The sequence below is a fragment of the Massilia sp. CFBP9026 genome (assembly GCF_034045165.1).
Lineage (GTDB): Bacteria > Pseudomonadota > Gammaproteobacteria > Burkholderiales > Burkholderiaceae_D > Telluria > Telluria arenae.
Window position 1 is genome coordinate 229921 of sequence record NZ_JAXCWH010000007.1, and the last position, 175827, is coordinate 405747.

The 175827-nt window shown below is 66.1% G+C and carries 157 protein-coding genes and 2 tRNA genes (1 of these 159 only partly in view); 87 read left to right on the plus strand and 72 right to left on the minus strand.

Annotated elements, in window-relative coordinates; all coding sequences use genetic code 11:
- The 16 genes from SOM28_RS18440 to SOM28_RS18515 form a co-directional block, all read left to right on the plus strand.
- Positions 1-240, plus strand: partial view of a type II secretion system F family protein gene (locus SOM28_RS18440; protein WP_123072306.1) — the final stretch only. It extends 993 nt beyond the left edge of the window; the window shows 240 of its 1233 coding nt (coding positions 994-1233); its start codon lies off the left edge, out of view; it ends in the stop codon at positions 238-240.
- Positions 241-438: 198 nt separating this feature from the next.
- Positions 439-891 (plus strand): type II secretion system protein, encoded by a 453-nt coding sequence (locus SOM28_RS18445; protein ID WP_123072305.1) that lies wholly within the window; start codon positions 439-441, stop codon positions 889-891.
- Between the two features lie 84 nt (positions 892-975).
- Positions 976-1908 carry a type IV pilus biogenesis protein PilM gene (pilM, locus tag SOM28_RS18450; RefSeq protein WP_123072304.1) on the plus strand — a complete coding sequence of 311 codons (933 nt, stop codon included), beginning with the start codon at positions 976-978 and terminating at the stop codon, positions 1906-1908.
- Positions 1905-2552, plus strand: a complete 648-nt coding sequence (locus tag SOM28_RS18455; RefSeq protein ID WP_123072303.1) for a hypothetical protein — start codon at positions 1905-1907, stop codon at positions 2550-2552. The genes pilM and SOM28_RS18455 overlap by 4 nt, the downstream gene beginning before the upstream one ends.
- Positions 2549-3223: a type II secretion system protein M gene (locus SOM28_RS18460; RefSeq protein ID WP_123072302.1), complete on the plus strand. Its 675-nt coding sequence runs from the start codon at positions 2549-2551 to the stop codon at positions 3221-3223. Before SOM28_RS18455 ends, SOM28_RS18460 begins: the two co-directional genes overlap by 4 nt.
- A complete protein-coding gene (locus tag SOM28_RS18465) occupies positions 3208-3567 on the plus strand; it encodes a hypothetical protein (protein ID WP_320468997.1) in 360 nt (119 codons plus the stop codon). Before SOM28_RS18460 ends, SOM28_RS18465 begins: the two co-directional genes overlap by 16 nt.
- 14 nt (positions 3568-3581) lie before the next feature.
- A complete protein-coding gene (gene mshL / locus SOM28_RS18470) occupies positions 3582-5381 on the plus strand; it encodes a pilus (MSHA type) biogenesis protein MshL (protein WP_123072300.1) in 1800 nt (599 codons plus the stop codon).
- A complete protein-coding gene (locus SOM28_RS18475) occupies positions 5381-6271 on the plus strand; it encodes an ExeA family protein (protein WP_123072299.1) in 891 nt (296 codons plus the stop codon). Before mshL ends, SOM28_RS18475 begins: the two co-directional genes overlap by 1 nt.
- Positions 6268-7278: a tetratricopeptide repeat protein gene (locus SOM28_RS18480; protein ID WP_320468998.1), complete on the plus strand. Its 1011-nt coding sequence runs from the start codon at positions 6268-6270 to the stop codon at positions 7276-7278. Before SOM28_RS18475 ends, SOM28_RS18480 begins: the two co-directional genes overlap by 4 nt.
- A 170-nt stretch (positions 7279-7448) precedes the next feature.
- A complete protein-coding gene (locus SOM28_RS18485) occupies positions 7449-8630 on the plus strand; it encodes a TonB C-terminal domain-containing protein (RefSeq protein ID WP_320468999.1) in 1182 nt (393 codons plus the stop codon).
- A gap of 83 nt (positions 8631-8713) precedes the next feature.
- Complete coding sequence (locus SOM28_RS18490; protein WP_320469000.1) at positions 8714-9610, plus strand: SPFH domain-containing protein; 897 nt, start codon at positions 8714-8716, stop codon at positions 9608-9610.
- 12 nt (positions 9611-9622) lie between these two features.
- Positions 9623-9820 (plus strand): type II toxin-antitoxin system antitoxin, encoded by a 198-nt coding sequence (locus SOM28_RS18495; RefSeq protein WP_320469001.1) that lies wholly within the window; start codon positions 9623-9625, stop codon positions 9818-9820.
- Positions 9810-10160, plus strand: a complete 351-nt coding sequence (locus tag SOM28_RS18500; RefSeq protein WP_320469002.1) for a translation initiation factor Sui1 — start codon at positions 9810-9812, stop codon at positions 10158-10160. The genes SOM28_RS18495 and SOM28_RS18500 overlap by 11 nt, the downstream gene beginning before the upstream one ends.
- A complete protein-coding gene (locus tag SOM28_RS18505; protein ID WP_320469003.1) occupies positions 10157-10921 on the plus strand; it encodes an AAA family ATPase in 765 nt (254 codons plus the stop codon). Before SOM28_RS18500 ends, SOM28_RS18505 begins: the two co-directional genes overlap by 4 nt.
- A gap of 99 nt (positions 10922-11020) precedes the next feature.
- Positions 11021-12352 (plus strand): polyamine export protein PaeA, encoded by a 1332-nt coding sequence (gene paeA / locus SOM28_RS18510; protein WP_123072292.1) that lies wholly within the window; start codon positions 11021-11023, stop codon positions 12350-12352.
- Between the two features lie 108 nt (positions 12353-12460).
- Positions 12461-12928, plus strand: a complete 468-nt coding sequence (locus SOM28_RS18515; protein ID WP_320469004.1) for a hypothetical protein — start codon at positions 12461-12463, stop codon at positions 12926-12928.
- 5 nt (positions 12929-12933) lie between these two features.
- Here the strand turns inward: SOM28_RS18515 and SOM28_RS18520 are convergent, their stop codons facing one another.
- Entirely contained in the window at positions 12934-14091 is a 1158-nt protein-coding gene (locus SOM28_RS18520) for a pyridoxal phosphate-dependent aminotransferase (RefSeq protein ID WP_123072290.1), read from the minus strand.
- A 29-nt stretch (positions 14092-14120) separates the two neighbouring features.
- Positions 14121-14576 (minus strand): putative toxin-antitoxin system toxin component, PIN family, encoded by a 456-nt coding sequence (locus tag SOM28_RS18525; protein ID WP_123072289.1) that lies wholly within the window; start codon positions 14574-14576, stop codon positions 14121-14123.
- Between the two features lie 36 nt (positions 14577-14612).
- Here SOM28_RS18525 and yaaA point away from each other — a divergent pair, with 36 nt between their 5' ends.
- The gene (yaaA, locus tag SOM28_RS18530) at positions 14613-15383 is read left to right on the plus strand and encodes a peroxide stress protein YaaA (protein WP_123072288.1); all 771 of its coding nucleotides are present in this window, start codon (positions 14613-14615) and stop codon (positions 15381-15383) included.
- 45 nt (positions 15384-15428) lie between these two features.
- On the opposite strand, the gene SOM28_RS18535 is transcribed toward yaaA, so the two are convergent.
- Entirely contained in the window at positions 15429-16331 is a 903-nt protein-coding gene (locus SOM28_RS18535; RefSeq protein WP_123072287.1) for an outer membrane protein assembly factor BamD, read from the minus strand.
- 64 nt (positions 16332-16395) lie between these two features.
- Between SOM28_RS18535 and SOM28_RS18540 the strand changes: the two genes are divergently transcribed.
- Positions 16396-17490, plus strand: a complete 1095-nt coding sequence (locus SOM28_RS18540; protein ID WP_320469005.1) for an RluA family pseudouridine synthase — start codon at positions 16396-16398, stop codon at positions 17488-17490.
- Complete coding sequence (gene pgeF / locus SOM28_RS18545) at positions 17487-18275, plus strand: peptidoglycan editing factor PgeF (protein ID WP_320469006.1); 789 nt, start codon at positions 17487-17489, stop codon at positions 18273-18275. The genes SOM28_RS18540 and pgeF overlap by 4 nt, the downstream gene beginning before the upstream one ends.
- Before the next feature lie 26 nt (positions 18276-18301).
- On the opposite strand, the gene SOM28_RS18550 is transcribed toward pgeF, so the two are convergent.
- Entirely contained in the window at positions 18302-18565 is a 264-nt protein-coding gene (locus tag SOM28_RS18550; protein ID WP_320469007.1) for a hypothetical protein, read from the minus strand.
- A 51-nt stretch (positions 18566-18616) separates the two neighbouring features.
- On the opposite strand from SOM28_RS18550, the gene phaC reads away from it, so the two are divergent.
- The 4 genes from phaC (at position 18617) to SOM28_RS18570 (ending at position 24016) form a co-directional block, all read left to right on the plus strand.
- On the plus strand, positions 18617-20359 hold the full coding sequence (phaC, locus tag SOM28_RS18555; protein ID WP_320469008.1) for a class I poly(R)-hydroxyalkanoic acid synthase: 1743 nt from the start codon (positions 18617-18619) through the stop codon (positions 20357-20359).
- 205 nt (positions 20360-20564) lie between these two features.
- Entirely contained in the window at positions 20565-21131 is a 567-nt protein-coding gene (gene phaR / locus SOM28_RS18560; protein ID WP_005670179.1) for a polyhydroxyalkanoate synthesis repressor PhaR, read from the plus strand.
- Positions 21132-21370: 239 nt separating this feature from the next.
- The gene (gene rimO, locus SOM28_RS18565; RefSeq protein WP_320469009.1) at positions 21371-22819 is read left to right on the plus strand and encodes a 30S ribosomal protein S12 methylthiotransferase RimO; all 1449 of its coding nucleotides are present in this window, start codon (positions 21371-21373) and stop codon (positions 22817-22819) included.
- Positions 22820-22852: 33 nt separating this feature from the next.
- Positions 22853-24016 carry a cystathionine beta-lyase gene (locus tag SOM28_RS18570; RefSeq protein WP_320469010.1) on the plus strand — a complete coding sequence of 388 codons (1164 nt, stop codon included), beginning with the start codon at positions 22853-22855 and terminating at the stop codon, positions 24014-24016.
- Between the two features lie 33 nt (positions 24017-24049).
- Here SOM28_RS18570 and SOM28_RS18575 read toward each other — a convergent pair whose 3' ends face one another.
- The gene (locus SOM28_RS18575) at positions 24050-24412 is read right to left on the minus strand and encodes a DUF4870 family protein (RefSeq protein ID WP_320469011.1); all 363 of its coding nucleotides are present in this window, start codon (positions 24410-24412) and stop codon (positions 24050-24052) included.
- 99 nt (positions 24413-24511) lie between these two features.
- Positions 24512-24949 carry a thioredoxin TrxC gene (gene trxC, locus SOM28_RS18580; protein WP_320469012.1) on the minus strand — a complete coding sequence of 146 codons (438 nt, stop codon included), beginning with the start codon at positions 24947-24949 and terminating at the stop codon, positions 24512-24514.
- Between the two features lie 132 nt (positions 24950-25081).
- Between trxC and SOM28_RS18585 the strand changes: the two genes are divergently transcribed.
- From SOM28_RS18585 to SOM28_RS18600, 4 genes are all read left to right on the plus strand, one after another.
- On the plus strand, positions 25082-25837 hold the full coding sequence (locus SOM28_RS18585; protein ID WP_320469013.1) for a DUF72 domain-containing protein: 756 nt from the start codon (positions 25082-25084) through the stop codon (positions 25835-25837).
- A gap of 23 nt (positions 25838-25860) precedes the next feature.
- Positions 25861-26679, plus strand: coding sequence for a Mut7-C RNAse domain-containing protein (locus SOM28_RS18590; protein WP_320469014.1), 819 nt, complete (start codon positions 25861-25863; stop codon positions 26677-26679).
- Between the two features lie 53 nt (positions 26680-26732).
- Complete coding sequence (locus SOM28_RS18595; RefSeq protein WP_320469100.1) at positions 26733-27122, plus strand: hypothetical protein; 390 nt, start codon at positions 26733-26735, stop codon at positions 27120-27122.
- Positions 27123-27260: 138 nt separating this feature from the next.
- Positions 27261-27647 (plus strand): cupin domain-containing protein, encoded by a 387-nt coding sequence (locus SOM28_RS18600; protein ID WP_005670194.1) that lies wholly within the window; start codon positions 27261-27263, stop codon positions 27645-27647.
- 62 nt (positions 27648-27709) lie between these two features.
- Here SOM28_RS18600 and SOM28_RS18605 read toward each other — a convergent pair whose 3' ends face one another.
- Positions 27710-27946: a hypothetical protein gene (locus SOM28_RS18605; RefSeq protein WP_123072275.1), complete on the minus strand. Its 237-nt coding sequence runs from the start codon at positions 27944-27946 to the stop codon at positions 27710-27712.
- 134 nt (positions 27947-28080) lie between these two features.
- Here SOM28_RS18605 and SOM28_RS18610 point away from each other — a divergent pair, with 134 nt between their 5' ends.
- Complete coding sequence (locus SOM28_RS18610; protein ID WP_320469015.1) at positions 28081-29481, plus strand: aminotransferase-like domain-containing protein; 1401 nt, start codon at positions 28081-28083, stop codon at positions 29479-29481.
- Positions 29482-29569: 88 nt separating this feature from the next.
- Here SOM28_RS18610 and SOM28_RS18615 read toward each other — a convergent pair whose 3' ends face one another.
- From SOM28_RS18615 to mfd, 4 genes are all read right to left on the minus strand, one after another.
- The gene (locus tag SOM28_RS18615) at positions 29570-30034 is read right to left on the minus strand and encodes a hypothetical protein (RefSeq protein WP_320469016.1); all 465 of its coding nucleotides are present in this window, start codon (positions 30032-30034) and stop codon (positions 29570-29572) included.
- An 88-nt stretch (positions 30035-30122) separates the two neighbouring features.
- Positions 30123-31442, minus strand: a complete 1320-nt coding sequence (locus SOM28_RS18620; RefSeq protein ID WP_320469017.1) for an SGNH/GDSL hydrolase family protein — start codon at positions 31440-31442, stop codon at positions 30123-30125.
- 184 nt (positions 31443-31626) lie between these two features.
- Positions 31627-32475, minus strand: coding sequence for a phosphoserine phosphatase SerB (serB, locus tag SOM28_RS18625; RefSeq protein ID WP_320469018.1), 849 nt, complete (start codon positions 32473-32475; stop codon positions 31627-31629).
- Positions 32476-32489: 14 nt separating this feature from the next.
- Positions 32490-35936 (minus strand): transcription-repair coupling factor, encoded by a 3447-nt coding sequence (mfd, locus tag SOM28_RS18630; RefSeq protein ID WP_320469019.1) that lies wholly within the window; start codon positions 35934-35936, stop codon positions 32490-32492.
- Between the two features lie 133 nt (positions 35937-36069).
- Here mfd and SOM28_RS18635 point away from each other — a divergent pair, with 133 nt between their 5' ends.
- Positions 36070-36741 (plus strand): class I SAM-dependent methyltransferase, encoded by a 672-nt coding sequence (locus SOM28_RS18635; protein ID WP_320469020.1) that lies wholly within the window; start codon positions 36070-36072, stop codon positions 36739-36741.
- A gap of 75 nt (positions 36742-36816) precedes the next feature.
- Positions 36817-38136 carry a GDSL-type esterase/lipase family protein gene (locus tag SOM28_RS18640; protein ID WP_320469021.1) on the plus strand — a complete coding sequence of 440 codons (1320 nt, stop codon included), beginning with the start codon at positions 36817-36819 and terminating at the stop codon, positions 38134-38136.
- Here the strand turns inward: SOM28_RS18640 and SOM28_RS18645 are convergent.
- From SOM28_RS18645 to SOM28_RS18685, 9 genes are all read right to left on the minus strand, one after another.
- Positions 38090-39100, minus strand: a complete 1011-nt coding sequence (locus SOM28_RS18645) for a 5'-nucleotidase (protein WP_320469022.1) — start codon at positions 39098-39100, stop codon at positions 38090-38092. The two genes, SOM28_RS18640 and SOM28_RS18645, sit on opposite strands and share 47 nt — an antisense overlap.
- Positions 39101-40078: an HDOD domain-containing protein gene (locus tag SOM28_RS18650; RefSeq protein ID WP_320469023.1), complete on the minus strand. Its 978-nt coding sequence runs from the start codon at positions 40076-40078 to the stop codon at positions 39101-39103.
- Between the two features lie 104 nt (positions 40079-40182).
- Entirely contained in the window at positions 40183-40449 is a 267-nt protein-coding gene (locus tag SOM28_RS18655) for a hypothetical protein (protein WP_123071443.1), read from the minus strand.
- A 134-nt stretch (positions 40450-40583) separates the two neighbouring features.
- Positions 40584-40844 carry a hypothetical protein gene (locus SOM28_RS18660; protein WP_320469024.1) on the minus strand — a complete coding sequence of 87 codons (261 nt, stop codon included), beginning with the start codon at positions 40842-40844 and terminating at the stop codon, positions 40584-40586.
- A 117-nt stretch (positions 40845-40961) separates the two neighbouring features.
- Positions 40962-42734, minus strand: a complete 1773-nt coding sequence (locus SOM28_RS18665) for a putative bifunctional diguanylate cyclase/phosphodiesterase (RefSeq protein WP_320469025.1) — start codon at positions 42732-42734, stop codon at positions 40962-40964.
- Positions 42724-43542, minus strand: coding sequence for a PAS domain-containing protein (locus SOM28_RS18670; protein WP_320469026.1), 819 nt, complete (start codon positions 43540-43542; stop codon positions 42724-42726). The genes SOM28_RS18665 and SOM28_RS18670 overlap by 11 nt, the downstream gene beginning before the upstream one ends.
- Before the next feature lie 7 nt (positions 43543-43549).
- Positions 43550-43942, minus strand: coding sequence for a phosphonate transporter (locus tag SOM28_RS18675; RefSeq protein ID WP_123071439.1), 393 nt, complete (start codon positions 43940-43942; stop codon positions 43550-43552).
- A gap of 133 nt (positions 43943-44075) precedes the next feature.
- On the minus strand, positions 44076-44435 hold the full coding sequence (locus tag SOM28_RS18680; RefSeq protein WP_123071438.1) for a DUF1428 domain-containing protein: 360 nt from the start codon (positions 44433-44435) through the stop codon (positions 44076-44078).
- Positions 44436-44585: 150 nt separating this feature from the next.
- Complete coding sequence (locus tag SOM28_RS18685; RefSeq protein WP_414675182.1) at positions 44586-46988, minus strand: penicillin-binding protein 1A; 2403 nt, start codon at positions 46986-46988, stop codon at positions 44586-44588.
- Between the two features lie 197 nt (positions 46989-47185).
- Between SOM28_RS18685 and SOM28_RS18690 the strand changes: the two genes are divergently transcribed.
- The gene (locus SOM28_RS18690) at positions 47186-49456 is read left to right on the plus strand and encodes an OPT family oligopeptide transporter (RefSeq protein ID WP_320469028.1); all 2271 of its coding nucleotides are present in this window, start codon (positions 47186-47188) and stop codon (positions 49454-49456) included.
- 157 nt (positions 49457-49613) lie between these two features.
- Here SOM28_RS18690 and SOM28_RS18695 read toward each other — a convergent pair whose 3' ends face one another.
- Positions 49614-50525, minus strand: a complete 912-nt coding sequence (locus SOM28_RS18695; RefSeq protein WP_123071058.1) for an NAD-dependent epimerase/dehydratase family protein — start codon at positions 50523-50525, stop codon at positions 49614-49616.
- 105 nt (positions 50526-50630) lie between these two features.
- On the opposite strand from SOM28_RS18695, the gene SOM28_RS18700 reads away from it, so the two are divergent.
- Positions 50631-51530, plus strand: a complete 900-nt coding sequence (locus SOM28_RS18700) for a LysR substrate-binding domain-containing protein (RefSeq protein WP_320469029.1) — start codon at positions 50631-50633, stop codon at positions 51528-51530.
- 71 nt (positions 51531-51601) lie between these two features.
- Here SOM28_RS18700 and SOM28_RS18705 read toward each other — a convergent pair whose 3' ends face one another.
- A complete protein-coding gene (locus tag SOM28_RS18705) occupies positions 51602-53107 on the minus strand; it encodes a peptide MFS transporter (RefSeq protein ID WP_147937480.1) in 1506 nt (501 codons plus the stop codon).
- Between the two features lie 262 nt (positions 53108-53369).
- On the opposite strand from SOM28_RS18705, the gene ppnN reads away from it, so the two are divergent.
- Positions 53370-54776 (plus strand): nucleotide 5'-monophosphate nucleosidase PpnN, encoded by a 1407-nt coding sequence (ppnN, locus tag SOM28_RS18710; RefSeq protein WP_320469030.1) that lies wholly within the window; start codon positions 53370-53372, stop codon positions 54774-54776.
- 219 nt (positions 54777-54995) lie between these two features.
- Here the strand turns inward: ppnN and lysS are convergent, their stop codons facing one another.
- The 3 genes from lysS to prfB all read right to left on the minus strand — a co-directional run bounded on the left by lysS (position 54996) and on the right by prfB (position 58346).
- Complete coding sequence (gene lysS, locus SOM28_RS18715; RefSeq protein WP_320469031.1) at positions 54996-56534, minus strand: lysine--tRNA ligase; 1539 nt, start codon at positions 56532-56534, stop codon at positions 54996-54998.
- Between the two features lie 26 nt (positions 56535-56560).
- Positions 56561-57226: an HAD family hydrolase gene (locus tag SOM28_RS18720; protein WP_320469032.1), complete on the minus strand. Its 666-nt coding sequence runs from the start codon at positions 57224-57226 to the stop codon at positions 56561-56563.
- Positions 57227-57241: 15 nt separating this feature from the next.
- A protein-coding gene (gene prfB / locus SOM28_RS18725; RefSeq protein ID WP_123071141.1) for a peptide chain release factor 2 occupies positions 57242-58346 on the minus strand; the annotation gives its coding sequence in 2 pieces (ribosomal slippage) (positions 57242-58264 and positions 58266-58346; 1104 coding nt in all).
- 135 nt (positions 58347-58481) lie between these two features.
- On the opposite strand from prfB, the gene SOM28_RS18730 reads away from it, so the two are divergent.
- A complete protein-coding gene (locus SOM28_RS18730; protein ID WP_320469033.1) occupies positions 58482-60494 on the plus strand; it encodes a bifunctional 2',3'-cyclic-nucleotide 2'-phosphodiesterase/3'-nucleotidase in 2013 nt (670 codons plus the stop codon).
- Between the two features lie 141 nt (positions 60495-60635).
- Here the strand turns inward: SOM28_RS18730 and SOM28_RS18735 are convergent, their stop codons facing one another.
- Genes SOM28_RS18735 through SOM28_RS18745 form a run of 3 tightly spaced genes read right to left on the minus strand, consistent with a single transcriptional unit; the run spans position 60636 to position 62101 of the window.
- Entirely contained in the window at positions 60636-60956 is a 321-nt protein-coding gene (locus SOM28_RS18735) for a DUF2288 domain-containing protein (RefSeq protein ID WP_123071143.1), read from the minus strand.
- Between the two features lie 17 nt (positions 60957-60973).
- Positions 60974-61660, minus strand: a complete 687-nt coding sequence (locus tag SOM28_RS18740) for an RES domain-containing protein (protein WP_123071144.1) — start codon at positions 61658-61660, stop codon at positions 60974-60976.
- Positions 61661-61663: 3 nt separating this feature from the next.
- Positions 61664-62101, minus strand: coding sequence for an antitoxin Xre-like helix-turn-helix domain-containing protein (locus tag SOM28_RS18745; protein ID WP_123071145.1), 438 nt, complete (start codon positions 62099-62101; stop codon positions 61664-61666).
- A gap of 165 nt (positions 62102-62266) precedes the next feature.
- On the opposite strand from SOM28_RS18745, the gene SOM28_RS18750 reads away from it, so the two are divergent.
- Entirely contained in the window at positions 62267-62680 is a 414-nt protein-coding gene (locus SOM28_RS18750; protein WP_229415040.1) for a YybH family protein, read from the plus strand.
- Between the two features lie 7 nt (positions 62681-62687).
- Here the strand turns inward: SOM28_RS18750 and SOM28_RS18755 are convergent, their stop codons facing one another.
- Positions 62688-63119, minus strand: a complete 432-nt coding sequence (locus SOM28_RS18755; RefSeq protein ID WP_123071147.1) for a PACE efflux transporter — start codon at positions 63117-63119, stop codon at positions 62688-62690.
- A 93-nt stretch (positions 63120-63212) separates the two neighbouring features.
- Between SOM28_RS18755 and SOM28_RS18760 the strand changes: the two genes are divergently transcribed.
- Positions 63213-64106 carry a LysR family transcriptional regulator gene (locus tag SOM28_RS18760; RefSeq protein WP_183407512.1) on the plus strand — a complete coding sequence of 298 codons (894 nt, stop codon included), beginning with the start codon at positions 63213-63215 and terminating at the stop codon, positions 64104-64106.
- A gap of 89 nt (positions 64107-64195) precedes the next feature.
- Here SOM28_RS18760 and SOM28_RS18765 read toward each other — a convergent pair whose 3' ends face one another.
- The 3 genes from SOM28_RS18765 to SOM28_RS18775 are packed head-to-tail and all read right to left on the minus strand — an operon-like array spanning position 64196 to position 66904.
- Complete coding sequence (locus SOM28_RS18765; protein WP_123071149.1) at positions 64196-65017, minus strand: hypothetical protein; 822 nt, start codon at positions 65015-65017, stop codon at positions 64196-64198.
- A gap of 4 nt (positions 65018-65021) precedes the next feature.
- On the minus strand, positions 65022-65741 hold the full coding sequence (locus tag SOM28_RS18770; protein ID WP_123071150.1) for a hypothetical protein: 720 nt from the start codon (positions 65739-65741) through the stop codon (positions 65022-65024).
- Entirely contained in the window at positions 65741-66904 is a 1164-nt protein-coding gene (locus tag SOM28_RS18775) for a sialidase family protein (RefSeq protein ID WP_123071151.1), read from the minus strand. The genes SOM28_RS18770 and SOM28_RS18775 overlap by 1 nt, the downstream gene beginning before the upstream one ends.
- 551 nt (positions 66905-67455) lie before the next feature.
- On the opposite strand from SOM28_RS18775, the gene SOM28_RS18780 reads away from it, so the two are divergent.
- A complete protein-coding gene (locus SOM28_RS18780) occupies positions 67456-68331 on the plus strand; it encodes an MBL fold metallo-hydrolase (protein WP_320469034.1) in 876 nt (291 codons plus the stop codon).
- Between the two features lie 3 nt (positions 68332-68334).
- On the opposite strand, the gene SOM28_RS18785 is transcribed toward SOM28_RS18780, so the two are convergent.
- Positions 68335-69444: a metallophosphoesterase gene (locus SOM28_RS18785; RefSeq protein ID WP_320469035.1), complete on the minus strand. Its 1110-nt coding sequence runs from the start codon at positions 69442-69444 to the stop codon at positions 68335-68337.
- A gap of 142 nt (positions 69445-69586) precedes the next feature.
- On the opposite strand from SOM28_RS18785, the gene SOM28_RS18790 reads away from it, so the two are divergent.
- Positions 69587-70354 carry a YdcF family protein gene (locus tag SOM28_RS18790; RefSeq protein ID WP_123071154.1) on the plus strand — a complete coding sequence of 256 codons (768 nt, stop codon included), beginning with the start codon at positions 69587-69589 and terminating at the stop codon, positions 70352-70354.
- Here SOM28_RS18790 and recJ read toward each other — a convergent pair.
- Together recJ and SOM28_RS18800 are read right to left on the minus strand one after the other, a co-directional pair.
- A complete protein-coding gene (gene recJ, locus SOM28_RS18795; protein ID WP_123071155.1) occupies positions 70351-72054 on the minus strand; it encodes a single-stranded-DNA-specific exonuclease RecJ in 1704 nt (567 codons plus the stop codon). The two genes, SOM28_RS18790 and recJ, sit on opposite strands and share 4 nt — an antisense overlap.
- Entirely contained in the window at positions 72051-73079 is a 1029-nt protein-coding gene (locus SOM28_RS18800; protein ID WP_320469036.1) for a hypothetical protein, read from the minus strand. Before SOM28_RS18800 ends, recJ begins: the two co-directional genes overlap by 4 nt.
- 159 nt (positions 73080-73238) lie before the next feature.
- On the opposite strand from SOM28_RS18800, the gene SOM28_RS18805 reads away from it, so the two are divergent.
- From SOM28_RS18805 to SOM28_RS18845, 9 genes are all read left to right on the plus strand, one after another.
- Positions 73239-74522, plus strand: a complete 1284-nt coding sequence (locus SOM28_RS18805; RefSeq protein ID WP_320469037.1) for a lipoprotein-releasing ABC transporter permease subunit — start codon at positions 73239-73241, stop codon at positions 74520-74522.
- A 48-nt stretch (positions 74523-74570) separates the two neighbouring features.
- A complete protein-coding gene (locus SOM28_RS18810) occupies positions 74571-75836 on the plus strand; it encodes a lipoprotein-releasing ABC transporter permease subunit (protein WP_320469038.1) in 1266 nt (421 codons plus the stop codon).
- Entirely contained in the window at positions 75829-76530 is a 702-nt protein-coding gene (lolD, locus tag SOM28_RS18815) for a lipoprotein-releasing ABC transporter ATP-binding protein LolD (protein WP_320469039.1), read from the plus strand. The genes SOM28_RS18810 and lolD overlap by 8 nt, the downstream gene beginning before the upstream one ends.
- 3 nt (positions 76531-76533) lie before the next feature.
- Positions 76534-77334, plus strand: a complete 801-nt coding sequence (locus tag SOM28_RS18820; RefSeq protein ID WP_320469040.1) for a TatD family hydrolase — start codon at positions 76534-76536, stop codon at positions 77332-77334.
- Positions 77335-77475: 141 nt separating this feature from the next.
- On the plus strand, positions 77476-80298 hold the full coding sequence (locus tag SOM28_RS18825; RefSeq protein ID WP_320469041.1) for a type VI secretion system Vgr family protein: 2823 nt from the start codon (positions 77476-77478) through the stop codon (positions 80296-80298).
- Complete coding sequence (locus SOM28_RS18830; RefSeq protein WP_320469042.1) at positions 80295-81998, plus strand: esterase/lipase family protein; 1704 nt, start codon at positions 80295-80297, stop codon at positions 81996-81998. Before SOM28_RS18825 ends, SOM28_RS18830 begins: the two co-directional genes overlap by 4 nt.
- Positions 81995-83719, plus strand: a complete 1725-nt coding sequence (locus SOM28_RS18835; RefSeq protein ID WP_320469043.1) for a T6SS immunity protein Tli4 family protein — start codon at positions 81995-81997, stop codon at positions 83717-83719. Before SOM28_RS18830 ends, SOM28_RS18835 begins: the two co-directional genes overlap by 4 nt.
- A 67-nt stretch (positions 83720-83786) precedes the next feature.
- The gene (locus SOM28_RS18840; RefSeq protein WP_320469044.1) at positions 83787-84911 is read left to right on the plus strand and encodes a T6SS immunity protein Tli4 family protein; all 1125 of its coding nucleotides are present in this window, start codon (positions 83787-83789) and stop codon (positions 84909-84911) included.
- A 12-nt stretch (positions 84912-84923) separates the two neighbouring features.
- The gene (locus SOM28_RS18845; protein WP_320469045.1) at positions 84924-87275 is read left to right on the plus strand and encodes a DNA internalization-related competence protein ComEC/Rec2; all 2352 of its coding nucleotides are present in this window, start codon (positions 84924-84926) and stop codon (positions 87273-87275) included.
- Between the two features lie 12 nt (positions 87276-87287).
- Here SOM28_RS18845 and SOM28_RS18850 read toward each other — a convergent pair whose 3' ends face one another.
- The gene (locus SOM28_RS18850; protein WP_320469046.1) at positions 87288-88658 is read right to left on the minus strand and encodes a sensor histidine kinase; all 1371 of its coding nucleotides are present in this window, start codon (positions 88656-88658) and stop codon (positions 87288-87290) included.
- Position 88659: 1 nt separating this feature from the next.
- Positions 88660-89346: a response regulator transcription factor gene (locus SOM28_RS18855; RefSeq protein ID WP_320469047.1), complete on the minus strand. Its 687-nt coding sequence runs from the start codon at positions 89344-89346 to the stop codon at positions 88660-88662.
- Positions 89347-89481: 135 nt separating this feature from the next.
- On the opposite strand from SOM28_RS18855, the gene SOM28_RS18860 reads away from it, so the two are divergent.
- From SOM28_RS18860 to SOM28_RS18870, 3 genes are all read left to right on the plus strand, one after another.
- Entirely contained in the window at positions 89482-90033 is a 552-nt protein-coding gene (locus tag SOM28_RS18860) for a Spy/CpxP family protein refolding chaperone (protein WP_320469048.1), read from the plus strand.
- A complete protein-coding gene (locus SOM28_RS18865; RefSeq protein WP_320469049.1) occupies positions 90030-90938 on the plus strand; it encodes a peptidase associated/transthyretin-like domain-containing protein in 909 nt (302 codons plus the stop codon). The genes SOM28_RS18860 and SOM28_RS18865 overlap by 4 nt, the downstream gene beginning before the upstream one ends.
- A gap of 66 nt (positions 90939-91004) precedes the next feature.
- The gene (locus SOM28_RS18870; protein ID WP_320469050.1) at positions 91005-91811 is read left to right on the plus strand and encodes an alpha/beta fold hydrolase; all 807 of its coding nucleotides are present in this window, start codon (positions 91005-91007) and stop codon (positions 91809-91811) included.
- A gap of 5 nt (positions 91812-91816) precedes the next feature.
- On the opposite strand, the gene SOM28_RS18875 is transcribed toward SOM28_RS18870, so the two are convergent.
- Entirely contained in the window at positions 91817-92065 is a 249-nt protein-coding gene (locus SOM28_RS18875) for a hypothetical protein (protein WP_320469051.1), read from the minus strand.
- Between the two features lie 146 nt (positions 92066-92211).
- On the opposite strand from SOM28_RS18875, the gene dcd reads away from it, so the two are divergent.
- Positions 92212-92778 (plus strand): dCTP deaminase, encoded by a 567-nt coding sequence (dcd, locus tag SOM28_RS18880; protein WP_123068242.1) that lies wholly within the window; start codon positions 92212-92214, stop codon positions 92776-92778.
- Positions 92779-92785: 7 nt separating this feature from the next.
- Here the strand turns inward: dcd and SOM28_RS18885 are convergent, their stop codons facing one another.
- From SOM28_RS18885 to wrbA, 14 genes are all read right to left on the minus strand, one after another.
- Positions 92786-93676, minus strand: coding sequence for a sigma-70 family RNA polymerase sigma factor (locus tag SOM28_RS18885; protein WP_320469052.1), 891 nt, complete (start codon positions 93674-93676; stop codon positions 92786-92788).
- A 90-nt stretch (positions 93677-93766) separates the two neighbouring features.
- A complete protein-coding gene (locus tag SOM28_RS18890; protein ID WP_123068240.1) occupies positions 93767-96025 on the minus strand; it encodes an arginine/lysine/ornithine decarboxylase in 2259 nt (752 codons plus the stop codon).
- 187 nt (positions 96026-96212) lie between these two features.
- On the minus strand, positions 96213-96848 hold the full coding sequence (locus tag SOM28_RS18895) for a DUF4337 domain-containing protein (protein WP_320469053.1): 636 nt from the start codon (positions 96846-96848) through the stop codon (positions 96213-96215).
- Entirely contained in the window at positions 96845-97348 is a 504-nt protein-coding gene (locus SOM28_RS18900) for a dihydrofolate reductase (RefSeq protein WP_320469054.1), read from the minus strand. The genes SOM28_RS18895 and SOM28_RS18900 overlap by 4 nt, the downstream gene beginning before the upstream one ends.
- Entirely contained in the window at positions 97345-98139 is a 795-nt protein-coding gene (thyA, locus tag SOM28_RS18905) for a thymidylate synthase (protein ID WP_320469055.1), read from the minus strand. Before thyA ends, SOM28_RS18900 begins: the two co-directional genes overlap by 4 nt.
- A gap of 4 nt (positions 98140-98143) precedes the next feature.
- The gene (locus SOM28_RS18910; protein ID WP_320469056.1) at positions 98144-99259 is read right to left on the minus strand and encodes a threonine aldolase family protein; all 1116 of its coding nucleotides are present in this window, start codon (positions 99257-99259) and stop codon (positions 98144-98146) included.
- Positions 99260-99292: 33 nt separating this feature from the next.
- Entirely contained in the window at positions 99293-101314 is a 2022-nt protein-coding gene (locus SOM28_RS18915) for a methyl-accepting chemotaxis protein (protein WP_320469057.1), read from the minus strand.
- 161 nt (positions 101315-101475) lie between these two features.
- Positions 101476-103332 carry an ABC transporter transmembrane domain-containing protein gene (locus SOM28_RS18920; protein WP_320469058.1) on the minus strand — a complete coding sequence of 619 codons (1857 nt, stop codon included), beginning with the start codon at positions 103330-103332 and terminating at the stop codon, positions 101476-101478.
- Positions 103333-103373: 41 nt separating this feature from the next.
- Positions 103374-104441: a lipocalin-like domain-containing protein gene (locus tag SOM28_RS18925; RefSeq protein WP_320469059.1), complete on the minus strand. Its 1068-nt coding sequence runs from the start codon at positions 104439-104441 to the stop codon at positions 103374-103376.
- Complete coding sequence (locus SOM28_RS18930) at positions 104441-106990, minus strand: ABC transporter permease (RefSeq protein ID WP_320469060.1); 2550 nt, start codon at positions 106988-106990, stop codon at positions 104441-104443. The genes SOM28_RS18925 and SOM28_RS18930 overlap by 1 nt, the downstream gene beginning before the upstream one ends.
- Entirely contained in the window at positions 106978-107406 is a 429-nt protein-coding gene (locus SOM28_RS18935) for a DUF4124 domain-containing protein (protein WP_320469061.1), read from the minus strand. The genes SOM28_RS18930 and SOM28_RS18935 overlap by 13 nt, the downstream gene beginning before the upstream one ends.
- Before the next feature lie 13 nt (positions 107407-107419).
- Positions 107420-108829, minus strand: coding sequence for an FAD-binding oxidoreductase (locus SOM28_RS18940; protein WP_320469062.1), 1410 nt, complete (start codon positions 108827-108829; stop codon positions 107420-107422).
- Positions 108822-109223 (minus strand): DUF2069 domain-containing protein, encoded by a 402-nt coding sequence (locus SOM28_RS18945; protein WP_147936914.1) that lies wholly within the window; start codon positions 109221-109223, stop codon positions 108822-108824. Before SOM28_RS18945 ends, SOM28_RS18940 begins: the two co-directional genes overlap by 8 nt.
- The gene (wrbA, locus tag SOM28_RS18950; RefSeq protein ID WP_123071120.1) at positions 109223-109834 is read right to left on the minus strand and encodes an NAD(P)H:quinone oxidoreductase; all 612 of its coding nucleotides are present in this window, start codon (positions 109832-109834) and stop codon (positions 109223-109225) included. Before wrbA ends, SOM28_RS18945 begins: the two co-directional genes overlap by 1 nt.
- An 82-nt stretch (positions 109835-109916) precedes the next feature.
- Here wrbA and SOM28_RS18955 point away from each other — a divergent pair, with 82 nt between their 5' ends.
- The gene (locus SOM28_RS18955) at positions 109917-111314 is read left to right on the plus strand and encodes a YihY family inner membrane protein (protein WP_123071119.1); all 1398 of its coding nucleotides are present in this window, start codon (positions 109917-109919) and stop codon (positions 111312-111314) included.
- 38 nt (positions 111315-111352) lie between these two features.
- Here the strand turns inward: SOM28_RS18955 and SOM28_RS18960 are convergent, their stop codons facing one another.
- Together SOM28_RS18960 and SOM28_RS18965 are read right to left on the minus strand one after the other, a co-directional pair.
- A complete protein-coding gene (locus SOM28_RS18960) occupies positions 111353-112171 on the minus strand; it encodes an alpha/beta fold hydrolase (RefSeq protein WP_123071118.1) in 819 nt (272 codons plus the stop codon).
- A gap of 1 nt (position 112172) precedes the next feature.
- Positions 112173-113483 carry an O-acetylhomoserine aminocarboxypropyltransferase gene (locus SOM28_RS18965; protein ID WP_320469063.1) on the minus strand — a complete coding sequence of 437 codons (1311 nt, stop codon included), beginning with the start codon at positions 113481-113483 and terminating at the stop codon, positions 112173-112175.
- 201 nt (positions 113484-113684) lie between these two features.
- Here SOM28_RS18965 and SOM28_RS18970 point away from each other — a divergent pair, with 201 nt between their 5' ends.
- Complete coding sequence (locus tag SOM28_RS18970; RefSeq protein ID WP_123071116.1) at positions 113685-114137, plus strand: CBS domain-containing protein; 453 nt, start codon at positions 113685-113687, stop codon at positions 114135-114137.
- Between the two features lie 176 nt (positions 114138-114313).
- On the opposite strand, the gene SOM28_RS18975 is transcribed toward SOM28_RS18970, so the two are convergent.
- Positions 114314-116560, minus strand: coding sequence for a GGDEF/EAL domain-containing response regulator (locus tag SOM28_RS18975; RefSeq protein ID WP_320469064.1), 2247 nt, complete (start codon positions 116558-116560; stop codon positions 114314-114316).
- Between the two features lie 202 nt (positions 116561-116762).
- Between SOM28_RS18975 and aroC the strand changes: the two genes are divergently transcribed.
- Positions 116763-117857 (plus strand): chorismate synthase, encoded by a 1095-nt coding sequence (gene aroC / locus SOM28_RS18980; protein ID WP_123071712.1) that lies wholly within the window; start codon positions 116763-116765, stop codon positions 117855-117857.
- A 184-nt stretch (positions 117858-118041) separates the two neighbouring features.
- Here the strand turns inward: aroC and SOM28_RS18985 are convergent, their stop codons facing one another.
- The gene (locus SOM28_RS18985) at positions 118042-119535 is read right to left on the minus strand and encodes an HDOD domain-containing protein (RefSeq protein WP_123071711.1); all 1494 of its coding nucleotides are present in this window, start codon (positions 119533-119535) and stop codon (positions 118042-118044) included.
- On the minus strand, positions 119532-121286 hold the full coding sequence (locus SOM28_RS18990) for a putative bifunctional diguanylate cyclase/phosphodiesterase (RefSeq protein WP_320469065.1): 1755 nt from the start codon (positions 121284-121286) through the stop codon (positions 119532-119534). The genes SOM28_RS18985 and SOM28_RS18990 overlap by 4 nt, the downstream gene beginning before the upstream one ends.
- Before the next feature lie 344 nt (positions 121287-121630).
- Here SOM28_RS18990 and SOM28_RS18995 point away from each other — a divergent pair, with 344 nt between their 5' ends.
- From SOM28_RS18995 to SOM28_RS19010, 4 genes are all read left to right on the plus strand, one after another.
- Entirely contained in the window at positions 121631-123322 is a 1692-nt protein-coding gene (locus tag SOM28_RS18995) for an isovaleryl-CoA dehydrogenase (protein ID WP_320469101.1), read from the plus strand.
- A gap of 94 nt (positions 123323-123416) precedes the next feature.
- Complete coding sequence (gene upp / locus SOM28_RS19000; protein WP_123070450.1) at positions 123417-124067, plus strand: uracil phosphoribosyltransferase; 651 nt, start codon at positions 123417-123419, stop codon at positions 124065-124067.
- 9 nt (positions 124068-124076) lie between these two features.
- Positions 124077-124448 carry an Hpt domain-containing protein gene (locus tag SOM28_RS19005; RefSeq protein ID WP_320469066.1) on the plus strand — a complete coding sequence of 124 codons (372 nt, stop codon included), beginning with the start codon at positions 124077-124079 and terminating at the stop codon, positions 124446-124448.
- 342 nt (positions 124449-124790) lie between these two features.
- A complete protein-coding gene (locus SOM28_RS19010) occupies positions 124791-124994 on the plus strand; it encodes a cold-shock protein (protein WP_005670341.1) in 204 nt (67 codons plus the stop codon).
- A 108-nt stretch (positions 124995-125102) separates the two neighbouring features.
- Here SOM28_RS19010 and SOM28_RS19015 read toward each other — a convergent pair whose 3' ends face one another.
- Entirely contained in the window at positions 125103-126008 is a 906-nt protein-coding gene (locus tag SOM28_RS19015; RefSeq protein ID WP_320469067.1) for a LysR family transcriptional regulator, read from the minus strand.
- Between the two features lie 172 nt (positions 126009-126180).
- Between SOM28_RS19015 and aceB the strand changes: the two genes are divergently transcribed.
- Complete coding sequence (aceB, locus tag SOM28_RS19020; protein ID WP_320469068.1) at positions 126181-127770, plus strand: malate synthase A; 1590 nt, start codon at positions 126181-126183, stop codon at positions 127768-127770.
- Between the two features lie 58 nt (positions 127771-127828).
- On the opposite strand, the gene gloB is transcribed toward aceB, so the two are convergent.
- Positions 127829-128641, minus strand: coding sequence for a hydroxyacylglutathione hydrolase (gene gloB, locus SOM28_RS19025; RefSeq protein ID WP_320469069.1), 813 nt, complete (start codon positions 128639-128641; stop codon positions 127829-127831).
- A 26-nt stretch (positions 128642-128667) separates the two neighbouring features.
- Between gloB and SOM28_RS19030 the strand changes: the two genes are divergently transcribed.
- The 5 genes from SOM28_RS19030 to SOM28_RS19050 all read left to right on the plus strand — a co-directional run bounded on the left by SOM28_RS19030 (position 128668) and on the right by SOM28_RS19050 (position 131044).
- On the plus strand, positions 128668-129456 hold the full coding sequence (locus SOM28_RS19030; protein WP_123070907.1) for a class I SAM-dependent methyltransferase: 789 nt from the start codon (positions 128668-128670) through the stop codon (positions 129454-129456).
- Complete coding sequence (rnhA, locus tag SOM28_RS19035; RefSeq protein WP_123070908.1) at positions 129434-129901, plus strand: ribonuclease HI; 468 nt, start codon at positions 129434-129436, stop codon at positions 129899-129901. The genes SOM28_RS19030 and rnhA overlap by 23 nt, the downstream gene beginning before the upstream one ends.
- 84 nt (positions 129902-129985) lie before the next feature.
- A complete protein-coding gene (dnaQ, locus tag SOM28_RS19040; protein ID WP_320469070.1) occupies positions 129986-130693 on the plus strand; it encodes a DNA polymerase III subunit epsilon in 708 nt (235 codons plus the stop codon).
- Positions 130694-130730: 37 nt separating this feature from the next.
- Positions 130731-130805 (plus strand) — tRNA-Val (locus SOM28_RS19045).
- Between the two features lie 164 nt (positions 130806-130969).
- Positions 130970-131044: transfer RNA gene (locus SOM28_RS19050), tRNA-Val, on the plus strand.
- Between the two features lie 76 nt (positions 131045-131120).
- Here SOM28_RS19050 and SOM28_RS19055 read toward each other — a convergent pair.
- A complete protein-coding gene (locus SOM28_RS19055) occupies positions 131121-131750 on the minus strand; it encodes an SAM-dependent methyltransferase (RefSeq protein ID WP_320469071.1) in 630 nt (209 codons plus the stop codon).
- Positions 131751-131881: 131 nt separating this feature from the next.
- Between SOM28_RS19055 and SOM28_RS19060 the strand changes: the two genes are divergently transcribed.
- A complete protein-coding gene (locus SOM28_RS19060; RefSeq protein ID WP_123070657.1) occupies positions 131882-133876 on the plus strand; it encodes a hybrid sensor histidine kinase/response regulator in 1995 nt (664 codons plus the stop codon).
- Positions 133877-133953: 77 nt separating this feature from the next.
- On the opposite strand, the gene SOM28_RS19065 is transcribed toward SOM28_RS19060, so the two are convergent.
- Positions 133954-135936: a tetratricopeptide repeat-containing diguanylate cyclase gene (locus SOM28_RS19065; protein ID WP_320469072.1), complete on the minus strand. Its 1983-nt coding sequence runs from the start codon at positions 135934-135936 to the stop codon at positions 133954-133956.
- Between the two features lie 405 nt (positions 135937-136341).
- Here SOM28_RS19065 and bcaP point away from each other — a divergent pair, with 405 nt between their 5' ends.
- The 5 genes from bcaP to cphA (SOM28_RS19090) all read left to right on the plus strand — a co-directional run bounded on the left by bcaP (position 136342) and on the right by cphA (SOM28_RS19090) (position 144683).
- Complete coding sequence (gene bcaP, locus SOM28_RS19070) at positions 136342-137742, plus strand: branched-chain amino acid transporter BcaP (RefSeq protein ID WP_123070658.1); 1401 nt, start codon at positions 136342-136344, stop codon at positions 137740-137742.
- A gap of 116 nt (positions 137743-137858) precedes the next feature.
- A complete protein-coding gene (locus tag SOM28_RS19075; protein WP_320469073.1) occupies positions 137859-138476 on the plus strand; it encodes an isochorismatase family protein in 618 nt (205 codons plus the stop codon).
- 106 nt (positions 138477-138582) lie between these two features.
- Positions 138583-140358, plus strand: a complete 1776-nt coding sequence (locus SOM28_RS19080) for a thiamine pyrophosphate-requiring protein (RefSeq protein ID WP_320469074.1) — start codon at positions 138583-138585, stop codon at positions 140356-140358.
- A gap of 146 nt (positions 140359-140504) precedes the next feature.
- The gene (locus SOM28_RS19085; RefSeq protein WP_414675181.1) at positions 140505-141959 is read left to right on the plus strand and encodes an iron-containing redox enzyme family protein; all 1455 of its coding nucleotides are present in this window, start codon (positions 140505-140507) and stop codon (positions 141957-141959) included.
- A 90-nt stretch (positions 141960-142049) separates the two neighbouring features.
- The gene (gene cphA, locus SOM28_RS19090; protein ID WP_320469076.1) at positions 142050-144683 is read left to right on the plus strand and encodes a cyanophycin synthetase; all 2634 of its coding nucleotides are present in this window, start codon (positions 142050-142052) and stop codon (positions 144681-144683) included.
- A gap of 494 nt (positions 144684-145177) precedes the next feature.
- Here the strand turns inward: cphA (SOM28_RS19090) and cphA (SOM28_RS19095) are convergent, their stop codons facing one another.
- Genes cphA (SOM28_RS19095) through SOM28_RS19105 form a run of 3 tightly spaced genes read right to left on the minus strand, consistent with a single transcriptional unit; the run spans position 145178 to position 149549 of the window.
- Positions 145178-147766 (minus strand): cyanophycin synthetase, encoded by a 2589-nt coding sequence (gene cphA, locus SOM28_RS19095; RefSeq protein ID WP_320469077.1) that lies wholly within the window; start codon positions 147764-147766, stop codon positions 145178-145180.
- Positions 147763-148641, minus strand: coding sequence for a cyanophycinase (locus SOM28_RS19100; protein ID WP_123071696.1), 879 nt, complete (start codon positions 148639-148641; stop codon positions 147763-147765). Before SOM28_RS19100 ends, cphA (SOM28_RS19095) begins: the two co-directional genes overlap by 4 nt.
- Positions 148638-149549, minus strand: a complete 912-nt coding sequence (locus SOM28_RS19105) for an isoaspartyl peptidase/L-asparaginase (protein WP_123071695.1) — start codon at positions 149547-149549, stop codon at positions 148638-148640. The genes SOM28_RS19100 and SOM28_RS19105 overlap by 4 nt, the downstream gene beginning before the upstream one ends.
- Positions 149550-149733: 184 nt before the next feature.
- Here SOM28_RS19105 and SOM28_RS19110 point away from each other — a divergent pair, with 184 nt between their 5' ends.
- The 4 genes from SOM28_RS19110 to SOM28_RS19125 all read left to right on the plus strand — a co-directional run bounded on the left by SOM28_RS19110 (position 149734) and on the right by SOM28_RS19125 (position 155659).
- Positions 149734-150999 (plus strand): Hsp70 family protein, encoded by a 1266-nt coding sequence (locus SOM28_RS19110; protein ID WP_320469078.1) that lies wholly within the window; start codon positions 149734-149736, stop codon positions 150997-150999.
- Between the two features lie 40 nt (positions 151000-151039).
- A complete protein-coding gene (locus SOM28_RS19115; protein ID WP_320469079.1) occupies positions 151040-151708 on the plus strand; it encodes a 3'-5' exonuclease in 669 nt (222 codons plus the stop codon).
- A gap of 136 nt (positions 151709-151844) precedes the next feature.
- Positions 151845-153269: a tetratricopeptide repeat protein gene (locus tag SOM28_RS19120; protein ID WP_320469080.1), complete on the plus strand. Its 1425-nt coding sequence runs from the start codon at positions 151845-151847 to the stop codon at positions 153267-153269.
- Positions 153270-153490: 221 nt separating this feature from the next.
- Positions 153491-155659 carry a prolyl oligopeptidase family serine peptidase gene (locus SOM28_RS19125; protein ID WP_320469081.1) on the plus strand — a complete coding sequence of 723 codons (2169 nt, stop codon included), beginning with the start codon at positions 153491-153493 and terminating at the stop codon, positions 155657-155659.
- Positions 155660-155782: 123 nt separating this feature from the next.
- On the opposite strand, the gene SOM28_RS19130 is transcribed toward SOM28_RS19125, so the two are convergent.
- Positions 155783-156358: a helix-turn-helix domain-containing protein gene (locus tag SOM28_RS19130; protein WP_123072109.1), complete on the minus strand. Its 576-nt coding sequence runs from the start codon at positions 156356-156358 to the stop codon at positions 155783-155785.
- Between the two features lie 222 nt (positions 156359-156580).
- On the opposite strand from SOM28_RS19130, the gene SOM28_RS19135 reads away from it, so the two are divergent.
- The 6 genes from SOM28_RS19135 to moaD all read left to right on the plus strand — a co-directional run bounded on the left by SOM28_RS19135 (position 156581) and on the right by moaD (position 163511).
- A complete protein-coding gene (locus SOM28_RS19135; RefSeq protein ID WP_320469082.1) occupies positions 156581-157783 on the plus strand; it encodes a glycine C-acetyltransferase in 1203 nt (400 codons plus the stop codon).
- A 27-nt stretch (positions 157784-157810) separates the two neighbouring features.
- A complete protein-coding gene (locus SOM28_RS19140) occupies positions 157811-158773 on the plus strand; it encodes an NAD-dependent epimerase/dehydratase family protein (protein ID WP_183407575.1) in 963 nt (320 codons plus the stop codon).
- A gap of 89 nt (positions 158774-158862) precedes the next feature.
- Complete coding sequence (locus SOM28_RS19145; RefSeq protein WP_320469083.1) at positions 158863-160251, plus strand: L-serine ammonia-lyase; 1389 nt, start codon at positions 158863-158865, stop codon at positions 160249-160251.
- A gap of 273 nt (positions 160252-160524) precedes the next feature.
- A complete protein-coding gene (thrC, locus tag SOM28_RS19150; RefSeq protein WP_320469084.1) occupies positions 160525-162000 on the plus strand; it encodes a threonine synthase in 1476 nt (491 codons plus the stop codon).
- Positions 162000-163247 (plus strand): molybdopterin molybdotransferase MoeA, encoded by a 1248-nt coding sequence (locus SOM28_RS19155; protein WP_320469085.1) that lies wholly within the window; start codon positions 162000-162002, stop codon positions 163245-163247. The genes thrC and SOM28_RS19155 overlap by 1 nt, the downstream gene beginning before the upstream one ends.
- A gap of 6 nt (positions 163248-163253) precedes the next feature.
- On the plus strand, positions 163254-163511 hold the full coding sequence (gene moaD / locus SOM28_RS19160) for a molybdopterin converting factor subunit 1 (RefSeq protein ID WP_320469086.1): 258 nt from the start codon (positions 163254-163256) through the stop codon (positions 163509-163511).
- A gap of 39 nt (positions 163512-163550) precedes the next feature.
- Here moaD and dctP read toward each other — a convergent pair whose 3' ends face one another.
- From dctP to SOM28_RS19185, 5 genes are all read right to left on the minus strand, one after another.
- Positions 163551-164591 (minus strand): TRAP transporter substrate-binding protein DctP, encoded by a 1041-nt coding sequence (gene dctP / locus SOM28_RS19165; RefSeq protein ID WP_320469087.1) that lies wholly within the window; start codon positions 164589-164591, stop codon positions 163551-163553.
- A 230-nt stretch (positions 164592-164821) separates the two neighbouring features.
- Positions 164822-165040 (minus strand): hypothetical protein, encoded by a 219-nt coding sequence (locus SOM28_RS19170; protein WP_320469088.1) that lies wholly within the window; start codon positions 165038-165040, stop codon positions 164822-164824.
- 14 nt (positions 165041-165054) lie between these two features.
- Positions 165055-166020: an alpha/beta fold hydrolase gene (locus tag SOM28_RS19175; RefSeq protein ID WP_320469089.1), complete on the minus strand. Its 966-nt coding sequence runs from the start codon at positions 166018-166020 to the stop codon at positions 165055-165057.
- Positions 166017-166220: a helix-turn-helix transcriptional regulator gene (locus SOM28_RS19180; protein ID WP_123071259.1), complete on the minus strand. Its 204-nt coding sequence runs from the start codon at positions 166218-166220 to the stop codon at positions 166017-166019. The genes SOM28_RS19175 and SOM28_RS19180 overlap by 4 nt, the downstream gene beginning before the upstream one ends.
- Positions 166217-166615 carry a hypothetical protein gene (locus tag SOM28_RS19185; protein WP_320469090.1) on the minus strand — a complete coding sequence of 133 codons (399 nt, stop codon included), beginning with the start codon at positions 166613-166615 and terminating at the stop codon, positions 166217-166219. The genes SOM28_RS19180 and SOM28_RS19185 overlap by 4 nt, the downstream gene beginning before the upstream one ends.
- Before the next feature lie 136 nt (positions 166616-166751).
- Here SOM28_RS19185 and SOM28_RS19190 point away from each other — a divergent pair, with 136 nt between their 5' ends.
- Positions 166752-167993 carry a TIGR03862 family flavoprotein gene (locus tag SOM28_RS19190; protein ID WP_320469091.1) on the plus strand — a complete coding sequence of 414 codons (1242 nt, stop codon included), beginning with the start codon at positions 166752-166754 and terminating at the stop codon, positions 167991-167993.
- A 6-nt stretch (positions 167994-167999) separates the two neighbouring features.
- On the opposite strand, the gene SOM28_RS19195 is transcribed toward SOM28_RS19190, so the two are convergent.
- The gene (locus SOM28_RS19195; RefSeq protein ID WP_320469092.1) at positions 168000-168938 is read right to left on the minus strand and encodes an MBL fold metallo-hydrolase; all 939 of its coding nucleotides are present in this window, start codon (positions 168936-168938) and stop codon (positions 168000-168002) included.
- Between the two features lie 188 nt (positions 168939-169126).
- Here SOM28_RS19195 and SOM28_RS19200 point away from each other — a divergent pair, with 188 nt between their 5' ends.
- From SOM28_RS19200 to SOM28_RS19215, 4 genes are all read left to right on the plus strand, one after another.
- The gene (locus SOM28_RS19200) at positions 169127-169549 is read left to right on the plus strand and encodes a YsnF/AvaK domain-containing protein (RefSeq protein WP_320469093.1); all 423 of its coding nucleotides are present in this window, start codon (positions 169127-169129) and stop codon (positions 169547-169549) included.
- Positions 169550-169574: 25 nt separating this feature from the next.
- Positions 169575-170690, plus strand: coding sequence for a YsnF/AvaK domain-containing protein (locus tag SOM28_RS19205; RefSeq protein WP_320469094.1), 1116 nt, complete (start codon positions 169575-169577; stop codon positions 170688-170690).
- An 80-nt stretch (positions 170691-170770) separates the two neighbouring features.
- On the plus strand, positions 170771-171952 hold the full coding sequence (locus SOM28_RS19210) for a tetratricopeptide repeat protein (RefSeq protein WP_320469095.1): 1182 nt from the start codon (positions 170771-170773) through the stop codon (positions 171950-171952).
- Between the two features lie 54 nt (positions 171953-172006).
- Entirely contained in the window at positions 172007-172336 is a 330-nt protein-coding gene (locus SOM28_RS19215) for a hypothetical protein (protein ID WP_320469096.1), read from the plus strand.
- Between the two features lie 9 nt (positions 172337-172345).
- On the opposite strand, the gene arfB is transcribed toward SOM28_RS19215, so the two are convergent.
- Positions 172346-172741: an alternative ribosome rescue aminoacyl-tRNA hydrolase ArfB gene (gene arfB, locus SOM28_RS19220; protein WP_320469102.1), complete on the minus strand. Its 396-nt coding sequence runs from the start codon at positions 172739-172741 to the stop codon at positions 172346-172348.
- 86 nt (positions 172742-172827) lie between these two features.
- Between arfB and SOM28_RS19225 the strand changes: the two genes are divergently transcribed.
- Both SOM28_RS19225 and SOM28_RS19230 read left to right on the plus strand, forming a co-directional pair.
- On the plus strand, positions 172828-174045 hold the full coding sequence (locus SOM28_RS19225) for a YeeE/YedE family protein (protein WP_320469097.1): 1218 nt from the start codon (positions 172828-172830) through the stop codon (positions 174043-174045).
- A gap of 76 nt (positions 174046-174121) precedes the next feature.
- Positions 174122-175486, plus strand: coding sequence for an NHL repeat-containing protein (locus SOM28_RS19230; protein ID WP_320469098.1), 1365 nt, complete (start codon positions 174122-174124; stop codon positions 175484-175486).
- The last annotated feature ends 341 nt before the right edge of the window (positions 175487-175827 follow it).

Sequence of the window (175827 nt, forward strand, 5' to 3'; positions counted from 1 at the left end):
GTGTTCACGCCGATCGTGCTGCAGATGATCGCGGTGGGGGAAGAGACTGGGTCGATCGACGATCTGATGGACGAGATCGGACAGATGTACGAGCGCGAGGTCGACTATGAACTCAAGACCCTGTCGAGCCAGATCGAGCCGATCCTGATCACCTTCCTGGGGGTGATGGTGCTGATCCTGGCGCTGGGGATTTTCTTGCCGATCTGGGATCTGGGACAGGCGGCGCTGCATCCGAAATAGGCAACCTTGCGGACAGTGTTGCAAAAAGAACGCACTCCCTTGATCAAACTTAAAATTTCATCAATGAAACATTGCTTTATGGCGATCCCTTTGCCCGCAAGACATCAAAGTTGCACATTCTCACGGTAGAATTGTTGCAGCAGTCGAACCATATCAGGACAGCCACTCGTCCCCATCATCGTTAGGAGAAAGAAGAAAATGAACATCAGTTTCAATAAAAAAGCGCAGAGTGGTTTCACCCTGATCGAACTGATCGTTGTGATCGTCATCCTGGGCATTCTTGCCGCGACCGCACTGCCGAAGTTCGCCAGCCTGAGCGGCGACGCGCGCATGGCGTCGCTCCAGGGCGCCAAGGGCGCCATCAGCTCGGCATCGGCAATGGTGCACGGGAAATGGCTGATCAATAACACGCCGACGGTGACCGTCGAGAATTCGGTGATCAACATCGTCAACGGCTACCCGAGCACGGCCACGATCGCCATCGCGGCAGGCCTGACCGACGATTACACGATCGTACCTAACGGTCAGGATTTGATCGTGCGCCCGAAAAACCTGCCGGCCGCACTGAACGACACCTGCAAAGTCACGTACTCGGAGGCAACTGCCGCCCGCCCGGCACAGGTCGTGATTGCTGCCGGTCCTTGCGAGTAATCCGCCTGCATCGTTTGCGAAAAACAGGCGCTGCCGGGCAGCGCCTGTTTTTATTGTGTGATTTTTTCTGGTCTTTCCGTGCGCATGCGTTTGTTTAAGAGAGCGAAGAACAAGGATGGCTGGCTGGCCGTCGTCATCGTACGCGATGGCGTCATGGCGACCGCCGTCGATCGCATCGCCGGCTCCCGGCCGCATGTCCGTATTGCCTGCTTCCTTCCGGGCGAGGGCAATGTCGAGACGATCGACAAGGCCGCGCGCGAGGGAATGGCGTCGTCGCGCCACGTCCTCACCCTGCTGTCCGGCGGCGAATACCAGATCCTCAACGTCGAAGCGCCAAACGTGCCGCGTGAGGAAATGAAGACGGCCATCCGCTGGCGCCTGAAAGACATCCTCGATTTCCCGGCGGCGGAAGCGACCATCGACGTGCTCGACATCCCGCTCGACGCCAATTCGCGCGCCCAGCAATCGATCTTCGCGGTCGCCGCCCGCAATACCGTGATCCAGCCGCGCCAGAAGCTGTTCCTCGACGCGAAAGTCGAGCTGCACGCGATCGACATCCCCGAGATGGCCCAGCGTAATGTGTCGGCCATGCTGGAGCCCGAAGGGCGCGGCGTCGCCATGCTGTCGTTCGGCGAGGACGGCGGCCTGCTGACCGTGTCCTATCGCGGAGAGTTGTACCTGTCGCGCCGCTTCGACGTGACGCTGGCCCAGTTGCTGGAGCCGGACCACGAGCGCAAGCACCAGAGTTTCGACAAGATCACCCTCGAGCTGCAACGCTCGCTCGACCATTTCGAGCGCCAGTATTCCTTCATCAGCATCGCCAAGCTGGTGCTGGGGCCTTCGCCCGTCAGCGGCCTGGACGAATACCTGTCGAGCAATCTGTACACGCCGGTCGAGACGCTCGACCTGGCCACGCTGTTCGACCTGTCGCGCACGCCCGAGCTGGCGGACAAGGCGCAGCAGCAGCGTTTCTTTCTCGCGATCGGCGCCGCGCTGCGCGAAGGCGAGGGCGCATGAAGCAACAGATCAACCTGTTCAATCCGGCCTTCCAGCCGCAGAAGCAGGTGCTGTCGAGCGCCACCATTGCGCTGGCGGTCGTCGTCGTCGTCGCGGGCATCGCCATCCTCGCCGTGGCCGGCAGGATGGAAACCGCTGAACTGCGGCAGCAGGCAAGCAGCGGTGCTACCCAGCTCGAGAAACGCCAGGCGCGCCTGGACTCGGTCAACCGCGAGTTCACGCCTCGCCAGAAGGACGCCACACTGGAGGCGCAGATCGCCGAGGCCAACACCCAGCTCACCGCGATGCGCCACATCTCAGGCGCGCTGTCGCGCGGAGAACTGGGCGACACCAGCGGCTTCGCCGGCTACTTCAAGGCGCTGGCGCGCCAGAGCGCGCAGGGCCTGTGGCTGACCGGCGTGACGGTCGGCGCCGGCGGCGCGCAGATCGGCATCAAGGGCCGCACGGTCGATCCGGCCATGGTGCCGGGCTACCTGAACCGCCTGACCCACGAGCCGCTGATGCAGGGTAAATCCTTCGCCAGCCTGCAGATCGGCGAGGCCGCGCCGCTGCAGGTGCAGGATGCGGACGGCAAGCCCGCCACGCGCCCGGCGCCCTACATCGAATTCAGCCTGCAATCGATCCCCGAGGAGCAGGGTAAATGAAAGAGCGCATCCTTCAGCTGCGCGCGCGCATCGATGCGCTGTCGCTGCGCGAACGCGGCATGGTATGCCTGGCGGTCTGCGCACTGCTGGCCTTCCTCGGTCACGCGCTGGTGCTGGCGCCGATGGAAGCGGACCAGCAGGCGCTGCGCAGCCAGATCGCCCAGCAGCGCACCGACATGGCGGCGATCGACGAGGCCATCACGGGCCGGGTGCAGGCGTTCCAGCTCGATCCCGACGCCGCGGCGCGCACGCGCCTGAATGCGCTGCGCCAGGAGATGGGCCAGCTCGGCGACCAGCTGCTGGCCATCGAGCATGGCCTGGTGCCGCCCGAGCGCATGGGTCCCCTGGTCGACGGTATCCTGCGCGCCAACGGGCGCCTGAAGCTGGTGTCGATGCGCACCTTGCCGGTCGAGCCGCTGGCGGACAAGCAGGCGCCTGCGCCAGCCAATACGTCTGCACCGGTCGCTACGCCCCTGCTATACCGCCACGGCATCGAAGTCTCGGTGCGCGGCAATTATCTCGACATGGTCGACTACATGAGCGCACTCGATGCGATGCCGACCCGGATGTTCTGGGGCCGCGCCCAGCTCGACGTGGAGGAGTATCCCGCCGCGCGCCTGACGCTCACCCTGCATACCCTGAGCCTGGACCGACAATGGATGAAGCTGTGAAGAACCTGTTCCTGACCGCGCTGGCTTGCCTGGCGCTGGCCCAACCCGCCGCCGCGCAAGCGCTGCTCGACCCCACCCGTCCGCCGCCGGGCATGGACCGGATCGCCCCGGAACTGGCCGCCGCCGACGATGCGCCGCGTTTGCAATCGGTGCTGATCGCGCGCCATGCGGGTGGTCGCCACGTGGCCGTGATCGATGGCGAGACGGTGCGCCTCGGCGAGAGCTTCAAGGGCGCGCGCGTGGCCCGCGTCAGCGCCAACGAGGTCGTGCTGATGCGCGGCGCCGAACGCCAGGTGCTGCGCATGGACGCACCGCTGCCCGGCATGACGCCGGCCGCCAAATGACAAGGCAATCCATCATGACCAAGTTTTTCGCGACTCCCTGCGCGCTGGCCGCGGCGCTGTTCCTGGCCGGCTGCCAGAGCGCTCCACCGAACGCCACCTACGACGCCATCGCCCAGGAGATGGCCAAGGCCAACGCCCAGCCGGCGCCGCGGCCGGCGGTCGACGACGCGGTGGCCAATGCGCTGCTGCCGCCGGCAGCGACCCTGGCCAGCCAGCTGCCCAAGGCGCGGCCGGCGCTCGAGGAGCGCTTCAACGTCGCTTTCAACAACGTGCCGGCGCAGCAGTTCTTCCGCTCGATCGTGGCCGGCACCCGCTACAACATGCTGGTGCACCCGGACGTGAGCGGCAATATCAGCGCCAACCTGAAGGACGTGACCCTGGTCGAGACGCTGGAAGCGGTACGCGATATGTACGGCTATGACTACCGGATCGAGGGCGCGCGCATCAGCATCCGCCCGCTGACCATGCAGACCCGCATGTTCCAGGTGAACTACCTGACCGCCCAGCGGATCGGGATGTCGAATACCCGCGTGTCTTCGACTTCGGTCGCCGATGCCGGCAACAACAATAACAATAATAACAACAGCGGAATGGGCCAGGGCTTCGGCAACCAGGGTGGCCAGAACGGGCAGAATGGCCAGAACGGCAACAACCCCAACGGCCAGCTGCAGCTGAACAGCACCGACGTCCAGACCCGCTCCGATAACGACTTCTGGAAAGACCTGAAAGAATCGATCGTCGCCATCGTCGGCACGCTCGAGGGCGGCCGCAGCGTGGTGGTCAGCCCGCAGTCCGGCGTGCTGGTGATCCGCGCCATGCCCGACGAATTGCGCAACGTCGACGCCTACCTGAAGGCCACCCAGCTCTCGGTCGACCGCCAGGTGATCCTGGAGGCGAAGATCCTCGAGGTGGAGCTCTCCGACAGCTACCAGAGCGGCATCAACTGGGCCTCGTTCGCCTCGTTCCGCGGCGGCACCGCCAACCGCGTCTCGGGCGGCATGATCGCGCCTGGCGCGAACCTGGCGCCGCTGCCGTACAACGGCGGCCAGCCGGCCCCGATCAACAACGGTTCGGGCCTGTCGGCCAGTACCGGCTTCTCGCTGTCGAACGCCGCCACCGCGGCCGGCTCGCTGTTCGGCTTCGCCTTCCAGACCAATAATTTCGCGGCCCTGATCACCTTCCTGGAGTCGCAGGGCAGCGTGCACGTGCTATCCAGCCCCCGCATCGCGGCGGTCAACAATCAGAAAGCGGTGCTCAAGATCGGCACCGACGAATTCTTCGTCACCGGCATCACCAACAACATCAACACTACCAACAGCAGCACCATCGTCAGCCCGACCGTGACGGTGCAGCCCTTCTTCTCGGGCGTGGTGCTGGACGTGACGCCGCAGATCGACGACAAGGGGAATATCCTCCTGCACGTTCACCCATCGGTGAGCCAGGTCACGACCGTCAACAAGGACGTCGACCTGGGCTCGGGCGGCACCCTGCGCCTGCCGCTGGCGGCGTCGAGCACCTCGGAGCTCGACAGCATCGTGCGCGGCCGCGACGGCCAGGTGGTGGCCATCGGCGGCCTGATGCGCCAGGCCTCGAGCGGCGACACCGACCAGTTGCCGGGCGCCGACAAGATCCCGCTGCTGGGCAATCTGTTCCGCAACAAGGCCCGCATGAGCCAGAAGCGCGAGCTGGTGGTGCTGATCAAGCCGACCATCGTCGAAGGGGCGAGCGACTGGAGCCAGGACATGCTGGACACCGGCCGCCGCATCGAACAGCTCGACCCGCGCAGCCGCGGCCGTACCCTGGGCGCTGACTGATGTACGCGACGCACTTCGGCCTGCGCGAGCTGCCGTTCGGGATCACGCCCGACACCAGCTTCTTCTTCGGCAGCCCGCGCTCGCAGGAAGCGCTGAACACGCTGCTGGTGGCCACGCGCGGTGGCGAAGGCTTCATCAAGATCACCGGCGAAGTCGGCACCGGCAAGACCCTGTTGTGCCGCAAGTTCATGGCCACGCTGGGCGAGGGCTTCGTCACCGCCTATATCCCGAACCCCTACCTGGAACCACGCACCCTGATGCTGGCGCTGGCCGACGAACTGGCCATCCCGCTCGAGCGCGACGTCGACCAGCACCAGCTGCTCAAGGCGATCAACCTGCGCCTGCTTGAACTGGCCGGCCAGGACCTGCGCGTGGTGCTGTGCCTCGATGAGGCGCAAGCGATTCCGGTCGAGAGCCTGGAGGCGCTGCGCCTGTTGACCAATCTCGAGACCGAGAAGAGGAAGCTCCTGCAGATCGTCCTGTTCGGCCAGCCGGAACTGAACCGCAAGCTCGAACTCGACTCGATCCGCCAGCTGGCCCAGCGCATCACCTTTCATTACCACCTCGGCCCGCTGAGCCGCGACGACCTCGATTTCTACGTCGCGCACCGCCTGCGCGTGGCCGGCTTCAGTGGCGCGCGCCTGTTCTCGGGCGCCGCGATCCGTGGCCTGTATAAAGCCAGCGGCGGCGTGCCGCGCCTGGTCAACATCATGGCGCACAAGGCGCTGATGCTCAGCTACGGCCAGGGCAAGCAGCAGGTGGCCGGCAGCCACGTGGCCGTCGCCGCGCGCGATACGGTGGGCGTGACGCGCACGATCTGGACCTGGCTCGCGGGCGGCGCCGTCGTCGCCGGTGCGGCGGCGGCCTTGGCCTGGACGTTCGCGCTATGAGCCTGATTAACAAGATGCTGCAAGACCTCGATGCACGCGCCGGCCAGCCCGGCGCCACGCCGCTGCCGGCCGACGTGCGCTTGCCGCCGGCTCCCGAGCCGCGGACCCGGTGGATGCGCGGCGCGCTGGCGGGTGGGGCGGTGGTCGCCCTCGCCACTGCCGGCGTGATCGGCTGGCGGATGGCGGGCGAACAGCCGCCGCCGGTGGCAGTGGCCGCGGCGGCGCCCGTTGCGCCTGCCGCACCCGCGCCCAAGTCGGTGCTGGTCGAGATGCCGGCGGCCGCGCCGGTGCAGGTGGCCGACGTCGCGCCGCCAGCGCCGGTGGCCCCGGAGCCGGTGCCGGAACCCGAGCCGGCGCCGCCGCCTCCCAAGCCAGCATCTGCGCCGCGCAAGCCGGCGCCACCCAAGCCGGCGCCGGTGGCGCAAGGCCGGGTCGAGACGGCGCCGCAGCGTGCCGAAAATACCTATCGGCGTGCGCTGCTGGTGCTGGAAGACGGCCGCGTGACCGAGGCCATCGCGACCCTGCAGGCCGGCTTGCGCATCGATCCGAAGCATGAGCCGTCGCGCCAGACGCTGGTGGGGCTCTTGATCGAAGCGGGACGGACCGACGAAGCGATGCGCCAATTGCAGGCCGCGCTGGCGCTCGATGCCCGTCAACCGTCGATGGCGATGCTGCTGGCGCGCCTGCAGCTGGAGAAGGGCGGTCCGGCGATCGACACGCTGATGCGCACCTTGCCCTATGCGGCCGGCAACGGCGAGTATCACGCCTTCCTGGCCGGCGTGCTGCAGCGGGAGGGGCGCCATCGCGAGGCGGCCGAGCATTACCAGGCCGCGCTGCGCACCACGCCGGGCAATGGCGTGTGGTGGATGGGACTCGGCATTTCGCTGCAGGCCGAGAAGCGCGACGCCGAGGCGATGGCCGCTTTCCGGCGTGCGCAGGGCAGCGCGACGCTGTCGGCCGAACTGGCCGCCTTCGTCGAGCGCCGTCTGGGACAGCTCGAACGATAGTCCAGTCCCGGCGGCTACTGCAGTCCTTGTGATAGCATCGCCGGGTTCGTTTCATTCCTGGCATCTATTCGCAAAATCACGTGGCCACATCGACGCAGTTCGTCCCCCCAGCCGCGCCATGGCGCATGCGCATGGCGTTATCGCTGTCCGTGGTGCTTCACCTGCTGCTGTTGAGTATCCCCATCCAGGGGGATGTCTTCGGGCTTTCCGGCCTGCGCCTTCCCTGGCAAGAGCGGCGTCTTGCCGCCAGTGACCTGCAGATCGTGCTGGCGCCCGCCGCGCCGGCGGCACCGGCTACGCCCCCAGCACCCGCAGTGACGCCACGGCCGCTCCCGCCTCCAGCGCCGATGCCTGAGCCGCGCGAGCGATCGGTCGCAGCGCCGCCAGCGAAGACCGAATCCAAACCCGAACCCGAACCCAAACCCGAACCCAAACCCGAACCCGAGCCGGACCGGCAGGCTGCGGAGCAGTCGGGCCAGGTGGAGCTGATCGCGCTCGCGCGCGAGCAGGCTGGCCGCGAAGCAAACGCGCGGATGGAGCTTGACCGGATCGCCGCCGAGCGACGGGAAGCGGCGCGGCAGGAACAGGACAGGAAGGATGCGCTGGCCCGCCAGGAAGAGGAACGCGCCGCAGCCGCACGCCTGGAGGCCGAGCGTCTCGACGTCGTGCGACGCGAGCAAGAGGCGGCCCGTCTCGAAGCTGCGCGCCAGGAAGCCATCCAGCAAGAGCTGGCGCGGCAAGAGCTGGCGCGGCAAGAACAGGCCCGCCAGGAACAGGCAAGGCTGGAGGAAGCCCAGCGCGAGCAGGAGCGCGCACGGCAGGCCCAGGCGCAGGCCACCCAGTCACCGGTACAACAGGGACCTGCCGACCGGAGCCAGGCCGCGCAACTGGCGCCGCGCGCCGAGCGGCTGCGCGCGATTGCCGAACAACTGGCCCGAGAATCCGCCGGGCGCGACCGCGCCGGCGGTGCGCCTGGTGTGCCGCCGCCCACGGTCAGCGGCCTGCGCCGCGGCTGGCTGTTCGGACGCTCCGATCCCAACCAGGACCTGGTCCAGTATGCGCAAGCCATGGGCAGCAAGATCGAGTTGAACCGGACGCTGGACATGGTGCGCGAAGCGGTGAAGCAGCCGCATACCCAGCCGGTCGTGACGGTGGCGGTGCGCGCCGACGGTTCGGTGGAAAAGGTCACCTTCGAGACCTCGAGCGGGGTGGCGGCGATCGATGACGGCATCCGCAGGATCATTGCGAGCCAGGCGCCCTACGGCCCATTCCCGCCGGCGCTGGCGCGTCAGTACGACGTGGTCGAGATCCGCCGCACCTGGCTGTTCGACGTCGCCGTGCGCTTGCAATAAGTATCATCAAGTTGCTTGACAAGAACCTTGGGTGATCCTAAAGTGATATCACTTTGATGCTACTTACCTGAGGGGTGTCCACCATGAATGCAGCACACACGCGCCGCGAATCGGCGTTTTCTTCGGCGAATGGCTACCTGGCGGCCGGCGCCGGGATCGTCCTGCTGCTGGCGTCCTTCTATCTGCTCAAGAGAATGGCCGAGTCCTCCGACGGCCTGGCCTTCCTGCTCGGCGCCGTGGTAATGGGGCTGGGCGGCCTGCTGTGCCTGGGCGGCCTGTACATGCTGCAGCCGAACGAGAGCGCCATCCTGACCCTGTTCGGCAAGTACATCGGCACCGACCGCAGCGAGGGCCTGCGCTGGGCTTTCCCGTTCTACGTCAAGCGGCGCCTGTCGCTGCGCGCCCGTAACTTCAATGCGCCGACGCTCAAGGTCAACGACAAGCGCGGTAACCCGGTCGAGATCAGTGCGGCGGTGGTCTGGCGCGTGCGCGACACCGCGCAAGCCGTGTTCGAGGTGGACGACTTCGAGCGCTACGTCTCGATCCAGGCCGAGGCCGCGCTGCGTCACCTCGCATCGCAGTATGCCTACGACGAAGGCGAAGACCTGGCCCCGGGCGAGACCACGCTGCGCGCCGGCATGGACGTGGTGGCCGATACGCTCAAGGGCGAGCTGCAGGCGCGCTTCGAGGCGGCCGGCGTCGAGGTACTCGACGCCAAGCTGACCCACCTGGCCTATGCCGCCGAGATCGCCCAGGTCATGCTGCGCCGTCAGCAGGCCGAGGCGATCATCAGCGCCCGCGCTAAAATCGTGCATGGCGCGGTGAGCATGGTGGAAACGGCGCTGAAAGGCTTGTCCGAGCGCGGCATCGTCGAACTCGACGACGAGCGCAAGGCGGCGATGGTCAGCAATCTGCTGGTCGTGCTGTGCTCGGACAAGGAAACCCAGCCGATCGTGAACACCGGCACCCTGTACAACTAGCAGCGAAACGGCATGGCAAGTCCCGGCAAAAAAGCGTTCCCCCTGCGGATCGATCCAGCCCTGTGGGAGGAATTGCAGCGTCTCGCGGCGCGCGACCTGCGCAGCGTGAACGCACAGATCGAGTTCCTGCTGCGCGAGAGCCTGGCCCGCCGCGGCGTAAAAGTCAGGGAAGCGAACAGCGGAAACGATGGAGCGCGAGATGAAACATAGTTCGAACGGTGGCCTGGTGTATTCCACCGAGAGCGGGCGCATGTGCCCCGAATGCCGCCAGCCGGTTGCCGCCTGCGCGTGTTCGGCCAAGGCGGCTGTCATCGGCGATGGCGTGGTGCGGGTGTCGCGCCAGTCGAAGGGGCGCGGCGGCAAGACGGTCACCCTCGTCAGGGGTGTGGCGCTCGATCCGCTCGCGCTGGCGCTGTTGGGCAAGCAGCTGCGCACGGCCTGCGGCTCGGGCGGCACCGTCAAGGATGGCGTGATCGAAGTGCAGGGCGACCATTGCGAGCTGGTGATGGACGCCTTGACGAAGCTGGGCCACGCGCCGAAACGGGCATGATCTCCAAACAATTCGTCTCGCGGGTAGCCCTGAAGGCCGACCAGGTCGCAAGCTTCGACGCGTATCCCTTCTGCCTGCCCGCGGTGCGTCACCTGGGCACCCTTGAACTGCATCCGAAGGTGACCTTCGTCGTCGGCGAAAACGGCTCGGGCAAGTCGACGCTGCTGGAAGCCATCGCCGTCGCCTACGGCTTCAACCCCGAGGGCGGCACCAGGAACTTCGGCTTCAACACGCGCCAGTCGCACTCGCCCCTGCACGAATACATCCGGCTGTCGAAGGGCATCAAAAGCCCGCGGGATGGCTTTTTCTTCCGCGCCGAGAGCTTCTTCAACCTGGCTACCGAGATCGAGCACCTCGATCGCGAACCGTCCGGCGCGCCGCGCATCGTCGATTCCTACGGCGGCAAGTCGCTGCACGAACAATCGCACGGCGAATCGTTCTGGGCCCTGGTAATGAACCGCTTCGGGGGCCGCGGCTTCTACGTGCTCGACGAGCCGGAAGCCGCGCTGTCGCCCCAGCGCCAGCTGGCGCTGCTCAGCCGCATCCACGAGCTGGCCAATGACGATTCCCAGTTCATCATCACCACCCACTCGCCGATCCTGATGGCCTATCCGGATGCCTGGGTGTATGAATGTTCGGCGGCAGGCATACAGCGCGTGCACTACCAGGGCACCGAGCACTTCCAGGTCATGCACGACTTCGTGGTGAACCCGGAGCGCATGCTCGACATCCTGCTGGACCGGACGCGCGACGGGTGCTAGGGCAGCCATGTGCTAAAGTGACATGATTGCTGGTGTAGAACGCAGCCAGCGCGTATTCCCCCGGTCTAAGCGACCCAAATAATAAACCCCGGGTGTCCCATGAATCTGTTTGAACATTTGGCTGTCCTGGCGCTGCTGGTGCTGGCGGCCGGCTTCCTGTCGCTGACCGAGATTGCGCTGGCAGGCGCACGCAAGATCAAGCTGAAACTACTGGCCCAGGCGGGCGACGAGCGCGCCCAGAAGGTCATGGCGCTGCAGGCCCAGTCGGCCGACTTCTTCGCCGTCTCGCAACTGGGCCTGAACGCCATCGCCATCCTCGGCGGCATCCTGGGCGAGGGCGCCTTGCGGCCGTTCTTCCTGGACTGGCTGTCGCTTTTCTACAGCGGTCCGGGCCGCGACAACGTGGCCTTCGCGCTTTCTTTCGTGTTCGTCACGACCCTGTTCGTGCTGTTCTCGGACCTGATGCCCAAGCGCCTGGCGATGATCGCGCCCGAAACCACGGCGATGGCCGTGATCCGCCCGGTGCTGTTCGTGATCCGCCTGTTCAGCCCATTTTCCTGGGTGCTGAACAAGATCGCCAATATGCTGTTCCGCTTGTTCGGGGTCGACATGACACGCGAAGACCGCATCACCTTCGACGAGATCTCGGCCGTCGTCGAGGCCGGCGCCCAGGCCGGCGTCTTGCAGAAGCAGGAGCAGCACTTCATCGAGAACGTGTTCGAGCTCGAGTCGCGCACGGTGACGTCGACCATGACCACCCGCGAGAACGTGGTGTTCTTCGACCTGACCGAGCCCGAGGAAAGCATTCGCCAGAAGATCGCCAATCATTCGCTGTCGAAGTTCCCGGTGTGCGACGGCGTGATCGACCGCGTGGTCGGCTATGTCGACACGCGCGACATCCTGGTGCGCCTGCTGAGCAAGCAGACCAAGTTCCAGCTGAGCGAACTGACCATCCGCACGGTGCTGATGATTCCGGACAGCCTGACCTTGTCCGAGATGCTCGACCGCTTCCGCTCGAGCAAGGAAACCTTCGCGATCGTGATCAACGAATACGCCTTCGTGGTCGGCGTGATCACGCTGAGCGACATCATGGTCACCGTCATGGGTCGCTGGGGCAGTCCGTTGGAGGCCGACCAGCAGACCTTGCAGCGCGACGACGGCTCGTGGCTGATCGACGGCAGCACGCCGGTGGCCGACATGAAGCGGGTGCTCGACCTGCAGTCGCTGCCCGAGGAAGAGCGCTACGAGACGGCGGCCGGCTTCATGATGTATATGCTGCGCAAGGTGCCCAAGCCGACCGACAGCGTCGAACATGAAGGCATGCGCTTCGAGGTGGTCGACGTCGACCACTACCGGATCGACCAGTTGCTGGTCAAGCGCCTGGAGCGCGCCGACACCTCGCCGCTGTCGGTGAGTTCGCTGACCGACTAGCGGACTGGCGGCTGAGCCGTGCGTCAATATATCGGGCGCTTTGGTAGCCTGTGGTGATCCGGCTCGCTCCTTGAAGCGAGCCGCTTCCAACTTACAGGAGCCCCCTATATGTCTAACCTGCTTTCTTCGATCCTGATCGGCGCCGTCGCCAGCGCGCGCTCGATGACACCCATGGCCACCATCGCCACCGCGCGCCTGGCCGGCCGCGGCACCTCGGGCGAACTATTCCTGCTGGACCGACCGACCTTTAAATATGGCGCGCTGGCGATGGGCGTCGGTGAGCTGTTCGGCGACAAGATGAAGAGCGCGCCCGATCGCACCGTCTTTCTGGGCCTGCTGGCGCGCGTGATGAGCGCAGGCATCGCCGGCGCGGCGCTGGCGCCGAAGGGCAGGGAAAAGGCGGGCGCCGCGGCCGCCGTGGCCACCGCCGTGCCGCTGGCCTACCTGACCCTGGCCGGCCGCAAGCAGGCGATGGCGCGCATCGGCCAGACCAAGAGCGGCTTGATCGAGGATGCGCTGATCGTGGCCGCCGGCGCCGCGATCGTGGCGCTGGCCACCAAGCGGCAGCGCGGCTAATGAGTTTAGAGACGGCCGAGGCGCGACAACGCCAGTTGCAGCGTCTCGTCCTTTTTCGCGAAGCAGAAACGCACCACCCGCGATTCTTTCGGCTGGCCGTAGAAGGCCGATACCGGAATCGCCGCCACCTTGATCTCGGTGGTCAGCCAGCGCGCGAAATCCGCTTCCGACTGGTCCGAGATGGCGTCATAGCGCACGCACTGGAAATACGTCCCATCCGAAGGCAGCAGGGTGAAGCGCGAGCCGGCCAGGCCGGCGCGGAACAGGTCGCGCTTGGCCTGGTAGAAGGCGGGCAGGTCGCGCCACGGCGCCGGGTCTTCCAGATAGGCCGCGATCGCGTGCTGCATCGGCGCCGTCACGCAGAACACATTGTATTGGTGGACCTTGCGGAACTCCGTCATCAGGGCCGCTGGCGCCGCCACATGGCCAATCTTCCAGCCGGTGACGTGGAAGGCCTTGCCGAAGCTCGACACCACGAAGGCGCGTTCGGCCAGCCTTGGGTCACGCGAGACCGATGCATGCGGCTCGCCGTCGTACACCATGTGCTCGTAGACTTCGTCTGACAGCACCAGGATCGGCGTGCCGTCGACGATCGCCGCCAGCGCATCGAGGTCGGCCTGGCGCAGGATGGTCCCGGTCGGGTTGTGCGGCGTGTTCACCACGATCATGCGCGTGCGCGGCGTGACCGCGGCGCGTACCGCGTCCCACGGCACGCTGAACCCGGCCTCGTCGAAGCGCATCGCCACCGGCACCACCACGCCGCCGGCCAGCGCGATCGCCGGCGCATAGCAGTCGTAGGCCGGTTCGATGACGATCACTTCGTCGCCCGGATGCACGACGGCGAGGATCGCCGTGTGGATCGCCTGGCTGGCGCCGACCGTGACGGTGATCTCGGTATTGGCGTCGTAGCGGTGGCCATAGGTCGCCTCGATCTTGGCGGCGATCGCCTGGCGCAGCACCGGCATGCCGGTCATGGGCGCGTACTGGTTATGGCCGGCGCGCATCGCCTCGGCCACCAGGTCGACCAGCTTCGGGTCGCAGGCGAAGTCGGGGAAACCCTGGCCGAGGTTGACGGCGTCATGCTCGAGCGCCAGCTGCGACATCTGGGTGAACACGGTGGTGCCCACTTGGGGCAGACGGGAAACCAGCGGTGGAAGGCTCATGGCGTAGGCGGATCGTGAAGAAGACGTTCTTATTCTAGCGTGCCTTCGGCCCTGGCCTTGAGCCATGCTTCGGGCAGCATGATGCGGAACAGGCCGGCCTGCGCCGTCTTGCGGCCCAGCTTGAGCAAGGCCTTGTCCTTGCTGATCAGGACCGAGGCGCCAGCGTCGCGCGCCAGTTCCATGAATTTCTGGTCGTCGCGGTCGGTGCAAACCGGCAGGCGGATCGCTTTCGACTCCGGCGCGACCAGGCGCAGCAGGGCGTCGAAGCGGGCCGCGGCCTGCTCGCGGCCAGCTTCGTCCAGCGGCAGGTGCGGGTAGCGCAGCACGGCGAGGTATTCGTCGCGGCATTCGGCGCGCGTGATCGCATCGACTTGTTTCGCCTCGATGGCGGCCAGCAGCTCGGTCCAGCGCGGGTCGTGGAACACGAACAGGTCGAGCAAGACATTGGTGTCGATGACGATAGGTTTGGCTGGAACGGTTATCATGTAGCTTGTTTATTTGCGGAAAATTTTTGTTCGTTCATGCTGATTGTCCTGTCCCCCGCCAAGTCGCTCGATCTCGAATCGCCCCTGACCACCAAGCAACATACCACTCCCGACTTCATCCCGCAGGCCGCGGAACTGATCGACGTGCTGCGCGATTACTCGCCAGCCCGGATCAGCGAGCTGATGGACCTGTCGGATGCGCTCTCTGTGCTGAACGTCGGCCGCTACGCCCACTGGCAGCCGGATCACGCCGAGGCGCGTCCGGCAATCATGTCCTTCAACGGCGACGTGTACACCGGCTTCGATGCCCCGAGCCTGGATGCGAAAGGGCTCAAATACGCCCAGCGCCACGTGCGCATCCTGTCGGGGCTGTATGGCCTGCTGCGCCCGCTGGACCGGATGCATCCCTACCGCCTCGAGATGGGCACCAGGCTGGCGAACGCGCGCGGCAAGGATCTGTATGCGTTCTGGGGCGAGACCATCACCCAGGCGCTGAACCGCCAGCTGGCCGAGAGCAAGTCCACGGCGCTGGTCAACCTGGCCTCGACCGAGTACTTCAGGTCGGTCAAGCCGAAGCTGCTCGATGCGCCGGTGATCGAGCCGGTGTTCCAGGACTGGAAGAACGGCCAGTACAAGATCATCTCTTTCTTCGCCAAGCGCGCCCGCGGCATGATGGCGCGTTATGCGACCGACAAGGGTATCACCGACCCTGAACAGCTCAAGGAGTTCGATGTCGACGGTTATGCCCACGATGCGAACGCCTCCGGCGAACACAGCTGGGTATTCCGCCGGCGCGTGGAAGCCTGAGCCTGACGAACAAGCGGCGCCCGAGGGCGCCGGCTTGCAGGGATCTTACTCTACCGCGTCCTTCGGCGAAGGACGTGGGCCGCTCTTGGCCCAGAATTTCCACCAAGGCGCATCGGCGCTCAGGTTCGGGCTCGGACGCACGTCATTCTTGGCCCAGAACTTCCACCATGAGGCGTTGACGCGCGCATTCGGGTTGAGGAAGTAGCTGTCCGGATAGTTCAGCAGGAACACGCGCTGGGTATCGTCGCGCAGCAGCGGCATGCCGAGCTTGTCGTAGCTGCGGATCATGATGAACAGCGCTTCTTCGCGCGCCGGTGCGTCGCTGTAGTTGGCGACCGCGTCCTGGGCGCGATTGAGCGCCGCCAGATAGGCGCCGCGGCGATAGTAGTAATTGGCCACGTGTACTTCGTACTGCGCCATCGCGTTGATCAGGTAGCTCATGCGCTCGATCGAGTCTTGCGCATACTTGCTGTTCGGGAACTTGTCGACCAGGGCCTTGAAGGCGGCGAACGCTTCGCGCGTCGCGCGCGGATCGCGCTCGGTCGGGTCTTGTTCATAGACGAAGCTGAAGAAGCCCAGCTGATCATTGAAGTTGATCAGGCCACGCAGGTAGTACATATAGTCGACCTGTGCGTGGTTCGGGTGCAGCTTGATGAAGCGCTCGACGGCGGCCAGCGCCTCGGCCTGGTCCTGGGCCTTGTAGTGGGCGTAGGCGATCTCCATCTGCGCCTGCGTTGCATAGACGCCAAACGGGAAGTTGGTTTCGAGTCGCTGGAACAGGGGAATTGCGGCTTCGTAGTGCCCGCCGGCCATCTCCTCGCGCGCCTCAGCGTATAATTTCTCCGCCGACCAGTTTTTGGATTCGTCGGCAGGCTTCGGCAGAACACTGCATGCCGAGAGGCCGACGAGGGCGCAAGTTGCGACCAACACAGACAATTTTTTTTGCATAGCTTTTTGCAGAGAAGTTTTACCTAGATTCAACGAACGGCTGATTATAGCCGATGGGACTGACGTGATATTAACTCCTGCGCCGGATTCGGCGGATTTACCTATTGACCCTGACTTTGACGATGAACTGGAGGCCGGGTTCGCCCCCGCGCCCGGCATCGACCTGTCGCCGATGACGCTCGCGCTGCAAGAGGAACACTGCGGCCAGCGCCTCGACAAGGTGGTGGCCGGCCTCGTGCCCCAGTTCTCGCGCAGCCGCCTGCAGCAATGGTTCGAAAGCGGCCACATCACGGTTGACGGCAAACCGGCGCGCGGCAAGGACACGGCCTATGGCGACGAGACGATCGTCGTCGAACCGCAGGCCGCTCCTGAAGACACGGCGTTTACGCCGGAGCCGATGGACCTGAACATCGTCCACGAGGACGACGACATCATCGTCGTCAACAAGCCGGCCGGCCTGGTCGTGCATCCTGGCTCGGGCAACTGGAGCGGCACGCTGCTCAACGGCCTGCTGCACCACTGCCCGCAACTGGTGGGCGTGCCGCGCGCCGGCATCGTGCACCGCCTGGACAAGGACACCAGCGGCCTGATGGTGGTCGGCAAGACCCTGGCCGCCCAGACCGACCTGGTGCGCCAGCTGCAGGCGCGCACCGTCAAGCGCGAATACTTCGCGCTGGTGTGGGGCACGCCGCGCGCCTCGGGCACCATCGACAGCCCGATGGGGCGCGATGCCAAGGACCGCGTCAAGATGGCGGTCTCGAACAGCCCGTTCGCCAAGCCGGCGATCACCCATTACGAGCGCGTCGTCAGCGGCGAGCTCGATCGCCGTCCTGTGTCGCTGGTGCGCTGCCGCCTGGAAACCGGCCGCACCCACCAGATCCGCGTCCACATGCAGTCGCTGGGCTTCGCCCTGGTGGGTGACGCCGTCTATGGCAAGCGCCACCTGACGCCGGTCTTCCACCGCCAGGCGCTGCAGGCGCGCCGCCTCGGCCTGGTGCATCCGGGCTCGGGCGAGCAGTGCGAATGGACGGTGCCGCTGGCCGACGATTTCGCCGCGCTGATCGCCCAGGCGGGCATCGAGGAGCCGCAGGATGGTAATTTCGGCAGCGAAATCGACGACGAAGATGACGACGACGGCGTCATCACCTACCGCGTATGACGCAAGGCCTGACCGCCGCCGACCTGGTCTGGCCGGACTGGCCCGACCTGCCGGCCTCGATCGGCGCACTGGCCACCAGCCGCGATGGCGGCGTCAGCGCCGGGCCGTATGACGACGGCAAGGGTGGCGGTGGGCTGAACCTGGGCTTGCACGTCAACGATGATCCCGAGGCCGTGCGCCTCAATCGCGAGCGCCTGCAAGCCTGGCTGCCGGGCCGACCGGCCTGGATCGCCCAGGTGCATGGCGCTGACGTGGTCGATGCCGTGAGGGTGGGGCCGGATCGGCCGGTGTGTACCGGCGATGCCAGCATCGCCACCACGGCAGGTACCGTGTGCGCGATCCTGACGGCCGACTGCCTGCCGGTGCTGTTCGCCGATCTGGACGGCAAGGTGGTCGGGGCGGCCCACGCCGGGTGGCGCGGCCTGGCGGGCGGAGTGCTTGGCGCGACCGTAAACGCCATGCGCGCGGCTGGCGCCGGCGAAATCACCGCATGGATGGGGCCGGCCATCGGTCCGGACGCCTTCGAGGTGGGACAGGATGTGGTGGACGCATTTGTGGCTGCTATTGAAGGCGACGCCGCACGGGCCTGTTTCCGCGACTATCCTGGCCGTCCAGGCAAATACCTGGCCGATATGTTCACGCTGGCGCGCCTGATGCTGGCGCGCGACGGCGTCGAACGCGTCCACGGCGGCGGCCTGTGCACCGCCAGCGCACCCGAGCGCTTCTATTCCTACCGCCGCGACGGCGTTACTGGCCGTCAGGCTAGCTTGATCTGGATCAAGTGACAAATCGGCATCCTCGCTGATACTGCTCAGTCGCCGTCGCCGTCCCCATGGGACGCTTCGGTGACGTCCCCAGCCGCATCCTTGTTTCCGGGTTTGTCTCGGTGGTGGTTTTGCCCGCCCTTTGCCATCTGGCGGCGCTGCCGACGCCGCTTTGCGCCAGTCAGATAGAAAAGAATGGATAATGGCACTGCGCAATAAAAAACGAAGGTCATGATCCCGCCGACCACGGTCGGTTCGGTCGCCGCCATGAGCACGACGACATAAATCCAAGCAATGGCGACGATCCACATGATGTTTTGTTTCCTGGTTGAAGAGACGAGATTCTAACAACGGATGCCTACATGAACATGCCTGACCCGCAAGCATTTGCCGCAACCTGGTTGTCCCAGTTCACCGATCCCAAGGCCTGGGACGGCTGGATGAAGATGGCGCCAATGACCCCGCCGCCCGCATCTGCCAATCCGCTGGCCGGCTTCCTGAAAGATATCGGCGCCGGGATCGACCCGGGCAAGCTGGAGTCGATCCGTGACGACTACCTCAAGAAGGGCGCCCAGCTGTGGCAAGATTTTGTATCGGGCAAGACGCCGGAGCTGCATGACAGGCGCTTCTCGGCCACGGAATGGACCGCGCACCCGCTGTCGGCCTTCTCGGCCGCTTCTTACCTGTTGAATTCCGAATTCCTGCTGGCCATGGCCGATGCGGTCGAGGCCGGTCCACGCGAGCGCCAGAAGATCCGCTTCGCGGTGCAGCAAATGGTCGACGCCATGTCGCCCGCCAACTTCTTCGCGACAAATCCGGAAGCGCAGAAGAAGATGATCGACACCAAGGGCGAGAGTCTCACCAAGGGCATGGCGAATATGCTGGCCGACCTGCAGAAGGGTCGCATCTCGCAGTCGGACGAATCCGCCTTCGAGGTCGGTCGCAACGTCGGTAACACGCCCGGCCAGGTGGTGTTCGAGAACGAACTGTTCCAGCTGATCCAGTACACGCCGACCACGTCGACTGTGCACAGCGTGCCGCTGCTGATGATCCCGCCGTGCATCAACAAGTTCTACATCCTCGACCTGCAGCCCGAGAACTCGCTGGTGCGCTATGCGGTGGAGCAGGGCAATACCGTGTTCATGGTGTCCTGGCGTAATCCGGACCGCAGCCAGGCGAACCTGCGCTGGGACGATTACGTGGAAACGGGCGCGATCCGTGCGCTGGAGGTGGTGGGCGAGATCACCGGGCAAGAGAAAGCCCATGTGTTCGGCTTCTGCGTCGGCGGCACGATCGCCGCCACCGCACTGTCGGTGCTGGCCGCGCGTGGCCAACAGCCGGCGGCCAGCCTGACGCTGCTGACCACCTTGCTCGACTTTTCCGACACCGGCGTGCTGGAAGTATTCGTCGACGAAGCCCAGGTGGCCCTGCGCGAGCAGACCCTGGGCGGCGGCGGCCTGATGGCGGGGCGCGACCTGGCGACGACCTTCTCGGCCCTGCGTCCAAACGACCTGGTATGGAACTATGTCCAGCAAAACTATTTGAAGGGCAAGGAGCCGCCGGCCTTCGACCTGCTGTACTGGAATGCCGACAGCACCAATTTGCCGGGGCCGATGTTCTGCTGGTACCTGCGCAATACCTATCTGGAAAACAAGCTGAAGAACCCGGGCGCGCTGACGGTGTGCGGCGTGCCGGTCGACCTCGGCAAGATCGAGGCGCCGGTATTCATGTACGGCTCGAAGGAAGACCACATCGTGCCATGGCAGGCGGCCTATGCCTCGATGGGGCTGCTCAATCCGAAGAACGCGAAGGCGAACCGTTTCGTGCTGGGCGCGTCGGGCCACATCGCCGGCGTCATCAATCCGGCGGCGAAGAACAAGCGCAGCTACTGGGTCAATGACAAAAGTGGCAAGTCGCGACCAAAGGACGATGCCGCCTGGTTCAACGGCGCGGTAGAGAACAAGGGAAGCTGGTGGTCGGAATGGGCAAAGTTCCTGGCGCAACACGGCGGTGCCGACGTACCGGCGCCCGCGACGCCCGGCAATGCGCAATACATGGCGCTGGAACCGGCGCCGGGACGCTACGTCAAGGCGCGCGCCGATTGAAGCGCGGGCCGATTTGTTGACAGAAAGGCTAAGATAGTGATTAAACTGGTAATTGCTGCACCTGCGTCAATTGCATGGTATGGTGTCTGCTGTCCGTCTACTGCCGACCTGGTGGCGGACGGGCAGGAGACGAACCGGCCATGCCGGCGCACACAATTCTAAGTACGAGGCTCACGAAGCCGCGGCGCAACCTATGGAACGAGAGATGAGCAGTGTGAAGAAAAGTACGGAACGCCTGATCAAGAAATACCCGAACCGTCGCCTGTACGACACGCAGACCAGTTCATACATTACGCTGTCCGACGTCAAACAGCTCGTGCTCGACGCCGACGAATTCACCGTGGTCGATGCCAAGAGCAATGAAGACCTGACCCGCAGCATCTTGCTGCAGATCATCCTGGAAGAAGAAGCCAACGGCGTCCCGATGTTCTCGAGCTCGGTCCTGGCCCAGATCATCCGCTACTACGGTCACGCGATGCAGGGCATGATGGGTTCGTACCTGGAAAAGAACGTGCAAGCCTTCACCGACATCCAGAACAAGTTCACCAGCAACGCCGCCGGCGCCCTCGAAGGCAAGCCGTTCAGCCCCGAGATGTGGACCCAGTTCATGAACGTCCAGGGCCCGATGATGCAGGGCATGATGAACAACTACATCGACCAGAGCAAGAACCTGTTCCTGCAGATGCAGGAACAGATGCAAAACCAGAGCAAGGCGATGTTTGGCGCTTTCCCGTTCCCGGGCATGCCCACCAATCCGACCGACAAGAAGTAATACATCTGCGCTACGTTAGCGCATCGATCATTGTTAGCTTATGAACGTCGTTCCCGCCCTCGCCGGGCGCCTTGGCGGGAACCTAAGCTTATTAGCTTAGTGACTACGTCGAACGCAACTAGGACGCAACAGACTTGGGTTCCCGCCTCCGCGGGAACGACGTGCAAGTGCCGCGGGCCCCACTCCCACACCCGGTTCAGGTACAATCGCGGATTGCCCAAATCATTTGTCGTCCGCCCATGCCTGAACTCCGTCGTAATCCTTCCGCCAACTCCGGCAGCATCGCCGCCGCCGCCAAGGCCCCAGCCATCGTCATTCCGACGCCGGCAGCAGGCCTGACCGCGCCGAAGGTCGGCTTCGTCTCGCTCGGCTGCCCGAAGGCGCTCGTCGATTCGGAGCAGATCCTGACCCAGTTGCGCGCCGAAGGCTATCAGACCGCCTCGTCCTATGACGGCGCCGACCTGGTGATCGTCAACACCTGCGGCTTCATCGACGCCGCGGTGCAGGAGTCGCTCGACGCGATCGGCGAGGCACTGGCCGAGAACGGCAAGGTGATCGTCACCGGCTGCCTGGGCGCCAAGAAGGATGCCGCGGGCGACGACATCATCACCAAGGTGCACCCGAAGGTGCTGGCCGTGACCGGCCCGCACGCCGTGACCGAGGTGATGGAATCGGTGCACCTGCACCTGCCGAAGCCGCATGACCCGTTCATCGACCTGGTGCCGGACCACGGCGTCAAGCTCACGCCCAAGCACTACGCCTACCTGAAGATTTCCGAAGGCTGCAACCACCGCTGCAGCTTCTGCATCATCCCGTCGATGCGCGGCGACCTGGTGTCGCGCCGCATCGACGAAGTGCTGATCGAGGCCGAGAACCTGTTCAAGGCCGGCGTCAAGGAACTGCTGGTGATTTCGCAGGACACGTCCGCCTACGGCGTCGACGTCAAGTTCCGCACCGGCTTCTGGAACGGCCGTCCGATCAAGACCCACATGACGCAATTGGTCGAAGCGCTGGGCCAGCTGGCGCGCCAGTACGATGCGTGGGTGCGCCTGCACTACGTCTATCCCTACCCGCACGTCGACCACGCGATCCCGTTCATGGGCGACGGCCACGTGCTGCCTTACCTCGATATCCCGATGCAGCACGCGCACCCGGATGTGTTGAAGCGGATGAAGCGCCCGGCCAGCGGCGAGAAGAACCTCGAACGCATCCTCAACTGGCGCAAGATGAACCCGGACCTGACGATCCGCTCGACGTTCATTGCCGGCTTCCCGGGCGAGACCGAGGCCGAGTTCGAATACCTGCTGGACTTCCTGAAGGAGGCGCAGATCGACCGCCTGGGCTGCTTCGCCTATTCGCCGGTCGAAGGCGCGACCGCCAACGAGCTGGCCAATCCGGTGCCCGAAGAAGTGCGCGAAGAGCGCCGCGCGCGCGTGATGCTGCTGCAAGAGGAAATCTCGGCCAAGCGCCTGCAGGCCAAGGTCGGCAAGACCGTGCGCGTGCTGATCGACGAAGTCGGTCCGCGCGAAGCCATCGGCCGCTCGGCTGCCGATGCGCCGGAAATCGACGGCGTGGTCCACATCAAGCGTCCGCTGGTGCCGGGCAAGCAGAAGCTGGCGGTCGGCCAGTTCGCCGACGTGGTTGTTACCCGTGCCGACGCCCACGACCTGTGGGCCAACCCGGTCTGAGGCATTTCCACTAAACCCCGGCGCGCGAGTCCCATGAACGAGAAGTCGATCCAGACCACCCTGATCCATAGCGACTACGTTGCGCCGGGCGGCTTCGATGCCTTCCCACCGGGCATCCACCGCGCGTCGACGGTGCTGTTCCCGAACACCACTGCGATGCGCTCGACCGAGTGGCGCGACAAGCAGGCTTATACCTATGGCCTGCATGGCACGCCGACCACGTTCACCCTCGAAGGCAAGCTGGCCGAGATCGAAGGCGGCGCGCATTGCCTGCTGACCCCTTCCGGCCTGGCGGCGATCGCGATGGTCGATTTCGCCTTGCTCAAGAGCGGCGACGACGTCCTGCTGCCGGATAACGTCTACAACCCGAACCGCGAACTGGGACGCTGGCTGACCCAGGACTTCGGCGTGTCGGCGCGCTACTACGATCCGATGATCGGCGCCGGCATCGCGGAGCTGATCCAGCCGAACACGAAGCTGCTGTGGACCGAGGCGCCGGGATCGGTGTCGATGGAAGTGCCGGACCTGCCGGCCCTGTGCCAGGCGGCCCATGCGCGCGGCGTGATCGTCGCGCTGGATAACACCTGGGCGGCCGGGCTGGCGCTGCGCGGCTTCGATCACGGCGTCGATATCGTCATGCATGCGCTGACCAAGTACCAGTCGGGCGGGGCGGACCTGTTGATGGGCGCCGTCATCACCCGAGACAAGGCGCTGAACGACCGCATCGCGCAAGCGCATATGCGGCTCGGCATGGGCGTGAGCCCGGACGACGCCTACCTGGTGCAGCGCGGCCTGCCGACGATGAAGCTGCGTTTCGAGCGCCACGACGCCAGCGCGCGGACGCTGGCCGCCTGGTTCAAGGCGCGGCCCGAGGTCGGCAAGGTGCTGCATCCGGCGTTCGAGGATTGCCCCGGGCACGCCTTCTGGAAACGCGATTTTACCGGTGCCGGTGGCCTGTTCTCGGTGGTGTTCGATCCGCGCTATGACGAGGCCCAGGTCGACCGCATGGTCGATGCCTTGACCCTGTTCGGCATCGGCTACAGCTGGGGCGGACCGAATAGCCTGGTGATGCCGTATCGGATCAAGAGCTTGCGCGACAAGTGGGCCGATCCCGGCGTGCTGGTGCGATTCAATGTCGGTCTGGAAGATCCATCCGACCTGATTGCCGACCTGGAGCGGGCTTTCGGCCTGCTGTAATAGAAAATGGGGCCTTGTCGGCCCCATTCGTTTTTATATCGGCATCGCCCGGTTATTGTTCAGGTCAAGGAAGCCGCGCACCAGGCGGTAGGCTTTCCAGACCCAGACCACGAACCACAGCAGGTAGGCAACCGGAATGCCGATGACGGTGATGAACAGCACGCCGCCGACAGCCATCCAGGCCACATACCACCAGAACGAACGGATCATCCAGGTGTGATGGCTATGCACCATCGTGCCCACGGTCTCCGGGCGCTTGACGTAGTTGACGATCACCGGGACGATCGACAGCATCCCGAGCGAAAAGAAGAAGGTCAGCGCGTGGATCACGTACAGGATGCGCGCCCAGTGCTTGTTGTCCTCGACACCGCGTTCCAAAACCAGTTCTTGCGACATAGTGGCTCCTCATGAAGAACGGGATAGCCCCCGTTTGTTGTCATTGTAGCAGCGTCGGCCGCAAAGAACCGAGTCATGCCGGCCGGCATGACGAAGGATTCAACCTACATGTTGCTGGACCCACGCCATCAGGCGTCCCGCATCCATGGCGCCCGACTGGCGCGCGATCTCGCGTCCGCCCTTGAACAGCGCGAGGGTCGGGATGCTGCGGATCGCGAAGCGTCCGGACAAATCCTGCGAACGCTCGGTATCGACCTTCAACAGGCGCACCTTCGGTTCCAGGCGCTGGGCGGCCTGGGCATAGGCCGGCGCCATCATCTTGCACGGGCCACACCATTCAGCCCAGAAGTCGACCAATACCGGGATATCGTTGCGGCCCAGGTGGCGCTCGAAGCGGGCGCTGTCGACGTCCAGCGGGCGCCCGGTGAAGATGGCTTGCGAGCATTTGCCGCAGGTAGGGGCGTCCTGCAGGCGCGCCTGCGGCATGCGGTTGACCGCATCGCAATGCGGACAGACGACGTGGAGCGGGTCGCTCATGGTGTTCTCCTTCATCTAAAACGATGACGGTATTGTAAGCGGCGCCGTGCAATCCCGTCGCCGGCCCAGCCATGCGCCGCGCCTGGCCCGACTTGCATAGAATTGTGGAAACGACACGACCACGATAGTCCGATGCCTCAATCCGAATCCACCGGGCGCCTGCGCGTCGGCTGCGCCGGCTGGAGCCTGCCATCAGCTTGCGCCGACGCCTTTCCCGCCGAGGGCAGCCACCTGGAACGCTATTCCGCCGTCTTTCCCACGGTGGAAATCAATTCCTCGTTCTACAAACCGCACAAGCCGGAAACCTATGCCCGCTGGGCCGCCAGCGTGCCGGACGACTTTCGCTTCGCCGTCAAGGTGCCGCGCGCGATCACGCACGAGGCGCGCCTGATCGAGGTCGACGAACAGCTCGACCGCTTCCAGCGCGAGGCCGGCATGCTGGGCCATAAGCTCGGCTGCCTGCTGGTGCAACTACCGCCACGCTTCGGCTTCACCGACGCACCGGCGCACGCCTTTTTCGACGACTTGCGCACCCGCTTCGGCTGCAGCGTCGCCTTCGAGGCGCGCCATGCCAGCTGGTTTTCCGAGCCGGCCACGGCCTTGCTGCGCGAATGCGGCGTGATCCGCGTGATCGCCGATCCGGCCGCCGGCCAGCCGGGACCGCACGAGCCCACCAGCGACAGCGAGGCCTATGTGCGCCTGCATGGTGCGCCGCGCATCTATTACTCGCGTTACTCGCAAGAAGAGATCGCGCGCTGGCGCGCCGAGTTCGATGCGCAGGTCGCGCAGGGACGCAAGGTCTGGTGTATCTTCGATAACACGGCGGAAGGCGCGTCTGTCCCGAATGCTTTGGAATTGATGCACGGACAGGTCATGCAGGCAATGTAGGATTTTGCGATACTGCTGGCATCATGGTGACCGCGACATTTCGTTTTTATCAGGAACTCGGCGACTTCCTGCCGCGCGAGCGGCGCGACCGCACCTTCGCCGCCGACTGCGCGCATAGGTCGACCGCCAAGCACATGATCGAGGCGCTCGGCGTGCCGCATACCGAGGTCGAGATGGTGCTGGTCAATGGGGACGAAAGCGGTTTCGATCGGGTGCTGGAAGAGGGCGACCACGTCGCCGTGTATGCGCGCTTCGAACTGCTGGAAGTCGGCCCGCATGGCGGCCCGGGACCGGAGAGGCTGCGAGAACGCCCGCGCGAGCGCATGCGCTTCGTTGCCGACTCGCACCTGGGCGGCCTGGCGCGCCTGCTGCGCATGGCCGGCTACGATACGCTGTACGACAACCATTACCATGATGACGAGGTCGAGGACCTGGCCGAGAACGACGATCGCATCGTCCTGACGCGCGATCGCGAGCTGCTCAAGCGGCGCTCGATCGTGCATGGCTGCTACATCCACTCCCTCGATCTGCCGCAGCAGCTGCGCGAGCTGTTCGAGCGGCTCGACCTGGCCGGCGGCGCACGTCCGTTTTCGCTGTGCCTGCACTGCAATGTGTCGCTGCGCGCGGTGGAGAAGGCCGATGTGCTCGATCGCCTTCCCCCATCGGTGAGCGCGCTGCACGACAGCTTCACCGCCTGCGACAACTGCCTGCGGGTTTACTGGAACGGCTCGCACTACAAGCGCATGGCGGCGCTGCTGGCGGCGGTGGGCCAGCGCGAGCAAGGCTCCCTGGACGACTTTGCCGATGTAGAATCGCCCGAGGACCCCGACTTCCATTCGTGAGCGTGACAATCTCCGCCGCAACACCATCCCATTCGCCGGCGCCTGTTGCCGGCATGCCCCTGCGGGTCGAGTGCCCGCCGGGCGCCTGCGTGTGCGCGCGTGAGCAGGTGCTGGCCGACCCGGCGGCCGACCAGCGTCCCCTGCTGATCACGCGCCAGCAGGAACTGAAGCTGATCGAGCGCATCGGGCGCGTCGACAGCTATGCCGACCTGCGGCACGTGCAGGACCTGATCCGCAAGAACGTCGGCAGCGAGCTGCGCATCGCCCCCGGCCCCAACGAAGTGCGCACGGTGCGCGGCATCGTGATCGTGCTCGAGGAGTGTCCCGGTCTGTGCAAGAAGCTGCGCCAGTCGGTGCCGGCGGCGGTGCGTCGCCGCCTGGCCGAGCGGCCCGAGATCGCGTGGGCGATCCTCGATGCGCACGACCTGTTCGGCGCGGGCTGAAGCGAAATTGGTGCGGTGCAGTGAGTACCCTGCGCGCGATTCGTCCGGCTCTTATACAATCGATGTCAGAGCGGCATCGGCCGCCCGTGAACCACCGCGCGCGGCCTCGTTCCCGCGCGCAGCATCCTGGAGAATCCCATGTCGGGCTATAGCATCAATATCGAAGAAAAAACGCTTGCAGGAAACAACTTCCGTGAAGTGCTCTACACCACCAAGCGCAGCCAGCTGGTCATCATGACGCTGCAGCCGGGTGAAGAGATCGGCCTCGAGCACCACGATGGCCACGACCAGTTCATCCGCGTCGAAGCGGGCGAGGGCGTGGCGCTGCTGGACGGCGAAGAGCACAAGCTCGAAGACGGCGTGGCCGTCGTGATCCCGGCCGGTACCGAGCACAACGTCATCAATACCTCGAAGACCGAGCCGATGCGTCTGTATACCCTGTACACCCCGCCGGAGCACCCGGACGGCATCATCCACGCCACCAAGGCCGAAGCCGACGAGTACGAACGCCAGCACGGGCACTGATCTTCAGCGTACGGCGGTCGACCGGGAGGGCAGCGAGTCGCTCCCGGCGGTCGCCTGGGCGGTCATGTCAAGCCCAGGTCCAAACGCAGCCTGGTGACAATGAAGTAGGTGAGAAGTCCCAGGGCCAGCAGCGACAGGAAGAAGATGGCGGCCACCTTGGCCGCCGCGCGCAGCACCGCGCGCCTCTCCTGTATCTTCCCTTTCTTTCCCTGGTCGTAATGCCATTTGATGGCGAAGAACATGCCCGTGCCCAGCACGAGTCCCTTGAAGATGACGAAGACGACAGGGATCCATTCCATGATTTCGAGTATTTCCGGCTATGACTTGACACTATCTTGAGGAGCGCAACCTCGGGACGTTTTACGGGTATGGCGTAGAGTGCCAGCGCATTGAGGCATACTACTTGAAAGCAATCTCCATACATCGAGACAAAATGTCCCAGTTGAAATCCATACAAGATGAACTTGTACCAAGCTGGTTGCCACGGCTGGCCATGCACGGCGGCCCCCGGTTTTTGCAGATTGCCGATGCCTTGCAGGCGGCGCTGGTGGATGGATCGCTGAAACCGGGCGACCGTCTACCGCCGCAGCGCCTGCTAGCGGCGCAGCTGGACGTCGACCTGACGACGGTCACGCGCGCCTACGACGAGGCCAGGCGCCGCAACTTGCTGGAAGGCCGTGGCGCCCGCGGCACGTATGTCGCGGCGCCGAAAGTCGAATTGAACCCGATCCTCGACCTGAGCATGAATACGCCACCGCCGCCGGATGGCGTGGACTTCGACGACATGATGAAGCAAGGTTTGTCGCAAGTCCTGATGCGGGCGGATAGTGAATTGCTGATGACTTACCACCTGGGCGGGGGCAGCGACGCCGACCGCAAGGCCGGCGCCAGATGGCTCGAACCGATGTTTGGACAGCTGGATCCCGGGCAGCTCGTCGTCTGTCCGGGTGCGCAAGCGGCGATCGCCGCATCGATTCTTGCGCTGACCGAGCCTGGCGACGTTATCCTGGCCGAGCCAATGACGTATCCCGGCTTGCGTACGGCAGCGACCCAATTCGGCCGGCACATCGTCCCGGTGGAAGCGGACCGGCACGGGATGGTCCCCGAGATGCTTGAAAAAGCCTGCCGCCGGCGCCAGGCCAGGCTGGTCTACCTCAACCCGACCTTGCAGAACCCGACCGCCATCACCATGCCGGAGAGCCGGCGCAAGGAACTCGCCAGCGTCGCACGGCGCTGCGCCGTACGCATCGTGGAGGACGATCCCTACTGGCTTCTGGCCGAAGCGCCGCCACCACCCATCGCCACGTTTGCCCCTGAACAGGTGATCTATATTTCGACCCTGTCGAAATGCCTGACGCCCGGTTTGCGCGTTGCCTTCGTGCTCGTGCGCGACCCACAGGAACGCGAACGCTTCCTGGCCGCGCTGAGATCCTTCGCGCTGATGGTCGGCCCCTTGAGCGCCGCGCTGACCACGCAGTGGATACTCGACGGTTCGGCTGGCGGATTGATGGAAGGCGTACGTAATGAGGCGCGCCTGCGACACCGGATGGCACGGGATATCCTGTCGGGGCGCTATAGCGGGGCCGGAGATGGCCTGCATGTATGGCTCGAGTTGCCTGCGTATTGGACCCCGTCGCAGCTTGCGCGGGCTGCCGACAGCGAGGGCATCGCCGTCACGCCTGCCGAAGCCTTCGCGACCGGCAGCGACTCCGTGAATGCCATTCGTATCTCCCTGGGCAGCATCAAGGACCGCGGACGCCTGCAGGCGGGCCTCCAACGGCTGTCTCATCTGCTCGCGCGGCGGCCAGAGTCGTTCAGCGCCGCCGTGGTCTGACGGTCCGGGTAACACCGCGCTGCATCAGGCGAAGCCAGAACACGACAAAGCCGGCATCCGCCGGCTTTGTTTCTTACCTCGTTTCTTACTACCAGCCGTAAGGCCAGCGCGTCCCGATACTTCCACCCCAGCCACGATGACGGTGGCCATGCCAGCTGCTGCGGCCGAAGTCGAAGCCCAGGCCGATCGAGATCGGCGGATACCAGTAGCGCGGCTGTTCGACGACCACCGGCTGCGGCACGTAGACCGGCTGCTGCTGCACCCACACCGGTTGTTGCTGGACGATTACCGGCTGCTGGGTGCGATAGACCGGCGTCACCGACGTCGTCGTCCAGCCCGAGCTTGGCGCCGCAGCCGCGATCGGCGTCGAGGTCACGACGCCACCCTGGCCGGAGGCTGCGACCTGGGCGCCAGTGCCAACCGGCACCGGAGTAACGGACACGACCCGCCATTGGCTGGGGTCGGAAGGTTGCGTGTAGGTATAAGTCGGGCCGGGTGCGGCGCAGCCGGCCAGCAGACCGAGCGACCCGAGAACGATGGCAATATTTTTCATGACGGTGTCCTCCTGATATTGCCATCATACGGCCAGCATAGACAGTGTGCTGAAGGAATTACACCCTGTTACACGCGCTCGTCAGGCGCTAGGCGCCCATCAGCGAGGATAGCGCCGTCAACGGCACCGCCGCCGCCAGCGCTTCGTAACCGGCGTCGTTCGGATGAAGGCGGTCGCCACTGTCGTAGGCGGCGCGCAGACGCTGCGGCGCACTCGGATCGCGCAGCGCCAGGTCGACGTCGGCCAGCAGGTCGAACGGCAGCGCGCTGCGCATCCAGGCATTGACCGCTTGCCGTACCGCCTCGCGCGCCGGCGTGTAGTAGACGAAGCCGAGGAAGGGCGGCAGGGTCGCGCCGAGCACCGGGATGCCGTGCAGGTGGGCGCGCGTCAGCAGCTGCAGGTAGCCGGCGATCAGGTCGTTGGCCGGGATCGGCGCCGACGATGGGCTATAGACGATGTCGTTGATGCCGATGAGCACCGCCAGCCCGCGTACGCCGGCGGTGGACAGCACGTCGCGGTCGAAGCGCTCCAGCAAGTCCTTGCCGGCCAGCAGGGCGGTCGGCGTGTCGGCCAGCATGCGGTTGGCCGAGATGCCGCGGTTGACGACGCCGATGCGATTGCTGCCGAGCTCGGACTGGATGCGGCGCGCCAGGAAGTCGGGCCAGCGCCGGTTGCCGTTGGAGGTGCTGCCCACGCCATCGGTGACGGAATCGCCCACCGCCACCAGCACCGGCGCCGCGCGGTCGACGTCGACCTCGGTGAGGAAGGGCCAGGAGGCGAAGGCGCGCTGGACCGGGAGCGAGGCCTGGGCGCCGAAGTCGCCCGTGGTCGACGCATAGCTGGCCTGGTAGGCGGCGTTATGGATCGTGCTTGCCTGGACCGTGCCGGGAAAATACAGGCTGATGGCGAGGTCGGTGAGCGGCGCCACCGCCAGCGAGACCGGATCGGACACCGCCGGCGCACCGGCCGGAATCGTGACGCCCGTGCGCCCGCCGAAGGTGAGCTGGCGGCTGCTGCCGGCGGTGACGACGGCGCCGCCGGCGCGCAGGCCGATGTGGGCGCCCGTCAATCGTAGCTCGGTATCGCCCATCTCGTTCGACAGCCGGATGCGGACGCGATTGCCGCCGAGGCTGGTGCGCACGATCAGGCGCAAGGTCTGGTTGGTGAAGGTCTGCAGCGAGGCGGCCGGCGGCGGGCCGGCCGGCGCGCAGCCCCAGCCCGCGCTCCAGCGCTCGGGCAGGCCCGCCTGGGCCAGTGCGTCGGCTGCCGGCGCGGCCAGCGCGCCCGCCAGGACCGGTGCGCCGAGCAGGATGCGTCGTCGGCCCTGGTCGACGCCGTGATCGGCCTGGAGGTGCGACGTGGAAGGAGTGACAGGCGAGTCGGAGGCACTGGAATCCGGAAGGGACATGGCGGGCTCCTGAGAAAGGTCGAGAACTGGCGGTCGCGGTACGAGCGCCAGTTCACGATAGCGCAGAGCGCATGCGACGCGGGTACGGTCGCTCACATTGTTTGCGCTGCGTCGTGCGGATTTCTGATGGGAAGGGTTGCCAGCTAAAAATCAGCAGATGCCCAGGAACAGCAATGCGGAAAGGTCAGGCGAGAATGGTCAGCAAGTCGTCCAGGCCCGCGAAATTGAGGGCGACATTGGCCTGCTCGCGCACCACCGGCTTGGCGCGGAAGGCGACCGACAGGCCGGCGATGCCCATCATTTTCAGGTCGTTGGCGCCGTCGCCCATGACGATGGCCTGAGATGGATCGATGCCCAGTTCCGCGCATACACGTTGCACGGTGCGCTTCTTTTCCTCGGCGTCGACGATGCCGCCCAGCACGCGGCCGCTCAGCTTGCCGTCGATGACTTCCAGGACGTTGGCGTGGGTGTGGTCCAGGCCCAGGCGCGGCTTGAGGCGGTCGGTAAAGAATGTGAAGCCGCCCGACACCAGCAAGGTCTTGAGGCCGGCCGCCTGTACCGCCTGCAGCATCGCTTCGCCGCCCATCGAGATGCGCAGGCGCTCGTCATACACGCGCTGCAGGGCGGATGCATCCAGGCCTTCCAGCAGCGCCACGCGCCGCACCAGGCTCTCTGAAAAATCGAGCTCGCCGCGCATTGCGGCTTCGGTGATCGCGGCCACTTGCGGCTTGAGGCCCTGCATGTCCGCGATCTCATCGATGCACTCGATCGTGATCAGCGTGGAATCCATGTCCATCGCCACCAGCCTGAAGTCGGAAAGCGTACGGCCGGCCGCGATGAAGGTGGCGTCGACGCCGGCCGCGAAGGCGGCGGCGTCGATCTCCTGCTTGAGCGCGGTGCTGTAGTCGACGCCTTCGGCGCGCAAGCAGCGGGCGCCGAGCACGGTCAGTCGTTGCGGCTTGGCCAGCTGCGCCAGGCGTTCGAGGGTTGCTTGATCAGCCTGCGGTCCTTGCAGCACCAGGTTCGTGGTCATGAATGTCGTTCTCGTCAGGCGAGCAGTTGTTTGATGGTCTGTTTGATCTGGTTCACGCGCGCCGCGAGGTCTGGCATGCTGGCCGTGATGCGCAGCTTGTCCTGGCCGGCCAGCTTGATCTGGCGGTTCTTCTGGATCAGCGTGATGATCTTGATTGGATCGATCGGCGGCTTTTCCATGAAGTGCAGGCTGGCCGCTTCGCCATGGGCGTCGATCTTGACGATGCCCACGCTCTTGGCCGCGATGCGCAGGCGGTGCGTCTCGACCAGCGCTTTCACCGCGTCCGGCATCTTGCCGAAGCGGTCGATCAGTTCCTCCTGCATCGAATCGATGCGGTCCTGGCTTTCGCAGTTGGCCAGGCGCTTGTAGATCGACAGGCGCTCGTGCACGTCGCCGCAGTAGTCGGCCGGCAGCAAGGCCGGTACGTGCAGGTTGATCTCGGTGGTGGACGACAGCGGCGCCGCCAGGTCTGGCTCCTTGCCGGCCTTGAGTGAGCGCACCGCTTCGTTGAGCATGTCCGAATACAGCTGGAAGCCGATCTCGAGCATCTCTCCCGACTGGTTATCGCCCAGCACCTCGCCGGCGCCGCGGATTTCCAGGTCATGCATGGCGAGATAGAAGCCGCTGCCCAGTTCTTCCATCTGCTGGATCGCGTCCAGGCGGCGCTGCGACTGCTTGGTCAGGTTCGACAGGTCGTTCACCAGGAGGTAGGCATAGGCCTGGTGGTGCGAACGGCCGACGCGGCCGCGCAGCTGGTGCAGCTGGGCCAGGCCGAACTTGTCGGCGCGGTGCATGATGATCGTGTTCGCGGTCGGCACGTCGATGCCGGTCTCGATGATGGTCGTGCACAGCAGGATGTTGAAGCGCTGGGCCACGAAGTCGCGCATGACCTTCTCGAGGTCGCGCTCGTGCATCTGGCCGTGGGCCACGCCGATGCGCGCCTCGGGCAACAGTTCCTGCAGCATGGCGCGGCGGTTCTCGATGGTGTCCACTTCGTTGTGCAGGAAGTAGATCTGGCCGCCGCGTTTCAGTTCGCGCAGGCAGGCTTCGCGGATGATCGAACCGTCTTCGCTGCGCACGAACGTCTTGATCGCCAGGCGCTTCTGCGGCGCGGTGGCGATGATCGAAAAATCGCGCAAGCCTTCCAGCGCCATGCCCAGCGTGCGCGGGATCGGGGTCGCGGTCAGGGTCAGCACGTCGACCTCGGCGCGCAGGGCTTTCAGCGCCTCCTTCTGGCGCACGCCGAAGCGGTGTTCCTCGTCGATGATCACCAGGCCCAGGCGCGTGAATTTGACGTCCGGCGACAGCAGTTTATGGGTGCCGATCACGATGTCGAGCGTGCCGTCGGCCATGCCCTTGATCGCGTTATTGATCTCCTTGCCGGTGCGGAAGCGCGACAGCTCGGCGATCTTGACCGGCCAGTCCGCGAAGCGGTCGGCGAAGGTCTGGGCGTGCTGCTCGGCCAGCAGGGTGGTCGGGGCCAGGATCGCGACCTGCTTGCCGCCCATGACGGCGATGAAGGCGGCGCGCAGCGCGACCTCGGTCTTGCCGAAGCCGACGTCGCCGCACACCAGGCGGTCCATCGGCCGGCCCGAGGTCATGTCCTTGATCACGTTGTGGATGGCTTCGGCCTGGTCCGGCGTTTCGTCGAAGCCGAAGCTCTGGGCGAAGTTTTCGTAGTCGATATTCGAGTATTCGAAGGCGTGGCCCTGGCGCGCGGCGCGCCGCGCGTACAGGTTCAGCAGCTCGGCGGCAGTATCGCGCACCTGCTCGGCGGCCTTGCGCTTGGCCTTTTCCCACTGGCCCGAGCCGAGCGAGTGCAGCGGCGCGTCCTCGGGCGAGGTGCCGGAATAACGCGAGATCACGTGCAGCTGCGAGACGGGCACATACAGCTTGGTGTCCTTGGCGTACTCCAGGTGCAGGAACTCGGTCTCGCCTTCGCCCAGGTCCATGCTCGTCAGGCCCATGTAGCGGCCGATGCCGTGGTTGATGTGGACCACCGGATCGCCGATCTTGAGCTCCGACAGGTCGCGCACCATCGATTCGACCTGGCTGGTCGCTTCCTGCTTCTTCTTGCCGGCGCGCCGGCCCGAACCCGCATACAGCTCGGTCTCGGTGATGAAGACCAGATGGCCCGATTCTGCATCGAGCAGCTCGAAGCCCGCCTGCAGCGGGGCCACGCCCAGCGCGAGCCTGGCGTCGCTATGGCGGAAGCCTTCGAAGCCCTCCACCGGCGTCAGATCGAGCTTGTATTCGCCGAAGTACTGCTGCAAGGTCTCGCGTCGGCCGGCCGAATCGGCGCAGATCATCACGCGCGTGTCGCTGCGCTGCAGGTAGGCGCGCAGATTGGTCAGCGGGTCGTCCAGCCGGCGGTTGACGGCGATGTCGGGGATCGGCGCCGACAACTCCGAGGCTGGTGCTGCCGGGTCGCGAGCGATATTCCAGCGGCCGTGCGGCTTGATGCAGGTGAAGAACTGCTCGGCGCCGAGGAACAGCTCCTGCGGCTCCAGGATCGGTCGTTCGCGGTCGCTTTTCAGGAAGCGGTAGCGCGACTCGGTATCGAGCCAGAAGCGCTGGATCGCCGCGTCGATATCGCCTACCAGGGCCACCGGCGACTCGTCGGGCAGGTAGTTGAACAGGTTGGCCGTCTCTTCGAAGAACAGCGGCAGGTAGTATTCGATGCCGGCCGAGGCGATGCCGTTGCCGATGTCGCGATAGATCGGCGAGCGGGTGGGATCGCCCTCGAAACGCTCGCGCCAGCGGCCGCGGAAGGCGGTGCGGGCCGCGTCGTCCATTGGGAATTCGCGGCCCGGCAGCAGGCGCACCTCTTTCACCGGGTAGAGCGAGCGCTGGGTATCGGCGTCAAACGTCCGGATCGATTCGATGTCGTCGCCGAACAGGTCGAGCCGGTAGGGCAGTACGGAGCCCATCGGGAACAGGTCGATCAGGCCGCCGCGCACCGAATATTCGCCGGGCGACATCACCTGCGAGACGTGGGTATAGCCGGCCAGCGTCAGCTGGGCCTTCAGCCTGGCTTCGTCCAGGCGTTCGCCCTGGCGGAAGAAGAAGGTGTAGGCGGCCAGGAAGGAAGGCGGCGCCAGGCGCACCAGCGCCGTGGTGGCTGGCGCCACCAGCACGTCGCACTGGCCGTTGCGGATCTCGTGCAGGGTGGCCAGGCGTTCCGACACCAGGTCCTGGTGCGGCGAGAACGCGTCATAGGGCAGCGTTTCCCAGTCCGGCAGCAGGTGGCAGGACAGCTTGCCGTCCGCAAACCAGGGGATTTCGTCGAGCAGGCGCTGGCCGTCGCTCGCATTGGCGACGACGACGGTGAGCATCTGGCCGTTGGCCTTCAGTGCCAGCGCGGCGGTGGCGAGGGCATACGCATCGGACGAGCCGTGCGCCAGCGGCAGCACGAAACGCTGGCCTGGTTTGGGGAGGTGTTTCTTGAGATCGAAAGGCATGCAGCGTGCTGTTACGTTCGCGTCAAAAGTAGGCGTCAATTATAGACGAAGGCGCACCAGGCCGCCCTGACGCTTGCATCGCCTCCGTTTACGTAATATTCTAAGTTACGAAAAAACTCCGACGAGGAATCCGATGTCCCATTTTCACGATCCGGCCATGGTGGCGCGCTACCACGAGGGCCCGCCGAAATTCGTCCCCGGCTTCGCCGACATGCAGCGCATGGCGCGGGTATTGCTGGCCGAGCGCGCGCCGTTTGACGCGCGGGTGCTGGTGCTGGGCGCCGGCGGCGGCCTGGAACTGAAGGCCTTCGCGGACGGCCAGCCGCGGTGGACCTTCGACGGCGTCGACCCGTCGGCCGCGATGCTCGACCTGGCGCGGCAACTGGTCGCGGCGCACGGTGACCGGGTGCGCCTGCACCAGGGCTATGTCGACGCCGCGCCCGAGGGACCTTTCGACGCCGCCGCCTGCCTGCTGACCATGCACTTCATGCCGCCGGAAGAGCGCCGTCATGCGCTGGGCGCAATGCATGCGCGCCTCAACCCCGGCAGCCCCTTCGTTGTCATGCACATGAGCGTCACCGGTGGAGCCGAAGAACGCGCGCGCTGGATGGCGCGCGACGAAGCCTTTGCGGTGGCCGGCGGGGTGGCGCCGGAGATGGCGCGCCAGCGGCGCGAAGGCATCGCGGCCAGCCTGACGGTGCTGGCGCCGCAGGAAGACGAAGCCCTGCTGCGCGAGGCCGGCTTCAGCGATATCGAGGTGTTCCATGTGGGAGGGGTGTTCCGGGGCTGGATCTGCCGCGCCTGAATAGGGGGAATGGTTGTGGTTGGGCCGAAACTCGCGCATCATCCTGTTTTCACAGCATAAAGACAGGAGACATCCATGCGCGCAGGCCTGGCCGCCATATCCCTATCGATCGCATCCATGCTGCCCGCAGCCGCGCATGCGGCGCCACCCACCGACCTGGTCCTGTTCGACGGCGCGCCGCGCCAGGGCGTGACCGTATCGGTGGTCGCTCCCAGGACCGAACACGTCCTGCGGGGCGAGCGCGTCGATGCCGCCATAGGCCTGCGCGCGAGGCTTTCGGGCAGCGCGATCAGGCTGGTGCGCAGCGAAGGGCCGCGCGGCAGCGGGGCCTTGACACTGCGCTGGAATGACATCTGGAAGAGCGGCGTGCGCCTTTCCGGCCCGTCGTTCGACCTTCGCCCTTACCTGCCGGCGGGTACGCTGGCCTTCGACCTCAAGGTCGATGCGCTGGACAAGGGCGGGATCCTGTTCCGGGTCGGTTGCGGCAGCGACTGCGAGCGCCATGTCTCCTGGGTCCTGCCGGGACGCGCCGCCCAGGGCAAGGGCTGGCAGCGCATCGTGCTGTCGATGTCGTGCTTCGCGCGCGACGGCGACGATTTTGGCGCCGTGACGCGGCCGTTCCTGCTCGAAGGCACCGGCAGCGGACAGGTCGCCATCGCCAATGTGGCGTTCGCGCAGGGCGGCAAGCCCAATATGCCATGCCCCGACTGGCGCACGGTGGCGGTCACGCCCGACACCCTCAACGAATCGTGGTCCACTTCATGGTGGCTGCCGCGCCATCGGCAGAAGCTGGAGGAGGCCAGGCAAATGGTCGCCGAAGGCCGCAGCCCGCAACTGGTCTTCATCGGCGATTCGATCACCCAGGGTTGGGAAAAGGAGGGTGCGCAGGTGTGGCAGCAGCATTACGCGCGCCACGATGCGCTGGCGCTGGGCTTCGGCGGCGATCGCACCGAGAACGTGCTGTGGCGCCTGCGGAACGGCGAGGTGGACGGCATCGACCCGAAGGTGGCGGTGCTCCTGATCGGCACCAACAACACGGGGCATCGGCGCGACTTCCCCGCCATCACCGCAGGCGGCATCGAACGCAATCTCGAGGAGCTCAAGCAGCGCCTGCCGCGCACGCGGATCCTGCTGCTGGCGATCTTCCCGCGCGATGCGGCGGCCGACGGCCCGCTGCGCCGCCTCAACGATCAGGTCAACGCGCGCCTGCCGGCGCTGGCCGACGGGCGTCGCGTGTTCTTCATGGATGTGAACAAGGCATTCCTGGAGGCTGACGGCAGCCTGCCGGCGAGCGTGATGCCGGACTGGCTTCATCCCAACGAAGCCGGCTACGCCATCTGGGCCAAGGCTATGCAGCCGGAGCTGGATCGCCTGATGGCGCTGCCGCGCCTGTAGGCATGCCCAGCCCTGTGTCGGCCGCGCGCCGGTTCGCAACCCCGAACGGCACGTGTACCATCGGGATCGTGCCGCCTGGGCCGGAGGTGAGGTGGGTGAGCTGGTCGTCGAAGAAGATGTGCGGCTTGAACACCGACAGCACGCGGCTCTTGTCCATCCCGCCCAAAAAGAAGGTCTCGTCGGCGGAGACGCCCCAGCTGCCCAGGGTTGTGACGACGCGTTCGTGCGCGGGCGCGCTGCGCGCCGTGATGATGGCGATGCGCACGATGCGGCGGTAGCCAGGGTCGTCGCGCTCGGTCTCTTTTTCGAGTTGCTGGAGCATGGCCAGCTTGCGGAACATCCCGGCCAGCGGCCCGGGCTGGTGCGGGCGCGCCATGTGCAGCGTCTCGTGGGCGTGGAATTCGCCCAGGCCGTCGCGCTTGAAGACCGTCTCGGACTCGTCGTCGGCCAGCACGCCGTCGAAGTCGAAGGCCACCCGCAGCTCGATGTCGTCTGCACTTTCGTCCCGAACTTCGGCGCTGCGCGAAGGCAGCACCAGGCCGGCCGGATAGTCGACGTCGATCGCGCTCTTGACGTCTTCCTCGTTCGCGCTCAGGAACAGCGCGGCGTTAAAGGCCGGCAGGTAGGGATAGGGCGATTTTCCGGTCATGAACACCGCGCGCGAGATATCGAGGCCGTAGTGGGCGATCGAGCGCATTACGCGCAACCCCGTCTCGGGCGAGTTGCGCGAGAACAGGACGACTTCGACCGGCGCCTGCTGCGGAAAGCACTTGTTGATGCTGAGGAAGCGCCGGATGAAGGGAAAGGCCACCCCGCGTGCAAGCACGACGTCGCGCTGGCGCTCCTGGTAGGCGCGGTACTCGTCGGGGCCATGTTCGAGATAGACCTGGTGCGATTCGGACAGGTCGAACAGCGCGCTGGAGGCGACGCCGATCACGAGTTTTTCTTCGATGGGAAACGGCATTCAGGCGTCCTGTCGGTCGGATTGTTCAATCAAGCTATCGTAGACTCGGCGCGCCTCCGGCGGCAGCGCCAGCACGGCGCGCACGAACAGGGGCTGGCCGCCCCTGGCCAGCATTTGCAGCTTGGCCAGCCGGTCGGCGTCCTGCAGCAGGGTCGGCAGGGCGCCGGCGTCGCCCAGGTGCGCGATAGCGTGGCCGATCGGTGGCGGCAGTTCCCAGGCGTCGGCGATACGGGCCGAGATCAGGCGCGCCGCCGCCACCAGGCGCGAGCCGAAGGCGTCGCCGTCGGGCAGGGCGCCCGGCGGCAACAGCTGCTCGACCACGCGGAAGGCGACCACCAGCCCGACATTGTGCAGCAGGCCCGCCAGGTATGCCTCAAAGGGATCGGCTTTGTTTCGGGGCGCCAGCAGGCCGGCCGCCTGCGCGCACAGTTCGGACTGGCGCCACAGTGGCGGTGCGATCAATCGCGCCAGCGGGCCGGCCTGCTGGCTGATGATCGGGCGGAAGGCGACCCGCGCCAGCAGCATGCGCAGGCCGTTCTGGCCGAGTAGCAGCACCGCCCCTTCGAGATTGCGGATCGGGGACGCGGGCTGGTAGTAGGGGCTGTTGACCTCGCGGATCACCTCGGCGACCAGCACCGGATCCTGGGCCACCTGGCGCGCCAGCGCACCGGCGCCGGTGTCGTCCTCGCGCAGGCTGCGCAGCAGTTGCGGAATCACGGCGGGCACCCGCGGCACCAGCGCCGCCGCGTCGTGCGGATCGCGCGCCAGGCGTGCCAGCTCATCGAGCACGGGACCGTCGGGGGCGGGCTTGCCTAGCACGTGCGGGCCGGCCAGCCAGTGGAAAAAAGCGAGATCGAGGTCGAGGTCCGGCAGTGAGGCATCCTCGGCGGCGGGACGGTTGCCGGCGCCGCCGAATGGAGCGGCGGCGGGATGTCCCGCTTCGCGTGTGCCGAACAGGCGGGCGAGCCAGCGTTTCATGGGCATGCGAAGTTCAGGGGCGAGGGCATTTGTCCATTCTACCGTGAATGACAAACGGCCCGGCTGCCGCTCGCGCGGCGCCGGGCCGTTGGCTGTTTCACCTCTTACTGGCCGTTGTTCGAGCCGGTAGTGGTGTGACCGGTATTGGTCGGGGTGGAGGCACTGCCGGTGGCGTTGGCCGGGCCGGTGTTCTGCACGTCGTTCGGGCTGATGCCCATTTGCGCGTCGACGGTCGGGTTGCCGGTCGAGCCGGCCTGGGCGGCGCCAACCGAGGACGAGCCGCTGGTGGTGCCGGTGGTGTCGGTGGTGTTACATGCGGCCAGGGCAAAGGCCATCATGCTGCCCAGCAAAACAGTCTGGAGCTTTTTCATCGTGGTTCTCCTTGATTGGTAAGTAAGGGCATCATGCGAGGTCAGCCATACGCATGAAATAGGAAGAGAACGTCAATACCTGTAGGACCAGGCTCACCTATTGTGAACCTGGCCGCAAAGGTACTCAGGCCGGGTCACCGGCTGACCGGGGTATCGGTGGTCTGCTCGTTATTGCTGGTGGTGCCCGATGCGGCATTCACGCCGCTGGCGCCGTTGGCGCCGGCGTTCCAGCTATTGGTGCCACCGGTGGTGCTTGGCGTTTGCACGCCGCTGCCGATGGTCGAACCGGTGGCGCTGGCGCCGCTCATCGAATCGGTGGTGTCGGTGGTGTTGCAGGCAGCCAGGCCAAAAGCCATCATGCCAGCGAGAACTGCGCTTTGAACGGTGCGTTTCATGGTGTTCTCCTTGGGTTCTTGAGTGGTTTCATTTTCGCAACGGAATGAGTCTGCGAGAATAGGAACACGTCGGTTACCCGTGTAGGATTTCACCTTGGTAAGGCGTCAGTAACGGCGTCAGGCGGTTTCAATTTCTTGGGCCAGCCAGTCGAGCAGCTCCGGCGCCGGCAAGGGCCGGCTGAAATAATATCCCTGTACCTTATCGCAGCGCTGGTTGCGCACCACGTCCAGTTGCGAGCGGGTCTCGATGCCCTCGGCCACGGTGGTCATGCCCAGGCTCTGGGCCACCTTCACCGTCGCCTCGATCAGCACGCGGTGGTGGAAGCTGGTGTCGGCCTGGCACACGAAGGAGCGGTCGATCTTGACCGTGTCCACCGGCAGCAGGTGCAGGCTCGACAGCGACGAATAGCCGGTGCCGAAGTCGTCCAGCGCGAGCTTGACGCCGAGCCCCTTCAGCTCGTGCAGGCGTACTTGCGTGTCCTGGTCCTGGGCCGCGAGGCTTTCGGTGACTTCGAGCTGCAAGCTGGCGGGCGGCATGCCGCTCGTGCGCAGCACGGCGGCGACGCTGTCGATCCAGCCGGGCTGGCCGAGCTGGGCGCGCGACAGGTTCACCGCCATCAGGCGCGGCGCCGCTTCGTGCAGGCGCGCCTGCCAGTCCATGAAATCGCGGCAGGCGCGCGCCAGCACGAAGTCGCCCAGCGCGCCGATCAGGCCGCACTCTTCGGCCACCTGGATGAACTCGATCGGCGGCACGACGCCGCGCTGCGGATGGCGCCAGCGCACCAGCGCCTCGACGCCTGCCGCGCGGTCGACGCCGCCGTCCGGCAGCAGGCGCACCACCGGCTGGTAGACCACGAACAGCTGTTCTTCGGCCAGCGCCTGGCGCAGGTCGGCCTCGATGTCGGCGCGGCGCGCGGCGCGCTCGCGCATGCTGGCCTCGAACACCGCGTGGCGATTGCCGCCGGCGCGCTTGGCCTCGACCATGGCGATGCCGGCGTCGCGCAGCAGGCTGTCGGCGTCGTGCTCATCGTGCACATCGAGCGCTGCCGCGTCCGGCCCCCAGGCCAGGCCCAGGCTGGCGCTGCACACGATCTCGTGGCCGCCGATCACATATGGATGGGCGAGGGCGTCCAGCAGGCGCAGCGCGACCCGTTCGGCGTCGGAGCGTGCGCGCAGGCCGTCCAGCACCACCACGAATTCGTCGCCGCCGATGCGCGCGGCCAGCTGGCCGCTGCGGGCGGCGGGCTCGAACCCGCTGGCGGGCGGACGCAGGGCGCCGCGCAGGCGGTCGGCCATGTGCATCAGCAGCTGGTCGCCGCCGGCCTGGCCCAGGCTGTCGTTGAGCTGGCGGAAGCGGTCGCAGTTCAGGGTGAGCACTGCGAAGCCGTGCCCGTCCTGCGGCCGCGCGAGCAGGCGCTGCAGCTCTTCGCGCACCGCCTCGCGGTTGGGCATGCGGGTCAGGCTGTCGGTGCGGGCGGCGTTGCGCAGGCGCCGCGACAACATCTCCTGCTCGCGCTGGACTTCGAAGGTGGCGTCGGCCACGGTCGCCATCAGGCGTTCGGGGTCGAGCTTGGTCAGGTTGAGCGACAGCACCTGCAGCGAGCCGCTGGCGGCATGCTGCACGCCGACCGGCAGGCGCAGGCCTTCGCAGATCATGCCGGATGGTTCGATGAAGGCCTCGACCATCGCCGGCAGCTGGGGCGCGACCGGCGCCAGCACGTCGAACAGGTTGTCCAGCCCGGCGTCGGTGGCGAGCGGCATCAGCAGGCTCGAGGCCATCGGATTGAGCATCTCGACCGTGCCGTCGAGCGTCGTCTGGGCCAGGCCGATCGGGGCCCGGTACAGGAACTGCACCAGCGTTTCATACGCATCGACCGGCTCATGCTGCATGGGCGTTCTCCTGGTGGCGGGCGATGGCGTCCTGTGGTTTGCCGAGATCGCGCAGGATCAGGCAGTAGGCGGCGCCGTCGGCCTCGCCGGGTAGCGTTTCGCACTCCGGCAGCGGGGCGACCAGCGTGCTGCCCCAGAACACGGCGCCGTCGGCGCGCTGGCGGCGGCCCTCGTCGAGCGACCAGCCGCTGGCGTCGGCTTCGCGCAGGCGGTCCTGGCGGTATTCGGGCGCGACCGCGTCCGGCGGGTAGAAGATCGTGAACGGCCGGCCGATTGCATCGGGACCGAAGCCGGTGACGCGCTTGACGCTCGCGTTCCAGTCGCAGAGCCGGCCCTGCAGGTCGAGGCTCACCAGGGCGTAATCCTGGACCCCGGTGAGGATGGCGTTGAGCCAGGCGTCGTTCTGGCGCAGCCGGCGCTCGCGCCGTACCTGTTCGGTGATGTCGTCGATCACGGCCATGACGCGTTCGGGATCGAGCTTGAGCAGGGTGAGTGCGAGGATCTGCGGCGCGCGCTTGCCACTTCCGCCAGCTTCCAGGTAGAGGTGCAGGCCGTCGCAGATCTTGCCATAGGGCTCGCCATGCTGGGCGGTGCGCGCACGCAGTTCGGGCGCCACCTTTTCCAGGGCCGTGAACAGGTTGTCCAGGCCGCCGTCCTGCGACAGCGGCATCAGGAGCTGGGCCGCTACCGGATTGAGCATGGTGACGTCGCCCTGGGCGTTGGTCTGCACCAGGCCGACAGGCGCCAGGTACAGGAATTGGATCAGCGCCTCGTGCTCGGCGCCGAAGTCGTTGGCCTCCCTGCTCATCGGAGGCTCACCGCGGCTGGCGCTGGACCAGCACGTAGCGGTGGCTTCCGCCCGGGTTCGACAGCAGGCGCAACGCGACCTTGACCGGACGCATGCGCAAGGTCAGGACGTAGTCGATGGTGTCGTCCAGCACGCTATTGTCTTCCTGGGCGTCCTCGAAACGCTGGGCCACCATGAAATTGTTCATGCACGGCGCGACGTTGGTGAACAGGGGCTGGCCCAGCACCCGTTGGGGCGACAGGCCGGCCGCCTGGGATTCGAAGGCATTGTAGACCGTGACGCTGGTGTCGGCGCCGAAGCCAATGACGCCGAATTCGAGCGCGTCGAACTGCTCCGGCGTGCATTGGTCCAGGCGCGCAGCCAGGTCGGGCGCGTCGAAGGAGAAGGGCGTTACGGTCATGGTCTCGGATGCCGGGACGCGGCTATTGAATGTAAGTAACAGATGTTGGCATGTGAAAAGGCGCGGTGTCAATCGTGTGCGCCTTTCCACTTCACATTTTTCAATGTGCGTGCCGTTCAGACACGTCGCGCGCCTACAAATCGACCAGGTTCTCGAATCCGCCGAAGAACATGCGCTTGCCGTCGAAAGGCACGCCACCCGGCTTCATCATATCGGCCAGGCGCGGGTCCTGCATCACTTTCTCCATCACGGCGTCGCGGTGGCTGCGCGATTCATACACCGCCCAGGCCAGGATGACGGTCTCGCCGTCTTCCAGCTTGACGCTTTGCGGGAACGAGGTGTGCTCGCCCGGCTTGACGTCGTCCGCGATCCATTCGCGGTATTCGAGCGCGCCATGTTCGCGCCAGACCTGGCCGGCCAGGGTAGCCTGGGCGCGGTACTCGTCGATCTTCGATGTTGGCAAGGGAAGGACAAAACCGTCTACATACGCCATGATGATCTCCTGATGTGAGGTGATGCACGAAGTGATGTGTGAGGTATTGCTGAAAGGTGTAGCTGGAAGGTATAGCAGAAAATATGCGCGCGCCGCACCCGTCCCGGCCGGCAGACCACTGGCCGGGAACTGGTGAGACTACCACATGGCCTACCACAAGGGGTTGTGCGCGGGCGGCGGTGGCGGCGCGGCGGCTGGCGCAGGGGCAGGCGCGATCGGCGGCAAGGCCTCGATGGCCGGCCGCTCGTCGAACGGCGAGGCGTCGGGCGGCACTTCCTGGCTGCCGGGCGGCAAGTCCAGCGGCTGCTCCACGGGCGCCTGCTCGATGTCGATCGTGCGCGTCTCGCCCGCATCGATGAATTCCGGGTAGATCCAGTCGTCGCCGTCGTGCACCACGTCCTCCGGCGGCGTGCGCTGCACGGGCGGCACCTTGGCCAGCGCCACCCGCATGTAGTCGATCCAGATCGGCATGGCTAGCGTCGAGCCGAATTCGCGCCCGCCCAGCGAACGCGGTTCGTCATAGCCCATCCACGACACCGCCACCACATTGCCCGCATAGCCGGCGAACCAGCCGTCGACGGCGTCGTTGGTGGTGCCGGTCTTGCCGGCCAGGTCTTGCCGTCCGAGCTGCCTGGTGGCGCCGGCGGCGGTGCCGAAGCGGGCCACGTCGCGCAGCATGCTGTCGACCACGAAGGCGTTGCGCGCCGTGACCGCGCGGCTGGCTTCGTCCTTCGCCGACGGCGGCCTGGCCTCGAGGATGACGGCGCCGTTGCCGTCCTGGATCCTGGCGATCAGGTAGGGCTTGACCCGGTAGCCGCCGTTGGCGAACACCGCATACCCGCCGGCCAGCTGCAGCGGCGTAACGGCGCCGGTGCCGAGCGCCATCGTATAGTTCTTCGGATGGCGCGCCAGGTCGAAGCCGAAGTGCTCCAGGTACTGGTGGGCGAAATCGACCGATACCGCGCGCAGCACGCGCACCGTCGGCACGTTCTTCGATTTCACCAGCGCCTGGCGCAGCGTGACTTCGCCGTCGAACACGCCGTCGTCGTTCTGCGGCGTCCATGGCGTCTCGAGCGTGGCGCCGGGCAGCTCGATCGGCTGGTCCAGGATGCGGGTGGTCGGCGAATAGCCTTTTTCCAGCGCCGCCGAGTACACGAAGGGCTTGATGCTCGATCCCGGCTGGCGCCAGGCCTGGGTCACGTGATTGAACTTCTGCAGGTTGTAGTCGAAGCCGCCCACCAGCGCGTGGTAGGCGCCGGTATCGGCGTCGATCGCGACAAACGCGGCGGCCACTTGCGGCACCTGGGTGATGGCCCAGTCGCCGTCCTTGCCTTTCGTGATGCGGATGATGGCGCCCGGGGTGATCCTGACGTTTTCGCGTGCCTTGGCGGACAAGGCATTGGCCGCGAACTTGAGTCCGGCGCCACGGATGGTGATGTCTTCGCCGGAGAGGGTATCGACCAGCACTTCCTGCGGGCTCGCCTTGAGCACGACGGCCGGCAGCAGTCCGTCGCTGCTCGGGCGCTTCTGCAGCGCATCGACGATCGCCTCCTCGCGTTCTTCGGCGTCGGACGGCAGCTCGACGCGCGCTTCCGGGCCACGATAACCATGGCGCCCGTCATACGCCAGCACGTTGCGCCGCACCGAGTCGTAGGCGGCGTTCTGCTCGGCCGCCAGGATGGTGGTGGTGACGGTGATCCCGCGCGTGTACGATTCTTCGCCGAACTGCTGGTAGACCGTTTGACGCGCAAGTTCGGCCACGTATTCGGCGCGGGTGTCGAACGATTGGCCGGCGTCGCGCTTGACGCGCAGCGGTTCGGCCAGGGCCTGCCGGTACCGGGCCTCGTCGATTTCGCCCAGTTCCAGCAGGCGCTTGAGGATGGAGTGCTGGCGCGCCTGCGCGCGCTTGGGGTTGGACACCGGATTGGTGCGCGCCGGGTTCTGGGGCAGGCCGGCCAGCATCGCGGTCTCGGCCAGCGTGAGCTGGTCGAGCGTCTTGCCGTAATAGCTGCGCGCCGCACTCGAGAAGCCATAGGAGCGCTGGCCCAGGTAGATCTGGTTCATGTACAGCTCGAGGATCTGGTCCTTGGTGAGCGAGTCCTCGATCTTGTAGGCCAGCGCGATCTCGGTGAACTTGCGCGCGAGGGTCTTCTCGTTGGTGAGGAAGAAGTTGCGCGCCACCTGCATCGTGATGGTCGACGCGCCTTGCCGGAAGCCGCCGCGCAGGTTGGCGCGCGCTGCGCCCAGCGCGCGGATAAAGTCGATGCCGCCGTGTTCATAGAAGCGCGTGTCCTCGATCGCGAGCACGGCGGACTTCATCATGGCCGGGATCTTCGCTATCGGCACGAAGTCGCGGTGCTCGACGCCGAACTGGCCGATCAGCACATTGTCGGCCGTGTAGATCCGCAGCGGGATCTTGGGCCGGTAGTCGGTCACGGCGTCGATCGGCGGCACCTTGGGAAGGATCGCCGTCGTCACGTAGACCACGGCGCCGGCGATCGGCAGCAGGATCGCGGTCGAAGCGACAAGGATGAAGGCATGCAGGCGCTTCATGCCGAACAGGGTTTTGGTGGACTGCTTGTTGGTATCGCTCACTGCTGGACTTTCGCGGTGCGGCCCTGAGGTGGGCCAGGAGCGCCCGATTATAATCCGCTTTCAATATGCACTTTCTTTCCGTTCGTGCATGTGCGATATTCTCGCTTTGGGCCCGCCGGCGGCACGGCGGGCCGCATCAGCAACGAAGGAAATCCATGCCATTCGATTCGAAACCGGCCGGCTTCAAGCCGTACATCCCCGCCACCGCCCAGCTGCCCGAAATGACCCCGCGCGCCCTGATCATGGGCGTCATCCTGGGCATGATCTTTGGCGCGTCCTCTCTCTACCTGGTGCTCAAGGTCGGGCTGACAGTCAGCGCTTCGATCCCGGTGGCGGTGATCGCGATCACCCTGTTCGGCATGGCGAAGAAGCTCGGCGCGCGCGAATCGACGATTCTCGAGAACAGCGTGGCGCAAACGGCCGGCTCGGCCGGCGAATCGCTGGCCTTCGGCCTGGGCGTGACCATGCCGGCCATCATGATCCTCGGTTTCGACCTCGAGATCTCGCGCGTGATGCTGGTCGGCGTGCTGGGCGGCCTGCTCGGCATCCTGATGATGATCCCGCTGCGCCGCACGCTGATCGTCGACCAGCACCGCGAACTCAAATACCCGGAAGGCACGGCCTGCGCCGAGGTGCTCAAGGCCGCCGCTACCGACGTCTCGCGGGAAGCCGCGGGCGAAGTGCGCGACCCGGCGACCGCGGAAGGCAGCGACGCCATGAAGACGGCGAAACGGCGCGCGATGCTGATCTTCGGCGGCTTCGGCATCGGCATCCTGTATAAAACCCTGAGCGTGTCGTTCAAGGGCTGGCGCGACACCATCAACTTCGAGTTCGGCGCGCCGCTCAAGACCGGCAGCATCGGCGCCGAGATATCGCCCGAGCTGGTGGGCGTCGGCTACATCATCGGCCCGCGCATCGCCTACACGATGGCGGCCGGCGGCGTGCTGGCCTCGCTGATGCTGGTCCCGATGATCAAGTTTTTCGGCGAGCTGGCGACCGTGCCGCTGTCGCCGGCCACGATCCCGATCAGCGACATGACGGGCGACGACATCCGCGCCTCGTACATCCTGTACATCGGCGCCGGCGCGGTGGCGGCCGGCGGCCTGATCTCGCTGGCACGCTCGCTGCCGACGATCTGGAACGGCCTGCGCGGCGGCCTGGCCGGCGTGCGGCAAGGTTCGAAGGGCGACGAGTCGCTGCGCACCGACCGCGACATCCCGATGAAGTGGGTCGTGATCGGCTGCCTGGCCATCATCGCCATCATCTCGCTGGCTACGCCGCTGCACATGAACGTGCTGGGCGCGGTGCTGATCCTGGTGTTCGGTTTCCTGTTCGCCACCGTGTCCTCGCGCCTGACCGGCGAGATCGGCTCGTCGTCGAACCCGATCTCGGGCATGGCGGTGGCGACCCTGCTGTTCACCTGCCTGATCTTCCTGGTGATGGGCTGGACCGGCGGCCAGTACTACGTGACCGCGCTGTCGGTCGGCGCCATCGTCTGCATCGCCGCCAGCAATGCCGGCACCACCTCGCAAGACCTCAAGACCGGCTACCTGGTCGGCTCCACCCCGCGCATGCAGCAGTATGCGATCCTGTGCGGCGCCTTCGCCTCGGCCCTGATCCTGGGACCGATCCTGCTCAAGCTGAACGAAGCCGGCACCGTCTACGTGCCGGCGGCCCAGGTGGCGCCCGGCCTCACGGTCGATGCCGCGACGCTGAGCGATTCCGGGCAGCTGCAAGGCCCGCAGGCCAAGGACGATCCGAACACCTACAAGGTCTGGCACAAGACGGATACCGTGGGCGGCCCGGCCGGCAAGTACTTCGTCGACGCGGCGGGCAAGGCGGTGTACCTGGTCGACCCGGGCATCAACGGCCACCACAGCACGCGTCCGGACGGCACCGAGGTGAAGAAGTACGACGCGCCCAAGGCGGTGCTGATGTCCTACATCATCAAGGGCATCCTGGACCAGGAACTGCCGTGGACCCTGGTGCTGTTCGGCGTGATGATCGCGATCGTGCTGGAGATGGCGGGCATCGCCTCGCTGGCGTTCTCGGTCGGCGTCTATCTGCCGCTGGTGGCGACCCTGCCGATCGCGATCGGCGGCACCGTGCGCTGGCTGGCCGATCGCCGCAACAACAAGCTGCCGCAGAACGCCCATCTGAACGAAGAAGAGCGCCAGGCGGCGGGCGACCGCAGCGCGGGCGTGCTGCTGGCGTCGGGCTATATTGCCGGCGGCGCGCTGGCGGGCATCATCATCGCCATCACGGCCGGTATCTTCACCGACTTCGACGCTGCGATCGGCGCCTGGGCCAAGGTGTCGAATCCGTTCTTCGAAGGGGCGAGCGCGAACTGGCTCAGCATGATTCCGTATGGCGCCATCGTGCTGCTGCTGTGGTGGGTGGCGCGCGAAAAGGTCAGGAAGACCTAAGCGCAAACGACAACGCCGGCTTTGAGCCGGCGTTGTCGTTTTATGTGCGTGTGGTGCGTGTTGCGGTTGGACGCGTGGACGGGGAACCCGTCCACCCTACATGTGGAGGAACGTAGGGTGGACGGCTCTGCCGTCCACGCGTCCAGTAAGCGGTGGATCAGACGTAGGCCAGGTCGTGCTGGCGAATGGCGCTGTCGATCCAGTCGTCGGTACCGCTGAAGCGGTAGCCGAGTTCTTTTGCGCGGCCGGTGTCGAGCATCAGCGGCGTCACCAGGTCGAACGGCGACGGCGTGCCGGCGGTGAGCTTGCGCATGCGTGCCGGCGCATTCAGCGCCGCTCCCACGCGGCCGTGCAGCTCGTAGGCCGACAGCGCCCCATCGGCCGCGGCGTTTACCGGCCCGGTAAACGCCTGGGCGCCGGCCCAGACCAGGAAGTCGGCCGCTTCGCGCGCCTCCAGGAAGGACGTGCGTGCCTTGGCGCTGGTGTATTGCAGGGCGGCGCCCTGGCGCACCAGGTCCACATAATGCGCCAGGCGGCCGGTGAAATCGTCCGGGCCGCCCAGCACGTGGCCCAGGCGCACGGTTACCACCGGCATGCTGCCGGCGCGGTACAGATAAGCCTCGGCCTGGACCTTGCCGGCGACATAGCTGTCGATGGCGCGCGCCGGATCGTGCCATGGGTAGGCGGTATCGATCGGCTGTGCGTCGACGTGCAGCGATTCTTCGTCGAAGGCTTGCGACTGCGGTTCCAGCGCGCGGTAGACGTCGATGGTCGAGGTCATGACATAGCGGCCGACGTTGCCACCGAAGACGCGGCTCGAGATGGCGGCGTCCAGCGGTGAATAGCACATCTGGTCGTAGACGATGTCGAACTTCACACCGGCAAAGGCGGCGCGCATGGCGTGCTCGTTGCGGCGGTCGACGCGCACCCGCGTGATGCGATCGCCGAAGGGGTCCGGCGCGTAGCCGCGGGTGGCGATGGTGACGTGGTGGCCGGCCCGGACCAGGCGCTGCACCAGCAGCTTGCCGAAAAACCGGGTCCCACCGATCACGAGAATATTCTTGGGCATGGCGCTTCCTTGTGTGATCACCACTATTTTCCTAGGGGAAGTACAATCCATCAAACGAGAAAAAGACATGCCAATGAATAAGAAAAACTTAGCCATGGACGCAAAATGAAGGCTTTACGCAGCCTTTCGGGCCTGATTGACTTCGAGTGCGCCGCGCGCTGGGGTAGTTTCAAGCTGGCCGCGCACGAGTTGCACAAGACCCCGGCCGCGGTCAGCCTCCAGGTCAAGCAGCTGGAAGAAACCATCGGGTTTGCCCTGTTTGTGCGGCATCCGCGCCACATCGCGCTGACGGAAAAGGGGCAGGAGCTGGCGATCGCCACCGCCCGCATGCTGGGCGAGTTGCGCGCCAAGGTCACGGCCTTGCAGAGCGGCGACGAAGAGGCGGTGCTGCGCATCGCCACCACCCACTCGTTCGCGATCAAGTGGCTGGTGCCGCGCATGCACCGTTTTACGAAACTGTATCCGGAGCTCGACATCCGGCTCGACTCGAACGATGCCCCGGTCGATCTGCACGCCGACAGCACCGACGTCGCGATCCGCTACGGCTCGGTAGCGGACGGCGATCCGACGGTGCTGTTTCGTGAGCGACTGGTGCCGGCTTACAGTCCCGAGCTGCTCGCGCCAGGCCAGGCCGCGCTGACCCTGGCCGACCTGGACGAGCACCGTCTACTGATCGTGCATTCGCCCGAGGCCTGGCTGCAGCTGCTCAATGAAAATCGCGCGCTCAAGGGCGACTACGATTTCTCGCGCGCCTACAGCCATTGGGGCGTGCTGGTGCAGGCGGCGGTGGCGGGGCAGGGCGTGGCCCTGGTGCCGTACGGGATCGCGTTCCAGGACATCGCCGCCGGCGCCCTGCGCCTGATCCCCTGCCGCAGCGTGCCGTTCGCGAACGGCTACCGCTTTCTCGCCAATCCGCACAAGGAGCATATGCTCAAGGTGCGGCGCTTCCGCGAATGGATGGTGGCCGAAATGGCGGCCATGAGCGCGCACCTCGATTACCGCTAGACGGTGCGACGGCGGCGCAAATGCGAGAAGGGCGGCCCGCGGGCCGCCCTTCTCGTTGCAGGGTCAAGCGATTACTTCACGCCGTGCATCAGCTTCTGGATCACTGGCGCCAGGATCACCAGCAGAATGCCGCCGCCGAGCAGCGACCACAGGCCGAAGTTGTAGCCGTCCAGGGCCGAAGCCACGGTCATGCCGGTCTCGCCCGAAACGTGCGAGGCGAAGATGCCCGACAGGTTGTTGCCGATACCGGTCGACAGGAACCAGCCGCCCATGCCAAGGCCAACCAGGCGGGTAGGGGCCAGCTTGGTCACCATCGACAGGCCGATCGGCGACAGGCACAGCTCACCGACCGACTGGATCACGTACACCGCGAACAGGGTCCAGAACGGGATCATGCCCTTGTCGTCGACCAGCGACGACAGCGCGAATACCAGCAGGCCGAACGCCACGCCGTTGAAGATCAGGCCAAGGCCGAACTTGCGCGGGATCGATGGGTTTGCGTTACGCTTGCCGAGCCAGACCCAGATCGCGGCGATGATCGGCGCGAACACGATGATGGCCACCGAGTTCACCGACTGGAACCAGGCCACCGGGTATTCCCAGCCGCCCAGGTTACGATCGACGATATTGTTGGCGAGGAAGGTGAACGAGCTGCCTGCCTGTTCGAAGAAGCACCAGAACAGGATATTGAAGAAGAAGATGATCATCATCGCCCAGGTCTTGTCGCGCGAGACCTTGCCTTCGCGGATGCCTTCAATGATCAGCATCGCGGCCAGACCGACGAACAGGATGGTCAGCAGCACCTGCAGGTTGGCGGCGCCAGCTTGCAGCAGCAGGTACATGATCGGGATCACGACCAGCGCGCCGACAATCGTCATCACCAGGCGCTTCGGACTGGCCAGGTCGCCGATCGGGGCGCCGATGCCCTGGAGGGACTTGCGGCCGACATAGAACCAGAACAGCGAGATCAGCATGCCGATGCCCGAGGCCAGGAACACGATCTTGTACGATGGCATGGCCGTAGTGCCGAACACTTTCTCTGCCAGCAGCTGGGTCACGACCGGCGCGAACAGCGCGCCGACGTTGATGCCCATGTAGAAGATGGTGAAGCCCGAGTCGCGACGGGTATCGTTCAGCGCGTACAGCTGGCCGACCATGGCCGAGATGTTCGGCTTGAACATGCCATTGCCGACGATGATGGTCGCCAGGCCGAGCTTGAAGATGTCCTGGTTCGGGATCGAAATCATGAACAGGCCGGCCGCCATGAAGATGGCGCCAACCAGAATCGAACGTTGGTAGCCGATGACGCGGTCGGCTACCCAGCCGCCGAAGACAGCGCCGGCATACACCAGCGCGAGGTAGGAACCGTAGGTCAGGTTGGCGTCGGCCTGGCCGACCGCGTCGCCGCCGTAGAACTGGGAGACGATGTAAAGGACGAGTGCCCAACGAATGCCGTAGAAAGCGAAGCGCTCCCAGAATTCGGTCATGAACAACATCCACAGCGGTGCTGGGTGGCCCATGATCTGCTTGAATTCTGGAAGAGGTCCTTTGGCGGGTGTAGTAGCTGCACCGCTCATGCGGTTCCTCCCGAAGAAAATGTAATGACAGAGTAATAGTTATATGGAGCCATTCGACGGGCGAACATTCCAATAGGCACGCATTCTAGTGCATATTCTTCATCACAAGAAGAATTTTTCCGGATGTGTTAATGCGGTTCGAAGATGGTGCACCGCACCCTATTCTGGGGCACGCATGCACCGCCAGATTGGCGTATATTGCTTGTCAGGATGGTCTTTACAACGCCATCCGTACCATCGAATAACCGAGGATAGCCAGACCATGACCCATGAAGTAGTCGATACACTCGTTTCACCCGAAAGCCTGCAACTGGTCGACACTCTCATTTCACCGCAAGGGCGGCTCGAAGTGCTGTCGAAGGCAGAAGTCGCCAAGCTGCTCGAAACCGGCAAGGCCGGCCTGTATGACGTATTCCGCAAGTGCGCGCTGGCCGTGCTCAATACCGGTAGCGACATCGACGATGGCAAGGAGCTGCTCGAACGCTATGCGTCGTTCGAGATCAACATCATGCAGCGCGAGCGCGGCATCAAGCTCGACATCCGCAACGCGCCAGGCAATGCCTTCGTCGACGGCAAGATGATCCGCGGCATCCACGAGCACCTGTTCTCGGTGCTGCGCGATATCGTGTTCGTCAATTTCGACGTCACCGACAACCCCAAATTCGACCTCACCCGCAGCGAGGGCATCACCGATGCCGTGTTCCACATCCTGCGCAACGCCAACGTGCTGCAGCCGCAGCGCAATCCGAACCTGGTGGTGTGCTGGGGCGGCCACTCGATCAGCCGCATCGAATACAACTACACCAAGAAGGTCGGCTATGCGCTGGGCCTGCGCGAGATGGATATCTGCACCGGTTGCGGACCGGGCGCCATGAAAGGCCCGATGAAGGGCGCCACCATCGGCCACTCCAAGCAGCGCCTCGGCAGCGGGCGTTACCTGGGCATCTCGGAGCCGGGCATCATCGCGGCCGAATCGCCGAACCCGATCGTCAACGACCTGGTGATCATGCCGGACATCGAGAAACGCCTGGAGGCCTTCGTGCGCACCGGCCACGGCATCGTCGTGTTCCCGGGCGGCGCCGGCACCGCCGAAGAGATCCTGTACATCCTGGGCATCCTGCTCCATCCGGACAATGCCGAGATCCCGTTCCCGCTGGTGTTCACGGGCCCGGCCTCCGCGCGCGACTATTTCACCCAGATCGACGCTTTTCTCGGCGTGACCCTGGGCGCGGAGGCGCAGCGGCGTTACCAGATCATCATCGACGACCCGGATGCCGTGGCGCGCGCGATGCAGGCCGGCGTGCAAGAGGTACGCGCCTTCCGCAAGGCCAATAGCGACGCCTATTACTACAATTGGCGGCTCAAGATCGACCACGAGTTCCAGAAGCCGTTCAAGCCGACGCATGAAAACATGCGTGGTCTCGACCTGCATCGCGGGATCCCGACGCACTTGCTGGCTGCGAACCTGCGGCGTGCGTTCTCGGGCGTGGTGGCGGGGAATGTGAAGGAAGAGGGGATACGCGCGATCGAACAGTACGGCAAGTACGAGATCAGTGGCGAGGCGGAGATCATGGGGCCGATGGATGCGCTGCTGGCCTCGTTCGTCGAGCAGAGCCGCATGAAGTTGCCGGGCAAGGCGTATACGCCTTGCTATACGATCGTCCAGTAACGCGTCACCGGGCTACGTCATCTCGCACGTCGTCCCCGCGCAGGCGGGGACCCAAGTCTTTCGCGTCGTCGATACGTTCGGCGTCACGTTAATGCATGCAAGCTTGGGTTCCCGCCTGCGCGGGAACGACGTGCGAAAGGTGCGGGCCGTGGTGTGACGTCCCCGGGCGACCGCCCGAATAAAAAAGGCCGCCTTCCGGCGGCCTTCTCACTTCAAGACTCAGTCTTCCTTGCGCAGATGCGGGAACAGCAGCACGTCGCGGATGTTCGGCGAGTCGGTGATCAGCATCATCAGGCGGTCGATGCCGATGCCGCAGCCGCCGGCCGGCGGCATGCCGTATTCCAGCGCGCGGATGTAGTCGGCGTCGTAGAACATCGCCTCGTCGTCGCCCGCATCCTTGGCGGCCACCTGGGCCAGGAAGCGTGCGGCCTGGTCTTCGGGGTCGTTCAGCTCCGAGAAACCGTTGGCGATCTCGCGGCCGACCATGAACAGCTCGAAACGCTCGGTCACGCCTTCACGGGTGTCCGAGGCACGCGCCAGCGGCGAGACTTCGGCCGGGTAGTCGACGATGAAGGTCGGCTCCCACAGCAGCGCTTCGGCGGTCTCTTCGAACAGCGCCAGTTGCAGCGCGCCCAGGCCGGCGGTGGCGAACGGCTTGACGCCGAATTTCGTTTTCAGCTCGGTCTTGATGAACTCGGCGTCGTTCAGCTGCTCGGGCGTATAGCCCGGCGCGTACTTGTCGATCGCTTCGACGATGGTCAGGCGCTGGAACGGCTTCGACAGGTCCAGCTCGCGGCCGCCGTAGCTCAGCACGGCGCTGCCCTGGGCGTCGATCGCGGCCTGGCGGATCACCTGCTCGGTGAAGTCCATGATCCACTTGTAGTCGGTGTAGGCCGCATAGAATTCCATCATCGTGAATTCCGGGTTGTGACGGACCGACACGCCTTCGTTGCGGAAGTTGCGGTTGATCTCGAACACGCGGTCGAAACCGCCCACCACCAGGCGCTTCAGGTACAGTTCCGGTGCGATGCGCAGGTACATTTCCATGTCCAGCGCATTGTGGTGGGTGATGAAAGGCTTGGCCGCGGCGCCGCCCGGGATCGGGTGCAGCATCGGGGTCTCGACTTCCATGAAGCCGTTCTTTTCCATGAAGCGGCGCATCGACGACATCGCGGCGGTACGCGCCTTGAAGGTGCGGCGCGTCTCTTCGTTCATGATCAGGTCGACGTAGCGCTGGCGGTACTTGGTCTCCTGGTCGGCCAGGCCATGGAATTTGTCCGGCAGCGGACGGATCGCCTTGGTGATCAGGCGCAGCGCCGTCACCTTGACGGTCAGTTCGTCGGTCTTGGTCTTGAACAGCGTGCCCTCGACGCCCAGGATGTCGCCCAGGTCGTAGCTGCGCAGTGCGTCCATGGCTTCCTCGCCGGCGTTGTCGAGGGCGATGTAGACCTGGATGCGGCCCGATGCCGCCGGGCCGGAACTGTCCTGCAGAGTGGCGAAAGCGGCTTTCTTGCCCGCTTCGCGGCGCAGCATCATGCGGCCGGCCAGCACGACGGCGACCGGTTCGGCTTCCAGCTCTTCGCGGGTCTTGCCGTTATAGGTTTCGACCAGGTCGGCGGCCTTGTGCTGCGGGACGAAGTCGTTCGGGAAGGCGATGCCTTTCTCGCGGATCGCACCCAGCTTGGCGCGGCGCTCGGCCATGATCTTGTTTTCGTCGGCGGCCTGCAGCGGGGCCTGTTCTTGGTTTTCGGTGGTCATATTGTGTGATTCTAGTCTTGGTGGATTCAGGCCAGCAGGGTCTCAACGTCCAGCTGCGTGAAATCGTTGACGATGGCGATGACGTTGTCGAACTCGGCGAAGGCCTCGGCCGGCAGGGTGGTGGTGAGCACCACCGCGCGCATGCCGGCGCGGCGCGCCGCTTCCACGCCCAGCGGCGCGTCCTCGAACACGATGCACTGGGCCGGCATCGTCTCGCAGCGGTCGGCCGCCTTCAGGAAAACGTCCGGATGAGGCTTGCCGCGCGGGACGTCGACCGTGCCGACCACCACCGCGTCAAAGCGCCGGTGCAGGTCCATTTCGTCGAGGATGAAGCTGGCGCTGCCTGGCGAGGCCGAGGTGGCCACCGCCAGTTTCCAGCCACGGGCGGCGCCAGCCTCGATAAAGGCGTCGAAGCCGGGCAGGGTGCTGCGGTGCGGGGCATACAGCTCGCGGTACAGCACTTCCTTCTCGTGGTTCAGCGTCGCCAGCTCGTCGGCGGTGAGCTCTTGACCGAGATAGTGGCGCAGGATTTCCTTGCCCTGGCGGCCGGCCGTGTCGCGGAAGAAGGCATCGGGCTCGATGACCTGCCCGCGTCGCGCGAAGAAGGTGATCCACGCCTGGGTGTGGAAGTCCATATTGTCGACGATGGTGCCATCCATGTCGAAGATCAGCGCGCGGGCGGGTGTGGTCATCGGGTCTCTACCTTGTTAAACGTTCTGCTTGAGGGATGCGGAGATGAAGTCGTCCAGATCGCCGTCGAGCACGTTCTTGGTATTGCCCGTTTCGAAGCCGGTGCGCAAGTCCTTGATGCGCGACTGATCGAGCACGTAGGAGCGGATCTGGTGGCCCCAGCCGACGTCGGTCTTGGAGTCTTCCAGTTTCTGCTGCTCGCTCATGCGGTTACGCAGTTCGAGCTCGTACAGCTTCGCACGCAGCATGTCCCAGGCCTCGGCCTTGTTGCGGTGCTGCGATCGGTCATTCTGGCACTGGACCACGATACCCGATGGACCGTGCGTCAGGCGCACCGCAGAATCGGTCTTGTTGATGTGCTGACCGCCGGCGCCCGAGGCGCGGTAGGTGTCGATGCGCACGTCGGCCGGGTTGATCTCGATCTCGATCGAGTCGTCCACTTCCGGATACACGAACAGCGAGGTGAACGAGGTATGGCGGCCGTTGGCCGAGTCGAACGGCGACTTGCGCACCAGGCGGTGCACGCCGGTCTCGGTGCGCAGGTGGCCATAGGCGTACTCGCCGTCGACCTTGATGGTGGCGGTCTTGATGCCCGCGACCTCGCCCTCGGACTGTTCGAGGATCTCGGCCTTGAAGCCCTTGCGTTCGCAGTAGCGCAGGTATTGACGCAGCAGCATCGAAGCCCAGTCCTGGGCTTCGGTGCCGCCGGCGCCGGCCTGGATGTCGATGAAGCAGCTGGCATGGTCCATCGGATTGCTGAACATGCGGCGAAATTCCATCGCCTCGATGATCTTCTGGACGGCTTCGAGATCGGAGGATACCGCTTCGATGGTGTCGTCGTCGCCTTCCTCGCGCGCCATGTCGAACAGGTCGCGCGCGTCGGCCAGGTCGGCCTTGGCCTTCTCGAGCACGTGCACGACGCCTTCCAGCGCCTTCTTCTCTTTGCCCATTTCCTGGGCTTTCTTCTGGTCGTTCCAGATGGAAGGGTCTTCCATCTCCTGGTTGACCTGTTCTAGTTTCTCCGACTTCTTATCGAAGTCAAAGATACCTCCGAAGTTCGGCCTCACGACCGGTCAGGTCGTTCAGCAGGGCGGAAATGGCGTTAATGCGTTCGGCTTCCATGGTCTCGGCAGTCTCATTAGTTGGTTGAATCGAACCGGGGATTATACCCGACCACTGAGCTGACGACGCCGTATGGATTGCCACGCCAGTAGCCACTGCCGTATCATCGGCCCCGTCTAGTTTCCCGGATTCCCCATGAACCGCCTTTTGCGTTATCAAATCAGCATCGCCTTCGTGCCGCTGCTGCTCATCCTCCCCGTCCACGCCGCCCAGGCCCCGAGCGGTTCGACCGCCGTGCTGGCCGTGCTCGAGACGTCCGACCTGCATTCGAACGTGGTCGGCTACGACTACTACAAGCTGGCGCCGGATGCGTCGATCGGCTTCGACCGCACCGCCACGCTCATCCGCCAGGCGCGCAAGGAATTCGCCAACACGCTGCTGCTCGACAATGGCGACACGATCCAGGGCACGGCCTTCGCCGACTACCAGGCGCTGGTGAAGCCGCCGAGCTGCGAGCAGGTGCTGGGCATCTATAAAATCATGAACGCGCTCGGCTACGAGGGCGGCACGATGGGCAACCACGAGTTCAACTACGGCCTGCCGTTCCTGAACCAGATCACCGGCAGCAGCTTCAAGGTCAAGGATGTCGCGCCGCAGGCCAAGCCCTGCGCCGGACCGAACTTCCCGATCGTGCTGGCTAATATCCACAGCCTGCAGACCAACCAGCCGCTGTTCGCGCCCTACAAGATCATCGACAAGAAGATCGTCGCCACCGGCAAGGACGGCAAACGGGTCGAGAGCACCGTCAAGGTGGGCATCATCGGCTTCACGCCACCCGAGATCATGGCCTGGGACAAGCGCTGGCTCGAGGGCCGCGTCAAGCCGGTCGACATCAAGGCCAGCGCCGAGCGCTACATCCCCGAGATGCGCAAGAAGGGCGCCGAGCTGGTGGTGATGCTGGGCCATTCGGGCCTCGACGACGCTGCCTATTCGCCGAAGATGGAACACACCAACTGGCACCTGGCCAAGGTGCCGGGCGTCGACGTGGTGCTGATGGGCCATTCGCACCAGCTGTTCCCGAACAAGGACAGCAGCGTGCCCCAGTTCAACCTGCCGGGCGTGGACAAGGTGCGCGGGTTGGTGCATGGCGTGCCGGCCGTGATGCCGAGCCAGTGGGGCAAGCATCTGGGCGTGGTCCAGCTTCACCTGAAGTCCGACGGCAAGCGCTGGACGGTCGAGAAGGACAAGACCGTGGTCGAGGCGCGTTCGACCCAGACCGCGCCGAAGACCTTCGTCGAGCCGGATCCTGAAGTGACGGCGCTGGTGCGCGCCGAGCACGAGGCGACTATCGCCTACGTCAAGACGCCGGTCGGCCGTTCGGCTTTCCGTATGACGACCTACTTCGCCGACGTTGGCGATCCGTCGGCGCTGGAAGTGGTCAACCGCGCCCAGGCCGAATACGTCAGCAAGTACGTCCAGGCCAACCTGCCGCAGTACGCGAAGCTGCCGGTGCTGTCGGTGACGGCGCCATTCAAGGCCGGCTTCCCGACCGTGGCCGATTACACCGACGTGCCGGCCGGCGACCTGGCCTTGAACAACGCGGCCGACCTGTACCTGTTCCCGAACTCGCTGTATGCGGTGAAGGTCGATGGCGCGGGCCTGAAGGCATGGCTGGAGACGGCGGCGGGGCGCTTCAATACCATCGATCCGGCGAAGACCGAGGCACAGGAGCTGGTCAACAGCCGCTTCCCGAGTTTTAACTTCGACACCATCACCTCGCGCGACGTGAGCTACGAGATCGACGTGACACGCGCGCCGGGTGACCGCATCCGCAAGCTGTCCTACCAAGGCAAGCCGGTCGAGGCCAAGCAGGAATTCCTGGTGGCGACCAATAACTACCGCGCCAGCGGCGGCGGTGATTTCCCGGGGCTGGACGGCAGCAATGTGGTGCTGGCTTCGCCCGATAATAACCGCGACATCCTGATCGACTACATCCGCAGCGCCAAGGAGTTGAGCCGCAAGGCCCAGGGCGCGGCGCGCAGCTGGCGCTTCGCGCAAGTCAAGACTGCCGGGCCGGTGGTATTCCACTCGGCGCCTGACCTGGTCGGACTGGCGCAAGAGGCGGGGATCGACAACGTCAGCCAGTTGAAGGCCGACGACGGTAGTGGCAAGGGCACCGCGCTGTATGCGGTGGACCTGTCGAAGTAAATCGTTATCCCTCGCACGTCGTCCCCGCGGAGGCGGGGACCCAAGTTTTCCAGCTTACCGACTGCTTCAAACGCAGCCACTACGCCGATGACTTGGGTCCCCGCCTTCGCGGGGACGACGTATTTGATGCAGCTGCTTCGTTCAATGCAGCTGCTTTTTCTCCGCCTGCACCAGCACGAACGGGCTCACCACCGACGCCCACAAGACCTCATCCGCCTCCAGCCAGCCCTGTGCCTGCGCATCGCTGACCTTGGCCACGCTGCCCTCGTTCATCCAGCGCGCGACGCTCTCGCGGTCGTCGTGGGCCACGCGCAGGGCGACGTCGATCAGGTCCAGCGCTTCGCTGACCCAGATCACCGAGCCGCTGGCGAAGTGGCGTTCCAACTCGCTCCATTTGACACGGCCGGTCTCGCGGTTGATCTTGTCGTGCAGTTCGGTGTCGTTCTCGGGTTTGGTTTTCATGTGCTTCGTGAATCTGTTCAAAGAATCTCGACCGCAGGATGCGGCGAACCCGCCCATGTTAACCGATAGGTCTGCGCCTTGCGCACATTGCCGACCAGCGCCGGCCGAAAGCAGGCCAGGCAGGTGCCGCCCGGATGCCGCACGCTGGGATAGATGACGCCCATCGATCCGCCGTCGAGCAGTTCGTTCGCCAGCGCCTGCGAGGCCACGTAGCTGGCCGGGTCGAGACAGTCCTCGTAGGCGACGACGCCGCGCACGTCATGGAAGCTGGCGCTGAAGTCGGCCAGCAGGCACTGGTAGGTGACGCTGTCGTCGAAGCGGTCGATCTCCGCGTATTCCACCGTCTTGTGGAAGATGACCTCGGCCAGCGAGGTCGCGGCGTCGAAGCCGCAATACCAGGCGCCACGGTCGCCGTCGTTGAAGCGGCTGCCCTCGGGCCGTGCATAGGTGAAAGCGGCATTGATGATGCGGAAGTTGGGCACGCCGAACACCAGCTCATCGACGCCGATGCCCGGCAACAGCCCGGACTCGCCGCGCAGGCGGTCGTTGGTGGCGTTATCGAGGTCGAACAGGTCGCGCAGCACGTCGTCGCCCTCGGCCAGCGGCGCCAGCACCGAGTCTTCCATGTCGGCGAAGCGCGAGGGGATCAGGCGACAGGTGTCGTTCTGGCGCAGGGGCGTCAGCCGTGGCCGCAGATTACCCATCGATCACAGTCCGCCACGGCGGGCGTCGAGCAGGCGGCGCACGCTCTGCATCGCGAGCAGGCCGCCGCCGAGCATGAAGGCGAGCGGCGTGCGGCCGGCAAAGATGGGGTTGGTATTGGTCAGCTGCACCCATTCGTCGGCCAGCTTGTCGCCATACAGGATGTGCAGGCTTTTATAGATGCCGAGCAGGTAGGAAATGCGGGTGATGCGGTCGACTTCAAGCAGCCGGTCGGGGTTCTTCTTCCAGTCGTAGAAGGCCGAGGACGACAGGCCGCCGAGCAGTTCGCGTGCATCCTCGTCGCGCAGGTTCCAGGCGGCCGCCAGCCGGAAGAAACCCTTCAGGGCCGATTGCGACAAGCGTTCGCGCTCGGCCCGCGAATTGAGGTCCACCAGGGTCGCCGGCTCGAAGCGGCTCTTGGGATAGGCGTAGGCAAGATTCATGATCCCTCCGATTCAGGAGTATTTATACTCCGATTCAGTATCGCATGCAAGGAGCGGTTGTCAAGCCGGCCGCTGCGTGACAGAATCGCGCGATTGCCAAACAGCAAAGTTTTTGCCTCTTAACGAATGCGCCTCAGCTCGCTATCCTTGATCGTCGTGTGTCTCGTGGCCGCCATAGCCGCCGGCCGCGCGCGGGTGTCGCACGACGACTTGCGCAACCAGGTGATGGCGCACGAACGCGCCTTCGCCGCCACGATGGCGGCCCGCGATTTCGAGGGCTTTGGGCGCTACCTGTCGCAAGAGGCGGTGTTCATGGCAGGTAGCGACGCCCAGCGCGGCAAGGATGCCGTATTGTCTGCCTGGCGCCGCTACTACGACGGCCAGCAGCCGCCGTTCTCGTGGGAGCCGGAGCAGGTAGAAGTGGTCGAGTCGGGCACGCTGGCCTACAGCACCGGTCCGATCCGCGATGCGTCCGGGCGCCGAGTCGGCACTTTCAATTCAGTATGGCGGCTAGAAGCGCCGGGGCGCTGGGCGGTCGTGTTCGATCGCGGGTGCGACTGCAGGAGCCAGCCGCAATGACAAGACATCATGCGCCGTGCGGCGCCGCGGCCGTGACGGGAAACACCCGGTCGTACGCCAGGTTGAACAGAAAGCCATACACCAGATAGAAGGTGACGATGGCCAGGTCCATCAGTAACGCCGCCCACAGGCCGATCCCCAGGTACCAGGCGATCAGCGGGATCAGCATCGCGACCAGCCCCGCCTCGAACAGGAAAGTGTGCGCGACCCGGATCGCCATCGTCTTGTCGACGCTGCCGCGCAGGCGCAGCATGGCCCGGTCGAATCCCATATTGAACACGAAGTTCCAGACGGTGGCGATGGTCGCGGAGGCGACGCCGATCACGCCCATGTGGTCGACCGGCTGGTCGAACACGGCGGCCGATCCCGGGATGAAAATGGCAAGGGCGACGGCTTCGAACAGGAGCGCGTGCCGAACGCGGTCGCGGAAAGTGCGCATATAAAACAACCTCTGTGCTGACGTGGGGGCCGCATCATGGCACACACGATAAATATATGCACAGAGGAAAAACCGAGGCATCATGCTTCAAATATGAAACACACCAACTGGGATGACTTGCGCCTGCTGCTGTTGATCGTGCAGGAAGGCGCCTTGCGCAGCGCGGCGCGCAAGGCCGGGCTGAGCCCGGCGACGCTGTCGCGCCGCCTCGACGACCTCGAAGGAGCGCTTGGGCAAAAGGTGGTCGAGCGCTACCAGGGCGGCTGCGTGCCGACCGCGTTCGGCGCCGGCATCATCGCCTGGGCCGGCCAGATGGGCGAGATCGCGCTGGAAATCGAGCGCACCCGCGACCGGCAGGATGCGCATGCCGCCTCGGGCATCGTGCGCATCAATACCGATGAGTGGCTGTCGTACTTCCTGACCACCCGCTTCGCGCGCTTCCATGACAAGTACCCCAACGTCGAGGTCGAGATCGTGACCTCGCACCGGCCTTACAGCCTGGCGCAGCGCGAAGCGGACATCGCGATCAGGCCTTTCCGGCCCGAACAGCTCGACCTGGTCACACGCCGCCTCGGCGCCTTGTCTTTCGGCCTGTACTGCAGCCGCGAGGTGGCGGCGCGCCATGCGGACGCGCTGGCGCGGCGCGACTGGGCCAGCCTGCCATTCGTCGGTTTCGACGAGCCGCGCGCTGAGTTCCAGTCCGACCGCTGGCTGCGCGCTCTGCCCGGTGCGCCGGCGCCGTGGATGCGCTGCAGTTACGGGCTCGGGATCCTGGATGGCGTGGCGCACGGCGCCGGCCTCGGCGTGCTGGCGACCTTCCTGGCCACCGACCAGCAAAACCTGGTCGCCGCAATCCCCCATATCCCTGAACTGGACCAGGATATCTGGCTGTCGATGCACAGCGGCCTGCGCAAGAGCGCGCGCATCCGGGCGGTGGTGGATTTCATGGGAGAAGTGTTCAGCGAATATCGCCAGCGCGGCGGCTGATCGATCGCTGAGACTGCCCGGGGCGGCGCGATGGCGCACCGGCCGACCCGGGAATTGCATCGGCACGCGGGCGCGTGCCGGGATGAGGCTTAGTCCTTGCCGATACCGCTGGCCAGTGCCGCATCGGCGCCGGCGCCGGCGCTGAGCATCCAGCCGGTCATCAGGAGGTAGAACATCAGCAGCGTGAACAGCACCGACACGCGGCGCGCGTTGATGCCTTCGAACAGTGGCTTCTTGTTATAGGCGACGCCGACGAAGTAGGCGCCGAACACGGTGGCCATATAGTGCACCGCGCCGAAAGTCTCGCCCAGCTCGCCCTTGCGTGGATGGTCGACCAGCAGGTGCGACAGGATCACCAGGATCAGGTACGGCACCGAGGCGGCCAGCGGCGGCAGGTACAGGCCGAAGCGCTCGACGAAGTCGCGGATCGCCGGGCGCTTGCGCGCCAGCAGGGGCAGGAACAGGTTGTGGATCAGGCCGCTGATGACGATGACCTTCAGCAGTACCGCCTTGTGCAGGCTTTCCTCGCCAAAGCCCAGGTTGTGCAGATTGGTCTCGGCCTGGCGGTTATTCTGCAGGAACCATTCCGGCGACTGGATGTTCAGGATACGCTGGAACCAGCTGATCTCTTCCAGCGCGGCCAGGGCCACGAGGCCGGTCAGGCCCGCCAGCACCAGTACGCCGAGATTGAAGCCCTCGGTCTTGTAGCGGTCGATCGCGACGTAGCCGAGCAGGCCGGACGTGAGCGAGAATGCCAGGAACTGCATCCATTCGACGATGCCGTCCTCCACCAGCAGGCGCGCCAGTTCATGCGGATTGTTTGCCCAGATCAGGGCCAGCAGCAGGCAGAACGTGTTGATGATGGTGGCCGAGATGATCACCGGATGCTTATACCATTTGTTATCTACCACTAAATTACTCCTTCAAAGACGAAAAATGTTCGGCCACCAGCGGCTGCAGTCCTGGGGCTGGCCCCGGCGCCGGAACCGGATCGGGTTCGGGTTCCAGCCGGCGATCGGAAACGCGGCGTCCGGTGCGGCGCAGCGCAGCGGCCAGCAGGGCGGCGACGGCCCAGGCCCACAGCAGCGGGTCGATCAGGGCATCCCACAGGTTGCCGGTGGGCAGGCGCAACAGCGCGAAGAGGGCGAGGGCGCCCAGCAGGCTCGCCGCCGGCCCGCGCGCATGGCCGCGCACGATGAGGAACACGCAGACGATGGCGGCGGCGATGCCGAGCAGCGGCGCGGCGGCCTGGCCGAAGCCGGCAAAATAAAAGCCGCGCGCCAGGAAACCGACGGCATCCAGATACAGCAGGGCGCCGCTGACGACCAGCACGCCGGCCAGCGCCTGCGGCATGACCTGGCTGCGGCGGATGCCGTTCCAGCGCTCGGCCAGGCGCAGCAGGCAGCAGCCGACCAACAGCCCGCTCGGGTACTGGAAGGCCAGGCCCAGCCACCAGGCCGGCGACAGTTCGCCCGGCAGGGCCATCGCCGCCAGCGACAGCGCCAGCACCGCGGCCAGCGCCACGCGCGACATCGGGGCCGACCGGCGCCACAGCGCGCACAGCAGGGTGGCGAGGACGATGGCCCAGCCCAGGCGCCCGTAGAGGATTTGCAGCGAGAGATCCGGCAGGTTCATCAAATCGTTCCTCCGGCGTTGATGCGATAGCGGTGGTGGGCGATCGCCTGGCGTTGCCAGGTATAGGTCACGTGCAGTTCGTCGCCGACCTGCTGTAGCGTCGGATACGAAAATTCGTCGCCGGCCTTGCCCTTGGCGATATCGGCCACCGTGCGCCAGCTGCGCATATCGTCGGAAATCGACAGGCGCAGCACGCTGCGCGCCGAGGCATCGTCGGCGGCGTGGTTGTGCAGCATCAGGAACTGGCCGCTGGACAGCCGGATGGCCGCCATCGAGGTATTGTGGTTGGGCAGGTCGAGCGCCGGCAGGTCGTGCCAGCTGGCGCCACCGTCGGTGCTGGCCGCGTGCTGCATGCGGCGCGCCTCGCTGTCGTCGCGCAGCAGCGCGCGCACCTCGGTCTTCGACACCGCCACGATGGCCGGTTGCAGGGTCGACGTGCTCTGGCCGATGCGCGCCAGCGAGGTCGGGTTGCCCTGGGCATCGAACGCCATCAGCATCGGGTATTTGTTGCCGATCTCAAAATAGACGGGCAGCCACCAGCCGCCGTCGCTGAGCGCCAGCGGAGACGTGCGCACCAGCGCGCTGGTATTGAACAGCGGCGAAGTCGGCAGCACGCGGCGGACGCGGAAGCTGGCGCCCTGGTCGGTCGAGACGATGTGGGCGATGCGCGACGCCGCCCAGCCGCCCAGGCCGGTGGCGACGACGTACAGGTGGATCTTGCCGTCGCGGTCGGTCCAGGCGACCGGATTGCCGATGCGGCGCACGCCGAAGCCGAGCGCGGCACCCAGCGACTCACGGCTGGCGACCATCCACGGTGCGCTCCAGGCGCCATTGGCCCAGGTCGAGGCGTACACCTTGACGTCGGGGCCGCTCTCGCGGCTGCCGGCCCACCAGAAGGCCAGCATGCGGTTGCCCGGCAGCGGCGTCATCGAGCTGGCGTGGGCCGACGGCATGCCGTGCGGCGCCGGAATATGGGTGCTCGACAGTTCGGTGAGCGTGACCGGGCCGCCGCGCGTGGCGCCGGCCAGGCTCGGCTGGGCGGCGGCGTGGGCGCTGCGCATCCAGCGCAGGCCCTCGGCGCCGAGCATGAGCAGCACGAGGAGCACACAGCCGAGCAAGACGAGATTGCGGGGGCGCGGCTGAGGGATCTGGGGATTCTCCATTCGCTTCCAGTAGAGGGAACCCAGCAGTTGCGACCTGCACCGGCGGGCTCTGACAGTGAACGTCCCGGAAGCGATGATGTCGCTGCGGGATTGCTGGCGCCAAATGGCCTGTCAGCAAAGGCGCTATCGTACCGGAAAGCCACGCAAAACACATCAGGCAGAGGCGATATCGGGCCGAAATTGATGCCGAATGGGGCGTCATTACGCCCTCTAGGCCGCCATCAGGGGGCAGATCATGGCAAGCTTGCCAAGTTATCGGCAATTTCTCGATAACAAGCCCGCAACTTCGCCCGCATCTCCGCGTACACTTGCGTTTTCGACAGCCAAGGCTTTGCAGCATGCGTACTTTACCCGTACTACTCATCCTGATCCTTGTCTTGCTTGGGTCCGGATGTGCGAACCAAAATCCCTATTTTGACTCTAGCAAGCCGCACCACCGGCCCGAAGGCTTTGCTAATAACTACCCAAATAATCCCGCCTACCAGCGGCCGAAACTCGGCTTCTTCGAGGGCTGGGCGGCGCGCATCAGGAACTGGACAGAAGACGAAGCCGTGCGCGCTCCGAGCGCGCCGATTCCGACCTTGGCGCCCGATCTGGCCTTCATCCATGCCAACCGTGATACCCCGGCGCTGACCTGGATCGGCCATGCGACCTTCCTGTTCCAGACCGGGACCGGCGTGAACCTGCTGTTCGATCCGGTGTTCGACGAACGCGCTTCGCCGCTGTCCTTCGCCGGCCCGAAACGGCACCAGCCGCCTGGCGTGGCGATCGCCGACCTGCCGCGCATCGACGTCGTCCTGATCAGCCACTCGCACTACGACCACCTGTCGCGCGACTCGCTGCGCCAGTTGTACCGCCAGGCCGGCGGCCCGCCACTGCTGGTGGCGCCGCTCGGCGTCGACCTCTGGCTGGAAAAGAACGTCACCGGCGGCGACCGCTCGCGCATCGTCAAGCTCGATTGGTGGGACAAGACCGTCTACCAGGGTCTCGAACTGCACCTGCTGCCGGTGCACCACTGGTCGGCGCGCTCGCTGTGGGACCGCAACGAGACCCTGTGGGGTGGCTTCGCGGTGACGCGGCCGGGGCATTCCTTCTTCTTCTCGGGCGACCTCGGGTATTCGAAGGACATCCAGGACATCGCAGCGCGCTTCGACGGCTTTGACCTGGCCGCGATCGGCATTGGCGCCTACCAGCCGGTCTGGTACCGCAATTCCCACGTCAGCCCGGACGAAGCGGTGCGCATCCACCGCGAACTGCGCGTCAGGCGCAGCGTCGGCATGCACTGGGGGACGTATCCGATGGGGCAGGAGCGCCTCGACCAGGCCGCGATCGACCTGGCCACCGCCCGCAAGGTGCAGGGCGTGGCCGATGATGCATTCTTCGTGATGAAGATCGGGGAGACGTATCGCGCGCCGGCTCCCCGATAGCGATCACGTTTGTGGCGCGCGCAGGGTCAGCTTGAGGATCTCGCCAGGCTGCCATAGCCGCATGCGCGGCCCCCAGCCGCCGGCGCCGCGGCTGATCACCAGCTGCATATCGCCTTCGCGGTGTACCCCGACCAGGTGCGGGAATTCGCGCTTGACCAGGTAGTTGAAGGGCCAGATCTGGCCGCCGTGGGTATGCCCGGACAGCATCAGGCTCACGCCCTCGCGCGCCGCGCGCTCGACCAGGCCGGGCGCCGGGATGTGGGCCAGCAGGATGGTGGCGCCCTCGGCGCGATTGGGGATCGTCCGTGCCAGTCCGGCGTAGATATCGCCGCCGTGCATGGCGCGGCCGATGTCGTCCAGGCCCGCCAGGTGCAGGCCGGGCGCGATCTCGACCCGCTCGTCGCGCAGCCATTTCACGCCGCCGGCGGAAAATTCCGCGATCGTGCCGCCGGCGTCGCCGTAGTATTCGTGGTTGCCCGTCACCGCCCACACGCCCAATGGCGCGCGCAGGCGGCGCAGCACCGGCGCCAGCTGGTCGTCGTTGATCGGCTCGTCCTCGACCTGGTCGCCCAGCATCACGACAGCCGCCGGTTCCAGTGCATTGATCTGGTCGACGCGCTTGCCGAGCCAGGCGGCGCGGCGCTGGGCGCCCAGGTGGGTGTCGCTGATCGCGACCAGGGTCATGCCGTCGAGCTCCTGGGGCAGGCCGGCCAGCGGCAGTTCATATTCCACGATCGCCGGCGCCCGCACCGCCTGGAAGATGGCGAAGGCGCTAACCGACACGCCGGCGATGGCGCCGGCTGCCAGGATCCTGGGCGCCCAATTGCGCAGCCACAGCCCGAAACCGGTGACCAGGTCGGCCAGCAGCAGGTATTGCGTCATGACGAACAGGATGCCGAGCCAGGTCATGGCGAACTGGCCCGGCCACCAGCGCCAGTCGAGGGCGGCGTCGCCCAGGCGCACGCCGAGCAGGTAGACGGCCCAGACCACGACCGCGCCCAGCCACCACCAGCGTGCTTTGACTCGCGTGCGAATCGGTGCCAGCGCATATAGACGGTGCGCCACGTAGAAATGCATCAGCGTGCCGATGCCATTGAGGATGAGTGAAAACATGCGTACTTACACCGATCGAGGCCGGCGAGGGTAGTCCAGAACCGGGCAATCATAGCGGGTATGCACTCTACATGTCGCCGGGAATTATCCTGAAATTCATGCGGGGTTATACTGCGTCATCCCAGTCATCCAACATCTTTCAGTGACAGAACTGTTCAATGCAATCGCGCGCAACCTGATCCTTCCTCCCGCCAGCCCGCTCTTGTTGATCGCAATTGGCCTGCTGCTGCGCCGCCGCTGGCGGCGTGCCGGCAGCATCGTTGCTGGCTTCTCTCTGGTGCTGCTGGTCTTCTTGTCGAGCAATGCCGGCGCGCGCTTCCTGGTCGCGCCGCTGGAAGCGATGGCCACGCCACTGCGCGATACCGGAAGCGCCGGCGCGCAGGCGATCGTGGTGCTGGCGGCTGGCCGCGTGCGAGCGGCGCCGGAATACGGTGACGTCGACATCCCCGACCATCTCGCGCTGGCGCGCCTGCGCTACGCGGCCCACCTGCATCGGCGCACCGGACTGCCCATTCTGGTCAGCGGCGGCGCGCCACGTCCAGGTGCCACGATCCTTGCCGATGCAATGGCCAGCGCGCTGCGCGAGGATTTCGGGGTGCCGGTGCGCTGGGTCGAGAGACGTTCGCGCAATACGGCCGAGAATGCCGCCTTCAGCGCGGCGCTGCTTGGCTCGGAGAAGGTCGAGCGGGTGCTGCTGGTGACCGATGCGATGCACATGGAACGTGCGCGTACCGTGTTCCAGCGCACCGGCCTGCAGGTGACGGACGCGCCGACCATGTTCTTCGGCGAGCAGGCGCGCGGCCTGGCTGCCTGGGTGCCGAGTGCCGAGGGGATGCGCCGTTCGTGGTATGCCTCGTACGAGCTGATCGGGCTTGCCTGGTATCGCCTGAAATCAGGAGCTACGTCCTAGGCGGCTTCCGCATGCTCCACCAGCAGCTGCACCTTGGTCACGCCATTGTATTCATTGGCATCGAGCCTGAACGCCACCCGCGCGCGCTCGGGCAGGCTGTCGGGGTGGCCGAACCAGATCGCATCGTAGCGGCGGCCGTTCTTCTCCAGCAGCAGCTTGAGATGGCGTTCCTTCAGGACGCGCTGGCTGACCACACGGAACTCGTCGCAGAACACCGGCGGTGCGAAGCCCTGGCCCCACACCTGGCCATCCATCAGTTCAATGAACTGGGTCGAGTAAAACTCATCTTCCAGCGGCCCGTCGGTCTCGACGATGCGCTCGAGCTGGGCTTCGGTCAGCCAGGCCTGGCCGACCGCCTCGAAAGCCTGGCAAAAACTGTCGAAGGCGTCGTAGCGGATCGACAGGCCGGCCGCCATCGCGTGGCCGCCGAACTTGTCGATCAAACCAGGCACGCGCTTGGACACCAGGTCGAGCGCGTCGCGCAAATGAAAGCCAGGGATCGAGCGGCCCGAGCCCTTGATCCAGCCGTCGCCGGCCGGGGCGAAGGTGATCGTCGGCCGATAGAATTTTTCCTTCAGGCGCGAGGCGACGATGCCGATCACGCCCTGGTGCCAGCCTTCGTCGAACACGGCGATGGTGCTGGCGCTGGTCGGCTCGAAGCTGTCGAGGTGCAGCAGGGCGGTGTCCTGCATCTCGGCCTCGATCTCGCGCCGCTTGAGGTTGATCTCGTTGAGCTGCTGGGCGATGGCCCAGGCGCGGCCCTCGTCGTCGGTGGTCAGGCACTCGATGCCGAGCGCCATGTCCTCCAGACGGCCGGCGGCGTTCAGGCGCGGACCGACGGCAAAGCCCAGGTCGAACGGCGAGGCGCAGCGCGCTTCGCGGCCGGCCACGCGGAACAGGGCGGCCACGCCCGCATGCATGCGGCCCGCGCGCATGCGCTTGAGGCCTTGCGCGACGAGGATGCGGTTGTTGGCGTCGAGCTTGACCACGTCGGCCACGGTGCCCAGCGCCACCAGGTCGAGCAGGCTGTCCAGCTTGGGCTGGGTCTGGGCGTCGAACACGCCGCGTCGGCGCATCTCGGCGCGCAGCGCCAGCAGCACATAGAACACGACGCCGACGCCGGCCAGGTTTTTACTCGGGAAGCCGCATTCGGGCTGGTTCGGGTTGACGATCACGCGCGCCGGCGGCAGGGTGTCGCCCGGCAGGTGGTGGTCGGTGACGACGACTTCGATGCCCAGCCGGTTGGCCTCGAGCACGCCCTCCATGCTGGCGATGCCGTTGTCGACCGTGACGATGATGTCGGGGTTCTTTTCGCGCGCCGTGATCTCGACGATGCCGGGCGTGAGGCCGTAGCCATGCACGACGCGGTTGGGCACGAAGTAGTCGACCTCGGCGCCCATCGCGCGCAGGCCGCGCAGGGCGACCGCGCAAGCGGTGGCGCCGTCGCAGTCGTAGTCGGCGACGATCGTCATGCGCTTGCCGGCCTGAACGGCGTCGGCCAGGAACACGGCGGCGGTGTCGATGTGCTTCAGGCCCGAGGGCGGCGACAGCGCCGTCAGCTCGCTCGAGAGTTCGCGCACGTGCTCCAGGCCGCGCGCGGCATAGATGCGCGCCAGCACCGGGTGGACGCCATCCTGGCGCAGCAGTTCCGAGATGCGGAACGGGCAGGGGCGGGTGGAAATGCGGGTCTTTTGGGTCAAGTCAGTGAATCCAGTGTCGGGCGGCGCCAGAATTTGCGCTGCGCCATCGCGGTCGTCGTGTAGCCGGCAAGGCCTTCGCGGCTGCTCAGGACCAGGCGCAGCTCGCGCACGCGGCCATCCTTGAGGGCAGCAAGGAGCGGCGCGAACAGTGCGTCTTCAAGGTGCTGCATGCCCTGCAGCCAGCCGTGCCAGTCGGCGGCCAGCGCGGCCTCGCCCAGGTTGCCGGCGACCAGCAGGCCACCCTGCGCCAGGACGTCATCCAGGCGATCGAGCGAAGGCAGGCGCTGCTGGCCGAGGGCGGCCAGCCAGCCGGGGACGGCGTAGCTGGCCATGTTCTTCACAGGCTGCTGTGCCTGCACACTGGCGCCCCCGCTCGCACCCCACAGCCAGAACGCGTTCACCACCGGCAGCCGCTTCGCCTCGCGCGCGGCGTTCACGGGGTGCGCGTGCCAGGCCATCTGCACTTCGTTCTGCAGGCGCCGGTAGGCTTGCGCCTGAGCGCCCTTGGGCATGAAGTCGGTCAGGTCCATATTGGCGACGGTGTCCGGGCTGGCGGTGTCGAAACCGGTCCAGTCGTCGGCGCGCAGGAACCAGGTGTGGGCGTCGCCATAGCGCAGTTCGTGGCCGATCTCTTCGCACAGCGTGCTCGCGGCGTCGAACAGCGCGCGGCCGTCCGCGTCGTCCAGGCTGACCTGGCGCGTATCGGCCATCATCAGGTGGCTGCGCGCGATCTGGATGTGGGCCGGCGTGACGATATGCCAGCGGCCGGCGCCCGGATCGAGATTGAGCCCGCGCATGGCGGCGACGGCGAACGGGGTGCGGCCATCGTCGGCCAGGCCGAGCTCCCGCGCCAGCCAGGTTTCATGCGGCAGGGCGTGGACGGTGTCGGCTTTGGGCGCGCGCCTGGCGCTCGACGTGCGCGACAGCAGCGCGGCCAGGGCCGGAGCCTGCAGGGCGCGGACCATGTCGGGGGCGAATTCGGGGAGCGGGAGGGCGAACGGCAGGACAAGCGTAATATGAGCCATCCCGCTATTTTAGGCCAAAATCGGCCGACCGGCGGGTTCGATCTTGGTTTGCCGGACGGCGTTTGCACATGGGTTTTTGATAATCCGCGCCACAAAAGTGGTTTGTCTGGCAAACTGCCGGGTTGGCGAAGCCAAAAGAACAAGAACCGACAGGATTGTATGAGCATCACCCATAAACTTCCGTACGAATGGCAGATCGGCCTGCGCTATACCCGCGCCGGCAAGCGCAGCGGCCGTAACAGTTTTATTTCGTTCATCTCGATGGCCTCGGTGGCCGGCATCGCCCTCGGCGTGGCCGCCCTGATCGTGGTTCTGTCGGTGATGAATGGCTTCCAGAAGGAAGTCACCAACCGCATGCTGTCGATGCTGGCCCACGTCGAGATCTTCGATGCGCGCGGCGCAATGCCGGACTGGCGCGCAACTAGCGCCGCGGCGCTGCGCCATCCCGAGGTGCGCGCCGCCGCGCCTTTCCTCGATGCGCAATCGATGCTGCTGGTCGATGGCGTCATGAAGCCGGCCCTGCTGCGTGGGGTCGAGCCGACCGAAGAAGCCAGGGTGTCCGACATCGTCCAGCAGATGAAGGAAGGCAGCTTCGATTCGCTGCGTCCCGGTTCCTATAACGTCGTACTGGGCCGCGCGCTCGCGAAGTCGCTCGGGGTCGGAGTGGGCGACCGCGTGTCGCTGCTGGTGGCCAGCAGCGGCATCCTGGGCGGCGCCGCCTCGCCCGGCGAAAATCCCTTGCCGCGCTCGCGCGCGCTGAACGTGTCGGGCATCTTCGAGGCCGGTCACTTCGAATTCGATTCCACGCTGGCCCTGATGAACATCGCCGACGCCGAGACCGCGACCGGGGCCACGGCGCCGCTCGGCCTGCGCCTGCGCCTGGCCGACCTGCAGCAGGCGCCGCGCGTGGCCTACGAGCTGCAGCAGTCGATGGCGGGCGACCTGATCATGCGCGACTGGACCCGCGTGAACACCGTATGGTTCGCCGCCGTGCAGTCGCAAAAGAACATGATGTTCATTATCCTGACCATGATCGTGGCGGTGGCCGCCTTCAACCTGGTCTCGACCCTGGTCATGACGGTCAAGGACAAGCAGGCCGACATCGCCATCCTGCGCACGCTGGGCGCTTCGCCGCGCGGCATCATGAAGATCTTCATCGTGCAGGGCACGCTGGTGGGCATGCTGGGCGGCCTGCTCGGCGTCGGACTTGGCGTGCTGGTGGCGCTGAACGTCGACGTGATCGTGCCGGCCATCGAACGCCTGCTCGGCGTGCACTTCCTGTCGCAAGAGGTCTACCTGATCAGCGAGATGCCGTCCGAGCTGCGTTGGAACGACGTCGGCTGGATCGGCGGCGTGGCCGTAGTGCTGTCCTTCCTGGCCACGATCTACCCAAGCTGGGCGGCTTCGCGCGTCAAGCCGGCCGAGGCGCTGCGGTATGAATGAGCGCGGCGCGATGGCACACTCCGGTTCACATTTTCGATTCAGGAACGCATGAGCATCATCCACAAACTGCCATATGAGTGGCAGGTCGGCCTGCGCTATACGCGCGCCGGCAAGCGCAGCGGGCGCAGCAGCTTCATCTCCTTCATTTCGTTGATCTCGGTGGCCGGCATCGCCCTCGGCGTCGCGGCCCTGATCATCGTGCTGTCGGTGATGAACGGCTTTCAAAAGCAGGTCACCGACCGCATGCTGTCGGTGCTGGCGCATATCGAGGTATTCGACGATTCCGGCAGCATGCCCGACTGGCGCGCGTCCGCAAAAGAAGCGCTGCGCAATCCGAACGTGCTGGGCGCCGCGCCGTTCGTAGAAACTCAGGGCCTGCTGGTGCGCGACGGCGTGATGCGCCCGTCGATCGTGCGCGGCGTGCTGCCGGGCGAGGAAGACAATGTATCGACCGTGGCGCGCCAGGTGCGCGCCGGCAGTTTCGACGCATTGAAGCCGGGCCAGTTCAACATCGTGCTGGGCTATGCGCTGGCGCGCGCGCTTGGCGTCGGCCTGGGCGACAAGGTGACGATGGTGCTGGCCCAGGGCCAGGTGACGCCGGCCGGCATGGTGCCGCGCACGCGCAGCTTCACCGTCGCCGGCATCTTCGAGGCCGGCCATTTCGATTTCGATGCGGCGCTGTCCTTCATCCACGTCGAAGATGCCCAGCGCCTGGAGCGGTTGCCGGCGCCGTCGGGCCTGCGCCTGCGCATCGCCAATATGCGCGAGGCGCCGGAAGTGGCCGAACAGCTCAAGGGCCAGATGACTGGAGACTTGACGGTACGCGACTGGCCCAAGCTCAATGCCAACTGGTACGCTGCCGTACAGACCGAAAAAAAGATGATGTTCATTATCCTCACCCTGATCATCGCGGTGGCCGCCTTCAACCTGGTCTCGAGCCTGGTGATGACGGTGACCGAGAAGCAGGCCGATATCGCGATCCTGCGCACGCTGGGATCGTCGCCGCAATCGATCATGAAGATCTTCATGGTGCAGGGCGGGGTGATCGGCGTGCTCGGGACGCTGGCCGGCGTCGGCATGGGGGTGATGGTGAGCCTGAACATCGATGTCATCGTTCCGTTCATCGAACGTTTGCTGGGAGTGGAGTTCTTGTCCAAAGATATATATTTGATCAGTACCGTGCCGTCCGACCTGCATGGGCCGGACGTCGCGATCATCGGCGTCATCTCGGTGCTGCTGGCGTTTGCCGCCACCGTGTATCCTAGCTGGGCCGCCTCGCGCGTGAAACCGGCGGAGGCGCTGCGTTATGAGTGATGCATTCAACGGCGCCCCGGTGCTCGCCTGCCGCGGCCTCGGTAAAACCTTCAAGCAGGGCGACGCCAATGTGCGCGTGATCGACGGCATCGATTTCGCCGTCCACCGCGGCGAGCGGGTCGCCATCGTCGGCGCCTCCGGCTCCGGCAAATCGACCCTGCTGCACCTGCTGGGCGGCCTGGATACGCCGAGCAGCGGCTCGGTGACCCTGCACGGCGAGGATTTCGCCAACCTGTCCGAGGCGCGCCGCGGCGAGCTACGCAACACGGCGCTGGGCTTCGTCTACCAGTTCCACCACCTGCTGCCGGAATTCACGGCGCTCGACAACGTCATGATGCCGCTCTTGATCCGGCGCGAACCGCGGCCGGTTGCGATGGAGCGTGCGCAGGCGATCCTGGAACGGGTGGGCCTGGGCAAGCGCGTAGTGCATCGTCCGGGCGAACTGTCGGGCGGCGAGCGCCAGCGGGTGGCGCTGGCGCGCGCGCTGGTCACCCAGCCGGCATGCGTGCTGGCCGACGAACCGACCGGCAACCTCGATCACACCACGGCGCAGATCATCTTCGACCTGATGCTGGAACTGTCGCGCACCCTCGGCACCGCCTTCGTGATCGTCACCCACGACATGGAACTGGCGCGCCGCTGCGACCGCGTGCTGCGCATGACCGAGCACGGCCTGCAGCCGGCGGAAGGCTGAGCGATGTGGATCGATACCCACGTCCACCTCGATGCGCGCGAATACGGCGGCGACGGCGCCGGCGTGGCGCTGAAGGCGCGCGAGGCGGGGGTGTCGATGATCGTGATCGTGGCGGTCGAGCGGGGCAATTTCGACGCCGTCGCCGGGCTGGCGCACGGCAGCCCGAACGCCTGCTATGCGCTCGGCATACACCCGATCTGCGTGCCGCAGGCGCAGGACGAAGACCTGGTTTATATGCGCACCCGGGTGGAGCAGGCGATGAGCGACCCGCGATTCGTGGGCATCGGCGAGATCGGCCTGGATTTCTTCCTCCCGGAGCTGCTTGACCCCGCCATGCGCGACAAGCAGGAGAGGTTCTTCCGCGAACAGCTGCGCATCGCGCGCGACTTCGGCCTGCCGGTCTTGACGCACGTGCGGCGCTCGCAGGACCAGGTGCTCAAGCACCTGCGCCAGATTCGCCCGCCAGGGGGGATCGCCCATGCATTCAACGGTAGTTTCCAGCAGGCGCAGAATTTCATTGAGCTTGGATTCCATCTTGGATTTGGCGGAAATATGACCTTCACGCGTGCGCTGCAGATCCGGCGCCTGGCGGCCGAGCTGCCGTTGTCGTCCATCGTGCTGGAGACCGACTCGCCCGACATCGCTCCGAGCTGGATTCATCCGGGATGCAACAGTCCCGATCAACTCCCCGGTATCGGCGCCACCCTGGCCGAACTACGCGGGATCGGCGTGGACGAGGTGCGCGAAGCCGCTTACCGCGCCTCGCTGGCAGCGATTCCCCGCCTGGCGGCGCTGTGTCCTTGACACGAAAGCCACGAGTATCGTTTTTCGCCGTAGTTCACTCGTCAATTGTGAGCGCGAGCAAACCGTAATTGATACCGCCGTGCCAAGATTCTGTTTCGACGAGTTGCGCTGACTTCAGCGATCACCGGACAGGAGACACACTTGGACAGCGCGAGCGAATTCCTGCGCATGCTGCAGCACGAGAAATCGCTGACGACGGCCCATCGGGCCATCCGGTTGCGCCTGGGCCACGCCGACCACCTCGCCGATGAAGTCCTGCTGCCGCAGCGGGTCAGCGGCAGCGAGTCGGTCTGCGGCAGCCTCGAGTACATCGTCACCTGCGTCGCCTCGACTCCGCGCCTGCCGCTCAAGGAGCTGATCGCGCTGCCGGCCGAAATCCAGTTCGTCACCGACCGCGGCCAGTTGCGCAGCGCCTGCGGCATCGTCGCCGAGGCCCGCGCTGGCGACTATGACGGCGGCCTGGGTGTTTACCAGTTGGTGATCCGCGACGCGCTGGCGATCATGGAAAAGCGCGTCAACAGCCGCGTGTTCCGCTACCAGAACGAACTCGAGATCGTGCAGGTGCTGTTCGACGAATGGCGTCAATCAAATGGCGTGCTGGCCAGCGCCTTCGAGTACGAACTCGATCCGCTGTTCGACATGCGCCAGTTCCCGCCGCGCGAACAGACGATGCAATACAACGAGTCCGACGCCGCCTTCGTGCGACGCTTGTTGCGCCGGCGTGGCGTGGCCTGGACCTTCCGCCCCGGGCATGCGCGCACTCGCACGCTCGAGGTCGAGCGCGACACCTCGCCGGTGCACACGCTGGTGCTGTTCGCCGATTCCAACTCGCTGCCGCGCAACGGCGCCGGCACCGTGCGCTACCACCGCGGCGGCGCCAGCGAAGAACGCGACACCATCGTCTCCTGGAGCGCCGCGCGCCGCCTGCAGGCGGGCAGCACCACGCGCCACAGCTGGGACTACCGCAACCCGCTCGGCACCCAGTTCATGACCGCCACCGCGCGCAGCATGGCCGATCAGGGCCGCAGCGGCAACCAGCTCGCCGCCAGCCTCGACGACTACCAGGTCGAGATGCCGCATGCCGGCAACGACGTCGAGGACCACTGGCGCCTTGGGCAGGTGCGCATGAACCGGCACGAATTCGAGACCAAGTGTTTCCATGGCGAAGGCGGGGTTCGCGACCTGCGCGCCGGCGAATGGTTCACCCTCAGCGGCCACCCCGAGATCGACACCCATCCGGCGCCCGAGCGCGACTTTACCATCACCGCGCTGAACGTCGAGGCCGAGAACAACCTGCCGGCCGACGTCTCGGCGCGCGTGCGACGCCTGATGGGCGCCTGGATGGACGACGCGGCCTTTCCCGACAACCCGCCATCGCTCGACGCGGTGCGGGTGCGGGTGAGCTTCGATGCGGTCCGGCGCGGCATTCCGCTGGTACCCAGCTTCGATCCGCGGGTCGACCTGCCGCATCCGCAGCTGCAAAGCGCGATCGTCACCGGCCCGCCCGGCGAGGAGGTGCATTGCGATGCGCTGGGCCGGGTCAAGATCCGCTTTCCCGGCATGCGCACGGGCGACCACCGCCATGCGCACGGCGCCGGCGCCTCCGACACGCCGGCCGATTCGGCCTGGGTACGGGTGGCGTCCAACTGGGCCGGGGCTGGACCGGGCAGCCAGCAGCAGGCCGGCGCGATCGGCCTGCCGCGCGTCGGCACCGAGGTACTGGTGGCCTTCATGGGCGGCGACCCGGACCGGCCGGTGATCCTGTCGCAGCTGTATAACCAGCGCGCGCAGCCGCCGGCGCTGAGCCGGGCAGGGGAGTTGCCGGGTAATCGGTATCTGTCGGGGATGCGCAGCCGCGAGATCGGGGGCGCGCGCGGCGGCCAGCTGCTGTTCGACGACACGCCTGGCCAGATCGCGGTGCAGCTGGCCAGCGAACATGCGGCGTCGGAGCTGAACCTCGGCTGGCTGTCCGAGCCGCGCGCGAACGGACAGGCTGGCCCGCGCGGCGAAGGCGCTGAACTGCGCAGCGACAAGGCGGTAGCGCTGCGTGGCGGCGAAGGCATCCTGCTCAGCGCGGGCGGCAAGCAGATTGATGCCGGCGCCCAGCTCGAGCGCGCCAGCCTGGTCGGCATCGTGGAAACGATGCACGGCGTGCTGGATACGCTCGGGCGGCTGGCGGGCGACCATGGCGAGAGCGAAGAAGCCAAGCCGCGCCTGGACGCGCTCGCCGAACGCCTGCGCCATTGGCACGACGGCTCGAACGTCGCGCCTGGTTCAGGGACGGGGGGCGAGCCGCTGGTGGCCGTGAACGCCCCGGCCGGCGTGGTGGTCGCGAGCGACGACAGTATCGCCCTCGGCGCCCAGACCAAGATCGACATCGTCTCGACCGGCGACGCCGAACTGGCGACCGGCCGCAGCCTGTTCCTGCGGGCCTCGCGCGCGCTCAGCATGTTCGCCTATGAATTGGGCATGAAGCTGATTGCCGCCCGTGGCGACATCGTGGTGGAAACCCACCGCGGCGACATCGAGATCAAGTCGTCCAGCCGCATCCGCCTGATCGCCGCCACCGGCATCGAGCTCGAAGCGCCGTCGGTGAAGGTGGTGTCGCAGGGCACCCAGACCGATTGGGACGGCGGCACCATCACGCACCAGAGCAGCGGCAAGCACGTGGTCAGGGCGGCGTCGGTGGAGCACCTGTCTCCCGGCGGCGGCACGCCCGCCGGCCTGCGCCTGCCGGCGACCGAACTGGAAACGGACGAGCGGGTGGTGGTGCTCGATCGCCAGACGAACCTGCCTGCACGTGGCAAGCGCTACGTCGCCCGCCACGAAGACGGCACCCGCATCCAGGGCGTCACCGACGACGATGGACGCACCAGCATCCTGAGTAGCTACGCCATGGGCGACATCGAAATCCGCCTGTTGCCCGACGACGAACCAGACGATCCCGGTGCGGGCCGGGCATGAAGGAGCCGACCCGTCCAATTCCCCAGCCAACTGTCGACACCGATGGAAGCCTGGTGGCGTATACGGTCGCGACGCCGACGGCCTTCAAGGTGAGGGCCAGGGTCACTATTGGGTCGCGCAAGGTGATTCCGGTGATACTCGTTCCCGGCATCATGGGATCCAATCTTCGAGCCCGTGCCAACATGAAAGCCCGGAAGGACGACGTTCTCGCACCCGGTGAGCCGGCATGGAGACCACCGAACGGCGTTGTTGAAGGTTTTTGGGAGGCGCGAAAATGGGCTGAGCGCTCACCGTCCGAGCGGCAGCGCATTCTGGACGCAAGCATCCTTGAAGTCGATCCAGATGGCCAGCTGGCCTTTGCCCCCAGCAATGTCGATCCTCGGATGCTACGTGAGCGAGGGTGGGGAGAGGTGCACGCCGGTTCCTATGGTGCCCTCCTGATAGACCTGCAGAGACATCTTGACAAGACTTTCCAGGTATCTCCACGTGGCGATCGGGAGATCCGTCATTTCTGGCTAAGGGTGATGCAGTCCCAAGCGGCATCCTGGGGTGTACGTAGTATCGAGAAAGTGACTGAAGCCGAACTTGAAAAATACGCAGGGTACCAGTATCCAGTTTATGCGTTCGGCTATAACTGGCTCGAATCATGCGAGAAATCGGCGCGCCGATTGCGAACACGTATCGATCAGATTAAGAAATTCTGGACCGAGCGAAAACATGAATGTGGAAAGGTGATCCTGATAACGCACTCCATGGGAGGACTGGTCGCGCGTGCCTGTGCGCGACTGAGTTCGCCTGGTGACGGTAGCGCGCCGGATATCGCGGGAATTGTCCATGCCGCCATGCCAGCGCTCGGCGCTCCTGTCACTTACCGGCGCATTGCATGCGGCACGGAAGGAGGGCGTTATACAAACGGGCTCGGGGACAATCTCAAGGCAGGAGCCGTGACGGACATTGCCGGCGAAAGTGCGGCAGATACGACGCCTGTTATGGCACTTTCTCCAGGGGTGCTTCAGTTGTTGCCAAACCACCTTTATCCGAAGCCTTGGCTCCACATTAGGACGATTCGATCAGTCAATCGACGCGACGACGTCCGTGATTTTCTTTCACTCCCGGATGGCAGTCCATACGATCTCTATCGCGACATGAAGTCCTGGTATCGCATGATCGACCCTGATCTCGCGGATCCGGCCAGGCGTTTCGAGGATTCCGAGCGTAGCGTCGTTGATGGCATATCGGACGCCATTCGAGACGCTGAATACTTTCATACCGAACTGCTTACTTTATCAGATGGTAAAAATGGGCAGACGCCTTACTATCACCCGAATACCTATGCCTTCCACGGTGCAGACAAGTCTCTAAAGGCATACGGCCAGATTCGTTGGGTCGCACGGGAGCCCTCGGTGAGTCCTGCAGCGCTTACGCCGTCAAGTATTCGAAAGGGAAACCTCAAGTCAATCACCGATCAAGGTGCCCGTGAGGTACGCATCGGTCAGGACTTGCAGCTGCGTTTTTCGGTATGGCCTGAAGATGCACACGGAGATGAAACGGTACCGGTGCAATCCGGCGCCGGCCCCACAGCACATATACGGAAGATGTTCGCGCCGGCAGGACTGCGCCATCAAGATAGCCTTCAGCCCGAGACAATGCGCCTCCTGATACGGCATCTTATCGTCAAGATCGTACAGGACGTCCAATGAAGCGGATTCGCGGCCGGCGTGTCCGTTGGGTATGTTGGCTCACGGCGGTAGCGTTGGCCCTAACGTCGTTTCTTGCGAATTCGGTGCAAACGGTGCATGACAAGCAAAAGGTGGCAAGAATGACGGAAAAAATGAGAACAGTTTGCGTTGGCCGTTATTTGATCGATCTGCCTGCTGATGCGCCGGTGAAAATCAGGTACGGCTCGGTCGGCGGCTTGGATATCGACAGTACCACCGTCGAGTCGGATGACGAGTTCGCCGAGCGCTTACGTCAGACTGAACTCGAAATGACGGAAGCAATCAATAGGGAGGGCCGCCCAAGTCTGGAATCCAGCAAGGAAATTGCCGTGAACACTGGTCAAGGAAAGACCTTTATTTACAATCGACGGCGCACAAAGGTACTGGAAAACCACGAATTTGTCTTTAGCGAAAATGTCGCTCTCCTCAGCATGCTGCGGTTTCCAAACCTAAGCGTTACTGGTGAAATTGAATGGGTGGCACCTCGCAACATTCCCAGAATAACGAGCATTCTGAATTTCATTCGACCGCTCGGCGAGGGAGAGATTCCTCGTGAGAGCGGTTTCTGCATTGGACACGCCATTGTCCTGGATCCCTATGATCACGATAACCGCGAAAGCGCGGTCATGTTCGCTGGGCTGCCGGGCCATCCGGATGTGAATATCGTTCTTTCTTCCATGGCGGGAACGCGTCCCGCGCCAGGTTTGCTTGAGCGAAATGCCAAAGCTGCGGCGCGCGAACCCCTTTTTATGCGGCTGGCGTTCAGTAATTTGCGCGAGCATAAGCGCGCCATTAATGGCCTCGATGGAGAAGAGCTGGTGATGCGCATACGTGAGCCAAGTTTTACCACGGGCTACTCGTTCCAGTGGGAAGCCACAGGAAGGCTGGATGATGTCTATGCACCGACGTTGAAGCTGGAGCTTGAGTCTGGGGTGAATCCGGTTGCCGGAGGGAAGCCTCTGCAGTCGACGCTGTCCGAAGAGGCCATGTTCGAACTATGGGAGAGCATCGTCAACAGCATCCGGTTACGACCTTATCAGGAGGAGATGGGTGCGTCGCCCGAGGAGACACGCGTCGCACTAGGCGCAAGTGCCCTCGCGGGAGAAGTCTGTCCACAGACCGGTTGGTGGCAATGTGCAGACGGCGGCACTGGAGTCACTGTCTTCGGCGGCCAACGTCAGTTCGTCAAACAGGGACAATATATGCCGCAGGCACTGCTTCTACCCCAGCAGACGATGTGGCAGCGGTTACGGGGCGTGCAGCCGAGTTATGAGAGCAAGAATTCGACGCTGTGGGCGTTGGTAGACAAGCGAAGTAGTACTCGGGTCTCGCATCAGAGCGGGCTTGAGCAAGCCATGGCGTCTCCAGAGTTTGTCGGCCTCCCGGCGGCAACACGCCCTATGGGAAGTTTCGAAGTGCCGATTGGCAGCATCGTAAAAACAGGCGCCGCTTGCCCGGCCAGCGGATGGTGGCGATGTGAAGATAGCCATGCGCTTGATGGTACCCGCTGGTTTGCCGCCGGAAGCTTGCTGCCTGCGGCGACTTTTCGAGCCCTTCTCGGCGGGCGGAGCGGTGGACATCCCGAACTGATTCATCGGCGCAGCGCCTGGCAGCTGGTGCGCCATGTAGAAGCCGATCCAATCTCTCGCGTCATACCGGATGAGTCTAAACCGAAAAATCAGGGAGATACGTCAACGGCGTAAGTGGTGGCGCTCAACATTGAACATTAAAGCCAGTAATTGTCTACGAGAAGATGACTGGAGGTGAGAGTTGGCAAATACCCGTCGCTTGTCAGGACGTTCGGTCGGCGCGCTTGTAGCAATCGCATTCGCCGGGCTAACCGCTGGATGGGCAGTTGGCGAAGCTCACGATCGTCGTCGCCTGATGGGCGAAGATCAGCAGGAGGTCGCACGGATACACGCGCACATGAAGCCGATGTGTGTTGGCAGATTCGTGATCGACCTGCCTTCGCAGGCCGAGACTGAGTTGACGATGGCGAACGTCGACGGCCTGAGCATTGTCACCGGCATGGAATCACTCGCGGATTTTCAAACGCGGCTGGCCGATCGCGAGGCGGATATCCGGGCCATTCCAGACCGGTCGAGTGGCGATCGAAATCTGGAGGCCGTGACTTCGATCAGGACAGCCAATGGCCTGTCCGGGAAAATTTTTGTGCATGGCAGAGTGGTTAGCGAGGGAACGCAGGCAAATGGCCTTGAGATTGAACGCTACCGGTACGAAAGAGTCGCTGTAGATGCGCTCTTACACGGCAATGGTGTCAGTATCGACCTCACAGCAAATAATTATGAGCCAGCACGAGCGGATAAAGTCGCACAACTAGTCACGCTACTCGTACCTAATCCCGAAAACCGGATTCCGTCCGTGACGGGATTTTGCCTCGATTACGCCTATTTCAAAGGGTTGCTTTTGCCTGATCAAGGAGAACGCATCACGATGCGCGCTCGTCTGACGAGCCATCCCGATATTGAATTCATGTTGATGCTGGCAGCCGGTACTGAACCTGATGCCAAAGGTCTGCTTGCGCGGACCGCGGAATCCCAGCGCCGAATGACATTCGCGGATAGAGCCCGTCTGACAACGCTGCGTGCTGGCCGACGTGTGATCGGAGGCCGTGTTGGCGAAGAGGTAGCCGAGCGCGTCGTGGAAAGCGACATACTTGTCCTGCATAGCTTCTGGTGGGAGGTCAACGGATCAGTGGACGACGTCTCGAACCCTTATCTTTCGTTCACAATGAACACAGGACTAAGCGGCCAAAGGCCTGTGCCTGCGTCCTTGTCGGATTCCACGGCAGTATTGCTGTGGGATCGAATATCGTCCAGTATCCGCGTTCTGGCGAGCGGAAGCAGCCCTGACGCCCGAGGCACCGAAACATAAGCTCCCTCAGCCATGCGTAGCGCGATCCTCGCGTTCGCCACCGGCGCGGCCGGTCTCCAGCTTCAATCGACGCTGCCGCCCGCCAGCGTGATGCTTGCCTGCGCAGCCACGACGATCGTGGCCTGCCTCCTGCTGCGCGGCCTGCCCCGAACGATCACAACCGGCCTCCTGCTCGGCTTCTGCTGGGCCGCCTTCATCGCCCACCTGGCACTGAGCCAGGCCTTGCCCCACGACGACGAAGGCCGCGACATTACCGTCACCGGCGCCATCGCCAGCCTTCCGCATCGCTTCGACGGCGGCGTGCGCTTCCAGTTCGACGTCGCGCATACGGAAACCCGTAACGCCACCGTCCCGCCAAGGATCGTCCTGTCCTGGTACGGCGCCACCGCCGCCGACCCTGCCTTCATCCACCCCGGCGAACGCTGGCGCCTGGTCGTGCGCCTGCAGCGCCCCCATGGCAACGCCAACCCCCACGGCTTCGACTACGAAGCCTGGCTGCTGGAGCAGGGCGTACGCGCCACCGGTTACGTGCGTCCCGCCGGCAGCCGCAACGAATGCCTCGACGACTGGACCCCCGGCGCCAGCTACGCGATCGAACGCGCGCGCGGATACCTGCGCACGCGCATCCTGACCATCCTCGAAGGCGAGCCTTACGCGGGCGTGATCGTGGCCCTGGTCATTGGCGACCAGCGCGGCATCGACCAGGACGACTGGGACGTCTTCAACCGCACCGGCATCAGTCACCTGGTGTCGATCTCCGGCCTGCACATCACGATGGTGGCGGGCCTCGCGGCCTGGATCGTCGCCAGCCTGTGGCGCCGCTCGTTCTGGACCGACGCCCAGCTGCCGCTGCGCCTTCCGGCCCAGAAGGCCGCCGCGTTGGCGGGAGCGACCGTGGCGCTGATGTACGTGCTGCTGGCCGGCTTCGGCGTGCCGGCCCAGCGCACCTTCTATATGCTGGCCGTGGTGGCGGCCGCGGTCTGGTGCGGCCGCATCGCATCCAGTTCGCACGTGCTGTGCCTGGCGCTGGGCATCGTCGTGCTGCTCGATCCCTGGGCCATGCTGTGGCCCGGCTTCTGGTTGTCCTTCGGCGCAGTCGCCGCCATCCTGTACGCCTGCAGCGGACGGCTCGGCGAACGGACGCGCGGCTGGCGCGTGGGACTGCTGGTGGGCGCGCGCACCCAGTGGGCCGTCACCATCGGCCTGGCGCCGCTCACGCTGCTGTTGTTCGGCCAGATTTCCCTGGTCAGTCCATTGGCCAACGCGGTGGCGATCCCCGTCATCAGCCTGTTCGTGACGCCGCTGGCCCTGGTCGGCAGCATCCTGCCGTCGCCGCTGGCCGCCCTGGTCCTGGGCGTGGCCCACCTGGCGATCGAATGGCTAGCCTGGCCCCTGCAGCGGCTGGCAGCGCCGGCGCTGGCGGTATGGACCGCGCCGGCGCCGACGCCCTGGATCCTCGCGCTGGCGCTCTTTGGCACCGCATGGATGCTGGCGCCGCGCGGCTGGCCGCAGCGCTGGGCGGGCCTTGCGGCCTGGACCCCGCTGCTGACGCAACTGCCGGCGGCGCCGCCGCCCGGCGCGTTCACCGTCACCGCCTTCGACGTCGGCCAGGGCATGGCGCTGCTGGTCGAAACCGGGCGCCACCGCCTGCTGTACGATACCGGCCCGCAGTACGCGCCCGGCGCCAGCGGCGCTACCCGCGTCATCCTCCCTTACCTGCGCGGGCGCGGCATCGGGCGGCTGGACACCCTGGTGGTGTCGCACAGCGACCTGGATCACGTCGGCGGCGCCAACGCCGTGCTGGAGACGCTGGAGGTGGGAGAGGTGAGGTCGTCGCTGCCGTCCGCTCACCCCTTGCTGCGGATGGCTCCGCGCCGGCAGCGCTGCCTGGCCGGCCAGGGCTGGGAGTGGGACGGCGTGCGCTTCGAGATGCTGGCGCCCGACGCCGCCAGCTACGCCAATCCGCGCCTGAAAGCCAATGCGCGCAGCTGTGTGCTGCGGGTGAGCGCCAGCGGCAAGGCGATCCTGCTGGCCGGCGACATCGAGGCGGCGCAAGAGGCCGCGCTGCTGCGCACGGACGCCGCACGATTGCGGGCCGACGTGCTGCTGGCTCCGCACCACGGTAGCGGCACCTCGTCGACCGCATCCTTCCTGCAGGCGGTGGGGCCGTCGCTGGGCATTTTCCAGGTCGGCCATCGCAATCGTTACCGACACCCCAAGGGTGAGGTCTACGAGCGTTACGCCGAGCACGGGATCGGGCGCCTGCGGACCGACGAGCGCGGCGCCGTCACGCTGCGCTTCGGCTCCGAGCTGCAGGTCGAGACCCATCGCGAAACGCATGCGCGCTACTGGCACGGCCGCTGACGTCGTGCGGGCTCACGCCTGCGGCAAGGTGATCGTCACCCGCAGCCCGCCGTCCTCGCGGTTGCGCGCCACGATCTCCCCACCGTGGGCCTGCACCACGCGCTGGGCGATCGCCAGGCCCAGGCCGTGGCCGTCGACGCCCGTGCGCGAGGCGCCGGCGCGGAAGAAGGGCTGGAACACCGCCGCCAGGTCGGCCGGCGGGATGCCTGGCCCGCGATCGAGCACGTCGATGCGCGCCAGGCCCTGGTCGGCGCTCAGCGCGACGGTCACGATGCCGCCCTGGGCGCCGTGCTTGGCGGCGTTGCGCACCACGTTTTCCAGGGCGCTCCACAGCAGGTCGGGGTCGCCGGTCACGCCGACGGTGCCGTCGGCCTCGATCAGGATCCGGGTCGACTCGGCCGCCTCGAAGCGGGCGTCGGCCACGATGCCGTCCGCCAGCTCGGTCAGGTCGACCGGCTCGCGCCGCAGCGCGTCGGGCATGGCCTCCAGGCGGGACAGGGTCAGCAGCTCGCCGACCAGCTTGTCCATGCGGTTGCTTTCGCGCTCGATGCGTTCGAGCGTGCTCGCGAACTTGTCCGGCTGCTGGTGCGCCAGCCCGACCGCCGCCTGCATGCGCGCCAGCGGCGAACGCAGCTCGTGCGAGACGTCGTGCAGCAGCCGGCGCTGGCCATCCATCAGGGCGCGCAGGCGGCCGCTCATGCGGTCGAAGTCGCGTCCCAGGTCGGAGAGTTCGTCGCCGCCCTTGGTGGCGCGGCCGAAGCGCGGCGCCAGGTCGCCGGCGGCCGCCGCCTCGAAGGCGCTGCGCAGGGCGCGGATCGGACGCGAGAAATACCATGCCAGCAGGGCCGCGAACAGCAGGCTGGCCACGACGGCGGCGCCGATCACGACGGTCTGGCCGATACGGCGGCGTGCGCCGGGGTCGAGCGCCGGCGTCAGCGGGTCTGGCGGGCCGCCGCGCATCCCCTCCGGTCGGCCCGACTGGCGCGGGACGAAGGCCAGATAGCGCTCGCCGCCGGGCCCGACCAGGTACCGTGCGCCGCGCCAGGCGCCGCGCTGTTCACCGTTGCCGAGCTGGCGCTCGGCTTCCTTCGGCAGCTCGGCCGGCACCGGGCGCCCGAGCAGGTCGCGCCGCGCCGCGTCGAGCACGTACAGCTGCGGGCGCCGCAGGTCGGCCAGCAGGCCGCGCAGCGCCGCTTCTCCGCCGTGGCGCAGGGTGGCGGCCGCCGCGTCGAGGGCGACCGCGGCCGGCGGGCCGGAATCGAGGCTCGAGCTGGCCTTCTGGCGCGCCTGGTCGCGTAGCCAGAAGGCGCCGCCGATGGCGATGGTGGCCGTCAGCTGCGCCAGCAGAATGCAAAGGAAGAACTTCCAGAACAGCCGCCCCATGCTACTCCTTGATCAATTGGTAGCCCTGGCGATAGATGGTCTGCAGGCAGGAACGGCCGTCCGCCAGCGGTCCCAGCTTGTGGCGCAGGCTGCTCAGGTGGACATCGATATTGCGGTCGAAGCGCGCCAGCGGCCGCCCCAGGCCTTGTTCCGACAGCTCGTTCTTGCTCACTGGCTTGCCGGCATTCCGCGCCAGTACCTCCAGCAGGTTGAATTCGGTGCTGGTCAGGTCCAGCGGCGCGCCGTCCCAGGTCGCGCGCCGCCCCTCGGGATGCATGGTCAGCTTGCCGACCGTGAGGGCCGCGCCTGGAATGCTTTCCGGCTGGGCGTGGGTGCGGCGCAGGATGGCGCGCACCCGCGCCGTCAGTTCGCGCGGCGTGCAGGGCTTGGCCACGTAGTCGTCGGCGCCCAGTTCGAGGCCGAGGATGCGGTCGGCGTCGTCGCCGCGCGCGGTCAGCATCAAGACCGGGATGCGGCTGGCGGCGCGGATCTGCCGCAGGGCGTCGATGCCGCTGGTGCCGGGCATCATGACGTCGAGGATGGCGATGGCGTGGCGGCCGCTGAGCGCTTCGCGCGCGCCATCGTCGCCGTTGTGGACGCAGGTGACCCTGAAGCCTTCCTGTTCGAGGTATTCGGCGAACATGCCGACCAGTTCGACGTCGTCGTCGATAAGCAATACATGGTTCATGGCGACAGGATAGCGCAGTCGCGCGCCGCGGTCTTTTCCGCATGGCGCGGCTTTACCCGGATTTACCTCGCTTAGGCGCGCTTTACACCTGTGCGCCACACAATGGCCGCGTTCAACACCACAGGAGGACCCCCGATGACATTGCCAACCACATTCACTGCCTTGCGCGCCGCCGCCGCGCTATGCGCCTGCCTGCTGGCCGCGCCCGCCGTCCTGGCGCAAGCGATGCCGCCTGCCGACGGTCCGGATGCCGGACCGGGCTTCGAGCAGCTTGACGCCCGCGCCGGAGGTCCGTTCGGCGGCTTTGGCGAAGGCATGCGCGGCGGCCCGCCGTTCCTGCGTGGCCTCGACCTGAGCGAGGAACAGCAGGACCGTGTGTTCGCCATCCTGCACGCCCAGGCGCCGAAGCGGCGCGCACTCGACAAGGCCGAGCGCAAGGCATTCCAGGCGCTGCGCGACCTGGCGCGCGCGCCGCAACTGGACGAAGCGCGTGCTTCCGCCAGCGCCCAGGCTCTGGGCCAGGCAATCGCCGACCAGGAGTTGCTGCGGCTGCAGACCGGCGCCCAGATCAAGGCGGTGCTCACACCCGCGCAGCGCGCGCAACTCGGCGCGCCGCGCGGCGAGGGGCGCGAGGGCCGGGGTGACAAGGCAGGCGCGCGTGCGAAACAGCGCGAGTCCGGCCAATGAGCGCACTGGCGGCCACGCGGGCCGTACCCGAGGACAACGACGATCACCACCTTGGCCTGGAGGCCGACCTCGCGCGCCTGCTGGCGCGTCCGGTCACGCGCCGCCAGTCGCTGCGCTGGCTGGGCGCAGGCGTCGGCACGGCGGTGATGCCGCTGGCCGGTTGCGGCGGGGGTAGCGCCGACGATGGCTACGGCATCTCGACCTCGACCACCACGACCGGCAGCGGCACGAGTGGCGGCACGGTCGGGGGCGACGCGGTTTGTTCCGTCATCCCCGAGGAGACCGGCGGCCCCTATCCGGGCGACGGCACCAACCGCAATGCTAATGGCGTGGCCAATGCCCTGACCCTGTCGGGAATCGTGCGCGGCGATATACGCGCCAGCGTGGGCGGCGCCAGCGGCGTGGCCCAGGGCGTGCCGCTGGTCATCCGCCTGAAGATCGAGAATGTGCTTCAGGGTTGCGCGGCGGCGGGCGGGGCGGCCGTCTACCTGTGGCACTGCACGCGCGAAGGCGGCTACTCGATGTACTCGAACGGCATCGTGGACGAGAACTACCTGCGCGGCGTGCAGGAATCCGACAGCGACGGCTGGGTCACGTTCACGACCATCTTCCCGGGCTGCTACGACGGTCGCATGCCGCACGTGCACTTCGAGGTCTATCCGAGCCTGGCCAAGACGAACAGCGCGGCGAACCGGATCAAGACCTCGCAGTTCGCCTTCCCGCTGGCGACACTCATTGATGCCTATGCCAGCAGCGGCTACGCCAGCAGCGTGCGCAACCTGGGGCGCATCAGCTACGCGACGGACAACGTCTTTGCGGACGGCACGGCGCTGCAGATGGCGAGCGTAACAGGCAATGCGGTGCAGGGCTATACCGCCGAGCTGCTTGTAGGCGTTTCCTTCTAAAGGAGGACCGCCGGGCGGCGCTGGACATTACAATGGGCCGCTCCTGCACTCGATCGCGCCCGCCCCATGTCCAGACCCCTGCTTCATTTTGCCCATGGCAACAGCTACCCGGCCGGCACCTACAACCGCCTGCTGGCGCAGCTGCGCGAGCACTACGACGTGCGCACCCTGGACATGCACGGCCACGATCCGCGCCATCCGGTCGCCGACGGCTGGGGCGCGCTGGTCGACGAACTGGTCGAGCACCTCGAGGGCTATGGCCGGCCGGCGATCCTGGTCGGCCATTCGCTGGGCGGGATGCTGTGCATGCTGGCGGCAAAGCGCCGCCCCGACCTGGCGCGCTGCGTGGTGATGCTCGATTCTCCGGTGGTGGCGGGCTGGCGCGCGCTGGGCTGGCGCCTGGCCAAGCTGGCCGGCTGGGGTGAGCGCCTGTCGCCGGCGCGCTTCGCCCGCAAGCGCCGCGAGCTGTGGCCGAGCCGCGAAGCCGCTTTCCAGCACTTCAACGCCAAGCCGATCTTCCAGGCCTGGGCCCCGGGCGCATTGGACGACTACCTGGAACACGGCCTGGCGCCGCATCCGGAGGGCGTGACCCTGCGTTTCCGGCGCGACGTGGAATCGGCCATCTACCAGACGCTCCCGCACCATATGGACGCCGTGATCCGCGAACCGTTTCCGGTGCCGGTGGGCTTCATCGCCGGCACCCGCTCGGAAGAGATGCGCCAGGCCGGCATGGACGGCACCCGCAAGCTGGTGGGCGAGAACCTGGTGATGATCGAGGGCGGCCACCTGTACCCGCTCGAAAAGCCGCAGGAGACGGCGCGCCTCACGCAGACGATGATCGAGCGGCTGCTGGCCGCACCGATGCGGCCTTAGCAACCTTACTGGCGGTCCATCGGCTTGGCCTGGTTGTCGAAAGAGTCGCGCGCGTCGCGCGCACCGACGGTCTTGACGGTGCGGTCGCCGCCGCCTTTTTTCGGAATCCGCGAGCCAGTCAGGGTTTCGTCGTCGACCTTGGCCGCGATGGCCGGCGCGGCCGCGGGCGTCGGCTGGTCGGTAGTGGGCGCGGTCGTGCAGGCGGCGAGGGTGAGGACGAACACGCCGATCAGGGCCTTGGGCAGATGCTGCATGTGGATCTCCATCGAATAGGGTGACTTATGGTATTCACAATTACAGTTGTTCGCAATGAATATTGACAGGGTGGTCAGCTGCGACCATCACCGGCGCCGCCATTTCGCGTAAAATCGCGGGATTTTCTCCCTGCTGGAAACCGACAATGACTATCAAGAGCGACAAATGGATCCGCCGCATGGCGGAAAGCACCGGCATGATCGAGCCGTTCGAGCCGCAGCAGGTACGGGAGCAGGACGGCCGCCGCATCATCTCCTTCGGCACCTCCTCGTACGGCTATGACATCCGCTGCGCCGACGAATTCAAGGTGTTCACCAACATCAACAGCACCATCGTCGACCCGAAGAACTTCGATTCGAACTCCTTCGTCGACGTCAAGAGCGACGTCTGCATCATCCCGCCGAACTCGTTCGCGCTGGCGCGCACCATCGAGTACTTCCGCATCCCGCGCAACGTGCTCACCGTCTGCCTGGGCAAGTCGACCTATGCACGCTGCGGCATCATCGTCAACGTGACGCCGTTCGAGCCGGAATGGGAAGGCTATGTGACCCTGGAGTTCTCGAACACGACCCCGCTGCCGGCCAAGATCTATGCGGGCGAAGGCTGCGCCCAGGTGCTGTTCTTCGAAAGCGACGAAGTCTGCGAAACCTCGTACAAGGACCGTGGCGGCAAGTACCAGGGCCAGCACGGCGTGACCCTGCCGAAGACCTGACCGGCTTTCAGTCGTCCTGGCGCGCCCGGTGTCCCGGGGGCGCCAGGTGGCCCAGTTTGTCCGGATTGCGCATCACATAGATGGCCTTGATGCGCCCGTCGTCGATTTCGAGCGCCATCGTCTGCAGCATGGCGTCGGGTTCGAGCGTGATCCGCCCCGGCAGGCCGTCGATGCTGGCCGACTGCAGCAGCTCGGCCGCGTCCCACGCCGCCTTGACCTTCTGCGCCAGCAGGAAGCGCAGCACCTTCTCCTGCCCGAAGATCGGATTCATGGTGGCCTGGCGCTTGCCGCCGCCGTCCCCATAGAACACCACGTCGCTCGACAGCAAGCGGGTGAGCTGGGCCACGTCGCCGCTGCGCGAGGCGGCGAAGAAGGCGGCGGCGATCTCTTTCTGACGGTCCTGCGGCACCGGGAAGCGCGGTCGTGCGCCGGCCAGGTGGGCGCGCGCGCGGCTGGCCAACTGGCGGCAGGCCGCCGGCTCGCGACCGATCGCCTCGGCCACCTCGTCGAAGTCCATGTCGAACACATCGTGCAGCAAGAAGGCGGCGCGCTCCAGCGGCGACAGGCGTTCCATCGCCAGCATCAGGGGCAGGGTGATGTCGTCGTCCTCGTCATCGGCGGGGTCGATGTAGGGTTCCGGCAGCCAGGGACCGATGTATTCCTCGCGCTTGACGCGCGCCGACTTGAGCACGTCCAGGCACAGGCGCGTCACGGTACGCACCAGGAAGGCTTCCGGTTCGCGCACCGCCTCCTGGTCGGCGCCGTGCCAGCGCAGCCAGGCGTCCTGCACCACGTCCTCGGCCTCGGCCACCGAACCGAGCATGCGGTAGGCGATGCGCTGCAGGCGCGGGCGGCGGGCGGTGAAGAAGGCGGCGGAGTCGATGTCGGAAGTATCCATGGGCGAAAATGATACGCGAAAAAAAAGGCCCGGATTCGATCCGGGCCTCTCTCGGCGGGCAGAGGCTGCAGCCCCGGCCCCCGGTTCGGTTTACGCGTCCTGCATCACGCAATCGACGAAGTAGCCGCGCTTGCCGTCGACTTCACGCTTGACCAGGCCGTGGACGTCGGTCTCGAAGCCCGGGAAGCGTTCGTTGAAGTCGCGCGCGAAGCGCAGGTAGTCGACGATCACGCGATTGAAACGCTCGCCCGGGATCAAGAGCGGAATGCCCGGCGGGTAAGGCGTCAGCAGGATCGCGGTGATGCGGCCTTCCAGCTCATCGATCGCCACGCGCTCGATCTTGCGGTGCGCCATATTGGCGAAGGCGTCCGACGGCTTCATGGCCGGGATCATGTCCGACAAATACATCTCGGTGGTCAGGCGGGCCACGTCGCGCGATTTGTAGAAGGTGTGGATCTCGGTGCACAGGTCGCGCAGGCCGTGCGTCTCGTAGCGCGGGTTGGCCGAGGCGAACTGCGGCATCGCGCGCCACATCGGGGCGTTGCGGTCGTAGTCGTCCTTGAACTGCTGCAGCGCCGTCACCAGCGTGTTCCAGCGGCCCTTGGTGATGCCGATGGTGAACATGATGAAGAACGAGTACAGGCCGCACTTCTCGATGATGACGCCGTGTTCGGCCAGGTACTTGGTGACGATCGAGGCCGGGATGCCGGTCTCGCCGAACTGGCCCGACAGGTCCAGGCCCGGGGTCACGATGGTGGCCTTGATCGGGTCGAGCATATTGAAGCCCGGCGCCAGCTTGCCGAAGCCGTGCCAGTTCTCTTCGGCGCGGATCATCCAGTCGTCCTGGGTGCCGATGCCTTCTTCCGAGAATTTATCCGGACCCCAGACCTGGAACCACCAGTCGTCGCCGAAGTCCTCGTCGACCTTCTTCATCGCGCGGCGGAAGTCCAGCGCTTCCAGGATCGATTCCTCGACCAGGGCAGTGCCGCCCGGCGCTTCCATCATGGCCGCCGCGACGTCGCACGAGGCGATGATCGAATACTGCGGCGAGGTCGAGGTGTGCATCAGGTAGGCCTCGTTGAAGGCATCCTGGTCGAGCTTGACCGATTCGGATTCGCGCACCAGCACCTGCGAAGCCTGCGACAGGCCGGCCAGCAGCTTGTGGGTCGACTGGGTCGAGAAGATCATCGACTCTTTCGCGCGCGGACGGTTCTGGCCGATCGCGTGCATGTTCTTGTAGAAGTCGTGGAAGGTGGCGTGCGGCAGCCAGGCTTCGTCGAAGTGCAGGGTGTCGATCTTCCCGTCCAGCATTTCGCGCAGGGTCTCGACGTTGTACACCACGCCGTCGTAGGTCGACTGGGTGATGGTGAGGATGCGCGGCTTCTTGTTGACGGCGTCGCGCGCGAACGGATTCGCCTCGATCTTGCGGGCGATCGATTCGGGCGTGAACTCTTCGAGCGGGATCGGTCCGATGATGCCCAGGTGATTCCGGGTCGGCATCAGGAACACGGGGATCGCGCCGCACATGATGATCGAGTGCAGGATCGACTTGTGGCAGTTGCGGTCCACGACGACGATGTCGCCCGGCGCCACGGTCGAGTGCCACACCATCTTGTTCGAGGTCGAGGTGCCGTTGGTCACGAAGTAGCAGTGGTCGGCGCTGTAGATGCGCGCGGCGTTGCGCTCGGACTTGGCCACCGGGCCGGTATGGTCGAGCAGCTGACCGAGTTCCTCGACCGCGTTGCAGACGTCGGCGCGCAGCATGTTCTCGCCAAAGAACTGGTGGAACATCTGGCCGATCGGCGACTTCAGGAAAGCCACGCCGCCCGAATGGCCCGGGCAGTGCCACGAATACGAGCCGTCGTAGGCGTAGTTGACCAGCGCGCGGAAGAATGGCGGCGCCAGGCTGTCGAGGTAGGCCTTGGCCTCGCGGATGATGTGGCGCGCCACGAATTCCGGGGTGTCCTCGAACATGTGGATGAAGCCGTGCAGCTCCTTCAGGATGTCGTTCGGGATGTGGCGGCTGGTGCGCGTCTCGCCATAGATATAGATCGGGATATTGGCGTTCTTGTGACGGATTTCCTTCACGAAGGCGCGCAGGCCGGTCAGTGCGAAATCGGTCTCTTCGAGCGAGCCGCCGCCGAATTCCTCGTCGTCGATCGACAGGACGAAGGCCGATGCGCGCGATTGCTGCTGGGCGAACTGGGACAGGTCGCCATAGCTGGTCACACCGACGACCTCCATGCCTTCCTGTTCCATCGCGGCCGCCAGGGCGCGAATGCCGAGACCGGAGGTATTCTCCGAGCGGAAATCCTCATCGATGATGACGATAGGGAAACGAAATTTCATGGACAGCTCCAAAACGAAGCGCCGTGGAGGCGGCAGGTCCTCGCCGGAACGTTCCGGAAGGTCTGGCCGCCGCGCACGGCACCGTAGAAAAATGAGAAGCGGATTTTCGCAGAAAACACGGGTCCCGGTGCAAGTTTTTTTGCTAGGTTAGCCACTGTTCCGGAAGGGTGGCGCACTCTAGTCGCATTCAGCCATCCATTCGGCGTCCGGCGCGCCGGATGCCCTCGGTCAACAGCGCGGCAGCGAGAGCGCCGATGAGCGGGATCGGTGACAGCGCCGTGACATTGCCATGCATGAAGGCGAACAGTCCCAGCGTGATGCCGAAGGCCGCCACGGCCCCGGTGAGCGTGAGCAGCCAGGTGCGGCGCGCCAGCAGCGTGACGGCGGCCAGCGAGATCGCGATCTGCTGGGCCACCGAGGCGGCGGCCCATTGGCGCTGGCGGTGCAGGGCTTCGTCCGAGCGGCGGGTCGATTCGCCCGACGCCGCTTCCCAGCGCTCGGCTTCCTTGCGGATGACGTCTTTTTCTTCCCGGTAGCGCTCCGCTTCGTCGCGGTAGCGCACGCCGTCGACGCCGGGCAGCGTTGCGGCCAGCTCGGCCAGGTTCTGGCGGCTCGACTTGGCCTGGTAGTGGCTCCAGGCGTTGGCGGCGCTGGTCTTTTCCATCGCCGCCTGGGTCTTGTACAGACTGGCGTCGTTATGCGACGACGTGCCCAGGAAGGCGAACAGGGTGCCGAGCGTGGCCAGCACCGCGATCAATACCGCGACGCGGCCGGCGAAGCCGTCGCCGCCGCGCGAACCGGGTGGGCGTGCCGACTCGTTCATGGCAGCGCCTCGCCGCGTGCATAGCTCACGAAGGCGTAGTCGAAGCCATTGGCCTCGCTGCGGTGGCTGTCGCGCGCGGTTTCGCGCCACACGGCCGCGTCGATCGGCGGAAAGAAGGTGTCGCAGGCGAAGACGTGGTCGATGTGGGTGACGATCATGGCGTCGGCGAGGTTCATGGCCTGGGCGAACACCTGGGCGCCGCCGATGATGCTGGCCGGCGCGCCGCCGAGCATGGCGATGGCCGCATCCAGCGACGTCGCGCGCTCGGCGCCTTCGTGCGACCAGTCGGCGTTGCGGGTAATGACGATGTTGCGCCGTCCGGGCAGGACGCGGCCGATCGAGTCGAAGGTCTTTCGGCCCATGATCACCGGCTTGCCGAGCGTGACGCGCTTGAAGTGGGCGAAATCCTCGGGCAGGTGCCAGGGCATCTTGTTGTCGATGCCGATGCCGCCCTTGGCGTCGATGGCGACCACCAGGGTCAGGCGAGGGACGTTGCTCATACGGCCACCGGCGCCTTGATCGCTGGATGCGGATCGTAGCCCGTGATCTCGAAGTCCTCGAAGCGATAGTCGAACAGCGAATCGGGCTTGCGCTTGATCTCGAGGCGCGGCAGTGCGCGGGTATCGCGCGACAGCTGCAGCTCGACCTGTTCCATATGGTTCGAATAGAGGTGGCAGTCGCCGCCGGTCCAGACGAAGTCGCCCACCTCGAGTCCGGCCTGCTGCGCCATCATGTGGGTCAGGATCGCGTACGAAGCGATGTTGAAGGGCACGCCCAGGAAGATGTCGGCGCTGCGCTGGTACAGCTGGCAGGACAGTTTGCCGTCGGCCACGTAGAACTGGAATAGCGCATGGCAGGGCGGCAGCTTCATTTGAGGCACGTCGCCCACGTTCCAGGCCGAGACAATCATGCGGCGCGAATCGGGCGTAGTGCGGATCTGTTCGAGCACCTGCGATATCTGGTCGATGTGTTCGCCGGACGGCGTCGGCCAGTTGCGCCACTGATAGCCGTAGATTGGGCCCAGGTTGCCTTCGGCATCGGCCCACTCGTCCCAGATGGACACGCCGTTGTCCTTCAGGTAGGCGATATTCGTCGAGCCCTGCAGGAACCAGATCAGTTCATGGATGATCGACTTCAGGTGCACCTTCTTGGTGGTCAGGAGCGGGAAGCCTTCCTGCAGGTTGAAGCGCATCTGATGGCCGAACACCGAACGGGTGCCGGTGCCGGTGCGGTCGGTCTTGATGGCGCCATGCTCTTTCACATGGCGCATGAATTCGAGATATTGGCGCATTGCGTTACGTGGTTGAAGAATCTGTCATTTTAGCATTCGCCGTCAGTGCCGCGGCGAATCGCCGCAGTGCTTCTCGCACTGAGTCATCGGACATCGACAGCAGGTTGTCGCCGACGTAGATCTCGATGACGCTCGACGCCGGCAGGGCGCCATGGACGGCGCGGTTGAACATCCAGATGCCTTGCTCGCGCGCCAGCGCATCGCGCACTGCCAGCGCGCGCTCGCGTTCCACCGGCAGGTGAAGATGCAGCATATTCGACTGCGGTGCGACTGGGTTGACGCGCAGTTCGGGATAGGCACGCAATGCCTCATACAGGAAGCGGGTGCGCTCGAAATACGCGGGCATCGCCGCCAGCCGCGCGTCGAACCCCATGGCCGCCGCCACGATATAGGGCGAGCGATGGATGACGTTGCCGCCCTGGCGCCGGAACCATTCGGCGCTGCGGTCCACGAAGGCGCGGCTGCCGAGCAGCATGGCGCCACCCAGCCCGCCGATGCCCTTGTACAGCGACACGTAAACGGAATCGAAGCCGGACGCGATCTCGGCGGCATTGCGGCCATACCCGGCCGCCGCTTCCCACAGGCGCGCGCCATCCATGTGCAGGTGGATGCCGCGGGTGCGGCAATGGCGCTTGATCGCTTCCAGCTCGTCCCAGTCCGTGAGTTGGCCGCCGATCTCGCGCATCGGGATCTCGAGGCCGACGGCGCCGAGGCGGTCCGGCACCGCCGCCAGGTCGGCCTCGATCCAGGGACGGTGACGGTCGCCGACCGACAGCGCCTGGAAATGGTCCAGCAACTGGTAGTTGGAACGTTCGTGAACGAAGATGTGCGAGGTCGGATGCAGGGCCACCAGGCGGCTGCCCCGATCTTCAGCCCCGAGGCGCAGCGCCGTGACCTGGGCCATGGTGCCGCTGATGCAGAACACGGCGGCCTCGAAGCCCAGCAGGGCGGCGACCTTGCGTTCGAAGTCCTGGATCAGGGCGCCGTTGCCGTAGACGTCGTGGTCGACGTCGTGTTCCTCGCACCAGGCGGCCATGGCGGCGAACAGTTCGGCCGGGCGCGGCTGGCGGTGGCCGGGGAAGACGGTATGGCAGCGGCGCTGCAGGTCGGTGTCAGGCAAAGCGGGCTCCTGGAAGGCGAGCCCGCTACTCTATCAGTTCTCGATCAGCGCGCGGCGCTTGGGCGCCGTCAGCGCGCCGGGCTCGCGCTCGTCCGCCAGGCGGAAGCGGCGCACCGAACGCGCCAGCGCGTCGGCCTGTTCGTGCATGGCCTGGGCGGCGGCGCTGGCTTCTTCGACCAGGGCGGCGTTCTGCTGGGTCACGGTGTCCATCTCGACCACCGAGCGGTTGATCTCCTCGATGCCCTGCGTCTGTTCCTGGCTGGCGCTGCTGATTTCGGAAATGACGTCGGTCACGCGCTGCACGCTGTCCAGCACTTCCTGCATCGTGACGCCGGCTTCTGCGACCAGCTGGCTGCCGGCGTTGACTTCGCTGTTGGAGGCGTCGATCAGGACCTTGATCTCCTTGGCGGCGGCCGCCGAGCGCTGGGCCAGGTTGCGCACTTCGCTCGCGACGACCGCGAAGCCGCGGCCCTGTTCGCCGGCGCGGGCCGCTTCCACGGCCGCGTTCAGCGCCAGGATATTGGTCTGGAACGCGATGCCGTCGATGACGCTGGTGATGTCCGAAATCTTGCGCGAGGCTTGGGAAATCGAGTCCATGCGCGCTACCACCTGCGACACCGTGCTGCCACCTTTCTGGGCAACCTCGGAGGCGCTGCGGGCCAGCTGGTCGGCCTGGCGCGCATTGTCGGCGTTCTGGCGCACGGTCGTGGTCAGCTGGTCCATCGACGAGGCGGTGGTGGCCAGGCTGGCCGCTTGCTCCTCGGTGCGGCTGCACAGGTCCAGGTTGCCGGTCGAGATTTCCTGCGAGGCGGTGGCGATGTGCTCGGCGCCGTCGCGCACCTGGCCGACCACGCCCGACAAGCGCGCGCCGATCTCGTTGATGGCGCCCACGAGGCGGCCGATCTCGTCGTCACGGCGTGCGGTGGCCGACGCGGTCAGGTCGCCGTCGGCGATGCGGGTGGCGACCGCCTGCACCTCGGCCAGCGGACGGGTGACGGTGGCGCGCACCAGGAAGTACAGCACGGTAGCCAGCACGGCCAGCGCCGCCAGGCCGAACACGATGAAGCGGTTGCGCAGCTCGGTCGCGGCGGCGGTGATCTCGTCACGGTAGGTGCCGCCGGCGATGACCCAGTTCCAGTCCTTCATCTCTGCATAGGCCGCGAACTTCTCGCGGGCGCGCAGCTCACCCGGGTTCTGCCAGTCGTAGCTGATGGTGCCTTCCTTCTTCTCCAGCATCTCCTTGATGAAGGCATGGCCGTCGGCCGACTGGCTGTCGAGGATGTTCTCGCCTTCCTTGTTCGGGTGGACGATCAGGTCGCCATAGGTCTTCGGCGCCGCCGACAGCACGAAGAAGTAGCCGGTATCGCCGACCTTGACGGCGCGGATGCGCTCCTTGAGCGCGGCAACGTCGGCCGTGATGTCGACCCCGACGTAGAGGGCGCCCACGACCTTGCCGGCCGCGTCGCGCACCGGCTCGTACTGGGTGATGAACTGTTTGCCGAACAGCGTGGTCAGGCCGACATAAGTGCGGCCGGCGCGCAGCGCCGGGTAGGCCGGCGAGGCCTTGTCGAGCGCGGTGCCCACCGCGCGCTCGCCGTTTTCCTTCTTGACCGAGGTCGTTACGCGCACGAAGTCCTCGCCGGCGGCGGCGAAGATGGTGGCGTTGCCGCCGGTGCGTTCGGTGAATGCGTCAGGGGCGCTGAAATCGAGGTTGAGCGCATGGCCGGCCACGCTCAGGGTCGGCACCTGGCGCCCGCCGATATCGACGGTGGTCGCCTCGTCGAGCGCGAAGTCGCCAGGCAGGCCGGCGCGGAAGATGCGGCCGAAGCTGACCGCCTGGCTACTGACGGTCTTGTTGAACAGCTCGACGGTGCTGGTGACGCCGTGCAGCTCGTTCCTCACGCTGTCGATGGCGCGCCGTTCCAGCATGCCGGAGGTCAGGACGGTGATGGTCGCGATCAGGGCGGCAATGATGGCGCCGGCCAGCAGGAAGGTGACTGCGCTGATGCGCGTGCCGACATTCCAGCTCGCTGGACTAAATTTACGGTTGCTCATGTATTGTGAGGAAAAATAGAGGGATATAACCCGCGATCATACCTCGCAAACTTTTCGTGCCGCAACATTTAGTGAGTTTTGGAATGCTACCTGGTGTCCCCGGTACAACAGCTTGGTGGGTTGCTACGTAATACTACGGATTGTAGTTTCAAGCCGTGTCTTTACGCAGCCACCGGCGCATGGGTCTGGAACTGCAGCGCCGCCAGGTTGGCATACACACCCCGCAGCGCGATCAGCTCGGCGTGGGTGCCGGATTCGACGATCCGGCCCTCGTCCAGCACGATGATGCGGTCGGCCCGCTGCACCGTCGCCAGGCGGTGGGCGATGATGATGGTGGTGCGGCCGACCATCGCGGCCTCCAGCGCGCGCTGCACCAGGCGTTCGGATTCGGCGTCCAGGGCGCTGGTGGCTTCGTCCAGCAGCAGCAGCGGCGGGTTCTTGAGCAGGGCGCGTGCGATCGCGATGCGCTGGCGCTGGCCGCCCGACAGGCGCACCCCGCGCTCGCCCAGGAATGAGGTATAACCCTGCGGCAGGCGCTCGATGAAATCGTGGGCCGCGGCCATTTTGGCCGCCGCGATCACCTCGTCGTCGCTGGCATCCGGGCGGCCGTAGCGGATGTTTTCCATGGCGTCGAGCGAAAAGATCACCGTATCTTGCGGCACGATGCCGACCGCGCCGCGCAGCGACTGCAGCGCCAGGTCGCGCACGTCGACGCCGTCGAGGCGGATGGCGCCGGCCTGCGGATCGTAGAAGCGCAGCAGCAGCTGGAACAGGGTGGTCTTGCCGGCGCCGGAAGGGCCGACCACGGCCACCGTTTCGCCGGGGCGGATATCGAGCGCCAGGTGCGACAGGGCGGCTTCGTCAAGGCGCGACGGATAGGCGAAGGTCACGTCGTCGAGCGTCACGCGGGCGCCGTTCTCGGTGCGTGCAGGCAGGGCCTTGGGCTGCAGCGGATCCTGGATCTCGGATTGCGCGCCGAGCAGCTCGAGCAGGCGTTCGGTGGCGCCGGCGGCGCGCTGGGCGTCGCCCATCACTTCCGACAGGGCGCCGACCGAGCCGGCCACGATGCCGGCGTACAGGATGAACTGGCCCAGGTCGCCGCCGGTCATGGTTCCTTCGAGCACGGCGTGGGCGCCGAGCCACAGCACGAACACGATGGCGCCGAATATCAGCACGATGGCCAGCATGGTCAGCGTGGAGCGGGCGCGGATGCGGCGCATGGCAGTGGTGAAGGCGCCTTCGACTTCCTTGCCGAAGCGGCCCGATTCATGGCCTTCGCGGGTAAACGCCTGCACGGTCGGCATCGCGTTCAGGATCTCGCCGGCCACCGCCGAGGCGTCGGCGATGCGGTCCTGCGAATCGCGCGACAGCTTGCGCACGCGGCGGCCGAACAGCACGATCGGCAGCACCACCAGCACCAGGAGGCCCAGGATGATGGAGGTCAGGCGCGGGCTGGTCACGAACAGCATCACCAGGCCGCCGAAGAACAGCAGCGTATTGCGCAGCGCCAGCGAGATGCTGGTGCCGACCACGGTCTGGATCAGGGTGGTGTCGGTGGTCAGGCGCGACAGCACTTCGCCGGTGCGGGTGGTCTCGAAGAACTCGGGACTCTGGCGCACCACATGGCCGTAGACTGCGCTCCTGATATCGGCAGTGACGCGCTCGCCCAGCCAGGACACCATGTAGAAGCGGGCGGCGGTGGCCACCGCCAGCACTGCGGCCACGCCGAACAGGGCCAGGAAGGTGGCGTTGATGTGTTCCAGGCTGCCGCCTTCGATGGCGGCGCCGGCGGCAGCGGTTGCAGAAGCCGCGCCGGCCGCGCCGAAGCCCAGGTCGATCATCTGCTTGAAGGCCGCGGGGATCGCCAGGGTGGCGCCGGCCGCGAACAGCAGGGCGATGCCGGCCAGCAGGAACTGGCGGCGGTAGGGACGCAGGAAAGGACTCAAGCCCCTGAGGGTGGCCAGGCTGCTCTTGCGGGATGTTTCTGGGTCGGTCTTGCCGGTATTACGGGTGGTCATCGTGTTTTGGTGTTTCGGTCGTTCTTATTATCGTTGTCTGGTCAAAGCTTCATGGGCTGCACGTAGCCGGTCATCTCGAGGTAGCCGCGGCCCACCCGGCGGCCGTCCTGCATGATTGTGACCGCGCCTTCCCAGTACACGGCGCCGGTCGAGCGGCGCGAATCGAGTTCCTGGTCCTGCTGCAGCGGCACCACCTGCCAGCGCTCGGTCCCCGTGGTGATCGTGGTCGCGATCGGATACGTGGCGCCGGTGCGCGGCGACTTCCAGTGCGTCTGAGGCGCGAACCCGATCTGCTCGGGCGCGAAGTGCACCACCTTGCCGGCCTTGTCGCGCCGGGTGGCGTGCGCCCATAGTTTACCACCTTGGCGGTCGCGGATCTGGAAAGCCATCAGGGCGCCGCCGTCGTCGAGGTTGGCGCCGACCCAATCCCAGCCCACGGCGTCCGGCTGCAGCGCCTCGCTCGACCATTCGTGGTCGAGCCATGCGTTGCCGGTCACCTGGGTGGCGGCCATGCCGGCGCGGCCGACCGTGCCCGACACGTCGAGGTGCGGTTCGCTGTAGTAGTAGCTCGCATGCTGGGCGCTGGGGCCCTTGCGCGAATACCCGCCCTGGCCCTGCACCAGCACCGGCTGCGTCGGCTTCAGGCGCAGTTCGAGCGTCAGCTGGTTGGAGCGGATGGTGACGCGGTAGACGCCGTTCGCGTCACGCACCATGCGCCAGTCGTCCAGTTTCAGGTCGGTGTTGCCGGGCCGGGCCCAGGCCATGCTGAAGCCTTCGCGCGCGCTGCGCTCGTCGTGGACCAGGCGGCCGACCTGGGGATCGGACAGGGCCGCGTGGCCGATCACCAGCTGGCGCGGCGCGAAGTGGCTCGGGTTGGCGTTGTCGGCGCCGGTGCGGCTGCGAAAGAACGTGACCTGGAAGCCGAGCGGGCGCTTGTCGGGCGTCTCGACCCAGCCGGTGACGTACCACCACTCGGTGCGAAATTCCGGATGGGCGCCGTAATCTCGCGGGAACGACAGGCCGGCGCCAGGGGTGACGGGCGCATAGACGGGCGGCGCAGCATGGGCAGACAACGACAGCAACACCAGCAGGCACAAAATAAAACGCATTACCAATCCTCTCTGACCGCGCGCACCGGACCGCCGGACAAAGCCTGGCGTCCCGAAACGAGCGCAGTAGCAACCGATGCCGTGACCAATACCGCGGCCACGCTGCCAAGCAGGGGCCAGGGCAGGTGCAAACCCATGGTCCAGTGGAAGGACTGCGGGTTGATCACGTATACCAGGATCAGGCTGATCACCAGCCCGAGCGCGAAGCCGGCGACGACGCCGAGGCTCGTGAGCAGTCCGCCTTCGAAGGCGAGCAGATGCAAGACCTGGCGCCGGGTGACGCCGACGTGGCGCAGCATACCGAATTCTCGCGCCCTTGCCAAAGTCTGGGCCGAAAAACTTGCCGCGATGCCCGACAGGCCGATGGCGATCGCGATCGCTTCGAGCAGGTAAGTGACGGCGAAACTGCGGTCGAAGATCTTGAGGCTCATGGCGCGGATGTCGCCGGGCCGCATCATGTTCAGCGACGCGCCGAATGGCAGCGCGCGCAGGCTGCCTTCCAGCGTGGCGGCGTCCACGCCACGCACGGTCCACAAGGCGGCGTCGGTGACCTCGCGCTCGCCCGTCAGCCGCTGGTAGTCCTGTAGCTGGATCACGACCGAACCGCCTTGATTGGCATAGTCGCGCCAGGCGCCGGCGACGAAGAACTCCACTTGCGCGCCGCCCAGCGGCAGGCGCAGGCGCTGGCCGACGCGGGCGCCGTACAGGTCGAGCACCGCTTCCGACACCCAGGCCGGCCTGCTGCCTGCCGGGATCGCTGCGGACTCTCCGACCAGGTACAGAACGCGCGCCGGGTCGCTCGCGTCGATGTCGCGGGCGATGACGACGATCGGCGGCCGTTCGGGCGACAGGGACACGCGCCGGGTGCGCAGGAACTGCACTTTCTCGACGCCGGGCAGATTGGTCAATGCGGCCTGCTGCGCGCCGCTCAGGAAACCGGTGCCGCCGGCATCGACCGTGCGTACGTACAGGTCGGCCGGCAGGATGTGCCCCATCCAGTCGTCGACCGAGACCCGGAAGCTCGACACCATGATCCCCATCGCCACCATCAGGCTGAAGCTGGCCAGGATGCCTCCCAGGGCAATCGAGGCCTGGCCCGGCGCATTGGCCAGACGCGCCAGCGACAGCGCCAGCACCGGGGATCCGCTGCTACGCCGCGCCAGCAGCGATTCAAGCGCGCGGAAGGTCAGCGCCGCGAAGCGCGGCATCAGGCCGATGCCGCCCACCAGCAGCAGGGCGATCGCGAGGTAGCCGAACAAGGGCAGTTCGAACACCGGCGGCGCGAACGAGAAGACGGCGGCCAGCGCCAGGCACACGAAAGAGGGCCAGATCCGCGCCAGGCGCGTGAGCGGCGCTTCGTCGGCCCCGGACTTGATGGCCACCGCCGGCCGTGCGCGCGCCGCCTCCCAGGCCGGCGCCAGGCAGCCGAGCAAGGCAACGCCCAGACCCAGCGCGAAGAACACGATGGCGGCGCCGGGCGTGAACGCCACCTGCGGGCGGATGCCGGGGAAGTAACCGGCGCCGAGGTCGCCGCCAAAGAAATGCAGTGCGGCCGCCGCCAGCGCATAGCCGGCGCCGATGCCGAGCAGCGCGCCGAGCACGCCCAGGCTACCCCCTTCGAGCAGCACCTGGCGCAGCAACTGGCCCCGTTCGAGGCCCAGCACCCGCAGCAGCGCGAACTGGCTGCGCCGGCGCATCACCGACAGCGCCTGCGTCGAAAACACGAGGAAGGCGCCGGTGAACAACGCCACCAGCGCCAGCACGGTCAGGTTGACGCGGTAGGCGCGGCTCATGTTCGCGGTGCGGCTTTCCTGGTCGGCGTCGTTCGGCTGGCCGACCGTAAAGCGGCCCGGCCAGGTGCGATCGAGTTGGGCGGCGAGATCGCGCTGGAAGGCGGCGAGGTCGACTCCATCGCGCAATTTGAGGTCGACCCGCGACAGCTGGCCCAGGCGGTTGAGGCGCCACTGGGCGGCGCCGATGTCCATCACCGCCAGGCGCTGGCCGGCGCGGGCGCGCTGCACCGGCCCGGCCACGCGCAGGGCGATTTCTCCGGTGCCGGCCCGCAGCACCAGGGTGTCGCCGCGCCGTTTATCGAGCCAGGCCTCGGCTGCCGGCGACAGGAACAGCGCGTCGTCGGCCAGAATGTCGAGGCGGCGGCCCTCGTCCGTCACCCCGAGCAGGTCGGGCGAGATGGCGCCGGCGCGAAAAGGGTCGATGCCGACGATGCGCAGCGGACCGTCGGCCCCGGGCACGCCGGCCTGGACGTCGAGGATGGGCGAGGCCAGCGCCACCTCGGGATGCTCGGCCAGGAAGGGGTAAACGGATTCGTCGAACAGCGGCTCGCGGCCCTGCACCTGGATGTCGGCCTGGCCCGACAGGCTCTTGACGGCGGCCGAGAATTCGTTGAAGGCGGCGGCGTTGATCAGGTGGATGGCGAAACCCATCGCCACGCCGACGGCGATTGCCGCGATGGCGACCAGGGCCCGCACCGGATGCGCGCGCCACTCGCCGAGCAGCAGCCAACGCGACAGCTGGCTCAGGCCGGGCATTCCACCGCCAATGTTTCGGCCTGGCGCCGCACCTTGATCCGCGCCGCCTCCTTGGCGTCGCCGCGCGTGCGCGCGAGGTCTTCCTCGAGCCACTGGCGCTGCAGGCGTAGCTTGTCGCAGCGCTTGCGCAGCGCCAGCGCCGCGCGCCGGGCGCGTTCGCCGTCGCGTTCCTCGCGCAGTGTCTGCTCGGCGCGTTCTTTATCGATCTCGAGGACCATGTCGCGCGCGCGGGCCATGCGCGCCTGTGTTTCGGGATCGGGTGGCGGCGCGGCGCGCAGCGCCAGTTCTGCGCCGGCGCCCGGACAGGGGCGGTCGGCGTAGGTCACGCGCCCGCCCTCATGGCATTTATAGATGGCGGCGGCGGCCTGGCCCTGGCACAGGATGCAGGCCGTGGCGATCGAGAGCAAGCGGTGCATGCGCGACTCCTGGTCATAGTATCTTCCCAGGATTCATGATGCCGAGCGGGTCGAGCGCGGCTTTGATGGCACGCATCATGCCAAGTTCGACCGGCGACTTGTAGCGCGCCAGTTCTTCGCGCTTGAGCATGCCGATACCGTGTTCGGCCGAGATCGAGCCGCCGCAATCCGCCACCAGGTCGTGCACGATGCGATTCACGGCCGCCTGGTGTCCCAGGAAGGCCTCGTGCGATTCCCCGGCCGGCGGCGCTACGTTGTAGTGCAGGTTGCCGTCGCCCAGGTGGCCGAAGGTGACCGGCTGGCAGCGGGGAAAAGCCGCCTGCAGCGCGGCGTCGGCGCGCGCGATGAAGTCGGGGATGCGCGATACCGCCAGCGAAATATCGTGCTTGATGTTCTTGCCGGCCGCCGCCTGCGCCAGCGGAATGTGCTCGCGCAGCCGCCACAGGTCCAGCGCCTGCCTGTTCGACGTCGCCACCACGGCGTCGAGGGCGACGCCGGCCTCCAGCGCCTCTCCGATGCTCGATTCCAGCAGCCCGTGGGCGTGTGCATCCGATTCATTGCTCGAGAGCTCGACCAAGGCGTATTGCGGATGGCGATCCGCGAACGGCCTTGGCAGGTCGGGAAACTGTGCCGCAACCAGTTCCAGGCAGAACGCGGACATCAGCTCGAAGCCGGTCAGCGCCGCCCCGCAGCGCGCCTGCAGAAGGCCGAGCAGTTCGACTGCCTGGCGCGGCGAATCGAGGGCGACCAGGGCGGTGAGCGCGGCGCGCGGCGCCGGATACAGTTTCAGTACCGCCGCCGTGATCACGCCCAGCGTGCCCTCGGCGCCGATGAAGAGTTCGCGCAGCGCATAGCCGGTATTGTCCTTGCGCAGCCCGCGCAAGCCATCCCAGACCTCGCCCTGGGCGTTGACGACTTCCAGGCCCAGGCATAGTTCGCGGGTATTGCCGTAGCGCAGGACGGCGGTGCCGCCGGCATTGGTCGACAGGTTGCCGCCGATCGTGCAACTGCCCTCGGCCGCCAGCGACAGCGGATACAGCATCCCGGCCTCGCCCGCCGCGGCCTGCACGTCGGCCAGGATGCAGCCGGCGTCTACCGTCATGGTGCGGTTCAGGGGATCGATGGATCGGATGCGATTGACGCGCCGCAGCGACAGCACGATGGCGGCGCCCGAGGTGTCGGGCACGCTGCCCATGACGAGCCCGGTGCGCCCGCCTTGCGGGACGATGGGCACGCGCGCCGCTGCGCAGGCGGCGACGATGGCGGCCACTTGTGCGGTATCCAGGGGGAGTACAACCGCCAGGCCGCGCCCGCTGTAACGGCCGCGCCAATCCGCCATGAACGGCGCCATCGTCGCTGCATCGGTAATGACGTGGGCGTCGCCGACGATCGCGCGGCAGCGCGCCAATAAACCCTCAGCCATGCGGCACTTTGACCTTGTCCAGCAACTCCTTGGCCAGGCGCTGCGCCTCTTTCTTGTACGGGCGCAGATAGAGCAGGGCGCAGAAGTAATACACCACGACCAGGGCGATCTCGCCGATGGCCATATGGCGCGAGGCCGCGCTCTGGTCGGCCCAGGCGCGCACCACGCCTTCGGCAAAATAGATCAGGATCAGCATCGACGACCATTGCAGGGTGTACAGGTCGCGCTTGATGACGCCGCGCAGCGGCAGCAACAGGGGCAAGGCCTTCAGCGCGAGCAGCCAGCTACCGGGCTGCAGGGGCGCCACGAAGGCTTCCCAGGCGACCAGCCAGCCGATCAGCCAGATCAGGCTGGCGATCGCCCCCATGTGAAAGACTTTTTTCCCTGTTCCCATCAGCGGCTTCCCTGCAGTTTCAGGGCCGCCTCTGCCAGGCGGCGACCGAGCGCAATCGTCAGCGTACGCTCTTCTTCGGTGACGGGGCGCTTGCCATCGACGCCGGCCCAGTGGGTCGCGCCGTAGGGGCTGCCGCCGCTGGCGGTGTTCATCAATTCGGGATGGGTATAGGGCAGGCCCATCACCATCATCCCGTGGTGCAGCAAGGGGATCATCATCGACAGCAGGGTTGCCTCCTGGCCGCCATGCAGGCTGCCGGTGGAGGCGAAGACCACGGCCGGCTTGCCGGACAGTGTGCCATTGACCCATTCGGTCGCGGTACCGTCGAGGAAGTACTTCATGCTGGCGGCCATATTGCCGAAGCGCGTAGGCGAGCCCAGCGCCAGGCCGGCGCATTCGCGCAGGTCGTCATGGTCGACGTAGGGCGAGCCCTGGTCGGGAATCCCGGGCGCGGTCGCTTCGGCTACCGACGAGACCGGCGGTACGGTGCGCAGCCGGGCCTCGGCTCCCGGCACGCTGTCGATGCCCTGGGCAATCAGCTCGGCCAGCTTGCGCGTGGCGCCATGGCGCGAATAGTAGAGGACGAGGATGCTCAGAGGGGTCGTGTTCATCCTTGGTATTATAGTGCGGTTTGTTGAACGCTTTGTGCATTGAAATGGTTGCGACGATGACGAAACCGGTGAATCCAACACCATGCTGAACAAGACAGTAGAAGGGTTGTCGCGTGCCGGCGGTGAGTTCGTCAATGGCAGCGACGAGCGCGGCCTGACCTGGCCCGAGGCGCGCGACCTGGTGCGCTTTGCCGTGCGTCGCCTGCGCGAAGAGCGCCTGCCGCAGGTGGCGGGTAGCCTGACTTTCACCACGACGCTGGCCCTGGTGCCGCTGCTGACCATCGTGCTGGCCATCTTCACGATGTTCCCGGCCTTCGGCCAGGTGCGCGAGATGATCGACGCCTGGTTCGTCCAGAACCTGATGCCCAAGGCGATCGCCAGCACCATCAGCGGCAACCTGACCCAGTTCGCCGACAAGGCCAAGGGCCTGTCGGCCCTCGGCGCGGTGGTGCTGCTATTCACCACGGCCGCCACGATGAGCCTGATCGAGCGCGTGTTCAACCAGATCTGGAGCGTGCGCCAGCCGCGCCCGCTGCCCCAGCGCCTGCTGGTCTACTGGGCCTTGCTGACCCTGGGTCCGCTGCTGTTCGGCCTGTCGATCAGCTTTACCTCGCAGCTGGTGGACGTGACGGGCGGCCTGGAACGCGACGCGTCCCTGCTCGGCACGCTGTTCTTCACCCTGGCCTCGGTGGCGGTCACCACCGCCGGCTATACCTTGCTGTACGTCGTGGTGCCGAACCGCAAGGTGGCCTGGCGCGACGCCTTCTGGGGCGCACTGGCGGCGGCGATCGCCTTTGAGATCGCCAAGCGCGGCTTCGGCCTGTTCATCCGCCAGTTCCCGACCTACGCCATCATCTATGGTGCGCTGGCTGCGCTGCCCTTATTCCTGGTCTGGATCTATGTGACCTGGATGATCACGCTGGTCGGCGCGATCCTGAGCGCGGCGCTGCCGGTGGTCAAGCATGAGCGCTGGTGGTACCAGCCGGCGCCCGGCGGCGCCTTCGTCGATGCGATGTCGGTGCTCAAGGTGTTGCACGGCAGCGCCAAGCTGAGCGGCAACGCGCTGGTGGCCGGCAGCACGATCCGAGACCATACCCGGATCGGGTACGACGAACTCGGGCGCCTGCTGGACCGGATGGTGGCCGAGGGCTGGGTCGGGCGGGTGCAGGACGACGCTCCGGCACGGGCCCGCTGGCGCTTCAATCGCGGCGGCAACCAGGAGAACTGGGTCTTGCTGGCCGATCCGGGGAGCTTGCGCCTGGCCGACGTCTACAAGCTGTTTGTGTTCGATTGCGCGGCGGCCGAGGCGATGCAGCGCGAAGACGGCGTTGCGGACACGCCGCTGGCGCTCGACGTCGGCGACCTGGCGCGCCAGGTCGAGGAGGCGGTCGAGGCCGGCCTCGAACAGACGCTGGCGGCGCACTTCGGCGATCCCGAGGAAGCCGTGATGGCGGACATCGAAGCACGCGCGACGAGCTGAAAGTTCAGCGAGGCGGACGACTAAGCGGCCTCATCCTTTTAACTGAACCTCGCGGGCTCTGCGGCCAAGCGTAGCAGGGCGTCGAGCACCGCGTCGGGCGCTTCGCTCATCATCGCGTGGCCGGCGTCCACGCCGACGACCGTGGCATGCTTGATCCCGCCGGTCAGCAACTGCGCCGAGCGCGGCGGCGTCATCATGTCCTTCTTGCCCTGCACGAATAGCGTCGGGCAGGCGACCGAGGCCGCCGCGGCCTCGCCGTTGGCATATGCGTTGCAGGCGGAGAAATCCGTGTGGAACAGGCCATTCGCGCCGCGCGCCGCCATGCGCTGCATCAGGCGCCGCGCCGTGTTGATCACCGAGGCGCCCGGGCCTGCGGTCGAGGGGCCGGGCAGCCAGGAGGCATGCGACCAGGCGGCGACCATGTCGATGGCCGCGTCCTGCTTGGTGCGCGCTGCATCCAGCAGCGTATCCGACACCCGCATCGGGTAGGTGGCGCCCAGCAGGGCCAGTCCGCTCATGCGCTGCGGCGCGACGTGGGCTGCCTCCAGCGCGATCAGCGAACCCATGCTGTGCCCGGCCAGCAACGCACGACTGACGCCGGCCGCATCGAGCACGGCGATCACCCAGGCGGCCATGGCCTCGACCGTGGACAAGGGCGGTCCACCGCTGCGACCGTGTCCCGGCAGATCCGGCGCCAGCACTGCGTAGCCGCGGTGGGCGAGGGCGCGGCTCTGCAAGGCCCACACCGAATGGTCGTTCTGGGCGCCGTGGATCAGCACGACGACCGGCAGGCCTGGGTCGAAGGCCTTGCCGCCGGTGTAGCAATAGACTTGATGGCCATTGACGTCGAGCAGCATCTCAAGCCCCCTTCGCGGCCAGCTTCAGGCCGCGCTTGAGATCGTCGATCAGGTCGTCGGGGTCCTCCAGCCCGACCGACAGGCGCAGCGTACCTTCCTTGACGCCGCTTGCCGCCAGGTGCGCGGCCGGCACGCGGAAATGGGTGGTCGACGCCGGGTGGATCACGAGCGATTTGGCGTCGCCCACGTTCGCCAGGTGCGAGAACACCTGTAAACCGTCGGCGAAACGGCGGCCGGCAGCGCGGTCGCCTTTCAGCTCGAAGGTGAAGACGGCGCCGCAGCCCTTCGGCAGGATGCGCTGCGCCAGTGCATGGTCCGGATGGCTGTCAAGTTCCGGATAGGACACCGACGCCACCATCGGCTGCGCGGCGAGGAACTCGACCACGCGCCGGGTATTGCCGACGTGGCGCTCCATGCGCAGGCCGAGCGTCTCGATGCCCTGCAGGATAGCGAAGGCGTTGTGCGGGCTCATTGCCGCGCCGAAATCGCGCAAGCCTTCGCGCCGCGCGCGCAGGGCGAAGGCGCCGACGGTCGACTCTTCGCTGAACACCATGCCATGAAAGCCCTCGTAGGGCTCGCACAGGGTGGCGAAGCGCCCGCTGCGCTCATGCGCCGCCTGCCAGTCGAAGGTGCCGCCATCGACCAGCAGGCCGCCGATCGCGGTGCCGTGGCCGCACAGGAACTTGGTGGCCGAGTGGAACAGCAGGTCGGCGCCGAGGTCGAAGGGGCGCTGCAGCCAGGGCGTGGTGAAGGTCGCGTCGACCATCAGCGGCAGGTCGTGCGCGTGCGCGAGTTCCGAGACCGCCGGGATGTCGAGCACGTCGAGGCCCGGATTGCCCAGCGTTTCTCCGAACAGCAGCTTGGTCGACGGCCGGATCGCGGCGCGCCAGGCATCGAGGTCGCGCGGATCGACGAAGGTGGTCTCGACGCCGAACCTGCGCAGGGTATGGGCCAGCAGGTTGTGCGAGCCGCCGTACAGGGCGCGCGAGGCCACGATATGGTCGCCGGCGCCCACCAGCGTCGTCAAGCCCAGGTGCATGGCCGCCTGGCCGCTGGCGGTGGCGATGCCGGCCACGCCGCCTTCGAGCGCGGCGATGCGCTCTTCCAGCACCGCATTGGTCGGATTCGAGATGCGCGAATACACATGGCCAGCCTGTTCCATATTAAAGAGCGTGGCGCCGTGGTCGGAATCGCGGAAAGCGAACGAGGACGTGAAATGGATGGGCGTGGCGCGCGCGCCGGTGCTGGGATCGGGGGCGCTGCCCGCGTGCAGGGACAGGGTGTCGAAGCCGGGAGGTCGGGGAGCGCTCATGGTGGACTCGTATCAGTGAGGATGGCGCATCCTAGCAGTTATGGGTCTTTGCGCAATCTGCGCTGCACCATCTTGAACCTGAGCTTGCACCATGATACAGCGCAACGCTGGATTTTTTGGCGAGCATAGGCTACAGTCGGTGTTATGCCTTATACAAATTTATCCAGTATCAGCAATATTGACGAAGCGGGGGTGGCGAACATGAAAGTTTCGGAAATCCTGCAAGTGAAGGGCAATATCCTGTACACCGTAACGCCTGACCAGCCGTTGGTCGACGCGGTGACCACGATGTCCGAGAACGATATCGGTTCGCTGGTGGTGATGGAGTACGGCGACCTGGTCGGCATGCTGACCTTCCGCGAAGTGCTCAATGCGCTGCACGCGAACGGCGGCGCGGTTGGTGCCGGCACCGTGCGCCGCCACATGAACGACAGCCCGATCACCGTGACCCCGGACACCGAGGTCAACGAGGTGCGCCGCATCATGCTCGAGAAGCACGCGCGCTACCTGCCGGTGATGGACGCCCGCACGCTGCTGGGCGTGATCTCGTTCTACGACGTCGCGCGCGCCGTGCTGGAAGCGCAAAGCTTCGAGAATCGCATGCTCAAGGCGTATATCCGCGATTGGCCGGCGGAGCAGAACGCGCCGGATTAAACGTCCGCAGCAGACGCACGTCGTTCCCGCCCTCGCCGGGCGCCTTGGCGGGAACCTAAGTGTATATGCGCTGACGCAACGGCGAATCGTATCGACGACTCGTATGAATTAGGTTCCCGCCTTCGCGGGAACGACGTTGGTTGATGCGCCGACGACGATGCCGATCACGACATCGGTTACGCCGCGCGCGTCATCGGATTCCCCGCCAGCCACTCCAGCAGCGCTTCCGGCGACAGCGGCCGCGCATACAGGAAGCCCTGCGCCAGCGGGCAGCCGAGCTGGCGCAGGATCTGCGCCTGGCGTTCGTCCTCGACCCCTTCGGCGATCACCGACAATCCCAGGTTGCGGCCCAGTTGCACCACCATCTGCGCGATGCTGCTGCCGCGCGCCGATCCCGTGATCTCGGTGACGAAGGTGCGGTCGATCTTGAGGCGGTCCACCTGCAGCCGCTGCAGATGCGAGAGCGACGAAAAGCCGGTGCCGAAATCGTCGATCGCGATCGACACGCCAGTGCGCTTGACCTGGGCCAGCTTCTCGACCAGCAGCGCCGGTTCTTCCATCGCCATCGATTCCGTGATCTCCAGCTCGATGTAGTCGGGTGGCGCGCCCGTGTCGAGCAGCGCGCGGCGCAGCATGTCGACGAAGTGCGGATGCCTGAACTGCACCTGCGAGACGTTCACCGACATCGTGAAGTCGCGGTGGCCCGCCGCGCGCAGGCGCATCAGTTCGGCGCAGGCCTGGCGCAGCACCCATTCACCGATCTCGACGATCAGGCCCGAGTATTCGGCGATCGGGATGAAGCGGTCGGGCGGCACCATGCGGCCGTCTTCCAGGCGCCAGCGCAGCAGCGCCTCGGCGCCGAACGGGCGATTGGTGGCCAGGTCGACCTGCGGTTGATAGTGCAGGAACAGCTGGCCGCGCTGGAAGCCGCTGCGCAGCGCGTGCATCATGCGCACCCGCTCGCGGATCTCGACGCCCATGCTGCGCGAAAAATAGAAGTGGCCGGCGCGCTGCTGCGACTTGGCGCGCTTGAGCGCGATGTCGGCATCCTTGAGGGCGTCGGCGCCGCTACCGTCGTGCTCCGGCAGGCGCACCAGGCCGAGCGTCGCCGAGACTTGCACGTCCTGGCCGTCGATGCGGAACGATTCGCGGAACAGCGCTTGCACCTGGGCCGGCTGCACCGCGTCGGCGTCGCCCAGCACGCAGAAGATGTCGCCGCCGATGCGGCCGATGTCCAGGCCAGGCGCCAGGCGCGACTTCAGGCGCTGGCCGACCGCCACCAGCAGCAGGTCGCCGAAATGGTGGCCGAGGGCGTCGTTGGTTTCGGCAAAATGGTCGAGGTCGACCAGGGCCAGCACCGAGGCCGTGCGGCGCGGGCCGGCCAGGATGGCGTCGAGCAGCTCGACCACGCGCGTGCGGTTCGGCAGGCCGGTGAGCGGGTCATGGAAGGCCGACTTGTTCAGGCTGGTGACCAGCTCGCAGTTGTCGAGGCATACCGCGACCATGCCGCAGAACACCTTCAGCAGGCGCCGCTCCACCTCGTCGATCGGACGCTCGAGCGGGATGCAGGCGACGAAATCGCGTCCCGCCTTGCCCGGGAAGTACATATTCAGCAGGCCGTCCTCGGCGCCGCACTGGCGCTGGAGCAGGGTGCGCTCGGCGGCGACCGCGAAATGGCCGCTCAGTTCACGGCCGTCGAGGTTGCGGCAGGCGCCAGCGGCGGCCACCGCGCGCAGGGTCTCGGGGCGGCCATGGCCGCTGTCGCGGGTGCACAGCACGCCCTCTGGCGGCTGGCCGACCAGGCGCCCGGCCTGGGCCAGGATGCCGGTCGCCACGTCGCGCACGCCGTGCAGGGCCATCAGCTCGGCGCAGGCGGCGACGATGCGCTCCATGCCGATGCGGTTGGCCTCGAGCGCGCGGATCTGCTGGTAGGAGCGGATCGCGGCGGCCACCGTCGTATACAGCTTGGTGCGGGTCAGCTCGGACTTGGTGCGGTAATCGTTGATGTCGTAGCCGCGGATGGCTTCCATCTCGGGCGCATAGCCGGGCTGGCCGGTGCGCAGGATGATGCGGACGTCGTGCAGGCCCAGTTCGTCGCGGATGCGGCGCACCAGCAGCAGGCCGGCGTCGGCGCGTTCCATCACCACGTCCAGCAGGATGACGGCGATATCGTGTTCACGCGCCAGCAGCTCGAAGGCTTCGCTGGCGGAATAAGCGTGCAGGAAGACCAGCGGGCGGCCCTGCATCTCGACGTTGCCGAGAGCGAAGGTAGTGGTCGAGTGCACATCGGCATCGTCATCGACCACCAGGATGCGCCATGCTGGACTCGGGGATGCGGCGGCGGCGGCTTCGTCGGCAAAGACGAGGTCGTCAATAACGCTGTCATCCTTCAGTTGTCCCGAGGGCGTAATCGATGCTGGCATGTGCTACGTCTCCAGGTTGGCTCGGCATGGATAACTTCAGTATATATGCAATTGTAAAAAGGCAAGGGCACGAACCGGCCCGTCGGTAAAAAATATATCTTGCTGGAAACATATTTGCGACAGTCGATCGAACGATGTTCGTTTCTGCTTGCCAGATCGCCTGTTAAAATGGTAATTCGATCAATCCGAACTCATCATTCCCATGTCCGGCAATACATTTGGCAAGCTGTTTTCCGTCACCACTTTCGGCGAATCGCACGGTCCCGCGATCGGCTGCGTCATCGACGGCTGCCCGCCCGGCATGACCCTCTCCGAGGCCGACATCCAGCCCGAGCTGGATCGCCGCAAGCCCGGCACCTCGCGCCACGTCACCCAGCGCCAGGAGGCGGACCGGGTCGAGATCCTGTCCGGCGTCTACCAGGGTGTCACCACCGGCACCCCGATCGCGCTCCTGATCCGCAACGAAGACCAGCGCAGCAAGGACTACGGCAATATCGCCGAAAGCTTCCGTCCCGGCCATGCCGACTATACCTACTGGCATAAATACGGCGTGCGCGACCCGCGCGGCGGCGGCCGTTCGTCGGCGCGCCTGACCGCGCCGGTGGTCGGCGCCGGCGCCGTCGCCAAGAAGTGGCTGCGCGAGAAATACGGCACCGAACTGATGGGTTATATGAGCGCGCTGGGCGATATCGCCGTGCCCTTCGAAGGCTGGGAGCACGTGCACGCAAATCCCTTCTTCGCCGCCACTGGCGACGCGGCCCTGCTGCAGCGCATGGAAGAGGCGATGGACCAGCTGCGCCGCGACGGCGACTCGATCGGCGCGCGCATCGACGTGGTGGCGCGCGGCGTGCCGGTCGGCCTGGGCCAGCCGATCTACGACAAGCTCGACGCCGACATCGCCTACGCGATGATGGGGATTAACGCGGTCAAGGGCGTGGAAATCGGCGCCGGCTTCGCCTCGGTGGCGCAGCGCGGTTCGGAACATGGCGACGAGCTGACCCTCGAGGGCTTCGTCGGCAACCATGCAGGTGGGGTGCTGGGCGGGATCTCGACCGGCCAGGACATCACGGTGTCGCTGGCGATCAAGCCGACGTCCTCGATCCGCGTGCCGCGCCGCTCGATCGACAAGGCCGGCAATCCGGCGACGGTCGAAACCTTCGGCCGCCACGATCCCTGCGTGGGCATCCGGGCGACGCCGATCGCGGAAGCGATGCTGGCGCTGGTGCTGATCGATCACGCGCTGATGAACCGGGCGCAGTGCGGCGACGTGCAGGTTGCGACGCCGAAGCTGAAATAAGATTGCGGCCAACGGCACTCGTTGGCCCATGATCCGTCGTTCCCGCGCAGGCGGGAACCCAAGTGTGCACGCGCTGCCACCAGAGCGGGCGATCGTAGCTGCGCTAGAGACTTGGGTTCCCGCCTGCGCGGGAACGACGGGCGACGGCTAGCGGGGATCGAAAAGCCGCAGGACTACACTCCCGTCAAACCCGCGTCACGATCGCTTCCATCTGATGCCTGCGCTCGACGGTGCGCACCACCAACCCGCGCAGGTCGTTCAGCAGCGAGAACTCGGTCTGGCTCAGGACCACTTGCGGGAAGCTGTCGTCCCAGTCGCCATAGATGAAGCCCGCCGGCTGCCCGTGGGCGCACAGTGGAATGATCACGAAGCAGCGCGCCTCGGCCAGCGTGCCTTTCCACCAGCCCGGCAGTTTGGTCGCGAACTTGGTGTCGTGCGCATTCTCGATGAAGATCACGCGGTCGCTTCCCAGCGCCGCGTGGAACACGTCCGGTTCGTAGGCGTCGTCGAACGCCAGGTTCGGCAGCATCGCCTTGACGTCCTCGCCCAGTCCCAGGCGGGCCGAATAGCGGCCTTCGCGCCGATTCCGAAGAAAGGCAAACGAGCGCGTGAACGACAGGCCCTTGTGCATCGTCTCGAGGGCCATCGAGATCATCTGGCCGGCAGTGGCGGTGGCGCCGACGTCGCGCATGTCGGCCACGCCGCTCATCAGGATCTTGTTGCCGGCGATGCGCTTCCTGGTGGCGGCGGCCTGTTGCGCGCGTTTCTCGGCCGGCTTGGCCAGCGGCGCGATCGACAGGTCGGATGCCGCTTCCACCTTGGCCTTGTCGATCGAGGCCAGGATGCCGCTCGCCGGAAGGCCCAGCATCGGCGCGAAGCTCTCGGCCAGTTGCGCGACCTTTTCGGCGCCGGCCGCGTCGTCGGCCCACAGGGCGTCGGCGGCCTGGGTCGACATGCTGCCCAGCGCGGCCAGCCAGTCCTCGTGGGCAAAGCCCTCGAAGCGCTCGCCCGGTTCGACCCGGCGCATGCCGGCCACCAGGTTGCGCGGCAGGCCCCAGTGGGCGGCGGTGGCGCGCCCGACTTCTTCCAGCGACAGGCCGAGCACTTCATGGGCCGCGCTTTCTTCGCGGCCTTCGCCGGCGGCCTCGCGCATTTTGGCCCAGCGCTCCGGCATGTAGAAGGTCAGCATCATGCGGCCCAGCGAATGCAGGATCGAGCACACCACGGCTTCTTCGGGGTCGCGCGAGCGCGAGTCGGCCGCCAGCTGCTGCGCCACCATCCCGGCCAGCACCGCCTTTTCCATCTCGACGTGGGCGGCCTCGGTGTCCGGGCTGCTGCGGCTCAGTTCCTCGATCAGTTTCAGCCCCAGCGCCAGGTGGCCGATCGACTCGGTGCCCAGCACCAGCACCGCCTTGGAGATGGTGTTGACGTGCTGGCCGAAGGCCGCATACATGCTGCTATTGGCCAGGCGCAGCACCTTTTGGGTCAGCACCGGGTCGGACAGCACCGTCTGCGTCATCGAGAAGTCGCGTTCGTCCTCGCCGCGCATCGAGGCCAGGATGGCGCTGATGGCCTTGGTGAAGCCCGGCATGTCGCCCTGGCGCCGGATGCGCTCCCACAGCAGGGCGAGGGTGGCTTGCGACTTCGCCGAGTGCGGGGTGATGGCTTGTGTGGTCATGATTTTCCTGTCCGGTGATCGGCAGGCAGAAGAGCGGTATAGAGATTTTCCTTGAGGGCTGTGACGGCCACGTTGGCCGGCATCGGCTTGCCCGTCAGGTAGCCCTGGACGTAATGGCAGCCCTGATCGTCCAGCCAGGCCAGCTGCTCCTCGGTCTCGACGCCTTCGGCCACCACCGACAGCGAGAGGTGCCCGGCCAGGTCGAGTATCGCGTTGCAGATGGCCGCGTCCTTGGTCGACGACGGCAAGTCCTTCACGAAGGCGCGGTCGATCTTGAGCACCGAGATCGGGAAGCGCTTGAGGTAGGCCAGCGACGAATAGCCGGTGCCGAAATCGTCGATCGCGATGCGCGCATGGCGCTCCACCATGCGCGCCAGGATGTCTTCGGCGTGCGTCGGGTCGATCATCAGCGTGCCCTCGGTGATCTCGAGCACCAGCTGGCGGCCGTCGAGGCCGGACAGCGCCAGCGCGTCGTCCAGCACCGTCAGGAAGCGGTCGCTGCGGAACTGGCGCGGGCTGATGTTGACCGAGATATACAGCTCGCGCCCGGCCACTTCCTGGAACTGGCGGATCTGCATGCAGGCTGCCTTCAGGGCCCAGGCCCCGAGCAGGTTGATCAGGCCGTTGCTCTCGGCGATCGGGATGAAGCGCACCGGCGGCACCATGCCCAGGGTCGGATGCTTCCAGCGCATCAGTGTCTCGAAGCCCTCGATGATGCGGCTGCGCGCATTCACGATCGGCTGGTAGTAGAGCAGGAATTCGCCCTCGCGCACCGCATTGAACATGGCCGCTTCGAGCGAGATGTCGTGTTGGGGCGGGCCCTGGTCGCCGGGGCTGTAGACCACGGCGCGGCCCTTGCCGGTTTCCTTGGCGCGCGACAGGGCGGCGTCGGCCAGCGTCACCAGGCGCACCTCGTCTTCGGCGTGGTCCGGGTAGACCGCCACGCCGATCGAGGCGCCCAGGTAGATCGTGTGGCCGCCGGCCTCGAATGGCGACTGCAGGGTGGCCAGCAGGCGGCCGGTGACAAGCTTGATCTGCGGCTCGGTGAAAGTCCCCGGCAGCACCGCCACGAATTCGTCGCCGCCGACCCGGGCCAGGGTGTCGCTGTCGCGCAGGGTGCGGCGCAGGCGCACGGCCGCCATCTGCAGCACGGTGTCGCCCAGCGGATGACCCAGGCCGTCGTTGACCTTTTTAAAGCCGTCCAGGCCGATGGCGGCGACCGAGAAACCGTGGCCCGAGCGGCGCGCATTGGCGATCACCATCCGGATACGGTCCGACAGCAGCACGCGGTTGGGCAGCTCGGTCAGGGCGTCGTGGGTCGCCATGTGGCGCAGGCGCTCTTCGGTCGCATGCTGGACCGACATGTCGCGGCCGATCACCAGCAGCGGCGCCGCGTCGCCGGTGGCCAGCCGCGCGATCCTGAGCTCGAACCAGATATCGCGCTCGCCCGAGCGGAAGCGGGTCTCGACCAGCACCGCCTCGTGGCCGGCGGCGGCGGCGGCCAGCGCATTGCGCAAGGCCGGCTGGTCGATCTCGTGCACCAGCGACAGGAGCGAGCAGCCGGCTTCGTAGCCCGACAGGCCCCGTGCTCGCGTGCCGGCCGCGTGGATCGCACCATCGGGCGCGACGCGGAACACGGCGTCGCCGGCCGTCTCCAGCAAGCCGTCGAGCAGCGCCGCTGGCAGCACCGCCGCCTGCACGGGAGCGGCGGCCGGCTGAGGCGGGGGCACGGCGGAAGAACTGGTGTGCATGTTGTCCAGGAGCTTTCTTGCTTTATTGTTGCGGCACGTGCACGTCATGCCAATGTCACATGTGAATCCGTGCAAGTCTACCAAACCAGGGATGACTCTATCACTGAAAAATTCCGCAAATCATTAGAAAGCACAAGTCATGCGATGATTCCAACCTTTGTTGAGCCAGAGCAGCCTGCTTGCCCGGCAAGCATGTTGGCGCTAACCTCCTTGCTGGACGGTCAAGTTTGTCACGCTATATTGTCGCTTATTCTTGATTGTAACGACATAATAAAGTGCAATTATGATGCCGCAATGCAACATTTTACCGCATTTTGAAAACGCGCAGATTTGAAGGAGGCATGATGGACCGATTCGCCACCCACGAGGTCGAGAACCAGGCGCCGCCATTTACCGGCATCAATCTGTACACCTGCGATCCGGCGCTGCAGGAAGCGCTGCTGCGCGAGGGCGGCGGCTGGGCGGCGCCGCAACTTGACGCGCTCGGTACGCGGCTCGGCAGCGCCGAGGTCCAGGAGCTGGCGCGCCTGGCCAATGCCCATGGTCCGACGCTGGCAAGCTTCGACCGCGCCGGGCGTCGCATCGACGAGCCCGAATTCCACCCGGCCTGGCATGCCTTGATGACGCTGATGATTGGCGCCGGCGCCCATAGCGCGCCCTGGAGCGATCCGCGTCCCGGCGCCCAGGTGGCGCGGGCGGCGCAATACCTGCTGTTCGGCCAGGCCGAAAACGGCGCCCAGTGTCCGGTGACGATGACCTATGCCGCGGTGCCGGCCCTGCGCCGGGCGCCGGAGCTGGCGGCGGCATGGCTGCCGAAGATCCTGTCGCGCGACTACGACCCCCGGCCCTTGCCTGTGGCGCACAAGCGCGGCGCCCTGGTCGGCATGGGCATGACCGAGAAGCAGGGCGGTTCCGACGTGCGCGCCAACACCACGCGCGCCACGCTGCTGGGAGCGGACGAGCTACGCGACGAAGGGCCAGCGGGCGAGGGCGCCTGGCGCATCGTCGGCCACAAATGGTTTTATTCGGTGCCGCAGGCCGACGCCCACCTGGTGCTGGCCCGCTGCGACGAGTCGGCCGACGTCCCTGGCGCGGGCGGTCTGAGCTGCTTCCTGGTGCCGCGTTTTCTCGCCGACGGCCGGCGCAATGCGGTGCGGGTGCAGCGCCTGAAGGACAAGCTCGGCAACCGCTCGAACGCCTCGTCCGAGGTCGAGTTCTGCGGCGCGCTCGGCTGGATGATCGGCGAGCCGGGGCGCGGCATCCCGACCATCCTCGAGATGGGTGGCCACACCCGCCTCGATTGCGTGCTGGGTAGCGCCGGCATCATGCGCGCCGCGCTGTGCCATGCGCTGCACCATGCGCGCGGGCGCATGGCCTTCGGCCGGCCGCTGGCCGGGCAGCCGCTGATGCAAAACGTGCTGGCCGACCTGGCGCTGGAATCCGAGGCCGCCACCGCCTTTGCCCTGCGCCTGGCGCGCTGTTTCGACGAGGGAGACGAGCCGTTGCAGGCGCTGCTGGGCCGCATTCTGACGGCGGCCGGCAAGTACTGGATCTGCAAGCGCGGCCCCGGCTTCGGGGCCGAGGCGATGGAAGTCATGGGCGGCAACGGTTACGTGGAGGACGGCCCGCTGGCGCGCCTGTATCGTGAGCTGCCGGTCAATTCGATCTGGGAAGGCTCGGGCAATGTGATGTGCCTGGACCTGCTGCGCGCGCTCGGCAAATCTCCAGGGGAGGCGCGGGCGGCGCTGGCGGCCGAGCTGGCGCCGGCGGCGGGGCTGGACGAGCGCTTCGCGGATCATGTGGCGTCGCTGCTGGACGGGCTGGCGGGGCGCTTGCACGACGAAGCCGGCGCGCGGCTGCTGGCCGAGCAGATCGTGGTGGCGGTGCAGGCCGCGCTGTTGCTGCGCCATGCGCCGCGGTACGTGGGAGAGGCGTTCTTGCTCTCGCGCATCTTGCAGCCGGTGGGCGGGGCGTACGGACGGTTGCCCGCCGCTGTCGACTTCGAGGCGATCCTGGCGCGCGCCCTCGTGTCATGATTATCATTTATTTCACGTACAGACCGGGACAAACGGCCGCGTGGCTGGGATAATGCGCGCTTGCATGCTACACACAGAACTTTCGAATCCCGCCATGAAACAAGACCCGCGCTTCCCGAACCTCTATATCCTGAACCACCCGCTGATCCAGCACAAGCTGTCGCATATGCGCGAGCACGACACCTCGACCCGCACCTTCCGCGAACTGCTGCGCGAGATCACGTTGCTGATGGGATACGAGATCACGCGCGACCTGCCGCTGACGACGCGCTCGATCAAGACCCCGCTGGTGACCATCGATGCGCCGGTGATCGCAGGCAAGAAGCTGGCCGTTGTGCCGATCCTGCGCGCCGGCATCGGCATGAGCGACGGCCTGCTGGAGCTGGTGCCGTCGGCGCGCGTCGGCCATATCGGCGTGTTCCGCGACCCCGAAACCCACGAGCCGGTCGAGTACATGGTGCGCCTGCCGGATACCGTCGACCGTACTTTCATCCTGTGCGATCCGATGGTGGCCACCGGTAACTCGGCGGTGCACGCGATCGACGTGCTCAAGAAGCGCGGCGTGCCGGACGAGCAGATCCTGTTCCTGGCCCTGGTGGCGGCGCCGGAAGGCGTGCAGGTGGTCCAGGACGCGCATCCGAACGTCAAGCTGTACGTCGCTTCGCTCGACTCGCACCTGGACGATCATGCCTACATCATCCCGGGCCTGGGCGATGCGGGCGACCGCATCTTCGGCACCAAGTAAGCGCCGACGATGGCACCCGTGCAGCCGGCCGACCAGCAGTTCTTCGCGCGCCTCGCCGAACTCAACGAGAAGTTCGCGGCGCGCTTGCCGTCGACCCTGGAACGTCTGGCGGCGCTATCGCAGCAACTGGAACACGCCGGCGATCCGGGCTTCGACGTCGCGCCGGCGGCGAACGAAGTGCAGGCCATGCTGCACACGCTGGCCGGCTCGGCGGCCACCTTTGGCTTTCGCGGTTTGGGCAACCATGCACGCCTGCTGGAGCAACGGCTACGGGTGCTGCGCGCCTTCGATGTCGTGGCCGCCACGGAGTGGCAAGCCTGGCGCGCGGAACTTGACGAATATATCCGCACCGCGCATCGCGATCCAAAATCGCTGACCTGAGCCATTGCAGGGACGCCCAGTCGCGCGCGGCGCTACGCAAGCCGCATGCGCAAACGTGCGGCAGAGCGGAATTTGATTCATCGCAAACATTTGGTCGGGTCTTGCGCCTATATTTTCCCTCGTACGGGATAAAAACACGCGCTCCCCTATTTATTGAATTTGAGAATCGTTGCAGCCAGGCGGTTTTTTTATTTAACGAAGAGGGTGCGCTTCGGATTTATTCGGTATAATACGGGATCGTTGGGTTCGAGGTAGTAGTGCAGTCTGTCTGTCATTTCTTTCTTGCTTCTTCAAACGATCTGAAACGGGCGCAAGCCCAACTAACCGAAATAGGAAATTGTAATGGCAACTGGCATCGTTAAATGGTTCAATGACTCGAAGGGCTTCGGCTTCATCACCCCTGATGAAGGCGGCGAAGATCTGTTCGCGCACTTCTCGGCTATCCAGAGCACCGGCTTCAAGTCGCTGCAGGAGAACCAGCGCGTTTCGTTCGACGTGACCACCGGCCCTAAGGGCAAGCAAGCCTCGAACATCCAGCCTCTGTAATAGCCTAAGGGCTTTACGAGACGAAAATCCCCGGAATTGCCGGGGATTTTTTTTGCCTGTACTTCCCGTGGCTTCCCGTGGCTCCCCGTGCGGGCCGCACGGTTGGCGTCAGGAAGGCCGCCAGTAGTCCGGCGCGGCGTAGCTGCGGCGCAGGAAATCCACGAAGGCGCGGATGCGCAGCGGCAGGTGGCGGCGCTGGGCGAACACGGCGTGGATGTCGTTGCCGGGCGCCGCGAACTCGTCCAGCACGGTTACCAGTTCGCCGCTCGCGATCTGGCCGGCCACTTCCCACATCGAGCGCCAGGCCAGGCCCTTGCCGGCCAGCGCCCAGGCATGCAGCACGGCGCCGTCGTTGCACACCATATTCCCGCCCACTTTCAGTGTCACCGGCTTGCCATGATCCATGAAGGTCCAGCCGCGCTGGCTGCCTTCGCTGCTGATCGGCAGGCAGTTGTGGCGCGTCAGGTCGGCCAGCTGGCGCGGCTGTCCGTGGCGCTTGAGATAGGCGGGCGATGCCACCACCACGCGCCGGTTATCGGCCAGCTTGACGCCGACCAGGTTCGAGTCGTCGAGGCTGGCGATGCGGATGGCCACGTCCACGCCCTCGGCCACCAGGTCGATCACGCGGTCGGAGAGGTTCAGGTTGATGGTCACGTCGCGGTGTTCGGCCAGGAACGAGGGCAGCAGCGGCGCCAGGTGCAGGCGGCCGAAGCCGGCCGGCGCCGACACCGTCAGGTGGCCCGAAGCGCGCATACTGTGCTCGGAAATGGCCGACTCGGCGTCGCCCACCTCGGCCAGGATGCGCTGGCAATCCTCGAGGAAGGCCGTGCCCTCGTCGGTCAGCACCAGCCGCCGCGTCGTGCGTTGCAGCAGCTTGACCCCGAGCCGGGCCTCGAGCGCGTCGAGGCGGCGGCCGATCATGGCCGGCGCAATGCCCTCGGCGCGCGCTGCGGCGGACAGGCTGCCGCGCGCGACGACCTCGACGAAGGTCGCCATCTGCGTGAATTTGCCCATATTTGTTTACCTGTTCCCGCCTCTTATTTGATACAAAAACACACGGATGATGTGAGATTTTGTATGGTTTAGCGCTATTCAAGTGAATATACTTGATGCAAAGACAAACGCCAAGGAGCGCCCGTCGTGGGCAGGGCGTCGCACGGATTCTTCATCAAACTCAGGAGCGCATATGTCCCTCATCATCCCCGCCGGCATGCAGATCACGGGCGAGATCAAACCCGGCTACGAGAACATCCTGGTCCCGGAGGCGCTTGCGCTGGTGGCGCAGCTGGCGCGCGCCTTCGCGCCGCGGCGCCAGGAATTGCTGGCCGCGCGCGCAGAGCGGGCGCGACAGCTCGACGCCGGCGAGCGTCCGGATTTCCTTCCCGAGACTGCTCACATCCGCGACGGCGACTGGACGATCGCGCCGATCCCGCCGGCGCTGGCCTGCCGGCGCGTGGAGATCACCGGCCCGGTCGAGCGCAAGATGGTGATCAATGCGCTCAATTCCGGCGCCGACAGCTATATGACCGACTTTGAGGATTCGAATACCCCGAACTGGGACAACCAGATCCAGGGCCAGGTCAATCTGGTCGATGCGGTTCGCAAAACCATTTCGCTGGAACAGAACGGCAAGTCCTACCGGCTCAATGACAAGGTGGCGACCCTGATCGTGCGGCCGCGCGGCTGGCACCTGGACGAAAAGCACGTGCTGGTCGACGGCCAGCGCGTCTCGGGCGGCATCGTCGATTTCGCGCTGTTCATGTTCCACAACGCGAAGGAATTGCTGGCGCGCGGCGCCGGCCCGTATTTCTATCTGCCGAAGCTGGAATCGCACCTGGAAGCACGCCTGTGGAACGACGTCTTCGTGATGACCCAGGATGCGCTGGGCCTGCCGCAGGGCACGATCAAGGCCACGGTGCTGATCGAAACCATTCTTGCCGCCTTCGAGATGGACGAAATCCTGTACGAGTTGCGCGACCATAGCGCCGGCCTGAACGCCGGCCGCTGGGATTACATCTTCTCGTGCATCAAGAAGTTCAAGCATGACCGCGACTTCTGCCTGGCCGACCGCGCCAAGGTGACGATGACGGCGCCGTTCATGCGCGCCTATGCGCTGCTGCTGCTCAAGACCTGCCACGCGCGCGGCGCGCCGGCCATGGGCGGCATGTCGGCCCTCATTCCGATCAAGAACGATCCCGAGAAAAATGAGATCGCGATGGGCGGCGTGCGCACCGACAAGGCGCGCGATGCCACCGACGGCTATGACGGCGGCTGGGTCGCCCACCCCGGCCTGGTCGGGCTGGCGATGGAAGAATTCACCAAGGTGCTGGGCGACCGGCCGAACCAGTTCGAGAAGCAGCGCCCGGACGTCGAGGTGACGGCCGCGCAATTGCTCGACTTCCAGCCCGAGACGCCGATCACCGAGGCCGGCCTGCGTTACAACATCAATGTCGGCATCCACTACCTGGGCGCCTGGCTGGCCGGGAATGGCTGCGTGCCGATCCACAACCTGATGGAAGACGCGGCGACCGCCGAAATCAGCCGCTCGCAGGTGTGGCAGTGGATTCGCTCGCCGAAAGGTGTGCTCGACGATGGCCGCAAGGTCACGGCAGACATGGTGCGGGAGATGATTCCCGAAGAACTGGAAAAAGTGAAGGTGGTGGCGGCGGACGGGACGCATGCGAGCTACGAGCGCGCCGCCGTCATCTTCGAGGAGATGTCGACGTCGGATGACTTCGCCGAGTTCCTGACCTTGCCGCTGTACGAAGAGATTTGATCTGCCTCGTGGACGGTCCGGCCGTCCACGAGGCACGCATTAGACCTTATTCTTCCGATCAGAAGGTATTCTTCCACTCGCGCAGCGCAGCAAAGGCGTCGACCGGCGCCCCGCCCGGCATGAGGCGCCCGGCCTCGACCAGGCTTTGCACGATGCGCGCCTCGTCATGGCGCAGGAAGGGATTGGTCGCCCGCTCGAGGCCGACCGTCGACGGAATGGTCGGCAGTCCGGCCTCGCGCTGCGCGCCATCGGCCCGCACCCGCGCATCGAGCGCGGCGTTGCCCGGTTCCACCGCCTGGGCGAAACGCAGATTCGACAGCGTGTATTCATGCGCGCAATACACCAGCGTATCGTCCGGCAGCGCCGCGAGCTTGCCGAGCGATGCCATCATCTGCGGCGGCGTGCCTTCGAACAGCCGCCCGCAGCCGGCGCCGAACAGCGTGTCGCCGCAAAACAGCCAATTCGCGCCCGGCTCGCTTCGCACATAGGCGATATGACCCAGCGTGTGACCCGGCACGTCCAATACGTCCAGCGCGAGATCCAGCCCCGGCACGCCGATCCGTTCACCCTCGCCGAGCGGATGCGTCACCAGCGCGATGCCGTCATTACGCGGCCCGAATACGGGTACGTCCCAGTCCTGGAGCAAGCCCGGCACACCCCCGATATGGTCAGCATGATGATGGGTGAGTAAAATGGCGGTCAGGCGCAGCTTGTGCGCGGCCAGGGCGGCCTTGACCGGGGCGGCATCGCCCGGGTCGACGATGGCGGCGTTGCTGCCGTCGTGAATGAGCCAGAGATAATTGTCTTTAAAGGCAGGAAGCGTCAATATCGCGAGCTGAGCCGCGAGTTGAGTGCGCAGAGGAATCGTCATGGTGAACCGTGGGTCAAAGAGGTGGCATGGATAGCGCATCCGAAAAATCCATTATAGCGCTCGACAACTGGCTGCAATCGCCGGCGGGCGCCTACGTGCGCGCGTTCGAGCAGGCTTGCCTGGACGAGCTCACGGTGGATATCTTCGGCTTCAATGCGCTGCAGATCGGCGTGCCCCAGCTCGATGCGCTGGCGGCCAGCCGCATGCCCAATAAATGGCAGGCGGCCACGCGCACCTCGCATGCGGACGAACTCGCGTTTGCCGCGGGCGGCAAGCAGATCGCGGTCGCGGTCGACTTCGAGGAACTGCCGTTCGCCACCAGCAGCATCGACCTGGTGGTGCTGCCGCACGTGCTGGAGTTCGCGGCCGAGCCGCACCAGGTCTTGCGCGAAGTCGAGCGGGTCTTGATTCCGGAAGGGCAGGTGATCATCTGCGGCTTCAATCCGGCCAGCCTGTGGGGCATGCGCCAGGGCTTCCGGCGCGTCACGCAGAGCGACTACCTGCCCGAGTCCGGCGAATTCATTTCTTTGCCGCGCCTGAAAGACTGGCTAAAATTGTTGAATCTGGGCGTGACACGCAGCCATTTCGGCTGCTACGCCCCGCCGTGCCGTACGGCCCACTGGCTCAGCCGCTTCTCGATGATGGAATCGGCGGGCGGGCGCTGGTGGCCGTATCTCGGCGCGGTCTACGTGGTGCATGCGATCAAGCGGGTCAAGGGCATGCACATTATCGGTCCCGCATGGAACAAGAAAGCGAGCAAGCGGCCGGCGGCAGTGCCGGCAGCGAACAGGAATGAGCGAACAACAAACGAATGAAGCGAGCGCGACGCAGGTCGAGATCTTTACCGACGGCGCATGCAAGGGCAATCCCGGCACGGGTGGCTGGGGTGCGCTGCTGGTCTCGAACGGCCACGAGAAAGAAATCTTCGGCGGCGAGCCGAACACCACCAATAACCGCATGGAATTGCGCGCCGTGATCGAGGCGCTCGGCGTCCTGAACCGTCCGTGCAAGATCGTGCTGCATACCGACAGCCAGTACGTACAGAAGGGGATCTCGGAATGGATCCACGGCTGGAAGGCGCGCGGCTGGAAGACGGCGGCGAAGGAGCCGGTCAAGAACGACGATCTGTGGAAGGCGCTCGACCAGGCGCAACAGCAGCACGCCGTCGAATGGCGCTGGGTGCGCGGCCACAATGGCCATCCGGGCAACGAGCGGGCCGACGTGCTGGCCAATCGCGGCGCGGCCTCGGTCCGGCGCTGAGTCTTTGACCGCCGGAAGGCAGGGGCGGGCTTTGTTATACTCTGGTCCGCTTCAACTCAGTTTCAATTTATTTAGTAGAACACCATGCGCCAGATCGTCCTCGATACCGAAACCACCGGCCTGAATCCTCGCACGGGCGACCGCGTCATCGAGGTCGGCTGCGTTGAAATCTTCAACCGTAAACTGACCGGTAATAATTTTCACCGCTACATCAATCCCGAGCGCGAGTCGGACGAGGCGGCGCTGGCCGTCCACGGCCTGACCACCGAGTTCTTGAGCGACAAGCCGAAGTTCCACGAGATCGCCGAAGAATTGCGCGAGTTCGTACAGGGCGCCGAAGTCATCATCCATAACGCGCCGTTCGATCTGGGCTTCCTGAACCATGAATTCACCCGCATCGGCATGCGGCCCTTCGTCGAGCATTGCAACGGCGTGATCGACACCCTGGTGAACGCCAAGGAGCTGCATCCGGGCAAGCGCAATTCGCTGGACGCGCTGTGCGACCGCTACGAGATCTCGAACGCGCACCGCAAGCTGCACGGCGCGCTGCTCGACTCGGAGCTGCTGGCCGACGTCTACCTGGCCATGACCCGCGGCCAGAACTCGCTGACGATGGACGTCCAAGTCGAGGCCGCGAACATCGGCGACGCGCTCGAAGTGGTGCCGTTGGGCGAGATCATCGTGGTCGCGGCCAGCGGCGACGAACTGGCGGCGCACGACGAGGTGCTGGCCGGCCTCGACAAGAACGTGAAAGGCAGCTGCGTGTGGAGGAATTATTCTCCGCAGGGATGACGAGGCAGTGATTCTGTGCCATAATACGCCTCGCTTCGGGAGGTTAGCTCAGGGGTAGAGCACTGCATTCACACTGCAGGGGTCGCAAGTTCGAAACTTGCACTTCCCACCAGAATTCACAAGGGCCAGCAGCAATGCTGGCCTTCTTGTTTTCGGCAAGCGCGGCAGGTATCGCTGCCTCGCCGTGTTTCATTCCAGATCACGGCATCGGTACAAATAAGTTGGTCAATTGCCATTTGGAATAATCAAGACTTTATGGCATAATACGGCCTCGTTGGGAGGTTAGCTCAGGGGTAGAGCACTGCATTCACACTGCAGGGGTCGCAAGTTCGAAACTTGCACTTCCCACCAACAGGATTCCTTCGAAGCGCCCGCATGATGCGGGCGTTTCGCATTTCAGGCGCCGTTTTCACTGCCGCCCTGTATATCAAGGCTGCGTTCCACGCGCCTGCGCAACCTCCTGCTTGAGCTCCTCGGTAATCGTCCACGCATACAGGGTCTTGTCGCGCACCCGCACGATTCTCTCCGGCGGCCATTGCGCGCCCATGTGAAAATCGTGCGACACGACGCGCGCACCGACCCGCAACTGCCGCCACAGCTGCGGCATCAGCTGCAGGTTCACTTCGAACAGCAGGTACAGCATGACCACGGTGGCCGGGCTGAAATCGGTCTTGAACAGGTCGGCCTGGCGAAAGCGCACGCGGTCCTGCACGCCGGCCGAGCGCGCATTGGCATTCGCTTCCCGGATGCGTTCGGGATCGAGGTCGATGCCCACGCCGCGCGCGCCATACCGGCGCGCGGCCGAGATCACGATGCGGCCGTCGCCGCAGCCGAGGTCATACACCACGTCGTCGCGCCCGACCTGGGCCATCGACAGCATGCGGTCGACGATGTCCTGCGGCGTCGTCACATACGGCACCTTGGGCAAGGGTCGCTGCGCGAACGCGGGCAGGGTCGTCGCCGGGGCCAGCGCCAGGCCGGCCAGCGCGGCGGCGCCGTGCAACAGGGTGCGGCGCTCATGCACGATGGGTGGGGCGGTCGGTCGGTCGTCGGACAAGGCTTTTCCTCCTGAAGCTGGCGTTGAGCAGGGGTGCAAGCGTACCCGATATCGCCCGCCAGGTCGTGTACACTGGCTCCGATCGGCATGCCGCGTGCCGGCAAGAACACAATAAGAACGGAACAACACCGATGGTGAACGGGTATTACGAACCCCTGCTGGTCTTCGTGTCGATCCTGGTGGCCATCCTGGCCTCGTACACGGCGCTCAGCCTGGCGATGCGGGTGCGCCAGGCCCAGGGCCGCGCGCCATATTTATGGATCGCGGGCGGCGCGCTGGCGATGGGCAGCGGCATCTGGGCCATGCACTTCATCGGCATGCTGGCCTTCCGCCTGCCGATGCCGGTCGGCTACGACCCCCTGATCACCTTCGCCTCCTGGCTGCTGCCCGTGGTCGCCTCCGGCCTGGCGCTGTGGCATGTGCGGCACCGCGCCTTCCGGCGCCGCCAGCTGGCCTTGAGCGCCGCCCTGATGGGCGCGGGGATCAACGCCATGCACTACACCGGGATGGCCGGCATGCGCATGGACCCGGCCATCACCTACACCCCCTGGCTGTTCGCGCTGTCGGTTGCGATCGCGATCGGCGCCTCGGCGCTGGCGTTGCAGCTCGCCCTGCGCCTTCACGACGATGGCCAGGAGCGCGGCCGCTCGCGGCGCGCCGTGCAGCTCGCGGCCAGCGTCATCATGGGTGGCGCCATCGCCGGCATGCACTATACCGGCATGGCCGCCGCCCACTTCGAGGCCGGCAGCGTGTGCCGCGCGGCGCTTGGCGGCGTCGACCAGGATCACCTGGCGGCGCTGGTGACGGTGGCCACCGTGGCCCTGCTCAGCATCGCGCTGCTGGCCACCATCTTCGATGCGCGCCTGGAGGCGCGCAACCGTACGATCGCCGAATCGCTGCAGGCGGCGGCCGAGCGCCAGCAACTGTATCTCGACGAGCAGCGCGCCCGTGTCGAGGCCGAGAACGTCAGCCAGATGAAGGACGAGTTCCTCGCGACCTTGTCGCACGAGCTGCGCACGCCACTCAACGCCATGCTCGGCTGGTCGCAACTGCTGTTGCAGGGCCATCGCGACGGCGCCATGCTGCGCCGCGGTCTGGAGACCATCGAACGCAATGCGCGCGCCCAGTCGCAGCTGATCGAAGACATGCTCGACATGAGCCGCCTGCTGGCCGGCAAGGTGCGGATCGACGCCGCGCCGATCCAGCCGCAGGACTTCGTCAACGCGGCGCTCGAGACGGCGCGTCCGGCGGCGCTGGCGCGCAGCATCGGCCTGAACGCCAGCATCGACCACGGCGCCGGCCCAGTGCGCGGCGACCTGGCGCGCATGCAGCAGGTGATGTCGAACCTGATCTCGAACGCCATCAAGTTTTCCGAGCCGGGCGGCGTGGTGACGGTCACGCTGCGGCGGGATGGAGAGGCCGACGAGCGCGCGGTGGCGATCGACGTGGCCGATACCGGCGCCGGCATCGCGCCCGAGTTCCTGCCCTATGTGTTCGACCGCTTCCGCCAGGCCGATTCCTCGTCGGCGCGGCGCCACGGCGGCCTGGGGCTGGGCCTGGCGATCGCGCGCCAGCTGGTCGAGCTGCAGGGCGGCGCGATCAGCGTGGCCAGCCGCGGCGAAGGGCAGGGCGCCACCTTCACCCTGCACTTGCCGCTGGCGGCGCCCGGCGCGGTGCCGGTGGCGCGGGTCGAGCCCCTTGCCGGCCTGCCGCTGGCGGCACCCGAGATGGCCGGGATGACGGTGCTGGTGATCGACGATGAACTGGATTCACTGGAACTGGTGCAGCAGGTGCTGGCCGCCAGCGATGCAACGATCCTGACCGCAACCGGCGCGCGCGAGGCGCTGCGCCTGGTCGAGATGCGCCGGCCCGACCTCGTCATCAGCGACATCGGCATGCCGCTGGTCGATGGTTTCGAAATGATTCGGCGCATACGGTCGATGCCGGATCGCGAGACGGCGGGCGTGCCCGCCATCGCCCTGACCGCGTTCTCGCGGCGCGAAGACCAGCAGCGTGCGCTGGAGGCGGGATTCGACGACTACCTGGCCAAGCCGGTGGCGCCGGCCACGCTGCTGCAGACGGTGGCGGCGATCGTCGCCCGCCGCAACCTGCTGCGTTCCCTGTAACGCCCAGTAACCTGCCGCGTTCGCAGTAGGGTGGGAGGCTATGCCTCCCACGCGTTCAGTTCACGTTTGCATCCTCATCACCCCGTGACACCCGGCAGCACCAGGTCGAGCTCCAGGCCGCCTTCCGGACGGCGCAGGCTGGCCACGATATAGCCGCGGTTGCGGCCCGCTTCCTTGCCCTTGTAGAGCGCGCGGTCGGCCAGCGCGATTGCCTGTTCCCAGTCGGGTTGGACCGTGGCTTCGGGGCCTGCAACGTCGCCGTCCGGCGCGAACGGCAGCGAGACCGCGCCGGCGGTGGCGCTGACCCTGAGCGTGGTGCCGTCGTCCAGCACGATCGGCGTGGCGGCGATCGCATCGAGGATGCGGCCGACCAGCAGCGGGCGCTGGTCCTGGGTCACGCCCTGGGAATACACCAGGAATTCCTCGCCGCCCCAGCGCAGCACCATGTCCGATTCGCGCATCGCCGCGCGCAGGCGCTTGCCGACCTCGACCAGCACCGCGTCGCCCGCCGCGTGGCCATATTCGTCGTTGATGCGCTTGAAGTGGTCGATGTCGAGCAGCGTGAAGCAGTCGGCCGAGCCCAGGCGCGGCGCCGCCTCCCCGGTGCGGCTGCGCATGCGGTCGAGGAAGGAGCGCCGGTTGAACAGGCCGGTGAGCGGGTCGTGCGCCGATCGATAAGCCAGTTCGTCGTTCAGTTCGGCCAGGCGGCGGCCGGTGAGCACCGATTTTCGGTACATCCACAGCACGCCGGCGCACAGGAACAACGCCACCGACGCACCCAGCGAGGCGGCGGTCTGGAGCACGCTGCGGTGGCGCAGCTCGGTGTCCTTCACGGCGTTTTCCTGGCGCAGGGCATCGATCTGGGCGGCGCGCTCGCGCGCCTTGAACTGTTCTTGCAGCGCCGAGATCGCCTTGTTGCGTTCATCGAGCGACAGCTCCTGGGTGACGCTTTCGCGCTCGCGCGTGGTGGCGAGCGCTTCGCGGAAGCGTCCGGCGCCTTCCAGCGCCTGGCTCTTCTCGCCCAGCAGGCGGGCGACGCTCGACATGGCGCCGGCCTTGCGCATCGCGGCGATCACCGCGTCCACATGCTGCATCCCTTCGCGCTGGCGGCCCTGGCCGAACAGGGCGAAGCCGAGGTTGGCCTTCGCCATTTGCAGGCTGATCCGGTCTTCGCTGCGCTCGGCCGGCGCCAGGGCGGCGCGCGCCGCTTCCTCGGCCTGCCGGTAGCGCCCCGCCTTCAGGTGGGCGTCAGCGATATTGCCAAGCACATTCGCTTCGAGTGAGATGAGCTGATGGGTATGGGCAAGGTCGAGCGCGTGCGCGAAGGCTTGCTGGGCGGCCTCGAGCTCGTCCTGCGCCACCAGGGCCCGGCCCTCGAAATAGTGGGCCGCCGCCTCGGTGCGCGGCGGCAGTCGGGACAGGCCGGTACGGATTTCGCGCAGCGTCTCGAGCGCCTTGGCAGGATCGTGCGCGTTGACGTACATGCGCGCCATCGCCAGCCGGATGTCAGCTTCGCGCGGGCTCCACAGGCCGGGATGGCGCTGCACCATGTCCAGCGCGCGCAAAAAATGGTGCAGCGCGCGGTCGTACTGGCCGACCGCGCTGTAGGCCATGCCGTGCAGCCCCTCGGCGGTGGCAGTGAATTCGAGGCTGTCGAGCTTGCGGTAACGCGTCCCAAGGGCGGTGAGCTGGCCAAGGGCCTTGGCCGGATCGTTGTTCTCGATCATGCGCAATACCCGCGCCAGGCTGCCCAGTGCCAGATTGAGCGGATCGCGTTCGGCCTGGGCCAGGCCGATGATAAGCTCGTTGGTCTCGAAGGCCTCGCGAAAGTTTCCGCCATCGGCCTGTATCCGCCGCAACAGGCGCAGGTAGTGGATGCGCACCGGATAGGGTGCTCCGGCGATCAGCTTCGGGCCTTCCTGCACCAGGACCGTGCGCGCCTGCGCATTGTTTTGCTCGGCCATCGCCGCGATTTCATCCAGTCGTGCTTCCGGAAGCTGGGCCGCCGGCGCCGGGGCGGCGAGCGCCGCCAGCAGCGCGCCGCTTGCGAGCAGCGGCATAAATCGGGTCGGGCGTCCATCGGAGACTGTCATTGGGGCGGGATCGTGGGCGACAAAGCGCGGGTGGGGCAGGAGGGTCGGCCCATTATCGAATGTTGATTTGAGGAAATCAAGCACAGCCGTCCGGGCTGAGATGTTTACGCAACGGCCGCGTTTCCGTAGCAGGAATTTCCTGCCGGCACGTAAATTGCAGAAGATTTGTCGGATTGCTTTGATTCGTAACAGCATTCTGGTTATATTTGCACGTCTGCAAAAAGTTGACGGTTTGCAGGTGTAGCGAAAGCGGTTTCATGTCAGGCATGCCGGCCCAACAGGCAGGATCTCGAGAGCGTGCCCGCACGACCTGCGGGCACGGCGTATTGACAAGACGCGGGACCACATACATATTTGATTGGAGAACACGTAGTGAGTATTTTTAGAACCAAGAATCTGGATGCCATGCTGGCCGCCAGCGCCAAGCCGGGCGGACTCAAAAAGGTGCTCGGCCCGACCGACCTGATCCTGCTCGGTATTGGCGCCATCGTCGGCACCGGTATTTTCGTGCTCACCGGCACGGGCGCCGTCACAGCCGGCCCTGCGCTGACCCTCTCCTTCATCGTGGCCGCCATGGCCTGCTGCTTCGCCGCCCTGTGTTACGCCGAGTTCGCCTCGACCGTGCCGGTTGCCGGTTCGATCTATACCTATAGCTACGCCACCCTGGGCGAATTCGTCGCCTGGATGATCGGCTGGGACCTGCTGCTCGAGTACGGCCTGGCCACCTCGACCGTCGCGGTCGGCTGGTCCGGCTATTTCCAGTCGCTGATGTCGGGCTTCGGCCTGGTGCTGCCGGACGCGCTGACCGCGGCGCCTGGCGCCCGCCCCGGCGTCGAGACCCTGTTCAACCTGCCGGCCTTCCTGATCATGATCGCGCTGACCGCGATGCTGTCGCTGGGCATGCGCGAATCGGCGCGCATCAACAACGTCATGGTCATCATCAAGACCGGCGTCGTGCTGCTGTTCATCGCCGTCGGCGTCGGCCATGTGCGCCCGGAGAACTGGGAACCGTTCATGCCATACGGCATGGGTGGCGTGATGAGCGCCGCCGCGCTGGTGTTCTTCGCCTTCATCGGCTTCGACGCCGTCACCTCGGCTGCCGAGGAAGTCAAGAATCCGAAGCGTGACCTGCCGATCGGCATCATCGGTTCGCTGGTGGTCTGCACCATCCTGTACGTCGTGGTCGCGGCGATCATGACCGGCATCGTGCCGCACCTGGACTTCAAGGGCGTCGATCACCCGGTCTCGCTGGCGCTGCAGGTGGCGGGCGAGAACTGGGTCGCCGGCTTCGTCGACTTGGCCGCGATCCTGGGCATGAGCACCGTGATCCTGGTGATGGCCTATGGCCAGACCCGCATCCTGTTCGCCATGTCGCGCGACGGCCTGTTGCCGGCCAAGCTGTCGAAGGTGCATCCGAAATACGGTACGCCATTCTTCGCCACCTGGCTGGTGGGCATCATCTTCGGCCTGATCGCCGCCGTGGTGCCGCTGACCGTGCTGGCCGAACTGGTCAATATCGGCACGCTGGCCGCCTTCACCCTGGTCTCGATCGCCGTCATCGTGCTGCGCAAGAAGCGTCCGGACCTGCCGCGCGCTTTCCGCTGCCCTGGCGTACCGTATATTCCGGGCCTGGCGATCGTGTTCTGCCTGGTGCTGATGTCGTTCCTGAGTTGGCATACCTGGCTGGCATTCGCCATCTGGCTGGCGATCGGCGCCGCCGTCTACTTCGGCTATGCACGCCAGCGCTCGCTGCTGAACAACCCGCAGCAATAAGCTGTTCTCGCGGCAGGCCTATCGGGTCTGCCGCGTGGCCTTCGGCCGGCGACGGCGCTTCATGTTAATCTGCCATCTTTGACGCAGCCTGTGCGTCCTTGAAACGGAGATGTCTCATGAGCGCCATCGTGCTCGGCCAGGGCGATGCCCTCCTGATCGTCGACCTGCAGGTCGACTTCCTTCCCGGCGGCAACCTTGGCGTCCCCCACGGCGACCAGGTCATCGCGCCGGTCAACCGCCTCATCGACCTGTACCGGACGCGCGCGCTGCCGATCTATGCCTCGCGCGACTGGCATCCCGAACTGCATTGCTCTTTCGCCGACCAGGGCGGACCGTGGCCGCCGCATTGCGTGGCCGGGACCGAAGGGGCGGGCTTTTCTTCCGACCTGAACCTGCCGGACGACGTCATCGTCGTGTCCAAGGCCGATACCATCGAGGTGGATGCGTATTCCGCCTTCAACGGCACGGGGCTGGGGCAGGCCATGCGTGCGCGCGGCATCCGCCGCGTGGCCGTGTGCGGCCTGGCCACCGACTACTGCGTGCTCAATACGGTGCTCGACGGGCTCAAGGAAGACATCGAGATCCTGATCGTGGCCGAGGCCGCGCGTGCGGTCGACGTCGCGCCCGGCGATGGGGACCGCGCCATGACCCGCATGCTGCGCGCGGGCGCGGAGCCGGTGCGGCTGTCGGGCGCTGGGCTGGTGGCCGATGTGGAGCTCGGCGCGCGTCTCTGATTACCCACTGAGCGCGCCCCGTCGGCGCGTGGGGACGCTGGCGCACGGTCCGCCTTCGATTACCGGCCTACAGTCGCCTTTCCACCAGCTGCGAAAGGACACCGGCATGACCAGCACCGTAGGAGATTTTCTGCTCGACCGACTCGGGCAATGGGGCGTGCACCGCGTCTATGGCTATCCGGGCGACGGCATCAACGGCATCCTGGCCGCTTTCGGGCGCCAGGACGCGATCGAGTTCGTCCAGTGCCGCCACGAAGAGATGTCGGCCTTCATGGCCTGCGGCCACGCCAAGTTCACGAACGAGGTAGGGGTGTGCCTGGCGACCTCCGGTCCCGGCGCCATCCACCTGCTCAACGGCCTGTACGACGCCAAGCTCGATCACCAGCCGGTGGTCGCGATCGTCGGCCAGCAGCAGCGCTCCGCGCTCGGCGCCCACTACCAGCAGGAAGTCGACCTGGTTACGCTGTTCAAGGACGTGGCGGGGGAGTTCGTGCAGATGGCGACCGATGCGTCGCAGGTGCGTCACCTGGTCGACCGCGCGCTGCGCATCGCCAAGGCCCGTCGCTGCGTGACCTGCATCATCATCCCGAACGATTTGCAGGAGGAAGACGCGGTGCCGCATCCGCCGCGTGAACACGGCAACACCTTCTCGGGCGTGGGCGCGGCGCTCGAAGCGGCGGTGCCGCCGTCCGAGGCCTTGCGCGCAGCGGCCGACATCCTCAATGCCGGCGAGAAGGTGGCGATCCTGACCGGCGCCGGGGCGCACGGCGCGCTGGACGAGCTGGTCGAGGTGGCCGAGCTGCTCGGCGCCGGCATCGCCAAGGCCTTGCTCGGCAAGGCTGTCGTGCCGGATGACCTGCCGTTCTGCACCGGCACCATCGGCATGATCGGCACCCAGGCCAGCGACACGATGATGAAGGAATGCGACACGCTGCTGATGATCGGTTCGAGCTTCCCGTATGCCGAATTCTTGCCGCAGGAGGGCACCGCGAAGGCGGTGCAGATAGACGTCGACGCCACCATGCTCGGCCTGCGCTATCCGATGGACGTGAACCTCGCGGGCGACGCGCGTGCGACCTTGCTCGCCCTGATTCCGCTCTTGCGACGCAAGGAGGAGCGCGGCTGGCGCGCGCGCATCGAGTCGAACGTGGCCGAGAGCTGGCGCGTGCTGGATGAGCGGGCGCGCCTGCCGGGCAAACCAATCAATCCGCAGCGCGCCTTCAGCGAACTGTCTCCGCGGCTGCCGGATGATGTGATCCTGGCCGGCGACTCGGGCTCGGTCTCGGCCTGGTATGCGCTGCACCTGAGATTGCGGCGCGGGATGATGGCGTCGCTGTCGGGCGGCCTGGCGACGATGGGTTCGGCCGTGCCGTATGCGATGGCGGCCAAGATGGCGCATCCGGGCCGGCCGGTGATCGCGCTCGCCGGCGATGGTGCGATGCAGATGAACGGCATGAACGGCCTGATCACGATCGCGCGCCACTGGCGCGACTGGGCCAATCCCACATTGGTGGTGCTGGTGCTGAACAATCGCGACCTCAATTTTGTGACCTGGGAACAGCGCGGGATGGGGGGCGAGCCGAAATATGCGCCATCGCAGGAACTGCCCGATTTCTCGTATGCGGAATATGGGCGCATGCTCGGCCTGGAAGGCGAAAGGGTCGACGATCCGGAAGAGTTGGGGCCGGCCTGGGATCGTGCGCTGGCGGCAGGCCGGCCCTTCGTGCTCGAAGTGGTGGCCGATGCGAATATCCCGCCTTTCCCGCCGCATATCGTCGATGCCCAGGCCGAGAAATACCGGGAGGCGCAACAGAAGGGCGACCCGGAAGCGGCAGACGTCGAGCGCGGCATGCGCCAGCAGGGTAGTGGCGCATCGACGTAAGCAAATTGGCAAGCGATTGCTGCGCTGCGAGATATAATTTTGTAATCCCTCTCTTACATACTCACAGCGCGCCAACCGATTTGCGCAACATGGTCCAGCTTGGATAATGTCGGTAATCGTCCATAGGACACTTCACGATGCTAGACATGACACCAATGTTGTTAGCCGACGCACCACGCGTCGCGACCGCGCCCCTTGCCACCGCAGAAGGCGCGAAGGATCTGTATTTTTCGCTGTACGCCGATCCGTCGGCGATGCCGGAGCAGGCCAGGGACTTCGTGGCTGGCCAGATCGCGGTCGCGCGCGAGCTGCCGTCCGACCTGCCGGCGCGCCTGGACCAGCTGCAGGCCTGGATCGAAGAACGCACCGAGATCGTCGGCCAGCAATACCGCGACTACCTCGCCGCGCGCAAGAACGGCGCGCCGCGCCGCTACTTCTCGTGCCGCGCGCACGCGCTGTACTTCATCAAGGGCGTGGCGCCGACCAAGCTGGTCGACGGCGCCTGGCTGTATGGCCTGACGCGCCAGTGGGACGACGTCGCCTTCCATCCGTTGATCAAGACCTATCTCGAAGAGCTGGGCGACGGCCTGCCCGACAAGAACCACGTCACCCTGTACCGCAAGCTGCTGGCCACCCACGGCTGCGAGAGCTGGGAAGACCTGGGCGACGACCACTTCCTGCAAGGCGCGCTGCAACTGGCGCTGGGTCATCACGCCGAGCACTTCCTGCCCGAAGTCGTCGGCTACAACCTGGGCTACGAACAGCTGCCGTTGCACCTGCTGATCACGTCCTATGAGCTCAATGAACTGGGCATCGATCCGTATTACTTCACCCTGCACGTGACGGTCGATAACGCCGCCAGCGGCCATGCGCGCAAGGCGGTGCAGGCGGTGCACGACCTGATGCCGAAGGTCGGCGACCGCGACGCCTTCTGGCAGCGCGTGGTCGATGGCTACCGCCTGAACGAACTGGGCGCCAGCACGACCTCGGTGATCGGCGAATTCGACCTGCAGTCGGAGCTGGTCGGCATCCTGGCCGCCAAGAGCGGCGTGGGCAAGAACATGCACTCGGATTACTGCCGCGTCGCCGGCCGCTCGGTCAACGACTGGCTGACCGACCCGGCGCAGATCCCGGCCTTCCTGGCCGCGCTCGAAGGGGCCGGCTGGATCAAGCGCGGCGAGGACGTCGAGCATAGCCGCTTCTGGCGCCTGGTCGAAGGCGAGCGGGCCGAGATGTTCGGCGTGTTCAATGCCTATGAATTGCAGGTGCTGCGCGACTGGATTACCTCCACCGCCGACGGCAAGCCGGCCAGCGCCCAGCGCGTGCTGACCGCGCGCGCGCGCCAGCGTACCCTCGACCAGCTGGGGCAGGGCGCGGAACGCGAAATGGCGCATCCGGTGCGGGGCCTGATCCGCCGCCACGCCAACCTGGACGATGCCGACGCCCATAACGAGCTGCGCCTGCTGGAACAGCAGGTGGCGGCGGCCAACGGCAAGCAGGAGGCGATGCAGATGCTGGGCCGCCTGCTGTCGCCGGAGATTCACCATACGGCGGTGGGCCTGATGGCAACCCGCATGTACACGCAACTGTTCGACGCCTGACCCGCCTGCACGGCGACAAACGGCCGGCATGCGATAGAGAGCGCGTGCCGGCTGTGGCTTTCATAATAATGACTATCAAGGGAAACACACGTGCAAATCCTCGAACAACGCTTCCTGCGCGGACCGAACGTCCACGCCGACTCGCCATGCCTGCTGTCGGTGGTCGACCTGCAGGATTTATACGGCAAGTCCACGAAGGATCTGCCCGGCTTTAACCACGCGCTGCTCGAGCTGCTGCCATCGCTGCATGGCGAGCGCCTGCCCGTCGGCCAGCCTGGCGGCTTCGCCCAGCGCCTGCGCGAAGGCACGTATCTCGGCCGCGTGATCGAACACGTGATGCTGGAACTGCAAACCCTGGCCGGCGCGCCGGCCAGTTTCGGCCGCACGAGGCCGGTGAACGGCCATCCTGGCCAATTCCGCATCGTATGCGCCTACAGCTGCGAAAAGCTGGCCGAGCCGGCCTTCGACCTGGCGCTCGACCTGGTCGGCGCGCTGGCTCGCGGCGCGGGCTTCGAACTCGCTGTGCGCCTTGAAGAACTGCGCGAGATCGCCGCGCGCTACGCGATCGGCACCAGCACCGCCGCGGTGATCACGGCGGCGCAGGAGCGCGGCATCCCGGTGCAGCGCATCACCGACGACGCCAACCTGTTCCTGCTCGGCTGGGGCGTCAGGCAAAAGCGGCTGCAGGCCACGACCACTGGCGACACCAGCTTCATCGCGGTGAAGATCGCCAGCGACAAGCAGCTGACCAAGGCGCTGCTGAAGGAGGCCGGCGTGCCGGTGCCGGAGGGCGACGTGGTCACCACCGTGGAGTCGGCCCAGCGCGTGGCGCGCCGCCTGAACGGGCCGGTGACCCTGAAACCGCTGGACGGCAACCAGGGCAAGGGCGTGACGGTCGATTGCACCACGCCGGACGACGTCGCGCGCGCTTTCGAGTTCGCGCGCCAGTACGGGCGCCGCGTCATCGTCGAACGCCATGTGACGGGCTGCGATTATCGCGTGCTGGTCGCCGGCGGGCGCGTGGCCGCGGCCTCGCGCCGCCGTCCGGCCCATGTGGTGGGTGACGGCGTCAAGACCATCCGCGAGCTGGTCGAGATCGAGAACGCCGATCCGGCGCGCGGCGCCGGCCATGCGACGATCCTGACCCGGATCTCCCTCGACGACCATGCGGCCGACATGCTGTCGCGCCAGGGCTTCGAGTTCGACAGCGTGCCCCCAAGCGGCGTGGTGGCCGAGTTGCGCGGCAACGCCAACCTGTCGACCGGCGGCACCGCCGAAGACGTGACCGACCTGCTGCCTGATTCGACGCGCCTGCTGTGCGTACGCGCTGCCGCCAAGATCGGCCTGGACGTGGCCGGCATCGACATCGTGTGCGAGGACATCGGCCAGCCGCTGGCGGCGCAGCGCGGGGCGGTCATCGAAGTCAATGCGGCGCCAGGCATCCGCATGCACCAATATCCAAGTGCGGGCGAGGCGCGCGATGCCGGCGAGGCGATCGTCGACGGCCTGATGGGCGCGTCGACCGGCCGCATTCCCGTGATCGCGCTGACCGGCACCAACGGCAAGACCACCACCACCTTGCTGGTCGCGCATGCGGCGCGCATGGCTGGCCGGGTGACGGGCGTGACCACCACCGAGGGCGTCTTCATCGACGGCAAGCAGGTAGTAAAAGGCGACTGCACCGGCTACTGGTCGGCGCGCACGGTGCTGCATGCGCCGGAAGTGGAGATCGCAGTGCTGGAAACGGCGCGCGGCGGCATCCTCAAGCGCGGCCTGGCATACGACCGCTGCGACGTGGCGGTGGTGCTGAACATCGCGGCCGACCACCTGGGCCTGGACGGCGTCGACACGGTCGAGGACCTGGCGCAGGTGAAGGCGGTGGTGGCGCAATCGGCCTCGAGGGCGGTGGTGCTCAACGCCGAAGACGCGCTGTGCGTGCAGATGGCGCGCCGCGTGAAACCCGGCGCCGAAGTATTGTTCTTCTCGATGGACGCCGAAAACCCGGTCCTGCTCAAGCACCTGGAAGACGGCGGCCGCGGCGCCTACCTGCAAGATGGCGCCGTCGTGATCGCCGACGGCCATATCCAGCAGGCGGTGATCAAGGTCGAGAGCATGCCGGTGGCCTTTGGCGGCCTGGCCCGCTTCAACATCGCCAATGCGCTGGCAGCGGCAGCGGCCTTGATGGCATCCGACTTCAGCCACCTGCAGATCGCCGCCGGCCTGTCCACGTTTGTGTCGAACGGCCGCACCAACCCCCTGCGCACGAATATGTTCGACGTGCGCGGCGTGACGGTGATCGTCGACTACGCCCACAACCCAGCCGCCTACGCCGCCATGGCCGACATGGCGCGCGGCATGCTGCCAGGTCAACTGGTCGGCATCGTGACCGCCCCCGGCGACCGCCGCGACAGCGACCTGCGCGAAGTCGGCAAGGTATGCGGCGCCCGCTTCGACGAGCTGGTAGTCTACGAATCCCAAAGCCGCGGCCGCGCCGTGGGCGAGGCCGTGGACCTGATCCTGAGCGGCGCCGAAGAAGCGGTGGGTCTGACCGACACCCTGCACCGCGAACTGGAAGTCGGCAACGCCATCCGCCTGGGCCTGAGCCTGTGCGAGCCTGGCGACGTCCTGGTCTTCGCCTGCGGCTCGTCGCTCCAGGTCTTCGTCGACGCCATCCGCGCCACCGACCCCGAAAGCGCCGACCTGATCGCCGCCCAAACCACCTAACCCCGCCCCCCCCTCAATGAGGGTCAGAGTAAAATTATTGGGCAATTTCTCAAATTCGCCCTCTAATTAATTAGGGTCGGAGTCGAATTGTTGGCCAATAGCTTGGCGGATAACTGGGGTCAGAGTCGAATTAACGACTCATCCGTTAAAGTTGTCAAACAATTCGACTCTGACCCTCATTATTTTTTATTCCCTAGCGTTCATTCTCACGCCATCGCGGTAGGCTACGCAGAATTCGCTTATCTCGCTCGTCCTCTTTTCTTAGAAACCGATAATCCCCGGTAAAAGTGGCGCCTAAATTAATTAGGGTCAGAGTCGAATTATTGAGCAATTGCCCAAATTCGTGGCTCAATTAAATAGGGTCGGAGTCGAGTTACTGACCAATTGCTCTGCAGATAACTAGGGTCAGAGTCGATTTAACGGCTCATCAGCAAAAGTTGTCAAAGAATTCGACTCTGACCCTAATTGGGAGGGGGGCCGGGAGGGCCGGGGGGTTAGATGGTGGTGGCTTCGATGCGGCGGGCGAGGTCGGGGCGGGTGGGGCGGAGGGCTTCGGTTAGCTCGGAGATCGAGGTGCCGCAGCCGAAGACCAGGACGTCGCCGGGACGGCAGATCGACAGGCCCAGGCGGATCGCGCGGTGGACGTCCAGTTCCACTTGCAGCTGGTCGGCGTCGATCTTGCCGAGGCGGGCGCCGCGTGCCAGCAGGGTGGCGGTTTCGCCGGTGGGGCGGCCGCGGTTTTCGGATTCGTAGATCACCAGTTCGTCGAAGCCGGCGGCGCAGGTGCGGCCGATGTCGACCAGGTCGGCATCGCGGCGGTCGCCCGGGGCGGCGACGACACCGACCAGGCGGCCCGGGGTCATCGAGCGCGCCATCTCGGCCAGGGCGGCGTAGGCCGCGCAGTTGTGGGCGTAGTCGACCACCACCGTCACGCCGTCCACGTCGAACAGGTTCGAACGCAGCGGATTGTGCTTGCTGTCCGAGACGAAGCCGCGCAGGCCATCCGCGATTTCGTGGTTGGCGAAGCCGCAGGCGGTCAGGGCTGCCGCCGCCGCCATCGCATTGGCGATGTTGTAGCGCGCGCGGCCGCCCAGCGAGCAGGGCATCTCGTGCACGTCCATCAGCGCTTCGTGGCGCAGGCCGCTCGCGATCACGATCGTCGAATCCTGCAGGTAGACTCCGCGCCCGCCGTACTCCACATGGCGCAGCAGCACCGGATCCTCGGCATCCAGCGCGAAATAGATGATTTCCACGCCGTCGGCGAGCTCCGCCCCCATCCGCACGCAGTACATGTCCTCGGCATTGAGCACCACCGCGCGCGAAGCGCGCTTGGCCACCACCGCTTTCACTTTGGCCAGGTCGTCGATGGTGTCGATGCCATCCAGTCCCAGGTGGTCGGCCGAGACGTTCAGCACCACCGACACGTCGCAGCGGTCATAGGCCAGGCCGCGCTTGAGGATGCCGCCGCGCGCCGTCTCCAGCACCGCGAAGTCGACGTCCGGTGCGCCCAGCACGCTGCGCGCCGAATGGTAGCCGGTGCAGTCGCCTTCATAGGCCAGCTGGCCGTTCAGGTAGACGCCGCTGGTGGTGGTCACGCCGGTGCGCAGGCCCGCCATGCGCACGGTGTGCTCGATCAAGAGGCTGGTGGTGGTCTTGCCGTTGGTGCCGGTGACCGCCACCACGGGAATGCGTCCATTGCAGCCGCCGAACAGCGCTTCGACGATGGCGTCGCCGGCGTCGCGCGGCGTGCCGCGGCTCGGGTACTGGTGCATGCGGATGCCCGGCGCCGCGTTGACTTCGATGATGCCGCCACGCTGGGCGCGCAGCGGCAGCGCGATGTCTTCGCAGATGATGTCGATGCCGGCCACGTCCAGGCCGATGGTGCGCGCGGCGCGGATGCAGATGTCGCGGGTCTCGTCGGGCAGCAGGTCGGTCACGTCTTCGGCAGTGCCGCCGGTCGACAGGTTGGCATTGCCGCGCAGGTCGGCGCTGACGCCGTCGTCGAGCACTGTGTCGAGATCATATCCCTGCCTGGCCAGCGTCTCGTTGGCCAGTGCGTCGAGCGGAATCTTCGTGAGGATGTTGGTGTGGCCGTCGCCACGCGCCGGATTGCGGTTCTCGGTCTCGACCAGCGCGCGGATGGTCGACCTGCCATCGCCCGTGACATGTGGCGGACGGCGCCACGAGGCGGCCGCGATCCTGCCACCCGTGACCAGCACGCGGTAGTCGCGGCCGCGCAGGTATTCCTCGACGATCACGCGCCGGCCGTGCTTGCGCGCGAACTCGAAGGCGCGCGCAACAGCGTCCGCACCCACGCAATCGACCGTCACGCCCTTGCCTTGGTTGGCATCCAGCGGCTTGATCGCCACCGGCCGGCCGAGCCGGCGCGCAATGCGCTGGGCCGCTTCCACCGTGGTGACGACGTCGCCTTCCGGCACCGGCACGCCGGCCCCGTCCAGCAAGGTCTTGGTCAGCTGCTTGTCGCTGGCGATGCCCACCGCGATCGAGTTGGTGGCGCCGGTGATCGTCGCCTGGAGCCGCTTCTGGCGGCTGCCCCAGCCCAGCTGGAACAGGTTGGCCGATTCGGTCAGGCGCAGGGCCGGGATGCCGCGCCTTAGTGCGGCGTTGACGACGGCGCCGGTGCTGGTGCCGATTGCATGGTGCTCGGCGACGTCGCGCAATTCGGCGACGGCCGCGTCGAGGTCGAAGGCCAGGTCGTGCGCCAGCGCCTCGAGCAGGGCGATCGCGGTGCGCAGCGCTTCCTCGGCCACTTGTTCGATCGCATAGCCGCACACCACGCGGCGGCGCTCGGGCTGTCCCAGCACCGGCAGGGTGGCGCCGTGTTCACCCGGCGCGCCGGCCAGCCGCTGCAATTCCATCACGACCGGCTCGAGTGCGTCGACCAGCAGCGCGTCGTCGGCCAGGCGCACCGCGGCTTCCGCCGGCAGCGCCGGCAGCAGCTCGAGCAGGCGCGCGGAAAATCCGCGGCCCTTGGCGCCGACGTTGTCGACCAGCGCCATCAGGCAGGGATTGGCGGCGTACAGATTGGGCCCGCGCAGCAGGCGTTTTTCCTTGATTCTCATGACAGTGTGGTCCGTTTGGTGACGTTTTCCAGGAAGTCCAGCAGCTGGGGCGGCACGCGCTTCCCGGTCTGCTCATCTCCAACAGGCAGTGAATATTTGCTCCCGGCAGGCAGCAGGTGCAGGCGGACGTCGATCAGCTCGGGCGTGGTGCGGTCCTTGATCTCGGCCACATTGGTGCTCATCGAGCGGCCGTCGACCACGGTCACCGCGCCTTCGCCCAGGACCTCGATGCCGACCCCGCGCTCGATGATCAGCGCCGTGTCTTCGTCGATGCCGATCCCCTGCAGGTACGGGTTCTGGGCCACGACCGACAACAGGCGCGACAGGCGCTGGCGTTCCGAGAAGTGCTGGTCGACCACCACGCGGTGCAGGAATCCGAGACCGGCGCCCAGGCTCACCGAGCCCTTCTCGGGCAGCAGGTCGGTGCGGCCTTGCGCCAGCATATGGCCCGACATGGCCGAGGCCCCGGCGCTGGTGCCGCCGATCGTGGCGCCGCGCACCTTGAGGGCGGTGTGCATCTCGGCGTCCATGGCGGTGCCGCCGATCAGGGCCAGCAGACGTTTCTGGTCGCCGCCGGTCATGAAGATGCCGGTGGCCTCGGCCACCTTGCGCACGAAGTCGTCGCTATTGGCGTCTTCGCGGCTGGTGATCTCGAGGTGTGCGCGTTCTTTCACCCCCAGCGTGCCGAACACGCCGTCATAGATCTGCCACATCTCGTCGGCGATCTGGCTGGCCGCCGTGATCACGACGATGCGCGCATCGCTGCCGCCGGCCAGTTCGACGAAACGCGACAGGATTTCCATATCGTGCTTGCGGTCTTCGCCGCCGCCGATGATGACCAGGTGGCCGTTCTTCTGCATGATCTGTTCGCTCATCGTTGCACCATTCTCGAGTAAGGCATGTCGCTGTTGCTGCAGGCGCCGGCCTCGAGACGGCTGACGGCGATCAGCCCGACCTTGATCTCCGGCGCGAACAGGTCGACCCCGCGTTGCAAGGCCTGGTCGAGCGGCATGCCGTCTTCGATCCAGCCGTAGACCGTGCGCGCCAGCAGGTGACGCACGATGTGCTCGCCGATGCCGCTGGCCGTCACCGCGCCTGCCGGACCGGCAAAGAAGCCGCTACCGACGATCGGGGTGTCGCCGACGCGCCCGAGCAGCGCCGGCGCCGAGCCGCCGGTGGAGCAGGCCACCGCGAAGTGGCCGTCGGCGCCGCGCACCACGGCGCCCACGGTGTCGCAAGCCACGCCGTCGGGCAGGTTGATTGGGGTGTTGTAGTTCCAGAAGCGGTCGAACAGGCGGCTGTTCAGGCCTGGCATGGCCGGTACCGAACCGGCCAGCTGCGTCATGATCTTGCGGTGTTCGGCGCGCTGGCGCTCCGACACCGGGGCGCTCTCAGGCATGCCGATCGCACGCGCGAAGCGCGCGGCGCCGTCGCCGGCCAGCATCCAGTGCGGCGTGTCGGCCACCGCGCGCGCCAGCCGCACCGGGTTCTTCACCGATTGCACGCAGGCGATCGCGCCAAGGCGGCCGCGGGTATCCATGATCGAGGCATCCATCTCGACGGTGGCGCCGTCGAGGCCCAGCACCGAACCGCTGCCGGCGTTGAAGCGGCCATCGTCTTCGAGGGTAGTTACCGCGCCGACGGCGGCGTCCAGCGCGTCGCCATTGACCTCCAGCTGCGCCAGTGCGCGGCGCGCGGCGAGAACGCAGCCATCTTCGTTCGCGCGCGACGCGCCGGCGCCACCGTGTACCACGACGGCGCCAGCTTGTTGGGGCTTGCTCATCTCGTCCAATCCTTTTGCATTATTGTTATCTTGAGCGGTCGCGCAACTCCGTGTGCGACCAGCAGACATTATGCAAAAGCAACGGCCTGAGCCATATCGGTAGCGCCGCCGTGTGTGTGTAAGAGGCCGCTTACAGGGGCAATCAAATCTGGTAACATACCGCCCCTTCAATATAAAGGTTCCTATGGCGTACGCTTGCGGCGTTGACTTCGGCACGTCCAACTCCACTGTCGGCTGGCTCCGCCCAGGCACGACCCACTCCGCCCCCACCGCGCTCCTGACGCTCGAGGATGGCAAGTCAACCTTGCCGTCGGTGGTGTTCTTCAATGCCGACGACGAGCGGGTCAGCTATGGCCGCGCGGCGCTGGCCGAATACCTCGAGGGCTACGAAGGCCGTCTCATGCGATCGCTCAAGAGCCTGCTCGGCACCAGCCTGATCGACGGCCAGACCGAAGTCGCCGGCCGCGCGCTGCCATTCCGCGCGCTGCTGTCGCAGTTCATCGGCGAGGTGAAACGCCGCGCCGAGCATCAAGCCGGCGCGCCGTTCGAGCGCGCGGTGTTCGGCCGCCCGGTCTTCTTCATCGACGACGACCCGCAGGCCGACCAGCTGGCCGAAGACACGCTGCGCGAGATCGCGCTGGCGGTGGGCTTCAAGGACATCGGCTTCCAGTACGAGCCGATCGCCGCCGCCTTCGACTACGAAGCGCGGATCGATTGCGAAGAACTGGTCCTGATCGCCGACATCGGCGGCGGCACCTCGGACTTCTCGCTGCTGCGTCTCGGCCCGCAGCGCGCCGGCCGCAGCGACCGGCGCGACGACATCCTGGCCAACGGCGGCGTGCACATCGGCGGCACCGATTTCGACAAGTACCTGAGCCTGGCCAGCGTGATGCCGCTGCTCGGCTACGGCAGCAACCTGCGCTCGGGCGCGGCGATCCCGTCCAGTTATTACTTCAACCTGGCGACCTGGCACACGATCAACCAGGCCTACACGCGCAAGAGCGTGACGCAGCTGGCCGACCTGGCGCGCGATGCGAGCGAACCGGCTAAAATCGCCCGCTTGCAGAACCTGATCGACGAGCGCGCCGGCCACTGGCTGGCGATCCAGGTGGAGGGCGCCAAGATCGCGCTGTCCGACGCCGATATGGTGCGCCTGCAGCTCGATCGCCTGTCGCCGCCCGAGACGCTCGACGTCGCCCGCGCGCAGTTCGAGGCGGCCATCGCCGGCCTGGTCGACCAGGTGGCGGCCACGGTGAGTAAACTGTTCGCGGATGCCGGCGTGAAGCCGGAAGACGTGGATACGGTATTCTTCACGGGTGGATCGAGCGGCGTCGGCCTGCTGCGCGAGCGCATCGGCGCCATGGTGCCGGGTGCGCGCCGCGTGGAGGGCGACCTGTTCGGCAGCATCGGCACGGGCCTGGCGCTGGACGCGCTGCGCCGCTTCGGTTGAAAAGCGCTGGGGCAGCGCAGAAACAATACAGGAAAGAGCGATGAGTGTTTACGATCGACCGCTGGTGATGCTCGACTTCGAGACCACCGGCCTGTCGCCCGAGATGGGCGACCGCATCACCGAAGTGGCGGCGCTGCGCATCGTCGGCGGCGAAGTAACGGAGCGCTACGTGTCGCTGGTGAACTGCGGCGTGCGGGTGCCAAGCTTCATCACCCAGCTGACCGGGATCACGCAAGCGATGGTCGACGGCGCGCCGCCGGCGCACCAGGTGGTGCCTGAGCTGCTCGACTTCATCGGCGGCGACGTGCTGTCGGCCCACAATGCCAGCTTCGACGAGAAGTTCCTCAAGGCCGAAGGCGCGCGCTACGGCCGCACCACCGCGCACACCGGGCTGGTGTGTTCGCTGAAGCTGTCGCGCCGCCTGTTCCCGGGACTGGCAAGCTACAAGCTGGGCCTGCTCTCGGACCAGCTCGGCATCGAGTTCCGCGGCACCGCCCACCGGGCCGAGGCCGACGCCCAGGTCGCTGCCGACGTGCTGCTGCACGCCGCGCGCCACCTTGGCCGCACCTGCGGCATCGAGCAGGTCGAACCGGCGCTGCTGGTCTCGATCAACAAGGTGGCGGCCGCCAAGATCCCCGCCTTCCTCGACAAGTATGCGGCCACCGTGCGCGAACGCCGCGCCGCGGCTGCCGCCGCCGTTCCAGCCTGAGGCTTTCGAGCCAACTGTGGCGGCGCGCGCGCCGCTGACCGTCCGATTGTGCGGTCGCAAATCCCGAATCCCTCGCTCTCCTTAAAATTTTAACAACGGGATCAAGAGCCGAACAGTGACCGCCGAGAGGATTTCGATGAGCGAGGATGCCGCCCGACAGGGCACCGCCACCTACGAGTGGTTCCAGCGCGCCGCCAGCGGCGGCAATCCCTACGCCCAGTTCAACCTGGCCCAGCTGTATCTGCGTGGCGACGGCGTCGCGCCCGACGAAGCGAAAGCTGCCGCCTGGATGGCGCGCGCCGCCCAGCAGGGGCTGGCCTATGCCCAGAACCACCTGGGCGCCATGTACTACAACGGCCGCGGCGTGTGCCGCGATCACGGGCGCGCGGCGCACTGGTTCCGGTGCGCCGCGGAGCAGGGCGATCGCTCGGCCCAGCACAATCTCGGTCTCCTGTACCGCAAGGGCCGCGGCGTGCCGCACTCGCACCAGGCGGCGCTCGGCTGGTTCTACCGGGCCGCCGAGCAAGGCATGGCGCGCGCCCAGACCCAGCTCGCGCAAGGCTATCTGCACGGCCTGGGCGTCAACGTCAGCCACCCGCTGGCGATGGCCTGGTTCCGCAAGGCCGCGATGCAGGGCCACGTGCCGGCGCAGGTGCAGCTGGCGCAAATGTACGCGCGCGGGCAGGGCGTGGCGGCAAGTCCCAGCCAGGCCCTGTACTGGTTCCGCCACGCGGCCGGGGCGGGCGACCCCACCGCCCAGCGCCAGCTTGGCCTGGCCTATGCCGAAGGCCGCGGCGCCGGCCCCGATCCGGCGCTGGCCATCCAGTGGCTCGAACGCGCGGCGGCCGGCGGCGAGCGCGAAGCGCTCTACGTGCTGGGCGGCCTGCTGTCCGGCGGCGGCATGGCGCGCGACAGCGCACGTGCTCTGCGCTGCTATATGCAGGCCGCCGCGCAGGGCCATGTGCAGGCCCAGTACCGGGTAGCGCGCATGCTGGCTGGCGGTTGCGGCGTGCAGCGCGATCCGGCGCGCGCACTGGAGTTCTACCTGCAGGCCGCCGAGGGCGGCGCCGCCAATGCCCAGTTCGCGCTGGGCCTGCTCTATGCCAAGGGCCAGGGCGTGCCGCGCGACCCGGCCCAGGCCGCCGCCTGGTACCGGCGCGCCGCCCAGCAGGGCGATCCCAGCGCCCAGAACAACCTGGGCGCCATGTATGCCTGCGGCGAAGGCGTGCCGCGCGACGACATCCTGGCCGCCCACTGGTACCGCCTCGCGGCCCGCCAGCAGCACGCGCCGGCCCAGCACAACCTGGGCGGGCTGTACGCCGCCGGGCGCGGCGTCGCCAGGAATCCGGTGCGCGCCTGCATGTGGGCCTGGCTGGCGCGCCAGGGCCGTGGCCTCGACAAGGCCGCGCCGGCCGACGTCGCGTTGGCCGCCAGCACGGCGGCCAACGATTACACCGCCTTGCTGAGCCCGGCCGAACGCAGTCGGGCGCGCACCCTGGCGGAGCGCTGGCTGGCGTCGAAGACGAGTCCGCGCCGGCTGCTCGGGCGTACCGGCGCATGAGCCCGGTCTCGCATCGCGGCATCTTGCACTGGGCTCTTGCCTGGTTACGGCAGTGCTTGCTTGCCTTCGCCGCATCCCGGCATGCATGTCACAGGGCCCGTCAAGACGTGCAAGGCCGCCAGCGGCGCGGCGGGCAGCCGGCCATACTCAAGCATGTCATTTCGCGCTATGATGCCCTGCGGCCACAAGCCGCTACCATCATTCAACAGCCCGAGAAGAATATGCACATGAGACTCGCCACGCTCGCCGCCGTCCTGGCCGCTGCTTTCGCCGCGCCAGCGATGGGGCAGAGCTGCTCGCCAGCCGGCCCTTCGCTGACCTATCCCGCGTCGAAGAAAGTCGACCAGACCGACAACTACCACGGCACCGTGGTGGCCGACCCCTATCGCTGGCTCGAGGACGCGAACAGCGCCGAGACCAAATCCTGGGTCGACGCCCAGAACAAGGTCACCCAGGCCTACCTGGCGCAGATCCCGCAGCGCGAAGCGATCCGCCAGCGTCTCACCGAGCTCTGGAACTACGAGCGCTACAGCGTCCCGGGCAAGGAAGGCGGCCGTTACTTCTACACGCGCAACGATGGCTTGCAGAACCAGGCCGTGCTGTACACGCTCAAGAACCTGAACGACCAGCCACGCATGCTGCTCGACCCGAACACCCTGGCCGCCGACGGCACCGTCGCCCTGGCCGGCGCCGCAGTGAGCCCCGACGGCAAGCTGCTGGCCTACAGCATCGCCGCATCCGGCTCCGACTGGAACGAGATCAAGGTGCGCGACATCGACACCGGCAAGGACCTGGCCGACCACATCAAGTGGGTCAAGTTCTCGAGCACCGCCTGGACCAAGGATGGCAAGGGCTTCTTCTACAGCCGCTACGACGAGCCGAAAGAGGCGACCAAGCTGGCCGACGTCAACTACTTCCAGAAGCTGTACTTCCACCGCATCGGCACGCCGCAAAGCGCCGACACCCTGGTGTACGACCGCGCCGACCAGAAGGAGTGGGGCTTCGGCGGCCAGACCACCGACGACGGCCGTTACCTGATCATCACCACCACCAAGGGCACCGCGCCGAAGTACCGCGTCTCGTACAAGGACCTGTCCAGGCCCGATGCCAAGGTGGTCGACCTGATCGACAATTTCGACGCCGGCTATGACTTCATCGACAACGTCGGCACCGTGTTCTACTTCAGCACCGACCGCAACGCGCCGAAAAAACGCATCATCGCCATCGATGTGAGCAAGCCATCCGAGAATAACTGGAAGGAAGTCGTCGCCGAGAGCGCCGACACCCTGGCCGGCGCCGACATCGTCAACAACCAGCTCGTACTCGAATACCTGAAGGATGCGAAGAGCGTCGTGCGTGTGGTGTCGCTCGAAGGCAAGCCGGTGCGCGAGATCGCGTTGCCGGGCATCGGCACCGTCGGCGGCCTGTCGGGCAAGCGCGGCGATAGCGAGACCTTCTATTCGTTCACCAGCTTTACCAACCCGACCACGATCTACCGCCTGAACCTCAAGAATGGCGAGAGCACCGTGTTCCGCCAGCCGAAGGTCGCCTTCAACCCGGCCGACTATGAAACCCGCCAGCAGTTCTACACGAGCCGCGACGGCACCAAGGTGCCGATGTTTATCGTCTCGAAAAAGGGCATCAAGCTGGATGGCTCGAATCCGACCTATCTGTACGGTTATGGCGGCTTCAATATCTCGCTGACCCCGAGCTTCTCGCCGGCCAACCTGGCCTGGATGGAAATGGGCGGCGTCTATGTGCTGGCCAACCTGCGCGGCGGCGGCGAATACGGCGAAGCCTGGCACCAGGCCGGCACCAAGCTGCAGAAACAGAATGTGTTCGACGACTTCATCGGCGCGGCCGAGTGGCTGGTACAGAACAAGGTCACGTCGCCGAAGAAACTGGCGATCGGCGGCGGCAGCAATGGCGGCCTGCTGGTCGGCGCGGCCACCACCCAGCGCCCGGACCTGTTCGCGGCGGCGATCCCGAGCGTGGGCGTGATGGACATGCTGCGCTTCCATAAGTTCACTATCGGCTGGGCATGGACTTCGGACTACGGTTCGTCGGAAAACCCTGACGAGTTCAAGGCCCTGGTCAAGTACTCGCCGCTGCACAACCTGAAGGCTGGCACCTGCTATCCAGCAACCATGGTCACCACGGCCGACCATGACGACCGCGTGGTGCCGGCGCACAGCTTCAAGTACGCCGCCGCGGCCCAGGCTGCCCAGGCCGGCGCCGCGCCGATCCTGATCCGCATCGACACCAAGGCGGGCCATGGCGCCGGCAAGCCGACCGGCAAGCAGATCGAGGAAGTCGCCGATCGCTGGGGCTTCCTGTCGCGCGAACTGCATATGGGCGATGCGGCCAAGATGGTTGGCGGCACGCACTGAAGCTTCATGTAGAAGTTGCCTGACTGGTAGGGTGGACGGCTTCGCCGTCCGCGCGTTCAATGTCACCGCGTGTGACGGCGACTCATTCGTGGGTCGAACGCGTGGATGGCAGAGCCATCCACGCTACCTGTGCACTACCACCAATACGGCTTTCGCCTCGGTCTTGCCCGTGTTGCGAATCACATGGTTCTGATCGGCCGGATACCTCGCCGTCGCTCCGTGCCGCACCTTCCTCTTCTCGTTCCCCACTTCCAGCTCGACCGCGCCGGTAATCACCGTCAGGTGCTCGCCAGTGCCCGGGTCGTGGGCCTGCGAGGCCAGCTCTCCCCCAGGCGCCAGGGTCAGCTCATACCATTCATACTTGCCGGCCAGGTCCATCGGCCCCAGGATGCGCAGGGAATAGCCGGCATGGGCGCCGGGCAGGGTGGGGATTTCGTGGGCATCGACCACCCGGATCAATTCCGCCGTGCGCACCTCGGACGACAGCAGTTCGCCGATCTGCACGCCCAGCGCATTGGCCAGGCGCCAGGTGATGGCGATGGTGGGATTGGCCTTCTCGCGCTCGATCTGGGATAGCATCGACTTCGACACCCCGGCGATACGCGACAGGTCTTCCAGCGTCAGGCCACGCGCCAGCCGCAGGCGTTGTAGTGTGGCGCCAACTTCTGGTGGGGCATTGTTTGTTAGAGTGGTACTCATTTTCCGTTGGGTGCCTGTCTGCGTATTGCCTAAGTCAAATTATTTATAAGTATATGTCGAGCCGCTTGCCAAGTTCATTGGCTGGGCGTAATATTCGATATATTGAATTTATGTTCGAGATAGCGAACTTGTTCTCTACATCGAACGAGCCAACGGTACAACATCCGCCGACCGCCGGTCAAGCCGCCGGTCTCGCCACACCACAGGGAACAGGGGAACACCATGAGCGATCAAGCTTTCTACAGCAGCCTGCAGCAAAAACTCGCGACCTTGAAGGACGAGGGCCTGTTCAAGCCCGAGCGCGTGCTGGCCTCGCGCCAGGGCGCCGAAGTGGTCGCGCAGGATGGCCGTACCCTGATCAATATGTGCGCCAATAACTACCTGGGCCTGTCCGGCGACGTCGAGACCCAGAAAGCCGCCGCCGCCGCCCTCGAGAAGTATGGTTATGGCCTGTCGTCGGTGCGCTTCATCTGCGGCACCCAGACCGTGCACAAGGAACTCGAAAGCGCATTGTCGAACTTCCTGGGCACCGAAGACACCATCCTGTACGCGGCCGCCTTCGACGCCAATGGCGGTGTGTTCGAACCGCTGTTCGACGAGAACGACGCCATCATCTCGGACGCGCTGAACCACGCCTCGATCATCGACGGCGTGCGCCTGTGCAAGGCCGCGCGCTACCGCTATGCCAACAACGATATGGCCGACCTCGAGAAGCAGCTGATCGCGGCCACCGAAGCCGGCAAGCGCCACAAGATCATCGTCACCGACGGCGTGTTCTCGATGGACGGCACCATCGCCCAGCTGGACAAGATCGTCGAGCTGGCCGAAAAGTATGGCGCCCTGACCATGATCGACGAATCGCACGCCTCCGGCTTCATGGGCGCGACCGGCCGCGGCACCCACGAGCATTGCGGCGTGATCGGCAAGATCGACATCATCACCGGCACCCTGGGCAAGGCCCTGGGCGGCGCGATGGGCGGTTTCACCTCCGGCAAGAAGGAAGTGATCGAGACGCTGCGCCAGAAGTCGCGTCCCTACCTGTTCTCGAACACGCTGGCGCCAATGATCGCCGGCGCCTCGCTGGCGGTACTGGAGCGCATCTCGAAATCGACCGAGCTGCGCGACCGCCTGCACGAAAACACCGCCTACTTCCGCAAGGAGATCGAGCGCATCGGCTTCACCATCAAGCCGGGCACCCACCCGGTGGTGCCGGTGATGCTGTTCGAGGCGCCGGTCGCGCAGAAATTCGCGGCGCGCATGTTCGACCTGGGCGTGCTGCTGTCGGGCTTCTTCTATCCGGTGGTGCCGATGGGCCAGGCGCGCGTGCGCGTGCAGCTGTCGGCGGCCCACACCCGCGAGCAGCTCGACACCGTGCTGAAGGCCTTCGAACAAGCCGGCAAAGAGCTGGGCATCATCAAGAACTAATATACATAGAAGCAAGGAATCGACAGCATGGAACGCATCCTCATCATCGGCGCCAATGGCCAGATCGGCAGTGAACTGGTTAGCGCATTGGCCGACAAGCACGGCGCGCAGAACGTGATCGCCTCGGACATCGGCGACAAGAACCTGTACGGCGCCGCGCGCTACACCGTCCTGAATGTGCTGGACAAGGACAGCCTCGCGCGCCTGGTGGCGGATGAAGGCATCACCCAGGTCTACCAGCTGGCCGCCATGCTGTCGGCCACCGGCGAAAAAGCGCCGCTCAAGGCCTGGAGCCTGAATATGGACGGCCTGCTGAACATCCTCGAGATCGCACGCGAACGCGGCGAAGCGGGCAAGCCATTGAAGGTGTTCTGGCCGTCGTCGATCGCCGCCTTCGGCCCGACCACCCCGAGCGAGAACACGCCGCAGTTCACGATCATGGACCCGACCACGATCTACGGCATCAGCAAGCTGGCCGGCGAGCGCCTGTGCGAGTACTATCACAGCAAGTATGGCGTCGACGTACGCAGCATCCGCTATCCGGGCATCATCTCGTATAAATCGCCTCCGGGCGGCGGCACCACCGACTACGCCATCGCGATCTTCCACGCGGCCCTGCGCGGCGAGACCTACGAATGCTTCCTCGGGCCGGAAACGACTCTGCCGATGATCTACATGCCGGACGCGATCCGCGCCACCATCGAGCTGATGGAAGCCCCAGGCGAACAGGTCGTCATCCGTTCGTCGTACAACGTGGCTGGCGTGTCGTTCAACCCGCGCGAACTGGCCGCCGCCATCTCGAAGGCGCTGCCGGCTTTCCGCATCGACTACAAGCCGGACAGCCGCCAGCAGATCGCCGACTCCTGGCCGAAGAGCCTCGACGACAGCCGCGCCACCGCCGACTGGGGCTGGAAATCGCGCATCGGCGTCGACGAGATGGTCGATTCGATGCTGAAGAATATCGATGTCGGCCTGGGCGTGGCAGCATAAGCCGGCCACGACACCGGAACCTTCAACGGCCTGCCGCCTCGACGCGCCAGGCCGATTCGCATAATAAGAACTGACACAGTGAGACAAGCATGGACATGAGCGTTTTCGATTTATTCAAGATCGGCATCGGCCCGTCGAGTTCCCACACCGTGGGCCCGATGGTGGCGGCGCGCCGCTTCCTGCTCGAGAGCGGAATGCTGGAACAGGCGGTTGGCGTCGAAGCCCACCTGTATGGTTCGCTGGCGCTGACCGGCGTCGGCCACGCCACCGACAAGGCCGTGATCCTCGGCCTGATGGGCGAAACTCCGCAGGGCGTCGACCCGACCGCGGTCGAGGACAAGCTGGCCGAAGCCGAATTCGACGGCGTGCTGCACCTGCTGGGCACGAAACCGGTGCCGTTCAGCGCGAAAACCAACCTGGTCTGGCACAAGGCCTCGACCCTGCCGGAACACCCGAACGGCATGCGCTTCGTGCTCCATCTGCAGGACGGCAGCATCATCGAGCGCATCTATTATTCGGTCGGCGGCGGCTTCATCACCGCGGCCGGCGAGAGCCAGGCGCGCGCGGCCGAGACGCTTGCGGCGCCGGTCCCGTACCCGTTCGACACCATGGCCCAGCTGCTCGAGCATGGCCGGCGCCATGGCCTGAGCATCCCGCACATGCTGCGCGCCAACGAGCGCACGCGCCTGAGTGACGAAGAACTGGACGCAGGCCTGGACAATATCTGGCGCGTGATGCGCGAGTGTATCTGTCACGGCCTGGTGACCGACGGCCGCCTGCCGGGTGGCCTGAACGTGCGCCGCCGTGCGGCCGGCCTGTGGAAGCAAGCGCAGCAATCGCAGCAGCAACCGCTGAACGCCTTGCCGCATGACGCGGTGCAGCAGGTGAGCCTGTACGCAATGGCGGTCAACGAAGAAAATGCGGCCGGCGGCCGGGTCGTCACCGCGCCGACCAATGGCGCGGCCGGCATCATCCCGGCGGTGTTGCGCTACTACGCCGAGGACTGCCGGCCGATCGATCCACAGCGCGGCGTGCGTGATTTCCTGCTGGCATCGAGCGCGATCGGCATGCTGTGCAAGAAAAACGCCTCGATCTCGGGCGCCGAAGTCGGCTGCCAGGGCGAGGTGGGCGTGGCCTGCGCAATGGCGGCGGCCGGCCTGGTGGCGGCGCTTGGCGGCAGTAACGAACAGATCGAGAACGCGGCCGAGATCGGCATCGAGCACCACCTGGGCATGACCTGCGACCCGATCGGCGGCCTGGTGCAGATTCCCTGCATCGAGCGCAATGGCATGGGCGCGATCAAGGCGATCACCGCCGCCTCGCTGGCGCTCAAGGGCGACGGCACCCATTTCGTTAGCCTGGACAGCGCGATCGAGACGATGCGCCAGACCGGCGCCGACATGCAGGTCAAATACAAGGAGACCTCGCTCGGCGGGCTGGCGATTCATGTGGTGACGGTGAATCACGCCGCTTGCTGAAAGGGGCGTGGCTGCTCGGCGGGCTTGGGTTCCCGCCAAGGCGCCCGGCGAGGGCGGGAACGACGGTTCTTGGATTGGTGGGTCAAAGCCCGGCTGCCCGGGGATTCATTGTTGGCAGATGCCCGTCATTCCCGCGCAGGCGGGAATCCAAGTGCGCACCCCACTGCACCCAATTTTATTCACCCAAACAACTTTTTTGCAGCACAGCATACATTTTCGTCCGGTCCCACTATAATAAAGTTTCAATGTGAGCCAACCGGATCTTCAAACTGTATGCATTATGTGTCCACCCGCGCGACCAGCGCGTCCGCAGCACGCAATCCCCAGCAATTCTCCGACATCCTGCTAGGCGGCCTGGCCCCGGACGGCGGCCTCTACCTGCCGGCCGAGTACCCGCAGGTGACCGGCGCCGAGCTCGATGCATGGCGCAAGCTGTCCTACGCCGAACTGGCCTATGAAATCCTGCGCAAGTTTGCCACCGATATTCCCGACGCCGACCTGAAGGCCCTGACCGCGCGCACCTATACGCCGGAGGTCTACCGCAACGCCCGCGCCGACGAATCGAACGCGGACATCACCCCGCTGCGCGTGCTGGAAGACGGCGCGCAGGGCAAGCTGGTGCTGCAGGCGCTGTCGAACGGCCCGACCCTGGCCTTCAAGGACATGGCGATGCAGTTGCTGGGCAATTTGTTCGAATACGCGCTGGCCAAGAACAATGATGAACTAAATATCTTCGGCGCCACCTCGGGCGACACCGGCAGCGCCGCCGAGTACGCGATGCGCGGCAAGCGTGGCGTGCGCGTGTTCATGCTGTCGCCGCACAAGAAGATGAGTGCCTTCCAGACCGCCCAGATGTTCAGCCTGCAGGACCCGAACATCTTCAATATCGCGGTGGAGGGTGTGTTCGACGATTGCCAGGACCTGGTCAAGGCAGTCTCGAACGACCTCGAATTCAAGGCGCGCCAGAAGATCGGCACCGTCAATTCGATCAACTGGGCGCGCGTCGTGGCCCAGGTGGTGTACTACTTCCGCGGCTACCTGGCGGCCACCACCAGCAACGACCAGAAAGTGTCGTTCACCGTCCCGTCGGGGAATTTCGGCAATATCTGCGCCGGCCACATCGCCCGCATGATGGGCCTGCCGATCGACAAGCTGGTGGCCGCCACCAACGAGAACGACGTGTTGGACGAGTTCTTCCGCACCGGCGTCTATCGCGTGAGGAAGCCGGCCGAGACCTTCCATACCAGCAGCCCGTCGATGGACATTTCCAAGGCCTCGAACTTCGAACGCTTCGTGTATGAGCTGGTGGGCCGCGACGCCGATCGCACCCATGCGCTGTTCCGCAAGGTCGACACCCATGGCGGCTTCGACCTGTCCGGCGCGCCGGGCAGCGATGGCGACGAGTTCAAGTCGGTTGCCAGATTCGGCTTCCTGTCGGGCCGCTCGACCCATGCCGACCGGCTGGCCACGATCCGCGACGTCGCCGACGACTACGGCATCACGATCGACACCCATACCGCCGACGGCATCAAGGTCGCGCGCGAACACCTGCAGCCGGGCGTGCCGATGATCGTGCTCGAGACCGCGCTGGCGGCCAAGTTCAACGAAACCATTTTGGAAGCGCTGGGCCAGGACGCCGAGCGTCCCGCCGGCTTCGAGGACATCGAGTCGCTGCCGCAGCGCTTCGTGGTCTTGCCGGCCGACGTCGACCGCATGAAGGCCTATATCGCCGAACACACGGGGCTGTGATGAACGCACCGGTACCCAAAGCCCCCATGCTGTCGGTGCGCGAAGCGCTCGACTTCCTGCTGGAAGCCGCACGGCCCGTCGAGCAGGTGGAGACCATCCCGACCCTCGAAGCCAACGGCCGCGTGCTGGCGGCAGACCAGTTGGCGACGATCGACGTGCCGTCGGCCGACAATACGCAGATGGACGGCTACGCCGTGCGCGCGGAGGATTGCGGGAGCGGCAGCGCTACCCTGAAGGTGAGCCAGCGCATCCCGGCCGGCAGCGTCGGCCAGCAACTGGAACCCGGCACCGCGGCGCGCATCTTTACCGGCGCGCTGATACCACCTGGTGCCGATGCGGTCGTGATGCAGGAGCAGGCCGAGGCGGTCGGCGACAGCGTCACCATCCACCATGCGCCGCGCGCCGGCGAATGGATCCGCCGCAAGGGCGAAGACATCAGCGCCGGCGCGGTGATCCTGCCGGCGGGCAGCCGCCTGCGCAGCCAGGAGTTGGGTTTGGCCGCCTCGGTCGGACTGGCCAGCCTGCCAGTGCGGCGGCGCCTGCGCGTGGCCGTGTTTTTCACCGGCGACGAGTTGACCATGCCGGGCGACGTGCCGCCCGAAGGGCTCAAGCCAGGTGCGATCTACAACTCGAACCGGTTCACCCTGCGTGGCCTGCTGGAGAATTTCGGTTGCGAGATCAGCGACTTCGGCATCGTGCCCGATTCGCTGGACGCGACCCGCGCCACCTTGCGCGAGGCGGCGCGCGAGAACGACCTGATCATCACCTCGGGTGGCGTCTCGGTGGGCGAGGAAGACCACATCAAGCCCGCCGTGGAAGCGGAAGGGCGCCTGTCGATGTGGCAGATCGCCGTCAAGCCGGGCAAGCCGCTGGCGTTCGGCGAAGTGCTCCGTGACGGCGGTTCCGCGTTCTTTTTGGGCTTGCCCGGCAACCCGGTGTCGAGCTTCGTCACCTTCCTGCTGTTCGTGCGGCCCTTCCTGCTGCGCCTGCAGGGCGTGACGGGCCAGGTCGAGCCGCAGGGATACACCGTGCGCGCCGATTTCGAGCTGCCGAAGGGCGACCGCCGCAACGAGTTCCTGCGCGCGCGCCTGAATGCAGGTGGGGGACTGGACCTGTTCCCGAACCAGAGTTCGGGCGTGCTCACCTCGACGGTATGGGGCGATGGCCTGGTCGACAACCCGGCGGGCAATCGTATTGCCGCGGGCGACCTGGTGCGCTTCATCCCGTTCGCCGAACTACAGTACTAGGAAGACATGAAGATCAGTTTGAAATACTTCGCCGCGCTGCGCGAAGCAGTGGGTACCGGGCAGGAACAGCTGGAATTGTCGCCGGAAGTCACGACAGTGGGCCAGGTGCGCGAATTGCTGCGCGCACGCGGCGGCGTGTGGGCCGAGGCCCTGGCGCCGGAACGCGCGGTGCGTATGGCCCATAACCAGGTCATGTGCGGCGCCGATACGCCAGTCCTTGAGGGCGCCGAAGTGGCGTTCTTCCCGCCGGTCACCGGCGGTTGAAAGAGGCCGGCCCGGGTTCAGCCGGGGCCGGCTTTTTCATCACAAGGCCGCAATCGACTCCTCGGCCAAGGCCATCAATTTCGCGCAATTGCTGTTCCGCGCCGCGAAATCCTTCCACGCCGTATTGCGCGCCACCGACTGCCAGCCGCGCAGGGCGTCGGGATTGAGGTCGACCACGCGCGCGCCGACGCCGCGATAGACCGACACCACCTCCGCATCGTCGATGCGCGCCATCTTCATCGCGAACTGTTCCAGGTCGGCGCCGACCTTGAGGATGGCTTCCTGCTGCGGCTTGGCCAGGCGCTCGAACACGGTACGCGACATCAGCAGCGGCTCGAACATGAACCAGTACGAGCCGCCGCGCGCCGTGGTCAGCGAGCGCGCCGTCTCCTGCAGGCGGAAGGAAATGAGGGACGTCGACGACGTCAGGGCCGCGTCGAGCGCGCCGCTGCGCATGGCGTTATGGATTTCGTTGGACGGCAGGCTGACGACGGTTGCGCCGGCATCCTGCAGCAGCATGTCCATTTCGCGCGAGCCGCCGCGCACCTTCAGGCCGCGCACGTCCTCGGGCGTGACGATCGGGGCGCCGCGCGAGGCGACCCCGCCGGCCTGCCAGATCCAGCTGACGATCACCAGGCCTTGCTCGTTCAGGATGCGCGACAGCTCGCGCCCGACCGGGGCGTTCTTCCAGCCATAGCCCTGATCGTAGGACGTGACCAGCGCCGGCATCAGCCCGATATTCGCTTCCGGCGCCTCGCTGCCCGCATACGACAGCGGCACCAGGGCCATGTCGAGCGAGCCGCTGCGCAGCGCGCCGAACTGGGCGTTGGGCTGCATCAGGCTCGACCCGGGGTGGATCGAGAACTTCAGGCCGCCGCGCGTGCGCTTCTCGACTTCGGCCGCGAACATGCGGCACAGCCGGTCGCGAAAATCGCCCTGGGCGATGCTGCCGCCGGGGAACTGGTGCGAGATCCTGAGATTGCTGGCCTGCGCCCAGGCGGACTGCATCCATAAGGGACTGGTCGCGATCGCGCCCAGCATTGCCCTGCGGGTCGTGAACGACCGGTTGATTACCGACATATACATCCTCCAAGATGTTTTAACGGACTGCCGGGTGAATCGTGGCTAACCTCGTCGAGCGGGCACCATCGTTCACATTGGCGTGTACAAGAATATTCCTGCTACACCGCATGTCAAGCGGAATATTGCAGCTATGACAAAGGCATGCAGTTAAGGTACACCGATGCCAACGCGGCAGTATCCCGCAGGCCGGTGGCACCGGCCTTGACCCAACTTGGAGAATATTGGGCTTAGCGTCGATTGTCGGTGATCGCCTGGCTGGCCGCACGCCAGCGCGCGGCGACGAAGATGGCGGCCGCGGCAAGCGACCACAGCAGGGTCGGGCCCCAGGTGTGGGCCAGGCTGTCGCCGCGCATCAGGTCGATTGCGCACAGCAGCAGGAACATGGTGCCGGCGGCCAGCAGGTACTGGCCGATCCAGTGGAATACAGGACGAGATGCAGGACGCATGAAACGGATTCCTTTCAACGGCGGTCGAGATAACGGCGCAGGATGCCGGCCAGCGCCAGCGGCTGGTCGATCATCAGGAAGTGGCGCGACGGCGCGATCGGCGCCACCTCGACCGAGGCAATTCCTTCGACCAGCATCCGGTAGTGCTCGACCTTGTCGTTCACCGTCAGCGCATCCTGAGCTGCATCGTACTGGTAAAACGGCGCCACGACCAGCACCGGGGCAGTGATTTTGGACAGGCCGGGACGCAGGTCGAGCGCCAGCAGGTCGGCCACGTAGGCGCCCACCGCCTCGCGATCGCTGCGCAGCAGCAGCGGCGTGATGTCGTCGGCCTTGCCGATGTCGAGCACGCCCTGGCCGCGCATGTACTGGCGCTGCTGAGCGGCGTAGGCCTCCGGCTGGCTACTTGCCATGCGGCTGCGCACATTGATCGCCGCTTGCGGGCGCTGCTGCGGCGGCATGTTCTCGGTGCCGGGGAACACCGGCAGGCCGTCCAGCGCCACCACGCCGCCGATGCCGTTGCCGAGGTCCTGGGCCACGGCATAGGCGAGCGTGCCGCCCAGGCTGTGGTCGATGATCACGGGCTTGTCCAGCTTGCGTTCGGCGATCAGGCCGCGTAGCGCGGCGCGGGCCCCCTCGAACGGCGACCAGTCGGGCGATCCGCTTGGCGCCGGACGGCCATCGAAGCCGGGCAGGGTAACCACGTACAGCGTGAACTCGTCCTTGAACTGGCGGATCGTCTCCTGCCATACCCAGGGGCCGCTGGCCAGGCCGGGGACCAGGATCACGGGCCGGCCGCGGCTGCCGTGGCGTTCGACCAGCAGGCCGCCGGATTCGAAGCGCTCGGCCGGTTCGATGGTGGCGGCGAAGCGGTTCGCGGCCGGCGCAGTCGGGGACGTCGCCTGTACTTGGGCCTGGGCGATGGAAGCGGCGCCGGCAAGCATTGCGGCGAGTGCAAACAACAGGGAAGCTTTTTTCATGCGGTCTCCTGATCGGGGGAAAAGATGGCTTCGACCGGCAGGCCGAACAACCGTGAAATGGCGAAGGCGAGCGGCAGGCTGGGGTCGTAGCGCCCGGTCTCGATCGCGTTGATGCTCTGGCGCGACACGTCCAGGCGCTCGGCCAGGTCGGCCTGGCTCCAGCCGTGTTCGGCGCGCAGCTCGCGGATGCGGTTCTTCATCGCTGGCGCAGCGCCCGCACCGTGCAGACCAGGGCGGTGGTCGCCCCAAGCACCATCCAGACCGCGAACATCGACAGGCGCGGATAGCCGGCGGTCTCTAGGAAGCCGTAGCTGAAGGTGAGCCCGGCGGTGAGCGCGGCGGCCAGCGCGAACGATTCGAGCAGGAAGCGGCGCGCGTATTCATCGACCCGGTCCAGGTGGCGCGCGATGGCCCACAGCATCAGGCAGAATCCCAGCATCGGCGACAGCAGGACGACGGTGCGCAGCACGCCTTCTTCCATCGGCCGGCCGTACAGGATCGACGCGACCAGCAGCGCCGCGTACACCGCGAAGGAGATGCCCAGTTCGCGCAGGTAAGCCTTGCCGACCCGCTTTTCATATGTGTTCGTCTTCATGGTCCAGCCCTCGTGGAGTAAAGGATGCTTTACATCGTAGGCGTGGTGGAGCGTCGTGTCAAGCATCCTTTACATCGTCTTTCGCTGCCCGAACTCGACTACAATGCTGCTCCTTCCTTGCCTACCTCGCATCTTCATGAGCCAGTCTTCCAAATCCTCCAAGCGTGTCGCCGTGATCGGCGGCGGCCCCGCCGGGCTGATGGCGGCCGAGGTGCTGGCGCAGGGTGGCGCGCAGGTCGACGTCTACGATGCGATGGCCAGCGTGGGCCGCAAGTTCCTGCTGGCGGGGAAGGGTGGCATGAATATCACGCATTCCGAGCCTTATCCCGATTTCGTGGGGCGTTATGGCGCGCGGCAGGACGAGGTGGCGCGCTGGCTGGAAGGCTTCGGCGCCGACGCCGTGCGCGCCTGGATCCACGAGCTCGGCATCGAGACCTTTGTCGGCACCTCTGGCCGCGTGTTCCCGCTAGAGATGAAGGCGGCGCCGCTGCTGCGCGCCTGGCTGCACCGCCTGCGCGAGTCCGGCGTGCGCTTTCACATGCGCCATCGCTGGCTCGGCTGGCAGGATGGCGCGCTGCGCCTGGCGACGCCGGAGGGCGAGCGGCTGGTCGAGGCCGACGCCACGATCCTGGCGCTGGGCGGCGCCAGCTGGGCGCGGCTCGGCTCGGACGGCGCCTGGCAGCCGCTGCTGGCCGAGCGCGGGGTTGCGCTCTCTCCGCTGGCGCCCGCCAACTGCGGCTTCGATGTCGGCTGGAGCGAGCATTTCAGCAGCCGCTATGCCGGCGCGCCCCTGCTCACGGTGGCCGCCGGTTGCCAGGGCCAGGATGGCGACATCGCCTGGCGCAAGGGCCAGTTCGTCATCACCGCGGGCGGCGTCGAGGGCAGCCTGGTGTACGCGCTGTCGGCGCCGCTGCGCGACGCGATCGCGCGCGATGGTGTCGCCACCCTCTGGCTCGACCTGGCCCCGGACCACGACGCAGACAGGGTATTCGACGAAGTGACGCGCCCGCGCGGTTCGCGCTCGATGTCCAGCCATCTGCAAAGCCGGCTCGGCATCAAGGGCGTCAAGGCCGGGCTGCTGCACGAGTGCCTGTCGCGCGACGAGTACGCCGACCCCGCGCGCCTGGCCGCGGGCATCAAGCGCCTGCCGCTCAAGTTGCTGCGTACGCGCCCGATCGACGAGGCGATCAGCAGCGCCGGCGGCGTGCGCTTCGATGCGCTGGCGGATCGCACCGCGATGCTGGCCGCGCTGCCCGGCGTCTTCGCGGCGGGCGAGATGGTGGACTGGGAAGCGCCGACCGGCGGTTATCTGCTGACCGCCTGCTTCGCCAGCGGGCGTGCTGCAGGACGCGATGCGCTGGCCTGGCTTGCTGCCTGAGCGGCGCTAGTCCAGCGGCCGGAAGGCGTAGGCCTGGCCGCTTTGCGTGACCTGGCCGATGCCGGGGAAATCAAGGTGGGCGCCGGCCACCAGGTAGCCGCCGCCAGCCGCCCGTTTCAACACCTCCATCCGCGTCGAACGAGCCCAGGCCTGGTCTTCGTCGAGTTCCCAGGTGATCTCGGGCCGGCCGAACTGGACGAATGGCGCGTGCACGATATCGCCCCAGAACAGCAGCCGCCCGGCCTTGCTGCGCACCTCGTACATCGTGTGGCCGGTCGAGTGCCCGGCGGCCCTGACTGCCCTGACGTGGTCGCTGATCGCGAAGTCGTGATCGATCGGGACGATGCGGTTGCGCAGCACGGCGAGCCGGCCGGTGATCGTGGCGATTTCTTCCCTTGGCACGTAGATCTGCTGCGCATTCGGAAAGCCGTCGGTGCCTTCGGCGGTGATCAGACCGTTAACGTGGTCGCGGTGGGTGTGGGTGATCGCCACCTGCGTGATGCTGTCCTTGTCGATGCCGGCTTCCTTCATCGCTTCAGGCAGCAGGCCCATCGACGGGGCCCAGGTGTCGGCCGCGCCGGTGTCGATCAGGATTGCCCTGGATTTCTCAATCACGACATAGGCATTCACCGACAGCCGCAGCTTGCCGTCGGCCAGCGGCATGCCCGGCGGCAGGGCGCCCAGCGCCTCGCCGTTTACTTGCCGCAGGCGCGCCGGCGGCATGTCGACATGGCCGTCGCGCAGGGCGACGATCTTGAGTTCGCCAAATTGCCATGACACGTAGTTGCGGCCGGCGGCAAGGCGTTTCATGGTCGGTGCGGACTGGGCAAAGACCGTCTGCGGCAGCGACGCGACCGCGATGCCGGCGCCGAACAGCGCCAGCAGCTGCCTGCGCCGGGCCTCGGGCACGGTGGCAGGGGGGGATTCGCAAGGTGTTACGCGCATACACTTCTCCTCGTCGAGGCCGCCATTGCGGCAAGTGCGGAAGAATTTATCTCCTGTACAGGAATCGTGCAAATCGGCCTCAACCGTGCGGAGTTTTAGGCAAGTATTGAACGCCAACGGTGCGCATGCCGTTCGTGGATTGGCGTAGGCTGGATCGTTCTTCTCGCAGCCTTGCCAAGGAGCGGACGATGTCCAGCACGCCTACCGAGCCGAGCGAACAGGAAGCCGTGCGCATCCCTGTCGTCGAGGAGCAGCTCGCGGTCGGCACCCGCGTGGTCGATACCGGCCGCGGCGTGCGCGTCCACAAGACCGTCACCGAACATCCCGTCACCATCGACGAGCGGCTGCTGCGCGAGGAGCTGCGGGTCCGGCACGTCCCGGTCGACCGCATCGTCGGCGCCGGCGAGGCGCCAGGCCAGCACTACGAGGGCGACACCCTGGTCATTCCCGTGCTCGAAGAGGTGCTGGTGGTCGAGCGCAAGGTCCGCATCAAGGAAGAACTGCACATCACCCGGGTCCGGCACGAGGAGCGTCACCTCGATACCGTTTCGCTCAAGGCGGAACGGGTCGAGGTCGAGCGTTTCGACGAGGCCGGCGATTCGGGCGCCTGAGGTCATCACCCAAAGGAGACTCATCATGCACCATACGCTAGTCGCGGTTTTCGACAACCGCACCGACGCGCAAAGCGCGTACGACCAGCTGCTGTCTGCCGGTTTCAGCCGCGAGAGCGTGCGGCTGTCCGAGGCCAATGCCGCTGCCGGCAGCGCCACGACTGCCGAAGGCAAGGGGAAAGGCATCAAGCACTTCTTCCAGGACCTGTTCGGCGACGCGCACGAGCACCACGCGAGCCGCTACGAGGGCGTGCTCGCTCGTGGCCAGCACGTGGTGACACTGAGCGCCGATTCGCTGCCCGACGTCGAGCGCGCCGCCGACGTCGTCGAAGCCTTCGGACCGGTCGACATCGACGAGCATTCGGATGGCGTCGCCACGCCGGGCGCGCTGCTGACGGGCGGCGCCGGTTCGAGGCAGGGCACGACGCCGGGAGGAACTTTGTCGGCCCAGTCGGCGTCCGGCCTGCGCCAGGGCGCAACTGCGGGCGCGGCAATGCAGCGCGACACCTCGGCCAGCGCGACCATCCCGGTGGTCGAAGAGCAGCTGCGGGTCGGCAAGCGCGAAGTCCAGCGTGGCGGCATGCGCATCTTCTCGCGTATCGTCGAAACCCCGGTGCACGAAACCATCGGCCTGCGCGAAGAACACGTCGACGTCCAGCGGCGCAAGGTCGACCAGCCGATCAGCCCGAGCGACGCCGCCGCGTTCAGGGAGCAGACCATCGAGATGCGAGAGAGCGCCGAGGAAGCCGTGGTCGAGAAATCGGCCCGCATCACCGAGGAGGTCTCGATCGGCAAGCAGGTCAGCGAACGCCAGCAGCAGATCGACGATACGGTGCGCCACACCGAGGTGGACGTGGAGCGCCTCGGCGCCGCCATGAGCGACGACGACATCTATTATCGCGAGCACTTCAAGCTGACTTATGGCGCGAGCGGCGGCGCGTACGACGATTACGCGCCGGCCTATCTCTACGGGTCGCAGATCGCGGGCAGCGGCAAGTATATGGGCCGCCAGTGGGACGAGATCGAACCCGAGCTGCGCACCGACTGGGACTCTCGCCACAGCGGCGTGTCGACTTGGGAAAAAATGAAGTCGGCCGTGCGTCACGGGTGGGATCGCATGACGGGTAGACACGGCGCCTGAGCCGGGCCGGCAGGTGATATTCAGTGAGCAATGGGGGCCGGGCGGCGCGGTAATATGGGCTTTTGTCGCCTGGCCATCCCATGAAATCCTTACGTGTACTGACACTCGCCGCGCTGCTGGCGTTCTTCAATGCGGCCGCAATGGCCGCGATGCAGTGCGGCGAACCTTGCCACACGCTGGTGCGCGACGCCCACGTGCTCGAGGGGCAAGGCAAGTACCAGGAGGCGCTGGACAAGTACCGGGCGGCCGAAAAGGCCGATCCGCAAGCCTCGCTGCCGGTGTCGCTGCAGGCTGGCCTGATCTTCAAACTGTCCAGTGTGGCCCCGAAGGACGAGGTGGCGCAGGCGCGCCAGACGGCGCGCGCGCTGGCCGAGCGCGCGACCACGCTTGCCGCCGACGATCCGATCGCGCACGAGGTCTTGCGGATGCTGGACGACGACGGCGTGTCGCCCCTGCACACGCCGAATCCTCGCGCCGCGAAACTGCTGGCCGAAGGCTCGGCCCTGTTCGCGCAGCGCAAGCCGAAGGAGGCCCTGCTCAAGTACGAAGCCGCGATGCAGGCCGATCCCAAGGCGTCGAGCGCTTGGGTGGGCGCCGCGGACTGTTACTTCGTGCAGGGCGACTGGCCGCGCGCGGAAGGCTTGTTCCGGCGCGCCACCGAGATCGAGCCGCATAATGCGCAGGCGTGGCGCTTCCTGTCGGATGCGTTGCTGGCGCAGGGTCAGCGCGCGCCGGCCGAAGCAGCCTTGTATGCGTCGATCGCGGCCGATCCCTCGCAGCGCCCGAGCTGGGGCAAGCTTGCCAGGCTGCGGGCCGCCGCCGGCCTGCCACTGAAGTCGCTGGCGTTCAGGCGCGGCGTGCGCGTGACGCAGGAGGCGGATGGCAAATTCATGGTCCATATCGACGAGTCGGCCGCCGGCCAGGCCGACACCCCGAACTACGCCATGCGGCTCCTGCTTGGCATCAGCGAGTCCAACCAGCGCCAGTCGGAGAATGCCGCCAGCAAGTCGCCGTACGAGATCGAACTGGGCGCCTGGCGCACCGCCCTGAAGGTCATGGACGAGACCAAGGCGCTCGATGGCCAAGGTGTGACCGACCCCGCCTTGCTGCAGATGCAGGCGCTGGCGAAGGATGGGCAGCTGGAGCCGGCGATCCTGCTGCTGATGTTCCGCCAGTCCTATCGGCCGGCGCTGAACGCCTGGCTGGCCGCCAATCCGGGCGGCGTCAAAGGGTTCATCGACCGCTACGGCCTGCAGCCGTGACTGGATGGCAGGAAGCGAACGGCTGCGCACGGCCCCTTTGGGTATAGTGCAGCCATGCCTTCACCCGCCAACTATCCCACGACGCCCGACGGACGGTATTTCGTCGTCTCGGGCCGCCTTTGGCGAACCAGCAATCCCGATCTGGCGCCGGACGAACGCCAGCAGCTGGTCGACCGGCTCATGAAGGCGCGCCGGGATGTCAGCGCCGCCCTGAAGGCGCGCGACGGCAATGCCGAGCGGACCGCGCGCCAGGCGGTCGACGAGGCCAAGCGCGCGCTTGGCGAGCGCGGACCGGTGTGGTGGACCGATGGCGCGCCGGATTTCAATCGGCGGATGGTGGCCAATACGCCGTATGCGGCCTGGTTTGCCGCGCTACAGGCCTGAGCATTCGGGCTAGTCGCTGACCTTGCCCCGTAGCGCCTTGGTCTGGCTGCTGCGCGCCTTGGAGTCCAGCCGCCGTAGCTGGGAGCCCCGCGTCGGTCGGGTTGGACGGCGCGTCACCGGCACGACCGACGCCTTGTCGATCAGTTCCTGCAGCCGGCGCAGGGCGTCTTCCTTGTTCTGTTCCAGGCTGCGCGACTGCTGCGCCTTGAGTACCAGCACGCATTCCTGCGTGATGCGCGCGTCGCTCGAGGCCAGCATGCGCTCCTTGACGTGCTGCGGCAGCGACGAGGCGCCGATGTCGAAACGCGCGTGGACGGCGCACGAGACCTTGTTGACGTTCTGGCCACCGGGACCCTGGGCCCGGATTGCGCTGAATTCGACTTCGAGAGGATTGATGACGGCCATGGCGCCATTGTAAACCGGACGCCGGCCTGCACGGAACGCGAAGATGTTAGACAATAGTCGGTTCCGCCTCATCTTTTCCGATACTCATGACCATTTCAGCATCCTTGTCAGGCGCACGACGCGCCGACATCAACCTGCGGCCGTTCGGCGTCGCATTCGTATTGATCGTGCTCGGCGCCTGGTACCTGACGCAGGTCGTCGGCCCGCGCCAGGCCGCGCTCTACATCGTCGGCGCGCTGCTCGGCGTGGCCCTGTACCACGCGGCGTTCGGCTTCACCTCGGCCTGGCGCGTGTTCATCGCCGACGGCCGTGGCGCCGGCCTGCGCGCGCAAATGCTGATGCTGGCGGTCGGCGTCGTGCTGTTTTTCCCGGCGCTCGCCGGCGGCACGCTGTTCGGCAATCCGGTCACTGGCCTGGTGCAGCCGGCCGGCACGTCCGTCATCGTCGGCGCCTTCATCTTCGGCATCGGCATGCAGTTGGGCGGCGGTTGCGCCTCGGGCACGCTGTACACGGTCGGAGGCGGCAGCACGCGCATGATCGTCACGCTGATCTTCTTTATCGTCGGCTCGCTGATCGGCACCGCCCATATGCCGTTCTGGACCGCGATGCCGCAACTGCCACCGCTGTCGGCGGTGAAGGAACTGGGCCTGGCGCCGGCGCTGGCGCTGAACCTGGTCGTGTTCGCGCTGATCGCGGCCGTCACGGTCGTTGTCGAGAAACGCCGCCACGGCCGCCTGGTCACTGGGCAGTCGCAACCGACCGGCGGCGCGCGCTGGCTGCGCGGTCCGTGGCCGCTGGTGGCCGGCGCGCTGGCGCTGGTCGTGCTCAACTTCGCCACCCTGGCCCTGTCGGGCCGCCCATGGGGCGTGACCTCGGCCTTCGCGCTGTGGGGCGCCAAGGCGGCATCCGTGGTCGGCATCGACGTCGCCAGCTGGACATACTGGTCGAGCGGCGCCAACGCCGCCGCGCTGGCCGCGCCAGTCTGGAAGGACGTGACCTCGGTGATGGACATCGGGATCGTGCTCGGCGCGATGCTGGCGGCGGCGCTGGCCGGCCGCTACGCGCCGGTGTGGAGGCTGCCAGTGCGTTCGCTGATCGCGGCGGTCGTCGGCGGACTGCTGCTCGGCTATGGCGCACGCCTGGCCTATGGCTGCAATATTGGCGCCTATTTCAGCGGAATTGTCTCGGGCAGTCTGCACGGTTGGCTGTGGCTGGTCGTGGCATTCCTCGGCAACGTGGCCGGCACCCGCCTGCGGCCGATGTTCGGGCTGGAAGTGGAACGGTTGAGGCCGACCGCCTGCTGAAAAACCGTGATGAAGGTCGGCGATGGGCCGGAGCGAGTTTTCGTGAATATTGCGCTGCACCGCATGTGTAGAATGCATGGCAACGTCGTATAACGAAGGTAATCCAATGATCGGTGCGCGCCTTTTTGCGATGTGCTCGGTGGTTCTCGTGACGGCATGCGGTGGCGGCGGGCGCGACACCTCGCCTGACTCACCCTCGGTCCCTGCGCCCTCGATCGCACTGGCCTCTTCAGCGACCTCGGTGATGCCGAACGGCGCGGCGGTCGAGATTACGCCGACGCTGACCGGTGTCACAGGTCCGCTCACCTGGTCTGTGACGCCGACGGCCAGTATTGGCACCACCTTGTACACGCTTCCGGACAAGCAGATCGCTGCATACTCCGCTCCCTGGGACTTGACGGCGGACAAGGTGACGATCACGGCCAGCGCAGGCGGCATCTCGAGTTCGGTCGAGCTGAGTGTAAAGCCATCGCCCGTGCCCGTGCCCTGGGTCACCCTGCCGGTTACGTGGCAGCTTGTCTTTGGTGACCCACCCACGCTCGCCGGTGCGCGCCCCGTCGATTCCGTCCTCGATCAGTCCGGCAAACTGTACCTCGCCTATTCATCACCCGTGTCGGAAATCAAGAAGGTGGCGGCTGACGGCAGCATCGCGACCCACGCGCAGGTGAACGAACCGATTTCACTGGCCTACGCGCCAGACGGGGTGTTATACGTCGTGGACAGGGTTGGCGCCCTTGCTTACGCGATCCGCCGGATCGCAGCGGACGGGACGGTATCCACGTTGACGCAAACCGCGCCTTACGATGCAGCAACAGGAGCGATCGATGGTTCCTCTGGTGTCGCCACCGCATATACATTGCGCCTCGCAGTCGCGCCAAGCGGCGCCATTTATGCGACCGATGGATCGAAGGTTCGCAAGATCGCCCCGGACGGCACGTTTTCGACGTTGGCAGGAGGTGGGTGCGAGGCTGGCATTCCGCCGGGATCAGGCTGTGTCGAGCGGAGGAACCCGGTCGATGGCCTTGGCGTGCAGGCACGATTCATGGGGCCGGATGACATCGTGGTCGACAGCGCGGGAAATCTGTACGTTAACGACGTCATGCTGATCCGGAAGATCACCCCTGCAGGCGCGGTCACGACGCTTGCCGGCCGAACGAACTGGATCTTTGATTTTCTCAATGATATCGATGGCACGGGCAATGCTGCCTTCTTCGCTGGTGGTGGCCCGATGGCGATCGATGCTGCGGGCAACCTCTACAAGCTTGGGTCCAGGGGTGTGCTGAGAAAGATCACTCCATCCGGCGTTGCAAGCACGGTGACTACCTCTCTGGGCCTAACTGGGGCGCAACCTCAGAACCGTATTGTGGCCCTCCATGCTGTTAGTCCCGGCGTCGTGGTGCTGCAGTCTTACGCTCAGCTGAGCAAGGTCCGGGTTGATTGAGCGGCTGATATCTCGCCGCAGATCGGTAAGGACAAGTATCTCAGTATTTGGTCTGTTTTCGCACAGTCTCGGCCATTGCGCTTGGCACAGCATTGCCCCGCGGTCGGGAATTTGCAGAGGGCATGAAGGATCGGATCCGACGGGAGCGGTCGGGGACAAACAGCGTCGCAACGTTCACTTCATGTCTTCTTCCTATGATGATGTGCTGGGCCAATATCGGCCGTTCTGCCTAGGGCCGCTGTCGACCCAAAGCAGACATTGCCGCGACCATCTGAGCGTTCAGAGGGTGTTAATGCTCATTTCTGCGTGGCGTTATGCCTAAGGGCTTCCACAAACAATGC

What these genes read in the sequence shown, in the direction of transcription:
- SOM28_RS19185 (WP_320469090.1), bottom strand. Translation starts at nt 166,615, where the DNA reads ATGAAGACGAACACATATGAAAAGCGGGTCGGCAAGGCTTACCTGCGC.
- SOM28_RS19065 (WP_320469072.1), bottom strand. Translation starts at nt 135,936, where the DNA reads ATGCCGCTGCTCGCAAGCGGCGCGCTGCTGGCGGCGCTCGCCGCCCCG.
- SOM28_RS18615 (WP_320469016.1), bottom strand. Translation starts at nt 30,034, where the DNA reads ATGAAAAATATTGCCATCGTTCTCGGGTCGCTCGGTCTGCTGGCCGGC.
- SOM28_RS18845 (WP_320469045.1), top strand. Translation starts at nt 84,924, where the DNA reads ATGCGTAGCGCGATCCTCGCGTTCGCCACCGGCGCGGCCGGTCTCCAG.
- SOM28_RS18680 (WP_123071438.1), bottom strand. Translation starts at nt 44,435, where the DNA reads ATGGCGTATGTAGACGGTTTTGTCCTTCCCTTGCCAACATCGAAGATC.
- SOM28_RS18855 (WP_320469047.1), bottom strand. Translation starts at nt 89,346, where the DNA reads ATGAACCATGTATTGCTTATCGACGACGACGTCGAACTGGTCGGCATG.
- SOM28_RS19135 (WP_320469082.1), top strand. Translation starts at nt 156,581, where the DNA reads ATGAGCGATCAAGCTTTCTACAGCAGCCTGCAGCAAAAACTCGCGACC.
- SOM28_RS19015 (WP_320469067.1), bottom strand. Translation starts at nt 126,008, where the DNA reads ATGGGCAAATTCACGCAGATGGCGACCTTCGTCGAGGTCGTCGCGCGC.
- SOM28_RS18865 (WP_320469049.1), top strand. Translation starts at nt 90,030, where the DNA reads ATGAGCGCACTGGCGGCCACGCGGGCCGTACCCGAGGACAACGACGAT.
- SOM28_RS18665 (WP_320469025.1), bottom strand. Translation starts at nt 42,734, where the DNA reads ATGCAGCATGAGCCGGTCGATGCGTATGAAACGCTGGTGCAGTTCCTG.
- SOM28_RS18585 (WP_320469013.1), top strand. Translation starts at nt 25,082, where the DNA reads ATGCCTCAATCCGAATCCACCGGGCGCCTGCGCGTCGGCTGCGCCGGC.
- SOM28_RS18505 (WP_320469003.1), top strand. Translation starts at nt 10,157, where the DNA reads ATGATCTCCAAACAATTCGTCTCGCGGGTAGCCCTGAAGGCCGACCAG.
- rnhA (WP_123070908.1), top strand. Translation starts at nt 129,434, where the DNA reads ATGAGCGAACAACAAACGAATGAAGCGAGCGCGACGCAGGTCGAGATC.
- phaR (WP_005670179.1), top strand. Translation starts at nt 20,565, where the DNA reads ATGAGCAGTGTGAAGAAAAGTACGGAACGCCTGATCAAGAAATACCCG.
- SOM28_RS18820 (WP_320469040.1), top strand. Translation starts at nt 76,534, where the DNA reads ATGTGGATCGATACCCACGTCCACCTCGATGCGCGCGAATACGGCGGC.
- SOM28_RS19080 (WP_320469074.1), top strand. Translation starts at nt 138,583, where the DNA reads ATGACCAGCACCGTAGGAGATTTTCTGCTCGACCGACTCGGGCAATGG.
- SOM28_RS19190 (WP_320469091.1), top strand. Translation starts at nt 166,752, where the DNA reads ATGAGCCAGTCTTCCAAATCCTCCAAGCGTGTCGCCGTGATCGGCGGC.
- SOM28_RS19115 (WP_320469079.1), top strand. Translation starts at nt 151,040, where the DNA reads ATGAGTGTTTACGATCGACCGCTGGTGATGCTCGACTTCGAGACCACC.
- SOM28_RS19205 (WP_320469094.1), top strand. Translation starts at nt 169,575, where the DNA reads ATGCACCATACGCTAGTCGCGGTTTTCGACAACCGCACCGACGCGCAA.
- SOM28_RS19215 (WP_320469096.1), top strand. Translation starts at nt 172,007, where the DNA reads ATGCCTTCACCCGCCAACTATCCCACGACGCCCGACGGACGGTATTTC.
- SOM28_RS18960 (WP_123071118.1), bottom strand. Translation starts at nt 112,171, where the DNA reads ATGCTGCTCGACGTCAATGGCCATCAAGTCTATTGCTACACCGGCGGC.
- aroC (WP_123071712.1), top strand. Translation starts at nt 116,763, where the DNA reads ATGTCCGGCAATACATTTGGCAAGCTGTTTTCCGTCACCACTTTCGGC.
- SOM28_RS18610 (WP_320469015.1), top strand. Translation starts at nt 28,081, where the DNA reads ATGTCCCAGTTGAAATCCATACAAGATGAACTTGTACCAAGCTGGTTG.
- SOM28_RS18525 (WP_123072289.1), bottom strand. Translation starts at nt 14,576, where the DNA reads ATGATAACCGTTCCAGCCAAACCTATCGTCATCGACACCAATGTCTTG.
- SOM28_RS18670 (WP_320469026.1), bottom strand. Translation starts at nt 43,542, where the DNA reads ATGAGCAGGGAGGCCAACGACTTCGGCGCCGAGCACGAGGCGCTGATC.
- yaaA (WP_123072288.1), top strand. Translation starts at nt 14,613, where the DNA reads ATGCTGATTGTCCTGTCCCCCGCCAAGTCGCTCGATCTCGAATCGCCC.
- SOM28_RS18690 (WP_320469028.1), top strand. Translation starts at nt 47,186, where the DNA reads ATGCCATTCGATTCGAAACCGGCCGGCTTCAAGCCGTACATCCCCGCC.
- SOM28_RS18830 (WP_320469042.1), top strand. Translation starts at nt 80,295, where the DNA reads ATGAAGGAGCCGACCCGTCCAATTCCCCAGCCAACTGTCGACACCGAT.
- wrbA (WP_123071120.1), bottom strand. Translation starts at nt 109,834, where the DNA reads ATGAACACGACCCCTCTGAGCATCCTCGTCCTCTACTATTCGCGCCAT.
- SOM28_RS19230 (WP_320469098.1), top strand. Translation starts at nt 174,122, where the DNA reads ATGGCAACGTCGTATAACGAAGGTAATCCAATGATCGGTGCGCGCCTT.
- SOM28_RS18445 (WP_123072305.1), top strand. Translation starts at nt 439, where the DNA reads ATGAACATCAGTTTCAATAAAAAAGCGCAGAGTGGTTTCACCCTGATC.
- SOM28_RS18850 (WP_320469046.1), bottom strand. Translation starts at nt 88,658, where the DNA reads ATGGGGCGGCTGTTCTGGAAGTTCTTCCTTTGCATTCTGCTGGCGCAG.
- dctP (WP_320469087.1), bottom strand. Translation starts at nt 164,591, where the DNA reads ATGTCGGTAATCAACCGGTCGTTCACGACCCGCAGGGCAATGCTGGGC.
- arfB (WP_320469102.1), bottom strand. Translation starts at nt 172,741, where the DNA reads ATGGCCGTCATCAATCCTCTCGAAGTCGAATTCAGCGCAATCCGGGCC.
- SOM28_RS18645 (WP_320469022.1), bottom strand. Translation starts at nt 39,100, where the DNA reads ATGCCGTTTCCCATCGAAGAAAAACTCGTGATCGGCGTCGCCTCCAGC.
- SOM28_RS18660 (WP_320469024.1), bottom strand. Translation starts at nt 40,844, where the DNA reads ATGAAACGCACCGTTCAAAGCGCAGTTCTCGCTGGCATGATGGCTTTT.
- SOM28_RS18465 (WP_320468997.1), top strand. Translation starts at nt 3,208, where the DNA reads ATGGATGAAGCTGTGAAGAACCTGTTCCTGACCGCGCTGGCTTGCCTG.
- SOM28_RS19085 (WP_414675181.1), top strand. Translation starts at nt 140,505, where the DNA reads ATGACACCAATGTTGTTAGCCGACGCACCACGCGTCGCGACCGCGCCC.
- serB (WP_320469018.1), bottom strand. Translation starts at nt 32,475, where the DNA reads ATGACCACGAACCTGGTGCTGCAAGGACCGCAGGCTGATCAAGCAACC.
- SOM28_RS18985 (WP_123071711.1), bottom strand. Translation starts at nt 119,535, where the DNA reads ATGACCACACAAGCCATCACCCCGCACTCGGCGAAGTCGCAAGCCACC.
- SOM28_RS19010 (WP_005670341.1), top strand. Translation starts at nt 124,791, where the DNA reads ATGGCAACTGGCATCGTTAAATGGTTCAATGACTCGAAGGGCTTCGGC.
- SOM28_RS18590 (WP_320469014.1), top strand. Translation starts at nt 25,861, where the DNA reads ATGGTGACCGCGACATTTCGTTTTTATCAGGAACTCGGCGACTTCCTG.
- SOM28_RS18885 (WP_320469052.1), bottom strand. Translation starts at nt 93,676, where the DNA reads ATGGATACTTCCGACATCGACTCCGCCGCCTTCTTCACCGCCCGCCGC.
- SOM28_RS18740 (WP_123071144.1), bottom strand. Translation starts at nt 61,660, where the DNA reads ATGGGTAATCTGCGGCCACGGCTGACGCCCCTGCGCCAGAACGACACC.
- SOM28_RS18770 (WP_123071150.1), bottom strand. Translation starts at nt 65,741, where the DNA reads ATGAACCTGCCGGATCTCTCGCTGCAAATCCTCTACGGGCGCCTGGGC.
- SOM28_RS18475 (WP_123072299.1), top strand. Translation starts at nt 5,381, where the DNA reads ATGTACGCGACGCACTTCGGCCTGCGCGAGCTGCCGTTCGGGATCACG.
- SOM28_RS19030 (WP_123070907.1), top strand. Translation starts at nt 128,668, where the DNA reads ATGGATAGCGCATCCGAAAAATCCATTATAGCGCTCGACAACTGGCTG.
- thrC (WP_320469084.1), top strand. Translation starts at nt 160,525, where the DNA reads ATGCATTATGTGTCCACCCGCGCGACCAGCGCGTCCGCAGCACGCAAT.
- thyA (WP_320469055.1), bottom strand. Translation starts at nt 98,139, where the DNA reads ATGCGCCAATATCTCGAATTCATGCGCCATGTGAAAGAGCATGGCGCC.
- gloB (WP_320469069.1), bottom strand. Translation starts at nt 128,641, where the DNA reads ATGACGATTCCTCTGCGCACTCAACTCGCGGCTCAGCTCGCGATATTG.
- SOM28_RS18550 (WP_320469007.1), bottom strand. Translation starts at nt 18,565, where the DNA reads ATGTGGATCGTCGCCATTGCTTGGATTTATGTCGTCGTGCTCATGGCG.
- SOM28_RS19140 (WP_183407575.1), top strand. Translation starts at nt 157,811, where the DNA reads ATGGAACGCATCCTCATCATCGGCGCCAATGGCCAGATCGGCAGTGAA.
- SOM28_RS19105 (WP_123071695.1), bottom strand. Translation starts at nt 149,549, where the DNA reads ATGAGCAAGCCCCAACAAGCTGGCGCCGTCGTGGTACACGGTGGCGCC.
- dnaQ (WP_320469070.1), top strand. Translation starts at nt 129,986, where the DNA reads ATGCGCCAGATCGTCCTCGATACCGAAACCACCGGCCTGAATCCTCGC.
- lysS (WP_320469031.1), bottom strand. Translation starts at nt 56,534, where the DNA reads ATGACCACCGAAAACCAAGAACAGGCCCCGCTGCAGGCCGCCGACGAA.
- SOM28_RS18875 (WP_320469051.1), bottom strand. Translation starts at nt 92,065, where the DNA reads ATGCAGCATCTGCCCAAGGCCCTGATCGGCGTGTTCGTCCTCACCCTC.
- SOM28_RS18990 (WP_320469065.1), bottom strand. Translation starts at nt 121,286, where the DNA reads ATGCACACCAGTTCTTCCGCCGTGCCCCCGCCTCAGCCGGCCGCCGCT.
- SOM28_RS18900 (WP_320469054.1), bottom strand. Translation starts at nt 97,348, where the DNA reads ATGAGCAACGTCCCTCGCCTGACCCTGGTGGTCGCCATCGACGCCAAG.
- SOM28_RS18860 (WP_320469048.1), top strand. Translation starts at nt 89,482, where the DNA reads ATGACATTGCCAACCACATTCACTGCCTTGCGCGCCGCCGCCGCGCTA.
- SOM28_RS18650 (WP_320469023.1), bottom strand. Translation starts at nt 40,078, where the DNA reads ATGAAACGCTGGCTCGCCCGCCTGTTCGGCACACGCGAAGCGGGACAT.
- SOM28_RS18890 (WP_123068240.1), bottom strand. Translation starts at nt 96,025, where the DNA reads ATGAAATTTCGTTTCCCTATCGTCATCATCGATGAGGATTTCCGCTCG.
- pgeF (WP_320469006.1), top strand. Translation starts at nt 17,487, where the DNA reads ATGACGCAAGGCCTGACCGCCGCCGACCTGGTCTGGCCGGACTGGCCC.
- SOM28_RS19130 (WP_123072109.1), bottom strand. Translation starts at nt 156,358, where the DNA reads ATGAGTACCACTCTAACAAACAATGCCCCACCAGAAGTTGGCGCCACA.
- SOM28_RS18895 (WP_320469053.1), bottom strand. Translation starts at nt 96,848, where the DNA reads ATGAACGAGTCGGCACGCCCACCCGGTTCGCGCGGCGGCGACGGCTTC.
- SOM28_RS18735 (WP_123071143.1), bottom strand. Translation starts at nt 60,956, where the DNA reads ATGAAAACCAAACCCGAGAACGACACCGAACTGCACGACAAGATCAAC.
- SOM28_RS18925 (WP_320469059.1), bottom strand. Translation starts at nt 104,441, where the DNA reads ATGCGTTTTATTTTGTGCCTGCTGGTGTTGCTGTCGTTGTCTGCCCAT.
- SOM28_RS18570 (WP_320469010.1), top strand. Translation starts at nt 22,853, where the DNA reads ATGAACGAGAAGTCGATCCAGACCACCCTGATCCATAGCGACTACGTT.
- SOM28_RS18915 (WP_320469057.1), bottom strand. Translation starts at nt 101,314, where the DNA reads ATGAGCAACCGTAAATTTAGTCCAGCGAGCTGGAATGTCGGCACGCGC.
- SOM28_RS18760 (WP_183407512.1), top strand. Translation starts at nt 63,213, where the DNA reads ATGAAACACACCAACTGGGATGACTTGCGCCTGCTGCTGTTGATCGTG.
- mshL (WP_123072300.1), top strand. Translation starts at nt 3,582, where the DNA reads ATGACCAAGTTTTTCGCGACTCCCTGCGCGCTGGCCGCGGCGCTGTTC.
- SOM28_RS18940 (WP_320469062.1), bottom strand. Translation starts at nt 108,829, where the DNA reads ATGGCTGAGGGTTTATTGGCGCGCTGCCGCGCGATCGTCGGCGACGCC.
- SOM28_RS18920 (WP_320469058.1), bottom strand. Translation starts at nt 103,332, where the DNA reads ATGACCACCCGTAATACCGGCAAGACCGACCCAGAAACATCCCGCAAG.
- SOM28_RS18620 (WP_320469017.1), bottom strand. Translation starts at nt 31,442, where the DNA reads ATGTCCCTTCCGGATTCCAGTGCCTCCGACTCGCCTGTCACTCCTTCC.
- SOM28_RS19060 (WP_123070657.1), top strand. Translation starts at nt 131,882, where the DNA reads ATGGTGAACGGGTATTACGAACCCCTGCTGGTCTTCGTGTCGATCCTG.
- SOM28_RS18455 (WP_123072303.1), top strand. Translation starts at nt 1,905, where the DNA reads ATGAAGCAACAGATCAACCTGTTCAATCCGGCCTTCCAGCCGCAGAAG.
- SOM28_RS18965 (WP_320469063.1), bottom strand. Translation starts at nt 113,483, where the DNA reads ATGAGCGCTCCCCGACCTCCCGGCTTCGACACCCTGTCCCTGCACGCG.
- SOM28_RS18970 (WP_123071116.1), top strand. Translation starts at nt 113,685, where the DNA reads ATGAAAGTTTCGGAAATCCTGCAAGTGAAGGGCAATATCCTGTACACC.
- SOM28_RS18775 (WP_123071151.1), bottom strand. Translation starts at nt 66,904, where the DNA reads ATGGAGAATCCCCAGATCCCTCAGCCGCGCCCCCGCAATCTCGTCTTG.
- SOM28_RS18810 (WP_320469038.1), top strand. Translation starts at nt 74,571, where the DNA reads ATGAGCATCATCCACAAACTGCCATATGAGTGGCAGGTCGGCCTGCGC.
- SOM28_RS19110 (WP_320469078.1), top strand. Translation starts at nt 149,734, where the DNA reads ATGGCGTACGCTTGCGGCGTTGACTTCGGCACGTCCAACTCCACTGTC.
- SOM28_RS18535 (WP_123072287.1), bottom strand. Translation starts at nt 16,331, where the DNA reads ATGCAAAAAAAATTGTCTGTGTTGGTCGCAACTTGCGCCCTCGTCGGC.
- SOM28_RS18520 (WP_123072290.1), bottom strand. Translation starts at nt 14,091, where the DNA reads ATGAGCCTTCCACCGCTGGTTTCCCGTCTGCCCCAAGTGGGCACCACC.
- SOM28_RS18605 (WP_123072275.1), bottom strand. Translation starts at nt 27,946, where the DNA reads ATGGAATGGATCCCTGTCGTCTTCGTCATCTTCAAGGGACTCGTGCTG.
- pilM (WP_123072304.1), top strand. Translation starts at nt 976, where the DNA reads ATGCGTTTGTTTAAGAGAGCGAAGAACAAGGATGGCTGGCTGGCCGTC.
- SOM28_RS18635 (WP_320469020.1), top strand. Translation starts at nt 36,070, where the DNA reads ATGTCCCATTTTCACGATCCGGCCATGGTGGCGCGCTACCACGAGGGC.
- SOM28_RS18495 (WP_320469001.1), top strand. Translation starts at nt 9,623, where the DNA reads ATGGCAAGTCCCGGCAAAAAAGCGTTCCCCCTGCGGATCGATCCAGCC.
- SOM28_RS19005 (WP_320469066.1), top strand. Translation starts at nt 124,077, where the DNA reads ATGGCACCCGTGCAGCCGGCCGACCAGCAGTTCTTCGCGCGCCTCGCC.
- SOM28_RS18460 (WP_123072302.1), top strand. Translation starts at nt 2,549, where the DNA reads ATGAAAGAGCGCATCCTTCAGCTGCGCGCGCGCATCGATGCGCTGTCG.
- aceB (WP_320469068.1), top strand. Translation starts at nt 126,181, where the DNA reads ATGTCCCTCATCATCCCCGCCGGCATGCAGATCACGGGCGAGATCAAA.
- SOM28_RS18955 (WP_123071119.1), top strand. Translation starts at nt 109,917, where the DNA reads ATGCTGAACAAGACAGTAGAAGGGTTGTCGCGTGCCGGCGGTGAGTTC.
- SOM28_RS19200 (WP_320469093.1), top strand. Translation starts at nt 169,127, where the DNA reads ATGTCCAGCACGCCTACCGAGCCGAGCGAACAGGAAGCCGTGCGCATC.
- SOM28_RS18785 (WP_320469035.1), bottom strand. Translation starts at nt 69,444, where the DNA reads ATGTTTTCACTCATCCTCAATGGCATCGGCACGCTGATGCATTTCTAC.
- SOM28_RS18490 (WP_320469000.1), top strand. Translation starts at nt 8,714, where the DNA reads ATGAATGCAGCACACACGCGCCGCGAATCGGCGTTTTCTTCGGCGAAT.
- SOM28_RS18480 (WP_320468998.1), top strand. Translation starts at nt 6,268, where the DNA reads ATGAGCCTGATTAACAAGATGCTGCAAGACCTCGATGCACGCGCCGGC.
- SOM28_RS18935 (WP_320469061.1), bottom strand. Translation starts at nt 107,406, where the DNA reads ATGCACCGCTTGCTCTCGATCGCCACGGCCTGCATCCTGTGCCAGGGC.
- SOM28_RS19170 (WP_320469088.1), bottom strand. Translation starts at nt 165,040, where the DNA reads ATGCGTCCTGCATCTCGTCCTGTATTCCACTGGATCGGCCAGTACCTG.
- SOM28_RS18705 (WP_147937480.1), bottom strand. Translation starts at nt 53,107, where the DNA reads ATGAGCGGTGCAGCTACTACACCCGCCAAAGGACCTCTTCCAGAATTC.
- SOM28_RS18805 (WP_320469037.1), top strand. Translation starts at nt 73,239, where the DNA reads ATGAGCATCACCCATAAACTTCCGTACGAATGGCAGATCGGCCTGCGC.
- SOM28_RS19145 (WP_320469083.1), top strand. Translation starts at nt 158,863, where the DNA reads ATGGACATGAGCGTTTTCGATTTATTCAAGATCGGCATCGGCCCGTCG.
- phaC (WP_320469008.1), top strand. Translation starts at nt 18,617, where the DNA reads ATGAACATGCCTGACCCGCAAGCATTTGCCGCAACCTGGTTGTCCCAG.
- SOM28_RS18995 (WP_320469101.1), top strand. Translation starts at nt 121,631, where the DNA reads ATGGACCGATTCGCCACCCACGAGGTCGAGAACCAGGCGCCGCCATTT.
- SOM28_RS18500 (WP_320469002.1), top strand. Translation starts at nt 9,810, where the DNA reads ATGAAACATAGTTCGAACGGTGGCCTGGTGTATTCCACCGAGAGCGGG.
- paeA (WP_123072292.1), top strand. Translation starts at nt 11,021, where the DNA reads ATGAATCTGTTTGAACATTTGGCTGTCCTGGCGCTGCTGGTGCTGGCG.
- SOM28_RS18675 (WP_123071439.1), bottom strand. Translation starts at nt 43,942, where the DNA reads ATGACCGTAACGCCCTTCTCCTTCGACGCGCCCGACCTGGCTGCGCGC.
- SOM28_RS18945 (WP_147936914.1), bottom strand. Translation starts at nt 109,223, where the DNA reads ATGGGAACAGGGAAAAAAGTCTTTCACATGGGGGCGATCGCCAGCCTG.
- mfd (WP_320469019.1), bottom strand. Translation starts at nt 35,936, where the DNA reads ATGCCTTTCGATCTCAAGAAACACCTCCCCAAACCAGGCCAGCGTTTC.
- SOM28_RS18640 (WP_320469021.1), top strand. Translation starts at nt 36,817, where the DNA reads ATGCGCGCAGGCCTGGCCGCCATATCCCTATCGATCGCATCCATGCTG.
- SOM28_RS18595 (WP_320469100.1), top strand. Translation starts at nt 26,733, where the DNA reads ATGCCCCTGCGGGTCGAGTGCCCGCCGGGCGCCTGCGTGTGCGCGCGT.
- trxC (WP_320469012.1), bottom strand. Translation starts at nt 24,949, where the DNA reads ATGAGCGACCCGCTCCACGTCGTCTGTCCGCATTGCGATGCGGTCAAC.
- SOM28_RS18515 (WP_320469004.1), top strand. Translation starts at nt 12,461, where the DNA reads ATGTCTAACCTGCTTTCTTCGATCCTGATCGGCGCCGTCGCCAGCGCG.
- SOM28_RS19075 (WP_320469073.1), top strand. Translation starts at nt 137,859, where the DNA reads ATGAGCGCCATCGTGCTCGGCCAGGGCGATGCCCTCCTGATCGTCGAC.
- moaD (WP_320469086.1), top strand. Translation starts at nt 163,254, where the DNA reads ATGAAGATCAGTTTGAAATACTTCGCCGCGCTGCGCGAAGCAGTGGGT.
- ppnN (WP_320469030.1), top strand. Translation starts at nt 53,370, where the DNA reads ATGACCCATGAAGTAGTCGATACACTCGTTTCACCCGAAAGCCTGCAA.
- SOM28_RS19125 (WP_320469081.1), top strand. Translation starts at nt 153,491, where the DNA reads ATGCACATGAGACTCGCCACGCTCGCCGCCGTCCTGGCCGCTGCTTTC.
- SOM28_RS19180 (WP_123071259.1), bottom strand. Translation starts at nt 166,220, where the DNA reads ATGAAGAACCGCATCCGCGAGCTGCGCGCCGAACACGGCTGGAGCCAG.
- SOM28_RS18755 (WP_123071147.1), bottom strand. Translation starts at nt 63,119, where the DNA reads ATGCGCACTTTCCGCGACCGCGTTCGGCACGCGCTCCTGTTCGAAGCC.
- SOM28_RS19225 (WP_320469097.1), top strand. Translation starts at nt 172,828, where the DNA reads ATGACCATTTCAGCATCCTTGTCAGGCGCACGACGCGCCGACATCAAC.
- SOM28_RS18870 (WP_320469050.1), top strand. Translation starts at nt 91,005, where the DNA reads ATGTCCAGACCCCTGCTTCATTTTGCCCATGGCAACAGCTACCCGGCC.
- SOM28_RS19100 (WP_123071696.1), bottom strand. Translation starts at nt 148,641, where the DNA reads ATGAGCGAACAGATCATGCAGAAGAACGGCCACCTGGTCATCATCGGC.
- SOM28_RS18800 (WP_320469036.1), bottom strand. Translation starts at nt 73,079, where the DNA reads ATGGCTCATATTACGCTTGTCCTGCCGTTCGCCCTCCCGCTCCCCGAA.
- SOM28_RS19120 (WP_320469080.1), top strand. Translation starts at nt 151,845, where the DNA reads ATGAGCGAGGATGCCGCCCGACAGGGCACCGCCACCTACGAGTGGTTC.
- SOM28_RS19195 (WP_320469092.1), bottom strand. Translation starts at nt 168,938, where the DNA reads ATGCGCGTAACACCTTGCGAATCCCCCCCTGCCACCGTGCCCGAGGCC.
- SOM28_RS18600 (WP_005670194.1), top strand. Translation starts at nt 27,261, where the DNA reads ATGTCGGGCTATAGCATCAATATCGAAGAAAAAACGCTTGCAGGAAAC.
- lolD (WP_320469039.1), top strand. Translation starts at nt 75,829, where the DNA reads ATGAGTGATGCATTCAACGGCGCCCCGGTGCTCGCCTGCCGCGGCCTC.
- rimO (WP_320469009.1), top strand. Translation starts at nt 21,371, where the DNA reads ATGCCTGAACTCCGTCGTAATCCTTCCGCCAACTCCGGCAGCATCGCC.
- SOM28_RS19175 (WP_320469089.1), bottom strand. Translation starts at nt 166,020, where the DNA reads ATGAAAAAAGCTTCCCTGTTGTTTGCACTCGCCGCAATGCTTGCCGGC.
- cphA (WP_320469077.1), bottom strand. Translation starts at nt 147,766, where the DNA reads ATGAGAATCAAGGAAAAACGCCTGCTGCGCGGGCCCAATCTGTACGCC.
- SOM28_RS18695 (WP_123071058.1), bottom strand. Translation starts at nt 50,525, where the DNA reads ATGCCCAAGAATATTCTCGTGATCGGTGGGACCCGGTTTTTCGGCAAG.
- SOM28_RS18730 (WP_320469033.1), top strand. Translation starts at nt 58,482, where the DNA reads ATGAACCGCCTTTTGCGTTATCAAATCAGCATCGCCTTCGTGCCGCTG.
- dcd (WP_123068242.1), top strand. Translation starts at nt 92,212, where the DNA reads ATGACTATCAAGAGCGACAAATGGATCCGCCGCATGGCGGAAAGCACC.
- upp (WP_123070450.1), top strand. Translation starts at nt 123,417, where the DNA reads ATGAAACAAGACCCGCGCTTCCCGAACCTCTATATCCTGAACCACCCG.
- SOM28_RS18975 (WP_320469064.1), bottom strand. Translation starts at nt 116,560, where the DNA reads ATGCCAGCATCGATTACGCCCTCGGGACAACTGAAGGATGACAGCGTT.
- SOM28_RS19155 (WP_320469085.1), top strand. Translation starts at nt 162,000, where the DNA reads ATGAACGCACCGGTACCCAAAGCCCCCATGCTGTCGGTGCGCGAAGCG.
- SOM28_RS18930 (WP_320469060.1), bottom strand. Translation starts at nt 106,990, where the DNA reads ATGCCCGGCCTGAGCCAGCTGTCGCGTTGGCTGCTGCTCGGCGAGTGG.
- SOM28_RS18745 (WP_123071145.1), bottom strand. Translation starts at nt 62,101, where the DNA reads ATGAATCTTGCCTACGCCTATCCCAAGAGCCGCTTCGAGCCGGCGACC.
- SOM28_RS18720 (WP_320469032.1), bottom strand. Translation starts at nt 57,226, where the DNA reads ATGACCACACCCGCCCGCGCGCTGATCTTCGACATGGATGGCACCATC.
- SOM28_RS18655 (WP_123071443.1), bottom strand. Translation starts at nt 40,449, where the DNA reads ATGAAAAAGCTCCAGACTGTTTTGCTGGGCAGCATGATGGCCTTTGCC.
- SOM28_RS18700 (WP_320469029.1), top strand. Translation starts at nt 50,631, where the DNA reads ATGAAGGCTTTACGCAGCCTTTCGGGCCTGATTGACTTCGAGTGCGCC.
- SOM28_RS18575 (WP_320469011.1), bottom strand. Translation starts at nt 24,412, where the DNA reads ATGTCGCAAGAACTGGTTTTGGAACGCGGTGTCGAGGACAACAAGCAC.
- SOM28_RS18835 (WP_320469043.1), top strand. Translation starts at nt 81,995, where the DNA reads ATGAAGCGGATTCGCGGCCGGCGTGTCCGTTGGGTATGTTGGCTCACG.
- SOM28_RS19210 (WP_320469095.1), top strand. Translation starts at nt 170,771, where the DNA reads ATGAAATCCTTACGTGTACTGACACTCGCCGCGCTGCTGGCGTTCTTC.
- SOM28_RS18685 (WP_414675182.1), bottom strand. Translation starts at nt 46,988, where the DNA reads ATGAAGCGCCTGCATGCCTTCATCCTTGTCGCTTCGACCGCGATCCTG.